206 protein-coding genes, 2 tRNA genes and 1 pseudogene (1 of these 209 only partly in view) are annotated in these 226,071 nt (G+C 71.2%); 107 read left to right on the forward strand and 102 right to left on the reverse strand.

Annotated features, from left to right (window positions below; translation table 11 throughout):
• Window positions 1–423: pseudogene (locus HQQ85_RS06695) on the forward strand (MFS transporter); the annotation flags it as partial.
• Entirely contained in the window at window positions 416–1,396 is a 981-nt protein-coding gene (locus HQQ85_RS06700; RefSeq protein WP_173181771.1) for an alpha/beta hydrolase, read from the forward strand. The pseudogene HQQ85_RS06695 and the gene HQQ85_RS06700, both read left to right, overlap by 8 nt.
• Before the next feature lie 19 nt (window positions 1,397–1,415).
• Here HQQ85_RS06700 and HQQ85_RS06705 read toward each other — a convergent pair whose 3' ends face one another.
• A complete protein-coding gene (locus HQQ85_RS06705) occupies window positions 1,416–1,886 on the reverse strand; it encodes a GNAT family N-acetyltransferase (RefSeq protein ID WP_173181772.1) in 471 nt (156 codons plus the stop codon).
• Window positions 1,887–2,030: 144 nt separating this feature from the next.
• Here HQQ85_RS06705 and HQQ85_RS21305 point away from each other — a divergent pair, with 144 nt between their 5' ends.
• The 4 genes from HQQ85_RS21305 (at window position 2,031) to HQQ85_RS06720 (ending at window position 4,773) form a co-directional block, all read left to right on the forward strand.
• Complete coding sequence (locus HQQ85_RS21305) at window positions 2,031–2,162, forward strand: hypothetical protein (RefSeq protein ID WP_256430663.1); 132 nt, start codon at window positions 2,031–2,033, stop codon at window positions 2,160–2,162.
• Window positions 2,163–2,386: 224 nt separating this feature from the next.
• Entirely contained in the window at window positions 2,387–2,968 is a 582-nt protein-coding gene (locus tag HQQ85_RS06710; protein ID WP_173181773.1) for an RNA polymerase sigma factor, read from the forward strand.
• On the forward strand, window positions 2,965–3,789 hold the full coding sequence (locus HQQ85_RS06715; RefSeq protein ID WP_173181774.1) for a hypothetical protein: 825 nt from the start codon (window positions 2,965–2,967) through the stop codon (window positions 3,787–3,789). Before HQQ85_RS06710 ends, HQQ85_RS06715 begins: the two co-directional genes overlap by 4 nt.
• 240 nt (window positions 3,790–4,029) lie before the next feature.
• Window positions 4,030–4,773 (forward strand): hypothetical protein, encoded by a 744-nt coding sequence (locus HQQ85_RS06720; protein WP_173181775.1) that lies wholly within the window; start codon window positions 4,030–4,032, stop codon window positions 4,771–4,773.
• Between the two features lie 276 nt (window positions 4,774–5,049).
• Here the strand turns inward: HQQ85_RS06720 and HQQ85_RS06725 are convergent, their stop codons facing one another.
• Window positions 5,050–5,454 (reverse strand): GNAT family N-acetyltransferase, encoded by a 405-nt coding sequence (locus tag HQQ85_RS06725; RefSeq protein WP_254069290.1) that lies wholly within the window; start codon window positions 5,452–5,454, stop codon window positions 5,050–5,052.
• Between the two features lie 111 nt (window positions 5,455–5,565).
• Here HQQ85_RS06725 and HQQ85_RS06730 point away from each other — a divergent pair, with 111 nt between their 5' ends.
• Window positions 5,566–5,928: a hypothetical protein gene (locus HQQ85_RS06730; RefSeq protein ID WP_173181776.1), complete on the forward strand. Its 363-nt coding sequence runs from the start codon at window positions 5,566–5,568 to the stop codon at window positions 5,926–5,928.
• A gap of 202 nt (window positions 5,929–6,130) precedes the next feature.
• Here HQQ85_RS06730 and HQQ85_RS06735 read toward each other — a convergent pair whose 3' ends face one another.
• The 5 genes from HQQ85_RS06735 to HQQ85_RS06755 all read right to left on the reverse strand — a co-directional run bounded on the left by HQQ85_RS06735 (window position 6,131) and on the right by HQQ85_RS06755 (window position 9,578).
• Window positions 6,131–6,307 carry a hypothetical protein gene (locus HQQ85_RS06735; protein WP_173181777.1) on the reverse strand — a complete coding sequence of 59 codons (177 nt, stop codon included), beginning with the start codon at window positions 6,305–6,307 and terminating at the stop codon, window positions 6,131–6,133.
• Between the two features lie 37 nt (window positions 6,308–6,344).
• Window positions 6,345–6,908: a YbhB/YbcL family Raf kinase inhibitor-like protein gene (locus tag HQQ85_RS06740; protein WP_173181778.1), complete on the reverse strand. Its 564-nt coding sequence runs from the start codon at window positions 6,906–6,908 to the stop codon at window positions 6,345–6,347.
• Window positions 6,909–6,958: 50 nt separating this feature from the next.
• A complete protein-coding gene (locus HQQ85_RS06745; protein WP_173181779.1) occupies window positions 6,959–7,585 on the reverse strand; it encodes an acetate uptake transporter in 627 nt (208 codons plus the stop codon).
• The gene (locus HQQ85_RS06750) at window positions 7,582–8,778 is read right to left on the reverse strand and encodes an MFS transporter (RefSeq protein WP_173181780.1); all 1,197 of its coding nucleotides are present in this window, start codon (window positions 8,776–8,778) and stop codon (window positions 7,582–7,584) included. The genes HQQ85_RS06745 and HQQ85_RS06750 overlap by 4 nt, the downstream gene beginning before the upstream one ends.
• Window positions 8,779–9,047: 269 nt before the next feature.
• Window positions 9,048–9,578 carry a hypothetical protein gene (locus HQQ85_RS06755; RefSeq protein ID WP_173181781.1) on the reverse strand — a complete coding sequence of 177 codons (531 nt, stop codon included), beginning with the start codon at window positions 9,576–9,578 and terminating at the stop codon, window positions 9,048–9,050.
• A 167-nt stretch (window positions 9,579–9,745) separates the two neighbouring features.
• On the opposite strand from HQQ85_RS06755, the gene HQQ85_RS06760 reads away from it, so the two are divergent.
• Window positions 9,746–10,729 carry a helix-turn-helix transcriptional regulator gene (locus HQQ85_RS06760; protein WP_173181782.1) on the forward strand — a complete coding sequence of 328 codons (984 nt, stop codon included), beginning with the start codon at window positions 9,746–9,748 and terminating at the stop codon, window positions 10,727–10,729.
• Here the strand turns inward: HQQ85_RS06760 and HQQ85_RS06765 are convergent.
• The 15 genes from HQQ85_RS06765 to HQQ85_RS06835 form a co-directional block, all read right to left on the reverse strand.
• Window positions 10,633–11,094 carry a hypothetical protein gene (locus HQQ85_RS06765; protein WP_371741803.1) on the reverse strand — a complete coding sequence of 154 codons (462 nt, stop codon included), beginning with the start codon at window positions 11,092–11,094 and terminating at the stop codon, window positions 10,633–10,635. The genes HQQ85_RS06760 and HQQ85_RS06765 overlap by 97 nt on opposite strands.
• 140 nt (window positions 11,095–11,234) lie before the next feature.
• Complete coding sequence (locus tag HQQ85_RS06770) at window positions 11,235–12,221, reverse strand: GlxA family transcriptional regulator (protein ID WP_173181784.1); 987 nt, start codon at window positions 12,219–12,221, stop codon at window positions 11,235–11,237.
• Window positions 12,222–12,260: 39 nt separating this feature from the next.
• Window positions 12,261–12,992: a YoaK family protein gene (locus HQQ85_RS06775; protein WP_173181785.1), complete on the reverse strand. Its 732-nt coding sequence runs from the start codon at window positions 12,990–12,992 to the stop codon at window positions 12,261–12,263.
• Window positions 12,989–14,275, reverse strand: coding sequence for a threonine/serine exporter family protein (locus HQQ85_RS06780; protein ID WP_173181786.1), 1,287 nt, complete (start codon window positions 14,273–14,275; stop codon window positions 12,989–12,991). Before HQQ85_RS06780 ends, HQQ85_RS06775 begins: the two co-directional genes overlap by 4 nt.
• Window positions 14,275–15,747, reverse strand: a complete 1,473-nt coding sequence (gene fumC / locus HQQ85_RS06785) for a class II fumarate hydratase (RefSeq protein ID WP_173181787.1) — start codon at window positions 15,745–15,747, stop codon at window positions 14,275–14,277. The genes HQQ85_RS06780 and fumC overlap by 1 nt, the downstream gene beginning before the upstream one ends.
• Before the next feature lie 50 nt (window positions 15,748–15,797).
• The gene (locus HQQ85_RS06790) at window positions 15,798–16,169 is read right to left on the reverse strand and encodes a UBP-type zinc finger domain-containing protein (protein WP_173181788.1); all 372 of its coding nucleotides are present in this window, start codon (window positions 16,167–16,169) and stop codon (window positions 15,798–15,800) included.
• 40 nt (window positions 16,170–16,209) lie between these two features.
• Window positions 16,210–17,622 carry a DHA2 family efflux MFS transporter permease subunit gene (locus HQQ85_RS06795; protein ID WP_173181789.1) on the reverse strand — a complete coding sequence of 471 codons (1,413 nt, stop codon included), beginning with the start codon at window positions 17,620–17,622 and terminating at the stop codon, window positions 16,210–16,212.
• Window positions 17,619–18,368 (reverse strand): YoaK family protein, encoded by a 750-nt coding sequence (locus tag HQQ85_RS06800; protein ID WP_173181790.1) that lies wholly within the window; start codon window positions 18,366–18,368, stop codon window positions 17,619–17,621. Before HQQ85_RS06800 ends, HQQ85_RS06795 begins: the two co-directional genes overlap by 4 nt.
• Window positions 18,369–18,371: 3 nt before the next feature.
• Entirely contained in the window at window positions 18,372–19,412 is a 1,041-nt protein-coding gene (locus HQQ85_RS06805; protein ID WP_173181791.1) for a cupin domain-containing protein, read from the reverse strand.
• Window positions 19,413–19,423: 11 nt separating this feature from the next.
• Window positions 19,424–20,152, reverse strand: a complete 729-nt coding sequence (gene budA, locus HQQ85_RS06810) for an acetolactate decarboxylase (protein ID WP_173181792.1) — start codon at window positions 20,150–20,152, stop codon at window positions 19,424–19,426.
• Between the two features lie 31 nt (window positions 20,153–20,183).
• Window positions 20,184–20,630, reverse strand: a complete 447-nt coding sequence (locus tag HQQ85_RS06815) for a lipocalin-like domain-containing protein (RefSeq protein ID WP_173181793.1) — start codon at window positions 20,628–20,630, stop codon at window positions 20,184–20,186.
• Entirely contained in the window at window positions 20,627–22,291 is a 1,665-nt protein-coding gene (locus HQQ85_RS06820; protein ID WP_173181794.1) for an MFS transporter, read from the reverse strand. Before HQQ85_RS06820 ends, HQQ85_RS06815 begins: the two co-directional genes overlap by 4 nt.
• A gap of 12 nt (window positions 22,292–22,303) precedes the next feature.
• Window positions 22,304–23,299, reverse strand: coding sequence for an NAD(P)H-quinone oxidoreductase (locus tag HQQ85_RS06825; protein ID WP_173181795.1), 996 nt, complete (start codon window positions 23,297–23,299; stop codon window positions 22,304–22,306).
• Window positions 23,300–23,371: 72 nt separating this feature from the next.
• On the reverse strand, window positions 23,372–23,530 hold the full coding sequence (locus HQQ85_RS06830; protein ID WP_173181796.1) for a zinc transporter permease: 159 nt from the start codon (window positions 23,528–23,530) through the stop codon (window positions 23,372–23,374).
• Window positions 23,531–23,550: 20 nt separating this feature from the next.
• On the reverse strand, window positions 23,551–24,120 hold the full coding sequence (locus HQQ85_RS06835) for a hypothetical protein (protein ID WP_173181797.1): 570 nt from the start codon (window positions 24,118–24,120) through the stop codon (window positions 23,551–23,553).
• A 205-nt stretch (window positions 24,121–24,325) separates the two neighbouring features.
• On the opposite strand from HQQ85_RS06835, the gene HQQ85_RS06840 reads away from it, so the two are divergent.
• On the forward strand, window positions 24,326–27,166 hold the full coding sequence (locus HQQ85_RS06840; RefSeq protein WP_173181798.1) for a LuxR family transcriptional regulator: 2,841 nt from the start codon (window positions 24,326–24,328) through the stop codon (window positions 27,164–27,166).
• Between the two features lie 247 nt (window positions 27,167–27,413).
• Window positions 27,414–27,605 (forward strand): hypothetical protein, encoded by a 192-nt coding sequence (locus tag HQQ85_RS06845; protein ID WP_173181799.1) that lies wholly within the window; start codon window positions 27,414–27,416, stop codon window positions 27,603–27,605.
• Between the two features lie 19 nt (window positions 27,606–27,624).
• Here the strand turns inward: HQQ85_RS06845 and HQQ85_RS06850 are convergent, their stop codons facing one another.
• The 12 genes from HQQ85_RS06850 to uxaC all read right to left on the reverse strand — a co-directional run bounded on the left by HQQ85_RS06850 (window position 27,625) and on the right by uxaC (window position 46,182).
• Window positions 27,625–30,636 carry a glycoside hydrolase family 2 TIM barrel-domain containing protein gene (locus HQQ85_RS06850; RefSeq protein ID WP_173181800.1) on the reverse strand — a complete coding sequence of 1,004 codons (3,012 nt, stop codon included), beginning with the start codon at window positions 30,634–30,636 and terminating at the stop codon, window positions 27,625–27,627.
• Window positions 30,633–33,053 carry a glycoside hydrolase family 3 N-terminal domain-containing protein gene (locus tag HQQ85_RS06855; protein WP_216851580.1) on the reverse strand — a complete coding sequence of 807 codons (2,421 nt, stop codon included), beginning with the start codon at window positions 33,051–33,053 and terminating at the stop codon, window positions 30,633–30,635. Before HQQ85_RS06855 ends, HQQ85_RS06850 begins: the two co-directional genes overlap by 4 nt.
• The gene (locus HQQ85_RS06860; RefSeq protein ID WP_173181801.1) at window positions 33,050–34,114 is read right to left on the reverse strand and encodes a LacI family DNA-binding transcriptional regulator; all 1,065 of its coding nucleotides are present in this window, start codon (window positions 34,112–34,114) and stop codon (window positions 33,050–33,052) included. Before HQQ85_RS06860 ends, HQQ85_RS06855 begins: the two co-directional genes overlap by 4 nt.
• The gene (locus HQQ85_RS21595; RefSeq protein ID WP_173181802.1) at window positions 34,111–35,124 is read right to left on the reverse strand and encodes a Gfo/Idh/MocA family protein; all 1,014 of its coding nucleotides are present in this window, start codon (window positions 35,122–35,124) and stop codon (window positions 34,111–34,113) included. The genes HQQ85_RS06860 and HQQ85_RS21595 overlap by 4 nt, the downstream gene beginning before the upstream one ends.
• Complete coding sequence (uidA, locus tag HQQ85_RS06870) at window positions 35,111–36,964, reverse strand: beta-glucuronidase (RefSeq protein WP_173181803.1); 1,854 nt, start codon at window positions 36,962–36,964, stop codon at window positions 35,111–35,113. Before uidA ends, HQQ85_RS21595 begins: the two co-directional genes overlap by 14 nt.
• Window positions 36,965–36,997: 33 nt before the next feature.
• Window positions 36,998–38,224, reverse strand: coding sequence for a glycoside hydrolase family 1 protein (locus tag HQQ85_RS06875; RefSeq protein WP_173181804.1), 1,227 nt, complete (start codon window positions 38,222–38,224; stop codon window positions 36,998–37,000).
• Window positions 38,221–39,708: a glycoside hydrolase family 43 protein gene (locus HQQ85_RS06880; RefSeq protein WP_173181805.1), complete on the reverse strand. Its 1,488-nt coding sequence runs from the start codon at window positions 39,706–39,708 to the stop codon at window positions 38,221–38,223. The genes HQQ85_RS06875 and HQQ85_RS06880 overlap by 4 nt, the downstream gene beginning before the upstream one ends.
• Window positions 39,705–40,535 carry an ATP-binding cassette domain-containing protein gene (locus tag HQQ85_RS06885; RefSeq protein ID WP_173181806.1) on the reverse strand — a complete coding sequence of 277 codons (831 nt, stop codon included), beginning with the start codon at window positions 40,533–40,535 and terminating at the stop codon, window positions 39,705–39,707. The genes HQQ85_RS06880 and HQQ85_RS06885 overlap by 4 nt, the downstream gene beginning before the upstream one ends.
• Window positions 40,532–42,337, reverse strand: a complete 1,806-nt coding sequence (locus tag HQQ85_RS06890) for a dipeptide/oligopeptide/nickel ABC transporter permease/ATP-binding protein (protein ID WP_371741804.1) — start codon at window positions 42,335–42,337, stop codon at window positions 40,532–40,534. Before HQQ85_RS06890 ends, HQQ85_RS06885 begins: the two co-directional genes overlap by 4 nt.
• A 17-nt stretch (window positions 42,338–42,354) precedes the next feature.
• Entirely contained in the window at window positions 42,355–43,296 is a 942-nt protein-coding gene (locus HQQ85_RS06895; RefSeq protein WP_173181808.1) for an ABC transporter permease, read from the reverse strand.
• Between the two features lie 127 nt (window positions 43,297–43,423).
• Window positions 43,424–44,731, reverse strand: coding sequence for a mannitol dehydrogenase family protein (locus HQQ85_RS06900; protein WP_173181809.1), 1,308 nt, complete (start codon window positions 44,729–44,731; stop codon window positions 43,424–43,426).
• A 59-nt stretch (window positions 44,732–44,790) separates the two neighbouring features.
• Window positions 44,791–46,182: a glucuronate isomerase gene (gene uxaC / locus HQQ85_RS06905; protein WP_173181810.1), complete on the reverse strand. Its 1,392-nt coding sequence runs from the start codon at window positions 46,180–46,182 to the stop codon at window positions 44,791–44,793.
• Window positions 46,183–46,369: 187 nt separating this feature from the next.
• On the opposite strand from uxaC, the gene manD reads away from it, so the two are divergent.
• The 8 genes from manD to HQQ85_RS06945 all read left to right on the forward strand — a co-directional run bounded on the left by manD (window position 46,370) and on the right by HQQ85_RS06945 (window position 56,628).
• Entirely contained in the window at window positions 46,370–47,608 is a 1,239-nt protein-coding gene (manD, locus tag HQQ85_RS06910) for a D-mannonate dehydratase ManD (protein ID WP_173181811.1), read from the forward strand.
• A 40-nt stretch (window positions 47,609–47,648) separates the two neighbouring features.
• A complete protein-coding gene (locus HQQ85_RS06915) occupies window positions 47,649–48,917 on the forward strand; it encodes an MFS transporter (protein ID WP_173181812.1) in 1,269 nt (422 codons plus the stop codon).
• Complete coding sequence (locus HQQ85_RS06920; RefSeq protein ID WP_173181813.1) at window positions 48,914–51,292, forward strand: alpha-L-rhamnosidase; 2,379 nt, start codon at window positions 48,914–48,916, stop codon at window positions 51,290–51,292. The genes HQQ85_RS06915 and HQQ85_RS06920 overlap by 4 nt, the downstream gene beginning before the upstream one ends.
• A 55-nt stretch (window positions 51,293–51,347) precedes the next feature.
• Window positions 51,348–52,187 (forward strand): SDR family NAD(P)-dependent oxidoreductase, encoded by an 840-nt coding sequence (locus HQQ85_RS06925; protein ID WP_173181814.1) that lies wholly within the window; start codon window positions 51,348–51,350, stop codon window positions 52,185–52,187.
• Window positions 52,188–52,227: 40 nt separating this feature from the next.
• A complete protein-coding gene (locus HQQ85_RS06930) occupies window positions 52,228–53,247 on the forward strand; it encodes an SDR family NAD(P)-dependent oxidoreductase (protein ID WP_173181815.1) in 1,020 nt (339 codons plus the stop codon).
• Window positions 53,232–53,768 (forward strand): gluconokinase, encoded by a 537-nt coding sequence (locus tag HQQ85_RS06935; protein WP_173181816.1) that lies wholly within the window; start codon window positions 53,232–53,234, stop codon window positions 53,766–53,768. The genes HQQ85_RS06930 and HQQ85_RS06935 overlap by 16 nt, the downstream gene beginning before the upstream one ends.
• Window positions 53,769–53,914: 146 nt before the next feature.
• Window positions 53,915–55,465 (forward strand): ABC transporter substrate-binding protein, encoded by a 1,551-nt coding sequence (locus tag HQQ85_RS06940; RefSeq protein WP_173181817.1) that lies wholly within the window; start codon window positions 53,915–53,917, stop codon window positions 55,463–55,465.
• Between the two features lie 74 nt (window positions 55,466–55,539).
• Entirely contained in the window at window positions 55,540–56,628 is a 1,089-nt protein-coding gene (locus tag HQQ85_RS06945) for a LacI family DNA-binding transcriptional regulator (protein ID WP_173181818.1), read from the forward strand.
• A 371-nt stretch (window positions 56,629–56,999) separates the two neighbouring features.
• On the opposite strand, the gene HQQ85_RS06950 is transcribed toward HQQ85_RS06945, so the two are convergent.
• Both HQQ85_RS06950 and HQQ85_RS06955 read right to left on the reverse strand, forming a co-directional pair.
• Window positions 57,000–57,932, reverse strand: a complete 933-nt coding sequence (locus HQQ85_RS06950; protein WP_173181819.1) for a hypothetical protein — start codon at window positions 57,930–57,932, stop codon at window positions 57,000–57,002.
• Between the two features lie 106 nt (window positions 57,933–58,038).
• On the reverse strand, window positions 58,039–59,268 hold the full coding sequence (locus HQQ85_RS06955) for an amidohydrolase family protein (protein WP_173181820.1): 1,230 nt from the start codon (window positions 59,266–59,268) through the stop codon (window positions 58,039–58,041).
• 76 nt (window positions 59,269–59,344) lie between these two features.
• Here HQQ85_RS06955 and HQQ85_RS06960 point away from each other — a divergent pair, with 76 nt between their 5' ends.
• The gene (locus tag HQQ85_RS06960) at window positions 59,345–60,064 is read left to right on the forward strand and encodes a TetR/AcrR family transcriptional regulator (RefSeq protein WP_173181821.1); all 720 of its coding nucleotides are present in this window, start codon (window positions 59,345–59,347) and stop codon (window positions 60,062–60,064) included.
• A gap of 98 nt (window positions 60,065–60,162) precedes the next feature.
• On the opposite strand, the gene HQQ85_RS06965 is transcribed toward HQQ85_RS06960, so the two are convergent.
• The 3 genes from HQQ85_RS06965 to HQQ85_RS06975 form a co-directional block, all read right to left on the reverse strand.
• Window positions 60,163–62,121: a cell wall-binding repeat-containing protein gene (locus tag HQQ85_RS06965; protein ID WP_173181822.1), complete on the reverse strand. Its 1,959-nt coding sequence runs from the start codon at window positions 62,119–62,121 to the stop codon at window positions 60,163–60,165.
• A gap of 120 nt (window positions 62,122–62,241) precedes the next feature.
• Window positions 62,242–62,406: a hypothetical protein gene (locus tag HQQ85_RS06970; RefSeq protein ID WP_173181823.1), complete on the reverse strand. Its 165-nt coding sequence runs from the start codon at window positions 62,404–62,406 to the stop codon at window positions 62,242–62,244.
• Window positions 62,407–62,512: 106 nt separating this feature from the next.
• Window positions 62,513–63,529, reverse strand: a complete 1,017-nt coding sequence (locus tag HQQ85_RS06975) for an NAD(P)-binding domain-containing protein (RefSeq protein ID WP_173181824.1) — start codon at window positions 63,527–63,529, stop codon at window positions 62,513–62,515.
• 92 nt (window positions 63,530–63,621) lie between these two features.
• Between HQQ85_RS06975 and HQQ85_RS06980 the strand changes: the two genes are divergently transcribed.
• Window positions 63,622–63,852: a hypothetical protein gene (locus tag HQQ85_RS06980; RefSeq protein ID WP_173181825.1), complete on the forward strand. Its 231-nt coding sequence runs from the start codon at window positions 63,622–63,624 to the stop codon at window positions 63,850–63,852.
• 68 nt (window positions 63,853–63,920) lie between these two features.
• Here the strand turns inward: HQQ85_RS06980 and HQQ85_RS21600 are convergent, their stop codons facing one another.
• A complete protein-coding gene (locus HQQ85_RS21600; RefSeq protein WP_173181826.1) occupies window positions 63,921–64,973 on the reverse strand; it encodes a helix-turn-helix domain-containing protein in 1,053 nt (350 codons plus the stop codon).
• Between the two features lie 122 nt (window positions 64,974–65,095).
• Between HQQ85_RS21600 and HQQ85_RS06990 the strand changes: the two genes are divergently transcribed.
• A complete protein-coding gene (locus tag HQQ85_RS06990; protein ID WP_173181827.1) occupies window positions 65,096–65,713 on the forward strand; it encodes a dihydrofolate reductase family protein in 618 nt (205 codons plus the stop codon).
• Window positions 65,714–65,728: 15 nt separating this feature from the next.
• Here HQQ85_RS06990 and HQQ85_RS06995 read toward each other — a convergent pair whose 3' ends face one another.
• The gene (locus HQQ85_RS06995) at window positions 65,729–66,961 is read right to left on the reverse strand and encodes an MFS transporter (protein WP_173181828.1); all 1,233 of its coding nucleotides are present in this window, start codon (window positions 66,959–66,961) and stop codon (window positions 65,729–65,731) included.
• A gap of 37 nt (window positions 66,962–66,998) precedes the next feature.
• A complete protein-coding gene (gene lpdA / locus HQQ85_RS07000) occupies window positions 66,999–68,399 on the reverse strand; it encodes a dihydrolipoyl dehydrogenase (RefSeq protein WP_173181829.1) in 1,401 nt (466 codons plus the stop codon).
• A 100-nt stretch (window positions 68,400–68,499) separates the two neighbouring features.
• Here lpdA and HQQ85_RS07005 point away from each other — a divergent pair, with 100 nt between their 5' ends.
• The 11 genes from HQQ85_RS07005 (at window position 68,500) to HQQ85_RS07055 (ending at window position 81,115) form a co-directional block, all read left to right on the forward strand.
• Complete coding sequence (locus HQQ85_RS07005) at window positions 68,500–68,829, forward strand: hypothetical protein (RefSeq protein WP_173181830.1); 330 nt, start codon at window positions 68,500–68,502, stop codon at window positions 68,827–68,829.
• A 59-nt stretch (window positions 68,830–68,888) separates the two neighbouring features.
• On the forward strand, window positions 68,889–70,700 hold the full coding sequence (locus tag HQQ85_RS07010; protein WP_173181831.1) for a cell wall-binding repeat-containing protein: 1,812 nt from the start codon (window positions 68,889–68,891) through the stop codon (window positions 70,698–70,700).
• A 92-nt stretch (window positions 70,701–70,792) separates the two neighbouring features.
• Complete coding sequence (locus HQQ85_RS07015) at window positions 70,793–71,842, forward strand: acyltransferase family protein (protein ID WP_173181832.1); 1,050 nt, start codon at window positions 70,793–70,795, stop codon at window positions 71,840–71,842.
• 103 nt (window positions 71,843–71,945) lie between these two features.
• Window positions 71,946–72,773 (forward strand): ATP-binding cassette domain-containing protein, encoded by an 828-nt coding sequence (locus HQQ85_RS07020; protein WP_173181833.1) that lies wholly within the window; start codon window positions 71,946–71,948, stop codon window positions 72,771–72,773.
• 126 nt (window positions 72,774–72,899) lie between these two features.
• Window positions 72,900–73,991: a substrate-binding domain-containing protein gene (locus tag HQQ85_RS07025; RefSeq protein ID WP_173181834.1), complete on the forward strand. Its 1,092-nt coding sequence runs from the start codon at window positions 72,900–72,902 to the stop codon at window positions 73,989–73,991.
• 47 nt (window positions 73,992–74,038) lie between these two features.
• Window positions 74,039–75,055: an ABC transporter permease gene (locus HQQ85_RS07030; RefSeq protein ID WP_173181835.1), complete on the forward strand. Its 1,017-nt coding sequence runs from the start codon at window positions 74,039–74,041 to the stop codon at window positions 75,053–75,055.
• Window positions 75,052–76,071 (forward strand): ABC transporter permease, encoded by a 1,020-nt coding sequence (locus HQQ85_RS07035; protein ID WP_173181836.1) that lies wholly within the window; start codon window positions 75,052–75,054, stop codon window positions 76,069–76,071. The genes HQQ85_RS07030 and HQQ85_RS07035 overlap by 4 nt, the downstream gene beginning before the upstream one ends.
• Complete coding sequence (locus HQQ85_RS07040; protein ID WP_173181837.1) at window positions 76,068–77,015, forward strand: aldo/keto reductase; 948 nt, start codon at window positions 76,068–76,070, stop codon at window positions 77,013–77,015. Before HQQ85_RS07035 ends, HQQ85_RS07040 begins: the two co-directional genes overlap by 4 nt.
• A 49-nt stretch (window positions 77,016–77,064) precedes the next feature.
• Window positions 77,065–78,096 carry a LacI family DNA-binding transcriptional regulator gene (locus HQQ85_RS07045; protein ID WP_173181838.1) on the forward strand — a complete coding sequence of 344 codons (1,032 nt, stop codon included), beginning with the start codon at window positions 77,065–77,067 and terminating at the stop codon, window positions 78,094–78,096.
• Window positions 78,097–78,146: 50 nt separating this feature from the next.
• On the forward strand, window positions 78,147–80,153 hold the full coding sequence (locus HQQ85_RS07050) for a beta-galactosidase (protein ID WP_173181839.1): 2,007 nt from the start codon (window positions 78,147–78,149) through the stop codon (window positions 80,151–80,153).
• Entirely contained in the window at window positions 80,150–81,115 is a 966-nt protein-coding gene (locus tag HQQ85_RS07055; RefSeq protein WP_173181840.1) for an aldo/keto reductase, read from the forward strand. Before HQQ85_RS07050 ends, HQQ85_RS07055 begins: the two co-directional genes overlap by 4 nt.
• On the opposite strand, the gene HQQ85_RS07060 is transcribed toward HQQ85_RS07055, so the two are convergent.
• Entirely contained in the window at window positions 81,103–82,419 is a 1,317-nt protein-coding gene (locus HQQ85_RS07060; RefSeq protein ID WP_173181841.1) for a DUF2254 domain-containing protein, read from the reverse strand. The genes HQQ85_RS07055 and HQQ85_RS07060 overlap by 13 nt on opposite strands.
• Window positions 82,420–82,562: 143 nt before the next feature.
• Here HQQ85_RS07060 and HQQ85_RS07065 point away from each other — a divergent pair, with 143 nt between their 5' ends.
• Window positions 82,563–84,449 (forward strand): BCCT family transporter, encoded by a 1,887-nt coding sequence (locus tag HQQ85_RS07065; protein ID WP_173181842.1) that lies wholly within the window; start codon window positions 82,563–82,565, stop codon window positions 84,447–84,449.
• On the opposite strand, the gene HQQ85_RS07070 is transcribed toward HQQ85_RS07065, so the two are convergent.
• Both HQQ85_RS07070 and HQQ85_RS07075 read right to left on the reverse strand, forming a co-directional pair.
• A complete protein-coding gene (locus HQQ85_RS07070; protein ID WP_173181843.1) occupies window positions 84,446–85,702 on the reverse strand; it encodes a multidrug effflux MFS transporter in 1,257 nt (418 codons plus the stop codon). The genes HQQ85_RS07065 and HQQ85_RS07070 overlap by 4 nt on opposite strands.
• Window positions 85,669–86,385, reverse strand: a complete 717-nt coding sequence (locus HQQ85_RS07075) for a ThuA domain-containing protein (RefSeq protein ID WP_173181844.1) — start codon at window positions 86,383–86,385, stop codon at window positions 85,669–85,671. Before HQQ85_RS07075 ends, HQQ85_RS07070 begins: the two co-directional genes overlap by 34 nt.
• 131 nt (window positions 86,386–86,516) lie before the next feature.
• On the opposite strand from HQQ85_RS07075, the gene HQQ85_RS07080 reads away from it, so the two are divergent.
• The 3 genes from HQQ85_RS07080 to HQQ85_RS07090 are packed head-to-tail and all read left to right on the forward strand — an operon-like array spanning window position 86,517 to window position 88,973.
• Window positions 86,517–86,852, forward strand: coding sequence for a helix-turn-helix transcriptional regulator (locus HQQ85_RS07080; protein WP_173181845.1), 336 nt, complete (start codon window positions 86,517–86,519; stop codon window positions 86,850–86,852).
• A gap of 40 nt (window positions 86,853–86,892) precedes the next feature.
• Window positions 86,893–87,561 (forward strand): NAD(P)H-dependent oxidoreductase, encoded by a 669-nt coding sequence (locus HQQ85_RS07085; protein ID WP_173181846.1) that lies wholly within the window; start codon window positions 86,893–86,895, stop codon window positions 87,559–87,561.
• A complete protein-coding gene (locus HQQ85_RS07090; RefSeq protein WP_173181847.1) occupies window positions 87,558–88,973 on the forward strand; it encodes an MFS transporter in 1,416 nt (471 codons plus the stop codon). The genes HQQ85_RS07085 and HQQ85_RS07090 overlap by 4 nt, the downstream gene beginning before the upstream one ends.
• Window positions 88,974–88,994: 21 nt before the next feature.
• On the opposite strand, the gene HQQ85_RS07095 is transcribed toward HQQ85_RS07090, so the two are convergent.
• From HQQ85_RS07095 to HQQ85_RS21605, 5 genes are all read right to left on the reverse strand, one after another.
• A complete protein-coding gene (locus HQQ85_RS07095) occupies window positions 88,995–89,567 on the reverse strand; it encodes a TetR/AcrR family transcriptional regulator (RefSeq protein WP_173181848.1) in 573 nt (190 codons plus the stop codon).
• Window positions 89,560–90,414: an alpha/beta fold hydrolase gene (locus HQQ85_RS07100; protein ID WP_173181849.1), complete on the reverse strand. Its 855-nt coding sequence runs from the start codon at window positions 90,412–90,414 to the stop codon at window positions 89,560–89,562. Before HQQ85_RS07100 ends, HQQ85_RS07095 begins: the two co-directional genes overlap by 8 nt.
• 69 nt (window positions 90,415–90,483) lie before the next feature.
• Entirely contained in the window at window positions 90,484–91,374 is an 891-nt protein-coding gene (locus HQQ85_RS07105; protein WP_173181850.1) for an alpha/beta hydrolase, read from the reverse strand.
• A 23-nt stretch (window positions 91,375–91,397) separates the two neighbouring features.
• The gene (locus tag HQQ85_RS07110) at window positions 91,398–92,600 is read right to left on the reverse strand and encodes an MFS transporter (RefSeq protein WP_173181851.1); all 1,203 of its coding nucleotides are present in this window, start codon (window positions 92,598–92,600) and stop codon (window positions 91,398–91,400) included.
• Entirely contained in the window at window positions 92,597–93,202 is a 606-nt protein-coding gene (locus HQQ85_RS21605; RefSeq protein WP_173181852.1) for a cyclophilin-like fold protein, read from the reverse strand. Before HQQ85_RS21605 ends, HQQ85_RS07110 begins: the two co-directional genes overlap by 4 nt.
• 102 nt (window positions 93,203–93,304) lie before the next feature.
• On the opposite strand from HQQ85_RS21605, the gene HQQ85_RS07120 reads away from it, so the two are divergent.
• Window positions 93,305–94,222, forward strand: a complete 918-nt coding sequence (locus tag HQQ85_RS07120) for a helix-turn-helix transcriptional regulator (protein ID WP_173181853.1) — start codon at window positions 93,305–93,307, stop codon at window positions 94,220–94,222.
• Between the two features lie 10 nt (window positions 94,223–94,232).
• Here the strand turns inward: HQQ85_RS07120 and HQQ85_RS07125 are convergent, their stop codons facing one another.
• Window positions 94,233–94,604: a hypothetical protein gene (locus HQQ85_RS07125; protein WP_173181854.1), complete on the reverse strand. Its 372-nt coding sequence runs from the start codon at window positions 94,602–94,604 to the stop codon at window positions 94,233–94,235.
• A gap of 174 nt (window positions 94,605–94,778) precedes the next feature.
• On the reverse strand, window positions 94,779–95,735 hold the full coding sequence (locus HQQ85_RS07130; RefSeq protein ID WP_173181855.1) for a helix-turn-helix transcriptional regulator: 957 nt from the start codon (window positions 95,733–95,735) through the stop codon (window positions 94,779–94,781).
• A 96-nt stretch (window positions 95,736–95,831) separates the two neighbouring features.
• On the opposite strand from HQQ85_RS07130, the gene HQQ85_RS07135 reads away from it, so the two are divergent.
• Both HQQ85_RS07135 and HQQ85_RS07140 read left to right on the forward strand, forming a co-directional pair.
• Window positions 95,832–96,692, forward strand: a complete 861-nt coding sequence (locus HQQ85_RS07135) for an SDR family oxidoreductase (RefSeq protein ID WP_173181856.1) — start codon at window positions 95,832–95,834, stop codon at window positions 96,690–96,692.
• Window positions 96,692–97,027: a hypothetical protein gene (locus tag HQQ85_RS07140; RefSeq protein WP_173181857.1), complete on the forward strand. Its 336-nt coding sequence runs from the start codon at window positions 96,692–96,694 to the stop codon at window positions 97,025–97,027. The genes HQQ85_RS07135 and HQQ85_RS07140 overlap by 1 nt, the downstream gene beginning before the upstream one ends.
• A gap of 71 nt (window positions 97,028–97,098) precedes the next feature.
• Here the strand turns inward: HQQ85_RS07140 and HQQ85_RS07145 are convergent, their stop codons facing one another.
• Window positions 97,099–97,911, reverse strand: a complete 813-nt coding sequence (locus tag HQQ85_RS07145; protein WP_173181858.1) for a polyprenol monophosphomannose synthase — start codon at window positions 97,909–97,911, stop codon at window positions 97,099–97,101.
• A gap of 258 nt (window positions 97,912–98,169) precedes the next feature.
• On the opposite strand from HQQ85_RS07145, the gene HQQ85_RS07150 reads away from it, so the two are divergent.
• Entirely contained in the window at window positions 98,170–98,526 is a 357-nt protein-coding gene (locus HQQ85_RS07150) for a hypothetical protein (protein ID WP_173181859.1), read from the forward strand.
• A gap of 84 nt (window positions 98,527–98,610) precedes the next feature.
• Complete coding sequence (locus HQQ85_RS21325; protein ID WP_256430664.1) at window positions 98,611–98,745, forward strand: hypothetical protein; 135 nt, start codon at window positions 98,611–98,613, stop codon at window positions 98,743–98,745.
• A 5-nt stretch (window positions 98,746–98,750) separates the two neighbouring features.
• On the opposite strand, the gene HQQ85_RS07155 is transcribed toward HQQ85_RS21325, so the two are convergent.
• The gene (locus tag HQQ85_RS07155; protein ID WP_173181860.1) at window positions 98,751–99,086 is read right to left on the reverse strand and encodes an ATP-dependent DNA ligase; all 336 of its coding nucleotides are present in this window, start codon (window positions 99,084–99,086) and stop codon (window positions 98,751–98,753) included.
• Window positions 99,087–99,318: 232 nt separating this feature from the next.
• Here HQQ85_RS07155 and HQQ85_RS07160 point away from each other — a divergent pair, with 232 nt between their 5' ends.
• From HQQ85_RS07160 to HQQ85_RS07175, 4 genes are all read left to right on the forward strand, one after another.
• Window positions 99,319–100,284: a hypothetical protein gene (locus HQQ85_RS07160; RefSeq protein WP_173181861.1), complete on the forward strand. Its 966-nt coding sequence runs from the start codon at window positions 99,319–99,321 to the stop codon at window positions 100,282–100,284.
• 83 nt (window positions 100,285–100,367) lie between these two features.
• Window positions 100,368–101,360: a PhzF family phenazine biosynthesis protein gene (locus tag HQQ85_RS07165; protein WP_371741806.1), complete on the forward strand. Its 993-nt coding sequence runs from the start codon at window positions 100,368–100,370 to the stop codon at window positions 101,358–101,360.
• Window positions 101,361–101,438: 78 nt separating this feature from the next.
• Complete coding sequence (locus tag HQQ85_RS07170) at window positions 101,439–102,275, forward strand: hypothetical protein (RefSeq protein WP_173181862.1); 837 nt, start codon at window positions 101,439–101,441, stop codon at window positions 102,273–102,275.
• Window positions 102,276–102,279: 4 nt separating this feature from the next.
• Window positions 102,280–102,504 (forward strand): hypothetical protein, encoded by a 225-nt coding sequence (locus tag HQQ85_RS07175; protein WP_173181863.1) that lies wholly within the window; start codon window positions 102,280–102,282, stop codon window positions 102,502–102,504.
• A 14-nt stretch (window positions 102,505–102,518) separates the two neighbouring features.
• Here HQQ85_RS07175 and HQQ85_RS07180 read toward each other — a convergent pair whose 3' ends face one another.
• From HQQ85_RS07180 to HQQ85_RS07190, 3 genes are read right to left on the reverse strand one after another with little or no spacing between them, the layout of a single operon-like run.
• Entirely contained in the window at window positions 102,519–102,914 is a 396-nt protein-coding gene (locus HQQ85_RS07180; protein WP_173181864.1) for a RidA family protein, read from the reverse strand.
• A 45-nt stretch (window positions 102,915–102,959) separates the two neighbouring features.
• On the reverse strand, window positions 102,960–103,616 hold the full coding sequence (locus HQQ85_RS07185) for a mismatch-specific DNA-glycosylase (protein WP_173181865.1): 657 nt from the start codon (window positions 103,614–103,616) through the stop codon (window positions 102,960–102,962).
• A 9-nt stretch (window positions 103,617–103,625) separates the two neighbouring features.
• Complete coding sequence (locus HQQ85_RS07190; protein ID WP_173181866.1) at window positions 103,626–105,362, reverse strand: L-aspartate oxidase; 1,737 nt, start codon at window positions 105,360–105,362, stop codon at window positions 103,626–103,628.
• 76 nt (window positions 105,363–105,438) lie between these two features.
• On the opposite strand from HQQ85_RS07190, the gene HQQ85_RS07195 reads away from it, so the two are divergent.
• The 3 genes from HQQ85_RS07195 to HQQ85_RS07205 all read left to right on the forward strand — a co-directional run bounded on the left by HQQ85_RS07195 (window position 105,439) and on the right by HQQ85_RS07205 (window position 107,728).
• Complete coding sequence (locus HQQ85_RS07195; RefSeq protein ID WP_173181867.1) at window positions 105,439–106,362, forward strand: LysR family transcriptional regulator; 924 nt, start codon at window positions 105,439–105,441, stop codon at window positions 106,360–106,362.
• A gap of 330 nt (window positions 106,363–106,692) precedes the next feature.
• Window positions 106,693–107,085 (forward strand): VOC family protein, encoded by a 393-nt coding sequence (locus tag HQQ85_RS07200; protein ID WP_216851581.1) that lies wholly within the window; start codon window positions 106,693–106,695, stop codon window positions 107,083–107,085.
• Window positions 107,086–107,239: 154 nt separating this feature from the next.
• The gene (locus HQQ85_RS07205; protein WP_173181868.1) at window positions 107,240–107,728 is read left to right on the forward strand and encodes a hypothetical protein; all 489 of its coding nucleotides are present in this window, start codon (window positions 107,240–107,242) and stop codon (window positions 107,726–107,728) included.
• A gap of 89 nt (window positions 107,729–107,817) precedes the next feature.
• On the opposite strand, the gene HQQ85_RS07210 is transcribed toward HQQ85_RS07205, so the two are convergent.
• The 3 genes from HQQ85_RS07210 to HQQ85_RS07220 all read right to left on the reverse strand — a co-directional run bounded on the left by HQQ85_RS07210 (window position 107,818) and on the right by HQQ85_RS07220 (window position 109,897).
• Window positions 107,818–107,907, reverse strand: a tRNA-Ser gene (locus HQQ85_RS07210).
• On the reverse strand, window positions 107,893–108,576 hold the full coding sequence (locus HQQ85_RS07215; protein ID WP_173181869.1) for an alpha/beta family hydrolase: 684 nt from the start codon (window positions 108,574–108,576) through the stop codon (window positions 107,893–107,895). The genes HQQ85_RS07210 and HQQ85_RS07215 overlap by 15 nt, the downstream gene beginning before the upstream one ends.
• 4 nt (window positions 108,577–108,580) lie before the next feature.
• Window positions 108,581–109,897, reverse strand: a complete 1,317-nt coding sequence (locus HQQ85_RS07220; RefSeq protein WP_173181870.1) for an LCP family protein — start codon at window positions 109,895–109,897, stop codon at window positions 108,581–108,583.
• 76 nt (window positions 109,898–109,973) lie between these two features.
• Between HQQ85_RS07220 and HQQ85_RS07225 the strand changes: the two genes are divergently transcribed.
• Together HQQ85_RS07225 and HQQ85_RS07230 are read left to right on the forward strand one after the other, a co-directional pair.
• On the forward strand, window positions 109,974–110,366 hold the full coding sequence (locus HQQ85_RS07225; RefSeq protein ID WP_173181871.1) for a helix-turn-helix transcriptional regulator: 393 nt from the start codon (window positions 109,974–109,976) through the stop codon (window positions 110,364–110,366).
• On the forward strand, window positions 110,363–110,842 hold the full coding sequence (locus HQQ85_RS07230; RefSeq protein WP_173181872.1) for an SRPBCC domain-containing protein: 480 nt from the start codon (window positions 110,363–110,365) through the stop codon (window positions 110,840–110,842). Before HQQ85_RS07225 ends, HQQ85_RS07230 begins: the two co-directional genes overlap by 4 nt.
• A gap of 126 nt (window positions 110,843–110,968) precedes the next feature.
• On the opposite strand, the gene HQQ85_RS07235 is transcribed toward HQQ85_RS07230, so the two are convergent.
• Together HQQ85_RS07235 and HQQ85_RS07240 are read right to left on the reverse strand one after the other, a co-directional pair.
• Complete coding sequence (locus tag HQQ85_RS07235) at window positions 110,969–111,556, reverse strand: DUF1349 domain-containing protein (protein ID WP_173181873.1); 588 nt, start codon at window positions 111,554–111,556, stop codon at window positions 110,969–110,971.
• Between the two features lie 200 nt (window positions 111,557–111,756).
• The gene (locus HQQ85_RS07240; RefSeq protein ID WP_173181874.1) at window positions 111,757–112,683 is read right to left on the reverse strand and encodes an alpha/beta fold hydrolase; all 927 of its coding nucleotides are present in this window, start codon (window positions 112,681–112,683) and stop codon (window positions 111,757–111,759) included.
• Window positions 112,684–112,791: 108 nt separating this feature from the next.
• Here HQQ85_RS07240 and HQQ85_RS07245 point away from each other — a divergent pair, with 108 nt between their 5' ends.
• Window positions 112,792–113,055 carry a hypothetical protein gene (locus HQQ85_RS07245; protein WP_173181875.1) on the forward strand — a complete coding sequence of 88 codons (264 nt, stop codon included), beginning with the start codon at window positions 112,792–112,794 and terminating at the stop codon, window positions 113,053–113,055.
• Window positions 113,056–113,079: 24 nt separating this feature from the next.
• Here HQQ85_RS07245 and HQQ85_RS07250 read toward each other — a convergent pair.
• The 3 genes from HQQ85_RS07250 to serS form a co-directional block, all read right to left on the reverse strand.
• A tRNA-Ser gene (locus tag HQQ85_RS07250) sits at window positions 113,080–113,169 on the reverse strand.
• Between the two features lie 142 nt (window positions 113,170–113,311).
• Complete coding sequence (locus tag HQQ85_RS07255) at window positions 113,312–114,130, reverse strand: HAD family hydrolase (RefSeq protein WP_173181876.1); 819 nt, start codon at window positions 114,128–114,130, stop codon at window positions 113,312–113,314.
• A gap of 51 nt (window positions 114,131–114,181) precedes the next feature.
• Entirely contained in the window at window positions 114,182–115,450 is a 1,269-nt protein-coding gene (gene serS / locus HQQ85_RS07260) for a serine--tRNA ligase (protein WP_173181877.1), read from the reverse strand.
• Between the two features lie 107 nt (window positions 115,451–115,557).
• Here serS and HQQ85_RS07265 point away from each other — a divergent pair, with 107 nt between their 5' ends.
• Window positions 115,558–116,598: a diacylglycerol kinase family protein gene (locus tag HQQ85_RS07265; protein ID WP_371741807.1), complete on the forward strand. Its 1,041-nt coding sequence runs from the start codon at window positions 115,558–115,560 to the stop codon at window positions 116,596–116,598.
• A gap of 26 nt (window positions 116,599–116,624) precedes the next feature.
• Here the strand turns inward: HQQ85_RS07265 and HQQ85_RS07270 are convergent, their stop codons facing one another.
• Window positions 116,625–117,452 carry a LysR family transcriptional regulator substrate-binding protein gene (locus HQQ85_RS07270; protein WP_173181879.1) on the reverse strand — a complete coding sequence of 276 codons (828 nt, stop codon included), beginning with the start codon at window positions 117,450–117,452 and terminating at the stop codon, window positions 116,625–116,627.
• Window positions 117,453–117,494: 42 nt separating this feature from the next.
• On the opposite strand from HQQ85_RS07270, the gene HQQ85_RS07275 reads away from it, so the two are divergent.
• From HQQ85_RS07275 to HQQ85_RS07285, 3 genes are read left to right on the forward strand one after another with little or no spacing between them, the layout of a single operon-like run.
• Complete coding sequence (locus tag HQQ85_RS07275; protein ID WP_173181880.1) at window positions 117,495–117,896, forward strand: DUF5997 family protein; 402 nt, start codon at window positions 117,495–117,497, stop codon at window positions 117,894–117,896.
• Window positions 117,893–118,546: an SUMF1/EgtB/PvdO family nonheme iron enzyme gene (locus HQQ85_RS07280; protein ID WP_173181881.1), complete on the forward strand. Its 654-nt coding sequence runs from the start codon at window positions 117,893–117,895 to the stop codon at window positions 118,544–118,546. The genes HQQ85_RS07275 and HQQ85_RS07280 overlap by 4 nt, the downstream gene beginning before the upstream one ends.
• A gap of 48 nt (window positions 118,547–118,594) precedes the next feature.
• Entirely contained in the window at window positions 118,595–120,010 is a 1,416-nt protein-coding gene (locus HQQ85_RS07285) for a phosphotransferase (RefSeq protein WP_173181882.1), read from the forward strand.
• A 28-nt stretch (window positions 120,011–120,038) separates the two neighbouring features.
• Here HQQ85_RS07285 and pheA read toward each other — a convergent pair whose 3' ends face one another.
• The gene (pheA, locus tag HQQ85_RS07290; RefSeq protein ID WP_173181883.1) at window positions 120,039–120,971 is read right to left on the reverse strand and encodes a prephenate dehydratase; all 933 of its coding nucleotides are present in this window, start codon (window positions 120,969–120,971) and stop codon (window positions 120,039–120,041) included.
• Window positions 120,972–121,030: 59 nt separating this feature from the next.
• Here pheA and pgm point away from each other — a divergent pair, with 59 nt between their 5' ends.
• Window positions 121,031–122,659: a phosphoglucomutase (alpha-D-glucose-1,6-bisphosphate-dependent) gene (gene pgm / locus HQQ85_RS07295; RefSeq protein WP_173181884.1), complete on the forward strand. Its 1,629-nt coding sequence runs from the start codon at window positions 121,031–121,033 to the stop codon at window positions 122,657–122,659.
• 74 nt (window positions 122,660–122,733) lie between these two features.
• Here the strand turns inward: pgm and HQQ85_RS07300 are convergent, their stop codons facing one another.
• Together HQQ85_RS07300 and HQQ85_RS07305 are read right to left on the reverse strand one after the other, a co-directional pair.
• The gene (locus tag HQQ85_RS07300; protein WP_216851582.1) at window positions 122,734–123,282 is read right to left on the reverse strand and encodes an NADPH-dependent FMN reductase; all 549 of its coding nucleotides are present in this window, start codon (window positions 123,280–123,282) and stop codon (window positions 122,734–122,736) included.
• A gap of 5 nt (window positions 123,283–123,287) precedes the next feature.
• Window positions 123,288–124,088, reverse strand: coding sequence for an IclR family transcriptional regulator C-terminal domain-containing protein (locus tag HQQ85_RS07305; protein WP_173181886.1), 801 nt, complete (start codon window positions 124,086–124,088; stop codon window positions 123,288–123,290).
• 159 nt (window positions 124,089–124,247) lie between these two features.
• On the opposite strand from HQQ85_RS07305, the gene HQQ85_RS07310 reads away from it, so the two are divergent.
• The 5 genes from HQQ85_RS07310 (at window position 124,248) to HQQ85_RS07330 (ending at window position 129,042) form a co-directional block, all read left to right on the forward strand.
• The gene (locus tag HQQ85_RS07310) at window positions 124,248–125,456 is read left to right on the forward strand and encodes a CaiB/BaiF CoA-transferase family protein (RefSeq protein ID WP_173181887.1); all 1,209 of its coding nucleotides are present in this window, start codon (window positions 124,248–124,250) and stop codon (window positions 125,454–125,456) included.
• The gene (locus tag HQQ85_RS07315; protein WP_173181888.1) at window positions 125,449–126,252 is read left to right on the forward strand and encodes a citryl-CoA lyase; all 804 of its coding nucleotides are present in this window, start codon (window positions 125,449–125,451) and stop codon (window positions 126,250–126,252) included. The genes HQQ85_RS07310 and HQQ85_RS07315 overlap by 8 nt, the downstream gene beginning before the upstream one ends.
• Complete coding sequence (locus tag HQQ85_RS07320) at window positions 126,252–127,115, forward strand: extradiol ring-cleavage dioxygenase (RefSeq protein WP_173181889.1); 864 nt, start codon at window positions 126,252–126,254, stop codon at window positions 127,113–127,115. Before HQQ85_RS07315 ends, HQQ85_RS07320 begins: the two co-directional genes overlap by 1 nt.
• Before the next feature lie 30 nt (window positions 127,116–127,145).
• Complete coding sequence (locus tag HQQ85_RS07325) at window positions 127,146–127,520, forward strand: hypothetical protein (protein ID WP_173181890.1); 375 nt, start codon at window positions 127,146–127,148, stop codon at window positions 127,518–127,520.
• 67 nt (window positions 127,521–127,587) lie between these two features.
• Window positions 127,588–129,042 (forward strand): amidohydrolase family protein, encoded by a 1,455-nt coding sequence (locus HQQ85_RS07330; protein ID WP_173181891.1) that lies wholly within the window; start codon window positions 127,588–127,590, stop codon window positions 129,040–129,042.
• 89 nt (window positions 129,043–129,131) lie between these two features.
• Here the strand turns inward: HQQ85_RS07330 and HQQ85_RS07335 are convergent, their stop codons facing one another.
• On the reverse strand, window positions 129,132–129,737 hold the full coding sequence (locus HQQ85_RS07335; RefSeq protein WP_173181892.1) for a TetR/AcrR family transcriptional regulator: 606 nt from the start codon (window positions 129,735–129,737) through the stop codon (window positions 129,132–129,134).
• 25 nt (window positions 129,738–129,762) lie between these two features.
• On the opposite strand from HQQ85_RS07335, the gene HQQ85_RS07340 reads away from it, so the two are divergent.
• The gene (locus tag HQQ85_RS07340) at window positions 129,763–130,632 is read left to right on the forward strand and encodes an alpha/beta fold hydrolase (RefSeq protein ID WP_173181893.1); all 870 of its coding nucleotides are present in this window, start codon (window positions 129,763–129,765) and stop codon (window positions 130,630–130,632) included.
• Here HQQ85_RS07340 and HQQ85_RS07345 read toward each other — a convergent pair.
• Entirely contained in the window at window positions 130,629–131,564 is a 936-nt protein-coding gene (locus HQQ85_RS07345; protein ID WP_173181894.1) for an amidase domain-containing protein, read from the reverse strand. The two genes, HQQ85_RS07340 and HQQ85_RS07345, sit on opposite strands and share 4 nt — an antisense overlap.
• Before the next feature lie 131 nt (window positions 131,565–131,695).
• Between HQQ85_RS07345 and HQQ85_RS07350 the strand changes: the two genes are divergently transcribed.
• The 6 genes from HQQ85_RS07350 to HQQ85_RS07375 all read left to right on the forward strand — a co-directional run bounded on the left by HQQ85_RS07350 (window position 131,696) and on the right by HQQ85_RS07375 (window position 137,654).
• Entirely contained in the window at window positions 131,696–132,091 is a 396-nt protein-coding gene (locus HQQ85_RS07350; protein ID WP_173181895.1) for a hypothetical protein, read from the forward strand.
• Window positions 132,092–132,259: 168 nt separating this feature from the next.
• Window positions 132,260–133,588, forward strand: a complete 1,329-nt coding sequence (locus HQQ85_RS07355) for an ABC transporter substrate-binding protein (RefSeq protein WP_173181896.1) — start codon at window positions 132,260–132,262, stop codon at window positions 133,586–133,588.
• A 70-nt stretch (window positions 133,589–133,658) separates the two neighbouring features.
• A complete protein-coding gene (locus tag HQQ85_RS07360) occupies window positions 133,659–134,690 on the forward strand; it encodes a carbohydrate ABC transporter permease (RefSeq protein ID WP_173181897.1) in 1,032 nt (343 codons plus the stop codon).
• The gene (locus tag HQQ85_RS07365; RefSeq protein ID WP_173181898.1) at window positions 134,687–135,586 is read left to right on the forward strand and encodes a carbohydrate ABC transporter permease; all 900 of its coding nucleotides are present in this window, start codon (window positions 134,687–134,689) and stop codon (window positions 135,584–135,586) included. The genes HQQ85_RS07360 and HQQ85_RS07365 overlap by 4 nt, the downstream gene beginning before the upstream one ends.
• A 52-nt stretch (window positions 135,587–135,638) precedes the next feature.
• The gene (locus HQQ85_RS07370) at window positions 135,639–136,679 is read left to right on the forward strand and encodes a LacI family DNA-binding transcriptional regulator (protein ID WP_173182856.1); all 1,041 of its coding nucleotides are present in this window, start codon (window positions 135,639–135,641) and stop codon (window positions 136,677–136,679) included.
• A 105-nt stretch (window positions 136,680–136,784) separates the two neighbouring features.
• Window positions 136,785–137,654, forward strand: coding sequence for a helix-turn-helix transcriptional regulator (locus HQQ85_RS07375; RefSeq protein WP_173181899.1), 870 nt, complete (start codon window positions 136,785–136,787; stop codon window positions 137,652–137,654).
• On the opposite strand, the gene HQQ85_RS07380 is transcribed toward HQQ85_RS07375, so the two are convergent.
• Window positions 137,638–138,015, reverse strand: coding sequence for a DUF2255 family protein (locus HQQ85_RS07380; RefSeq protein ID WP_173181900.1), 378 nt, complete (start codon window positions 138,013–138,015; stop codon window positions 137,638–137,640). The genes HQQ85_RS07375 and HQQ85_RS07380 overlap by 17 nt on opposite strands.
• A 2-nt stretch (window positions 138,016–138,017) precedes the next feature.
• On the reverse strand, window positions 138,018–138,431 hold the full coding sequence (locus HQQ85_RS07385) for a cupin domain-containing protein (RefSeq protein ID WP_173181901.1): 414 nt from the start codon (window positions 138,429–138,431) through the stop codon (window positions 138,018–138,020).
• A gap of 164 nt (window positions 138,432–138,595) precedes the next feature.
• Between HQQ85_RS07385 and HQQ85_RS07390 the strand changes: the two genes are divergently transcribed.
• The gene (locus HQQ85_RS07390) at window positions 138,596–139,612 is read left to right on the forward strand and encodes an aldo/keto reductase (RefSeq protein ID WP_173182857.1); all 1,017 of its coding nucleotides are present in this window, start codon (window positions 138,596–138,598) and stop codon (window positions 139,610–139,612) included.
• Window positions 139,613–139,625: 13 nt separating this feature from the next.
• On the opposite strand, the gene HQQ85_RS07395 is transcribed toward HQQ85_RS07390, so the two are convergent.
• Window positions 139,626–140,228 carry a TetR/AcrR family transcriptional regulator gene (locus HQQ85_RS07395; protein WP_173181902.1) on the reverse strand — a complete coding sequence of 201 codons (603 nt, stop codon included), beginning with the start codon at window positions 140,226–140,228 and terminating at the stop codon, window positions 139,626–139,628.
• A gap of 110 nt (window positions 140,229–140,338) precedes the next feature.
• Here HQQ85_RS07395 and HQQ85_RS07400 point away from each other — a divergent pair, with 110 nt between their 5' ends.
• On the forward strand, window positions 140,339–141,817 hold the full coding sequence (locus HQQ85_RS07400) for an MFS transporter (RefSeq protein WP_173181903.1): 1,479 nt from the start codon (window positions 140,339–140,341) through the stop codon (window positions 141,815–141,817).
• A 46-nt stretch (window positions 141,818–141,863) separates the two neighbouring features.
• Here HQQ85_RS07400 and HQQ85_RS07405 read toward each other — a convergent pair whose 3' ends face one another.
• From HQQ85_RS07405 to HQQ85_RS07415, 3 genes are all read right to left on the reverse strand, one after another.
• Window positions 141,864–143,234 (reverse strand): MFS transporter, encoded by a 1,371-nt coding sequence (locus HQQ85_RS07405; protein WP_371741808.1) that lies wholly within the window; start codon window positions 143,232–143,234, stop codon window positions 141,864–141,866.
• Complete coding sequence (locus HQQ85_RS07410) at window positions 143,231–143,755, reverse strand: helix-turn-helix domain-containing protein (RefSeq protein WP_173181904.1); 525 nt, start codon at window positions 143,753–143,755, stop codon at window positions 143,231–143,233. The genes HQQ85_RS07405 and HQQ85_RS07410 overlap by 4 nt, the downstream gene beginning before the upstream one ends.
• 93 nt (window positions 143,756–143,848) lie before the next feature.
• The gene (locus HQQ85_RS07415) at window positions 143,849–144,793 is read right to left on the reverse strand and encodes a M15 family metallopeptidase (RefSeq protein WP_173181905.1); all 945 of its coding nucleotides are present in this window, start codon (window positions 144,791–144,793) and stop codon (window positions 143,849–143,851) included.
• 229 nt (window positions 144,794–145,022) lie between these two features.
• Between HQQ85_RS07415 and HQQ85_RS07420 the strand changes: the two genes are divergently transcribed.
• The 14 genes from HQQ85_RS07420 to HQQ85_RS07485 all read left to right on the forward strand — a co-directional run bounded on the left by HQQ85_RS07420 (window position 145,023) and on the right by HQQ85_RS07485 (window position 169,017).
• The gene (locus tag HQQ85_RS07420; protein ID WP_173181906.1) at window positions 145,023–151,100 is read left to right on the forward strand and encodes an Ig-like domain-containing protein; all 6,078 of its coding nucleotides are present in this window, start codon (window positions 145,023–145,025) and stop codon (window positions 151,098–151,100) included.
• Window positions 151,101–151,130: 30 nt separating this feature from the next.
• The gene (locus tag HQQ85_RS07425) at window positions 151,131–152,105 is read left to right on the forward strand and encodes a MoxR family ATPase (RefSeq protein ID WP_173181907.1); all 975 of its coding nucleotides are present in this window, start codon (window positions 151,131–151,133) and stop codon (window positions 152,103–152,105) included.
• Window positions 152,102–153,400 (forward strand): DUF58 domain-containing protein, encoded by a 1,299-nt coding sequence (locus tag HQQ85_RS07430; protein WP_173181908.1) that lies wholly within the window; start codon window positions 152,102–152,104, stop codon window positions 153,398–153,400. The genes HQQ85_RS07425 and HQQ85_RS07430 overlap by 4 nt, the downstream gene beginning before the upstream one ends.
• Window positions 153,400–155,919: a transglutaminase family protein gene (locus HQQ85_RS07435; RefSeq protein ID WP_173181909.1), complete on the forward strand. Its 2,520-nt coding sequence runs from the start codon at window positions 153,400–153,402 to the stop codon at window positions 155,917–155,919. Before HQQ85_RS07430 ends, HQQ85_RS07435 begins: the two co-directional genes overlap by 1 nt.
• Entirely contained in the window at window positions 155,916–157,223 is a 1,308-nt protein-coding gene (locus tag HQQ85_RS07440) for an RDD family protein (RefSeq protein ID WP_173181910.1), read from the forward strand. Before HQQ85_RS07435 ends, HQQ85_RS07440 begins: the two co-directional genes overlap by 4 nt.
• Window positions 157,220–158,092, forward strand: coding sequence for a PP2C family serine/threonine-protein phosphatase (locus HQQ85_RS07445; RefSeq protein ID WP_173181911.1), 873 nt, complete (start codon window positions 157,220–157,222; stop codon window positions 158,090–158,092). The genes HQQ85_RS07440 and HQQ85_RS07445 overlap by 4 nt, the downstream gene beginning before the upstream one ends.
• 1 nt (window position 158,093) lies before the next feature.
• Window positions 158,094–159,608 (forward strand): FHA domain-containing protein, encoded by a 1,515-nt coding sequence (locus HQQ85_RS07450; protein ID WP_173181912.1) that lies wholly within the window; start codon window positions 158,094–158,096, stop codon window positions 159,606–159,608.
• Entirely contained in the window at window positions 159,605–161,251 is a 1,647-nt protein-coding gene (locus HQQ85_RS07455) for a serine/threonine-protein kinase (protein ID WP_173181913.1), read from the forward strand. The genes HQQ85_RS07450 and HQQ85_RS07455 overlap by 4 nt, the downstream gene beginning before the upstream one ends.
• Complete coding sequence (locus HQQ85_RS07460; protein WP_216851583.1) at window positions 161,248–162,006, forward strand: hypothetical protein; 759 nt, start codon at window positions 161,248–161,250, stop codon at window positions 162,004–162,006. The genes HQQ85_RS07455 and HQQ85_RS07460 overlap by 4 nt, the downstream gene beginning before the upstream one ends.
• Window positions 162,007–162,012: 6 nt before the next feature.
• Window positions 162,013–166,464, forward strand: a complete 4,452-nt coding sequence (locus HQQ85_RS07465) for an FtsK/SpoIIIE domain-containing protein (protein WP_173181914.1) — start codon at window positions 162,013–162,015, stop codon at window positions 166,462–166,464.
• Between the two features lie 118 nt (window positions 166,465–166,582).
• Window positions 166,583–166,849, forward strand: coding sequence for a WXG100 family type VII secretion target (locus HQQ85_RS07470; protein ID WP_173181915.1), 267 nt, complete (start codon window positions 166,583–166,585; stop codon window positions 166,847–166,849).
• A gap of 85 nt (window positions 166,850–166,934) precedes the next feature.
• Window positions 166,935–168,002, forward strand: a complete 1,068-nt coding sequence (locus HQQ85_RS07475; RefSeq protein WP_173181916.1) for a WXG100 family type VII secretion target — start codon at window positions 166,935–166,937, stop codon at window positions 168,000–168,002.
• 41 nt (window positions 168,003–168,043) lie between these two features.
• A complete protein-coding gene (locus HQQ85_RS07480) occupies window positions 168,044–168,520 on the forward strand; it encodes an LpqN/LpqT family lipoprotein (protein WP_173181917.1) in 477 nt (158 codons plus the stop codon).
• Window positions 168,520–169,017, forward strand: a complete 498-nt coding sequence (locus HQQ85_RS07485) for a hypothetical protein (RefSeq protein WP_173181918.1) — start codon at window positions 168,520–168,522, stop codon at window positions 169,015–169,017. Before HQQ85_RS07480 ends, HQQ85_RS07485 begins: the two co-directional genes overlap by 1 nt.
• Window positions 169,018–169,024: 7 nt before the next feature.
• Here the strand turns inward: HQQ85_RS07485 and HQQ85_RS07490 are convergent, their stop codons facing one another.
• The gene (locus tag HQQ85_RS07490; protein WP_173181919.1) at window positions 169,025–170,224 is read right to left on the reverse strand and encodes a type II toxin-antitoxin system HipA family toxin; all 1,200 of its coding nucleotides are present in this window, start codon (window positions 170,222–170,224) and stop codon (window positions 169,025–169,027) included.
• Window positions 170,221–170,454 (reverse strand): helix-turn-helix domain-containing protein, encoded by a 234-nt coding sequence (locus HQQ85_RS07495; protein WP_254069291.1) that lies wholly within the window; start codon window positions 170,452–170,454, stop codon window positions 170,221–170,223. Before HQQ85_RS07495 ends, HQQ85_RS07490 begins: the two co-directional genes overlap by 4 nt.
• A 300-nt stretch (window positions 170,455–170,754) precedes the next feature.
• Between HQQ85_RS07495 and HQQ85_RS07500 the strand changes: the two genes are divergently transcribed.
• On the forward strand, window positions 170,755–172,527 hold the full coding sequence (locus HQQ85_RS07500) for an MDR family MFS transporter (RefSeq protein WP_173182861.1): 1,773 nt from the start codon (window positions 170,755–170,757) through the stop codon (window positions 172,525–172,527).
• 102 nt (window positions 172,528–172,629) lie between these two features.
• Here HQQ85_RS07500 and HQQ85_RS07505 read toward each other — a convergent pair whose 3' ends face one another.
• Together HQQ85_RS07505 and HQQ85_RS07510 are read right to left on the reverse strand one after the other, a co-directional pair.
• Window positions 172,630–173,970 (reverse strand): LLM class flavin-dependent oxidoreductase, encoded by a 1,341-nt coding sequence (locus HQQ85_RS07505; protein WP_173181920.1) that lies wholly within the window; start codon window positions 173,968–173,970, stop codon window positions 172,630–172,632.
• Complete coding sequence (locus HQQ85_RS07510; protein ID WP_173181921.1) at window positions 173,967–175,394, reverse strand: O-acetylhomoserine aminocarboxypropyltransferase/cysteine synthase family protein; 1,428 nt, start codon at window positions 175,392–175,394, stop codon at window positions 173,967–173,969. The genes HQQ85_RS07505 and HQQ85_RS07510 overlap by 4 nt, the downstream gene beginning before the upstream one ends.
• A gap of 143 nt (window positions 175,395–175,537) precedes the next feature.
• Here HQQ85_RS07510 and HQQ85_RS07515 point away from each other — a divergent pair, with 143 nt between their 5' ends.
• Both HQQ85_RS07515 and HQQ85_RS07520 read left to right on the forward strand, forming a co-directional pair.
• Window positions 175,538–177,073 (forward strand): glycoside hydrolase family 1 protein, encoded by a 1,536-nt coding sequence (locus HQQ85_RS07515; RefSeq protein ID WP_173181922.1) that lies wholly within the window; start codon window positions 175,538–175,540, stop codon window positions 177,071–177,073.
• Between the two features lie 37 nt (window positions 177,074–177,110).
• Entirely contained in the window at window positions 177,111–178,097 is a 987-nt protein-coding gene (locus HQQ85_RS07520) for a LacI family DNA-binding transcriptional regulator (RefSeq protein ID WP_254069343.1), read from the forward strand.
• 60 nt (window positions 178,098–178,157) lie between these two features.
• Here HQQ85_RS07520 and HQQ85_RS07525 read toward each other — a convergent pair whose 3' ends face one another.
• Window positions 178,158–178,331, reverse strand: coding sequence for a CsbD family protein (locus HQQ85_RS07525; RefSeq protein ID WP_173181924.1), 174 nt, complete (start codon window positions 178,329–178,331; stop codon window positions 178,158–178,160).
• Between the two features lie 138 nt (window positions 178,332–178,469).
• A complete protein-coding gene (locus HQQ85_RS07530) occupies window positions 178,470–179,570 on the reverse strand; it encodes a Glu/Leu/Phe/Val dehydrogenase (RefSeq protein WP_173181925.1) in 1,101 nt (366 codons plus the stop codon).
• A gap of 109 nt (window positions 179,571–179,679) precedes the next feature.
• Here HQQ85_RS07530 and HQQ85_RS07535 point away from each other — a divergent pair, with 109 nt between their 5' ends.
• A complete protein-coding gene (locus tag HQQ85_RS07535; protein WP_173181926.1) occupies window positions 179,680–180,180 on the forward strand; it encodes an Lrp/AsnC family transcriptional regulator in 501 nt (166 codons plus the stop codon).
• A gap of 94 nt (window positions 180,181–180,274) precedes the next feature.
• Here HQQ85_RS07535 and HQQ85_RS07540 read toward each other — a convergent pair whose 3' ends face one another.
• The 6 genes from HQQ85_RS07540 to HQQ85_RS07565 form a co-directional block, all read right to left on the reverse strand.
• The gene (locus HQQ85_RS07540) at window positions 180,275–181,291 is read right to left on the reverse strand and encodes an iron-siderophore ABC transporter substrate-binding protein (RefSeq protein WP_173181927.1); all 1,017 of its coding nucleotides are present in this window, start codon (window positions 181,289–181,291) and stop codon (window positions 180,275–180,277) included.
• A 91-nt stretch (window positions 181,292–181,382) separates the two neighbouring features.
• Window positions 181,383–182,330 (reverse strand): ABC transporter ATP-binding protein, encoded by a 948-nt coding sequence (locus tag HQQ85_RS07545; protein WP_173181928.1) that lies wholly within the window; start codon window positions 182,328–182,330, stop codon window positions 181,383–181,385.
• Entirely contained in the window at window positions 182,327–183,385 is a 1,059-nt protein-coding gene (locus HQQ85_RS07550) for an iron chelate uptake ABC transporter family permease subunit (RefSeq protein WP_173181929.1), read from the reverse strand. The genes HQQ85_RS07545 and HQQ85_RS07550 overlap by 4 nt, the downstream gene beginning before the upstream one ends.
• Entirely contained in the window at window positions 183,382–184,467 is a 1,086-nt protein-coding gene (locus HQQ85_RS07555) for an iron ABC transporter permease (RefSeq protein ID WP_173181930.1), read from the reverse strand. The genes HQQ85_RS07550 and HQQ85_RS07555 overlap by 4 nt, the downstream gene beginning before the upstream one ends.
• Window positions 184,464–185,504, reverse strand: coding sequence for a siderophore-interacting protein (locus HQQ85_RS07560; protein ID WP_173181931.1), 1,041 nt, complete (start codon window positions 185,502–185,504; stop codon window positions 184,464–184,466). Before HQQ85_RS07560 ends, HQQ85_RS07555 begins: the two co-directional genes overlap by 4 nt.
• Before the next feature lie 7 nt (window positions 185,505–185,511).
• Window positions 185,512–186,642: a hypothetical protein gene (locus tag HQQ85_RS07565; protein WP_173181932.1), complete on the reverse strand. Its 1,131-nt coding sequence runs from the start codon at window positions 186,640–186,642 to the stop codon at window positions 185,512–185,514.
• Window positions 186,643–186,716: 74 nt separating this feature from the next.
• On the opposite strand from HQQ85_RS07565, the gene HQQ85_RS07570 reads away from it, so the two are divergent.
• From HQQ85_RS07570 to HQQ85_RS07585, 4 genes are all read left to right on the forward strand, one after another.
• Entirely contained in the window at window positions 186,717–187,628 is a 912-nt protein-coding gene (locus tag HQQ85_RS07570) for a WcbI family polysaccharide biosynthesis putative acetyltransferase (protein ID WP_173181933.1), read from the forward strand.
• Window positions 187,629–187,675: 47 nt separating this feature from the next.
• Window positions 187,676–188,602 carry a hypothetical protein gene (locus tag HQQ85_RS07575; protein ID WP_173181934.1) on the forward strand — a complete coding sequence of 309 codons (927 nt, stop codon included), beginning with the start codon at window positions 187,676–187,678 and terminating at the stop codon, window positions 188,600–188,602.
• Complete coding sequence (locus tag HQQ85_RS21455; protein WP_371741809.1) at window positions 188,599–189,963, forward strand: glycosyltransferase family 2 protein; 1,365 nt, start codon at window positions 188,599–188,601, stop codon at window positions 189,961–189,963. The genes HQQ85_RS07575 and HQQ85_RS21455 overlap by 4 nt, the downstream gene beginning before the upstream one ends.
• A gap of 107 nt (window positions 189,964–190,070) precedes the next feature.
• Window positions 190,071–193,058: an aminotransferase gene (locus HQQ85_RS07585; protein ID WP_173181936.1), complete on the forward strand. Its 2,988-nt coding sequence runs from the start codon at window positions 190,071–190,073 to the stop codon at window positions 193,056–193,058.
• Between the two features lie 18 nt (window positions 193,059–193,076).
• Here the strand turns inward: HQQ85_RS07585 and HQQ85_RS07590 are convergent, their stop codons facing one another.
• Window positions 193,077–194,171 carry a site-specific DNA-methyltransferase gene (locus HQQ85_RS07590; RefSeq protein ID WP_173181937.1) on the reverse strand — a complete coding sequence of 365 codons (1,095 nt, stop codon included), beginning with the start codon at window positions 194,169–194,171 and terminating at the stop codon, window positions 193,077–193,079.
• A gap of 47 nt (window positions 194,172–194,218) precedes the next feature.
• On the opposite strand from HQQ85_RS07590, the gene HQQ85_RS07595 reads away from it, so the two are divergent.
• Window positions 194,219–194,506 carry a GNAT family N-acetyltransferase gene (locus tag HQQ85_RS07595; protein WP_173181938.1) on the forward strand — a complete coding sequence of 96 codons (288 nt, stop codon included), beginning with the start codon at window positions 194,219–194,221 and terminating at the stop codon, window positions 194,504–194,506.
• A gap of 18 nt (window positions 194,507–194,524) precedes the next feature.
• On the opposite strand, the gene HQQ85_RS07600 is transcribed toward HQQ85_RS07595, so the two are convergent.
• Both HQQ85_RS07600 and HQQ85_RS07605 read right to left on the reverse strand, forming a co-directional pair.
• Entirely contained in the window at window positions 194,525–195,205 is a 681-nt protein-coding gene (locus HQQ85_RS07600) for a hypothetical protein (RefSeq protein WP_173181939.1), read from the reverse strand.
• Window positions 195,202–195,702, reverse strand: coding sequence for a hypothetical protein (locus HQQ85_RS07605; RefSeq protein ID WP_173181940.1), 501 nt, complete (start codon window positions 195,700–195,702; stop codon window positions 195,202–195,204). The genes HQQ85_RS07600 and HQQ85_RS07605 overlap by 4 nt, the downstream gene beginning before the upstream one ends.
• Window positions 195,703–196,119: 417 nt before the next feature.
• Here HQQ85_RS07605 and HQQ85_RS07610 point away from each other — a divergent pair, with 417 nt between their 5' ends.
• From HQQ85_RS07610 to HQQ85_RS07625, 4 genes are all read left to right on the forward strand, one after another.
• A complete protein-coding gene (locus HQQ85_RS07610; protein ID WP_173181941.1) occupies window positions 196,120–196,776 on the forward strand; it encodes a cyclodeaminase/cyclohydrolase family protein in 657 nt (218 codons plus the stop codon).
• Window positions 196,777–196,806: 30 nt separating this feature from the next.
• A complete protein-coding gene (locus HQQ85_RS07615) occupies window positions 196,807–198,129 on the forward strand; it encodes an acyltransferase (protein ID WP_173181942.1) in 1,323 nt (440 codons plus the stop codon).
• Between the two features lie 69 nt (window positions 198,130–198,198).
• Window positions 198,199–199,332: a TIGR03617 family F420-dependent LLM class oxidoreductase gene (locus HQQ85_RS07620; protein WP_173181943.1), complete on the forward strand. Its 1,134-nt coding sequence runs from the start codon at window positions 198,199–198,201 to the stop codon at window positions 199,330–199,332.
• 75 nt (window positions 199,333–199,407) lie between these two features.
• Window positions 199,408–200,778 carry an HNH endonuclease signature motif containing protein gene (locus HQQ85_RS07625; protein ID WP_173181944.1) on the forward strand — a complete coding sequence of 457 codons (1,371 nt, stop codon included), beginning with the start codon at window positions 199,408–199,410 and terminating at the stop codon, window positions 200,776–200,778.
• Window positions 200,779–200,881: 103 nt separating this feature from the next.
• Here the strand turns inward: HQQ85_RS07625 and HQQ85_RS07630 are convergent, their stop codons facing one another.
• From HQQ85_RS07630 to HQQ85_RS07645, 4 genes are all read right to left on the reverse strand, one after another.
• Window positions 200,882–201,367: a heme-binding protein gene (locus tag HQQ85_RS07630; RefSeq protein WP_173181945.1), complete on the reverse strand. Its 486-nt coding sequence runs from the start codon at window positions 201,365–201,367 to the stop codon at window positions 200,882–200,884.
• Entirely contained in the window at window positions 201,364–202,413 is a 1,050-nt protein-coding gene (locus tag HQQ85_RS07635) for a biotin/lipoate A/B protein ligase family protein (protein ID WP_173181946.1), read from the reverse strand. The genes HQQ85_RS07630 and HQQ85_RS07635 overlap by 4 nt, the downstream gene beginning before the upstream one ends.
• Window positions 202,414–202,511: 98 nt before the next feature.
• The gene (locus HQQ85_RS07640) at window positions 202,512–203,171 is read right to left on the reverse strand and encodes a response regulator (protein ID WP_173181947.1); all 660 of its coding nucleotides are present in this window, start codon (window positions 203,169–203,171) and stop codon (window positions 202,512–202,514) included.
• Complete coding sequence (locus HQQ85_RS07645; protein ID WP_173181948.1) at window positions 203,168–204,925, reverse strand: sensor histidine kinase; 1,758 nt, start codon at window positions 204,923–204,925, stop codon at window positions 203,168–203,170. The genes HQQ85_RS07640 and HQQ85_RS07645 overlap by 4 nt, the downstream gene beginning before the upstream one ends.
• 169 nt (window positions 204,926–205,094) lie before the next feature.
• Here HQQ85_RS07645 and HQQ85_RS07650 point away from each other — a divergent pair, with 169 nt between their 5' ends.
• The 4 genes from HQQ85_RS07650 (at window position 205,095) to HQQ85_RS07665 (ending at window position 212,697) form a co-directional block, all read left to right on the forward strand.
• On the forward strand, window positions 205,095–206,579 hold the full coding sequence (locus tag HQQ85_RS07650) for an SLC13 family permease (RefSeq protein WP_216851653.1): 1,485 nt from the start codon (window positions 205,095–205,097) through the stop codon (window positions 206,577–206,579).
• Window positions 206,580–206,694: 115 nt separating this feature from the next.
• Window positions 206,695–207,441: an HAD family phosphatase gene (locus tag HQQ85_RS07655; protein ID WP_173181950.1), complete on the forward strand. Its 747-nt coding sequence runs from the start codon at window positions 206,695–206,697 to the stop codon at window positions 207,439–207,441.
• A gap of 125 nt (window positions 207,442–207,566) precedes the next feature.
• Entirely contained in the window at window positions 207,567–210,278 is a 2,712-nt protein-coding gene (locus tag HQQ85_RS07660) for a glycoside hydrolase family 65 protein (protein WP_173181951.1), read from the forward strand.
• A gap of 103 nt (window positions 210,279–210,381) precedes the next feature.
• Window positions 210,382–212,697 carry a cell wall-binding repeat-containing protein gene (locus HQQ85_RS07665; protein WP_173181952.1) on the forward strand — a complete coding sequence of 772 codons (2,316 nt, stop codon included), beginning with the start codon at window positions 210,382–210,384 and terminating at the stop codon, window positions 212,695–212,697.
• Window positions 212,698–212,703: 6 nt separating this feature from the next.
• Here the strand turns inward: HQQ85_RS07665 and HQQ85_RS07670 are convergent, their stop codons facing one another.
• From HQQ85_RS07670 to HQQ85_RS07690, 5 genes are all read right to left on the reverse strand, one after another.
• Window positions 212,704–214,014 carry an alpha/beta hydrolase-fold protein gene (locus tag HQQ85_RS07670; protein ID WP_173181953.1) on the reverse strand — a complete coding sequence of 437 codons (1,311 nt, stop codon included), beginning with the start codon at window positions 214,012–214,014 and terminating at the stop codon, window positions 212,704–212,706.
• A 3-nt stretch (window positions 214,015–214,017) separates the two neighbouring features.
• Window positions 214,018–214,968: an alpha/beta fold hydrolase gene (locus HQQ85_RS07675; protein WP_173181954.1), complete on the reverse strand. Its 951-nt coding sequence runs from the start codon at window positions 214,966–214,968 to the stop codon at window positions 214,018–214,020.
• Window positions 214,969–215,076: 108 nt separating this feature from the next.
• Window positions 215,077–215,922 carry a transglutaminase family protein gene (locus tag HQQ85_RS07680; protein ID WP_173181955.1) on the reverse strand — a complete coding sequence of 282 codons (846 nt, stop codon included), beginning with the start codon at window positions 215,920–215,922 and terminating at the stop codon, window positions 215,077–215,079.
• Window positions 215,919–216,851, reverse strand: a complete 933-nt coding sequence (locus HQQ85_RS07685) for an alpha-E domain-containing protein (RefSeq protein WP_173182862.1) — start codon at window positions 216,849–216,851, stop codon at window positions 215,919–215,921. The genes HQQ85_RS07680 and HQQ85_RS07685 overlap by 4 nt, the downstream gene beginning before the upstream one ends.
• A 5-nt stretch (window positions 216,852–216,856) precedes the next feature.
• On the reverse strand, window positions 216,857–218,554 hold the full coding sequence (locus HQQ85_RS07690; protein ID WP_173181956.1) for a circularly permuted type 2 ATP-grasp protein: 1,698 nt from the start codon (window positions 218,552–218,554) through the stop codon (window positions 216,857–216,859).
• Between the two features lie 69 nt (window positions 218,555–218,623).
• Here HQQ85_RS07690 and HQQ85_RS07695 point away from each other — a divergent pair, with 69 nt between their 5' ends.
• From HQQ85_RS07695 to HQQ85_RS07710, 4 genes are all read left to right on the forward strand, one after another.
• A complete protein-coding gene (locus HQQ85_RS07695) occupies window positions 218,624–220,720 on the forward strand; it encodes a YncE family protein (protein ID WP_173181957.1) in 2,097 nt (698 codons plus the stop codon).
• A gap of 137 nt (window positions 220,721–220,857) precedes the next feature.
• Entirely contained in the window at window positions 220,858–222,063 is a 1,206-nt protein-coding gene (locus tag HQQ85_RS07700) for a histidine kinase (protein WP_173181958.1), read from the forward strand.
• The gene (locus HQQ85_RS07705; RefSeq protein ID WP_173181959.1) at window positions 222,051–222,710 is read left to right on the forward strand and encodes a response regulator transcription factor; all 660 of its coding nucleotides are present in this window, start codon (window positions 222,051–222,053) and stop codon (window positions 222,708–222,710) included. Before HQQ85_RS07700 ends, HQQ85_RS07705 begins: the two co-directional genes overlap by 13 nt.
• Before the next feature lie 31 nt (window positions 222,711–222,741).
• Window positions 222,742–223,617 (forward strand): DUF4097 family beta strand repeat-containing protein, encoded by an 876-nt coding sequence (locus HQQ85_RS07710; RefSeq protein WP_173181960.1) that lies wholly within the window; start codon window positions 222,742–222,744, stop codon window positions 223,615–223,617.
• 22 nt (window positions 223,618–223,639) lie between these two features.
• On the opposite strand, the gene HQQ85_RS07715 is transcribed toward HQQ85_RS07710, so the two are convergent.
• Window positions 223,640–224,650, reverse strand: a complete 1,011-nt coding sequence (locus HQQ85_RS07715) for a LacI family DNA-binding transcriptional regulator (RefSeq protein WP_173181961.1) — start codon at window positions 224,648–224,650, stop codon at window positions 223,640–223,642.
• Window positions 224,651–224,792: 142 nt separating this feature from the next.
• On the opposite strand from HQQ85_RS07715, the gene HQQ85_RS07720 reads away from it, so the two are divergent.
• Together HQQ85_RS07720 and rhaI are read left to right on the forward strand one after the other, a co-directional pair.
• Complete coding sequence (locus tag HQQ85_RS07720; RefSeq protein ID WP_254069292.1) at window positions 224,793–225,137, forward strand: L-rhamnose mutarotase; 345 nt, start codon at window positions 224,793–224,795, stop codon at window positions 225,135–225,137.
• A 71-nt stretch (window positions 225,138–225,208) separates the two neighbouring features.
• On the forward strand, window positions 225,209–226,071 hold the 5' portion of the coding sequence (rhaI, locus tag HQQ85_RS07725; RefSeq protein ID WP_173181962.1) for an L-rhamnose isomerase. 304 nt of this gene lie beyond the right edge of the window; 863 of the gene's 1,167 nt are visible here — the first part of the coding sequence; the start codon lies at window positions 225,209–225,211; its stop codon lies off the right edge, out of view.

Consider the following 226,071-nt stretch of genomic DNA (forward strand, 5'->3'; position numbering starts at 1 on the left):
GCCGCCGTGGTCACCGGTCTCGCCGTGTTCGCGCTCCTCGGCCGATTCGGCTACCCCTGGGTGCTGGTCGCCCTCGTGCTCGTCGCCGCCGGGATGCGGGTGGTCGGCGTCGTCGCCGGCAACAACGTGCTCCGGGGTCTCCCCGGGGACCGCACCTCCATCGGGGCGGCCCTGGTCGACACGGCGAGCGAGATCGCGACCGCCGTCGGGATCGCCGCGACCGGCACGATCCTCGCCGCTCTAGTCGGCGGCAGCATCGCGGCGACGACCTTCACGTCGGATCAGCTCGCGTCATTCCAGCAGGCCATCCTCGTCGCGGGTCTGACCATCACCGCCCTCGCGGCCGCCCTCGTCGGCATCGGCATCCACCGTTCGCGCCGCACCCCCGCCCAGCCCACCACCCAGGAGTCCTCCCATGTCTGACCTCATGCCCCGCCCTCCGTTCGACCCCGAACTGGCCACATTCCTCACCGCCCTCGAGGCACGCGGGCCGTTCACCCTGACCACCGAGATGCTGCCCCGGATGCGCGAACTCGGCATCACCGAGGAAGCGCTCGACGAGCGGCTGCGGCTTCGCGGGTACGAGCGGCGAACACTCACGGTGCCCGGCCACCTCGGGCATCCGATCACCCTCGCGGTCATCCAGCGGGACGGGCGAACCGGAGCCACGAGCGCGGTGTACACGATCCACGGCGGCGGGATGATGTTCGGCCACCACCTCGGCAACCTCGACTCGTACGACGACTGGCTGCTGAACGACCACGACGTCGTGCTCATCAGTGTCGACTACCGACTCGCCCCCGAGTACCCCGACCCCTACCCGGTCGAGGACTGCTACGCCGGACTCGTCTGGGTGCACGCCCACGCCCGCGAGCTCGGCATCGACCCCGAGCGCATCGTGATCGCCGGGCAGAGCGCCGGCGCCGGGCTCGCCGCCGGCACCGCGCTGCTCGCTCGCGACCGGAAGGGGCCGACGCTCCTGGCGCAGATCCTGGTCTCGCCCATGCTCGACGACCGCGACTCCACCGTCTCGACGAAGCAGATCGACGGCATCGGAGTCGCGGATCGACGGATGACCCGCTTCGGCTGGGACGCCTACCTCGGAGCCCGCCGAGCCGGCGAGGACGTCTCCGTCTACGCCGCACCGGCGCGAGCGACCAACCTCTCCGGACTCCCGCGCACCTACATCGACTGCGGCAGCGCCGAGGTCTTCCGCGACGAGACCGTCGCCTACGCCACCGGTTTGTGGGCTGCCGGTGGTGACGCGGAACTGCATGTGTGGCCCGGAGCATTCCACGGCTTCACGAGCATGATGCCGACCGCCACCATCTCTGTGAGCGCAACCGCAGCGCTGGCGGGCTGGACCCGGCGACTTCTCGATTCAGGTGCCCGCTGAGGGATCCTTCAGCGGGCAGTCAGTTCCGGATCATGTGAAGTTCCATGCCGAATGGAGGATCGGATCGTCGCGCGCCATCGAGCGAGAAGCCGTGGCGCTCGTAGAAGCGCAGGGCCCGCTCGTTACCGTCAAAGAGCCAAAGGTGAGCTGCTTGCGTGTTCAGGCACCGCACCAGCAGGCGGCTTCCCAGTCCTGAGCGCCAATAGGGCGCCCGGGTGTATAGCCCGAGCAACTCCTGCCGCGCTCCGGAGCCGGCTGCTGACGTTCGCGCAAAGCCAACAACTTCGAGGTCCTGAAGAGCAACCAACATGTGATCAGTTGCGAGCCGAGCAGCCCAACGTTGTTTACGAGATGATGCAGGCTCTTCGTGCCGCCGACGCAAGACCACGGGGTCTAAGACGTCACGGTAGGCCTCGTCCCACACGTGAAGGCTCAAGAGAGCGAGCTGCTCCGCGTCCGCTGCTCTCGCACTGCGGATCGTGGGTTCCATTTCTCCCCCGTGCCTTAACCCGATCGCTCACCGCTATCTTCTGGCGCACATGAGCTAGAAGCGATATCCGATCCGCCCGGAGTCGATCTGTGCCTGCAGCTGACGAAGCTCGCCAGCGAAGTCAGGGTCCGAGGCGGAGAAGTGGTGGGCACGCCGACCGACCGCATTTTTCTGGCGCAGGAGGGTGACAATACCGACGAACGCCGCAGCGAGACCAACCGAACCTGCGGCTACAGCTGCGATGACTATTCCCATGAGCTCGTTCCCTCCATCTGATTCTGAAAAGGGTAACTTCGACAGTCGATGATTACCAGGGAGGCTAACTTTCGAGCGCCTCTGACGCGCCCGGTAGGCGATCGCTATTTGTGCACGACGGTGGACCGTCTGTCGGAACTGCAGTTAGAGCCGTGATTCGACGAGCTAGCTCACCACGGGCAAGTGGGCAGAGTATTTGTTTGAGCACCATGTAACCTTCGGTGCGAGTCCGGACAATACAGGTTATGAATGAAAACCATTCGGACGAGGTGGAGCTTTGGCGCCGAGCGCGTGAAGGTGACGCAGCAGCGTTCGGAGCGATCTTCGATCTGCATAAGGATCGTGTTTTCCGCCACGCCTACCGAATCCTTCTTGACTGGCACGAAGCCGAAGACGTGGCCGGCACGTCATTCCTTGAGCTTTGGCGAAGTCAACGCTCGGTGCGGGTTGTGGACGGCTCCGTGTTGCCCTGGTTGCTCGTGACCGTGTCCAACGTTGCCTCGAACGCAAAGCGGTCCACATCTCGGTACCGCAAGCTTCTGGACCGAATACCGCGCACTGATCCTGTACCCGCTGTGGACGAGGAAGCCCTAGCTCGGCTCGCGCCATTCGGTCAGGAACTCGAGGACGCAATGCGGAACCTCAACGAGGTCGATCGACACTTGGCGTCCTTAGTCATCTTGGAGGGATACACGATCCTCGACGCAGCTCAGGTACTGAACATCTCGCCAGGGTCAGCCAAGACACGGCTGTCCCGAATGAAGGGGCGTCTGCGAGATCGCCTCTCATCCCCCACCGCTTCCGCTCCCCAAGGAGAACCCTCATGAATGACATCAACATGGACACGCTCTTCGCTTCCGAGTTTCGGGAGACCCTGGTTGCGCACGTGAGCAAGCGCGCGAAGCGACCGCGCAGAAAGATCGTCTGGGCGGGCGCGGGTTTGATGAGCCTGATCGCCATCTCTGGTGCCGGCGTTGCAACCGCATCTCTCACGGCGCCCCCAGGAACACCCGTCTACGCCCCTGTCAGTAACTCCATGTCGGAAACGTTCTCGAAGTCTGGAGAGTTGACTCTCGGAGCACCGCCCGCAGATGCAAACAGCATCAGCTTTGACGCAGTGTGCCTTTCCGAGGGCACATTCTGGGTCGAAAACTACGGCGGAATCGCTTGTTCGTCGGATGACCTGGGCTCCACGAAGCACGGCGCAGTCGAACTCTCCCTATGGCAGCAATCAACCATCAAGCTCGACCTCGAGCCGGGGCTCAAGGTCGAGCTCAGCGCAACGTTCAGCAGAGAAGTGCAAACCGAGTGGGGCACCAATCAGGCCGGCGAGACGTACGGGGCACAGAAGCAGAACAAGATGGCAGAGCTCGCTGCCGCGACGGCAACCAACGGACAGTCTGGCTACGTTCGAATCTCCGAAGTAAACGCCGCGACGATCGATCCCACGAAGTCCTCCCTCGAAGACGTCCAGAAGCACCTTGCTTCCGGGGATGGCCGCCCTGACCGATACGTTCCCGTGTACGAGGCGGACGGGAAGACCGTCATCGGCCAATACCTCATTGCCGGCTACGACACCCAGGAACGCCTCACACAGGAGCAATCAGATCAAGGGTTTGACCTCGGCTTCACCCCATCGAACGAATGACCTCCAACCAGCCGAGCGAACTGTCCCTTTGCCCGTGCTTAGCAGAACGAGCCGAATTATTCTACAGTTGTAGAGATGTACTCGGGGTCGATAGATTCTGGCCAGGTTCAACACGCGGTTGAACCGGAATCTGGGGGAAATTCCTTGTTCAAAGCAAAGACGAAAATCGGTTCTGCTGTGGTCGCTGGGGCGGCAGTGGTAGGCCTCACCTTCACCGGTTCTGGCTCGGCGAGTGCAACGGTGTCAACCATCAAGGGCTTCACGGTGACTGGAAACAACTACGTCACTCAGGCACATGCGAACGCCTGGGCGCACTACCACGGGGCAGCCTTCACGGTGACCGGCTTTGCCTCTGGGCCGACGCCGAACCAGTACGCCGCTAGCAAGGGCCGCGCCTATGACGAGTGGGGGTTTGTCTGCGAAGGCGGTCCGACTTTCAGCACCTATCCGAACTCGGCGGTGGGCCAGTCCTGTGACGTTGGTGGTCGCTCGTTCTACTCCCAAGGCACTGCGTATGGCTACAACACCTCAACTGGCGTGTGGAACTACACCCTCACCACCGTGAGCGGATACGAAGCTCCCGTCGCGCGTTCAGCCGGGCTCGAAGGAATCGTCAGCGGTGAGGCAGAACCGGTGGGGGGTGAGCCGGCCAATCCCACTGACTGGCCGGTGAATGCTGACGGCCTGACCTACGGAAATGCCGCGTTGGCTACGAGCCCCAACGACGAGCCTGACCTCATCACCGCAACGGGCACGAACGGAGAACGTGGATACGTCCTCCGTTCAGAACTTCGTGCTGCGAACGGTGAACTCGCCCTCGAAAGCGCGGGTACCGCAGCACAAGCTAGGGCGGCCGCGAGCTCCAGCGCCGACCAGACGGTATCCGTCTACACGCTCGATGGAGACACCGTGCTCGGAAGCTATCTGATTGTGGGAACGGATACCCAGGAAGAGCAGCTTCAGTCGCAATCAGACGCCGAGTAGGTGAAGAGAGGTCGGTGGCTCTTCTACGGCGCTATCTATCCCCCTGCTGCACGTAAGCAGATGGGCCCACGGGCAGCGATCGAGGCGACCCCGCTAATTGTCGAGTAGCCGTTGCGGCCATGTCTGAGGTTCGCCGCGATCGTCGGTTTGCAACACTCCTGCTAAGTCCAGGTCATACGTGATGCCGTGACGTAGCGCTGCGCCGCGGCGCCGGCCCTCCCAGCGAAAACCGGCTTTCATTGCTACTCGCGCTGAAGCAGCGTTGCCTGAGACGGCTTACCAACCGATCCGGCGCAAACCAAGGCCTTCAGGTGCCTTAGACAGGCCGTACTCCACCACGCGCGCGACAGCTTCCGTCATCAACCCGCGGCCTCGTAAGTGCGGGTCGATCCAATACCCCAATTCCGCGACCCCGTCGCTAATCGCCGAAAGCGACACCACACCCGCCAGATGCGATTCCGGTTTCGGATAGATGCCCCACGACAGGGCTTGTCCACTTGCCCATCCGGCGGGGATCACGCCATGTACGAAATCGGCAGCGTCTTCGCGCCGGTAGGGATAAGGCACTGTCGTGAATCTCGAAATCTCATCGTCATGGCAGATGCGGGCGATGTGATCAACATCGGCAATGGTCGGCGCCCGAAGGGTTAACCGCGCCGTCTCGAGCTCCATGAGTTCCATGCGGGAACACTACCCAGCGACAAGGCCCAATCCCGAGCAGGCTGGCCTCGCAACCCCAAGCAAACTCGGTGCCCGCTGCCCGACCGTCTAACGGGCACTACTCTGGCGATCATGAGGTTCGAAGCATCAGACGAAGCTGTGCATGATGAGCCGCGGTTGCTTTCCGACCTCGAGGCAAAGCTCGTTGCTCACCTCTTGGGACTGGCGTCGACTGGAAACGCCGCACTGCTCGCGTCGCTCGACGGTGCCAGGGTTCGAGAGATGGACGACGGCGGTCAAGGTAGCCTTCGGTTCGAACAACCCCAACCGCTCCGCGGATTCGGACGGCAGATCGCCGAGTACCGCTTCGCAGATTCGGACGGCGTCCCGGTGTCGGCAACTCTCAACCTGGATCAACTTGAAGACCTCTACGAACTCGACATCTTCAAAGGGGACTTCGGGAGGCTTCTCACGATCCCCACCATCGACGAGTAGCAAACCTATCCGTCTCGCTAGCCGATCCCCTATTGAGACGCACCCCTCAGTTTTCGTGGCCCGCCGGAGGCCCGTATTCGAGACCTAGCTCGAGGACGAAATCCTCGTAGACATCGGAGTATGAGCAGCCCATAATCGAGCACCCTCCACCGTCTGCAACCAGACCATGCCCTTGACGAAAGATTGCGGCTCGCGTTAGCGCTCAGAGCGCTGCAGAGAGGTCTCGTCCGATGGGTTCGCCATCCTGATCGTGAAGCCGTCGTACGCCGTCGATGAACCGAACGGCGACCTGCCGCAGGCCCGGGTAGTGCACGAAGCTCACGACGTTTCCGCCGTACTTTGCTTGCAGTAACGCTTCGAGGCGTTCCTGGTCCCCCATGAATTTTCTCCTCGTAGACGAAAGGGCAGCCGCGCGACTACGAAGTCGGCGGCGCGGCAATCGGTTCGGGTGCTCCGTCGGTACCGGTCTGGGTGAGACCGATGAGCTGGGCGCGGCCGATGATGTGCGGGCGCAGGCGGAGGCCGACGATCGCGGGAGTCACGTCTGTCGTGACCTCGAGGGTGGGCACGTCGAGAGCGCTGAGGGTGTAGGTGTAGCGGTGGGGACCAGTACCGGCGGGCGGGGCAGCACCAATGAAGACGTCGGTGCCGTACTCGTTGCGGCGGCGGGCCGAGCCGGCGGGCAGAAGTGCGTCGTCGGTGCCGGCGCCTGCGGGAAGCGAAGTGACGTCCCCCGGGATGTCGATGAGGGTCCAGTGCCAGAAGCCGGAGCCGCTTGGGGCGTCGGGGTCGAAGACGGTGAGAACGTAGCTTCGGGTACCGGCGGGGGCGCCTTCCCAGTGGAGCTCCGGGGAACGGTCCTCGCCGCCGGCGGCTGCGCCGCGCACCCAGAGGGGCAGTTCGCCGCCGTTGGTGAAGTCGGGGCTGGTGAGGCTGAAGGCCGGAACGCTCGGGAGCTTCCAGTTGGGGTCGTTGGTCACGGCAGTGCCTTTCGTTTCGGGGTGATCGGTCGGGGTCAGGGGGCGGGGGATCAGGCGTCGCGGCTGCCGAGGGGGATGATCGAGCGGCGCCAGGTGGCGTTCACGACGGAGGCGAAGCACCCGTAGAGGCCGAGCACGCCGACGATGAGGCCGGTGTACCCGGCGATCCGGGTGAGGATCTCGGAGGAGGTGTATTCGGCGATCGCGAGCAGGATGAAGGTGACGGCGGCCGCGGTGAACAGTGCGGTGAGCAGGTTCGAGATGCGGATGCAGGGCACGATCATGAAGGTCGTGAAGACGGCCCAGAGCATGAGGAATGTGCCCATCCCCGCTCCCCCGGCTTCCTTGAGGATCTCGGGGTTGGTGATGGTCCACCAGTAGGCGAGCCAGAACGCCCCGTAGGAGACGAACGCGAGGGCGCCGAAGGTGTTGGCCTGCACGAACTCCCAGATGCCGGCAATCAGCTGCGCGATGCCGCCGTAGAACAGGCCCAGGCCGAGCACGGCCGTAGCGGCGGTGGGGACGATGCCGGCGTTGCCGAAGCTGAGCAGGGCGGTCGACATGCCGAACGCGCCGAGGCCGAGAGCGGCCGGGTCGGCGATACCGCGGATGACCGGGTGGTGGCTGGCTGCTGCTGGCAGGGGGCGGGTCGTTGTGGCTGGGGTGGTGTCGGTCATGGTTCGGGTCTCTTTTCGGGGCTGATGGCGGGGGCGGGCTTGTGCCGCGGGGTGCGGCGGGTCTCTCGGCTGGGGAGGGCCTGGACGGCGACGCCGATGACGGCGACGGCCACGGCGAGGGCTGCGTACAGGAGGACGGCGGCGGAGAGTCCGAGGGGCGCGATCAGGAGGCCTGCGGCGATCGCGGGCACTCCGAAGGCGAGGTAATTGACGACGTAGATCGCGGAGAACAACTCGCCTCGCTCATGGGCGCGGGCGTGCGGGATGACGAGGCCGACGGCCCCTGCGAAGGCCATGCCGAAGCCCGCGCCACTGACGACGGTCCCGACGATGAGAAGGGGGACGGAGCCGGTGTGGATCGCAAGGATGTCGCTGAGCAGGCCGAGGGCGATCAGAAGCACTCCGATGGTGGCTCCGGTGCGCGCACGAAGTCGCTGGCTGATGACGACGGTGATCGCCCCGGTCGCGGAGAGCCCGGCGATGAGGAGGCTGGTGGCGAACTCATCACTGATTTCGAGGAGGTCGCGGGCGGTCTCGCCAACGACCGAGAGGTAGAACCCTCCCGCCATCCATACGGCGACCGCGATCGGGATAGCCTTCGCGAACGACCGCCTGGCCGCCGGCGGGACAGCGACTCGAGGTACCAGACTCCGCGCCGCGCCCGGCCGCTTCGACGACGACTCGCGGACCGCGGCGATGCCGGCCAGGCCGAGTGCGAATAGGACGGCGAGTATGGCGAAGATGACCGGCTTTGGGTCGGTTTGGAACTCGGCGACGGCCCCGGCGAAGATCGCCCCCGTGGCGAGGCCTGCGAGGGGCCCGACGCTGCCGAGGGTTGCGGTCAGTCGTGCGCGGCGCTCGCCCGCGAAGTCGGCGATGGCGGCGGATATCGCCCCGGTCGCTGCCCCCGTCGCGAAACCCTGAAGCGTGCGGGCGATGATGAACACCCAGATGTTCTCCGAGATGAGGAAGATGATCATCGATGCGAGCTCGATCGCGGTGGCGGCCAGGATTACGGGGCGCCGCCCGATGTGGTCCGAGAGGCGCCCGACGATCAGCAGTGCCACCAAGATCGCGAGGGCATAGACCGCGAACGCGAACGTAAGGAGCCAGGGCTCGAACCCCCACTCGTTCAGGAGAAGCGGAAGCAGAGGGGATGGCGCTGCCGCTGCGGCGAAGAACAGGAACAGCACGATCGTCATCGCCGTCAGTCCGTACGTGTCGGAGTGGCGGCCGCGCCGACGGTGCGGGCGGCGGCTAGTCGTGTCGGCGCGATGCGGTGATGACGCGGTGGAGTCCTCGCCGGGATCGGTGAGGTGGGGCATGCGGATTCGTCCTTTGCTCGGGCGGCAACGTGACGACCCAGGAGGGTCAGCGCTGGTCAGAGCGACAGTAGAAGGACGGCAGATATGCACACATCCCCTGCTTTGGTGGTCGACCTCACCTGGTCGACGCGATTTCCTTAGATTTGGGGAGTGCTGATGATGTCTGCGAGTCGTTTGAGCGCCGCTCGAGAGCTGTCATCAGTACCGCGCAGCACGGCGAGAGACAGATCCGACCGGACCGGCATTGTCATCGCCTGGTAGGTGAGGGAAAGCGGCCCGACGCGCTCGTGGCGAATCTGGAACGGGAGGGGTTCCACTGTCTCAGACGCGTCACCCCATGCTTCGACGAAAGCGGAGCTCACGGAGGAAAGCTCATCCACGATGGTCTCGAACTCGGCGTCCGATTCGTATCGAGCCAGGGATTCTTTCAGTTTGTCCGCGATCTGCTGAGGATCGATCTCCACTCCGAGGGGAAGCTCTCCCGGGGTAAAGACGATTCGGGCGAGGTTCACACCCTCGGTGAAGATCGGGGAGAGCTCCTTAGCGAGGTGGTTAGAGGCGACGATATTGAGGTGGCGGTCTCGAATGAATGCCGGGACCGTCGTCCACGCGCCGATCATCTGCAGCGCTTCAGGCGGCACAACGTCTGGTGAGTCATCGTTGCGCATGTCCTAACGCTACGGATGTTGAGTCTTCACAGGGTGGTCATACGGGGGTCACCCTCACGACCGCTGATGTCTCAAAGGTGAGCACAGATGGCCGAATCCAGCCCCGCCTTGCTCATCCCCGTGGGAGACAATAAATCCTATATTCGTGCCTTCTGGAGGAGAGTCGCATGCGTTCGATCGGGCCTGAGAACACACTGGGCGACTTCCTGCGCACGCGACGGGAGAAGGTGCAGCCGGAGGATGTCGGCATCATGCGGATGCCTGGCCGCCGGGTTCCTGGACTTCGACGAGAAGAGGTCGCGGATTTGGCCGGCGTCAGTCTCGACTACTACCTGCGACTCGAGCAAGGAAAGGACAGCCGACCCTCGGACCAGGTCGTGGTGGGTCTCGCTCGGGCGCTCCTGCTTGACGGGGAGAGCCGGCAGTACCTGATGAAACTCGCTCAGCCTCGACCGTTCGTTCGTCTCGCCTCCGAGGAGCAGGTTAACGAGGCCGTCGCCGAGCTGCTTAAGCAGTGGGCGCACATGCCGGCCTATGTCTGCGACGCCAACCAGAATGTGCTGGCCGTGAACCCACTGGCCAACGCGCTCTCCTCCACCATTTTGATCCCGGGGATCAACCATCTGGTGGCCTCTTACGACGATTACGCGGTCTTCTGCGCTCAGCCCGCTGATTACGAACACCGCGCGATCGAGGAGGCCGGCTGGGAGGGGGCACTGCGGAACATCACAGCTGCGCTCCGTTTCAACGGCGACCCCGCCGACCCTAAGTTCCGTGAAGTCGTCGGTCTTCTCTCCGAGCGTCACCCCGCGTTCCGTCGAATCTGGGCGCTGCACGAAGCGAAGCCGCAACTCAACGGAAAAAGCCTGCTCGAGGTGGAGACCTTCGGCTGGGTGGAGCTCAGCTGGCAGACGCTGAACGTGCCTGGCGCCGCCAACCTCTTCGTAACCCTGTTCTTCGCCGAGGCCGGCTCGCGGGGAGCTGACGCGCTCGCTTACCTCACTTCCCGGCTGCAGGAGGACGCTCAGGTCGAAGAGCTGCGCGACCAAACGGATCAGCTGGACAGCGACGAGCTCGCGGCCAGAAGGTCCACTGCTGCACGCTCGGTGGCATCCGACGGCGTGAAAACCAGGACCGCGCAGTCGTCGTGACCTGATACTCCCAGCACGCTGTAGGTGCAGGTCACTGTTCCAACTGGGGTGCCCTCGAACGCGATCGTGCCCGTCATCGGGGTGCGTGTTTCGGGATCAGCCCAGATCTCGGAGAAGTCGCGTGATGCCGTGGCGAGTTCACCCAAGATGTGCTGGGAGGCCCGATCCTCGTCGTGCTCGTCGACGAACGATCGGAGAAGGCCCACTGTCGCCGATGCTGCCTCCTTCCAGCGGGGATGCGAGGGCTGGCCTTCCGGCGTGAGGAACGTGAAGCGCGCCAGGTTCGCACCGATCTGGAACGCACCCGAGAGGCTCTGAGCGACGTCGGTCGCGGCGAGCACGTTCAGCCGCCGATCAATGATCACTGCGGGGAGGGGGCGCCAGGCGTCGAGGAGCTGCTCCCACGTTGCCGCGTCGTCGCGCGCGTGACTTCGATCACTCATTCCTCAACGCTATGAGTACGGCAGACGGTCTGACTAGCCCCCTCACTCCTCCCCTGCGGCGGCTACGCGACCTCGTCGGATCGGCTCGTTTGGAAACGCTTCTGGTACTCCGACGGGGTGATCCCGAATCGGGAGACGAAGGCTCGCCGCAGAGAGACCGACGACCGATACCCCGCGGTGGTCGCGGCTTCGTTGACGGACGCCCCGGACTCGAGACGGCTGACTGCGAAGTCGAGTCGGATGGCGTTTACGTACTCGAGCGGGGTGGTGTCGAGTTCCTCACGCATGATGCGAGTGAGGTGACGGGGGCTGAGCTTGGCGTGCCGAGCGATGTCCTGAACAGAGCGCGACCGCGTCGGGTCTTCATGGATGAAGTCCGTGACGTACTGTGCGATCGGCGATCGTGCGGGAGGCCCCTTCAACGACACGGAGAACTGCGACTGGGTGCCCGAGCGCTTCATGTAGACCAGAAGCAGTTGGGCGATGTTGCGGGCGACGTCCGCCCCGTAGTCCTGCTCGAGCAATGCCAGCGCGAGGTCAATGCCGGCCGCCACTCCTGCGGAACTGTGGAAGCGGCCGTTCTGAACGAAGATCGCATCCCGCGACACGGTGACCGAGGGGAAGGTGCGCTCCAGAGTGGAAGCGAATTTCCAGTGCGTCGTCGTCGACCTTCCCTCCAGCAGCCCCGCCGCCGCGACGGCGAAGGCACCCGTGCAGATCGAGGCAACCCGCCTCGATCGCGCGGCAAGCATGCGAACGGCGTCGATGACCTCGGTTGTGAAGACTCCAGGGGCCTGCTCTGAGCCGGGAATGACCAAGGTGTCGAGCTGCCCGGCATCCTCGACGGAGGAGTGGACGCCCACCTTCACTCCCATCGATGACGTCACCTCTCCCCCGCCGACGGAGATCAAGACGATCTCGTAGCCGGGTGACCGTTGTGAGGCCTCGTGGAAGACCTCGGCGGGGCCGACGAAGTCCAGCAGCTTGACGCCATCGAACACGAGGATGCCGACACGGGGCCGGTTGATGGTGTCGCCGTAGTCGGTCATGCCGCCCTCAGATCCGGTTGTGAGTGGGAGTGGCTTCCATTAGACCGTGCGGGAGTGGTCACCGTCGAGGCGTGAGGGCGCGTCAGGCGCGGGTCTTGCGCCTGTCTGGTGCACGAGCACGGTGATCAGGAGAGCGACCGCGAGCACGGCGGGGATGATCGCGGCGTGGTCACTGAAGAGTGTGGCCCCGCCGGCGCCGATGAGGCAGCCGCCGATGAAACCGGCCAAAAGCGGCCAGCTCGCCGTCCACTTTGCACGCGCATCGGGCGCTTCGCCGCGCGTGCGAAGAATGTCGGTCGCTGCGACGGTCGCGGCGACGAGGTTGCCGGTCATCACCGCGGTCGACAGTGCCCGGGGCGGCACGATGTGCAGGTAGGCGTTCTGGAACGCCATCGCACACACCGCGCAGATGCCGATAACGACGGCCATCCCGTCCTTCGGATGTGCCGACGCGTGGGTGGTGAACGAGAGCACGCCGGCGGCCACGAGGAACACAGCTTGCGCCCCGAACAGCACCGTGGTCACGCGGGGTGCGTTCGATCCGATGCGCCGGGCGACGGTGGTCGCGATTGCCGTGGTGAGGATGAACACCGGGATTGCCAGCAGCGCGACGATGTCGGGTGGGGTGCCGGTGACGACGTCGGCGGCGACCACGACGAGATTGCCGGTGACGTGGGCGGAGAAGAAGCCGCCGAGCAGCAGCCAGCTGGTGACGTCGGTGACGCCGGCGATGAGACTGAGCGCGGTCGGGATGAAGATCGCCCGGTTCATGCGCGCACCCCCCGCCGCGACCGTCCCTGCTGGAACTGCCCGTAAAGGTGCATCGGCACGGCGAGGCCGACGGCCATCGCCATGGTGATGAGCACCGCGGTGGTGCCGTCTGAGATGCCGCCGAGCAGCTGCGGGTCGGCCCCACCGAACGGGAGGCTGTCGAGGGCGTCGATCGCCCGGAAGACGAACACCCCCGGCACGAGCGACACAACGGCGGCGAATCCGATGCCGGCGAAGGGGATGTGCAGTCGGTGCGCGACCGGGGCGAGCACGATTCCGACGAGCAGGCAGGCGAGGAACGCGCCCACCACGATGTTCATGTCCCAGACGCTCATCGCCCACCACCGCAACCCGTGTGCGACAGCCCCGATGATCACCGGCCAGACGATAAGCCGGTACGGCATCGAAAAATACACCGGGTACGACGCTGCGGCGACCGCGGCAGCGACGACGTCGAGCCAGAACGGAACGGTGCGCCCGGCCGGGTCGGTCGGCAGGTCGGTGCCGAAGAGCGCCAACGCGATCGCAAGCCCCGTGCCGATCGACAGCAGCAGGAGTGCGGCGTACCCGAGTCGGGCGAAGCCGAGCGGGATGCGCAGGGCCAGCAGGTCGAGGGCACCGTTCAGGATGTGCGGGCCGGGCACCAGGATCATCGCCGGGCACACAGCGATCAGCCGCAGCGAGGAGCTGAGATCGGCCTGCACCGCGAGCCCGCCGATGATGCCGGCGAGGAACGCGGCGGCGAACACCTGTCCGATCGGGCCGATGTGCGCCCGACCGAGCAAACGCCTGATCGCACCGCCAAGCGCGGCGCTGCCGGCGGCGAGGAGCACCGCCGTGGCATCCTGAGCGCCGAAGATGATCGCCAGGGAGCCGGCCCCGGTTGCGCAGGCGATCAGGAAGATACAGAAGTTCGCGGGCCGCACTGCGTGGGCGCGGCCGAGCGTTGTGACCAGGTCGGCCCGGCCCGCCGCCTTGTCGCCGAGCTGGTCGATGGTGCGCATCAACACGGCGACGGCCCGCATCGAGATCCCGGTCGGCGCTGCCTGCACGATCCTGGCCGGCAGCGCGTTCTGTGCGGACTGGTCGGTGACGGTCACCGCTGTCCATCCAGGGACCAAGGCGAAGTCGGTCCCGAGGCCCCGGTTCATCCGTTCCACGGCGGCGAGAGTCACCGAGGTGGATTCTCCGGAGGCCTGCAGCAGGGCTGCCGCCCCGGCGACGAGATCCTGATCGGATCCGCTCGTCGCCGGGGCCGCAGCCCGAACAGTCTTCTTGATCATCAGGCGCCGCCGACGCCGTTCCCGACGAGGGACGCGGGGACGACGATCTTGTCGAACTGCTCCGCGGTGACCTTGCCCGAGGCCAGCGCCGCCTCGCGGAGGGTCTGGTCGTTGGCAAGGGCGCTCTCGGCGATGTGGGCGGCGTTCTGGTAGCCGATGACGGGGCTGAGCGCGGTGACGAGCATCAGGCTCTCGCCCACGTAAGAGGCGATCTTCCTCTCGTTCAGCTCGGTGCCCTTCACCGAGTAGGTGAGGAACTTCTCCACACCGTCGCCCAGAATGCGGGCCGAGTGCAGGAAGTTGTTGATGATGATCGGCCGCATCGCGTTGAGCTCGAAGTTGCCCTGCGAGCCCGCGAACGCCACCGCCGAGTCATCGCCCAGCACCTTGATGGAGATCATCACGATCGCCTCGCACTGGGTCGGGTTCACCTTGCCCGGCATGATCGAAGAGCCCGGCTCGTTGGAGGGCAGCACGAGTTCGGCGAACCCGGTGCGGGGGCCCGAGGCGAGCCACCGCATGTCGTTGGCGATCTTCATCAACGACACCGCGACACCGCGGAGGGCGGCGTGGGCGCGGACGATGGCATCGAGCGAGCCCTGCGCCTCGAACTTGTTCGGCGCGGTGACGTATTTCTTGCCCGTCAGCTCCGCGATCTTCGCCGCGACCTTCTCTGAGAACCCCGCGGGAGCATTCAGGCCCGTGCCGACGGCGGTGCCACCGAGCGCGAGCTGCAGCAGCCCCTCGCGGGAGTGCTCTACCTCACGGATGACGCCCTCGAGCATCGCCGCATAGCCCGACCACTCCTGGCCCACCGTGAGCGGCACGGCGTCCTCGAGGTGGGTGCGGCCGATCTTCACGACGCCCATCCACTTCTTCGCCTTCGCGTCGATCTCGGCGTGCAGTTCGCGCAGCTTCGGGAGCAGGCGCTCGTCGATCTCGGTGATCGCGGCAATGTGCATCGCGGTCGGGAACGAGTCGTTGCTCGACTGCGCCATGTTCACGTCGTCGTTCGGGCCCACCGGCACCTGAGAACCTAGGGTGCCGCCGAGCAACTGGATGGCCCGGTTGGAGAGCACCTCGTTGATGTTCATGTTGCTCTGCGTGCCCGACCCGGTCTGCCACACGTACAGCGGGAACTCCTGATCGAGCTTCCCGGCGATGGTCTCGTCGGCAGCCTGCACGATCACCTTCGCCTTCCAGTCCGGCAGCCGTCCAGCCTCCTGGTTGACCAGGGCGGCGGCCTTCTTCACGACCCCATAGGCGCGGTACACCTCGATGGGCATGTGGTCGTTGCCGATCGAGAAGTGCTGCAGCGACCGCTGAGTCTGCGCACCCCAGTAGCGGTCGGCGGGGACGTCGACGGTGCCCATGCTGTCGAACTCGGTGCGCTGCCCCGTCGCGTCGATCCCGACCGGGACGTCGGTGTAGACGGGCGTGGCGGGGGCGTTCTGATCGATGGTGGTGCTCATGGTTGGAACCTCTCTCTGTAGTGGTGTGTCTGTAGTGGTGTGTCGGTTGGTCAGGTAAGGCCTTCGCGCTCTTCGAGGAGTGCTCTCCAGTTCCGGGGCAGACGATCTGCCGGTCCCGGAACGGGCTGGGTGTGGGGGTGGCTCTCGGGTGGTGCCAGGCGGGGACCGTCTGTGTAGTCGTTGGTCCGGTAGTCCCAGAACCACTCCTCGCCCGGTTCGAAACTCTGAATCACGGGGTGCCCGGTCTCGGCCGCGTGCTTGGTGGCGTGCTGATTCAGGGAGTCATCGCAGCAGCCGATGTGGCCACATATCGCGCACCGGCGTAGGTGCACCCACCAGCTGCTCTGCAGGTCACATTCCACGCACCCAGGGCCGGTCGGTGGCGCGTGGGGATCGATGGCCGGCTGGGACTGATCGTTCATGGCGAACCCTTTCGAAGGATCGGGTTGGGGCCTGTGCGGGTCACGGTGCGACCGCCACGGCGGGCTTGCGGACAGGGGGCGCGGTAGGTGCAGGTGTTGCGGCGCGAGGCAACGCGAGGGCGACGATGGCGACTCCACAGGCGGCGATGAGGAGCATCGCGAACCAGCCGCGTGCGGAGAACGCGGCGGTGATGTCGTCGCCGGGATGCGTCGCGATCACCGCGCCGGCGATGGCGACGCCGAGGGCTGACCCGGTCTGCTTCGCGGTCGAGATCAGGCTCGCAGCGACTCCGGCCTGATCGTCGGGTAGGTCGGAGACGGCGGTGTCGTTCACGGGGGCGTTGAGCATGCCGTACCCGACACCGAAGACGGCGTAGGGGCCGATCAGCCACAGCACGTTCGGGCTCAACGCTGCGGCGATGATCAGCAGCGCTCCGACCCCGATGCCGACGCCGGCAACGACGAGCGGCCGACGCCCGCCATACCTGGACAGGAGCCGCCCGGACAGGGGGGCGGCGACGACCGTGGCGCATGCGAGCGGGAGGGTGAGGAGCCCGGCCTGGAATGCCTGGAGCCCGAGGGCCTGCTGGAGGTAGAGGGTGTTGATGAACAGGAGCCCGCCGAAGGCGAGGAATCCGAGGATGGCGATGCTGAACGCGACGGTGAAGCGGCGCTGCTGGAACAGCGACAGCGGGATCAGCGGTTGCGGTCGGCGGCGTTCGTAGGCGATGAGGCCGATTAGGCTCGCGACGGTGAGGGCGATGGTGCCGTAGATGATCGGCGAGTGGAAGCCCAGGCGGGGGCTCTCGATGATCGAGAACACCAGCGAGACCATCAGCAGGATGGCGAGCACCTGTCCGATCGGGTCGAGAGCGCGCGGCGTGGCGGCCCGGGACTCGGGGATGAGGACGATGACGAGCACGGCGACCGCGATGCCGGTCGGCACGTTGATCCAGAAGATCGATCGCCACCCGACGGAATCGATCAGGAACCCGCCGACGAGCGGACCTGCGGCGATGCCTGCCCCGCTGACGGCTGACCAGATGCCGATCGCCCGGGCGCGGTCGGTGGGGCCGGTGAAGATGTTCGTGAGGATCGCCAGTGCGACCGGGGTCATGGCCGAGCCGCCCACGGCTTGGAACATGCGGAAGACGATGAGCCAGTGCTCGGTGGGCGCGAGGCTGCACAGCAGCGACCCGGTGGTGAAGATGATGACGCCGACGGCGAAGACCTTCTTGCGCCCCCGTCGGTCGGCGAGTGATCCGGAGAGTAGAAGCAGTGCGGCGAGGACGAGGAGGTAGGCGTCGACGGTCCACTGCAGGGTCGCGACGCTCGATCCGAGCTCGCGGGCGATGGTCGGGAGAGCGACGTTGACGATTGTGCTGTCGAGGGAGACGAGGAAGAGGCTTCCGCAAAGGATCGCCAGGAGCAGGGAGCGGGGTGGGTGCTTCATCGGCGTGCTGCTCCGTTCGGTGAGGTGAGAGGCATGTGGTCGAAGGGAAGGGCCGAGCGGTGTCGGGCGTCCGTAACTGTTGTGGCGGTGAGGACGGCTGCGGCGATGGCGGGGAGGATGGGGAGTGCCGCACCGTAGAGCGGGTCGGTGTGGATGAGAACGGCTCCGCTGAGGGCACCGAGGACGAGGGCGGCGATGACGCCAAGGCGGATGCCGACGGGCTGGGGTTTTCGGTCGGCGGCGTCGGCCATGAGGCTGGTGATGGTGCCGGTGACGTAGGTGGTTGTGATACCGGAGGCCCCGTCGATTCGTTTCGCGACGGCGGTCTGGCAGGCCATCGCGATTGTGGACAGTCCGATCAGAGCGACAACGGTGGTCGTCGATGCCGCCCCCGGGTGGACGGCCCACATGCCGAAGATTGCTGCCTGCGCGATGGCCGCGAACACGAGAAGAATGACCGTCCGGTCGGTGGGAGCGTTGAACGGCATGAATCGCAGTGCCAGGAACAAGGTGACGGCGAAGACGACGATCGCGGTGATGATCCCTGCGATGGTTGAACCGTATCCGGGACGGTCGATGAGGCCGCCGAGGACGAGGTTGCCGGTCATGTTCGCGGTGAAGACGCCGCTGAGCTGCAGGAAGGCGAAAGCGTCGGTGGCTCCCGCCGCGAAGGCGAGCACCACGGCGACCAGAGCTGTGCGGCCTGATCGTCGCGCCGGCGTCATCGCGGCGGGAGGGATGGTCATCGGTCAGGCGATCGGGTCGCGTGGGTTGTTGCGCGACACGATGAGCGGGTCGATGGGGGTGAAGGGAAACTCTGGCAGCTCCCGTTCGGGCACCTGGAAGGTCGCGGCGAGTACCTCGCGGGAGAAGGCGGTTGCGGTGGCGCGGTAGCCGACGTCGCCGGGCACGAATTGGTCGAAGAAGATCAGGAACTCGATCCCCTCCTCGCTGAGTGCCTCGATGTGGTGCGGGTAGGCGCGCGGCACGAAGTATGCCTGGCCGGGGTTGAGCTCGTAGGTGTCGACGGTGCCGTCGGGGTCGAGCACGGTCATCCGGGCGTGGCCGCTCTTGACGTAGCCGAGCTCGGCGGTGATCGGGTGCCAGTGTGGCTCCCGCATGCCTCCGCCGCCGATGTTCAGCGAGTACATCGACAGGTCTTCCAGCGCCGCCCAGAACTGCTTCCGGGCGAGCTTCGCCGAGCCGTAAGGGTAAGCGAGAGGTGCGATTTGCCCCTCGGCGTCGAAGAGGTGTGCGTTGGGTAGCCCGACGTTGGCGGGGATGCTCGCGCTGCCGGTGCGGCGGATGATCTGCGGTGCGTCACCCCGCGGGAACTCCTCGAATGCCGAGGCTGGCAGGTCGTAGGTGTTGCCGAGCACGGCGTTGCTCATCACGTTCACGCTGTTCTGGAAGGAGAAGTGCTGGGGGTCGCCCGTGCGGAGCGCCGCGATGATCTCTGCTGTCTCCTCCCCCACGTTCTCGATGTGGTAGATCGCGCCGGAGGCGACGTGGTACATCTGCCCGGTTTTGACGAGGAAGGTGGCGAACTCGTCGCTGGTGGCGAGCATCGACACCAGCACGGTGCCGCGGGTGACGTAGGCGATCTGGTTCGAGTTCACGTTCCATTGCGGCTCGCGGAGGGCTCCCGGCTCGAGCACGATCCGCTTGAGGGTCATGCCGTCGAGGATCGGGAAGTTGCCGGTGGTGAGTTGAGCGACCGAGCCGAGGTCGCTCTCGAAGTTGGGTGCGGCGTCGACGAGGGACGCGACGTGGCGGGAGGGGGTACTCATGTCGTTCCTTTTCAGTGGGCAGGAGCCGTGGCAGGTGCCGGATGGGGGGCGGTGAGGTGAGCGGGGTTCGTGGGGAGGACAAGCTTCAGGTCGGTGATTGGAGACACGGAGACCGTGCCGGAATCCAGGGCCAGATCCACCACGTGGCCGCCCTGGGTGCGGGGATGATCGATGTAGTGGAGGTGGTAGCCGGGGATGGACAGCTCGGCTTCGAATCGCGGAGTCCGGAACCCGGCCGCTGTCCCGGTGGTGGGGGCGAAGGTGCTGATCGTGGGCGGCTCGATCGCTTCTGCGAGCGGCACGAACGGCTTGTGCTGTTCTGTCGTCGCCCGGGTCCGCAGGGATGAGAATCGCCCGTCGATGCGGATGGCGAGAGGGACGTTCTCACCCCCGGTGACGGCATCGATCCGCTCTGTCAGCTCCTCGAGTGAGGTCTTCTGCTGCACGACAAGGATGGTCGTCCGCCGGAAGCGGGTGACAGCAGCCAGCGGGGTCCGGTCCAGGCCTCGCGCAATGACGGCGGTGCCGTCGCTTCGGAGGTGGTAGCAGACCCCCTCGAGGATGATCAGCTCACCGTCGAGTCGGTCGAAGGCGCCGAGCCCGAAGTCACCGTGACGGAGCAGCTCCTCGACCGTCATCGTTCCGTCGTAAAGACCGGCGATCAGAGCAGACACGGTCGAGGTCCGGTAGAGCTCGATGTCTTCATCCCAGTCGATGACGTGGTTGCGGTGCTCGCTCATTTGTTCGCCGATCAGTCCTCACGGGTCGCCGTCAGGCGTGGACCCGGCCCCAGGTCAACTCGACGTGGAAGCTCCGACCGTCGGGCGTGGTGGCGGGCAGCGTCTTGCCGTAGAGGAGGTTGCCGTGGACGGTGAAGGTGCGCACCTGGGTGCCGCCCTGCCAGCCGGGGAAGAGGGCGATGTCGATGTGGTGGGTGACTGTGTCCGTATCAGGGTCGAGGGTGAAGGGTCCGCCGTAGGCGATGAAGTCGCGGGCCATGGCGACAACCTCGGCGTCGGTAGCGCCCTCCGGGCTGGGGGCGGCGCTGGCGGGACGGGTCGTGCTGCCGAGCACGGCGGTGACGATGCCGTTGGGGCTGTAGCTGAGATACCCGTCGGCGCTGGGACCGAACTGGGGTCGGCATTCGCCGTCGGCGAAGACCTCCTCGGCGCTGACGAACTTCCAGGCTCCGACGAGGTCGTCGATGGTGGTGGTCATGGCTGGTTCTCCTGCTTCTTGTGGTGATGCCGGGCGATGTGGGTTGAGCTGGCGGGGAAAGCGATACGGGTGCGACCGACCTGGATGAGGTGGTGCACGTCGACGGTTGTGGCGAGGGCGCTGGCGGCGTGGATGGTCTCGTCGTCGTACTGGGTGGGGCGGGTGGTGTGCTGCTGCAGGTGCTCCTGCCAGCTCCCGACACCGAAGACTTCGACGAGTTCTCCGGGGCTCTCACGGTCTTGATAGAGAGTCCAGGTGCGTGCTCCGGTGCGGCGGCGGCTGTGTTCGACGAGTCGCATCTGCTCCACGAACGCGGCCCGGTTGACGTCGGGGACGTCATAGCGGACGAGCACGAGGGTCAAACCCTGGGGGTCGATGTCGGCGCCTTGGTCTGGTGCGAGCGGAAACGGTGCAGTGGGGCGCTTCTTCTCCGCGGTCGGGAGAAGGGGCCACAGCAGCTGTGAGGCGGTGACGACGATCACGATGATGCCGGCGGCCGCCGTTGTGATGGCGGTGCCGGCCCAGCCGGCGACTCCGCCGCTCACGGCGGCTCCGACGGCGAGGGAACCGAACAGCACCATCTGGTAGATGGACAGCCCTCGAGCTCGAACCCAGACGGGGAGGAAGGACTCGACGACCCCGTTGAGGGTGGCAACGACTCCGATCCAGGCGGCGCCGACGACGGCGAGCACCGGCAGAGTCAGCGCTAGGGATGGGGAGAGGGCCACGACCACTGTTCCTGTGCCGAACAGTGCTGAGGAGATCAGCACGGTGTGGTTGGGTCCGATCTGGTCCCGCACGATCGGGGCGAAGAATGCTGCCGCAACGCTTCCGACGCCGAGACCGGCGAGGAGGACCCCGTAACCGGCGGAGTCCAGGCCCAGCTGGTCGGTCGCCAGGACCGGCAGCAGCGCGTAGAGGACGCTGCCCGGCACGACGAACAGGCCCAGCCGGACATAGAGGCGGCGAACGACGCCGGAGTGGGTGACGTAGCGGACGCCAGCCCGGGTCGCGTCGATGAATCGTTCGGGCTGGTGCGGGTCGGGGCGGTAGCTTCGCCACCCGATCAGCACGATCAAGAACACCGCGAACGAGGCGAGGTTCATCGCGAAGACGAACGCAACGCCGAGGCTGGACAGCAGCAGGCCCGCGATGGCCGGCCCGATCGCTCGGGCGAGGTTCACGGAGATCGCGCTAAGAGAGGCCGCGTTCGGGATCATGCGTGTCGGCACGATCTCGGCGGAGATCGCTTCGTAGGCGGGCAGTTGCACCGCGGATGCGGCGCCCAGCAGCAGTGTCAGCACGAGCAGCAGGTAGGGGGTCATCTCTGCCGCCGCGGTGAGGGCGACGAGGCCGGCGCTGATAAGCACTTGCGCGGCCTGCACCCAGATGAGCAGGCCCCGTCGGTTGAGGAGCTCACCGAGAACTCCGGCGGGGATTCCGAGCAGAAGCACGGGTGCGGCGGAAGCTGTCTGGACGAGTGCGATGAGCAGCGGTGGGCTGTTCTGCTCGACCATGAACCATTGCGCGCCAACGGTCTGCATCCAGCTGCCGATGTTGCTGACCAGGGCGGCGATCCACAGTGCGCGGAAGATCGGCACCGTGAACGGCGCGAGCACTCGAACCGGACCGGTAGCGGTGTCGGCGGCGGTGTCAGTCATGATTGTGGTCTCTTAGCGGGGCCGGTGACGACTGGTTTCGAGGACGACTTTGCCGACTGTTCGACCCGACTCGAGCAGCTCGTGGGCGAGGGATGCTTCGGCAAGCGGGAACACGGTGTCGACCACCGCGCGGATCTCCTCCGCCTCGACCAGGGGCAGCACGTCGCGGGTGACACCGGCGACGATTGCTGCTTTCTGGTGTGCGGGGCGGCCTCGTAGGAGGGTGGCGGAGATGCTGGCGCGGCGCGAGAGCAGCTCCCACAGGTCAAAAGTGACCGGTCCTACCGCTCCTCCGATGATGACCAGGTGCCCGTCGTCGGCGAGACACTCCATGTTGCGGCGCAGGTAGGTGGTGCCGACGATGTCCAGGATCGCGTCAACGCCTCGGCCGTCGGTGGCGTCCAGGGTCGCGCTGACGAAGTCGGCGGCGCGGTAGTTGACCGCTTCGACCGCTCCGAGTTCGAGCGCCGCTTGGGTTTTCGCCTCACTGCCGGCGGTGGTGATGACCTGTGCGCCGATCGCGGTCGCCCACTGGATCGCGAACGAACCGATCCCCCCTCCGGCGCCGTGGATGAGCACAGCCTGCCCGGCCTTCAGACCGGCGATCATGGCGAGGTTGGAGTACACGGTGCAGGCAACCTCGGGTAGCGCGGCCGCTTCGATCATGCTGAGGCCGGCCGGAATAGGCATCACCTGGGCTTCGGGCGCGATCGCTTCCTCGGCGTAGCCACCTCCGGCGACGAGGGCGCAGACCCGGTCGCCGAGCTTCCAGGTGGTGACCGCGCTGCCGAGCGCAGTAATGGTGCCAGCGACCTCGAGTCCGAGGCCGGGTGGGGCGTTCGGTGGCACGGGGTAGTGCCCGCGTCGTTCGAGCAGATCGGCGTTGTTCACCCCGGCCGCGGCGACCTCGATGCGCACGTCGTGCGGTCCTGGTTCCGGCCGTTCGACCCGCACGAGGTGCAGGACGTCAGGAGGACCCGGGTGAGTGAAACGGATCGCAAAGGACATCGAGGTTGGTTTCCCTTCTGGGCGCGGCCGTGATCGAAGGGGGCTCGTGGCCCCCTTCGATCAGCTGGCTACTCAGTGCTCGTCGTAGTGGTCCCCGTGCAGGGCGTGACGGTGCGAGTCGTGGATGTAGTCGACGTGGGCGCCGTGGGCAACCGCTTCGTGTCCGCATCCTTCGCCGTGTTCGTGCACCTCAGTGGTGTGGTGCTCGTCGTGCACGTCGTCCGTGGTCATTTCTGATCCTCGGGCGCGGCTCAGGCCTTGGCCGCTTCGGCCTCGGCTGCGCGGGCTTTCGCGAACGCAGCGATGCTGCGGGCGTAGTGCGGGGTCTCGACCTCGCAGTGGGCGCCGGAGGCGTGCTGGCGGGCGGCGGCGGCCTCCTCGAACGTCTGGCCGCTGTCGATGATGAACTTCAAGAAGTCCTCGGTGGGGTGCGAGGTGACGGTGTTGACGTAACGCAGCTGGTCGCCCTCGAGCTGCTCGATGCCGAGCTCCCAGATGACCTGGGTGGTGGTCCAGCCGGCGGCCGAGTAGACGTCGGAGATCGAGACCATCTTGCAGTAGGTGGGGCTGGCGACCTCGTAGCGGTACTGCTGGATGACCAGGCCGGTGCCGATCATCTCGACGTTGATCGACATCGGGGTGCCGTCGTCGTCCACGGTGTAACCGGCGGCCTTGTGGTCGCCAGGCGCACAGCGCTCGTACTCGTGGGTCGGCAGGGTCTTCAGCCACTGCTCAATGTCGACATACTCGAACGGTGCGGTCACGTCGGCGGTGACAACGGCGTGCGAAAGCACGAGGTCGTCGCGAACCATAACGCTCATTGGATTTTCCTTCCGGTTGTGCCGGGTTCCCGGCGGGGATGCGTGACCGGGGGGCCACTTCATCGGGTCTGAAACCCGCATGTGGAACCGTAGATTCGGCCCTGGAATCCCCACATCCCCCGGTTCTGTCGCGGATATCGCATGGTGCTGAGGGTGGTTGTGAGGGGGTCAGGGCCAGCCCCAATTGGCCCGATACCGTGGATGGGTGCTTGCTGATGGCCGTCAGGCGCGCCGACACGGCCTCGACGCGCTCTCTGGAATGGGTGCCGGCCGATACCACGCGCCCATCCGCGGCCGAGAGGCCGAAACCCGCCAGATCGCGCACGGATTCGAGGTTGCCGCCGCCGGCGATCAGGCCGTCACGTTCATCTCCGGCGACCCGGGGATCGGGAAGACGCGACTGTTGCAGCACGCTTTGCACATCGCAGCGGATCGCAACTGGACAACCATGGTCGTCGCGCCCGACATCGACTCGGCTCTCTCGCCGCTGGGCGCGCTGATCGGCGCGGCAACACGAACCGATCCGCCCCTGGTGACCAAAGATGACCTGGGCCCGCTCATGCTCTCGCCGGCACCGAAATACTGGCTGACCCGCATGATCGCCGAGTCGCTGGAGAGTCAAGCCAGCAAGTCCGGTGCGCTGGTCATAGTCGATGACCTGCAGTGGTTGGACGCAGGATCTCTCGGCGCCATCGCCGCACTCATCCACGACCTGCAAGGCGTCCCGGTGTACTGGGTTCTGGCCAGCCGCACCGGGGTCTACAGTGCAGCACATCAACGATTCCTCGCACGGATCGGCGAACTCACTCCCACCATCGACCTCCCGCCGCTGGACAAGATTGCGGTTGATGACATGGTTCGAGACGCGTTCGGCAGTCAGCCCGGGCCACGAGTCGAGCAAGCTCTCACTCGCGCCGCCGGGTATCCCCTACTCGTCCTCGAGCTCCTCCGCGGCCTGGAGGAGGAGGGTCTGCTCCAATCTGCCCGCGGGGTCATCGATCTTGATGACGACACCCTCCCCGCTCGTTTCGGAACATCTGCCAGGGACCGGCTGAATCATCTGAGTCGCGATGCGCTACGGATCGCGCAGATCGGGAGTCTCTACGGCAGGGACTTCCCCCTCAGCGGAGTACTCGACATCCTGGGTCAGACCGCTGCTGCGGCCGCACCCGCGCTTCAAGAGCTCCTCGACCTGGGTTTCGTGGTCGACACGAGCACGTCCTTCGCCTTCCGTCACGACACCGTTCAGGCGGCGGCGAGCGAGAGCTTGTCGCCCTCGCTTCGCCGGGCCATGACCCGTGAGGTGATCCACCGTCGCCTCCGCGCCGGGGAAGGGGTTGCCACTCTCGCGTCGGCGATCGTGTCGGTCGCCGAGGCCGGCGACGATGAGTCGATCGAGCTTCTCTTCCTCGCCGCCCAGCAGCTTTCCTCCACGGACGTGCAAGGAGCCGCTGAACTCGTCATCACCGGCGCTCAACTCACCTCCGGTAACGCGGCTCATGCCGACCGAGTCGCGGCCATGCTTCCCCTCGTCCTCGCTGGAGGACGAATCGAAGAGGCCATGGAGATGAGCCGCACGCTGAGGCCGCTTCTCAGTCCCGACGCTCGCGCGCGGGTCAGTCTCGCTCTGGCACGCCAACTCACCGAGTCGGACTTCGACGGCGCACTCCGCGAGTCTGCGGCGGGTCTTGCCATACCGGGCATCTCGGACGAGTCACGCGTCGGGCTGCTCTCCGTCCGCGCCCTCAACTTCGCCAACAAGGCTGATGAACAAGGGCTGCGCACCAGTCTGGCTCTCGCTCGGGAGGCGTCAGACGACGGCCGCGATGGGCTCGCTTTGGCCACGCTCGACGCGACAGAATCCGTGCTGGTCTTCTACCAAGGCGACTTCGACACGGCCGAACGGCTACAGCGGCAAGCGCTGGACCGCGTATCTCATCTCGGTATCCCGACCGGACTATGGCTCCCGGAAGGCCTCTGGTTGGCTTTCATGCGGAACAGTACCGGCCACTGCGACGAAGCCCTGCGACTCACCGACGACGGTCTGGCAGAAGTCCGCGCCGCAAAGAACGTCCTCGCCGAGGCCTATTGGATGATGGTCCGATCGCGGGTTCTGTACAGCCTCGGCCGGTTGGACGAGGCCCGGGCACAGGCCGAAACTGTCCTCGAGCTCGGAGAGCAGCTGGGGCTCGGCGATTTCATGAACGCCACCGCAGGAGTCGTTCTACATCGCATCTCCCTCCGCACCGGAGACGTACCGCTCCGAGAGAGGGTCCGCCCACTCATCCAGAGTCTTGCCGACAGTGTGGGTCTCACACGCACCGGCAGATGGAGTCTCGCCATGGAGGCACAAGAGCGGATGAGGCCAGACGAAGCATACGAATACTCCCGGCTTGCCATCGCGACGCTGCGGGACGCGACTCCCTCGATGACCACCCCCGCTGATTTCGCTGACGATTTCGTGCTCGCCTTCATCTGTCAGGTCGCCGGTGACCTTGATGCCGTTGACGTCGTCGTCGAGGTTGCACAGGACCGTGCCGACAAGAATCCAACGAACGTCTTCGTCGCTGCCGTCGCTCGGGCCGCGCGCGGTATCCGAGACCGCTCCGCTGACGACCTCCTTGCCGCCGCCGAACAACTTCGGCACGAATGCCGCCCTCTCGTCACGGGAACCCTGTTCGAGGCCGTCGGCATCTACTCAGCGACCCCGAAACAAGCCACAACCGCCCTGACCGACGCGTTGCATTTCTACACGCGCTGCGGTGCCACCCGCGACGCCACCCGCGTGCTCCAGATGCTGAGAAGCAAGGGTGTTCACCAGCGACCCATCAGCCCCACAGATGCCACGGATACAACAGGGCTGTCCCCCCGGGAACGTCAGGTCGCAGCGTTCATCAGTTCCGGCCTCACGACGCAGCAGATCGCCGATGAACTGCTGGTCTCTCCGCACACCGTCGTCACCTACATCCGACACATCTATGCGAAGTGGGGCCTCAACACGCGACGGGAGGTAGCCGAGCGCTACGCCGAGTTGGGTCCCGTCTAGCCGACCGAGTGCACTTCACGCATGGGTCCGATTCGTACCTGCAAGCGCGGGAGAGCCGACGCAAGGAGCGATGTGCCCGCTGTGCGATCCTTCCTCCGCACGCTGAGCAACCGTCTTGCGGGCTGACAGATCGACCGTCACCCGATCCAGACGAACAGGACGGCAGTGGGCGGGAAGTCCGTCGCTCGACGGATGTTCGAAGACGGTGGTCCTCATAGCCTGGGTGAAGGAGCAGAGAGGGCACACCATGAACAGCGCGTCGAACTCGCAAGCGGGCCTCTTCCGAGCCGCGACCGTGATGACGGTCGTCATTGCTGTCGGCTTCGTCGGCTTCGGACTCGCCGTCCAGAGTTGGGGAGTGGTCGCCGTGTTCACCGTCATCGGCATCGCGGGACTCAGCACCTGGCCGGCGGTCACTCGTAGGTCTGACCGGGCGTAGCACCCCTGCGCCGGCGCCATCAGCCCCCGAGCGTCAGCCGCCACTCCCACGCGTAGCTGCTGCCCGCGAGACGGTGGCGCTTCGGGGTGTCCGGCCCGAGCAGCGCCGAGCCGAGGCCGCGGTGCGCGACGTCGAGGTGCACCACGGTCGCGCTCGAGGCGGGAAGCTCCCACCAGTGGTCGGCCGCCTCGAGTTGCGCGACCGTGTGGCGGCCGACGCCCACGTGCAGCGGGGCGGCGTGCGAGGTCGTGACCACCCCGGCCGGGCCGCTCAGGCGCAGGCGCCGCACACCGCCGCGCAGTCCGTTCTCCTGTGGCCGCGTGTACGGCACGGGCAGCGCGTCGATCAGGCTCGACCAGGCGCCGAGCAGAGCGCCCGAGGCGCGGTCGGGGTAGTTCTCCCACGGCCCGAGGCCGAGCCACTCCGCCTCGTCGAAGCCGTCGACAAGCGACAAGACGACGCCGACCCGCAGTCCGTCGCTCGTGCCCTCGGGCAGCTCGACCCGCTCGCTCAGCAGGTAGTCGCCGTCGCCGAACTGGGCGATGCGGCGGGTGTGCACGACCCGGTCGCCGAACGCCGCCTCGTAGACGGTGGTCACGACGGCCACGGCGGCATCCTGAACCACGTCGACCGAGACCGGCTCGAGCGCGAAGAAGCCCGAGCGCACGAAGCGGTTGTCGTGCGAGAACGAGCGGTCGTGGTCGGTGAGGGCGCGCCAGAGCTCGAGCCGCGGCGCCTCGGTCAGCAGCGGGTGACGGATGCTCCCGCCCTCGCCGAGACACGGAGCACCCGCCTCCGACCACGGCAGCGACGCGGACACCGCGGGCAGCGGCACCTGCTCGACCGCGAGCTCCGTGCCGGCCGGCGCCCAGGCCGCGGCGGTCGCGGTCAGCAGCCGGACGGTCAGAGCCAGCGCATCCTCATGGGCGAGCAGCGAACGGATGCTCTCCGGCAGCGACACGGTCGCCGACGACCCCGGGGCGAGCCCCGGATCGGCTACCGTCACCGCACCCACCCGTCCGCTCGGCGTCTCCACGCTCAGCTCGACGGCGAAGCCCGAGAGGTCGGCGAAGGTCAGCCGGCTCCGCAGCTCGATGCGGCCGTTCCGCACGTCTTCAGCGCTCGCGACGACCCGTACCGGGCTGAACACCGAGCGCACCTCCCAGTAGGCCGGCTGCGGCGTGAGGTCGGGGAAGACGATGCCGTTCAGCAGAGTCGGCCCGTTGTTCGGCTCGTCGCCGAAGTCGCCGCCGTAGCGGAACCGCCCGTCGCCGTCGGGGTCGAGCGAGAGGTCCATGAACTGCCAGATGAAGCCGCCCTGGAGCCCCGGCAGGGTGTCGAACAGCTCCCAGTAGTCGGCGAGCGCTCCGGTCGCGTTGCCCTGCGAGTACGCGTACTCGCAGAGGATGAGGGGCCGGTCGGCACGGGCATCCGCCGAATAGGAGCGCAGGGCGTCGAACGACGGGTACATGGGGCAGACGATGTCGGTGGCCCTGTGGCCGCCGTGCCAGTCGGTCGAGATCGCGCCCTCGTAGTGCACGGGGCGGGTGGGGTCGACGGTTCTCAGCCAGGCCGCGGCGGTGTCGTGCGCGGCACCGTAGCCGGTCTCGTTGCCGAGCGACCAGGCGATGATGCCGGCGTGGTTGCGGTCGCGCAGCACCATCCGCTGCACGCGTTCGAGGATGGGACCGAGGTAGGCCGGGTCGTCGGCGATCGTCGAGGCGAAGGCGTGTCCCTCGACGTCGGCCTCGTCGACGACGTAGAGGCCGAGCTCGTCGCAGAGGTCGAGGAACTCGGGATCGTTCGGGTAGTGGGAGGTGCGCACCGCGTTGATGTTGGCGCGCTTCATCAGGCTGAGCTCGTCGAGCATCCTCTGGCGGGTCATCACCCGGCCGGTCACGGGGTCGTGATCGTGGCGGTTGACGCCCTGCAGCAGGATGCGCCGGCCGTTCACCAGCAGGTCTCGCCCGACGATCTCGACCCGGCGGAAGCCCACCCGCAGCGAGGTGGCGTCGAGCACGGCGCCATCGGCGTCGACGAGCTCGACCAGCGCCTCCTCGAGGTGGGGCGTCTCGGCCGACCAGGGTGCGACCTCGAGGGCCTCGAACGAGAACTCCGCGGTGCCCGGGGCCGACTGCGGGGCCATCGCGGCGAAAGCGTCGGGGATCGCGCGGAACTCGGGCGGCACGGGAGCGCTGGCGGCGGTGATGCTGATCAGGTCCATGAAATCCGGGGGGAGCCTGGGCTCGGGCCGCACCGAACGTTCACGGCTGGGCTTCGGCAGCGTCGGGGCGGTGACCCGCGGTGCGACCGGACGCGTCTCGTCGTGGCCGAGCGCCCGCACGCGGATGCTGAAATCGTTCGACGGTAGGTGCTTCAGCCCGGCGGTCTCGACCCTGAGCTGCAGAGCGCCCCGGCCCGTGGCGGCGTCGAAGTCGGCGACGGCCACCACGTCGGCGAGCGCCACCGCGGGCAGGGTCACGAGGTGCACCGAGCGCGACAGACCCGACTGCCACCAGTGGTCCTGGTCCTCGAGGTAGGTCACCGCGCTCCACTTGGCCACGGTGAGCTCGAGCTCGTTGTCTCCGGCCACGAGCGCGTCGGTGATGTCGAACTCCGCAGCGAGGTGGGAGTCGGTGCTGGTGCCGACGTCGACGCCGTTCACCCGCACCCTCAGGTGCCCCTCGGCGGCACCCACGTGCAGCACGAGCCGTCGCGAACGGTCGAGTTCCGGCGCCTCGAAGCGCCGACGGTAGACGCCCGTGGGGTTCTGGACCGGCACGGTGGGCGGCACCTCCTCGAACGGCATGGCGACGTTCGTGTAGTGCGGCCCGTCGGAGAGACCGTCCATGGTCCAGAGACCGGGCACCGTCGCCGTCGCCCAGGCCTCGCCGAGGGGCGCGTCGGGTGCCGGCAGCAGCTGGAAGTCCCAGACCCCGTCGAGATCGACGACGGATGCCCGCCTGATCGAACTCATGGGCAGCCGATTGAGCGGCCGGAACCCCGCGTCGTCGTGGAAGGCGTCGGTCATGAGATCCTCGTCTCGGGCAGGAAACTGCGGTCGACGGCGGAGCGCTCGCCCACGATGGCGGCGGTCGCGGTGCGCCGGATGTCGTCGGAGGCCGACCCGACGCGGATCTCGACCGCACCGGGATCGATCACGTAGCGACCCTCGGCCGAGGTGAAGCCCAGCTGGGTGACCGGGATGTCGAAGGACACCGTGCGCTCCTCCCCCGGCTGGAGCGGCACCTTGGCGAAGGCGGCGAGCTGTTGCTCGGGCCTGGTAACTCCGACCCCCGGAAGGCGCAGATAGACCTGCACGGTCTCCGCGCCGGTGACGGCGCCCGTGTTGCGCACCGTCAGGGCGAGCTGCAGCATGCCGCTCGGCTCGACCGTCGGCGTCATGACCTCGATCGTGCCGTACTCGAACGAGGTGTACGAGAGCCCGTGCCCGAAGGCGTAGAGCGGCGTGTTCGGCAGGTCGACATAGCTCTGGAACTGGTCGTGCTCGGTGCGCCGGTGACCGCTGCCGCGTTTCTGGCCCTGGTAGATCGGTACCTGGCCGATGTGCCGCGGCACGGTGAAGGGCAGCTTGCCCGAGGGGGTGGTGACGCCGAACAGGGCGTCCGCGATCGCGGCGCCGCCCTCCGGCCCGGGGTAGTAGACGGCCACGACCGCGGCCGACTGCGCGGCGATCGCCCGGAGGTCGTAGGGCTTGCCGGCGTACAGCACCGCGATCACCGGGGTGCCGGTCGCCGCGACCCGCTCGAGCAGGTGCAGCTGAGCGGCGGGCAGCTCCATCGTCGCCGAGTCGGATCCCTCGCCCTCGGTGGCCCGGCCCGAGAACGCGGCTGATCGGCCGCCGATGGCGAGCACGACCACCTCGGCCTCGGCCGCGAGGGCCACGGCCGCGTCGATGTCCTGCGGCTCGGAGTCCATCACGCCGGTTCCCGGCGCGGTCGTCACCACGGCGTCGGGCGCGAGCGCACGGATGCCGTCGACGAGGCTGACCGCCCCGTACTGCTCCCGCGCCGCACCCTCGGGGTCGAGCTGGCGCATCGCCTCCATCCGGGCCTCGACCTCGGCTCGCACCGACTCCGGCAGCCCGTCGAGCGCGCCCTCCCAGCCGGCCATCCGGGCCTCGCCGGTCGCGATGCCGCGCAGCATCTCGAGGACCGGTGGGTAGGTGTAGTTCGCGAACCCGGCGAGCACCGAGTCGGCGTGCGGGCCCAGCACGGCGATCGAGCGGTGGGTCGGCGCGAGCGGGAGCACCCCAGCCCGGTTCTCGAGCAGCGTGACCGACTCGGCGGCCAGGGTGCGGGAGAGCTCCCGCCCGCGCTGCGACACCTCGGTCAGCACGATCGGGTCGGTCTCCGCGTAGGGGTCCTCGAACAGGCCGAGCGCGAACTTCTGCGTCAGCACCCGCAGCACCGAGCGGTCGAGCAGCGCGACGTCGACGTCACCCCGGTCGATCGCCGCGGCCAGCTCGTCGGTGTACCCGTAAGCCACCGGCAGCTCGACGTCGAGGCCGGCCCGCAGCCCCAGCGCACCCGCGGTGACGGCGTCGGGTGCGGCCCCCTGGCGCACCACCGAGTAGTAGAGGGTGCGGTAGTCGGAGACCACGGTGCCCGTGAAGCCGAGCTCGTCGCGCAGCAGCGTGTCGAGCACCTCCGGCGACAGCCCCACCGGCACGCCGTCGATCTCGGAGTAGCTGTTCATCACGCTCGCGAGCCCCGCCTCGCGGATGGCCGCCTCGAACGGCACCGCGTAGACGTCCCTGAGTTCCCGCGGGCCCGCATGGGTGGCCGCCATGTTCTGGCCACCCTCGGTCGAGGAGTAGCCGAGGAAGTGCTTCGCGGTGGCGAGCACCGACCGCCGGGGGTCGCCGCTCTGCAGTCCCCGCGCGTAGGCGACGCCCATCGCCGACACCAGCAGCACCTCCTCGCCGAAGGTCTCGTGCACGCGCCCCCAGCGCGCGTCGCGGGCGACATCGAGCACCGGTGCCAGCGCCTGGCGTGCTCCCGCCGTCACCATCTGCTCCCGGACGAGCTCGGCCATCTCGCCCACCAGCTCCGGCCGCCAGGTGGCGGCCAGCCCGATGGCGGTGGGGAACGAGGTGAAGCCTTCGCCGAGCACGCCGTTGAGCGTCTCGTTGTGCACGAGGGCGGGGATGCCCAGCCGCGTGCGCTCCATCAGGTACCGCTGGATGCCGTTCGACAGCTCGACCACGGTGCCGAGCGACCCGGTGCCGACGAAGAGGGCACCGATCTGGCCGATGCCCTCCCCGAGCAGCCGGTCGAGGCTGCCCCGGTCGAGGCCCCCGCTGAAGCCGGTGAGCGTGTTGGCGAGCACGCCGGTGAGCTGATGCATCTTCTCGGTCGTCGTCATCCGCTCGAGCAGATGACGGGCCCGCGCCTCGGCGGGGTGGGACGGGTCGAGGTGGTTCACGGCTGGTCTCCTGAGGGGGTGGTGGGCGGATGCACGCCCGTCGACTCGCGCACGACGAGGGTCGTGGCGAGCAGCGGGTTCTCGGGCCGGGTGCGCTCGGTGTCGTCGTCGCCGGCGAGTTCGGCGAGGAGGCTTGCGACTGCACGCTCTCCGGCCGCGACGAGCTGGGCGCGCACCGTGGTCAGGCGCGGGGTGATCAATTCGCTGCCGAAGATGTCGTCGAAGCCCGCGACGCTGAGATCGCGGGGGACGCGGATGCCCTCGGTCGCCGCCGCCTGCATCAGGCCGATCGCGATCAGGTCGTTGAACGCGACCGCTGCGGTCGACCGGGCCGCGACGACCCGGCGGAGCGCGGACCGGCCGCCCTCGATCGTCGGGGCGTTCGGGCCGATCTCGACCAGGGCGACGCCGAGCCGCTCGGTGACGTCGAGCATGCGGCTGAACCGCTGCTCGCTGATCCAGGACGCCTCGGGGCCGGCCAGGTAGGCGATGGAGCGGTGCCCCAGCTCGACGAGATGCGTCAGGAGCTCGGTCACCCCGCTGTCGATGTCGGGCAGGATGCCGACGACGCCGTCGACCTCCCGGTTGATCAGCACGACCGGCTTCTGCGCCGCGATCTGGCGGATGCGGTCGCTCGCCAGTCGCGTCGTCGCGAGCACGATGCCGTCGACGCTCGGCATGATGCGATCGATGGCCTCCGACTCGGTGTCACCCGACTCCTGCGACTCGGCGACGACGAGCGTGTAGCCCGCGGCCTTGGCGGCGCCCTCGGCACCGCGGACGATGCCGAAGACGACGGGGTTGGTGATGTCGGCCACGAGCAGCGCGATGGTGCGGCTGCGCCCGGTGGGCAGGGCCCGGGCCATCGGGTTGAACCGGAAGTTCAGCTGCTCGACCGCGTCGCGGATGCGCGCCTGCGTCGGCGCGCTGATCCGGCCGGGCTGCGACAGCGCCCTCGACACGGTCGACGGGCTGACCCCGGCGAGGTCGGCGACGTCGTAGATGGTCGCGACCCCGCTGCGGCGCCGGCGCGAGGGCGCGCGCTCGCCCTCCTCGCTCACCGCGGGCTCCGCGCCGGAACGCCGCGGGAGTGGATCTGGGAGCGCACCTCGTCCATCGTCCCGGCGATCCGCAGCGTGGCGGCGGCATCGTGCGACGGATGCTCGCGCAGCCCTTCGGCGATCGCCCCGTTCACGGCGCGGATCATCGGCACGTAGCCATTGCCCTCGCGCTCCCGCACCAGGCGATCGGGCGTGCGGAACAGCGCCTCGGGCGACCCGGCGTGCAACTCGGCGGTGTCGCCGGCCCAGAACATGGCCGGGATCTCGATCCAGCCGGCGGTGCCGCTGATCGCGGCGGAGGGGTCGCAGAACTCCAGCACGGAGCAGGCGGACTGCGAGCCCCGGCCGTCACCGTGGTCGAGCGAGATCTGCGCCGACACGTCCACACCGTCGAGCACGGAGCCGGTGGCCGTGACGGCCTGCGCGGGTCCGAGCATCCAGTCGGCCAGGGTGATCGGGTAGATGCCCTGGTCGAGCACCGTGCTGCCGCCGAGCTCGGCGCTCCAACGGCTGCCGCCCGCGGGGAACGGCATGCCGAAGCCGCCGCGCACCGAGCGCGGCTCACCGATCAGGCCGGCGAGAACGCGCTCGCGGAGCTCGACGTGCAGGGGGTTGAACTTCATCCACATCGCCTCCATGGCGAAGCGGTCGTTCCGCCGGGCGGCCTCGAAGACGGTGCGGCCCTCCTCGGTCGAGAAGGCGAACGGCTTCTCGACCAGCACGTGCTTCCCGGCCTCCAGGGCTCGGATCGCGAGCGGGGCGTGGGTCGCCACCGGCGTGGCCACGTAGACGGCATCCACGTCGTCGCGGGCGAGCACCTCGTCGAGCTCGGCGGAGGAGTGCGCCAGCCCGTGCCGCTCGGCGAACGCGGCGGTCTTGTCAGCCGTGCGCCCCCAGACCGACACGACCGAACCGGGCTCCGCCTGCTGGAGGTCGGGCACGAACGACTCCGAGATGCGGCCGGTGCCGAGCACCGCCCACCGCACCCCGGACGGGTCAGCCGTCGGCACCGTCGGCACCGGTGACCTCGCCGCTCCCGGCGCCCGTGCTGCCGTCGCTGCCCGGCTTCCGGCCCTCGAGCCCGCGCCAGCGGGCGCGCAGCGCCCACGCGGCCGCCTTCGGCTTCCGGTCGCGGGTGAACACGCCCTTCTTGTTGCCCTCGACGCGGTGGATGCCGTTGGAGGTCGCGAAGTCGGCGAAGTTCCAGACCTGCTCGCCGATGAACTGCGGGAAGCGGTCGAAGACCCGGTGGTTCATCGCGAGGTAGTCGACCTGGTACTCCTCGGTCCAGGCCTGGTCCCAGACGGAGTGCACGCCGGGCTGGGTGTCGGCGCCGTACTCGGTCATCATGATCGGCTTGCCGGTGCGGTCGATCCAGCCCTGGATGTCGCCGTGCAGGTACGTCTCGGCGGTCGCCAGGTCACCGGTCGCGATGTACCAGCCGTAGTAGCGGTTGAGGCTGACGACGTCGAAGAGCTCGATGATGCGGTCGTTCTTGAACGTCGCGAACATCACCATGGCGTAGGTGAGCGGACGGGTCGGGTCGAGCTCGCGGGCCAGCTCGACGAGCGGCGTGAAGTACTCCAGCGCGCCCTCCTCGTTCGAGGCCGGCTCGTTGGCGATGCACCACATCACGACGGAGGCGTGGTTCTTGTCGCGCGTGATCAGCGCGCGCAGGTGCTCGGCGTGGGCCGCCTGGGTGGCGGCACCGGCGTACTGCTCCGAGAAGGTGGGGAACGGCGGGGTGCCGGTCATGCCTCCGACGACGCCCATGTTGAGCCCGACCGCCGCCGTCTCGTCGACCACGACGATGCCGTGGCGGTCGGCGAAGTCGAGCACCTCCTCGGCGTAGGGGTAGTGCGAGGTGCGGAACGAGTTCGCGCCGCTCCACTCCATCAGCTGGAAGTCGTGCACGAGATAGGCGTCGTCGTGGCCCTTGCCGCGCACCGCGGTGTCCTCGTGCTTGCCGAAGCCCGTGAAGTAGAACGGCTCGCCGTTGATCAGGAACTCGTGCCCGCGCACCTCGACGGTGCGCACGCCGACGGCGACGGGATAGCTGTCGATCACGGAGTCGCCCTCGTCGAGCAGCTCGACGGTCAGCTCGTAGAGGTAGGCGGCCCCCGGCTGCCAGAGCGTGACGTCGGGCACAGTGAGCGACCCCGAGGCGCCCTGGCCCGTGGCGACCGGAGCCCCCGCGGCATCGCTCAGGCTCACCCGCACGCGCGCCTCGTCCACGCCGTCGGTCACGACGGTCCAGTCGACCGACCCGGTCGCGCCCTCGAAGCCGGTCACCACCGTGACGTCGGCGATGCGCGTCTTCGGCTCGCTGTGCAGCCAGACCGAGCGGGCGAGGCCGGCGTAGTTGTAGAAGTCGTGGAAGTAGGTCTGCTTCTTCTTCCCGTTCATCCCGACCTCGATCTTCCCTGGCGGGATGGTCTCGTTGCTGAGGTCGCCGCTCACCGCGACGGTGAGCCGGAAGCGCTCCCCCGCGGCGACGCGGTCGGTGATGTCGACGTCGAACGGCAGGTAGCCGCCAACGTGCTCGCCGGCGAGCTCGTCGTCGACGTAGACCTTCGCCGCATGCGTGGCCGCGTCGAAGCGCAGCAGGACGCGCTCGCCGCCCCAGCCCCGGGGAACCCGCACCTCTCGCTGGTAGTAGACCCAGCCGACGTGGTCGCGGATCTCGGGATCGACGAACAGGTCGTTGTAACTGGCCGGCACCGCCGCCTCGAGCGGGGTGCCGAGGAGGCCGGTCCAGGGTTCGGCACCGGCGCGCGAGTCGATCGCGAACCGCCAGACCCCGTCGAGGTTGACGAGTTCACGGGTGGGGGTGGAGATGGGCTTCAACATCACAGGTCCTTCGTACGGTTCAGGGGAGGCGGGTCAGGCGAGCGCGTTGCGGCGAGCGACGTCGCCGAGCCAGCCGAGGCTCGGCTTGGGCGTGCGCACGAAGGTCTCGCGGTCGACGGCGATCAGGCCGAAGGTGGGCTCCCAGTGACCCCACTCGTAGTTGTCGAGCAGCGTCCAGTGCAGGTAGCCGCGCACGTCGACGCCCTCCTCGATGGTGTCGTGCAGCCCCTGCAGGGCCTCGTCGGTGTAGCGGATGCGCTGCTCGTCGTCCTTCGTGGCGATGCCGTTCTCGGTGATCAGCACGGGCACTCCGCCGGTGACCTCCCAGGCGTGGCGCACGGCCATGGCGAGGGAGTCGGGACGGTAGGCCGTCCCGACGAGGGTGTTGTCGGGCGAGACGGGGTGCGGCACGAGACCGTGGGCGTCGACCTCCTGGCTCGAGTAGGCCTGCACACCGACGAAGTCGTCACCGCGGCTGCCCTCCCAGAACACGTCCTCCTTGCCGTAGCGGATCTCCGCGAGCTTCTCCTCACCGCCGGGAGCGGCGGTCAGCGCTCCGGCCGCGATCGTCCAGCCGACCTTCGCGGAGGTCTTCTCGCGCACGACGGCGCGCGCCGCGTGGTGGATGCGCACGAACATCCGCCCGATCTCGGGGTCGGCGTTGGCGAGGAAGTTGCGGGAGGCGCGCTGGCGCTCCTCGTCGGTGGCGTGCTCGACCGTGGGGCTCGTCCAGCTGCCGTCGGCCGACTGCTGCATGCGCTTCATGGCGGTCATGATGGCGGCCTGCATGTTGGGCTCGTTCATCGTGGCCACCCACTCGACGCCGTCGAGCACGGTGCAGGCCTCGGCGACGTAGCGGGCGAACTTATCCGACGCGTCCGGCGCCGACCAGCCCCCTGCCTCGGCGAACCACTGCGGGGTGGTGAAGTGCTGCAGGGTGACGACCGGGGTCACGCCCGCCTCGAGGCAGGCGTCGACTATCCGCCGGTAGTGGGCGAGCTCGGCGCGCGAGAAGCGGCCCTCGATCGGCTCGATGCGCGACCACTCGAAGCTGAAGCGGTAGGAGTCGAGGCCGGCCTCGGCGAGCAGCGCGATGTCCTCGCCGTAGCGGTGGTAGCTGTCACAGGCGTCGCCCGAGAGGTCCATGCCGGGCGTCACCTGCTCGCGCGCCCACCAGTCGCTGTTGACGTTGTTGCCCTCGATCTGGTGGCCGGCGGTCGAGGCGCCCCAGAGGAAGCCGTTCGGGAATGCGGTGGTCATCGGTGATCCTTCTCTGTCGGTGCGGTGTCGGTGGGGGTCGTGCAGTGGACGCGGGTGACGGTGGCCGGGCCGCCGAGCGCCTCGATGCCGGCCATCCGGCCGGTGAAGCCGCCGGCCACCTCGGTGGAGAGGTACCGGCCGTCGAGGGTGAAGAGGTGGCGTTCCTCGCCGGCGGAGGCGTAGCCGAGGACGATCCGGTCGGGGCCCTTCCGCGCACCGGGGGGAGCGTCGAAGGGGATCGAGCTGACGACCAGCGAGGCCGACGTCGGCACTCCCCGCTCGCTCGCGACGATCCCGGCGAGGGGGCCGATGACGACCTTGGCCCGCACCTCGTCGCCGACCCGCTCGACCGCGGCCTGGTGCTCGTCGTCGATCCGCACCGACAGCGCGAAGTCTCCGGCGCCCTCGGCCGAGACGGTCCACTCGAGGTGCTCGATCCGGGTGGCCAGCAGGCGCTCGGCCGCTGTGGCGTCGGCCGCCCGCCCGGCCGCGAGGACGAGTCCCTGCGGCCCCGGGCGGGCGAACTCCGCCGGATCGGCTCCCGGAGACACCCACCGCGGATGCAGCGACCCGGAGTCGAAGGTCTCGACGAAGCCCTGCGGATCCTCTGCGGCTTCGAAACGGCCCTCCACCACGACGGGCCAGTCGTCGACCCAGTCGATTCCGGCGAGGAAGGTCTCGCGGCCGTTGGTGTGCCAGCGCGGGAAAGAACCCCGCGGCCGGGTGCCGAGGTGCACGAGCGCCCAGCCGCCGTCGGCGAGCTGGACGAGATCGGCGTGACCGGTGGCCTGCACGGGCAGCGAGGTGCTCCGATGGGTGAGGATCGGGTTCGCGGGGTTCGACTCGAAGGGCCCGTCGACCGCCCGGGACCGGGCGACCGTGACCATGTGGCCGGCGCCCGTTCCGCCCTCGGCGACGAGGAGGTAGAACCAGCCGTTGCGGGAGTACAGGTGCGGGCCCTCCGCATGCGCCCCGCCGGTGCCCTGCCAGAGGCTGCTCGGCTCGGAGAGCACGGTGCCCTCGAAGGGATCGATCAGCGCCTGGGAGATGCCGCCGCGCAGCACGTCGGACCACGTCAGGCGGCAGGAGCCGTCGTCGTCCCAGTGCAGGTCGGGGTCGATGCCCACGAGACCGGCGACGTGCACCGGGTCGCTCCAGGGTCCCTCCGGATTTTCCGCGTGCACGATGAGGTGGCCGCGGGCGACCTCGTGGATGTTCGTCGTGACGAGCCAGAACAGACCGTCGTGGTGGCGCAGGGTGGGAGCGTAGACGCCCCCGCTCGCGCCGTCGAGGCCCGCGCGGGTCGTCAGCTGCGACGGCCGGTCGAGCACGTTGCCCACGAGCTCCCACGAGAGCAGGTCGGTGCTCGTGTAGAGGGGGACTCCGGGGAAGTACTCGAAGCTCGAGGTGGCGAGGAAGTACCGGTCGCCGACACGGCAGATGCTGGGATCGGGATGGAATCCGGGGATGATCGGGGCGCTCATCCGCCCACCCCCGCGGCCGAGGCGCGGCGCTCGAGGCGGCGGCGGCGCTGCTCCTCGGGGTCGGCGACCGGCGCCGCGAGCAGCAGGGTGCGGGTGTACGGATGCTCGGGCGTCGACGTCACGTCGACGGCCGGACCCGTCTCGACCAGATCGCCCCGGTAGAGCACGGCCACACGGTGGCTGATGTGCCGGATGACGGTGAGGTCGTGCGAGATGAAGAGGTAGGCGACACCCGTCTGCCGCTGGATGTCGACCAGCAGGTCCATCACCAGCGCCTGCGTCGTGAGATCGAGGGCCGAGACCGGCTCGTCGCAGACGATGAGCTTGGGCTGCGGGCCGAGGGCACGGGCGATCGCGATGCGCTGCCGCTGCCCGCCCGAGAACTCGCGGGGCAGCCTCTCGACCGCGTCGGACGGCAGGCCCACCTGGTCGAGCAGGCTCCGCACCCGCGCCCGGGCGTCGCGCCGGGTGGCGCCCTGGATGACGAGCGGCTCGGCGAGCGTGTCGCCGATCGTGATCGAGGGGTTCAGTGAGGAGTACGGGTCCTGGAAGACCACCTGGATGTCGTCGGAGAGGCCGCGCCGCGCGCGGCCCTGAAGCCCGCCGATCTCGCGTCCCTCGAAGTGGATGGTGCCCCCGGACGGCTTGACCAGGCCGAGCACGGCCCGGCCGATGGTGGTCTTGCCCGATCCGGACTCGCCCACGAGCCCGAGGGTCTCCCCCGGTGCCACGGACAGCGACACCCCGTGCAGCACCTCGACCGGCTTCGCGCGGAAGCCCCGGCCGGGGAAGGAGACCCGGAGGCCGTCGATCTCGAGCAGGGTCATGCCTGGCCTCCTTGGGCGGCCGCCGCGACGGGCGGATCGGTGCGGTACGAGGACTCGTCGAGGATCGCGCCCAGCAGGGTCTTCGTGTAGGGGTGCTGCGGGCTGCCGAAGACCTGAGCGGCGGTGCCGGTCTCGACGATGCGGCCCTGCTTCATCACCGCGATCCGGTCGCAGAGGTCGGCGACGACACCGAAGTTGTGCGTGACGATCAGCACCGCCATGTCGAGCTCGGCCTGCAGGTCGCGGAGCAGGTCGAGGATCTCGGCCTGCACCGTCACGTCGAGCGCCGTGGTGGGCTCGTCGGCGATGAGCAGCTTCGGCCGGCTCGCCACGGCACCGGCGATCAGCACGCGCTGGGCCATGCCGCCCGAGATCTGGTGCGGGTAGGAGTCGAAAGTGCGTGCCGGGTCGGCGATCCCACAGCGTTCGAGCAGCGCGAGCACCCGGGCCTTGGCCTCCTTCTTGGAGACCTTCAGCGCCGACCGCACCCCCTCCACGAGCTGTGCGCCCACCCGGTAGGACGGATCGAGGTTCGACATCGGCTCCTGCGGGATGTACGCGATCTCCTTGCCCCGGAGCGGGCGCATCTCGCCGTCGGAGAGTCCGATCAGCTCCCGGCCCTCGAACACGATCGAGCCGCCCGTGATGACGGCCTCGTTCGGCAGCACCCCGAGGGTGGCGAACGCGGTCTGCGACTTGCCCGACCCCGACTCCCCGACGAGGCCGAGCACCTCGCCGCGCGCGATCTCGAGGTCGACGCCCTTCACGACCTCGAACAGCGCCCCCGTCGGGGTGGGATAGGCAATGGCCAGCCCGCGCACGGCAAGCAGCGCATCCGCCGCCGCCTCGGGCCGCACCGAGTCGATCTCGGCGACCCGCTGGCCGGCCCCGACCTTCGACGGCTTCGGCTTCGAGCCCTCGAACGCGTCGCGGAGCGAGTTGCCGAGCAGCACCAGCGAGGCGGTGATCAGCCCGAGCAGGAGGCTCGGCCAGAGGAACTGGGTGGGCGCGATGTAGAGGTTGCGGAAGCCCGACGAGATCATCGCTCCGAAGCTCGGGATCTCGAGTGACCCGACGCCGAGGAAGGCCAGGCCCGACTGCACGGCGATCGTGGATCCGACCATGAACGCGGCGGCGATGATGATCGGACCGCGCACCACGGTGAGCACGTGCCGCCCGAGGATGCGCAGGGTGCCGACGCCGGAGACGCGGGCCGCGTCGACGTAGAGCTCGTTCTTGACCCCGAGCACCAGGTTGCGCACGATGCGGTAGATGCCGGGAGCGAGCAGCACACCGAAGATCAGCATCGTCGCCCGGTAGTCGCCGCCGGTGACGGGCATCAGGATGATAAGCAGCAGCAGACCGGGGAAGGTCATGATCAGGCTGAAGATCCACTCGGTGGTGGCCCGGGTGGCCCGCCCGAAGTAGCCGCCGATGAGGCCGGCGGTGATGCCGACGATCAGGGCGACGCCGGTGCCGAGGAGGGCGGAGACGGCGGCCGTGTTGATCGAGTGCAGCAGCCGGCTGAAGATGTCACGGCCCGACTCGTCGGCGCCGAGGGGGTATCCCGGGGTTCCGGGGGGCGCGTTGACCATGCTGAGCGCCGATTCGTTCGGGCCGTGCAGCGCGATCAGCGGGGTGAGCAGCCCCAGGGTGAAGATCACGATCAGGATGCCGGCGGTGATGACCGCCTGCGGGTCCTTCAGCAGCTTCTTCCAGAGCGGGGTGCGGGACGCAGCGACGGCCGCCGCCTGCGCGACCGCGATGGACTCCGTGCTGGGTGCGGCGACCGACTTCGTCACCGGTTCGATTCGCCGGGTCAATGCTGTCTCGCTTTCGGGTTGAGCCATCCGTTGATGAGGTCGGTGCTGAGGTTGACGACGGTGACGAGGGCGACTCCGAAGGCGGTGATGCCCAGGATGACCGGGATGTCTCCCTGGAGGGAGGCGTTGAACGCGAAGCTGCCGTAGCCGGGCAGCGCGAAGACGTTCTCGATGATCAGGGCCGCGCCGAACATCTGGATGAACTCCAGCGACATCACCGTCAGGGCGGGGCTCCCCGCGTTGCGGAGGGCGTGCTTCACGACGATCGAGGTCGAGGACACTCCTCGGGTGCGCAGGGTGCGCACGTAGTCGCGACGCAGCTCGTCGATCATCCGCCCGCGCACCTGGGCCGACATGTTGGCGACGCCGCCGATCGTGAGCACGATGACCGGGATGGTGATGCTGCGCACCCAGGCGGCCGGGTCGTCGGCGAGCGGGGTGTAGCCGGTGGCCGGCAGCAGCTTCAGCTGCACCGCGAAGATGACGACCAGGCCGATGGCGAGCAGCAGGCCCGGCACGATGTAGCCGATCAGCGAGATGCCCTGGGCCACCCGGTCGACGACGCCGCCGCGGGTCGCGGCCCAGACGCCGAGCATGGTGGAGATGACTGCGGTGATCAGGAGCGCCGGCACGATGATCGACAGGGTGACCAGGAGGCGCTGCACCACGGACGGCCCGACCGGGAGCGAGGTGTAGACCGAGGTGCCGAAGTCGCCGCGCAGTGCGCTGAACAGCCAGTCGCCGTACTGCACGATCACCGGCCGGTCCCAGCCCTTGGCCGTCATCAGCGCCGCGGTGTTCTCGGGGGTGGCCGACTGGCCGAGGATGGTGCGGGCCACGTCCTCGAACGACGTGGACAGGAGCAGGAAGGTGATGAAGGTCACCAGGAGCGCGAGGATCACTCCGGTGCCCAGGCGCTTGGCGATGTAGGAGATCATCGGGCGACGAACCCCCCGCTGGGGCCCCGTCGGATAGGCGTCGGCATGCTTCTCGAACTCCTTTGTCAGAAACGCTCCTGCAACCGCTTGACAACTGTGCGGCGAAAGAAGGTGTGGTGCTAGTAAATCAGATGCTGCAGTCGGTTGACAACCGATTGCCAAAACTTTCTATCGACGCCGCGTAGGCCGGCGAGCCTGCGAGTGGTGCCGACAGAGCTGCGAGCACTGCGGGCACCGTGCGGCGATCGTCGGCGGCGTCATCCGGGAGCAGACCGCGCTTGCGCGCGACCATCCAGGCGGCGATGACAGCGGCCGTAGCGGGTGATGACTCCCCGCGCGCCAGGCGCGCCTCGGCCACGGGGACGATCCGCAGTCGGAGTTTCGTGAAACTGTCGCCCGCGATCTGGACGAGGCCGTGCTCGATCCGTGCGTTGGCGAACCGGGTCAGGAGCGCATCCCGGTATGCCGGCAGGTCGAGGCCGGCCGGCAGGCAGGAGGCGTCCTCGTCCCAGAGCGCCTCGACGGCCTCACGGCACGTGGGGTCGGTCACGGCGTCGGCGACGGTGCGGTGACCACGGAGCAGACCGAGACAGGCGAGGAGCGTGTGGGCGCCGTTGAGCATCCACAGCTTGCGGGCCTCCCAGGCGTGCAGGTCGTCGACGAAGCGCGCACCGGCGGTCTCCCAGCGCGGGCGCCCCGCGGGGAACTCCCCCGAGATGACCCAGTCGCTGAAGGGCTCCGCCACGACCGGGGCGAGATCCCCCGTCGATGCCGAGAGCTGTTCGAGCTCGGCGTCGGAGAGCCGGGGCGTGATGCGGTCGACCGAGCTCGACGGGAAGGTCACCTCGCGGGCGATCCACTCCCCGAGCGACGAGGAGAGCACGGTGGCGAGACCGCTCACGGCACGCGCGAGGCGGCCGCCGTTGTCGGGCAGGTTGTCGCAGGAGAGCAGCGCGAGGGCCCCGCCTCCCCGCCGTCGGCGTTCCTCGAGACCGAGCACGAGCTTCGCGAGCACCGTGCGCGGGGCGAGGCCCGAGAGCGGGCGGTCGCCGACCGCGGCGAGCAGCGCGAGGTCGTCGGCGACCGCGGGGTCGTCGGCGTCGGGCGACCCGTCGGCGGTCGAGCGGTAGCCGCGTTCGGTGATGGTGAGGGTGACGACCGCGGTGGCCGGTGCCGCCAGGTCGGCGAGGAGGGCTTCGACGTCGTCGCCGGAGCGCGCTCGCACGATGCTCCCCACCACCTCGGAGCGATCGCCGTCGGAGTCGCGGACGATCAGCGTGGAGAGGCCGTCCTGGCGGGTCAGCGAATCGGCCAGCTCGTGGCTGCCGCCGGTGTAGGCCGAGATTCCCCACTCCCGGCCGTCGGCGGCGTGCTCGGTGTACCAGGCGATGTGCGAGCGCGAGAACGCCCCGAGACCGAGGTGCACGATGCGCACAGGTGGCGCCGGCCGGTCCCTGCGCAGCAGGGGAGCCGTCGGGCGCGGGGCGAGCCCCGTCACAGCTTGAACACCCGTCGCGGGAGCGCACCCACGAGGTCGTCGGCGATCCGCTCCGCCTGGTGCTGACGGATGCGCCCCTCCGCCACGAGTCGGGCGAGGAACGCCGAGTCGGCCCGGCGCGCCATGTCGTGGCGGGCGGGGATCGACAGGAACGCCCGCGTGTCGTCGATGAACCCGGAGCCGCGGGAGAATCCGGCGGTCTCGGTCGTCGCCGCCCGGAAGCGTGCGATCGAGTCGGGGGCGTCGAGGAACCACCACGGGGCCCCGATGTACACGCTCGGGTAGAAGCCGGCGAGCGGTGCCAGTTCGCGGGAGTACACGGACTCGTCGATGCCGAAGAGCACGAGGTGGAAGCCGGATGCGAGGCCGAACGCCTCGAGCAAGGGGCGCAGACCCCGGGTGAAGTCGACCGGCACCGGGATGTCATGGCCGGTGTCGGGCCCGAACGAGCGCAGGGTGGCCGTGCTGTGATTGCGGAGCACCCCGGCGTGCACGGTCATGACGAGACCGTCCTCGACGCTCATCCGAGCCATCTGGAAGAGCATGTGCCCCCGGAAGACGCGCTTCTCGGCCGCGGTCGCACGGCCCTGCAGAACCGCCTGGAACAGCCGCTCGGCGCGACCCGGGTCGAGGTCGGTGGTGAAGGGCTCCTCGACTCCGTGGTCGGCCGAGACGGCGCCATGACGGATGAAGTGCCGGCGGCGCTCGGCGAGCGCGGACAGGTAGCCGGCGAAGGTCGACGGCGACGCCGTCGCCCCGAGCAGCCGCCCGACACTCTCGGCGAAGGCGGGAGCATCCGGGTCGAGATAGCGGTCGGGACGGAAGGTCGGCAGCACCCGGCCGGGGAGGGCGCCCGACAGCCGGGCGTGACCGGCGAGATCGTCGAGCGGGTCGTCGGTGGTCGCGAGGACCTCGATGCCGAAGCGCTCGAACAGCGCCCGCGGCCGCCACTCGGGCAGGGCCAGGCGAGCGGCGACGAAGTCGAAGGACTCGTCGGCCGTGTCGGGCCCCAGCTCCGCCTCGAATCCGAGGTCGGCGAGCTCCTCCTCGAGCCAGTACCCCGAGGAGGTGCCGGCGAAGAGATGCCAGTGACCGGCCAGCGTGCGCCAGACCTCGCGGGGGTCGGCCGCACCGGAGCCGAGCCCGAGCGCGTCGAGCGGGACCCCCGAGGCGTGCACCAGCCGGGTGACGTAGTGGTCATGGGTGACGAACAGGGCGGCCGGGTCGGCGAAGGGCGTGTCGTCGACCAGCCACTCCACGGGCACGTGTCCGTGCGGGGAGACGATCGGCGCCTCGGCGACGCGCTGGTAGAGGTCGCGAGCGATGCCGCGCGTCGCCGGGTCGGCCGGGAGCAAGCGGTCAGGGTCACGCCGTCGTGGCTGGTGCATGCTGAGTATTCTGTCCAGCGCGCCGCCGCTTGTCAACCGATTGCCGCGCCCAGGGCGCGCGACTCAATGGGTTCCGGAGAAGCGTCCGGCAATCGCTTGCCAAAACGCGACGGCTCTGCTGTACTGTCCTCGATCGCCGCACCGCCGCGCAGGGCCGCCCGCTCGCCCGCCTCACCGAAAGACGCCCATGAAGATCCAACAGGCCGAAGTCATCGTCACCAGCCCCGACCGCAACTTCGTCACCCTCAAGCTCACCACCGACGACGGCCTCACCGGTCTCGGCGACGCCACGTTGAACGGCCGGGAGCTCGCCGTCGTCAGCTACCTGCGCGACCACGTCGTGCCGCTGCTGATCGGCCGCGACGCGTCCCGTATCGAGGACACCTGGCAGTTCCTCTACCGCTCCGCCTACTGGCGCCGCGGCCCGGTCACGATGGCCGCGATCGCCGCGGTCGACGTGGCGCTGTGGGACATCAAGGCCAAGGCGGCCGGCATGCCCCTCTACCAGCTGCTCGGCGGAGCGTCCCGCACCGGCCTGCTCGCCTACGGTCACGCCTCGGGCAAGACGAACGAGGAGATCTTCGACAGCATCCGCTCGCACCAGGAGCAGGGCTATAAGGCCATCCGCGTGCAGGCCGCGGTGCCGGGCCTGAAGTCGATCTACGGCATCGCCTCCAACGCCACCTTCGAGGCGAACAAGGGCGTGCGCTACGACCACGAGCCCGCGCAGCGCGGGGCGCTCCCGAACGAGGAGGACTGGGACACCCGCTCCTACCTCCGCCACATCCCCACCGTGTTCGAGGCCGTGCGCAACGAGTTCGGCCCCGAGCTGCCCCTGCTGCACGACGCCCATCACCGCATGACGCCCATCCAGGCGGCGAAGCTCGCGAAGTCGCTCGAGCCCTACGACCTGTTCTGGCTCGAGGACTGCACCCCCGCCGAGAACCAGGAGGCGCTTCGCCTCGTGCGGCAGCACTCCACCACCCCGCTCGCGATCGGCGAGATCTTCAACACCATCTGGGACTACCAGCTGATCGTGCGCGAGCAGCTGATCGACTACGTGCGGAGCGCGGTCACCCACACCGGCGGCATCACGCACCTGAAGAAGGTGCTCGAGTACGCCTCCCAGTACCAGATCAAGTCGGGGATGCACGGACCCACCGACATCTCCCCCGTCGGCATGGCCGCCGCCATGCACCTGGGCCTCGCCATCCACAACTTCGGCATCCAGGAGTACATGAAGCACGGCGCGAAGACCGACCAGGTCTTCCAGCAGTCCTTCACCTGGAGCGACGGCATGCTGCACCCCGGCGACCAGCCCGGCATCGGGGTCGAGCTCGACGTCGACGAGGCCGGGAAGTACCCCTACGTGCAGGCGTACCTGCCCTACAACAGACTGGCCGACGGCACCGTCCACGACTGGTGACCGCCCGCCGACCCGACAGAACCCCAGACGAAGGAGTCTCATGACCACGGAAGCGCCGGCGGTCGCCGCAGCGCCCCTAGCGCGGGTCAGCGCCAGCTGGCTCGCCCTCTCCGCCATCGCCAACTTCGGCGTCTCGATGGCGTTCATCGTGCCGCTGTCGTTCTCGCTCGCCGTGCGCATCTCCGAGCTCGACCCCGGTCACGAGGAGGTGCTGGGGTACGTCACGGGCATCGCGCAGATCGTCTATCTCGTCGCAAGTCCGCTGATCGGCGTCTGGAGCGACCGGCTGCAGTCGCGCTTCGGCCGCCGCAGCCCGTTCGTGGTGGGCGGCGCGCTCCTCGGCATCGTGGGTCTCGTCGTGATCTCGTCGGCACCGAGCGTGCTGATCGTGGGCGTCGGCTGGGTGATCGGGCTGATGGGCTGGGCGACCGCCGGTCAGGCCATCCAGAACCGGCAGGCCGAGACGGTGCCCGAGGAGCAGCGCGGTCGCATCTCCGCCCTCACCGGCCTGCTCGCCCAGGTCGCGCCGGTGCTCGGCATCGGCATCGCCTACGCGGTGGCCTCCAGCACGCTGCTCGTCTTCGTGATCCCGGGTCTGGTCGGGCTGCTCTGCGTCATCCTGTTCACGGTGCTGAAGAAGGAGCGCAGCTCGGTCGGCCTGGCGAGCACCGCGCCCGTCTCGGTGAAGTCGATCCTGTCGAGCTACGTCTTCAACCCCCGCAAGCACCCCGACTTCGGCTGGAACTGGCTCGGCCGCTTCCTCTTCTTCATGGGTTTGTACTTCAACACCTCCTTCGGCACCTTCTTCTATGCCCAGCGCCTCGGTCTGCCGGTGAAGGAGGTGGCCGGCATCGTCGCGATCATCGGACTGATCGGCATCGTCGCGGCCACCGTGGGCGCTCTCGGTGCCGGGTTCCTCTCCGACAAGCTGCGCCGCCGCAAGCTGTTCGCCCTGATCGGTGCCGTGCTCTTCGTCTTCGGTGCGGTCACCGAGGCCTTCGCGCACAGCTTCGTCACCCTCCTGATCGGCTCGCTGATCATGCAGCTCGCGATAGCGGCCTTCAGCGCCGTCGACCAGGCCATCGTCTTCGCCGTCATCCCCGACCGCGCCCAGACGGGTCGCTACCTCGCCGTCGTCGCGTTCGCTCAGAAGATCCCGAGCGGCATCGCTCCGCTGATCGCGCCGCTCATCATCACCGTCGGGGCCGTCGGTGCCGACAAGAACTACACCGCGCTCTACCTGGCGGGCGCCGTGCTGGCGCTGGCCGGCGGCATCATCGTGGCGACCAAGGTGAAGGCGGTCCGATGACAGCGCAGCCCTTCGATCTCTCGGTTCCGGATGCTCCGCGGTGGATCTCCCCCGCCGAGACGCCCGAGCAGGCCGACACCCCCGATCGCGGCGCCCACCTGCTCCGTCGTGTCTTCGATCTCGACGAGCCCGTCGCCGACGCCGTCCTCACCGCGACGGCCCTCGGCGTCTACGAGGCGTTCCTGAACGGACAGCGGGTCGGCGACCTCGAGCTGACCCCCGGATCGACGAGCTACGACCGCACCGTGCACGCCCAGCGCCACGAGGTCGCCGGGCTGCTCGCGGCCGGCCGCAACACCCTCGACATCCTGCTGTCCGACGGCTGGTTCCGCGGCCGCAACAGCGGAGTGCAGCGGCGCGACGTCTGGGGGCGCGCCACGGCGGCCCTCGTGCACCTCGAGCTCACCGCGGCCGACGGCACGAGAACGGCCGTCTCCTCCGACGAGCAGTGGCTGAGCCTCCCGAGCCCCGTCGTGCGCGCCGATCTGATGACCGGCCAGACCACCGACTTCCGCGTCGACCCCGACCGCGCCGATGGCGTTCCCGTGCGGCTGGACGCCGTGGCACCGCCCGCCCCCAGCTGGTCCCCCGGCCCGCCCGTGCGACGGGTCGAGGAGCGTCGCCCGGTCTCCCTCACACCCGTGGCCGACGGCGTCTCGATCCTCGACACGGGCCAGAACCTCTCCGGCTGGCTGCGGCTCACCGGCCTCGGGCCCGCCGGGAGCGAGACGGTGCTGCGCTTCGGTGAGCATCTCGACGAGAACGGCGACCTCACCACCGCGCACCTCGACCTGACCACGCCGCAGGGCGAACGCCTGGCGTTCCACCAGACCGACCGCGTGGTGGCCGACGGCGCGCAGCGCGTGTTCGAGCCGCGCCACACGGTGCACGGTTTCCAGTACGTGCGGATCGAGCATCCGGGGCGCCCGCTCTCGATCGACGACCTCACCGTGGTCGTCGTGCACTCCGACGTCGAGCGGCGCGGCTGGTTCCGCTCGTCGTCGGCCGAGCTCGAGCGGCTGCACGAGGCGGCGCTCTGGAGCTTCCGCGGGAACATCGTCGACGTGCCCACCGACTGCCCGACGCGGGAGCGGTCGGGCTGGACCGGGGACTACCAGGTCTTCTCCCCCGTCGCGACGATGCTCTACGACGTCGACGCCTTCTCCCGCAAGTGGCTGCAGTCGGTGCGCGACGACCAGACGCCGGAGGGGCTGCCCGCCGCGTTCTCGCCCGACTCGCTGCGCATCCGGGAGAACCCCGAGCTGCCGACCCGCGTGCTCGGTGGAGCCGCCGGCTGGGGCGACGCGCTCGTGCTGGTGCCCTGGACGCTCTACCGCGCCTACGGCGACCCGTCGGTGCTCGCGGAGAGCTGGGAGTCGATGCGCGCGTGGGTCGAGTACGCCCTCGGGCTCGCGTCCTCGCTCCGGCACCCGGATCGCGTCGCCCGCTCGGCCGAGCCCCTGACGCACGAGCGCTTCGTCTGGGACGGGCCCTTCCACTACGGGGAGTGGCTCGAACCCAAGAAGCGACGCGCTGACGGCAGCCTGATCGACCCGATGGCCGAGAACCCGTACGCGTACATGTCCGCAGACCGGGGCGAGGTGGGCACCGCCTATCTGCACCTGTCCGCACGCACCCTGGCGCGGGCAGCCGAGGCGCTCGGCGACACCGCCTCGGCCGTTCACTACGACGCGGTCGCCGAGCGGGTGAAGGACGCGTGGCAGCGGGAGTTCCTCTCCTCCGACGGCCGCACGCGCGACGACACCCAGGCCGCCTACGTGCGCGCCCTCGCCTTCGGCCTGCTGCCGGTAGAACTGGTCGGGCCTGCTGCCGCCCGTCTCGCGGAGCTCGTGAACGAGGCCGACGACCGGCTCAGCACCGGGTTCCTCTCCAGTGGGCTGCTGCTCGGCGCCCTCGCCGACCACGGCCACGCCGAGCTCGCGTACCGCCTGCTGCTCCGGCACGGCACGCCCTCCTGGCTCGGCATGCTCGACCGTGGCGCGACCACCGTCTGGGAGGACTGGGACGGGATCGACGAGCACGGCCACGCCCACGAGTCGCTCAATCACTACAGCAAGGGCGCGGTCATCCGCTTCCTGCACGAGCACGTCGTCGGGCTGCGCCAGGCGCCGGGCTCCTCGGGCTGGACGAGCTTCGTGGTGAAGCCCGTGCCCGGTGGCGGCCTCGACTCGGCCGGCTACACGTTCCGGTCGCCGCTCGGCGAGATCGTCGTCGACTGGACGCGGTCGGGCGGGGAGTTCACGCTCGACCTCACCGTGCCCCCGGGGTCGGAGGCCGTCGTCGAGCTGCCCGACGGTTCGCGCAGCCGGCACGGAGCGGGGAGCATCCGGCTCACCTGCCCGGCACCCCGGTGACCGGCCGTCACCGACCTCGACTTCCACCCTCGACCCTCGACCAGAAGGAACAACCATGCCCGTGCCCGACGTCTCCCAGCACACCCTCGCCGAGCTCGTCTCGCTCACCGGCCGCCGCGCCGTCGTCACCGGCGGCGCCCGGGGCCTCGGCAAGGCCATCGCCCTGCGCCTCGCCGAGGCCGGAGCCGACGTGGTGATCGGCGACCTCGACGAGGACCTCGCCGTGCGCACCGCCGCCGAGCTGGCCGAGACCCACGGCGTGCGCGCCGAGGGTCACCGCCTCGACGTCGCCTCGACCGACTCGGTCGTCGCCCTCGCCGACGCCACCGTCGAGCACCTCGGCGGGATCGACATCTGGGTGAACAACGCCGGCATCTTCCCCAACACGCCGCTGCTCGAGCTGAGTGACGAGCAGTGGGACCAGGTCTTCGCGGTCAACGCCCGCGGTGCCCTGGTCGGTGCCCGCGAGGCGGCCAGGCGGATGACGGCGGCGGGCTCGGGCGGCGTGATCGTGAACGTGGTCTCGACCGCCGGCTTCCGCGGCACCGGCCCCGGTCTCGCCGCGTACGTCGGCTCGAAGCACGCCGTGCGGGGGCTGACCCGGCAGCTGGCGCTCGAGCTGGCGCCGCAGGGCATCCGGGTTCTCGGAGTCGCCCCGAGCTACGTGCCGACCGAGGGCAACCAGGCGATGCTGGCTGCCGCCCTCGAAGCGCTCGGGCAGCCCCTCGGCGGACCGTCGGTCGACGCGCCGCCCGTGGAGTACATGGCCACGCCCCTGCTCGGCCGCGTCGGCACCCCCGACGACATCGCCCGGGTGGCGCTGTTCGCCGCATCCGACCTCTCGGCCTTCATGACGGGCAGCACCCTGCTCGCCGACGGCGGCGAGACCGCCTGACCCGCACCCGCATCCCTTCCCGGTCGACAGAAAGAGAACCATGACCAGTCAGCCCATCACCGCCTCGAGCTCGATCACCGCCTGGCTCGCCCACCCGGAGGGCGGCCCGCTCGTGCGCGGCCTGCTCGCCCAGGCCGGCATCGACGAGACCACCCTGGCCCCGGTCGCCGGGCTGCCGCTGCAGCAGCTCGTCGTGCTGAGCCAGGGCCAGCTGCCGCAGCAGCTCGTCGACGACCTCGTGCGTCAGGCGAACGGCGGCGAGATCCCCGACGAGTCCTCCCTCTCCGACGACGGGCAGTGGCGCGAGACGATCACGCCCGGCCGCTTCGCCGGGCGCACGGTCGTGGTGACCGGAGCCGCCTCGGGCATCGGCCGCGCCACCGCGTCGCGCGTGGCACGTGAAGGCGGCCGGGTCGTCGCCGTCGACATCTCGGCCGAGCGCCTGGCCGAGCTCGTGGAGTCGCTGCCCGACGCCGAGGTGGTCGCCGTGGCGGCGGACATCACGGCGCAATCCGGCATCGACTCGATCGTGGCCGCCGCCGGTGACCGCATCGACGCGCTCGCCAACGTCGCGGGCATCAACGACGACTTCTCCCCCGCCGCTGAGACGAGCGACGCCGTCTGGGACCGGGTGATCGCCGTCAACCTGACCGGTGGGTTCAAGCTCTCCCGGGCGGTGCTCCCCGTGATGCTCGCGGCCGGGCGCGGCGCGATCGTCAACGTGGCCTCCGAGGCGGCGCTCCGGGGCAACTCCTCCGGCACCGCCTACACGGTCTCCAAGCACGGCGTGATCGGCCTGACCAAGAGCACCGCGTTCATGTACGGGCCGCAGGGCATCCGGGTGAACGCCGTCGCACCCGGCGGCGTCGCGACCGGGATCCCCATGCCCGCGAGCATCTCGGAGGCCGGCCTCGGCCGCCTGAAGCCGTTCCAGGACATGATCCCCACGATCGCCACGGCCGACCAGCTCGCGGCCTCGATCACCTTCCTGCTCAGCGACGACGCCGTGAACATCAACGGGGCGGTGCTCGCCTCCGACGGCGGATGGTCGGTTCAGTAGCCGGTGACGCCGGGCCGCTCGCCGGCCCGGCCGTCATCGTCGTGTCGGGGGTGTCGGGGTCGGGCAAGTCGACCGTCGGCGCCCTGCTCGCCTCACGGCTGGGATGGGACTTCCTCGACGCCGACGACCTGCATCCCCCGGCGAACATCGCGAAGATGGCCTCGGGCATGCCGCTGACCGACGCCGATCGCGGGCCCTGGCTCGATGCGGTCGGTCGAGCCGCCTCAGCTCCCGGGCGCGCCGGGGTCGTGGTGGCCTGCTCGGCCCTGCGGGTCGTCCACCGCGATCGCCTGCGCGAACGAGTGCCCGACCTCGTCGTGGTGCAGCTCACGGCGCACCCCGACCTCATCGGCGACCGACTGTCGACCCGCGTCGACCACTTCATGCCTCCGACCCTGCTCGCGAGCCAGTTCGCCGCGCTCGAACCGCTCTCGGCGGCCGAGGCCGGTCTGGTGCTCGACGTAGGAGCGACTCCCGAGGCTCTCGTCGCTCGCATCCTGGTGCTGCTGGCAGACGGCTGAGATAACCGATCGGTCACGATCCGGACGAATTTTGGCAATCGGTTGTCAAAAGCCCTCGCGGCTGATTTACTGACACCACGCGAATGGCTCCCGCCGTCAGTCAAACGGTTGCCAACGCCCCTGCTTTCATACGAAGGAGTCTGAAAATGCCCCGACAGCACCGCCTCGGCACCCGGAGCGCGGCACTCGCCGCCCTCGTCAGCGGCGCCCTCCTCCTCACCGCGTGCAGCGCGCCCGAGGACACCGCGTCGACCAGCGCCGCCACCGACGCCCCTGCCCTGGCGCTCGCCGCGGTCTCCGGCCCGAACTCGCTCGACACGGCCCAGCTCGTCGACGGCCAGCAGGCCTTCGTCTGGGCGTCGGTCTACGACACGCTCCTCGCCCGCGACCAGAAGACCGGCGCGGTGGCCCCGAACGCCGCCGAGAGCTGGGAGTACAACGCCGACGGCACCGTGCTCACCCTGAAACTCCACTCCGGAATGACGTTCTCGAACGGCGACCCCGTCGACGCCGCCGCCGTGGCCGCCACCATGCTCCGCACCAAGAACACCCCCGGCATCGTGCAGCCCAAGTTCGCGCTCGTCACCGACGTGAAGGCGACCGACGACCTCACCGTCGAGGTGACCTTCTCGTCGTTCGACCCCCAATTCGTCTACAACCTCTCGCTCGGCGCGGGAGCGATCGGCGATCCCGACTCGCTCGACACCGCCGAAGCCGCGACGAATCCCGTCGGCTCCGGCCCCTACACGCTCGACGTGGCCAACACCGTGCCCGGAACCTCGTACCAGCTGAAGAAGCGCGACGACTACTGGAACGCCGACGCGTTCCCGTTCCCCTCGGTGACCGTGCGCGTGCTGCAGGACCCGACGGCGTCCTTCAACGCCCTCCAGGCGGGCGAGATCAACGCGGCCACGGTGCAGACCCAGCTCATCGGCCAGCTCGACTCGAGCAAGTACACGATCAGCACCATCCCCGGCCAGGCGCTCGCCTACCTCGACATCCTCGACCGCGGCGGCCAGAAGTGGCCGGCGCTCGGCGACCAGAAGGTGCGCCAGGCGATCAATCACGCGATCGACCGCGAGGGCATCCTGAAGGGCATCTTCCAGGACAACGGGCAGGTGACCGAGCAGGTGTTCAGCCCGAACGCCCAGGTGTTCGACGAGTCGCTCAACGACACCTACGACTACGACCCCGAGCTGGGCAAGAAGCTCGTCGCCGATGCCGGCTTCGCCGGTGAGACCTTCCAGATCCCGAGCACGTTCCTCACCACCTCGGTCGAGGCGACGCTCTCGCAGGCCTTCACCGACATCGGGCTGGGGCTCGAGTGGGTCTCGGTGCCGCCGCAGCAGGCCCAGTCGGCCCTCACCTCGGGCGACTACGGTCTCTCGTTCCAGATCACGGGTGTGAACTCCGACCCGGCCGACGCCTTCTTCCACTACTCGCCCAACGGCTTCGGCAACCCGACCCACTACACCGACGCGAAGGTCGACGAGCTCTTCTCGACCATCAACTCGACCGTCGACGAGTCGGCCGCACTGCCGGCCTACCAGGAGCTCAACGAGTACGGGGTCGAGCAGGCCTTCGAGGCGCCGATCGTCTTCATCGACTCCACCTGGGCCACCGCCGACGGCATCTCGGTCATCTCGATCGGCGGCGTGCCCGCGACGGTGAGCAACTTCGCCTTCGACGGGAAGTAGCCGCGGACGACGCGACACGGAAGGGGGCGGGCTTCGGCCCGCCCCCTTCTGCCGTCACCCCGTAGATTGGTCCCGTGAGCACAGCCGACGCTGCCGACCCCTCCGCGGACGGCGACATCCCGCCCGAGCTCGCGGCCCGGATCGCCAAGCGCGGCGGCTCCGCGACGATCTACGACATCGCCCAGCTCGCCGGGGTCAATCCGTCGACGGTCTCCCGGGCACTGAGCAAGCCCGGCCGCATCAGCCAGAAGACCGAGGCGAAGATCAGGGCGGCGGCCGAGCGGCTCGACTTCCAGTTCAACCCGATGGCGCGCGGGCTGCCGACGGGCCGCAGCCACACGCTCGGGCTCGTCGTGGCCGACATCACGAACCCCGTCATCTTCGGCATCGTGCGCGGCGCCGAGCACGCCGCGTCGGCCGCCGGCTTCACGCTCGTCATCGCCGAGTCCCAGGAGTCCGGCGAGGCCGAGGCGGAGGCCGTCTCCCGCCTGCTTCCGAGCGTCGACGGCATCGTGCTCGCGACCACCCGCCTCTCCGACGAGCGGATCGCGAGCCTGTCCTCCCGCAAGCCGGTGGTGCTGATCAACCGCCCGGTCGAGGGTGTGCCGAGCGTGCTGCCCGACGTCGAGACCGGCGTCGAGGCCCTGGTCGAGCACCTGGCCGGGCTCGGCCACCGTTCCCTGCTCTACCTGTCGGGTCCCGAGACCTCGTGGATCAGCCGCCGGCGCTGGGAGCACCTCCTGCAGACCTCGGCCGATCGGGAGCTGGCGATCGTCGAGGTCGGGCCGCACGCCCCCACGATCGAGGCGGGAAAGGTCGCCCTGCGTCGGGTGCTCGCCGCCCGCTCCACCGCCGTGATCGCCTTCAACGACCTGATGGCGATCGGGCTGATCCAGGCGGCGACCGCTGCCGGCATCCGCGTGCCCGACGATCTGAGCGTCACCGGCTTCGACGACATCTTCGGCAGCGAGCTGATCGTGCCGGCGCTGACGACGGTGCGCGCGCAGCTGCAGAAGGCGGGCGAGAGCGCCGTCGAGCAGCTCGTCGACCTGATCGACGGCGGTGCGGCGGCGGGAGACGGCGCCGCCTCGCCGCCCGGCGGCCTGCTCGCGACCACCCTCGTCGTGCGCGACAGCACCGGCCCGGCCCCGTCGCCGCGCTGACCCTGACCGCCGCCGATCACCAGGCCGTCTCGCAGGGGCCGTCCCGCACGACGGTGCACCTCCCGGCCCGCCGACCCGTCCTGCTGGCGCGGCCTCGGCGAGTGACGCTCACCGCGCCCCGTGGCGCGAGGTGGACGCCAGCAAGCTGTCGACGTACAGGTCGATGCGGGCCTCGTGGTGCTCCGATCAATCGCACGCTGACGGCGGCGGCGGAACGCGGCGAGACGCCCGGGAACGCGCGGGCCCTGCAAGCGGCCTGGGACCGGATCATCGTGCCGCGCGCCGTCCTGCAGGGTCTGGCGCTGCTCGCGCTGGGACTGACCCTCGTCCTCACCTGAACCCGCCCACGAACCCGCCGCCGCTCCCGGGCGTCAGTGAGCGAGCAGGGCCGCCGCCGTGTCCGCGTCGAGCACGAGCTCGAGGGGCGCCCCGCCCGTGGGGAGGGTGACCACGACAGCATCGGGGTAGAGCGGATGCGCGTGCGAGGCCGGCCGCGCATCCGGTCGCCGCACGACCAGCGTGTGGGCGTCGGAGATGTCGGCCTGGCTGCCGCGCGCGAGCCACTCGCGGCGGTGGAGCACGTGCAGCTCGCCGGGGGTCGCGGCGACGACGGCGCCGTGCAGCGTCATGGGGCGCACGGCGTGCAGGGCGCGGGTGAGGGCGCCGCCGGCGGGGCGGAGTCGGAGCGTGGGGTGGGCCGCGAGCAGGGTGATCTCGGGCTCCCCCGCCGCGAAGTCGGCGTAGGCCGCCACGATCCCGGCGTCGCGCGGATGGTCGGGGAGGCGGACGCCGGGCGCGGCGGCCGGCGGGGCAGGCGAGGCCGCCGGCGTCGGGGCGGGCGAGGCCGCGGGCGCCGGGGCGGGCAGGCGGGATGCCGCGGGGGCGAGCAGGCCGCGCATCCGCGTGATCAGGCGGTCGATGCTCTCGCGGGCCGAGCCGTTGTAGGGCACCACGAGGGGGTCACCGTCGGCGATGTGCACGGTGAAGCGGGCGTCGAGCAGCAGGGAGTCGTTCTGCAGGGCGACGATCGAGGCGAGGGGCACGCGGCGGGCGGAGAAGTCGTCGCCGGTGCGGGTGAGCACGACGAGACCCTCGGGGTCGAGCGCCAGCAGGGCGTCGTAGAGGTGCATCGCGGGGCTCGCGTCGCGGCGCACGATGTTGCGCGGCACCTTGAGCACGAGCGACGCGGCCGCGAGGTCGAGCGGATGCGCGCGGAAGAGCCGTGGCACCTCGGACGGGCTGCGCACCTCGTCGATCCAGGGGCCGAAGGCGTTGTACTCGGCCAGGTCGTCGACGGTCGTCATGGCGGGAGTCTAGGCTCCCGCCGCGACGGGTGGGCACCGGAGTCCGGGCTCCCGCCGCGGCGTGCGGGCGCCCGGGTCCAGGCCGTCGCCGCGGGCGGGCCCACCGTCAGGCGCCGAGCAGCGCGCCCCGGCGCCACACCGCCCGGGTGTTGAGCGTGTCGGCGATGGTCGAGGTGGGGTCGCCGTCGACCAGGAGCAGGTCGGCGCGGAGGCCGACCGCGATGCGGCCGCGGTCGGAGAGGCCGAAGCGACGGGCCGTGGCCGATGTCGCCGCCGTGAGGGCCTCCGTGGGCGTGAGCCCCGCGCGCACGAGGTACTGCAGCTCGTGGTGCACGCTGGCACCGTGCGCCAGGCCGCCCATGAACGGCAGCGGAACCGACGCGTCCGTGCCGACGAGGATGTCCACGCCCGCGTCGTGCAGCGCCTTCACCGAGGCGAGCACGTCGGCGATGCTGCCCTGCGGGTAGTGCCCGAAGCTCGAGCGCAGGGTGGTGTCCCAGCCCTCGTCGAGGCGCGATGCGACGCGCGGGTCGTCGGCCAGGGCCGCCCCGGTCACTCCGATCATCGAGGCGTCGAGCACGACGCAGGCGGTGACGAAGATGCCGGCGTCGGCGATCGCCGCGACGATCTCGTCGGTGTGCGGACGGTCCATGAAGAGGTGCGCGAGGCCGTCGACGCCCGCTTCGACGGCCATCAGGGTGGCCTCGACGGTGAGCGTGTGGGCGATCGCGAGCATCCCGTGCTCGTGCGCGGCGGCGACTCCGGCGTTCAGCGTCGCCTGGTCGAGCATCGGGATGCCCGGGTGCCCCTCGACCGATCCGTCGTCGACCATGAACTTGATGTAGTCGGATCCGTCGGCCACGAGCCTCGGTACGACGGCGGTCGCCTCCTCGGGGGTCGTCACCTCGGCCGGCACCGGACGCGGCCCGCTCGGCGCGGAGGCACCGGGAGGCGGGCCGGGCCGGAAGCCCTCGGGGAAGAGCTCCGCCGGATGCCCGCCGGGAGCGGTGAGCCCGAAGCCCGAGGAACGCACGTCGGCCAGCGAGTCGTCCTCGGCGATGCCGGCCCGCCGGGAGCGGGTGTTCGTGCCTTGCATCTCGAGCTCGGTGGTGACGCCGAAGCGGAGAGCGAGCCCGAGGCTCTGCTCGTTGGTGTGCACGTGGGCGTCGATCAGGCCGGGCAGCAGCGTGCCGCCCGAACCGTCGACGATCGTGGCGCCGGGCGGCACGGTGCCGCCGATGTCGGCGATGATCCCGTCCTCGATGAGGACGGTGGTGGCGTCGAGGAGCTTCTCCCCGTCGAAGATGCGGGCGTTGGTGACAGCGGTGGTGGTCATGATCGGAACAGTAGACAAGAACGAACATGTTCGCAACAAACATGTTCGTCACGACGCCGTTCGCTAGGATGAGGTCATGGCACCTTCAGCAGCGAGCCGGCGGGAGCGCCCGGCGAAGCCCGCCCTGTCGCGCGAGTGGATCGTCGCCGAGACGATCGGGATCATGCGCGACGTGGGGCTCGAGAAGGCGACGATGCGCCGGGTCGCCCAGGCGCTCGACACCGGCCCCGCCTCGCTCTACGTCTACGTCGCGAACACCGCCGAGCTGCACTCGGCCGTGCTCGACGAACTGCTCGGCACGCTGCTCGGCGCCTTGCCCGACGCCGCGCCGTCGGAGTCCTCCGCCGGGGAGTGGCAGAGCCGTCTCGAAGCGCTGCTCCGCGGCTACGCCGGCATCCTGTTCGAGCACCCGGGTCTCGCCCGCTCGGCGCTGCTGCTGCGCCCGACCGGCCCGAACGCCGTGCTCCTCTACGACCGGATGCTCGGCCTGCTCCTCGAGGGCGACGTCGCCGTCGACCGGGCCGCCTGGGGCGTCGACCTGCTGCTGCAGTACGTCACGGGCATCGCCGCCGAGCACAGCACCCCCCAGGCCGACGGCACTCCCACCGACTCCGCGGCGGGGATGAGCGAGCTCGCGAAGGCCCTGCACGGGGCCGACCCGGAGGCCGCGCCGCATCTGGCCGCCCATGTCGACGCCGTGCTGTCGGGCGAACCGGAGCAGCGGCTGACCTGGGCCCTCCGTGCCCTGATCGCCGGCATCGCGGCCACGCCGACGCCCGTCACCGGAGAGGCGTGACCTGAGCGGCCGCGGAGCCTGAGCCGATCATCCGGCCCCCCAGCGGAGATGCCGCCCGCCGGGCTCAGCCTGCGGCCCGGCTCAGCCAACCGCCCGGCTCAGCCCGCCGTCACCGTCTCGACGACCGCCGCCGCGAACTGCGGCAGCAGCGCCTCCTGCCCCGGCGTGACGCGCAGCGAGAACCACGCGTTGTCGAGCAGCACCGCCACCTGGTCGCCCGACGAGGAGACGAAGGCCTCGAACGGGTAGCCGGTGGCCGGCGCCCAGGTGCCGCCGCCCACCGGCGTCGACTCGGGGAAGTAGCCGGCGCCGCCCGGCAGCACCGCGGCCCACACGGTCGGGGCCGTCTCGCCCGACCAGCCGCAGCCGAAGCCGCCCACCTGCCGGTTGCTGCGGAAGCTCGCCAGCGCGTACTCGCCCTCATAGCTGCGATAGACGTTCACCGTCGTATCGCCGACGATGCCCGCCAGCCGGTCGAGGGGGATCAGCTCGTCGCAGCTCGACGCGCCCGCGAGGTCGGCGCCCGCGGGGTGCCAGAGCGGGCCCGGCTCCCCACCGGCGACCACCGCGGCGGACGCCCCCGCGAACGCGCTGCGGGCGGCCGCGACCAGCTCGGGTGTGATCGCGCCCGACGCGGGCGACACCGAGAGGCGCACGCCGTAGCCGGCGACATGGTCGACCAGACCGCAGATCGGGAAGGTGCCGCCGACCGTGCAGAACTCCTTCGACTCGGGGCCGCCGCCCGGGATGGCCGGGCTGCCGCCGAAGGTCTCGCCGTTCGCCGTCCACTCGTAGTCCTCGACGGTGACGTCGGGAACGATGGTCAGGTACGCCCCGGCGCGGTAGCTGCCCGCCGGCACGTCGGGGCCGCTGAAGCTGCACGTGAGCGCGCCCGCCCGGGCGTCGGCGAAGTCGAGCGGGTGGGTTCCGGCGAGGGCGACCGGGTCGAGCGCAGACCCGGCGAGCGCCTCGGCCGTGCCCTCCGGCAGCACCGCGTCGCACGCGACCGGCACCCGCACGGGCGCCTGCTGGTGCTCCGTGCCGCAGCCCGTGAGTGCCGCGACGCCGGCACCGAGGGCGTTCGGGCCACCGAGCAGGGTCACCCGGGTGACTCCCTGCTGCTGCAGCGCCGCGAGGGTCGACTCGGGCACGCAGTCGGGCCGCACCGCGTAGAGCGGCGCGCCGACGCTGCCCGCGACGGCCGAGCCGGCCAGCGCATCCGGGAAGTCGGTGCCCGTCACGAGGAACGCGCGCTCCGCGGTGGCGAAGCCGTCGAGATTCACGGCGGTCGAGGTCTCGAAGCGGTCGGCGCCACCGAGGCGGGTGGTGGGCGCGATGGTCTCGAGGTCCTCCTCGAGGGCCGGGGTGACGGATGCGGGCCCGCCCGCCACGACGAAGCCGTCGACACCGAGTCGCGTCACGAGATCGCGGGTCGGGGCATCCAGCTCTGACGCCAGGCCGTCGACCAGCAGCACCGGGGCGTCGTGGAAGCCGGCGGGGGCGCCGGCGGTGAGCGCGTCGGGGAAGTCGCGGCCGGTCGCGACGTAGGCCTCCGCGGCACCGTCACCGAAGGCGTAGTCGGCGACCGCGCGGGAGGTCGCGAAGCGGGTGTCCCCGGCGACGCGCTCGACCTCGGGTGCCAGCGGGGTGAGGGCCGAGATGACCGCGCGGCCGACCGCGGCGGGACCACCGACCACGACGATGCGGTCCGGGTGGAGCCGGGTGATCTCGTCGGCGACGGCCTGCGGGAGGGTGGCTCCCGCGGTGAGCAGCAGCGGGCCGCCCTGCACGGCCGCGGCGGGACCGGCGGAGAGCGCATCCGCGTACCCGGTGCCGGTGACGACGTAGACGACGGGGGCCGTGCCCGGGTAGGCCTGCTTCGAGATCGCGACGGCGGTGGCCGTGCGGTCGGCGCCGCCGAGCCGGTCGACCGTCGGGGCCGGGGCGTCGGCGACCGACGATCCGACGGCGGGCGCAGCGGGCGCGGCGGGCGCGGCCGCGGCGGCCCCCAGTGGTGCGGCGAGCGCCAGCGCGGCCGTCACGGCCAGCCCGCTCATGATGGTTGCTGTCCGCCTGAACGCGCGACCGGTCATCCTGTTCCCCCTCGATCCCCCGATGACGCCGATGACGCCGTCGGGATCAGTGTGGCCCAGGAGTGCGCCGCCCGCCAAGCGCACTCAGCTGAAGGGCGTCTCCAACCAGGCGGCCGCGTGCTCGTCCGAGCAGAACGAGCCGCCGTGCTCGACGACGTCGCCGCAGTGCTCGCACCGGGCCGTGCGGACGGATGCGGGTGCGGCGGACGAGGGTGCCGCGGTGGTGCTGGTGAGTCCGAGAGTGACCATCGGGGATGCGCCTCCAGAATCGATCGGGCGTCGGACGGGTTTTCCGACCAGGCGATTGTGCAGCACACCCGGCCGGGAACGCCAGCCGCTCAGATCGCAGCCGCTGTCAATCCCCCCGGGTCGCATGATCGGGTGTCGGCGATCCGGGTCGTGCGGTCCGGCGCGCGATCAGCCGCGCCACCAGGAGCTCCCCGTCGACGGGCCCGAACTCGGCGAGCGCCTCCCGGTGCAGGCGGGCGACGAGCTCCGCGATTCGGGCGTCGGTGCCGGCGTCGGCGGCGAGCCCGCGCACGATCTCGAGCTCCTCGACCACCCGGTCGAGGCCGAACACCGCCAGCGGTTCGTCGTCGACGATCGCCTGCCCGTAGCCCTCGAGCACGGCGCCGCCGGCCGCGCTCCGCGCCAGCAGCCCGACGAGCCGCGACCGGTCGAGGCCGCGGTCGCGCCCGATCTGCAGCGCCTCCGCCACCGCGGCGACCTGGCCGAACCAGAGGGTGTTCACCAGGAGTTTCGCCGTGCATCCGTCGCCCGGCCCCGCACCGGCGAGCTCGACCCGCCCACCCGCGACCGGATCGGCGAGCGCGTCGAGCAGCGGCCTCACCCGCCCGACGTCGTCGGCCGCACCGCCCACGAACAACGTCAGCCCGCCGCTCGCGGCCCCGGCGACGCCCCCGCCCATGGGCGCGCCCACCCAGCCGACCCGCCCTGATGGACCCACGTCGCCTGCCCGGCCTTCCGAGCCCGCCCGCCCCGGTCGGCCGATCGCCATCGCGCGGGCGGCGCGTTCGGCCACCCTCGGGTCGGTGCTGGTCAGGTCGAGCACCGTGGCCCCGGCCTCGAGCAGATTCAGGATGCTCGCGCCCTCCGCCCCCGCGACCAGCGCCTCGACCTCGGCCGACCCGGGCAGCACGAGCACCAGCACGTCGGCTCCGCGCACCGCCGCCTCGGCCGACGCGGCCACGGCCAGGCCGGCGGCCGAGGCCGCGGCCCGCCGCTCCGCCAGGGGGTCGAACCCGGTCACCGCACCCGGAGGCATCCGCGACGCCAGCCGCCCCGCCACCGGCAGCCCCATCCGCCCCAGCCCCAGCACCGCGATCCGCCCGCCGGCCGCCCTCTCGCTCACGGGGCCACTCTAGAGGCGCCGCGCAGCCCCCGCGCCAGCACCCCACCGCCCCCACACGGGGCCCCGCGCATCCGCTCTGCTTGAATGGACGCATGCCGAGCCCCGTCCCGCCCGCCGACCGACCGCGCTGGACCTCGGCGAAGTACTCCTACCTCGCGCTCGGCCTGAACGGCGGCTGCCTGATCGTGCTCTTCGCCAACCTGCTCACGCGCAACGAGTTCTGGCAGGTCGCGGTCGCGCTGGCGATCGGCCTGCTGCTGCTCGGCGGCCTGTCGGCGTTCCAGGCGCGGCGGCTGCGCCTCAAGGAGCGCCGCGAGCTTTAGCCGAGCGGATGCGCGAGCGACGCCGAGGCCGCGCAGGCCAACCACGCCGATCCCGAGCGGATGCGCGCCTACCGCCGCAGCGTGTCCTTCGGCCGCTCCCCGAACCGCACCGAGTACGACGCCGCGAAGCGCCCGAGGTTGCCGAAGCCCCAGTCGCGCCCGATCTCGGCCACGGTCGCCGAGCCGGGATCACGCTCGAGCAGCTCCCGCCGCACCCGGTCGAGCCGGATGTTCCTGAGGTACGTCGACGGCGACATGCCGAAGTGCCGGCGCGTGGCTTGCTGCAGGGTTCGGGTGTGGATGCCCGCCGCCTCGGCCGCGTCCGCCGGGGCGATCGCCTCGTGCGCGTGGTGGTGCAGGTAGTCGAGCGCGACCCGGGTGCGCCAGGCGGCGGGGGTGCGGATGCTCTCCGGAACGTCCCACGCCCGCCACGGGAACAGGCGCAGCAGCACGCGCGCGAGGTCGAGCTCGGCCGCGAGTCGCACGAGCGGGCCGGCGCCCACCCGGGCGATCGCCTGCGTGGCCTCGCCGACGGCGGAGCGCCACCGGTCGAGCACCGAGGGATCGGCGGGCGCGGCGTAGTCGAACGAGATCGGCTGCAGCGGGCCGTCGTGCTGCTCGGTCGCGACCTTCTCGAGGAACTCGGGCGCGAAGTGGATGAGGTTCTGCCGGTGCGGCTCGAACTCCAGGCTGAAGCGCCGCTCGGCGGGGAGCAGCAGCGGGTCGGAGGTGTCCGAGCCGCGCCGGGTGACGGGGCGCAGGTCGAGCGTGCCGCCGCCGCGCCGGAACCAGCCCACGACGTACTCCTGCAGGTGCAGGACGTCGCCGCTCAGGATGCCGTTGCACTCGGAGGTGCGCAGCGTCACCCGCTCGTCGCCGATGTAGGCGTAGCGGTAGGCGAAGTCGCCCGACGCCGCGCGCACGCGGAGACTGCCGCCGCCGTACGCGTCGGAGTAGGTGGTCGCCGCCTCACGCGGGTCGGCGCCCGCGCTCTCGAATCGGCGCAGGGCTCCACCGGGTTCGTGGCCTGCTGTGTAGCTGCTCGTCGTTCTCTCCCTCTCGCGCACCGCGCGGCCTCCGGGGCGGGTCTGCCCGGCAGCCGTCTGCAGGGTCGCAGACACACGGTCACAGATAAGACGGGGAGAACGAACGTTTCGTCACGCCCTTCCCCGAACATCCTGCAGCCCACCCCTTGACGCCGACGACCGGATGCGCGCCAATGGAGTGCAACGGAGGAGATCCCATGACCGGACGCATCGTGATCGACCTGTTCAGCACCCTCGACGGCGTCATGCAGGCGCCGGGAGGCCCGGAGGAGGACCCCTCGGGCGGCTTCGCGTTCGGGGGCTGGCAGGCTCCGCTGGTCGACGACACCGTCGGCGCCCAGGTGACGGCCGGCATCGACGAGCTGGATGCGCTGCTGCTCGGCCGCTGGACCTACGACCTCTTCGCGGCGTACTGGCCAGCGCAGCTCGATACCGGCTCCCCCATCGCCCGCACCTTCGACGAGGTGCCGAAGTACGTCGTCTCGCGCGGAGCCCCCGCGCTGCCCTGGCGCGGCTCCGAGCTGCTTGGCCCCGACCTCCCCACCGAGCTCGACCGCCTGCGCGCGCGACACCGCAGTGTGCACGTCATCGGCAGCCTCGAGCTCGCCCGCACCCTCGTGCGCGCCGGCCTGTTCGATGTGCTCAACCTCTGGCTGCACCCGGTGGCCCTCGGCCTCGGGAAGCGACTCTTCCCCGACGACGGAGCGCCGCTCGGCCTCACCCTGCTCGAGCCGCCCACGGCCTCCCCCTCGGGGGTCGTGCTCCTCCGCTACGCTCCGGGCCCGCCCGTCTCGACCGGCACGATGGAGCCCTGAGGAGTCACCGCGACGTCAGGCCGGCGGCACCGGCCTCCGCCGCCCCAGCAGCCCGATGCCGACGCCCGCGGCGAGCGCCGCCGCCCCGCACATCCCGAGCACCGTGAGAAGCGTCGCCGCCCAGCCCGCCCCGCCGTACACGACCCCCACGGCCCAGCCGAAGAACGCCGTGCCGCTCAGCCAGGCGAGCTGGTAGAGGGCCGTCGACTGGCCGCGGCCGAGCTGGGCCCAGCGGCCGCTCAGCCCGCTGGCGACCGGATGCGCGCTGAAGCAGCCGACCGTGAACACCACGAGCCCCACGATCACGACGGCGAGCGAGTCGCTGAACAGCAGCACCAGCCCGGCCACCATGATCGCGATGCCCCCGAGCATCACGCGCAGGTAGCCGATCCGCTGCCCGAGCCCGCCCGAGACCCGGCTCGCCACCGTGCCCGAGAGATAGGCGACGAAGAGCAGGCTGACCAGTGTCTCCGGCACGAGGAAAGGCGCCCCCGTCAGGTGGAAGCCGAGGTAGTTGTAGACCACCGAGAACGCCCCCATCAGCAGGAACCCCACCGCGTAGAGCGCGAGCATCACCGGGTCCTTCAGCTGGAACAGGATGCGCGTGCGCACCGGCACGGCGACCCCCCGCACCCGCACGAACCCCCGCGCCGCCGGCACCAGCACGAAGAAGGTCGCCGCGGCGACCGCGCCGAGCACCGACACGGCCAGCAGCCCGGACCGCCAGCCGACGACCTCCGACAGCGGCCCGGCCACCAGCCGGCCGGCGATGCCGCCGATCGTGTTCCCGGCGACATACGTGCCGGCGGCCACTCCGACCCACGAACCGTGCAGTTCCTCGGCGAGGTAGGCCACCGCGATCGCCGGCACCGCCCCGAGCGCGAGGCCGACGAGCCCGCGCATCACGAGCACCGACTCGAAGCCCGGCATCAGGGGCACCAGCAGCGAGAGCACCGTGGCCGAGACCAGCGAGATCTTCATCGCCGCAATACGCCCGATGCGGTCGGCGACGGATGCCCAGGGCAGCACCGAGATCGCCAGGCCGATGGTGGTCGCCGAGACCGTCAGCGCGGCACCCGCCGCCGGCACGCCCAGCTCACGGCCGAGGGCGGGCAGCACCGCCTGCGCGTCGAAGATCTGGGCGAAGGTGGCGAACCCGGCGGCGAAGAGGGCCACGACGATGCGGGCGTAGGCCCGCTCTCCCCGTTCGAACCCGCGCCAGGCGGGCGGCTCGGCGGGCGGGTTCACCCCCCGAGCCTCCCACGCCCGGCGACGCCGGATCGAATCACATGTTGATCATGTGGCCGGTGAGGCCGTGGAAGCCCTCCTGCAGCGCCTCGCTCAGCGTGGGGTGCGTGTGCACGTTGCGAGCCAGCTCGGTGGCCGTGAGATCCCACTTCTGCGCCAGCGTCAGCTCGGGCAGCAGCTCGGAGACGTCGGGGCCGATGAGGTGGGCTCCGAGGAGCTCGCCGTACTGGGCATCCGCGATCAGCTTGACGAAGCCGGTGGGCTCGCCGAGGCCGTGGGCCTTGCCGTTCGCGGTGAACGGGAACTTCGACACCAGCAGCTCGTGGCCCTCGTCGCGGGCCTGCTGCTCGGTGAGGCCGAACGAGGCGACCTGCGGCTGGCAGAAGGTGGCGCGGGGCATCATGCGGTAGTCGCCGAGCGACTGGGTCTCGGCGCCGGCGATGGTCTCGGCCGCCACCACTCCCTGGGCCTCGGCCACGTGGGCGAGCTGCAGCTTCGCGGTGACGTCGCCGATGGCGTAGATGTTCTCGACGTTCGTGCGCATGAAGTCGTCGATCGCGATGGCGCCGCGCTCGGTCAGCTGCACGCCGGTCTTGTCGAGGCCGAAGCCGTCGACGCGGGGCGCGAAGCCGATCGACATCAGCACCTTGTCGGCGACGAGCGTGCCCTGGGAGCCGTCCTTCGCCGTGTAGGTGACGGTCACCTGCGAGCCGTCGTCGACGACCGTCTCGACCTTGGTGGAGGTCAGGATGTTCACGCCGAGCTTCTTGTACTGCTTGGCGATCTCCTTCGAGACGTCCGCGTCCTCGTTGGGGAGCGCGCGGTCGAGGAACTCGACGATGGTGACGTCGACGCCGTAGTTCTTCAGCACGTAGGCGAACTCCATGCCGATGGCACCGGCGCCCACGATCACCATCGAGCCGGGCAGCTCGCGGGTGAGGATCTGCGTCTCGTACGTCACGACGTTGTCGCTCAGCTCGACGCCGGGGAGCAGCCGCACCGTGCTGCCGGTCGCGATGATGGCGTCGTCGAAGGTGACGGTCTCGGTGCCGCCCGCGCCGAGGATGACCTCGATCGTGTGCGCATCCTGGAACGAGCCGCGGCCGTCGATCTCGGTGATGCCGTTCTTCTTCATCAGGAAGTGCACGCCCTTGACGCGACCGTCGGCCACCGAGCGGCTGCGGTCGAAGGCGACGCCGAAGTCGAAGTCGACCTGACCGGACATGCCGAACTGCTCGGCCTGGTGGTGGAAGATGTGCGCCAGCTCGGCGTTGCGGAGCAGCGCCTTCGAGGGGATGCAGCCGACGTTGAGGCAGACCCCGCCCCAGTACTGCGACTCGATCACGGCCACCTTCTTGCCCAGCTGAGCGGCACGGATGGCGGCGACGTAGCCACCGGGGCCGGCTCCGAGGACGACGACGTCGTAGTGCGAGGACATGGATCTCCTTCGGGGAAGAACAGTGGGGATGAGGCTTCTCGGCCTGCTATCGACACTAGTCGCCCCTGGCGAACTCGCCGGATGGGGGGAGTATGGAGAGATGCAGAAGCTCTTCTACGCGGGTGGATTCATTCTGCTGAGTGATGCCATCTGCGACGCGGTCGTCGAATACGCCCAAGCCCTGGCCGACGTGGGCAAGTCCGATCTGGTCGTCGTGCCGGCCCTGTCCGACGAGGGGCTGCGCGGCACCGTGCGGCTGCTGATCGGTCCGGCCAGCCAGCTCTTCGCGGCTCCGGCGCTGGATCGTGACGTCGATCTCGACGATCCCGACGCCGTCGCGTCGATGCAGGAGAAGACGGCCAGGCTGCGGCCGGCCCGCGCTCAGCCCGATCCCGAGGCCTCGAAGCCGGGCTTCGGCGACGAGTACTGACCCCGCGAGTTCACCCCGGGTCTCTTCCGACAGCTGTCGATGACGGCTAGCGTTCCCCCATGAGATTCCGGATGCTCTGGTCGCTGTCGCTCGTCGCCGCCCTCCTCACGGCGGCCGCCGCGCCCGCTGCCGCCACTGAGGGGTCGCCGTCCCCGTCCCCCACGCCGACCGTCGCGGCCGAGACGGCGACGCCGACGCCGAGTGCGGCCGCCGAGACGCCGGCTCCGTCACCGGATCCCGCCCCGTCGCCCGATCCGGCGCCGTCGCCCGAGTTCGAGGCCTACCTCGCGGCCGGCAGCGTGGCGAGCTTCCGCAACGACGACATCATCACCGACAAGAAGATGTACGACGGCGGCGCGATGAGCGCCGAGCAGGTGCAGGACTTCCTGGTGAAGAACACCCCGGTGTGCGCGAGCGCCAACTGCATCGACATCCGCTCCTTCTCGGCCTCGCCCGCGCAGCCCGCGAACAACGACTGCACCGCCGTCCCCGCCGGCTACACGAAGGCCTCGGCCATGATCGCGGCCTCGGGCAAGGCCTGCGGGGTGAGCCAGAAGGCACTGCTCGCGCTGATCCAGAAGGAGTCCTCGGTCGTGCTGAGCAACGACCCGAGCAACGCCTCCTACGACCAGGCCACGGGCTACGGATGCCCCGACACCTCGAGCTGCGACCCCGCCTACAAGGGCTTCTTTCTGCAGGTCTACAACGCGGCCCGCCAGCTGAAGGACTACCGCACCGACCCGCGCTTCCCCGTGGGCACCCCGACGTCCATCGACTACTCGCCGAACTCCGGCTGCGGCGCGGCCACGATCACCCTCCGCACGGTGGCGACCGCGGCCCTCTACTCGTACACCCCCTACCAGCCCAACGACGCGGCGAAGATGCCACGCACCGATGGAGACAAGTGCTCGAGCATCGGCAACCTCAACTTCTGGTTCGTCTACACGGACTGGTTCGGCTTCCCGCACATCGACGTCGACCGCATCCAGGGGGACGACCGCTTCGAGGGTGCCGTCGCGATCTCGAAGCAGGCCTTCCCGAAGGGCGCCCCGACCGTCTACCTCGCCACCGGCACCGGCTACGCCGACGCCCTCTCGGCGGGACCTGCCGCGGTGGCGGCACACGGCCCCCTGCTCCTGACGACCCCGGATGCGCTGCCCGACGAGGTGCGCGCCGAGATCGTGCGGCCAAAGCCCTCCAAGGTCGTCATCGTCGGCGGCACGAATGCGGTGTCCGACGCCGTGAAGCAGCAGGTGTCTAAGCTGACAGGATCCGTGAAGCGCATCGACGGGGCCGACCGGTTCGCCGTGTCGCGGGGCCTCGCCGCCTATGCCTTCCCGGGAGGAGCATCCGGAGCCTATGTCGCCACCGGCCTGAACTTCCCCGACGCCCTGAGCGCGAGCGGCGCCGGCGGGGCCCTCGGGCGGCCGGTGATCCTCGTGAACGGCGGCGCCTCGTCGATCGACTCCGACACCGCCACGACGCTGAAGAGCCTGAAGGTCTCGACGGTCGCCATCGCGGGAGGGCCGAACACCGTCTCGGCGGGCGTCGCCTCCTCGCTCGACGCACTGCCGGGCGTCTCGGTGAAGCGGCTCGCGGGCGACGACCGCTACGAGACGGCCCTCGCCGTGAACGACGACGCCTACGGCACGAGCGACCGGGTCTTCCTGGCCACGGGGGTGAACTTCCCCGACGCCCTGGCCGGCTCCGCCTATGCCGGAGCCCTCGGCGCGCCCCTGCTGGTCGTGCCGCAGAACTGCGTGCCCGCCGATGTGAAGGCGAGCTTCCGCTCCTTCGACAACACGAAGGTCACCCTGCTCGGCGGACCGGTCTCGCTCGGGGCCGGGGTGGCGTCGCTCAGCACCTGCTGAGAAGGTCACCGGGACGACAGCGGCGATCGTCCCGGCGACACTCCGAGCGGCTCGACCGCCCTTGACGGCCGGGTACCCGGAGGATCGGAGGGGTGACGACCCAGACCGCCGCCCGTACGCCCCGGGCCGCCCGCCGGAGCGGCGCCGACCGCATCCCCGCCGTGGACATCGCCCGCGGCATCGCCGTGCTGACGATGTTCGTCGCACACGTGCAGCCCACGGTGCCGACCGGCGCCCTCGACGTGATCGCCGTGGCGGGCGGCGGGGAGCGCCCGCGCACGCTGTTCGCCGTGGTCGGGGGGATCGCGCTCGGGCTGTTCGTCGCGAGCGCCGAGCGCCGCGGGCTCTCCGACCGGGAGATCCGCCGCGAGATCGCGGTGCGCGGGGTCGTCCTGATCGCCCTCGGCCTCGTGCTGCAGACCATGGCCTCCGGGGTGGCGGTGGTGCTCGACACCTGGGGCGTGCTGTTCCTGATCGCGCTGCCCTTCCTGCGGGTGCGCACCCCGCTGCTGCTGGCCGGTGCTGCGGCGGCCGTCGTCGCCGGCTCGGCCCTCGCCGCCGCCCTGCCGATCGCCGCCCGCGACGAGCTCGCCCGGAACCTGGTGCTGAATCAACTGTTCGAGTGGGCGGCGATCGGGCAGTACCCGCTGCTGCTCTGGTTCGGCTTCCTCACCCTCGGGTTCGCGATCTCCCGGTTCCCGCTCCGCCGCCGGAGGACGCAGCTCCTGCTGCTCGGCGCCGGGGCCGTGCTCGCCCTCGCGACCCTCGCCACCCGAGGCACCGGGGGCCCGGGGGAACGCCCGTTCCCCACCGAACTGCTCGTGCACCTCGCCGCGATCGGGGCCGCCGTGGCCCTGATCGCAGCGCTGCTGGTCGTCACCGACCCGGCGCGCGGGTGGCGCCGGGTGACCGGGGAGGTGCTGTGGCCGGTGCAGGCCGTCGGCGCCATGCCCCTCACCGTCTACACCGTGCACGTCGTGGCGCTCGCGGTGTGGCGGAGCTCCGGCGGAGCGCTCGCCGACACCTGGCTGCCGTTCGCGGTGCTCACTGCGGCCAGCCTCGTCGGTGCGAGCCTCTGGGCGGCGACCCTCGGGCAGGGCCCGCTCGAGCGCGTGCTCGCCGCCCTCTCCCGCGCGCGCTGAAAAACGATTCAATTTGCCTCTTGACGAGCGCTGCGGCCGCGTGCAATTCTTCCCTAGAACGTTTTATCTAGAACGTTTTAGGTTCTCAACGACGAGGTTCCCGATGGCTGATAACGCATCCGTCCCGCAGGCCGCCGCATCCGACGTGGCCCTGCAGGCGACGAGCATCTCCCGGCGCTACGGGGCTGTCGTAGCCCTGGCCGACGCGTCCATGACACTGCGGCGCGGCGAGGTCATGGGCCTCGTCGGCGACAACGGTGCCGGCAAGTCCACGTTCCTGAAGATCCTGTCCGGCGCGGTCGTGCCCGACACGGGCTCGATCGAGATCGGCGGGGTGGAGCAGAGCTTCCGCCGCCCGTCCGACGCGCTCGAGGCCGGCATCGAGACGGTCTACCAGGACCTGGCGCTCGTCGACACGATGTCGGCCGTGCAGAACGTCTACCTCGGCCGCGAGGAGCTGTCGAAGAACCCGTTCCTGCGCCTGCTCAACGTCGTCAACGACGGGGGGATGCGCAAGCGCTCCCGGGAGGTGCTGGCCGAGCTCGGCGTCGGCATCCAGTCGGTCAACGTCTCGGTCAAGGGCATGTCGGGCGGTCAGCGCCAGTGCCTCGCCATCGCCCGGGCGCTGCTCTGGGGCCGGCAGATCGTCATCCTCGACGAGCCGACCGCCGCGCTCGGCGTGCGGGAGTCGGCACAGGTGCTCGAGCTGATCGGCCGGCTGCGCGACCACGGCGTCAGCGTCATCCTCGTCAGCCACAACATGCAGCAGCTCGCGCAGGTGGCCGACCGGGTCACCGTGATGCGACTCGGCCGCACCATCGCCACCCGCACCGTCGCCGATATCACGCCCGCGACCATCGTCGGCCTGATCACCGGCGCCATCCCGGCCGACATCGCCACCCCCGAGGACTCGGCGACCGTCGTCGCCTGACCCGGCACCGGCCCCACCACGGCCGGCCCCGCCGGCCCACCGCCGGCCACCGCGGCCGCACAGACCACCACCACAGCACCACCCACCCGCACCACCAACCCACCCCTTCACCGAGGAGCAACTGCAATGACGCACTCCACCACCCGCGGGCGCCTCGCCCGCCTCGGCCTGATCGGCCTCGCTGCCGGTCTCGCCCTCACCGGCTGCAGCACGGTCGGCACCACCGCCGGAGGCGACTCCACCGGGGCCGCCGACGACGGCACCTTCACCGTCGGCTTCGCCACCGGTGGCCAGCCCGACGCCGACTGGCAGCAGCTCCAGGGCGACGTCGCCCAGGGCCTCGCCGAGCAGCGCGGCTGGGACTTCGTCGAGCTGAGCAACGACAACAGCGAGGCCACCGCCACCAAGAACGCCGACATCTTCATCCAGAAGGGCGTCGACGTCGTGATGATGTTCAACGGGCAGCCCTCGGCGAACCCGGTCATCGCCAAGAAGTACGAGGCAGCGGGCATCCCGGTCGTCACCTTCGACATCGCCCAGCCCGGCTGGTACTTCGTCGGCGTCGACAACGCCGCCGCGGGCACCGAGGGCGGCACCAGCCTCGGCGAGCTCGCCAAGGAGAAGTGGGACTGCAAGGTCGACCTGGTCATCTCGGCCGAGGGCACCGCCGCCGGCCAGATCAACACCTGGCGCACCGGCAACGCCCGCGACGCGGTGAAGAAGACCTGCCCCGACATCCCCGAGGGCAACTACGTCTCGTACGAGGCCGACGGCAACCTGACCACCTCGCTCGCGAACGCCCCCGGCGTCTTCGCGGCACACCCCGACGCGAAGAACATCCTCGTCGTGGGCCTGAACGACCAGGCCGTGGTCGGCGCCCTCCAGGCCGCCACGCAGCTCGGCCGTGACGGCTCGATCATGGGCTGGGGCCAGGACGGCGGGCTCATCACGGGCGACAACGTCGACCCGAACCTCGTCGGCAGCGTCATGTACTTCCTCGAGGGCTACCCCGCCTCGGCCTTCGAGATCGCCGACGAGATCGAGGCCGGCAACGCGCCCGCGGTGAAGGACACCGGGGACGACGCCGCCGTGAGCGTGCAGCCCTGCCCCGTCACCGCCGAGGAGGCCGCGTCGATCCCCGCGATCGAGGACCGCGTCAGCCAGCTCGCCGATGCCCCGAAGGGCAGCACCGAGTACGACCTGTTCTGCAAGGCGTAAGCGGAGCGACCAGCACACCACCGGATCGAATCGACACGGGAAAGACCATGACCACGTCACTCATCACCGCGGCCGATCCGGCCGCCACCCCCGAGGGTCCGAGCGGGCGACGCCGCCCGGACCGTCGGGGGCCGGCGGGCTACCGCGACGCCCTCAGCATCGCCGCCGTCTGGCTGCTGCTGATCGTCGCGACCACCATCGTGCGGCCCGACTTCCTGTCGAGCCAGACCCTGCTGGCCGTCACGTTCACGATGTCGATCTCCGGCATCCTGGCGGTCGCGCAGGCCATCATCGTCATCTCGGGCGGCCTGCTCGACCTGAGCCTGCCGGTCGCCCTGGTGTTCAGTGCCTGGGCCACCGTGACAGCCCTGAACAACGGGCTGCCCACCCCCGTCGCGATCGTCATCGGCCTCCTGGCCGGCGCCGCGTGGGGCGGGCTGAACGGCGTGATCGTCGTCTTCGGCAAGCTCAACCCGATCATCGTCACCCTCGCCACCGGCTTCGGCGGCCTCGCGGTGATGCTGATCTTCTTCACCTCCGCGCAGATCCCGTCGGGCTCCGACCTCCGCCTCTACGGCCTCGGCCGCTTCCTCGGCCTGCCGAACATCTTCTGGCCGATGGTGATCGTCATCGTCGTCGCGGGCCTCGCCCTGCACTTCACCCGCTGGGGCCGGCACGTGGTCGCCGTGGGCGGCAACGCCCAGGCCGCCAAGGCACGCGGCATCAACCTGCGACGGATGCGCCTCGCCACCTTCATCGGAGCCGGAGCGGTCGCGGGCCTGGCCGGTGTCATGTTCAGCGCGGTCACCCCGAGCTTCACGGCCGGCGCCGGAGCGGGGTTCCAGCTGATCGTCATCGGCGCGGTCATCCTGGCCGGCATCAGCCTCTCGGGCGGCAAGGGCAACCTGCTCGTGCTGCTGCTGAGCGTCGGCTTCCTCGCCACCATCCCCGCCTCGATCGCCTTCTTCGGCCTGCCGCCCGCCTGGGCGCTGGTCTTCCAGGGAGCGCTCCTGATCATCGCCGTCGGCATCGACGGCTACCGACTGAAGAGGACTGCGCGATGACCCAGACCAGCACCGCCCCGGCCCGGCCGGCGACGCTCTTCGACGACCCGCAGCAGAGCCGGGCCCGGCGCATCCTCGGCAGTTTCAAGGGCCCGGTCGGCAGCATCTCGGCCACCCTCGTGGTGACCCTGCTGATCGGCCTCGTCTGGGTCGGCCCCTCCTTCCTCTCCCCCTCGAACGTGCAGATCGTCGGCGTCAGCGTCGCCATCCCGCTGATCGTGGGAGTGATGGCCTCGTTCGCCCTGCTGGCGGGGGTCGTCGACCTCTCCATCGGCTCGATGGTGGGCTTCGGCGCCGTGATCTTCAACCAGCTCGTCGCCGCCGGGCTCAACCCCTGGCTGGTGGCCCTGATCACCGTCGTCGTGGGGGCGGTCGTCGGCCTCACCAATGCGCTCGTGATCGTGAAGTTCGGCGCCGAGCCGCTCGCCGTCACCCTCGGCATGCTGACCCTGCTCCGCGGTCTCTGCCAGGTGATCGTGGTCAGCGCCCCGCCGAGCACCCTGATCGACCCGCTCTACAACGTCACCCAGGGCGCGATCCTCGGCTTCCCGACGCTGCTCCTGATCGGCATCGGCATCACCCTGATCGCCGCCGGCGTCGTGTCGAAGACGCGCGTCGGCCGCAAGGTGCAGGCCGTCGGCGGCGACGACCGGGCCGCCGCCCGCGCCGGCATCTCGGTGACCAAGGTGCGCGTGATCGCCCTCATGGTCAGCGGCATGGGCGCCGCGATCGGCGGCATCCTCTACGTGGGCCAGCTCGGTTCGGCGTCGAACGTGCTCGGCACCGGGCTGGAGTTCCAGATCTACGCGGCGCTGATGATCGGCGGCTACTCGATCACCCGCGGCGGCGTCGGCAATCCGCTCGGCGGCCTGCTCGGCCTCCTGGTCGTGGCCGGCATCACGAACATCCTGAACGTGCAGTTCTTCGACCCCGACTACCTCGACCTGATCGTCGCGATCATCCTGCTCGCCGCCGTGCTGGTCGACCGCTTCCGGGGAGGGGACTCGTTCGAATGAGCATCCCGACCAGCGTCCTCGGGCGCACCGGCCTCACGGTCTCGAACCTCTGCGTCGGCACCGCCGCCTGGGGCGTCAGCTCGCCCGTGCACGGCCTCGCCGTGCCGGAGGAGGTCGCGGTGGCGACCGCCCGCCGCGCCTTCGAGGGCCCGATCACGATCCTCGACACCTCGAACGAGTACGGCGACGGCGAGAGCGAGCGCCGCGTGGGCCTGGCCGTCCGCGAGGCGGGCGGGCTGCCCGAGGGCTTCGTGGTGCAGACCAAGCTCGACCGCGACAAGGTCACCGGCTCCTTCGACGGCGAGCGGATGCGCGCCTCCCTCGCCGAGAGCCTCGAACGCCTGGGCCTCCCCCGCATACCGCTGCTCCACCTGCACGATCCCGAGCACATCGGCTTCGAGGCGGCCATGGCCTCCGGCGGCCCGGTCGAGGCGCTGCGGCGGATGCGCGACGAGGGCCTCGTCGACAGCATCGGCATCTCGGGCGGCCCCGCCTCGATGCTGCTGCGCTTCGTCGAGACCGGCCTCTTCGACGCCCTCATCACCCACAACCGCTTCACGCTGGTCGATCGCACGGCCGATCGGCTGCTGCAGACCGCACACGACGCGGGGCTCGGCGTGATGAACGCGGCGGTCTACGGCGGCGGCATCCTCGCCCATCACCCGCGCCGCTCCGACCGGTACCACTACGGCCCCGCCTCGGCGGAGCTGCTCGCGGCGGTCGACGCCATGGGCGCCGCCTGCGAGCGGGCCGGGGTGCCGTTGATCGCCGCGGCACTGCAGTTCTCGACGCGCGACCCGCGCATCCACTCGACCATCTGCGGCGTCGTGTCGCCCCGGCAGCTCGACGAGGCGGTCGACCTCGCGACGCTCGAGATCCCCGCCGAGCTGTGGGACGAGCTCGACGCGCTCGCCCCGCCCGCCGCGTCGTGGCTGAATGACTGAGTCGTGCCTGAATGACTGAGAAGCACGACCGTGTAGCGTCGAGAGCCGAATGGACGGGGGTCCTCTCGTGACGGAGATCGGCATCCGCGACGTCGCGGCTCACGCCGGCGTCTCGGTGAGCACCGTGTCGAATGCGCTCAACCGGCCCGAACTGGTCTCGCGCACCGCCGCCGACCGGGTGGCCGACGCGATCAGCGCACTCGGTTACGTGCCCAACGTGGCGGCCCGGCAGCTGCGGGCCGGCCGCAGCAACGCCATCGGCATGGCGGTGCTGAACATCACCAACCCCTTCTTCTCCGACGTCGTGCTCGGCGCCGAGGAGGAGGCCGAGCTGGCCGGCTACTCGGTCATCGTCGGCAACAGCTACGACTCCGAGAAGCGCGAGTCGCGCTACCTCGACCTGTTCGAGCGGCAGCGTCTGGACGGCGTGCTGATCGCCCCGGTCAGCGGCTCGCTGGCGATGCTGGAGCGCTTCCGCCGGCGCGACGTTCCCGTCGTGCTCGTCGATCGCGTCGACCACGACGGCGTGCTGCCCTCCATCTCGCTCGACGACGTGCTGGGCGGCACGATGGCCACCGAGCACCTGCTGCAGTCGGGCTGTCGGCACATCGCCTTCATCGGCGGCCCGGTGCGGGTCGACCAGATGCGCGAGCGCCTCGAGGGCGCCCGGGCCGCCGTCGAACGGGCGGGCGCCCGGTTCACCTTCATCGAGACGCAGACCCTGAACCCCGGGATCGGCCGCGAGATCGGCGACCGGATCGCGGCGCTGCCCGCAGCCGATCGTCCCGACGGCATCTTCGCGGGCAACGACCACGTGGCGCTCGGCGTGCTGCAGGGCCTGCTGCGGCACGGCATCGCGGTGCCCGACGAGGTGTCGATCGTCGGCTACGACGACATCGACTTCGCGGCCGCCGCGGTGGTGCCCCTCACCTCGGTGCGGCAGCCGAGCCACGACATGGGCGCCCACGCCGCGAGGCTGCTGCTGCAGCGCCTCGGCGCCGTGCCCGAGAAACCCCTGATCACCCGGTTCGAGCCCGTGCTCGTGCCCCGCCAGTCGACCCGCCACCCGGCGGACGGCTGACACCCCGACGACGCACCACCCACCCGAACGATCACCGAACAAAGGACGACATGCACTACGGCGGAGACTACAACCCCGAGCAGTGGCCCGAGGCCACCTGGACCGACGACGTGCAGCGCATGCGCGAGGCCGGCGTCACGACGGCCACCGTGGGCGTGTTCGCCTGGTCGCGCATCCAGCCCGACGAGCACACCTTCGACTTCGACTGGCTCGACCGCGTGATCGACCTGCTGCACGAGAACGGCATCGCCGTCGACCTCGCCACCGCCACCGCGTCACCGCCGGCCTGGGCCGTGACGGCCTACCCGGGCATCCGGCCGCAGGACGAGGACGGCGCCCTCTACTGGCAGGGCAGCCGTCAGCACTACGCCCCCTCCTCGCCCGACTACCGGCGCCTGGCCTCGCGCCTCGTCACCGAGCTGGTCGCGCGCTACAAGGACCACCCCGCGGTCGTGCTCTGGCACGTCAACAACGAGTACGGCTGCCACCTGAACTACGACTACTCCGACAGCGCCGCCCTCGCCTTCCGCGCCTGGCTGCGCCGACGCTACGCCGACGACCTCGACGCCCTGAACGCCTCGTGGGGCACCATGTTCTGGTCGCAGCGCTACGGCTCCTTCGACGAGATCGTGCCGCCGAGGAAGGCCCCCTACAGCCACAACCCAGGCGGGCTGCTCGACTTCAAGCGCTTCACCTCCGACACCCTGCTCGAGCTCTACACGATGGAGCGGGACATCATCAAGGGCGCCGGGGCCACCCAGCCGGTCACCACCAACTTCATGGGCGCCTTCCCGCCGGCCGACTACTGGCGCTGGGCCCGCGAGCTCGACGTGATCAGCGACGACAGCTACCCCGACCCCAACGATCCGTACGCCTTCCGCTCGGCCGCGTTCACCCGCGACCTGATGCGGTCGCTGAAGCCCGAGACGCCGTGGCTCCTGATGGAGCAGGCCTCCAGCGCCGTGAACTGGCGGCCGAGCAACGCCCCGAAGGCACCGGGCCAGCTCGCCGCGCTGTCGATGCAGGCCGTGGGGCACGGGGCCGACGGCATCCTGTTCTTCCAGTGGCGGCAGTCGATGCGCGGCAGCGAGAAGTTCCACTCGGCGATGCTGCCGCACGCCGGAACCGACACCCGCACCTGGCGCGAGGTCGTGCAGCTGGGCGGCGACCTGGCCGGGCTGCCCGAGCTGCCGTCGGGCGCGGGGTCGAGCCGCGCCTCCGTCGCCCTGGTGCTCGACTGGGAGAACCACTGGGCCATCTCGAGCCCCGACCACCCCGTGGTTCTCGACTACCTCGCGCTCGTGCAGCGCTGGTACGGGGCGCTGCACCGGCAGCACGTGTCGATCGACATCGTGCAGACCACGAGCGACCTCTCGGGGTACGGGCTCGTCGTGCTGCCGCACCAGTACCTGCTGAGCGACGAGGGCGCGGCGAACCTGACCGACTACGTGCGGGGCGGGGGCCAGCTTCTCGTCACGGCGTTCAGTGACGTGGTGGATGCGCAGGACGCGTTCCGCGAGGGCGGCTTCCAGGTGGCGCTGCGGTCGGTGCTCGGGGTGAGCGTGACCGAGTTCGGGGCGCTGGACGCCGGATCGTCGGTGGAGGTGTCGGGTTCCGGCGTCTCCCTGCGCGGGGAGCTCCTCGCCGAGGAGCTCGCGGTGCACTCCCCCGACGTGGAGGTGCTCGCGCGGTACTCCGACGGGCGCGTGCCGGGGATTCCGGCGCTGACGTCGCTCGAGACCGGGGCGGGGCGGGCGTGGTATCTCGCCACGATCCCCGATGACGAGGGGATGCTCGCAGTGACCCGCGCGGCGCTGGCTCGGGCGGGCATCCGCTCTGAGCTGCCGGCGTCTGCGGCCGGGCCGGACCTCGACCTCGACTTCGTGGAGGTCGCCCGCCGCGGCGACGTGCTCACCGTGATCAACCACGGCGACGCCGTCACCGTGCCGCTGCCCGACGGCAGCACCGACCTCGACGGCTCGCCGCTCACCGCGCTCGAGCTCGACCCCTTCGCGTGGGCCCTCGTGCGCACGCCGACCGAGAGGACCGCCTCGTGAAGTACACCCGCCTCGGCCGATCCGGCGCCACCGTCAGCCGCATCGCGCTCGGCACGATGAACTTCGGGCCGGTGATCGGCCGGGAGCCCTCCTACGAGATCCTCGACCTGGCGCTCGAGAACGGCATCACGTTCATCGACACGGCCGACGTCTACGGCGGCGGCCCCTGGGGTGACGACCCGGGCCAGTCCGAGGCCCTGCTGGGCGATTGGATGCGCGACCGCGGCGTGCGCGACCAGCTCGTCGTGGCGACCAAGGTGCACGGCCCGATGGGCGAGGGGCCGAACGACCAGGGGCTGTCGGCGGTGCACATCCGTGCCGGGGTCGAGGCCTCGCTGCGCCGGCTCGGCACCGACCGGATCGACCTCATGCAGATGCACCACATCGACCGCTCGGTACCGGTCGATGAGGTGCTCGACGCCTTCACGACGCTGCGCGACCAGGGCAAGATCGTCTACCTCGGCTCGTCGAACTTCGCGGGGTGGAACCTCGCGCAGTACCAGGAGCAGGCGACCGCCCACCGCCAGATCGGCCTCGTCACGGAGCAGTCGGTCTACAACCTCGCCCAGCGCACGGTCGAGCTCGAGGTCGTGCCGGCGGCCCTGAACTACGGCATCGGCCTGCTGCCCTGGTCGCCGCTCGCGAGCGGACAGCTCGGCGGCGTGCTGCAGAAGGCCGACCGCTCCCGCTCGAAGGACCTCGACCTCGGCGAGCGCCGCCCGCGCATCGAGGAGTACGAGCGCTACGCGGGCACCCTCGGCCTCGACCCGGCCGAGCTCGCGCTCGCCTGGCTGCTGCACCAGCCGGTCGTCACGGCGCCCGTCGTCGGGCCGCGCACGGCGGCGCAGCTCACGGGGGCGATCGCGGCGCTCGACATCTCCCTGGGCGGCGCGGAGCTCGCCGAGCTCGACCGCATCTGGCCCGGACCGGGCGGGCAGGCCCCGGAGGCCTACGCCTGGTAGCCGGCGCCGGCGCCCTCGCCCACGGCCTCGTCCTCGCCCTGCTGTCGTTGCAGGTGCCGGGGCGGGTGCAGGCGGTCGTGCAGGGTCTGCAGTTCGCGCGCGTCGTGCTCGTCGAGCGCCGCCTCGGCCCGCCGCAGCGCGAGCCCGGCCGCCGCGTCGAACACCCCGGCCTGCTCGGGCGCGGAGGCCGCGAGGGCGGCGAGGCACTTCTGCAGTCGCGCCTGCACCTCCAGCAGGCCCGCCCCGTCGCGGGACAGCGGGCGGAACCCGTCGACCACGAGGTCCTCGAGCGTCACCGGCCTGATCCGCAGGTGCTCGAAGACCACCTCCGGGTCGGGCTCGGTCGCGAGCGCCGCCGTCAGCACCCGCTGCAGCGCGCCGATGATCTCGATCGCGGTGCCGGGGTCGTTGGTGGCGGGCGAGAGGGCCCGGCTGCCGATCTCGGCCAGGGCGATCATGCCGAGCCGCGGGTCCTGCTCGTAGGTGCGGTGCGCCTCGATGCGGAAGGCGTGGAGGACGGCCGCGCGCACCCCGTCGTCGACGGCGCCACTCCCGCTCGCCGCGATCACGAGCGGTGTCGTCGCATCCGCCGTCCTGCCGGGCGTCGCCACGAGCTGCAGCGTCAGGCCCGCGGTCTCGGCCGTGCGCTCGAGCATCGGCAGGTCGACGTAGGTCACGTACCCGGGGGCCCCGGCGTGCACCGCGACCCCCGCGAGGTCGGCTCCGGTGAGCGGATGCGCGCCCAGCGCCGGTGACGTCGCATACGCCGTGAGCGCGGTCGAGGCGGCGGCCTCCACGCGGTCGATGATGTCGGACATCCGCCCGAACGTCGCCAGGTGCGCGATCCAGCGCAGGAGGGTGACGACGATGATCGCGATCATCACCAGCGTGCCGAGGAAGAGGATCGTGCGCCCCTGCTCGCCGTAGTAGCCCGTCGACAGGGCGATGATGCCGACGAGCGAGAAGGTGAAACCGCCGACGAACGTCGAGAGGGCGTTCTGCGAGGTCGAGTCCTCGACCATCAGCTGGGTCGCCCGCGGGGTCGCGGTCGTCGTGGCCGACGAGTACACCGTGACCATCGCCGTGATCGAGAACGTGGTCACCGCGAGCATCGAGCTCGCGACGATCTGCAGGATGGAGTCGACCGAGTCCTGACCGAGGTCGATCACGAGCCGGAAGGGCAGCAGGGCGCCCACGAATCCGGCGGCGAGGGCGAACAGCACGGCGACCAGCGTGAACAGCGCGGCCCGGGCCCAGACCTTCTTGACGAGGCGCTGGAGGAACCGCCGGATGCCTGAACTCATGGTCCTCTGTAACACGGGGGCGGGCATCCGGACGAATCGGGCAGAGCGGATGACCCCCGTTAGGGTGGTCTCCCAGTGCCTGCGACGGGCGCTCGAAGCGATAGGCCGCCTGACGACACGGCGGCCGCCCAGGAGGACCGTCGATGACGAACACTGACCATTCCCGCGCGCCCGGACGATCGATCCTCCGGGAGGTGACGCATCCCGCCCTGATCCCCGGCGTGGGCGTCGAGAGCACCTCGCGCGTCTTCAGCACCAACTGGACGGTGTTCGGCATCGCCGGCGCCCTGGTGGTCGCGACCGTGGTGTGGGGCTTCGCCGCCCCGGAGAGCATCAGCGCCGTCGGTGCCGCCTCGCTGGACTGGGTGACCACGAACTTCGGGTGGCTGTTCTCGCTGCTGGCGGTCACGTGCATCCTGTTCATGCTGGTGGTCGGCTACGGACGCACCGGCGGCATCCGCCTGGGGGCGGACGACGAGGCGCCCGAGTTCTCGACCGTCTCGTGGATCGCGATGCTCTTCTCGGCCGGCATGGGCATCGGGCTGCTGTTCTGGGGCCCGGCCGAGCCGCTCGCCTACTTCACCGACGTGCCGCCGGGCTTCGACTCGGAGGCCGGCAGCCGCGACGCCATGTTCGACTCGCTGGCGCAGTCGATCCTGCACTGGGGGCCGATGGCCTGGTCGTTCTACGCGCTCGTCGGCGGCGCGATCGCCTACGCCGCCTACCGCCGCGGCAGGGCCCCGCTTATCTCGGCGATCTTCCGGCCGATATTCGGCGACCGCACCGAGGGCTGGATCGGCGCCGTGATCGACGTGTTCGCGATCATCGTCACCCTCTTCGGCACCGGCGTGACACTCGGCATGGGCGCGCTGCAGATCTCGAGCGGCATCGAGTTCGTGGCCGGGATCGGGCCGCTCGGCAACGGGGCGCTCGTCGGCATCATCACGGTGCTCACGGCCGCCTTCGTGCTCTCGGCGGTCTCGGGGCTGAAACGGGGCATCCGGGCCCTGTCGAACATCAACATGGTGATCGCGGCGATCATCGGGGTGTTCGTGTTCGTCGCCGGGCCGACGCTGTTCCTGCTGAACGTGCTGACCGGCAGCCTGCCGGCGTTCGTCTCCGACCTCGGCACGATGCTCACCCGCAACCCGGCCCAGGGCGAGGACGCGGCGAGCTTCATGGCGAGCTGGACCAACTACTACTGGGCCTGGTGGATCTCGTGGACGCCGTTCGTCGGCATGTTCATCGCGAAGATCTCCCGCGGGCGCACCCTGCGCGAGTTCGTCACCGTCGTGATCGTCGTGCCGTCGGCCGTGTGCGTCGCGTGGTTCGGCATCCTCGGCGGCACGGCCATGCTGTTCGAGTCGCAGGGGCGAGGCATCAGCGAGGCGGGATCGTCGGAGGCCGTGCTGTTCGCGGTGCTCGGCGAGCTGCCGTTCGGGGCCGTGATCTCGGTGCTCGCCCTGGTGTCGATCGTGCTGTTCTTCGTCACCAGCGCCGACTCGGCTGCGATCGTGATGGGGTCGATGAGCCAGCGGGGCAAGCCGGAGCCCTCGCGCTGGGTGATCATCACCTGGGGGCTGCTGCTCGGCGCCGCCGCGCTCGCGCTCCTGCTCGCCGGGGGCGAGACGGCCCTCGCGGGACTGCAGGCGATCATGGTGGTGTCGGCCTTGCCGTTCGCGCTGATCGTGATCGGCATCATGGTGGCGTGGACGCGGGAGTTGCGCACCGACCCCTACATGATGCGGCACCGCTTCGCCCGGGCGGCCATCGCCCAGGGCGTGCGCCGGGGCATCGCCGACCACGGCGACGACTTCGTCTTCGGAGCCACCGAGGTCGCGGCCCACGAGGGCGCCGGCGTCGGCATCGACACGGCCGACCCGGCGCTGACGGAGTGGTACGAGACGGCCACGGGGCAGCTGCCGGCCATCACGCCGACGACGATCGCGGGCGCCCTGCCCGATCCGGGGCAGGCCCCGGCTTCCGCGACGGCCCCGGCTTCGGCGACGGCCCCGGCCGACCGCCCCTAGAGGCGGGGGCGGCGGGGGCGGGTGCCGAGCCAGAGCACGGCGGCCGAGGCCGCGGTGCAGACCGTCATGACCGCCGCCGCCGGGATCGCCGTCGAGGTGCCGAGCAGGCCCACGAGGGGCGCGCCGACCGCGCCCGCGATCATGTTCGAAGCGCCGATCAGCGAGGCCGCCGTGCCGGCGCGCTCCCCGTGCTGCCCGAGGCCCGAGGTCTGCAGCGCGGGCGACACGACCCCGAACGACGTCGTGAACAGGAACAGCGGCACGAGCAGCCCGACGAGCCCGAGCCCCGGCGCGAGCGTCACCGACGCCAGCAGCAGCACCGCGCTCGACGCGAGCAGCAGCGCGCCGAACCGGGCCAGCCGCGGGATGTCCCGCCCCCGCGAGAGCCGCGCGCTCACCTGCGCGCCCACGATCATCAGCGCCCCGTGCCCGCCGAAGACGATCGCGTACTGGGTGGCGCTCAGCCCGTAGACGCCCTGGAACAGGAACGCCGACGACGCCATGTACCCCATCATCGCCGCCCACTGCAGCGCCCCCGCGACCACCACCGAGACGTACAGCCGGTCGCGCAGCAGCGCCACGTAGTCCGCCGCGGCGTGCCCTCGCTCGCGCGCCCGGGCCGCCCTCCGCTCGGGCGGGTTCGTCTCGTGCCGGGCCAGGACCGCGAGCGTGCAGACGAGCAGCACCGCGCCGTAGCCGACGAGCAGCCACATCAGCCCGCGCCAGTCGACGAGCCCCAGCAATTGCGCCCCGAGCGCGGGGGCGGTGACCACGAAGACGCCGTTCACGATCTGCAGCCGCGCCAGCAGCGTCACCATCGCCGACCCCTCCCGGCTGTCGCGAACGATGGCCAGGATGATCACCGACGACGCCGCGGCCCCGACACCCTGCACGGCGCGGAGCCCGATCAGCAGCTCGATCGTCGGTGCGAGGGCGCAGCCGACGGTCACCGCAGAGTAGAGCAGGAGCGCGCCGACGAGCGGGCGCATCCGCCCCACCCGGTCGGACAGCGGCCCCGCCACCAGCTGCCCCACCGCCATGCCGAGGAACGCGCCCGTCAGCGTCGCCTGCACGAGCGACGGCACGGTCGCGAGGTCGCGCTCGATCTGCGGGAACGCCGGGAGATAGAGGTCCATCGTCAGCGGCCAGATGGCCTGGATGAACCCGAGCACCACGAAGAAGACCGCCGGCGGCCGGCGAGCCCCGTTCATCGGCCGGGTCACGCGGTCGTCGACGCCGCGGGCGCCACCCATCCCGCGAGGGCCACGAGCAGCGCACGGCGCTCGGCCGAGTCGTACGACTCGACCCCGTGCCCGAGGGCGTCGTACGCGACCCGGCCGGCCCGGGCATCCGTCGCCTCGACGACCCAGACGAGCGTATGCACGGCCTCCCCCTCGGTGTGGAACGCCAGTTCGGTCACCCCCTCGGACACCTCGAGGTCGCTGTAGCGCTCGTCGTGCAGCACGAAGTCGGCGGGCACCTGGAGCCCCGGTTCGACGGATGCCCGCACCGACCGCTGCACCAGCGCCTCCCCGATCGGCGGATGCCCCGACACCCCGGGCACCCAGCGCCCGCCGATCAGGGCACTCCAGCGCGGATCCCCGGCGAACGCCAGGGTCGACGAGTGCAGCGCGAGAACCCCGCCGCCCCGCGCGGCGTGCGCGAGGATCGCGTCGACGATCGCGGCCGAGTCGGGCGGCGGCAGCGCGGGATCACCGCTGACGTTCACCACCAGGACATCGGCTTCGGAGAGAGCGGCGGGCAGCGCATCCGCCTCGTCGGTGCGGAGCATCTCGACCACGGCGCCGGCCGCCCGCAGCGCGTCGGCCGCCCGCGCCCCCGTCGCCTCGAGCGCGTGCCACGGGTCGCCGTGCACCCCGACACCCACCAGCACGACCACGTGCAGCCCACCGAACCCCACGGAAGCATCTCTCACGGCAGGCACGTCTCCTTCGACCAGGTGAATCGTTTAAAAGCCTCGCACCCACCCCGCCCACCGTCAAGGGGGCTTCCCATCGACATAAAGTGATTCCTAGATGTGAGGGAGGCCCGGGCGTGGGTGATGGGATGGCGGTGCCGCCGGATTCGCTGGTCGACGCGCTGAAGGCGCTGTCGAATCCGGTGCGCCTCGAGATCGTCGGCTGGCTGCGCGACCCGGAGGCCGCGTTCGCCGACTACGACCCGATCGCCGACCGCGCCGAGGTGGGCGCCTGCGTCAGTCACATCCAGGCCAAGAGCGGCCTCGCGCAGTCCACCGTCTCGTCATACATGGCGACGCTGGAGCGCGCGGGCCTCGTGCACCCGACTCGCGTGGGCAAGTACACCCACTACCGACTCGACGAGGAGCGGATGAAGCAGGTCGGCGACGCCGTCACAGGTGCCGCCGGATCGGGCTCGATCTAGAACATATCGACACATCGCGTTTTAACGATATGTTGTGAGGGTGACTGAGACCCCTCCTCCGACCGCGCTGATCGTGCGTGCTCATCCCGAGCCCTCCTCGTTCAGCACCGCCCAGGCGCATCGAGCGCGCCAGACCCTCGAGGCCGACGGCTGGGCCGTCGAGTTCGTCGAGCTGTACGCCCGGGGCTTCGATCCCGTGCTCGACCGGGGTGAGTTCGCGCCGGTCGACGGGCCGTTCAAGCCGCAGCGCGAACAGTGGGCCGCCGTGGGGGAGGGCACCCTCGCCGAGGAGGTGCGGGCCGATCTCGACCGGGTGCTGGCCGCAGACCTGCTCGTGCTGTCCTTCCCGCTCTGGTGGTTCTCGGTGCCGGCCATCCTCAAGGGCTGGCTGGACCGGGTGTTCGTGATGGGCGGCGTCGCCGGCGGTGACGCCGGCCTGTTCGAGACCGCCCGGCTCGCCGGACGGCGTGCCGTCGTGCTCACCACCACGGGCGGGCCGGCCGAGGCGTTCACCGCCGACGGGGCGTTCGGCGACATCGACCGGTTCCTGTTCCACATCCACCGCGGGATGCTCGAGTTCGTCGGCTACGAGGTGCTCGAGCCGGTCATCACCTACGGGCCGGCCCACCTGGACGACGCGGAGCGAGCGGCCGGCCTGCTCGCGGTGGAGGCGGCCTTCCGCCTCCCGGCCCTCGAGGTGACGCGATGACGCCCGCGGACCGGGCCACCCCGGTCACCGCCCCGGCGTCCTCCGGCCGGGAACGGCTGCCGGTGCGGATGCGTGCAGCCGTGGTCGTGCTGCTGACCGCCAACTTCACGCTGGCCGTGGACTTCTCCATCCTCGGCGTCGCCCTCCCCCGCATCGGCGCCGACCTCGGGTTCGGCACCGGGGACCTGCAGTGGATCGTGACCGCGTTCGCGCTCTGCGCCGCCGGGTTCACGCTGTTCTTCGGCCGGGTGGCCGACCTCGTCGGACGTCGGCGCCTGTTCCTGATCGGGATCGCACTGCTCGGCGCCTCCTCTCTGGTCGCGGGCCTCGCGGCGGATCCGGCGACCCTTCTCGGCGCCCGCGTCGGTCAGGGCCTCGCGACAGCGATGGTCACCCCGGCGGCGCTGGCCCTGCTGACGACCATGTTCCCCGAAGGCCCCGCCCGCTCCCGCGTGCTCGGTCTCTCGGGTGCGCTGATGGCGGCCGGGTTCACGATCGGCGCCGCGCTCGGCGGGCTCCTCACCGGCACCGTCTCCTGGCGGTGGGCCTTCTACGTCAACGTCCTGGTCGCCGTCGCGGTGCTGATCGTCGCGCCGTTCGTGCTCACGGAGACGAGGGCCGGGCGGCGCCCCCGGCTCGACGCGCCCGGCGCGGTCACCGTCACGCTCGCGCTCCTCAGCCTGGTCTCCGGCATCACGACAGCCGGGCAGAAGGGGTGGGGCGATCCCTTCGCCTGGGGTGCCGTGCTCGTCGCGGCCGTGCTGATCGCGGTGTTCCTCCGCATCGAGTCGCGGGTGGCCGAGCCGCTGGTCGCCCCGGCCCTCCTGCGCCGCCCGAACATCGCCTGGGGCAACCTCGCCGGGCTCGTCGCGTTCGCGACCTGGACCTCGATGGTGTTCCCGCTGACCCTCTACCTGCAGGAGGTGCTCGACTACGGCGCCATCCCGACGGGCCTGATCTTCGCCTGGCTCGGGGTCGGGACGGTCGTCGGCGGGCTGATCGCCCCGCGGATCATCGGCCGCACCTCCGCCCGGACGGCGATCGTCGCCGGGCTCCTCGTGCAGGCCGCCGCGACGGTGCCGCTCGCGTTCGTGACGAACTCCCCCGGCTGGATCGTGCCTCTGCTGGCCGCGGTGTTCGTCGGAGGCGCCGCGAACCTCGTCGTGATCGTCGCGTTCACCGTCTCCTCGACGAGCGGGGTGCCCGCCGCGCAGCAGGGGCTCGCAACCGGGCTGATCACGATGAGCCAGCAGGTCGGCATCGCGCTCGGCACTCCGGTCATGGCGGCGATCGTCACGGCGTTCGCCGGCGCGACACTGCTGCCGGGCATCCGGAGCGCCATCGGGGTGAACGCGGCGATCGCCGTGGCGACCGCGATCCTCGTGGCGGTGTTCCTGCGGCGACGCCGCTGAACCGGGCGGTCGGGAGGGCGGTCAGGACGAGGCGCGGGCGCGGAGGCCTCCGTCGACGAAGTCGATCAGCCAGAGGAAGCTGGCGTCGACGTCGGTGTCGATCTGGAAGCCGTCGGCCGCCTCGAGGGTGGCGAAGCCGTGCAGCACGCTGCGGAGCATCCGGAGCGCGTGGATGCGGTCGGCGTCATCGAGACCGTAGCCGCGCAGCACCGCTTCGAGCGACGTGAGGGTGCGCCCGAGGGCGGGCGCCAGGGGGTCGCCGGGACCGGCCGGGCGGGCACCGGTGGTGGCCGCGTACCGCCCCGGGTGCTCCTTCACGAAGCGGCGGAGCGCCTGCGCGGCCGCAGCGAGGGCGTCGCCTCCCGAGACGCCCTGCATCGCGTCACGGAGGCGATCGCCCACCTCGGTGGCGCCGAGCACCGCGATGCGGTGCGTCAGCGAGGCCAGGCCGTCGACGTGCTTGTACAGCGAGGGGGTCTTCACGCCGAGGCGCTCGGCGACGAGGCTCATGCTGAGCTGCCCCAGCCCGAGCTCGTCGGCGAGATCGGCCGCCGCCTCGGTGACGGTGGCGGCGTCGAGGCCGGCCCTAGGCACGGTCGCCCTGCGTGGCGGGGCTGAGCGTCGCGGCGAGGAAGGGCAGCAGCAGCGCGAGCACGGCGTCGGGGGTCTCGGCGTGCGGGTAGTGCCCGGCGCCGTCGATCACCGCGAGCTCGCCGAGACCGGTGGGCAGGTCGGCCAGGATGCGCTGCCCCTCCTCCTCGGGACGGGCCCAGTCGGGGTCGGCCCCGCCCTCGATCACGAGCACGCGGCAGCGCACGTTCGCGAGCTGGGCGCCGGCGTCGGCCGGGGTGGTCTTCGTCATGGCCTTGAGGACGGCCATCCGCTCCGGCCGGCTGAGGGACTCCTCGATGCGGGCACGCTCCGAGGCCCAGTCGACCGGCTTGGTCGGGATCGCGAGCTCGAGGTAGGCGAGCCAGGCCTTGAGGCTGCCGGTCATCATGACCTTGGCGAGCTGCACGGTTCCCGCGCGGTGCTGCCGGTTGCGGAGGAGGCCGCCGAGGTCGACGGACTGGGCGCGGGTGAACGGCGCGAGCTCGGCGAGCCCGACGATCAGCTCGGGCGCGGTGGCCGCGGCGATGGTCGCGGCTCCTCCGCTGATCGACTGGCCGACGATGACGGCGGGGCCGCCCAGGTGCCGCACGAGGGCGACGAGGTCGCCGGCAATGTCGGTGCGGCTGTAGCCGGCCCAGCCGGTGCTCGACTCGCCGCAGCCGCGGAGGTCGACGTTCGCGACCCGGTAGCCGGCGGCGACGAGGGCGGGCACCACGAAGCGGTACGAGTGGCGGCTGTCGCCCATGCCGTGGGCGAGCACGACGAGCCGGCCCGTTCCGCTGAGGTCGTACGCGATGGTGCCCTCGTCGAGGGTGAGGTACTCGGTCATGGCTGCCTCCTGGCGGCTGAGGCCTCGGCGGATGCTCTGGCTAATGGTGTTAGCTACAAGCTATGCGCATTAGCCACGACTGTCAAGCGCCGCGACGATCTCGGTGCGAGCCGCCCGTCCGCTGCGGGTCGGGAGGAGGGGGAAGACGTGCACGGCGCCGGATCGTTCGCGCAGGGTGAGCGGAACGCCCGAGGCCACGGCGCGCTCGGCGAGCAGCCGCGCATCCGGGTTGAGCACGTCGCGGGTGCCGGTGAACAGCAGCATCGGCCCGAGACCGTCGAGGCGGCCGAAGAGCGGGCTGACGACCGGATGCTCGACCTTCAGCCCGCCCGCCCACCGCCGCCCGAGCTCCCGACCGCCGGGCTGCGCGAGCCACGGGTCGCTCGGCTGCACGACCGGGATGCGCGGGTTCGAGAACGTGAGGTCGAGAGCAGGAGCGATCAGCACCGTGCGCACGGCGGGGACGCCCCGGTCGCGGAGGGTCTGCGCGACCGCGAGGCTGATCTGACCGCCCGCGGAGTCGCCGGCCAGCCGCACCTCGCCGTGGCGCGCGATGAGCCGTTCGGCGAGTCCGAGCACGAGGTCGTGGGCGCGCTGGGCGGTGCCGAACGGCAGCAGCGGGTAGATCGGCACGGACACGGCGGCGTTCGCCTCCACCGCGATCTGGGCGACGAGGGCCCAGTGCTGGGGGGCGGTCTCGTGGATCCAGGCGCCGCCGTGGGTGTAGACGACCGCCGTCGTCGGGGTGCTTCGCGCCGGGGCCACCGTGTAGACCGGCGAGCCGTCGACCTGCTCGACCGACACCCTGAGGTCGGGGCGGAGACGCCTCGGCGGGCCGAACGCCTCGGGGCGCAGCTCGACGGCGCGGATGGCCCGCTGCGCGTTCGCGGCGGAGCGGAAGGCGGTGTTGGCGCCGGTCGCCCGCAGGAACACGGGGACGAGGGCCTCGGGGATGATCACGGCTCACCCTATGTCGAACCGCCTCAGCTCCGGGGCGCCGTGAAGGCCGAGCGGCGGCCGGCGACCGTCAGGATCAGCGCGAGCGCCCCGAGCAGGGCCATGGCCGCGGGCAGGATCAGCCCGTCGAAGGCGGTGAGCAGCAGCCCGCCGAGGATGCCCGCGCCGAAGATCGCCAGGTTGAACGCCACGGGCAGGAACGAGTTCGCGATGTCCGCGTCCTCACCGCCCGCGCGGGTGAGGGCGCTCTGCAGCTGCGGCGCCGTCCCACCGAAGGCGACGCCCCAGAGCACGGCCGCGATCAGCACGGCCGGCGCCGAGGCGTGGCCGACGAGCAGCACCGCGCCCGCCAGCGTGAACGTCGCCGCCGAGCCGTGCAGCAGCACCCGCGGGTGGCGGTCGAGGAGCACGCCGACCAGGGCGACGCCGCCGAGCGACGCGATGCCGTAGACGAGCAGCATCAGGTCCGGGGTGATGCCCGTGCCCGTGACCCGGAGGTACGGGGCGACGTAGGTGTAGAGGGTGCTGTGGGCGAGCATCCACACCAGGATCACGACGAGCACGATCGGCACCCCGCGGAGCCCGAGCACGCGGCCGAGGGGTAGGCGGCCGGCGGCGGGCAGGCCTGGTGCGTCGGGCACGACGGTCAGGATGATCAGGCCCACCACGAGGGCGAGCAGACTCACCCCGGCGAACGACCAGCGCCAGTCGGTGACGCCGCCGATGACGGCGCCGAGCGGCGTGCCGAACGCGAAGCCGAGCGGGGCGCCGATCGACATGATCGACAGGGCGAGGCCTGAGCGCGCCGGCGGGCTGATGCGGATGGCGTAGTTGGCGAGCATCCCCCAGATGACGCCCGAGAACGAGCCCGCCACGAAGCGGGAGACGAGCGAGAGGGTGACGTCGGGCGACACCGCGGTGACGAGGTTCGCGAGCACGAGGCCGGCGACGCCGACGAGGAGCAGGGGCTTCCGCCGGAGGCCGCGGGTCAGCGAGATCGCCGGCACGGTGACGATCACGGTGCCGAGCGCGTAGGCGCTGACGAACAGGCCGACGGTGCTCTCGCTCGTGGCCATTCCCGATGCGATGTCGGGCAGGAGGCCCGCGGGCATCGTCTCCATCGCGATCAGGATGAAGCCGATCAGGGCGAGCGCGACCAGCGCGACGACGGGCAGCCGGCGCTCCCCGCCCGGAGCGACCACGGGCACGCTCGCGGTGGCGGCGCTCATTCGGCCCCCGCCCCGCCCTCGGACCCGGGCCCGGCCACCGAGACGGTGCCGGTGAAGGGGGCTGCGTCCCGCACTGCCGGGACGTCGTCGAAGGTGCCGAGCGGGATGATGCCCTCGTAGTAGGCGACCGCGTCGTAGTAGAGCACCAGGGCTTGGTCGGGGGCGTAGTACCCGATGGTGCCGGGTTCGGCGCCGCCGCCGGAGGGCAGCCCGTCGAGCATCAGCGGCGCGGGGAGGCGGGCGATCTTCTCCTGGCCGCCGAAGTCCTCGAATTCGAGGTCGAGGGGCAGCTGGGCCACTAGGGAGGCGGTCGCGGCGCTGTCCCGCAGCACGGCGGTCACGGTGGTGCCGTCGACGGTGATGGTGAGGCGGGTTCCGGTGCTCATGGGCGGCTCCTCGGGTGCGGGTGGGGTCGGGGTCGGCGTGTTGGTCGGCTCGCTCGGGGCCGGCAGGGCGGTCGGCGCGGTGGGGTTCGGCGAGACGGCGGTCGGGGGGACGGGGGCCGGCGTCGGGGCGACGGCCGCGCATCCGCAGAGCCCGAGCACGACGGCGGCCGTCAGCACGAGGGCCGGACCGGATCTCGCGGGGGTCGATGGGGTCACGGTGACGAGTCAACCTGCCGTCGACTGCGGGAGGGAGGGCTCTGTGCAGACGGGTCACAGCAGAACCTCCCTGGCGCGGCGGCGCAGCCGTACCGTGGAGGCATGGACAATCGCAGCGAGGTGCGCGAGTTCCTGGTGTCACGCCGGGCGCGGCTCACCCCCGAGCAGGCCGGCGTCGAGCCGACGGGCGGCCGTCGTCGGGTTCCGGGTCTGCGACGCGACGAGGTCGCCCGGCTGGCCGGCCTCAGCGTCGACTACTACACGCGCGTCGAGCGCGGTAATCTCACCGGTGTCTCCGAGAGCGTGCTCGACGCCGTCTCCCGGGCGCTCTCGCTCGACCGGGCCGAGCACGACCACCTGCACGACCTCGCCCGCGCCGCGAACCTCGGCGCCCGCCCCCGCCGGCCGAAGCCGCCGGCGCACTCGCTGCGACCGGCCACCCAGACGCTGCTCGACTCGATCACGGGCGCCGCCGCGTTCGTGGGCAACAACCGCATGGACCTCGTCGCGGCCAACGATCTCGGCTTCGCCCTGTACTCCGAGATGTTCCGATCGGATGCCCGGCCCGGCAACCACTCCCGCTTCATCTTCCTCGACCCCCGCGCCCACGACTTCTATCCCGACTGGCAGCGGGCGGCTGACGTCAACGTGCAGATCCTCCGCCGCGACGCCGGGCGCAGCCCCTTCGACAAGGAACTGAGCGGGCTCGTCGGCGAGCTCTCGGTGCGGAGCGAGGAGTTCCGCGGCCTGTGGGCCGCCCACGACGTGCGCCGGCACTACTCGGGGGCGAAGCAGTTCCGGCACCCGGTCGTGGGGCTGCTCGAGCTGACCTATCACGTGATGGAGCTCGAGGACGACCCCGGCCACACCCTCACCGTCTACACGGCCGCGCCCGGCAGCCCCTCCGAGGAGGGTCTGCGCCTGCTCGCCACCTGGGCCGCCACCGAGCACATCGCCGCCATCGCCCGCGACCCCGCCGCCCGCCGGCCGGTGGAGCAGCACACCCGGCGCTCGGACTGACCGGGGCGGGTCAGAGGAGGGCCGGGTGGCCGCCGCTCGGGCTGAGGTCGGGGGCGTCCCAGGTGGCCGAGAGCGCCTCGAGGTGCCGGCAGAGCTCGGCGATCACCGCGAGCTCGGCCGCGAGGGCGGAGACGCGCTCGGGCGAGCGGGCCGCGTCGACGTCGCGAGCCAGGAAGGTGATCGACCACCGCGGGTCGCCGGGCGCCACTGGCTCCAGATAGAGAGTGGTGGGCGCGTTCGCGAGCTCGATCACCACGAGACCGGTGTCGGCCCCGTCGGCGCCGTCCTGACGGAGCACCTCGACGGCACCCTGGATCGCTCGGCCTGCGGCGAGGAATTCCTCGAGCCACTGCATCAGGATCTCCTGCGTGCGGAACGGCATGGCACCCCCTCTGGTCGGTGCATCTATTCGAGTCGACGTGGGCTGGGAGAATGCTCCTTCTGTCCACAAAACGCACCCGGCATGTCCGCAGAACGAACAGCGACCCTGCAGAGCGAACCGCGACCCGGGCAGAACGAACAGCGACCCGGGCAGAACGAACAGCGACCCGGGAGCTCAGCGCAGCAGCGTGTTCCGCGGGTACTCCCCGAAGCGCGCCGCGTAGGAGCGTGAGAAACGTCCGGCGTGCGTGAAGCCCCAGCGCGCCGCCACCTGAGCGACCGTGGTCTCGTCGGGCCCGAGCTGCTGCAGCTCGGCCTGCACCCGATCCAGGCGGATCGCCCGCAGGTACTCGGTCGGCGTGACTCCGAGCTGCCGGGCGAACGCCTGCTGCAGTCCGCGCGGCGTCAGCCCGACCTCCTCGGCCACCTCGAACGGTGCGATGGGCAGATGGGCGCTCGCGTGCATCCGCTCGACCGCCCGCCGCAACCGCACGTTGCGGGGCGCCAGCAGCACCGTCGGCATGCCGCTGCCCTCGTGCGCGAACGCGTCCAGCAGGGCGACGGCGGTGCGCCGGTCGATCTCGGCCAGCTGCAGCGGGGTCGGTTCGCCCCGGATGATCAGCCGGGCCGCCTCGTCGACGCTGGCGTTCCACCGCCGCAGCGCATCCGGAGAAGGCAGCACGCCCGAGGCGAAGTGGATGGGCCCCGGGAGCAGCCCCTCGTGCTCGGCCGCCACCCGCTCGAGGAAGCCGGCGTCGAAGTGCACGAGGTTCTGCCGGTAGTCGGCGAAGTCGAAGGCGTAGGGCTTGCCCGTGGGGAACATCGCGGGCACGCCGTGCATCAGCGTCACCTCGTCGTGACCGACGTCCATCGTGCCGCGGCCGCCGAGCAGCCACGAGACGATGTAGGCGTTCTCGGGCTGGATCGTGCCGGTGATGCTGCCGAGGAAGGTCGACGAGCGGAGCGTCATGTCGGGGCCGCCGGCGACCGTGTAGCGGTACGAGAACTCCTCGTCGCTCAGCTCGGCGCGGAAGCCCGTGCCGTTGTAGCCGTCCTGGTACATCGCGCGGGCATCGTCGAGCTCCGTTCCGGACGACTCGGTCCGGATCAGTGCTCTCGGTTCACCGTCCATCCCCCGAATTCTCACACAGACGGCGTCAAGCCCCCAGCCACCGGCCCGGTCGGATCGTAGGTTCCTGGGCACCGACGACCACTGGAGGAGCACACGATGAGCGACCGGCCGACCCCCGACGAGCAGCAGCCCGAGCAGCAGACCCCGCCCGGCACCGAGCAGGAGATGGAGCAGAAGCCCGACCACGGCGAGAAGAGCTACGTCGGCTCCGGCCGGCTCGAAGGCAAGATCGCGGTCATCACCGGGGCCGACAGCGGTATCGGCAAGGCCGTCGCCATCGCCTTCGCGCGCGAGGGTGCCGACGTGGTGGTCTCCTACCTCGACGAGCACGAGGATGCGGCCGAGACCTGCGCCGCCATCGAGGACGCCGGCCGGCGCGCCGTCTCCATCCCCGGCGACCTCGCCGACCCCGCCCACTGCCGCGACGTCATCGCGCGCACGGTGGAGGAGTTCGGCCGCGTCGACGTGCTGGTCAGCAACGCCGCCTTCCAGATGGATCACCCCTCCCTCGACGAGATCAGCGACGAGGAGTGGGACCACACCCTGGCCGTGAACCTCAGCGCGTACTTCCACCTGGTGAAGGCGGCGGTGCCGCACATGCCGCCGGGCGGGTCGATCATCGGCAGCTCCTCGGTGAACTCCGACATGCCCTCGCCGACGCTGCTGCCCTACGCCGCCACGAAGGCCGCGATCGCCAACATGAGCGCCTCGCTCGCGCAGCTGCTGGCCGAGAAGGGCATCCGCGCCAACAGCGTCGCGCCGGGCCCCGTGTGGACCCCGCTCATCCCGGCCACGATGCCCCCAGAGAAGGTGGACAGCTTCGGCGAGCAGGTGCCCCTCGGCCGCGCCGCCCAGCCGGCCGAGCTGGCACCGGTCTACGTGCTGCTCGCGTCCGACGAGGGCAGCTACGTCTCGGGCGCACGCATCGCGGTCACCGGCGGGAAGCCGATCCTCTGATGGCCGGCGCGCACGAGAACCTGCCCCTGCCCGACTACGACCACGTCACGGTGGGCGCCCTGCCGGCGGCCATCGCGTCGCTCTCGGCCGACGAGGTGGCGCAGCTGCTCGAGTACGAGCGGATGCACGGCGACCGCCTGCCCGTGACGACGGTGCTCGAGCACCGGCTCGAGGCCCTCCGGGGCGGCGCGACACCGTCGGGCGGCGATCCGACGGCCGCGCGTCCGGAGACGAACGTGGCACCTGGAGGCGGCGGGGTGTCGCCCGCGACCTCGGGGCCGCCTATCAATCCGCCGTCGCAGGGGGTGCCGACGAATCCGGCGCAGCCGCGCTGAGTGCGGCGGGCCGGGTCGACGCGACCTGACCCGGCCCGCCCGGCCCGCCCGGCCCGCCTCGTCGGCGCGTGCTAGAAGCGGGCCAGGCCGGCGCCCGCGACGCTCGAGCCGGCGCGCACCGACGGGAGCCGGTGACCGTGCAGCACGACCTCGCGGGCCGACCGCATCCGCCGGTCGAGGCCCCACTGCGTGACCTTCACGAGCGACTCGCGCACGATCGACCCGCTCATCTTGGACTCGCCGTGCGTGCGCTCGACGAAGAGGATGGGGAACTCGGTGACGCGGAGGCCTGACTGCAGCGCGCGCCAGACGAGGTCGAGCTGGAAGCAGTAGCCGTGCGAGGCGACGTCGTCGAGGCCGATGGTGTCGAGCGCGGTGGTGCGGTACGCGCGGAAGCCGCCGGTCGCATCCTTCACCGCGATGCCCAGGGCGATCCGGGCGTAGAGGTTTCCGCCGCGGCTGAGCACCTTGCGGCTGAGCGGCCAGTTGCGCACCTCGCCGCCGGGCACCCAGCGGGAGCCGAGCACGAGGTCGGAGTGCTCGAGCAGGGCGAGCATCTCGGGCAGGGCCTCGGGCTGGTGGGAGCCGTCGGCGTCCATCTCGATGATCGCGTCGTAGCCGCGCTCGCGCGCCCAGGCGAAGCCGGCGAGGTAGGCGACCCCGAGGCCCTCCTTGCCCGCGCGGTGCAGCACGTGCACGGCGCTCGAACCGTCGGTGCCCGGGTGGGCCGCCACGAGGCGGTCGGCGAGCTCGCCGGTGCCGTCGGGCGAGCTGTCGTCGACGATCAGCAGGTCGGCGGCGCCGGTGGCGAGCACTCGCCGGGCGATGGGCTCGAGGTTCTCGAGTTCGTTGTAGGTCGGCATGACCACCAGGGCTCTGTTCATCGCGGCGCCTTCCCTCAAGCCATCGTGTCGAGTCCATGGAACCGCGAACGCCGGCGGCCCGCCCCCGTTCGCGGCGGAATGGGGGCGGGCCTCCAGCAGACTGCGGCCGCGCATCCAGCCCGCTCCCAGCGAAGCGATGCGCGTCGGCGAACTCCCTCCCCGTCAAGCCCCGCGTCCGCCTTCGGGGGGCGAGCCGGCTTTCCCTATGATTCTGCTGTGGCCGAGCGGCCATTTCCGTCGCCGTGCAGAGGAGGACCGGTGCCGTTCCGTACCAAGGAGCTGCTCGAAGAGTGGCTCGCCGAATTCATCGCGCAGGAGCATCCGATGCCCGGCGAGCTCGAAGTGCTGCGCCACGAAGACCTCAGCGGCGGCGACACCGGCCTCGTGGTCGTGCGCCTGAAGAACGCCGGCCCCTACGCCTACCTCGAACCGACCGCGCCCGGCGACCCGACCTGGCAGGTCGTGTTCGCACCCCGGCACGACGAGCTCACCCTCGACGTCGAGCGGCTGAACGAGCTCTCGGAGGAGCTGGTGGTGGCGGCGGCGCTGTGCTCGTTCCTGGAGCAGAAGTCGCGCGAGCACCTCGCGGCCGCGGCCGCGGCCGCGGCACGGTAACCCGCGCTCCCGGCCGCGCGCAAGCCCGCCGCCGATCCCGCCGCCCGCGCCTACCGTGTGGACAAGGAGAACGGGGGCGCACTCATGACACGACCGGATGCGGTGGCCGACACACCCGACGACGGCACCGGGGAGATCCCCGGCCAGGCCACCGGCGAGACCACCGTGATGTGGGAGCTGGAGTTCGGGCTCTTCCTCGAACCGGAGCCGCGGCCGTGACCGCCTCAGAGGCGGCCCTGCAGCTGCGGAACCCCCTCGTTCGGGTCGGCCGGCTCCGGCACCATCGACAGCTCGCCGCGCTCGGCGCACGAGTTCAGTGCCGAGATCCACGCCCGGTTCAGGGTCGGGGGGCGGTTGCCGTAGAACCGGAACTCCAGGTCCACCCCGGGCGACAGCCACACCGTCCCGCGCCCGCTGCCGTGCTCGGGGTCGACCGTCCATGAGAACGCGAACGACTCCCCGCGCCGCAGCTTCGCGAGAATGACCACCTTGAGGTGGCTGAGCATCCGGTCCTCGATCTCGATCTCGTGACCGTTGCTGCCGTAGTACAACTTGCCCATCGGGTGGGGTCCTCCTCGAGATCAGGGCGCTCCTGCACGCACTCCTGGTGAGCCTGCCGCGGTGCACCGATCGCTCCTGAGGGTTGACATCGCCTCACCCGTTTTGCTATCTACGGGCGTGGTCACCTGCGCGACCGGATGCGTCACTCCGGCGACGTCGGAGGTAGCGTTTCGAGGGCGGCGGGCCGGGCATCCGCAGACTTGACGTCGACCGGAAAGGCGCTCGCCCACCATGCCCCGCAGCCCCGCCCCTCGCCCCCGCCCCGTGCGCCGGCTCGCGGGATGGCGCCTGGTCGCGGTCGTCTTCGTAGCGGTTCTCACGGTGGGCACCTCGAGCTGGTCGGCGAACGCCTCGTGGACGGCGGCCCCGGTCGCCCTCAGCGGCTCGGCCGCGGCGGCCTCCGTGTCGGTGACCTCGACCGTCACGACACCTCCGACCGGGCAGTTCGCGGTGCGGGTCGCCTCACCTCCCGTGACCGAGACGACGCACTTCGGAGCGTTCACCTACGCGAACACCGGCACCGCACCACTCGCCCTCACCGTCGCGGCGACGAACACCAACGGCGCCCTCGCCGCGAACATCGCGGTCACCTTCTGGAGCGCGAGCACGGCGGCACTCTGCGGCAGCACCGTTCCCGCCACGGGAACCACCTCGGGAGCCCTGACCGGAGCGCTCACCCTGCCGGCCGCCTTCGCCTCGGTGCCGGCGGGCAGCTCGCTCGCCCTCTGCGTCGCGCTGCGGCTGACCACGACGACGGCGGCCTCGCAGGGTCAGACCGTCACGGCCACCTTCACCCTCACCGGCCGCGTCGGCACGAACTGGAGCGCGACGGCGGCGTCGGCGATCACGCAGAGCGTCTACCGGGTTCCCGACCCGGGCACGGTGACCTGCACGAACGGCACGGGCACGCTCGCCGACCCGGTCGGAACCGTGACCTTGGCGTTCCCGAGGGCGATCGGCGCGACGAGCTACACCGTCGTGCGGGCCAGTGCGCCGGGCACGGTGATCGTGAACGCGGTTCCGCCCGACCCCAACGCCCCGACCATCAAGGTCAACGGCAGTCAGATCGGCATCCTCAGCCTCGGCTCCGTCCCGATTCTCGTGCAAGCGGTCGACGCCACCTACGGCACCACCTCGGCGGGTTCGCCCTACACCCTGAATGTCGTCGTCCTGGGCCTCCTCGGTCTGCGCTGCTGAGCGCCGCCGCCTACCGGAACGGTGCCGTCGGCGATGCGTGCCCGGCGCGCCCGGCGCCCCCTGCCGTTCGGCAGAATGGTGAGGTGATTGACGCGCATCCGGCCGACCCGACCCCGCCCGACACGACTCCTGAGGTGCTGCGGCTCACCGCCTTCGCGGCCACGCCCGAGGGCGGCAACCCCGCCGGAGTGGTGCTCGAGGCCGGCGGCTTCGACGACGCCGCGCTGCAGGCGATCGCGGCCGAGGTGGGCTACTCCGAGACGGCGTTCCTCGTCGACCCCGCCATCGACGGCGACGAGCGCCACGTGCGCGCGCGCTACTTCTCGCCCACCGCCGAGGTGCCCTTCTGCGGCCACGCCACCATCGCGACCGCGGTCGCCCTCGCCGAGCAGCGCGGGCCCGGTCCGTTCACGGTCGAGACCCCCGTCGGCCCCATCGTGATCGAGACGACCCTCGACGGTGATCGGATGCTCGCCGCCTTCACCAGCGTCACCCCCGACGTGCGGGCGCCCGACGAGGGCGTCACCGACGACCTTTTGGCCCTGCTCGGCCTCACCCCGGCCGATCTCGACCCCCGCTTCCCGCTGCTGGAGTCGTTCGCGGGCAACTGGCATCCCGTGGTCGCCGTCGCCTCCGCCGCGACCTTCGACGCGTTCACCTTCGACCCGGCGGCCCTCCGCGCCCTGATGGACCGCCGCGGCTGGCGCGGCACCGTCACCGTGATGCACGCGCCCGCTGCCCGCGCAGCCGACCCGCACGCCTCGGCGCCTGCCCCGGCGCCCGATCCGGCGCCCGCCCCAGCGCCAGCCGCTCCCGCCCCGGCACCCGCCGCCCCCGCCGAGCTCGAGGTCGAGACGCGCAACCTCTTCCCCGTCGGCGCCATCACCGAGGACCCGGCGACCGGCTCGGCGGCCGCCTCCCTCGGCGGCTACCTCCGCCACCTCGGCGCCCTCACCCCGCCGGCCCGCCTCACCATCCACCAGGGCCGCCACGTCGGCCGCCCCAGCCTCCTCGTCGCCACCATCCCGCCCACGGGCGGCATCCGCGTCGAAGGCACCGCCACCCCGATCCCCTGAGTTTCTCTGAACGACCATTGCGCGAAACGCCGGGCCTGAGGTCTTCTCATTTTCTGAAGTGGGAGTTACCCTGACCCCGTGCAGACACGGCCTTGGAGCGATCGCGAGCTGCGCAAACTCGGTTCGTGCCTGAAGCATGATCGACCCATACCCGATGCCCTGCCTCACTACGGCGAAGTGATGATCTGGTACAACGACCTGGCCGCCGAGGTGCAGAAGTCCATCGCCTCCCTCGACTGGGCCAGTCTCCTCGGCCCACGTCCCCCTGATGTCACGTCTCGCGGCAAGACGCGCGACACCCTTGTTCAGAAGCTCCGACGTCAGGAGGACGTCCCTCTGCACCTGGTGCAAGACATCGCCGGCGTTCGGTTCGAGGCCGACATGACTCTGGACGAGCAGGATGCCGTCGCTGTAGCAATAGCGGGGCTCTTCGGCCTCCCGGCGGATTCGAGCGCGATCAAAGACATGCGCGAAGCTCACCACTCCGGATACCGGGCCGTTCACATCTGGCTACAACTCGAGGGCCGAGTGGAGATCCAGATCCGAACGCAGCTCCAGGGGGAGTGGGCAAACATGTATGAACGCGCGTCCGATGTGTTCGGGCGGGACATCCGCTACGGCGCCCTGCCCATCGATGGCACGGCCAGGAAGATCGTCGAGGCGGTGCAGCAGATGTCGTACGAGAAGGTTGCGACGTCCGAGTATCAACGCAACGAGATGCATCTTCTCCAGCTGGGGGTGGAGGAGTCCGACCTGCTGCCAGGATCACCTCCGAGCATCATCGACAAGACTGACATCCGCGATAGGCTGACCGCACTTCAGGCTCGATCGGCTGAAGTGCAGCGGGAACTGCGGGCCCAGATCGGACTCCTCGAGAACGAGTTCGCACGGCTCCGAAAGGGAGAGGATCACTGACTCCATGCCAGGTTTCGTCATCGAGTACCATCGTCGCTCCGGAGTGTGGTCGGTGCAGGAGTTCAGCGGCCCCGAAGGGCACAAGGCCGCCCTGCTGGAACGCCTCGAACGCGAAGACCGTCGCGTCGACGAGGACGTTGAGATCGTGTCGCTGAACAGCGACTCCCTGAGCACCATCAAGAAGACCCATGCTCGCTACTTCACCGGGCGGGAACTGCTCTCGGCCTGACGCCGGGGCGCGGGTCAGGGGGCCAGGGCCGCGACCGCCGTGATCTCGACGAGGGCGCCCGGCACGCCGAGGCCCGCGACGAAGGCCGCGGTCACGAGGGGCGGATGCTCCGACGCGAGCTCCCCCGCGATCGCCCCGTAGCCCGCCCGGAGGTCGGCGCCCTCGACGAAGAGCACGGTCCACTGCACGACGTCGTCGAGCGTGGCGCCGGCCGCGGCCAGCGCGACACGGGCGTTCTGCAGCGCCCGGGCCGCCTGCGCCCCTACATCGGGCGCGACGACCGCGCCGGATTCGTCGACGCCGTTCTGCCCACCGACGTAGACGGTGGTCGACCCCGGCGGCACCACGGCGACGTGACTGAAGGCAGGACTGCGCACGAGCCCCTCGGGGCGGATCCGTTCGATGGCCATCCTCCACGATGGCACCCCGACTCCCCGGCGGGGAAGCCCCTGCGACTACGTTCCAGGCCGACCCGCGACCGAGGGATCCGGCACGGGGTAGACGTCGATCCCCGCCGCCACGGCCACCGCCCGGTACGCCGCCGCGAGCGAGTCGACGCTCTCGTGCGCATTCAGCCCGCTCGGGTTCGGCACCACCCACAGCTCCGCCCCCGCAAGACCGGCCGGCTGCCGCCCCACGACCGCGCGCGGCTGCCCGAACGCGATGCGGAAGGTCGTGATCCCGAGCAGCGCCACCACCCGCGGCATCAGCTCGGCGACGCGCGAGTCGAGCGACGCGGCTCCGTCGCGCAGCTGCTGCGCGGTGAGTTCGTCGGCCCGCGCGGTCGCCCCGGCGACGAGGGTGGTGATGCCGACGCCGCGCGCGAGGAGGTGGGCACGATCATCCGGAAGCAGCCCCGCCGAGGCGTCGACAACTCGGTTCAGGATGCCCGCCCGGTGCAGCGCCGGCCAGAATCGGTTGCCCGGCCGGCTGAACGGCGCCTGCACGGCTGCGGTGTGCAGGCCGGGGTTGATGCCCACGAGCAGCAGCCGCGGTGCCGGCCCCACCACGTCGGGGATCGACCGGCCCCGGAACGCGTCGAGCTCGGCGCGCGTGAAGCCGGTGCGGCTGCTGCTGCCGGCGGCGGGGCCGGGACCGGTGCGCGAAGCCATGCCCGAAGGCTACTCGAGCAGCTTCCCGCCCACCGAGACCTCTTCGGCCATCAACGCCGCGATCTCGGCCGGGATCTCCGGGATCGACTCCCGCGTCACCCCGCCCGACGGCGACCAGACCAGGTTCACCTGCAGCGCGGGGTCGAGGGAGGGGTAGTCGCTGCGGTTGTGGCAACCGCGCGTCTCGCGCCGTTCGAGGGCCGCCTCGAGGGTGGCCCGGGCCGCGAGCGCCGCCGACTTGAGGTCGAAGGCGTGCGCGAGATCCTGGTAGCCGGCGATGTCGGGATGCACGCCCACATCGGCGATGCGCGCCTCGATGGCGTCGAGCTCGGCGAGCCCGGCCCGCAGCCCTTCTTCGTCGCGGACGACCCCCGCGTGCTCGGTCATCGTGTTGCGGATGGCCCGCTGCAGCGCCCGAACGTTCTCGGGCCCGTCGCCCTCGAGGAGCGACATGATCTCCGAGCGAGCCGTCTCGACCGCCGCGGCCGAACGATTCTGCGCCGAGAGCCCCGTCGAGTACGCCGCGGCGGCCTGCCCGACGATCCGCCCGAACACGAGAAGCTCGATCAGCGAATTGCCGCCGAGCCGGTTCGCCCCGTGCAGCCCCGACGAGGCCTCGCCGATGGCGTACAGCCCCGGCACGTCGGTCGAGTGGTCCTCGGGCCGCACCCAGACCCCGCCCATCGAGTAGTGCGCGGTCGGCGCGATCTCGATCGGGTCGGTGGTGATGTCGAGCATCTGCAGCTCGAGCATCGTCTGGTAGACGCGCGGCAGCCGGGTCATGATCGTCTCGCGCGGCAGGTGCGACACGTCGAGCCAGACACCGCCGTTCGGCGTTCCGCGACCCTCCTTGATCTCGGTGTAGCAGGCCAGCGCCACCCGGTCGCGGGTCGACAGTTCGAGCCGCTCGGGGTCGTACTTGTGCATGAACCGCTCGCCCAGGCCGTTGCGCAGGATGCCGCCCTCGCCTCGGGCGGCCTCGCTGATCAGCGTGCCGGCCGCGTTCTCGGGCTCGATGATGCCGCTCGGGTGGAACTGCACCAGCTCCGGGTCGCGCAGCCGCCCGCCCGCCTCCACGGCGAGCCGGAACGAATCGCCGGTGTTCTCGTCGCGACGGGACGAGGTGCGGCGCCAGATGCGGTTGTGCCCGCCCGCGGCGAGGATCACCGCATCCGCGTGGATGAGGTAGCGGGTGCCGTTCTCGACGTCGAAGCCGTAGGCCCCGAACACCGCCCCGTCGTCGTTCACGAGGATGCGCGTGACGTACACCGTGTCGAGGATCGGCACCTCGAGCTGCGCGGCCCGGTTCACCAGCGTGCGCTGGATCTCGAGGCCCGTGTAGTCGCCCGCGAACGCGGTGCGGCGGTAGGTGTGGGCGCCGAAGAAGCGCTGCGAGATGCGGCCGTCGCCCTCGCGCGCGAACGGCATGCCGTAGCGCTCGAGGTCGTCGATGCCCTGCGCGGCGCCCTCGGTGACGATCTGCACCGTGTGCGGGTTGGCGAGGAGGTAGGACTCCTTCAGGGTGTCGGCGGCGTGCTGCTGCCAGCTGTCCTCGGGGTCCATCGTCGCGAGGGCGGCGTTGATCCCGCCGGCCGCGAGGGAGGTGTGGGCGTCGCTCTTCGAGCGCTTGCCGAGAGCGAGCACGTCGACGCCGGCCTCGGCCAGCTCGATGGCGGCGCGGAGGCCGGAGCCGCCCGTGCCGATGACGAGCACGGTGGTGGAGATCTGTCGTTCTGTGGGGCGCATGCTCCAACGCTAAGCACCCAGTGGCGATTACTCCAATGCATCTTGAGCGTCGCGACGATGCGCGTAGGCTATCGCCATGAACCTCGACCAGCTGCGAGGGTTCGCGGAGGTGGCGCGTGAGGGCAACTTCACCCGCGCATCCGAGAACCTGCATCTCGCCCAGCCCTCGCTCAGCCGGCAGATCGCCGCCCTCGAGCACGACCTCGGCACCGAGCTGTTCACACGCGCCCGCGGCGGCAGCACCCTCACGGCGGCCGGCGAGTCACTCCTGCCCCTGGCGAAGCGGATGCTCGCCGACGCCGATTCCGTGCGACGCGAACTAGCCGAACTCGCCGGCCTCCAGCGCGGCACGGTGCGCCTCGGAGCCACCCCGACCCTCTGCATCAGCCTCGTCGCGGAGGTGCTGAAGGACTTCCACGCCGAGCACCCCGGCGTCGAGCTGCACCTCTCGGAGCACGGCTCGCGGCGCCTACTCGACCAGCTCGCGGGGGGCGAGCTCGACCTGGCGCTGATCACGACCTCGCACGCGGCCACCGCCGACCGCTTCACCGTGAGCCCGCTGCTCGTCGAGGAGCTGGTGCTGATCTCGTCGGCGGCGGCCCCGCCGGTCGCACCCGGTGCCGCGCTGTCGCTGTCGCAGGCGGCCGCGCTTCCGCAGATCGTCTTCAGCCGCAGCTACGACCTGCGGGCCGCCACCGACGAGGCCTTCGCCGTCGCCGGTCTGACCCCCGACGTCGTGCTCGAGGGCGCCGAGATGGACGCGGTGCTCCGTTTCGTCGAGCGCGGCCTCGGCGTCGCGATCGTGCCCGCGATGGTGCTGATCGACCGGCCCGGTCTCCGCTCGCTGCGGCTCGAGGGCCCGCCCCTCACCCGCACGATCAGCCTGGCCCGCCCGCGCGACGTCACCCCGTCCCGCGCCGTGCAGGTCATGCAGCGCACCGTCGCCACCACGGCCCGCGCCTTCGCCTCCCGCGCGACCGCGACGATGCGCCCCGCCTGACCGGCCGGCCTGCCACTATGTTTCAGGATGCGCGCCGCGGGGTACTGGGATCACAGTCCTCACCTCCCATGCCCCATGAGAAGTCCGGGTCGAGGCCCGGCGAGAGGATCGCGATGCGAACACGCACCACCCCTGCGACTGCGGTCGCCGACGAGTCCACGGATTCCGAGGCGCGCTGCGACGTCGACTGGGAGCTCGAGTACGGTCGCTTCTGACGGCCGCCCGAGGCGCAGCGCAGGCGCCGTCGCGACCCCCGGGCCGTGGCGGCGCTTCCGTCGCACCGCGGCTCAGGTCACGGAGCCGTCGCATCCCCCGGCGTACGGTGACGACGTGCCCCACGTCACCGGAATCCACCACGTCGCCGTCACCGTCAGCGACCTCGCCGCCTCTGTCGCCTTCTACGAGCGCGTCCTCGGCTTCCCGCCCGCCGGCGGCATCGATGACGAGCACCTGCATCGGCGGCTGTTCACCCTGCCCGACGGCGTGAACCTCGGACTCACCGAGCACGACCCCACGACGGGCGAGCGCTTCAGCCCGTTCCGGCCCGGCCTCGACCACCTGGGCCTCGCGGTCGCCGATCGCGCCGAGCTCGAGGCGTGGGCGGCCCGCCTCGACATCCTCGGCATCCCGCACAGCGGCCTGGTCGACGCCGACTACGGCACCGCCCTCAGCTTCACCGACCCCGACGGCACCGCACTGGAGTTCTTCGCGCCGGCCCCGTGACGCATGCCCGGCCGCGGGCGCCCGGCGACGTGACGGATGCCCGGCCCCGTGACGCATGCCCGGAAGCGGACATGTCCGCAAGCGGGCCTTGTGTCGGATAGCCTCCAGCCCCGATCCTGAAGGGCAGTCCCGATCACTGCGCGAGGAGTCCACCGTGCCAGACCTGAACCGACGCTCCGTCCTCGCGATGGGCGCCTGGTCCGTGCCGGTGGTGGCCGTCGCCGTCGCCGCCCCCGCGGCCGCGGCCAGCACGGAGTTCGCGTTCGCCCTGGTGCTGTCGCCCGAGTCGGCGACCACCTTCCGCGACGTCCGCAGCTCGGTGAACCTCTCGCTCATGAACACGTCGACGACGGAGTTCTCCGGCACCGTGTCCGTCATCATGTCGGGCATGTACGTGCGCAACTCGGACAACTTCCTCCTCGTCGCCATCGCCGAGAGCCTCCAGTGGTCGGGCGTGACCCGCACGGTCTACTCGCCCACGACCCTCTCCTGGTCGGGCACTCTCGCCCCCGGCGCGATCAGCACCTCCGTGCTGCTCCAGCCGCAGTCGCAGCACCTCAGCTACCCCACGACGAGCACCATCGCCTTCAACCCGGTCGACCAGACCGCGGCCCCGAAGAACTTCACCGTCACCTGGTACTGACCCGCCGCGCGCGGCAAAAAGAAAACCGCCAGATCGCGGGGATCTGACGGTGGAGATCTGACGGTGCGCGTCGCAGGAGAGATACAGTGCGGAGACGGTGGGATTTGAACCCACGGTACCCTTGACGGGTACTCCACCTTAGCAGGGTGGTGCACTAGGCCGAACTATGCGACGTCTCCTTGGCTTTCGCCTGTGCCATCATAGCCGACGGTTCGCGCGAAGTCGGCCACCGCATCCGCCGCCGTCGCCAGGTGCTCGGCGTGGGTGTGCCCCGAGAGCTTCGCGCGCGGCTTGAACTCGTGCTCGCCGTCCTCCAGCCAGACGAAGCGGATGCTCGCCGGCAGCCCGTACGCCGGCACCTCCTCGACCGTGCCGAACGGGTCGCGCGTGCCCTGGCAGACGAGCGTCGGCGTGGCGAGCGAGAGCAGGTGCGCGGTGCGCAGCCTCTCGGGCCGCCCCGGTGGATGGAACGGGTACCCGAGGCACACCAGCCCCCGCACCTCGCCGGCCGCCCGCAGCTCGTCGGCGACGAGGCTCGCGACGCGGCCGCCCATCGACTTGCCGCCGATCAGCACCGGGCGCGAGGCTGGTTCGGTCGACAGCACGGCTGCGACGGCGGCGCGGTACTCGTCCATCAGCGTCTCGGCCTTCGGCGGCGGCTTGCGGCGTCCGTCGGGCCCGCGGCGGGCGGCCATGTACGCGAACTCGAAGCGGGCGACGCGGATGCCGCGGTCGGCGAGGAGGGCCGCCATCCGGTTCATCCAGTCCGAGTCCATCGCCGCGCCCGCGCCATGCGCGAGCACGAGCACGGGGCCGTCGGCGGGCCCGGTCCAGAGCAGCTCGGGCATGGCGCTACTCGTTGCCCACCGAGCAGGTGTAGTCGGCGGCGGTCTGGCCCTTGACGGAGTCGGGGAGCAGGGTGGATCCGTCGGCGAGCACGGTGCCCGGAGCGGGGGCCGGGGCCGCGGGGGCAACGGGGGCGGCGGGGTCGATCGGCGCCGAGGGGTCGGTGGGATCGGCGGGGGCTGACGGGTCGACGGGGGCGGCAGCATCCGGAGCCCCCGGCGAAGCCGGATCGACGACCGACGCCACCCCGCCCGGAGCCGCGACCGCGACGGGCTGGTCGGCCAGGATCGCCGCGAACAGGATGTCGGCCGCCTCGCTGTCGGGCGCCACCTTGCCCTCGGGAACCCAGTCGGCGGCGAAGTTCGGGTAGGCGACGAAGGTGACCTTGGAGAGGTCCATGTCCTTCAGGGCGAGCGCGATCGAGACCATCGTGTCGGGCGAGGCCAGCCGGTCGGAGAGGGTCATGTTGCTCGCGGCGGCCTTGGCGAGGCCGTAGAGCTTGCCGAAGTCGGTGAGGGTCGAGTCGCTCTTCACGGTGCGGACGAGGGAGGAGAGGAAGACCTGCTGCGAGGAGATGCGGCCGATGTCGCTGCCGTCGCCGACGCCGTGGCGGGTGCGCAGGAAGCCGAGCGCATCCGCCCCCTTCAGCGGGTGGGTGCCGGGCTCGAGGTAGACGCCGGTGAACGGGTCGTCGATGACCTCGGCGACGCAGACGGGCACGCCGCCGACCGCGTTGGACATCTCGATCACCCCGTTGAACTGGATCTCGGCCGCGAACGGGATGCTCAGCCCGGTCAGGCTCTCGACCGTGAGCACCGTGCAGGCGAGGCCGCCCTGGCCGAGCGACTCGTTGATCGGCGCGGTGTAGCCGCCGCCCTCGGGGCACTCGGGGAGGTCGACGACGAGGTCGCGGGGGAAGCTGACGACGGTGGCGCTCGAGTGGTCCTGCGCGATGTGCATCAGCATGGTGACGTCGTTGAGCTCGGCACCCTCGTCGTCGCCGTAGGCGTCACCCTGGCCGGTGCGGCTGTCGCTGCCGACGAGCAGCAGGTTGACGCCGCCGTCGATGGCCGAGATGGCGGGGGCTGCGGCTGCGATGTCGGCCCCGTCGGCGCCACTCGCCTGGGCAGCCGCGGCCTCCTGGTCGGAGACGAGCGAGACGGTCTGGATGCTCCGCGTGACGTCCCAGGCGGCGTAGGCGCCGAGGGTGACGCCGCTGATCCCGAGCACCGCGACGGCGGCGAGCGCGGTGGTCGCCACCGTGCGGAGGGGATGGGGACTGCGCAGGCGGCCGTGGCGCGCGATCGGCGTCTTCTTCGTCATGGTGGCGGGACTCCTTTGCAGAAGTCTGGCACAGTGTTATATTCAATGCATTGGTTGATAAAGAAAGCGGTTGATAATGGATGCTCGCTCCGACGACGGGCTCGACCGGGCGTTCCTCGCCCTGGCCGATCCGGTGCGGCGCAGCATCGTCGCCCGCCTCAGCCGCGGGCCCGCGACGGTCGGGTCGCTCGCCGAACCGTTCGCGATCACGGTGCAGGCGGTGTCGCGGCACATCCGGGTGCTCGAGGAGGCCGGGCTCGTCACGCGCAGCCGCGACGGACAGCGGCGGCCGGTGCATCTGGCGCCGGCCGCGCTCGAGGGGCTGACGGCCTGGATCGACGGATACCGGCTCGAGCACCAGCGGCGGTTCCGGCGCCTCGACGGGGTGCTCGGAGCATCCGCCGGCCCTGCGTCGACGGAGCCCATCACCCCCGCCACGACTTCGAAGGAGAAGGAGAAGGAATCATGACGAACCCCACCATCATCACGGCCCCGGAGGGCCTGCCGTTCATCGAGATCGTGCGCGAGTTCGACGCGCCCGTCGCCGCCGTCTACGCCGCCTACGCCGACCCCCTGCTCGTGGCGCAGTGGCTCGGGCCCGACGGCTACGACGTCGACCTGGAGAGCTACGACCTCGTCAGCGGCGGCCACTACCGCTACCTGCACACGAACCCGGCGGGCGACGTGTTCGCGTTCCGCGGGTCGTTCCACACGGTGCGGCCCGAGGAGCTGATCATCCAGACGTTCGAGTGGGAGGGGATGCCCGACTCGGTCTCGCTCGAGACCATCCGCTTCACGTCCGGCGCCGCCGGCGCCGCCCGCGCGGTCATCCGCGGCTGGAGCGTCTTCCCGAGCGTCGAGGCGCGCGACGGCATGGTGCAGAACGGCATGGAACGCGGCGTCGTCGAGGGCTACGGCCGCCTCGACGCGCTACTCGCCCCCTGAAGGCGCCCGCCTCCGTCTCCCGGCCGCACCCGCACCCAACACCAACCGCCGCTGAGTCGCGGCAATGCGTCGCATCTCGCCGCGACTCAGCCCGAAACGCGACCATCTGCCGCGACTCAGCCGCCGTCAGTGCAGCGAGACGTCGGCCGCCGTGCGCCGCCACGCGAGGAACCGCACCGTGAGGCCCGGCCGCGTCGGCGCCGCCACGAGCGGTCCGGCCTGCGCGTCGAGCGCCGCCTCGAACGGGATCACGCGCACGAACTGCAGCGGCCTGCCGTCGACCCCGGCCCGCACGATCAGCGCGTCGGCGCCCCGGCTCACCCGCACGAGCACCCGCCGCCCGAGCCACGCAGGCACCGGCGCGACCGACCAGTCCGAGCGCCCGTCGGTCACCACGGCACCCAGTTGCAGCAGCCCGTCGGCGAACTCGACGCCCGCCTTCACCCAGCGATCAGCGGATGCCCGCACGAACACCCCCGCCTGGTCGAACTGCTCGGCGAACTCCGCCTCGAACTCGACCTCCATCGCGGTGCCGACTGCGAACGGCGCGAGCAGCCCGTGCTCGCTGTCGTGCACGAACCCGTAATACGTCTCGCGCCAGGCGTCGCTGCCCTCGGTCGCGGTGACGACGAGCGCGTCGCCCCGCTCCTCCGCGGCCTCCGGCAGGTGCGTCCAGCTGCCGTCGGACCACGGGATGCGCTCGGGCTCGCTCATACCCCCACGCTACCGGCGCCCGCCACTGCCCCGCGAGCCCGCGACGCACCCCGGCCGAAGGGGCTCGACACGTCCTAGCCGGCAAAGGTGCACTGCGTTTATTCGCCGCCGAGTGAGGAGACGCGTCACCAGCCGACGAGCACCAGCGCCGCGCCGCACGGCGAGTGCGCGTCTTGGCGCGTCGCGCTAGAAGATGCGGTTCAGCGGCCCGCGAGGGTCGCGACCGCGTCGGCGAAGGCGTGCGGCGCCTCCTGGGGGACGTCGTGGCCGACTCCGGGGAGGGAGACGATCGAGAACGGTCCGGTGAAGCGGTCGCGGGTGCGGTCCGAGTCGTCGGGGCCGAAGCCGTCGGCGAGGGCGTCGAGCGAGATCGTCGGCACCGCGATCGGCGGAGTCGTGGCGAGGAAGGCCTCGAGCTCCGCGAACCGCGGGTCGCCCTCGGCGTGACGGTGGCGATGCCGGTAGGAGTGCACGGCGACGTCGACGAAGTCGGGATTGTGCAGACTCGGGCTGCTGCGCTCGAAGGCCTCACCCGCTCCGGACCACTCGGGCGACCACAGCCGCCAGAGCAGCCCGCACAACCCGTCGCGGTCGGCCTCGAGCCCGGCCCGGCCGCGGTCGGTGTGCAGGTACCACTGGTACCAGTCGCGGTACTCGTCGATCGGTGACGCCGGTTCGATCGAGGCGGCGATGTCCTGGATGGCGTAGCCGCCGACCGTGACGAGCCCGCCGACGCCCTGCGGTCGCACGGCCGCGGCGATGCACGCCGCCCGGCCACCCCAGTCGAAGCCCGCGACCACGGGTCGTTCGAGCGCGAGGGCGTCGATGAGGTCGAGGAGGTCCTGCCCGACGGCCGCCTGCTGCCCTGACCGCGGCGTGGCTGGCTCGCGGAACCGCGTGACCCCGTACCCGCGCACGTACGGCGTGATCGCCCGCACCCCCCGCGCCGCGAGCAGTGGCACCACCTCCTCGAAGCTCAGCACGTCGTACGGGAACCCGTGCACGAGCACGGCCACCGGCCCGCCGCCGTCAGCCGCGCCGCCGGGCTGCTCGACCATCGACGCGCTGTCGAAGAACGCGATCTCGAGATCGTCGGTCAGCACCGTGCGCAGTTCTCCCAGAGTCATGCCACGACTCAACCATCCGCCCCCGACACGACATCGTGCACCCCGTTGCCGCCTCCCGCCGACCGTCATTGACTGGGAGCGATCATCACGACGTCGAAGGAGACCATCATGAGCGACGACAGCACCACCACCCCCACCGGCGAGAACGAGCCGTTCGACCAGACCAACGGCCTGGCCCAGGGCCTCGAGGGCGACGACCGCGGCACGGTCGGCGACGCTCCCGACGACGACGAGGAGACCGGCGGCGTGCTCGGCGCGACCTTCCGCGGCCTCGCCGAACCCCTCTCGGGCGAGCGCGACGGCGACGCCGACGGCGCCACCCCCGAAGACGCCGACGAGGCGGTCACCCCCTACAGCGAAGAGGGCCGCTAGCGGTCAGCGACCACCGGACGCCCGTGGCGGAGGGCAAGAGATTCGAACTCTTGAGGGCTTTGACACCCCACCAGTTTTCAAGACTGGCTCCATCGGCCGCTCGGACAGCCCTCCCGACCGCCGCCGCCCAGGGGCGCAACGATCAGCCACGAGCATACCCGCCCGGGCGCGCGCACGAGAAAGCTCAAGAAAGAGCGGATGCGCGAGCCGACGCCACGGCAGCACGGCGCCGAGGTGTGCCGGCCGCGCATCCGCCTCAGAGGGTCGCGAGCGCCTGCGCCACCCCGTCGTCGTAGACCGAGGCCGTGACCTCCGTGGCTGCGGCGATCACGTCGTCGGGCGCCTGACCCATGGCCACGGCCCGCCCCGACTCGCCCGCCCAGCGGAACATGTCGAGGTCGTTGCGCCCGTCGCCGATGGCCATCACGCGCGAGCGCGGGATGCCCAGAGCCGACCGCACCCGCTCGAGCCCGGTCGCCTTGTTCACGCCGTCGGGCGCGATATCGAGCCACGCGGTCCAGCCGATAGAGTAGGAGACCCGGTGCAGGCCCATCCGGTCGACGACCTGCAGGAAGTCCTCCATGTCGTGATCGGGCGAGACCACGACGACCCGCGTCGCGCGGATGCAGATCATCTCCTCGAACGTCACCAGCCGCGTCTGCTCGCCGAGCGCCGCCTGCGGGAACGAGTCGGTGTACATGAAGTTGCCGTCGTCGTCCTCGACCGCGAACACGGCCTCCGCGAGATGCGAGCGGATGGTCGTCAGCACCGGCCCGGGATCGAACGTCTCGACATGCTCCTGCCGATAGCCGAGCGGCGCATCCGGGTCGCGCTTCAGGGTGACGGCGCCGTTGGCGCAGACCACGTACTCCGGGGTGATGCCGAGCTGGGCGACCACGGGGAGGGTGTGCACCGAGGAGCGCCCGGTGGCGAGCATGACCTCGTGGCCGTCGGCGGCGGCGCGGCGCACCTCGGCGCCGACGATGTCGCTCAGCGAGCTGTCCTCGTGCAGCACCGTGCCGTCGATGTCGAGGGCGACGAGCCATGGCGCGCTGGAGCTGGGAGCGGCGGTCATTTCTGACCGCCGCTGCGACGCCAGCGCCGAGCGCCGTCCCGGCGCTCGGTCTCACGCATTGGGCGCCTCGATCACGGCGAGCCCGCCGAGGTACGGCCGCAGCACCTCGGGGATGACGACCGAGCCGTCCTCCTGCTGGTGCGTCTCGAGCAGCGCCACGATCCACCGCGTGGTGGCGAGCGTGCCGTTCAGCGTCGCGACCGGCGCCGTCTTGCCCGACTCGGTGCGGTAGCGGGTGTCGAGGCGGCGCGCCTGGTAGGTGGTGCAGTTCGAGGTCGAGGTGAGCTCGCGGTAGGTCTCCTGCGACGGCACCCAGGCCTCGGTGTCGAACTTGCGGGCGGCGCTCGAGCCGAGGTCGCCGGCGGCCACGTCGATCACGCGGTAGGCGAGGCCGAGGTCGGTCAGCATGGCCTCCTGGTACGACAGCAGCGCCTCGTGCTCGGCCTCGGCGTTCTCGGGCAGCACGTAGCTGAACATCTCGAGCTTGTTGAACTGGTGCACGCGCAGGATGCCCCGGGTGTCCTTCCCGTGCGACCCCGCCTCCCGGCGGTAGCAGGTCGACCACCCGGCATAGCGCAGCGATCCGGCCGAGAGGTCGAGGATCTCGCCCATGTGGAACCCGGCGAGCGCCACCTCGCTCGTCCCCGTGAGGAACAGCTCGTCGGCGGGCAGGTAGTAGACCTCGTCGGCGTGCTCGCCGAGGAAGCCGGTGCCGTCCATGGTCTCGGGGCGCACCAGCGTCGGGGTGATCAGCGGGGTGAAGCCGGCGGCGAGCGCGCGGTCGAGCGCGAGGTTCATCAGCGCGATCTCGAGCCGGGCGCCGATGCCGGTGAGGAAGTAGAAGCGCGCACCCGAGACCTTGGCGCCGCGGGCGAGGTCGAAGACCTTCAGCGACTCGCCGAGCTCCACGTGGTCGCGAGGCTCGAAGCCGAACGAGGGCTTGGTGCCGACCTCACGCAGGGTGACGAAGTTCTCCTCCCCACCCGAGGGAACGCCGTCGACGACGATGTTCTGGATGCGGCGGGCCGACTCCGTGAACGCCGCCTCCGCATCCGTCGCCCGCTGCTGCGCGGCCTTCACCGAGGCGGCCAGCTCCTGAGCCTGGGCCACGAGGGCCTTCTTCTCATCTTTGGGGGCGGCGGCGACGGTCTTGCCGAAGGCGTTCTGCTCGGCCCGCAGGGTCTCGAACTCGGTCAGCGCCGCACGGCGCGACAGGTCGGCGGCCAGGGCGGTGTCGACGAGCTCGACGGATGCTCCCCGCGCACGCTGCGAGGCTCGGACGACATCAGGGGCTTCACGCAGGAGGACGGGATCGATCACGCCTGCCAGTCTACGGGCCGCCCCCGACGCCCAGCGGCGGGAGAAAGCCGCAGACCGGCGGGAGGACGCGGCGGGAACGCCCCGCCCCCGCACGGTACGGTGATCCCGTGGCACGGGAAGCGGAGACGCGCACACCCCCGCGGGCGGCGATCGTGGTCAATCCGGTCAAGGTCGACGCGGCGAAGCTGCGCGGGCTCGTCGAGGCGGCCGAGACCGCGGCCGGCTGGGGCCCGACGCTGTGGTTCGAGACCACCGTGCACGAGGCCGGCGGTGAGGCGACCACGACGGCGGTCGCCCTCGGGGCCGCGGTCGTGATGGCGGCCGGCGGCGACGGCACCGTGCGCGCCGTGGCCGAGGCGCTGCGCGACACCGGGGTGCCGCTCGGCCTGCTCCCGGTGGGCACGGGCAACCTGCTGGCCCGCAACCTCGAGCTGAACCTCACGAACGTCGAGCTCGCGGTGATGACCGCCTTCACCGGGTTCGATCGCGCGATCGACCTCGGGGTGGTGCAGGCCACGCGCGGTGACGGCTCCGTCGACGAGCACGTCTTCCTCGTGATGGCGGGTCTCGGGCTCGACGCCAAGATGATCGCCAAGACCAACAAGGCGCTGAAGAAGCGCGTCGGCTGGCTCGCCTACGTCGACGGCATCGGCCGCGCGCTGCCCGAGCTGAAGCCGGTGCGACTGCGCTTCCGGATGGACGGGTCGGCCTGGCGCTCGACCTCCGCCCACACCGTCATCGTGGGCAACTGCGGATTGCTGCCCGGCGGGCTGCTGCTCATCCCGAACGCCGAGCCCGACGACGGCCTGCTCGACATCGTCGCGCTTCGGCCCGAGGGCCCCTTCGGCTGGCTGAAGGTGTGGAACAAGATCGCGTTCGAGAACGGCGTGCTGCGCAAGTCGGCCGCGGGCCGGCGCATCATCGACCTGAACCACGACGTGCGCTCGGTCACCTACGCGAAGGGCCGCGACTTCGAGCTGCGGCTCGAGACCGAGGAGGAGATCCAGCTCGACGGCGACGAGTGGGGCACCGCGACGGCCGTGCGCAGCCACGTGGCTCCGGCCGCGCTGCTCGTGCGCGTGCCGTCGCTCACGCCCGCGGTCACGGCCGTAGCGGTCGAGGCGCCCGACTCAGCAGGTCGTGCCTGAGCCCGAATCGAAGAGCGAGCGGATGCTCAGCGAGCCCGGCGCGGACGGGTGCGCCCCGGCGCCACCGTCTTCTTGTGCGACGCCTTCGCCTTGGCCTCGGCCTCGGCGGCACGGGCCTCGGCGGCGCGCGCCTTCGCCTTGGCGGTCGCCTTCTGCTTGACGGGCGGCTCCGTGGATCCGGCCGCCCGCGAGGTGTTGGCGGTGCGACCCCGCACGACGCCGACGAACTCCTCGACGAGGGCCGCACGCTCGGCCGGGAGATCGGTGCGCCACACCAGCGCTACGGTGGTGGAGGGGGCGCCGGTCACGGGGCGGGAGTCGACGTCCTTCCGCGCCCAGAGGCGGGCGAGGGACTTCGGCAGCAGCACGGCGCCGACGCCCGCGGCGACGAGGGCGATCGCGTCGGGGCCGCCGGTGGGCGTGGCGGCGGGGGCGTGCATCCGCTCGCCGATCATCGCCTCGAGCTCGTCGAGCGCGATCTCGTCGACCGCGGTGATCTCGTGGTCGGCGGGAACGACGACGACCGGCAGCTCCTCGTACAGCGGGATCGCGTGCACGCCCTCGGTGCGCACGGGCAGCCGCGCGATCACGACGTCAGCGGGCCCGGAGGCGGACTCGGTCTCGGCCGGCTCGGCATCGGCCGGCTCGGCGTCGGCCGGCTGAGCGGTGGCGTCCGCGGGGGCCTCGGCGCGAGCATCCTGAGCCTCGAAGAGCACGGCCAGATCGTCGGTCGACCCCAGCGCGACGGTGTCGAGCGGCAGCAGCTCGAGCCGCTCGCCGGGGAAGCGCTCGCCCCAGATGCGCACCCACTTCGACGGGGTGACGCCGGGCACGAAGGCGACTCGGAGGACCATGGCGCCCCCTTTCATCGAGCCCGCCCAGGATACGCTGTGCAGATGAGCCCCTCCAAGACGCCGCAGACCATGAAGCCGGCGACCGCCGCGAAGAAGCTCGGCATCTACCTGCCCGCGGCCCCCGCGGAGCTGCAGGAGGCGCCGATGACGCGCGAGACGCTGAACGAGCTGCTGCAGTCCCCGCCCGAGTGGCTCGTCGAGCTGCGGCTGAACGGCCCGCACCCGCGCGACGTCGTGGCGCGCAAGCTCGGCGTATCGATCTCGGGCCTCGCCCGCGCCGGGGTGACGGATGCGCTCACCACCGCCCAGATCAAGGAGCTCCTCGAGGCGCCGCCCGAGTGGCTCGTCACCGAGCGCCGCATCCAGGCCGAGGTGCGGGAAGAGAACCACCGCGTGAACGACATCAAGGCGGGTAAAGCGGCGCTGGCCGACACGGCCGAGTGACCGACATCGAGCTGGCCTCGATCCCGGGCGGCACGCTGCAGCTCGTGGATGCGCGGCGGAACCTCCGCCGCACCGAGCAGCTCGAGCCCTTCGACATCGGCGTCTACCCGGTCACCGAGGCACTCGTGGCCGAGCTGATCGGGGTCACCGCCGAGCATCCACGCCGCCCGGCCGTCGAGCTGAGCTGGTTGCGCGCCGTGCGCCTGTGCAACGCCGCCTCCGAGTGGGAGGGCCTCGACCTCGCCTACGGCGTCGACGGCGAGGATGTGGTCTGGCACCGCGACTCCGAGGGGTACCGGCTGCCGAGCGAGGCCGAGTGGGAGTTCGCCTGCCGCGCCGGTTCGACGGGGCCGGTCTACGGGCCGCTGCCGGAGGTCGCGTGGTCGGCCGCCGACGGGGTGCGGTCTCCGCAGGACGTCGGGGCGCGGCATCCGAACCTCTATGGGCTCTTCGACATGCTCGGCAACGTCTCGGAGTGGTGCTTCGACCTGCTCGACCCGGACGACGACCCCTCCCGGGGCGCGCGGGTGTTCCGCGGCGGCGGCTTCGCCGACGACGCGTGGAACGTGCGGGCCGACGTGCGACGCGGTGCCGGGCCCCGCTCGACGCACGACGACGTGGGCCTGCGGCTTGCCCGATCGGCTGAGTAGCACCCCCATTCTCTGGCGGGTCGGCGGCCCCGGGCGTACGGTTCGAGCATGAGCGTGCCCACGGTGAGCCTGGACCGATACACCGATGTGCGACCGGAGCTCGCGGACTGGATGCGCGAACAGCGCTGGTACGCCTCCTCCGAGCAGAGCCCCGCGCTGACCCGCGTCGGCGTCTGGACACTGACCGACCACAAGCACCAGGTCGGCCTCGAGACCCATCTGCTGCTGGACGAGTCGGGGCCGGCGCCGGTGCTCTACCAGGTGCCGCTGTCGTTCCGCTCGTCGCCGCTGCTCGGCGGTGAGCGCGCCCTCGTGGAGCGCGTCGAGGGGCCGAGCGGCTCCGTCTACGTCTACGACGCCCCGCACGATCCCGCCTTCACGCGGGCCCTGCTCGCGCTGATGCTCGACGACGAGGTGACCGCGGGCGAGTCGCCCGACGGCACGGAAGCCCAGGGGCATCACGCGCTGACGAGCCCGGAGATCCGCGTCACCGACTCGCGCGTGCTGCGCGGCGAGCAGTCGAACACCTCGATCATCTTCGATCTCGTGCACCTGAACGGGAAGCCGGCGCAGCCGGTGATCTGCAAGCTGTTCCGCGTGCTGAGCGACGGGCAGAATCCCGACGTGGTGGTGCAGTCGGCACTGAGCGATGCCGGTTCGCGCCTCGTGCCGCGTGCCGTGGGGTCGGTCTCGGGGTCGTGGAACGATCCCCGGGTCGAGGGCGGGCGGGCATCCGGTCACCTGGCCTTCGCGCAGGAGTTCATCCCCGAGGTCGAGGACGCGTGGCGCGTGGCGCTGCGCTCGGCCGAGGCGGGCGAGTCGTTCGAGCAGCTCGCGAAGGCGCTCGGCGAGGCGACGGCCCAGGTGCACACCGAGCTGGCGCGGCTGTTCCCGGTGCACGAGGCGTCGGACGCCGACCGGAGCGCGATCGTGGCGAGCTTCCGCGACCGGGCCGCGCAGGCGCTCGTCGAGGTGCCCGCGCTGGCCGCGCAGGCGAGCGCGGTCGACGAGGTGTTCGCGGCGGCGGCCGAGGCGTCGTGGCCGGCGTTCCAGCGCATCCACGGGGACTACCACCTCGGGCAGGTGCTGGCGGTGCCCGGGCGCGGCTGGGTGCTGCTCGACTTCGAGGGCGAGCCGCTGCGGCCGCTCGCCGAGCGGAGCGAACCCGACGTGACGCTGCGCGACGTGGCGGGGATGCTGCGCTCGTTCGACTACGTGGCGGGCACGCTCGCGCAGTCCGACCACGCGGAGGCGGCTCGGGCCTGGGCGCACGAGGCGCGGGACGCGTTCATCGACGGCTACGTCTCGCGCTCGGGGCTCGACCTGCGGGCGCAGCGCGTGCTGCTCGACGCCTTCGAGCTCGACAAGGCGCTCTACGAGGTCAGCTACGAGGCGCGCAACCGCCCTGACTGGGTCTCGATACCGGTCAACGCGATCGAACGCCTCGCGAACAGGCCGCGCTAAACGGTCTGCTCGCCCCGAGCAGGCTCCGCTAGGCCGTCGGGTCCCCGCTGATCAGCCCCCGCAGCCAGTCGCGCGCCTCGCGGAAGACCTCGTCGTCGTAGCGGTCGACGTACTCGACCGGTGCCTGGTCGGCCCGCGGGTACGAGCCCAGGAAGATCACACTGGGGCTGAACCGGCGGACGCCCAGCAGAGCATCCGCCACCCGCTCGTCGGAGATGTGCCCGTCGGCGTCGATCACGAAGCGGTAGCGCCCGAGGGCGTCGCCGATCGGCCGGGACTGCAGCAGCGACAGGTTCACCCCGCGCGTCGAGAACTGCTCGAGCAGTTCGAGCAGGGCTCCCGAACGGTCGTCGGGAAGCTCGGCGATGATGCTCGTCTTGTCGGCCCCGGTCGCCGTCGGGAGCACGGTGCTGCGCGAGACGAGCACGAAGCGCGTGACCGCGTTGGCGTTGTCGGCGATGTTCTCGGCCAGCACCTCGAGCTCGTGGTGCTGCACGATCTGCGGCGGCGCCACGGCCGCGTCGGCGAGGTCGTTCTCGAACAGCGCCAGCGCCGAGGCCACGTTCGACGTCGACGGGATGTGCCCGTGCGTCGGCAGGTTCGCGTCGAGCCAGCTGCGGGTCTGCGCGTAGGCGACCGGATGCGCGTTCACCACCCGCACGTCCTCGAGCCGTGTGCCGGGCCGCGCCACGAGCACGAACTGCACCCGCACGAGGTACTCCCCTACGATCCTGAGGTTCGGGATGTTCGCCAGCGCGTCGAGCGTCGAGGTGACGCCGCCCTCGATGGAGTTCTCGATCGCGATCATCGCGGCGACGCTGCGCCCCGACACCACGTCGTCGAACGCCTCGCCCACGTTGTTGACCGAGCGCCACTCCTTGCCCCGCGCCTCGGGCACCTGCGCGAGCGCGGCCTCGGTGAAGGTTCCCGAGGGGCCGAGGTAGCTGTACGTCTCCGACATGCCCCCGAGCCTAGCGAGCGGCGATGGCACGGGCGGGCGGCGGGTGCCAGACTTGGGGCATGTTCGAACGCGCCGGCACTGTGGCCCTTCCCGAAGACCTGATCGACGTCGACGCGCTCGTGCGCGCCTACTACGAGCTGCACCCCGACGTGAACGACCCGGAACAGAAGGTGGCGTTCGGCACGAGCGGGCACCGCGGCTCGAGCTTCAACACGGCCTTCAACGAGGATCACATCGCCGCGATCACGCAGGCGATCGTCGAGTACCGCGCCGACCAGGGCATCACCGGCCCGCTGTTCCTCGGCCGCGACACCCACGGCCTCTCCAAGCCGGCGGAGGACACGGCCCTCGAGGTGCTCGCCGCCAACGGCGTCACGGTCTGGACCGACTCGCGCGACAGCTGGACCCCGACCCCCGCCGTCTCGCACGCGATCCTCGCCTACAACCGGGCGGGCCACGACGACCAGGCCGACGGCATCGTCGTCACCCCGAGCCACAACCCGCCGGCCGACGGCGGCTTCAAGTACAACCCGCCGCACGGCGGGCCGGCCGACTCCGACGCCACCGGCTGGATCGCGAACCGCGCCAACGAGCTGATCGCCGGCGGCCTCGCCGACGTGAAGCGCGTCGGCCGCGGCGAGGGCGCGCCCACCGGCACTTACGACTTCCGCGAGCACTACGTGGCCGACCTGGTGAACGTGATCGACCTCGACGCGATCCAGAAGTCGGGCATCCACATCGGGGCCGACCCGCTGGGCGGCGCGAGCGTGGAGTACTGGGAGCTCATCCGCGACCGCTACAGCCTCAACATGGACGTCGTGAACGAGACGGTCGACCCGCAGTGGGCGTTCATGACGCTCGACTGGGACGGCAAGATCCGCATGGACTGCTCGAGCCCCTACGCCATGGCCTCCCTCGTCGCGAGCCGCGACAGGTACGACATCGCGACCGGCAACGACGCGGATGCCGACCGGCACGGCGTGGTCACCCCCGACGCCGGCATCATGAACCCGAACCACTACCTGGCCGTCGCCATCCAGTACCTGTACTCGCGGCGCGAGGGCTGGCAGCCGGATGCGGCGATCGGCAAGACCCTCGTCTCCAGCTCCATGATCGACCGGGTCGCGGGCTCGCTCGGCCGCACCCTCTGGGAGGTGCCGGTCGGCTTCAAGTGGTTCGTGCCCGGCCTGATCGACGGCTCGGTCGCGTTCGGCGGCGAGGAGTCGGCCGGGGCGTCGTTCCTGCGCTTCGACGGCACGGTCTGGACCACCGACAAGGACGGCATCCTGCTGGCCCTGCTCGCCTCCGAGATCCTCGCGGTGACCGGCAAGACCCCGTCGCAGCTCTACGCCGAGCTGACCTCGGAGTTCGGCTCGCCGGTGTACGAGCGCGTCGACGCCGCGGCCACCAAGGCGCAGAAAGCGGCCCTCGGCAAGCTCGACGGCGACGCCATCACGGCCACCGAGCTCGCCGGAGACCCGATCGTCGCGAAGCTCTCGCACGCGCCGGGCAACGGCGCGGCGGTCGGCGGCGTCAAGGTCGTCACCGACAACGCCTGGTTCGCGGCCCGCCCCTCGGGCACCGAGGACGTCTACAAGATCTACGCCGAGAGCTTCGTGGGCGAGGAGCACCTCCGCCGCGTGCAGGCCGAGGCGAAGCTCATCGTCGACGCCGCCCTCGGCGCGTAGCCGCTCACCTCGATCCGTCGCAAAACGCCCTCTCGGAGCCCTGAGAGGGCGTTTTTCGACGGATCGGCTCGATTTCAGGCCAGGGCGGCGGCCAGTTCGGCCGTGAGGGCCGCGAGCGCCCGCTCGTGGCGGTCGGAGGGGGCGAAGCGGCCCTCCTCGAGGTGCTCGGCCACCCACGCGATCTCGACGTTCGCCGCGATACCGCGCAGCTGCAGGTTCGCGAGCACCGGCTGCAGCGCCACGACCGCGCGGGTTCCGCCCGACAGCCCGCCGTAGCTGACGAGCCCCACGGGCTTGCCGGCCCACTCGTGCACGAGGTAGTCGAGCGCGTTCTTCAGCGGCGCCGTGTAACTGTGGTTGTACTCGGGCATCACGAACACGAAGCCGTCGGCGCGGTCGACCGTGGCGCTCCAGCGGTGCGTGTGGTCGTGCCGGTAGTCCCTGAGCCGCGGATGCGCGGGCTCGTCCAGCAGCGGAAGCCGCAGCTCCGCGAGATCCGCCACCTCCACCTCGAAGGCGCCGCAGGTCCGGGCGGCATCGACGACCCACTCCCCCACCACGCCGCCGACGCGGCCGGGACGAGTGCTGGCGATCAGGACGAGAAGGCGCGGTCGGGCATCCATGCCATTCATCGAACCACCTCGGCGAGCGGACGGCTCTCCCAGCGCGCCCAGTCGGCGCTGATCGCGGCCGCCGTGGTGAGCAGCTTCGGCAGGTGCTCCCCGACGAGGGTCTCGACGCTGGTCTCGGCGGCGTGGGCGTTGACGTTCACCGCGGCGACGACCCGGCCCGAGCCGTCGCGCACCGGCGCCGCGACCGAGCGGATGGCCGGAGCGAGCTGCTGGTCGGTCAGCGCCCAGCCCGCGGCCCGCACCTCCCGCAGCGACTCCGCGAGCTCGGCCGCGTCGGGATGCCAGGCCGGCACCACCGGCGAGCGGGACGGCTCGGCCAGCACCTGCTCGAGGGTCTCGCGGTCGAGCGCGGCGAGCAGCACCTTGCCCAGCGAGGTCGCGGCCGCCGGGAAGCGTGTGCCGATCGAGACCGACAGCGCCACCAGCTTGGGCACGGCGACCCGCGCGACATAGACGATGTCACTGCCGTCGAGCTCGGCCAGCGAGCACGACTCCCCCGTCGCGCGGCTCAGCTCGGTGAGGTGCGGGCGTGCGATCTCCCAGAGGTTCGAGGCCGAGACGTAGGCCATGCCGAGGTCGAGCACCCGGGCGGTCAGCGAGTAGCTGCCGCCCTCGGCCCGCACGTAGCCGAGCTCGGCCAGGGTGAGCAGGATGCGGCGCACGGTCGGCCGCGCGAGCCCCGTCGCCGTCGACAGCTCGCTGAGGCTGAGGCTCTGACCGCTCACGCCGAAGGCCGTGATCACGTCGAGCCCCCGGGCGATGGCCTCGATGAACTCCGGTCCGGTCGCGTCGCGCATGGGCCTCCTCCGGTCATCCGTCCGCTGCTGTCGTCTCCAGTAGTACCGCATCCCGGCGCGGGCTGGAAGTCGGCCGGCCGCTCTTGACACCGGACACCGGATGCATTTCACTGGTGCCATCCGCACAGCGGACAGTTGACCGGAATCGATGGAGATGACATGGCACGCGCCTCGACCGCACTGCCGGAGCCCGGACGGGCCGCGACCGGCGGCGCGCTCGAAGGCCTCCTGGTCGCCGACTTCTCCCGCGTGCTGGCCGGCCCGTTCGCCACCCAGCAGCTCGCCGACCTGGGCGCCACCGTCGTCAAGGTCGAGAGCCCCGCCGGTGACGAGACGCGGTCGTGGGCCCCGCCCGAACGCGACGGCGTCTCGACCTACTACCTCGGCATCAACCGCAACAAGTACGACGTGGTGCTCGACTTCCGCGACGAGGACGACCGGGCCGCGGCCCTCGAGCTGGCGAGCCGGGCCGACGTGGTGATCGAGAACTTCAAGCCGGGCGGGCTCGCCAAGTTCGGGCTCGACCACGACTCCGTCGCGGCCGTGAACCCCGGGATCGTCTACGCGTCGATCAGCGGCTTCGGCAGCGCCGGCGGAGCGTCGCTGCCGGGCTACGACCTGATCGTGCAGGCCATGTCGGGCCTGATGAGCCTCACCGGCGACCCCGACGGCCCCGCCTACCGCAGCGGAGTCTCGGTGTTCGACGTGATGACGGGAATGCAGGCGACCATCGGCATCCTCGCGGCGCTCGACCACCGCTCCCGCACGGGCGAGGGGCAGCACGTCGAGGTGAACCTGCTCTCGACCGCCCTGGCCGCGATGGCCAACCACTCCTCGACGTACGTCGCCGGCGGGTCGGTGCCCTTCCGGATGGGCAACGCGCATCCGAGCCTGTTCCCGTACGAGCCGCTGCCGGCCAGTGACGGCGAGATCATCGTCGTCGCGGCGAACGACGGCCAGTTCCGGCGACTCGCCGAGGCGCTCGGTCTCCCGGAGCTCGCCGAGGACGAGCGATTCGCCCGAACCGAGGACCGCAACCGCAACCGCGGCGAGCTGCGGCCGCTGCTGGTGGAAGCCCTCGCGGCGCACACCATCGGCGAGTGGTTCGACCTGCTCACCGAGGCCGGCATCGCCTGCGGGCCCATCAACACCATCGACGGGGGCGTGGCCCTGGCCGAGCGGCTCGGGCTCGAGCCCGTGGTGAGCGTCGGCGACGGCGACCGCGCGGTGCCGATGATCCGCAACCCGATCCGCTTCTCGCGCACCCCGGCGCGCTACGACTCCCCGCCGCCGGCGCTCGGCGAGCACGACACGCTCATCCGGGGCTGGCTCGCCCGCCCGATCGCCCAGGAGGGCCCCCATGCCTGAGTACCCCACCGCCATCGGCACCAGCACCACCGACACCATCTCGCTGCTCGGCCACGACCTCGCGGGCGAGCTGCTCGGGCAGATCTCGTTCGGCGAGCTGGCCTACTGGCTCGCCACCAAGCGTCGGCCCACCCCGGGCCAGCTGCGGGTCTTCGAGGCCGTGCTCGTCTCGCTCGCCGACCACGGCTTCACCCCCACCGCGATCGCCGCCCGGCTGACCTACTACAGCGCCCCCGACTCGCTGCAGGGCGCGATCGCCGCGGGCCTCCTCGGCGGCGGCTCCCGCTTCCTGGGCGTGACCGAGGACACCGGGCAGTGGCTGCACCGGGTTGTCGAGCCGCTCGGCGACACCTCCGGCTACGGGACCGAGGAGTGGGACGCGGTGGCGCTCGAGGCGCTCGGCGCCACGAAGGCGGCCGGGGCCAAGGTGCCAGGGCTCGGGCATCCGGTGCACAAGAACGGCGACCCGCGCACGCCCGTGATCATCCGCATCGCCGAGGAGGCCGGGGTGAAGGGGCCGCATCTGGAGCTGTTCGAGGCCGTGGGGCGCGTGCATCCGCAGGTCGTCGGGCGCACCCTGCCCCTGAACGGAGCCGGCGTCGCCGGAGCCGCCCTCGCCGACGCGGGGCTGCCCGTCGACCTGCTGCGCGGCTTCGCCCTGCTCGCCCGCACGGCCGGCCTGATCGGGCACCTGGCCGAGGAGCGGGAGAACCCCATCGGCCCGACCGTCTACGGCGAGGTCGACCGCAACGCCGTGTACACGCCCCCCGCCGAAGCATCGTCGAAGGAGGACTGATGGCCGACCTCACCGCGGTGCTCGCCACCACCCATCACCCGTTCTACCTCAAGGCCACCCAACTCACCCCGCCGGAGGAGCGGATGCCCCAGGCCGCCGAGTGGACGCGCAAGGTCGAGGCCTACCGCGCGACCCTCACCGCGGCGCGGCCCGACGTGCTCGTCATGGTGGGGTCGGACCACTTCCACCAGTTCTTCCACGACAACTACCCGACGTTCCTGATCGGCAAGCAGCCGCGGTACGACGCGACCTTCTCCAACGAGGAACGCGAGTTCAGCATCCCGACGTACCTGCTGGAAGGGCACGAGGAGCTCTCGGGCTTCCTGCTGCAGGGGCTGATGGACCGCGGATTCGACTTCTCGGTCAGCCACGAGCTGAAGATCGACCACTCGATCATCTGCCCGATCATCACGACCCGGCCCGACGCCGACCTGCCGATCGTGCCGATCTACACGAACATCTTCGCGCCGCCGCTGCCGAGCCCGAAGCGGTTCTGGGACCTGGGGCGGGCCATCCGCGAGGTCATCGACGAGTACCCCTCCGATCAGCGGATCGCCGCCGTCGGCAGCGGCCACCTCTCGCTCGAGCTCGGCGGCCCGCGCCAGTTCGGCGAGACCGGACCCGACCCCGAGTTCGACCGGCAGGCCATCGAGTGGCTCTCGAACGGCGACATCGGGGCCATCCTCGAGAACGTCACGCACGAGTCGATGGCTGGGGCCGGCAACGCGACCCACGGCTTCATGGACCTGATCCTGATGATGGGCATCGCCGGCCCGGTGAAGGCCGACTACGTCGACAACCTCGACCTCTTCCACACCACGGAGGCGTACTTCACCTGGTACCCGAACGGTGACCCGCGATGAGCGCCGACCCACGATGAAGGGAGACCCGCGATGAGCGTGTACTACGTGAACAAGTTCCTCTACCAGGTCGACCGCGACCCCGGGCTGCTCTCGGCCTACAAGGTGCACCCGGTCGAGCTGGTGGCGCGCTGGGAGGCCGACCTCGGCACCCGGCTCGGCAACGGCGACCCGGCCGAGCGCACCACCTGGCTGTCGTTGACGGATGCGGAGCGGACGGCGCTCGTCGAGCACGACTACGTGGCGCTGTTCGAGATGGGGGCGCACTTCTTCCTGTGCCTGACGATCTTCATCGCCATCTACGACGACGACTACGCCCTCGCCCAGGGGCCGCTGTCGTTCCAGCGGGAGTACGCCGCGAAGCTCTCGCACTGGCTGGGCAAGGACTACCCGACGGTGGCCCTCTGAGCGGGCATCCGCTTCTCACTCACCCCGACACGCCCTGCATTCTCACCCCTCGGCAAAGGAGCCGCTCATGACCGCACCCGCCCTTCCCACCGACGACCGCCCGATCGTCTTCCGCGACGCCCTCGTGCTCACGATGGACGACCGGCACGAGATCATCCGGCACGGCGACGTGCTCGTGATCGACGACCGCGTCGCCGCCGTGGGCGTCGGGCTGGCGGTGCCCGACGGCACCTTCGAGATCGACGCGGCCGGGGGCATCCTGATGCCCGGCATGATCGACACGCACCGGCACATGTGGCAGACCGCCATGCGCGGCTACGGCGCCGACTGGACGCTGACGCAGTACTTCGTCTGGTACTACCTCGAGCACGGGAAGCACTTCCGGCCCGAGGACATCTACGCCGGCAACGCCCTGTCGGCCCTCGACGCGATCGACGCCGGTGTCACGACCACCGTCGACTGGTCGCACGGCCTGCGCACGCTCGAGCACGCCGAGGCGGCGCTGCAGTCGCTGCGGGATGCGCGCGGCCGCTTCGTGTTCGCGCCGGGCAACATCTTCGGAGCGCCCTGGGAGTGGGCGGCGAACCCCGACTTCACGGCCTTCATCCGGGCGAACGACACCGGCTCCGACCTGCTGCGGTTCCAGCTGGCGTTCGACGTGACGGGCGACCCGGCCTTCCCCGAGCGCGGCGCGTTCGAGGTGGCGCGGGAGCTCGGGCTTCCCGTCACGACCCACGCCGGCGTCTGGGGTGCGACGAACGACGACGGCATCCGGCTGATGCACGAGAACGGGTTCATGCAGCCGTCGACGGTGTACGTGCACGCGGCGACGCTCAGCAACGACTCCTACCAGCGCATCGCCGCGACCGGCGGCTCGGTGTCGCTCTCGACCGAGAGTGAGCAGAGCTGCGGGCAGGGCTACCCGCCGTCGTGGGTGCTGCGCGAGCACGGCATCCCGATGTCGCTGTCGGTCGACACCAGTGTGTGGTTCTCGAGCGACCTGTTCACCGCCATGCGCTCGACCCTCGGCGCCGACCGCTCCTGGGAGCACACGCAGGCGCACGAGAAGGGCGAGACCGTCACGCACTCGCACCTGCGCGCCGAGCACGTGGTCGACTGGGCCACCCGCGGGGGCGCCCGGGCCCTGGGCCTGGACGACGTGACCGGCAGCATCGAGGTGGGCAAGAAGGCCGACCTGGTGCTGCTGAAGAACGACGGCTCGCCCTCGATGTTCCCGATCACGAACCCCTACGGACACGTGGCGCTGCAGGTCGGGCGGGCCGACGTGCACACCGTGCTCGTCGACGGGCGGGTGGCCAAGTACGACGGGTCGCTCGTCGGGCACGACCTCGCGCGCACCCGCGCGGCGGTCGAGAGCACCGTCGACCACCTGCAGTCGGTGCTCGGCGACACGACCTGGGGCGAGGGCATGAACCCCGACATCCCCGAGACCAAGGTGCTCGACAACCCGTACATGTACACGGAGTTCCGCACCGCGGCGACCCACTCGGCGATCGACTGAGGCGGGGCCGCCCTCCCCCCCGAGAACCGTTCGAGCCGTCGCAAAACGCCCTCTCGGAGCTGTGAGAGGGCGTTTTTCGACGGCTCGGTTCAGGGGAGGAGCGGCGCGAGGAAGGCGCGGAGCGCCGTCGCCGTCTCGGCGGCGGTGAGGCCGCCGTCGGCGCGGAGGATGCGCCACGTCGTCGCGTCGCAGACGGCGACGATCTGCGCCAGGCGCAGGCGCTGCGTCGCCCCGTCGAGCGACGGGTCGAGGTGCTGCTCGAAGGTGCGGCGGCACCAGTCCACGTGGTAGGCCCGGCCCCGCGAGGCGAGGTCGACGAGCCCGGGCACGAGCGGCGCCTCCGAGTACGTCTTCAGGATGAGCGCCCCGTACACCTCGTAGTGCTCGACCAGCGCCTCCACCGTGGCGGCGACCGAGGCCTGCGCCGCGGCTTCGCGGGCGGCGGCGATACGGCCGAGCTCGCGCTCCACCACCGTCGTCATCAGCCCCGGCTTCCCGCCGAAGCGCCGGATCACGGTCTGCACCGCCACGCCCGCGTCGGCGGCCACGTCGTCGAGGCGGATGCGCTCGTAGGGAGTGTCGGCGAAGCGCGTCAGCATCGCGTCCACGATGCGCTCGCCGGTCGCCTCGGCCGACTCGGCCCGCACCGACATGCGGTACTCGCGGGGCTTCCCGCCGGAGTCTCGCGCTTTCATGTGACTTAGGCTAACATCACTTTTCATGTCAACCTCACTCACTCCGAATGATCGTCTCCGCACGCAGCTGGTGCCCACCCGCCTGGGCCGCCTGCACGTGCGCGCCACCGGCCCCGCCGCCGGCCCCCTGACCGTGCTCTGGTCGTCGATGTTCGTCGACAGCAGCACCTGGTTCCGGATGCTCCCGCTCCTGCAGCGCGCCCACCCCACCCGCGCGTTCGCGCTGATCGACCCGCCGGGCCTCGGCCGCAGCGACGCACTGACGCGCGCCACAGACATCCGCGGCGCCGCCGACGCCGCGCGCGACGCCCTCGCCGTGCTGAACCCGGACGGGCGGCCCGTCGACTGGGTCGGCAACGCCTTCGGCGGCCACGTCGGCTACGAGCTGGCGGCCGACCCCGGCCTCCTGCGCTCGTTCGTCGCGGTCAGCGCCCCGGTCGAACCCATCTCGATCGAGCTGCGGCAGCGCATCAACCTGCTGGCGCCGGTGCTGCGGCTGGTCGGGCCGGTGGGTCCGGTGCGCGCGGCCGTGCTGGACGCGATGCTCACCGACGCCTCGGCGGCCGATCCGGGCATCCGGAGCACCGTGCTGGAGAGCCTCGGGCGGCCCGAGCGACGGAGCATGAGCCTCGCGCTGCGGTCGTTCATCCTGAACCGGGTCGACGTGTCGGCGCTGCTGCCGCGGCTCACGGTGCCCAGCCTGTTCGTGGCCTCCGACAACCGCGGCGACTGGAGCCCGGCCGACGCCGAACGATCGGCCGCAGCCGCCGGGCCGATCGCGCGGGCGGTCACGATCGCGGGCGCGCGCACCCTCGTGCCGCTCGAGCAGCCCGCAGCCCTGGCGCGGGTGGTCGGCGAGTTCTGGGGCGAGGTGGAGTCAGGAGGCGGCGCCTAGGCGATCGACCAGAAGTGGGCGGTGCCGCCCGGCTTCTCGACCGTGATCGCGGTGTCGAGGTCGCGGTACTGCGCGTCGAGCGTGTGGCCGACCATCTTGATCGCGATGGTGCCGTCGAGGTTCGGGGTGACCTTCGAGACGATCATCGTGTGGTCGACCCCGTTGTCGTTCTGCGGATCCCAGTCGAACATCACGACGTCGCCGATCTTGACCTGGTCGCGCTGGGTGATCTCGAGCCGCGTGGTGTCGGGGCGGGAGGCGTAGTAGGCGTCCATCTGGTTGCCGCGGATCCAGCTGTAGCTGTAGTCGCCGGTGGTCGCGTACTCGCTGTACCAGTTCTCGTCCTGCACCCAGCCGCGCGCGAGCATGGCCTGGTTGACGAAGTTGCCGCAGTCGTTGTCGGGGAACTGGCCCCACTCGGCGAGGTTGTAGTCCTTCCAGTAGGTGAAGGCGTAGTTCATCTGGCTGTCGACCGGGGTCTGCACCTCGTAGCCGAAGCCGCCGTCGAGCACGACCTCCGAGCCGTCCTCGAGGGTGACCGTCACGGGCACGGCAGCCACGGCGAAGTCGACGGATGCGGGGGTCACCACGGTCAGCGTGCGGTCGTCGACGACGGCGAAGGAGGGCGCGGCCTCGGCGCCGAAGCGCACCGTGGCGACGGGTGAGTCGCCGTCGAACCCGGATCCGGCGACGGTGACCTCGGCACCCCCGGTGAGACTGCCGGTGGCGGGCGAGACGGCCTCGAGGGCCACGCGGGCGTCGGCCGAGGCGGAGTCGGCGGAACCGGAACCGGAGCCGCTGCCGGAGGCGCCGCCCGCGCAGCCGGTGAGGGCGAGGCTCGCGACGGCGAAGGCCGCGACGAGGAGGGTGAGCGAACGGCGGGACGGGCGCGCTGAAGGACGTCGGGTACTGCTTCGGGGCATGAGGTCCATGGCAACACATCTTCATTTGTGTCCCCTATGAGGGGGACGGGCTTGACAGCGCGCAGCCCCGCTGTCAAGCCGGTGGGCGGATGCGGTCGGCCGGGAGATCGTAGGGGCACGACCACCGGAAGGCAGACGCAATGGGACGCCCCTACGCCCTCATCCTCGGCATCATCCTGATCTCGCACGGCGGGGTCGGGCTGTTCATCGAGGGCGAGCACATCCTCGGCATCTTCAACACCGACTTCGCGATCGACCTGATCTACCTCGCCTGCGCGGTCGCGCTGCTGGCCGTCGGCTTCGGGCACGACAACGCGAAGGCCATGCGCCTCGTGCTCGCGGTGGTCGGCGTGGTGCTCGGCGGGCTCGGTCTCGCGGCGCTGGCCGACGACACGGTGTTCGGGATGCTCCCCACCGGCCTCACGAGCTTCGACATCATCATCCTGTTGACCGCCGGCGGCGGCGCCCTGGTCTCGGCGGTCGCGCCGCGCACCGCGGCCCCGCTGATGTCGGACGGCGTCGCCGTCATCGGCTGACCGACCCGTCTCGCGCCTCCCGACGCACACGGAAACACGATTTTCGCAGTTCCTCCTTGACGTGGGACAACCACGCGCTTACGCTCCTGGTAATCCCAAGAGAGCGCTCTCACAGCACGCACGGTCGCGTGATAGAGCGCTCTCATAGACACGCACAAAGGAGTGACCGTGAGTCTTTCACGACGCACAAAAGCCGTAGCCGCCGTCGCGGGCGCGGCCGCCATCGCCCTTCTCGCCGCCGGCTGCTCGGCCGGCGACTCGTCGTCGTCGGGGGGCTCCGACGACAAGGTGGAGCTGACCGTCACGACGTTCGGCACGATGGGCTACGACGACCTCTACGCCCAGTACGAGGCCGACCACCCGAACATCACCATCAAGCCCACCAACATCGACACCGGCGACAACGCCAAGACCGACTGGCAGACCAAGGCCGCCGCCGGCGCGGGGCTGCCCGACGTGCAGGCCGTCGAGGAGGGCTGGCTGAGCGCCGTCATGCAGGTCTCCGACCAGTTCAACGACCTCAGCGACTACGGAGCCGACGACATCAAGGACCGCTGGGTCGACTGGAAGCTCGCCCAGGCCACCGACAAGGACGGCCGCATCATCGGCTACGGCTCGGACATCGGCCCGGAGGGCCTGTGCTACAACCGAACCGCATTCGAGGCGGCCGGCCTGCCGACCGACCGCGAGGAGGTCGCGACGCTCTTCGGCGGCGACGACGCCACGTGGGACAAGTACTTCGAGGTCGGCCAGCAGTACAAGGCCGCGACCGGCAAGGCCTTCTACGACCAGTCCGGCTTCCTCTGGAACGCCATGGTGAACCAGCAGCCCGAGGGCTACTACACCAAGGACGGCGAGCTGAACGTCGACGGCAACAAGGACCTCCAGAAGCTCTGGACGACCCTCTCCGCCGCCACCGAGTCGGGCCTGTCGGCCAACCAGACCGCCTGGGACTGGGGCAAGGGCAAGGCCTTCACCGACCAGACCTTCGCGACCTTCGTCTGCCCGGGCTGGATGCTCGGCGTGGTGAAGGGCCAGGTCACGGCCGCGGGCGGCGACGCCAGCACCGGCTGGGACTTCGCGAACGTCTTCCCCGGCGGCGCGGCCAACTGGGGCGGCAGCTTCCTGACCGTGCCCACGCAGTCCAAGCACCCGAAGGAGGCCGCCGAGCTGGCCGCCTTCCTCACCGACGCGAAGTCGCAGGCCGCGGCCTTCGGTGTCGCGGGCACCTTCCCGAGCGTGACGGCCGCCCAGACCGACCCCGCCGTGACGGGCACGAACGAGCTGTCGACGTTCTTCAACGATGCCCCCATCGGTGAGATCCTCGCCAAGCGCGCCGACGGTGTCGTCGCCCAGTACAAGGGCCCGGACGACTCGGTCATCCAGTCGCAGGTCTTCGGACCCGCGATCCAGCAGATCGACTCGGGCAAGGCCGACGGCGCCGCCGCCTGGGACAACGCGCTCGAGCTGCTGAACCAGCTCGTCGTCAACAAGTAAGCACCCGGGGGTGGGCGGCCTCGGCCGCCCACCCCCACTCATTCCCTGCCGCAGCCACCAGGAAGCCGCCATGACCGCCACCCTCACGCCGCCGACGTCGGACACGACGCCGCACGAGCCCTACCGCCCGAAGCAGCGCACCCCCTTCGCGTACTGGCGCAGCCGCTTCGACGTGAAGGCCTCCCCCTACCTCTACATCGCCCCGTTCTTCGTGCTGTTCGGCCTGGTCGGACTGTTCCCCCTCGTCTACACCTTCGTCGTGTCGCTGAACGAGTGGAACCTCCTCTCCGGCCCCGCCGGCTTCGTCGGCCTCGACAACTATGTCGCCGAGCTGAACGACCCCTTCTTCTGGAACTCGCTCTTCAACACGGTGAGCATCTTCCTGCTCTCGGCCATCCCGCAGCTGGTCGGCGCGGTGCTGATCGCGGCGGTGCTCGACCAGAACATCCGCGCCAAGACCTTCTGGCGGATGAGCGTGCTCATCCCCTACGTCGTGACCCCCGTCGCCGTGACGCTGATCTTCTCGAGCGCCTTCGACGAGAAGTACGGCCTGATCAACAACGTGCTGCAGACCCTCTCGATCGACCCCGTGATGTGGAAGACCGAGACTCTCCCCTCCCACGTCGCCATCGCCTCGATGGTCAACTGGCGCTGGACGGGCTACAACGCCCTGATCCTGCTCGCCGCCATGCAGGCCGTGCCGCGGGACATCTACGAGTCCGCCGCGCTGGACGGCGCCGGAGCGATCAGGCGCTTCTTCTCGATGACCTTGCCGAGCATCCGCCCGACCATGATCTTCGTGATCATCACGGCCACCGTCGGCGGCCTGCAGATCTTCACCGAGCCCAAGCTGTTCAACCCCACCACCGCCACCCCCGGCGGCCCGCAGAGGCAGTACCAGACGACCGTGCTCTACCTCTGGGACCTCGCGTTCAACCGGCAGAACTTCGGCAAGGCCTCCGCGGTCGCGTGGCTGCTGTTCCTGATCATCGTGCTCTTCGGGGTGCTGAACTTCCTGATCTCGCGGAGAATCGCCTCGGTCGAGACGCGGTTCATCGCGAAGAAAGCCGGCAGGGCCGTCACGAAGGGAAAGCGATCATGACCACCACGAGCATCCGCCCGGCCGAGACGGCCGCCGCGCCCGAGCCCACCGAGCCGCGCCGCCGCCGCAAGCCGCTCGGCATCGACAAGCGGCCCGGGTTCCTCACCTACGGCCTGCTGATCGTCTTCTTCGTCGCCGGCACCTATCCCCTCTACTGGTCGTTCATCGCCGGCACCAGCCCGAGCTCGGTGCTCACCGAGACCTGGCCGCCGCTCCTGCCCGGCGGGCAGTTCTGGCAGAACGTCGGCGAGGTGATGAACACGGTGCCGTTCTGGACGTCGCTGCTGAACAGCATCATCGTCTCGAGCGTCATCACCGTCTCGGTCGTGCTGTTCTCGACGCTCGCCGGCTACTCGTTCGCCAAACTGAAGTTCCGCGGCCGTGAGGGGCTGCTCGTGTTCGTCATCGCGACCCTCGCGGTGCCCACCCAGCTCGGCATCATCCCCCTGTTCATGGTGATGAAGCAGTTCGGCTGGACCGGCACCCTCGGCGCCGTGATCGTGCCCACCCTGGTGACCGCCTTCGGCGTGTTCTTCATGCGGCAGTACCTCGTCGACGTCATCCCCGACGAGCTGATCGAGGCCGCCCGCGTCGACGGCGCGAGCATGCTGAGCACGTTCTGGCACGTCGGCATCCCGGCCGCGCGCCCGGCGATGGCCATCCTGGGCCTGTTCACCTTCATGACCGCGTGGACCGATTACCTCTGGCCGCTGCTCGTCGTGCCGCAGAACCCGACGCTGCAGGTGGCGCTCAGCCAGCTGCAGTCGGCCAAGTACGTCGACTACTCGATCGTGCTGACCGGCGCGGTGCTCGCCACCCTGCCCCTCCTGCTGCTGTTCGTGCTCGCGGGCAAACAGCTCGTCTCCGGCATCATGGCGGGCGCGGTCAAGGGCTGAGCCGAGCTCTACACTGGAGTTCGGCAGACCCTGAGGAGGCCCCGTGAGCGAGATGTCGTCGGGGCGTGGGCGGGACGCGCATCCGGCCCCCACGCTCGAGATGGTGGCGGCCGCCGCCGGGGTGTCGCGGGCGACCGTCTCGCGGGTGGTGAACGCGGCTCCCAATGTGTCGGATGCGATCGCCGAGGCCGTGAACGAGGCCATCCTCAAGCTCAACTACGTTCCGAACCGCGCGGCACGCTCGCTCGTCAGCCGGCGCACCCAGGTGATCGCGCTGGTGGTGCCGGAGACGACGGCCAAGCTGTTCAGCGACCCGTTCTTCGCCACCGTGGTGCAGGGTGTGGCGCTGTACCTCTCCGACACCGACTTCACGCTGAACATGCTGATCGCGTCGGAGATGCGCTCGGAGAAGACGCGTCGCTACCTGCTCGGCGGCAACGCCGACGGGGCGCTCGTGGTCTCGCACCACGAGGGCGACCACTCCTACGACCGGCTCGACCTGTCGCTGCCGATCGTCTACGGCGGCCGGCCGCTGCTCGAGAGCGAGAGCGAGAGCTACTTCGTCGACGTCGACAACGTGGCGGGCGCGGCCGAGGCGACGGCCCACCTCGTCTCGACCGGCCGCCGGTGCATCGCGACGATCGCGGGGCCCCAGGACATGCCGCCCGGCTTCGACCGCCTGCGCGGCTTCCGACGGGCGATGGCGGATGCGCGGCTGCGCTCGGATCTCGTCGAGTACGGCGACTTCACCCCCGACTCGGGTGCCGAGGCGATGCGGCGCCTGCTCGATCGCGGCGAGCCGATCGACGGGCTGTTCGCCGCGAACGACCAGATGGCGGCGGGGGCGTACTCGGTCATCCTCGAGCGGGGGCTGCGCATCCCGCACGACATCGCGGTCGCCGGCTTCGACAACAACTACTTCGGGTCGACCGCCGTGCCGGCCCTGACGACGATCGACCAGCCCTCGCTCGAGCTGGGGCGCGCGATGGCCGAGGTGCTGGTGCGGCGCATCGAGGGCAAGCCGGTCGAGCGGGTCACGATGATGCCGACGCGGCTGATCGTGCGGCCGTCGACGGCGCCGCGCGAGGCCTGACGCGTCTGCTGCGTCTGCGCGTCTGGTGCGTCTGCTGCGTCACTTCGGCGAGGCGGGTACCGGCAGAACCTCCCTCGGGGCGGGGCCGCGGCTTAACGTGGAGGCATGACCGATGCGCGCGCCGAGATCCGGGAGTTCCTGACGTCGCGCCGAGCCCGCATCACGCCCGAGGAGGCCGGCCTTCCGGCCTACGGCGGCAATCGGCGGGTGAGCGGGCTGCGGCGCGAGGAGGTCGCGATGCTCACCGGCGTCTCGGTCGACTACTACGTGCGCCTCGAGCGCGGCAATCTGGCCGGCGCCTCCGAGAGCGTGCTGGATGCCCTGGCCCGCACCCTGCGCCTCGACGGCGCCGAGCGCCAGTACCTCTTCGACCTCGCTCGCAACGCGGGCCCTGTGCGCGCCCGACGCGAGAAGGTGTCGACGGATGTCCGGCCGGCGATCCGGCAGGTGCTCGACGCCATGGCGGACGCACCCGCGTGGGTGCGGAACGGTCGCCACGACATCCTCGCCGCCAACCGGATGGGCCGAGCCCTCTACTCCCCCGTCTTCGACGACCCGCGCCGACCCGTCAACACCACCCGCTTCACCTACCTCAACCCGGCGGCGCGCGAGTTCTGGCGCGACTACGACCAGATCGCCGACGACGCGGCCGCGATGCTGCGCCTCGAGGCCGGGCGGAATCCGCACGACGAGGGCCTGATCCGGCTGGTCGGGGAGCTGTCGACGCAGAGCGAGGTGTTCCGGCAGCGCTGGGCGTCGCGCGACGTGAAGTACCACCGCAGCGGCCGCAAGCGCCTGCACCATCCCGTGGTCGGCGACCTCGACCTCGACTACGAGTCGATGGAGCTGCCGAGCGAACCCGGCCTGGTCATGAACGTCTACACGGCACCGGCCGGCTCGCCCACGGCCGACGCCCTGGCCCTGCTCGCGTCGTGGGCGGCGAGCCAGGAGGACCTGGTCAGCCTCGAGGCGTGACCTTCAGGGTCGTCTCGAGCACGTCGTCGCCGGTGATGGCGCCGACCGGGCCGGCGCCGTAGCGGTCGTACTTCTGGTGCAGCGCCGCGTCGAGCGCCTCGCGCACTCCGGCGTCGGCGAGCTCGAACGTCACGTCCTTCTCGACCCCACCCGAGCTGATCCTCCCGACGCCGGCTTGCCGGGCCCGCCGGAACCAGCCGTTCTCGGGCCCGTGCGCCGAGCGGATGTAGAGCTCGCCACCGAGGGTCGAGTGCCAGATGGTCGTGAAAGGCCGCAGGCTGCCATCGGGCCGTTCAGAGGTCACGCGCAGCTCGTCGGCGCCGCCGATGCGGCGCAGCTCGTCGTCCGTCCAGGTCACCATGCTCAATCCTTCCGCGCGGACGGGTACTCGTCGGCCGTGAGCTTGTCGCCCCAGACCGTCTCCGGCTCGTCGCCGGCAGGCGCCTCCCAGAGGGCGAGGTGCGACAGGAACTGGTCGGGAGCGGCCCCGTGCCAGTGCCACTCCCCCGCGGGCGTGTGGACGGTGTCGCCCGGGCGCAGCTCGATCAGCTCCTGGCCGCGCGACTGCACGAAGCCGGCGCCCTCGGTGACGTGCAGCGTCTGGCCCACGGCGTGCGTGTGCCAGGCCGTGTGGGCGCCCGGGGTGAACCGCACGAGATTCAGGCGGACTCGCGACGGCTCCTGTCCGGCGTAGTAGCTGTTGAAGTAGACGTCGCCGTCGAACCACTCCTCCGGCCCCTTGGCCGTGGGGGTCTTCGGCTGCGTGCTGGTGCTCATCGGTGTTCCTCTCTCGAGCGGGCGGTGTGTCGTGCATCCAGTACACGCCGGCGGTCGGGGCGGCGGGAGTGCCTGGTGTGACGGGTACCGACAGGCCCTCCCTGGCATCGTCCGCCCGGCGTAGCGTCCCCGTCATGACTGCTGCGGTCACGAAAGGACCAGCCATGGACTACCGCCCCCTCGGACGCACCGGCGTCTCCGTCAGCCCCCTCTGCCTCGGCACCATGATGTTCGGCCCCTGGGGGAACGAGGACCGGGCCGACTCGATCCGGATCATCCACCGCGCCCTCGACGCCGGCATCACCTTCGTCGACACGGCCGACGTCTACTCGGCCGGTGAGTCCGAGCGGATCGTCGGCGAGGCCCTGCGGGGCCGCCGCGACGACGTCGTGCTCGCCACGAAGTTCTTCATGCCGATGGGGGACGACCCCAACCGGCGCGGCGGCTCGCGCACATGGATCATGCGCTCGGTCGAGGACTCGCTGCAGCGCCTGCAGACCGACTACATCGACCTCTACCAGGTGCACCGCCCCTCCCCCGACACCGATGTGGAGGAGACGCTCGGCGCGCTCAGCGACCTCGTGCACCAGGGCAAGGTGCGGATGATCGGGTCGTCGTCGTACTCGGCAGGCCAGATCGTCGAGGCGCAGTGGGCCGCGCGTGAACGGACCCTGCAGCGCTTCGTCACCGAGCAGCCGCCGTACTCGATCCTCGTGCGGGGTGTCGAGGAGGACGTGCTGCCCACCGCCCAGAGGCACGGCATGGGCATCCTGAGCTACAGCCCGCTCGCCGGCGGCTGGCTCTCGGGCCGCTGGCGGAAGAATGCGGATGCGGCCCCCACCTCGAGCGCGCGACCCCCGGCACGCTTCGACATGTCGTCCCCCGCCAACCAGCGGAAGCTCGACGTCGTCGAGGAGCTCGCGCAGCTCGCTGAGCAGGCCGGCATCAGCCTGGTCGAGCTGGCGATCGCCTTCGTCATCCGGCACCCGGCCGTGACCTCGGCCATCGTCGGGCCCCGCACGATGGAGCAGCTCGAGTCGCAGCTGCCGGCGGCCGACGTCGTGCTCGACGACGAGGTGCTCGACCGCATCGACGAGCTGGTGGCGCCCGGGGTCACGCTGAACCCCGAGGACAACAGCTACGGCGCCACGTCGCTGACCCCGGCGGCCCGGCGCCGCTGACGGCTCCGGCGGTCTAGGGGCCTAGGAGCGTGCGGAAGACGGCGCGGAGCGGCTCGGCCAGTTCTTCGGCCGTGGCCGAGGCGAGAGGTTCGGCCGCCGCCGCACTGCGGAGCATGACCGCGCCGAGGAGGGTCGAGATGGCGAGCTGCGCGCGCAGGAGGACCGCCGCGGTCGCGGGGTCGTCCTCGCGCCAGCCGGCCGCGGCCGCGAGACGGCGTGTGAAGTGCTCGAGGGTGCGGCGGCGGATGCGGTCGGCGTTCTCGTCACCCGACGAGCGCAGCAGCAGCAGGAGCTGCAGGGGGTCGTCGCCATCCGGTGCGTTGACGACATGCAGAACGAGGCGGTCGATCACCGCTTCGAGATCGGATGCGCGGGCCGGCGTCTGGGTGTCGAGCTCGTCGGAGGTGCGGGCCATGCACGCCTCGAACAGGCCCTCCTTCGAGACGAAGTAGCGGTTGATCAGCGCGACGTTGACGCCCGCGTCGGCGGCGATGGCGCGCACGGTGGTGGCGCGGTAGCCGTCGGTCGCGAAGCGGCGGCGGGCGGCGCGCACGAGGGCCCGTCGGGTCACCGCGGCGTCGCGGCCCGACCGGATCAGTTCGTCGTCGATGCTCATGCCCGAGCCACTGTACCGGCTCGCAGGCGCGTGTAAACAGAAGTTGACTTAGTGCAACGACAGGACGATACTTCTCAAGTCAGCATCTGCTTACATACCCGAGGAGCGTCATGTCCACCACCACCCGGAGCCCGAACACGGGTTCGGTGCCCACCACCGCGGCCGCCCGCGGACGGGGCACGGCGATCATCCTGTTCCTCTCGCTCGGCGGGCTGTCCTTCGCCGTGCTGCAGTCGCTCGTCGCGCCCGCGCTCGGCACGATCGGCAGCGACCTGGGCGTCGCGACGACCGACGCGAGCTGGGTGCTGACCGCCTACCTGCTCTCGGCGTCGGTTCTCACACCGATCCTCGGGCGGCTCGGCGACATGGTCGGCAAGCGCCGCGTGATCATCGTCGTGCTCGCGCTGCTGCTCGTCGGCACAGTGCTCGCCGCCCTCGCGCCGAACCTCGGCGTGCTGATCGTCGCCCGCATCCTGCAGGGCGCCGCGGGCGCCGTGATGCCGCTGTCGATCGGCATCGTGCGCGACGAGCTGCCGAAGGAGCGCGTCAGCGTCACCATCGGCCTGCTCTCGGCGATCTTCGGTATCGGCGCCGGCGTCGGCATCGTGGCCGCCGGCCCGATCGTCGAGGCGCTGTCGTGGCACTGGCTGTTCTGGCTGCCCGCCGTGCTGGTGGCCATCGCGCTGCTGGGAGCGATCTTCGGCATCCCGGAGTCGCCGGTGCGCACGCCCGGCCGGCTCGACCTCGTCGGCACCGCCATCCTGACCGTCGGACTCGTCGGCCTGCTGCTCGCGATCAGCGAAGGCGAGAAGTGGGGCTGGGGCGACGGCAAGACGATCGGCCTGCTCGCGCTCGGCGCCGTGGCGTTGGTCGTCTTCGTGCTCGTCGAGCTGCGGGTCAAGGAGCCGCTGATCGACGTGCGGCTGTTCACGCACCGCGGCGTCTGGACCGCGCACGTCGTCGCCCTGGCGTTCGGCTTCGCGATGTTCGGGACGTTCATCCTGGTGCCCACCCTGCTGCAGCTGCCCTCGGCGCTCGGCTACGGGTTCGGGCTGTCGGTGACCGAGGCGGGGCTCTACCTGCTGCCCACCGTCGTGGCGATGGTGATCTCGGGCGTGCTCGCCGGCATCCTGATCCGGCGGGTCGGGCCGAAGATCCCGATGGTGCTCGGCGGGGTGTCGGTGACGGTGGCCTTCGTGCTGCCGGCGCTCGGGCACGGCGAGACGTGGCAGATCCTGCTCTCGGGCATCCTGACCGGCATCGGCATCGGCATGGCCCTCGCCGCCACCTCGAACGCGATCGTCGAAAGCGTGCCGGCCGCGCAGACCAGCGAGGCGATCAGCGCGAACACGGTCATCCGCACGGTCGGCAGCAGCGTCGGCACCGCGGTGATCGCGGCGCTGATCTCGTCGAACGTGTCGCCGCAGGGCGCGCCGCTCGACGACGCGTTCACCGTGGGCTTCTGGGCGTCGGCGGGGGTCGGGGTGCTGGCGATACTCGCGGCGCTCGTGGCGCCGTCGCTGCGGGCGCGCCGTCGCGAGGCGGCCGCGGCGGGCGTCACCGACGCCCCCGAGCTCGAGGGCCGCTAGGGCGAGGGCCGCTAGGGCCGGGGCCGACGCCCAGACCCCCGCGGCGTCAGGCGCGCAAGCGCCGAACCGCCGGCACCGCAAGGGCCGCCGCGGTCGCCGCCACGACCAGCGCGGCGCAGCCGAGCAGCGTCGGCGCGGTGCCGAGACGGTGCGCGAGCGGGCCGACGAGCACCTCGCCCAGCGGGATCGCGAGGAACGAGCCGACCATGTCGAACGAGTAGACGCGCGACAGCGCCTCGCGGGGCACGTGGGTCTGCAGCGACTGGTCCCAGGCGATGGCGAAGACCTCGAGGGCGACCCCGCCGAGCGCGAAGGCGACGATCAGCACGGGCACCGCCGCAGCCCCGGCGGCGGCAGGCCCGAGACCGCCGGCGACGACCGCGAGCGCCACGACGGGCAGTGCCGTCAGCGCCATCCCGCCGACCCCGACCGCGAGCGCCCGGCGCGGACGCCAGCGCAGCGCCACCACCGCCCCGAGCGCGAGACCGCCCGCCTGCGCCGCCACCACGAAGCCCCACCCGGCCCGGCCGAACGTCTGGTCGGCCACGAGAGGCCCGAGCACCGTCGTCGCGCCGACGAACGCGGCGTTGAGCACGCCGAACTGCGCCACGACCACCCATACCCAGCGGCGGCGGGTGAACTCCCGCCAGCCCTCGCGCAGCTCGCCGATCGCCGCTCGCAGACCGGCCAGCAGGCCGGCCCGACCCGGCGGCGGCGGGGTGACGGATGCGCGGGGCAGCCGCATCCGCGAGAAGAGCAGCCCCGCCAGCGCGAACCCGGCCGCGTCGATCGCGAGCCCCCAGCCCGGCCCGACCGCGGCCACGAGACCGGCGCCGGCCGCCGCGCCCACGATGCTGGAGCCGTTCAGCCCCAGCCGCAGCAGCGCGTTCGCGGGGCGCAGCTCGGCGAACGGCACGGTCTCGGGCACGAGCGCCGCCGCGGCGGGGAGGCTGACCGCCGCGACCGCCCCGTTCAGCGCGCCGAGCAGCACCAGTGACGGGATCGACGCCGTTCCCGTGAGCACCAGGGCGGCGACCACGCCCTGCGTCAGCGCCGCGGCGAGCGAGGCACCGACGAGCAGCAGGTCGCGCGGCAGCCGGTCGGCGAGCACACCGCCGGCCAGCAGCACGGCGACGTTCGTGATCGAGCGCGCGGCGACGACGACGCCCAGGTCGGCCACCGAGCCCGTGAGGTCGAGCACCGCGAAGGCCAGGGCGATCGGCGCGACGGCGTTGCCCAGGATGCTCGTCGTGCGGGCCGCGAGCAGCCACCGGTACGCGCGGTGCCGGAGCGGCCCCGGCAGCCGCGGACGCCCGGCGAGCGACGTGCCGGCAGGCGACGGTGGAGCAGGTGGCTGCACGGGGGCCGGCGACGGCACGGCGGGCGACCCCGAGGCAGGCGGCGGCGCGCCGCTCACGGTCGCCGCAGCGGGAACAGCTCCGCCGTCATCGACACGGGCGCCGTGCCCGGTGTGCGCGCCGGACGCGCGGCCTCGTGCAGCAGCGCCGAGGCGGCGCCCACGGCTCCGACGACGCGCCGCCACGTCGCCGGGTCGACCCACAGCTCGGCGTCGGTCGTCAGGTGCGGCCCTGCGACCCGCAGTGCCGAGCGCCGGCGCAACTCGTCGATCACCGCCTCCACGTACTCGGCGCGCTCCTCCGACGCCGCGCCGCCGGCCACCGCCTCGTCCAGCCGGAACGGCTCGGCCGACGACTCGTGCCGGTAGCGCTTCGCGTCACCGCCCCGCACACGCACCACCTCGACCACCCGGATGAGCCCGGCCCGCTCGAGCACCCGCAGGTGGTAGCTGGCGGCGGCCTGGGAGACCCGCAGCTCGCGTCCGGCCTCGGCCGCGCTCATCGCGGTGGCCGTCAGCAGCGACAGCAGCCGGAGGCGCACGGGGTGGGCGGTGGCGCGGAGGACGTCGAGGGAGGACATGGAGCCATCGTGCGGGCCGCGCATCCGACCGTCAAATAGCTCTTTGGGGGTCGGGCGGCAAACGGGCGTCGAACAGCAGAACGGGACGGGGCGTCAGCCGGCGTAGCCGGGGGCCGCCGGCAGGCCGAAGTACTCCTCGAGGGTCGGGATGCCCGTCGTGTGCAGCTCCGTCGCGAGCGGCACCCCGACCCAGCGCCAGTGCCACGGCTCGAACTCGTAGCCCGTCACGGGGGTGCCGCCGTCGGGGTAGCGCAGCACGTAGCCGAAGCGGTAGGCGTTCTGCTGCAGCCAGGTGTAGGCGGGGGTGTTCGCGAAGCAGCGACCGTCGGTCGAGCATCCGGAGACCGTGTCGAGGATGTCCATCGCCATGCCGGTCTGATGCTCGCTGAAGCCCGGGCGGGCGCTCGTGAGGTCGGCCCCCTCGACGCCGAGCGAGTTGACGTAGTAGTCGTAGGCGCGCACCTGCACGCTGTACGAGCGATAGCCGCTCTGCGCGACGAGCTGGATGCCCGTCTCCGCCTGCGCCGCATGGAACATGTCAACCAGGGCCGACGCCGCGTCGGCGCGGAGCTGGTAGCCGTTCGGGTTCGGGATGTCGCCCGGCAGGTCGACGAGGTCGGGCGGGCCGTAGTCGGCGCCGTTCTGGATGGGACGCAGCTTGTTCACCACGACCCAGGGGCTGAGCGGATCGTCCACGGAGTTCGCCGATCGGTCGAAGGCGGGAGGCGCCGGCGGGGCGGCCGGCTCGGGCGAGGGGGAGGGGGAGGGGGAGGGGGAGGGGGAGGGAGCCGGCGACACCGTGGCCGAGGCGACCGGCGCCGGAGCCGGGGAGGAGGACGGCGACGGTGTCGACGTGAACGACGGCGCCGGCAGCGCCGTCGGAGCAGCCAGCACCCCACCCGCCGGATGCAACACCCCGGTCACCACGAGCGCACCGCCCACGACGAGCGCCACGACCACGAGGGAGGCGGCGCCGATCAGCACACCGCGCAGGCGACGCCGCGAGCGCCGCTGCCGGCGGTCCATCAACCTCGACACCCGACGAGCATAACGCCCGGTGCATCGGAACCCCCTTGACGCAATGGGGAGTTCTACCCCCTTAAAAGGTGCCACCCGATTTGGGCGGGAATTCCGAACCGTGCTTGAATTGCGGATGTGCGGGGCTCCCTCCACCCGAAGTCGGGAGCCGCAGGAATCGCCCACCCACGCGTCCTGACCCGCCGTCTTACCCACACCGCTGGACACCGTTGACGATGTGGAGACCCGTGTGAGGCTGTTCGAGGCGATCCGCCGTCGCAAGGCGACGACGGCATCGGTGGCCACCATCGCCGCTCTGGCGATCGGCGTGACCACGATGGCGTTCCTCTACGAGGGCATCGAGACGGCCGACGTCGACCTCAACGACGGCGGGGTCTGGGTGACGAAGCCCTCCGGGCTGCTGCTCGGGCACCTCAACCACCCCGCCCAGGTGATCGACGGGGGCCTCCGCACCTCCTCCACCGAGTTCGACGTGCTGCAGCGCGACGAGACGGTGCTGATGCTCGACACCACGGGCTCCTCGCTGACCCCGGTCAACCCGGTCACCATGGCGCTCGAGGCCCCTCTCATCCTGCCTCCCGAGTCATCGGTGTCATTGGGCGGTCAGACGCTCACGGTGCTCGACCGCGAGACCGGAGAGCTCTGGGCCGGCCCGTCCTCGAACGCCGCGGGCCTGCAGCTCGACCCCGACGAGCCTCTCGGCGAGCTCGGGGGCGCCGGCGCGGCCGTGGCCGATGCCGCGGGCAATGTGCACGCGCTGTCGACCTCGGCCGGCAAGCTGCTCGAGTACGACCGCGACGAGAACGGTACCCTCCCGGTCGAGCCGGCCAGCACCGACTTCCCCGAGGTCGAGGAGGGCGCGCGCCTCACGCTGACGACGGTCGGCGACCAGGCCGTCGTCTTCGACGCCTCCTCCGGCAGCCTGCACCTGCCCGGCGGCTCCGTGGTCGAGCTGCCCGACGCCGAGGGCGGTGTCGTGCAGCCCACCGGGCCGGCCTCCTCCGACGTGCTGGTCGCGACGAAGACCTCGCTCATCCGGCAGCCCCTCGACGGCGGCGAGGCCACCGTGATCCCCGCCGGGGGCGAACCCGGCACGCCGGCCGCACCGGTCTTCCTAAACGGATGCGCGTACGCCGCCTGGTCCGGATCGGGAGCGTTCCTCCGCGACTGCTCGGGCGACGCGAACGACGTCGAGGACCAGATCGACGGCCTGGCGGCGAACGCCGACCTCCGCTTCCGCGTCAACCGCGACGTCGTGGTGCTGAACGATGTGTCGACCGGCGTCGTGTTCCTGGTGAATCAGGACATGAAGAAGGTCGACAACTGGGACGACATCGCCCCGCCGCCCGAGCAGAGCGACTCCGACGAGGAGGAGGACAGCACCGAGGACGAGCTCCAGGTGCTGCTGCCCGACCGCTCCGAGGAGAACACTCCCCCGACGGCCGAGGACGACGCCTTCGGCGTGCGGCCCGGCCGCACCGTGGTGCTGCCCGTGCTCGACAACGACCTCGACCCGGACGGCGACATGCTGACCGCGAAGATCGAGGGCTCCCAGCCCGGGATCGGCGAGGTGCAGCGCATCCTGAACGGAGCGGCCCTGCAGATCGTCGTCTCGCCCGACGCCTCGGGCAGCGCGAGCTTCGGGTACACCGTCGACGACGGCCGCGGCGGCAGCGACACCGCCACCGTCTCGCTCAGCGTGCGCGGCGACGAGGAGAACGCCCCGCCGAAGCAGAAGCGCGTCACCGACGTGCTGGTCGAGCTCGGGGCGAGTGTCAGCCACAACGTGCTGCCCGACTTCATCGACCCCGACGGCGACGACCTCTACGTCGTCGGCGCCTCGACCGGCACCGACGACCAGGTGCAGTACCGCCCGGACGGCCAGATCAGCTTCACCAGCATCGACCAGAACACGGGCCCCAAGGAGGTGACGGTCGTCGTCTCCGACGGTCGCACCGAGACGGAGGGCACCGTGCGCTTCCAGGTGCGCGACCCCGGCAGCCTCGCGCCGGTGACCAACGGCGACACCGTCGTGACGACCGTCGACGAACGCGTGACCGTGGCCCCGATGGACAACGACCTCAGCCCCTCGGGAGCCCCGCTCCGTCTGGCGAAGGTCAACGAGACCCCCGGGGCGGTGCTGCAGCCCGACTACACGACGGGCACCTTCGACTTCACCAGCAGCACCCCCGGCGACTACTACGTGCAGTACCTCGTCTCCGACGGCCCGAAGACCGCCGAGGGGCTCGTGCGCGTCACCGTGCTGCCCGTCACCGACAGCTCCGACCCGCCGATCGCCGTGCGCGACACGGCCCAGCTGCCGAACGGCGGCACCACGCTCGTCAACGTGCTGGCCAACGACACCGACCCGAACGGCGGCATCCTCGCCGTGCAGTCGGTGCAGGTGCCGGCCGAGGCGGGCGTGAGCGTCGAGGTGCTCGAGCACGAGATCCTGCGCATCACCGACCGCGGGCTCACCGACCCGCTCACCATCACCTACACGGTGTCGAACGGGGCGGCCTCCTCGCGCGGCGAGGTCTTCGTCACGCCGATCCCCGCCCCCGACCGCCTGCTCCCGCCGAACGCTGAGGACGACGACGTCACGGTGCGGGTCGGCGACATCGTGACGATCCCGGTGCTCGCGAACGACACCCACCCGAACGGCGACACGCTCTCGCTCTCCCCCACGCTGATCGACCCCGTGGTCGACCCGGCCGACGGCAGCATCTTCGTGGCCGGCGACACCGTGCGCTTCAAGGCCGGGCCCGAGCCGAAGACCGTCTACGCCACCTACGAGGCCGTCGACTCGCAGGGCCAGAAGGACGCCGGCTACATCACCATCCGCATCGTCGGCCCCGACGACGGCACCAACGCGCCGCCGCGACCGCAGGACGTCACGATCCGGGCGCTGCAGGGCACGACCGTGCGCATCCCGATCCCGCTCGACGGCATCGACCCCGACGGCGACTCGGTCGAGCTCGTGGGCCAGAGCTCGGCGCCCGGCAAGGGCCGCATCACCGAGGTCGGGGAGGCGTGGCTCGTCTACGAGGCGTACCCCGGCGCATCCGGAACCGACACCTTCACCTACACGGTGCGCGACCGGCTCGGCGCCTCGGCGACCGCGTCGGTGCTGGTCGGCATCATCCCGGCGAGCGAGTCGAACCAGCCGCCCTACGCGGTGAAGGACACGATCACCGCCCGCCCCGGCCGCACGGTCGCGGTCGACGTGATGGAGAACGACAACGACCCCGACGGCGACCCGATCGCCATCCGCTCCGAGGGCCTCACGGTGCCCGACGGCGTGACCGCTTCGGTCGACGGCGGGCGCGTGCTCGTCACCGCCCCGGGCGAGGCCGGCGACTACACGCTGCAGTACACGATCGTCGACCGCTGGGGTGCGGCGGCGACCGGCACGCTGCTCATGCAGGTGAGTCCGGATGCTCCGCTCGCCTCCCCCATCGCCCGCGACGACCAGGTGCCCGTCGCCGACATGCTCGACCGCGAGACCGTCGACGTGAACGTGCGCGAGAACGACGACGACCCCGACGGCACCATCGAGGGCCTGACGGTCACGAGCCCCGACCCGGCCGCGACCCCGCTCTCGAACGGCAACCTGCAGATCACGCTGCTGCCGACCTCGCAGATCATCACCTACACGGTCACCGACCAGGACGGCCTGACCGCCTCGGCCTTCGTGAACGTGCCGGGCAGCGACACGCTGCCGCCCGTGCTCCGGCCGGGCATCGAGCCGCTCGTGGTGAACGACGGCCAGACCGTCGAGGTCGAGCTCTCGGACTACGTGCTGGTGGGCGAGGGCAAGTCGGTGCGCATCACCGAGGCCGACACGGTGCGCGCCGCGAACTCGAACGGCGACGACCTGCTCGCCGACGCCGACACCCTCCGCTACACGCCGAAGCCGCGCTACGACGGCCCCGACGCGCTCAGCTTCGAGGTCACCGACGGCACCGGGCCCGATGACCCCGAGGGTCGCACGGCGACGCTCGTCATCCCGATCACCGTCGTCTCCGACTACAACACCCCGCCCGTCTTCAAGGGCGCCGCCCTCTCGATCGCCGCCGGCGAGGACGAGCAGTCGATCGACCTGCGCGGTGCCGCCGAGGACCCGGACGAGGGCGAGCTCGAGAAGCTCACGTTCTCGATCGTCGGTGACGCGCCCGCGGGCGTCTCGGTGCGGCTGGACGGCTCGACCCTCGTGGCCCGGGCCGACGCCGACGCCCCGCTGAACGTCTCGACGCTCGACATCGAGGTCTCCGACGGCGTCAACACGCCGGTGCGGGGAGCGGTGTCGATCACCGTCCTCTCGACCACGCGCACGCCGCCGTCGGCCACTGATGACGTGATACCGCAGGCGAACCAGGGTCAGAGCGTGACCGTGCCCGTGCTCGCCAACGACGTGAACCCGTTCCCGGACACCCCGCTGACGATCGTCAGCGCCACGGTGCAGACGGGTGACGGCGGCGCGAGCATCTCGGGCAGCGACGTGGTGGTCACCCCGGCGGCGACCTTCGTCGGCGTGATGGTCGTGTCGTACACCGTGCAGGACGCGACGAACGATCCCGACCGGCAGGCCTCGGCGAGCATCCGAGTGACTGTGCAGGGGCGACCGGATGCCCCCGCCACGCCGACGGTGACGAGCATCCAGGACCGCACCGTCGTGCTCAACTGGAGCCCGCCGGTGGACAACGGCGCCGTGATCACCGGCTACACGGTGACCAGCCCGCAGGGCTACTCGAAGCAGTGCGCGTCGACCACGTGCACCCTCGACGGCCTCACCAACGACGTCGAGTACACCTTCACGGTGACGGCCACGAACTCGGTCGGCACCTCCGACCCGTCGCCCTCCTCGGCGATCGCCCGGCCGGATGCTCGTCCCGCCCAGCCCCAGCCGCCGACGCTCGTCTTCGGCGACAAGAGCCTCACGGTGAATTGGGTGACGCCGCCCACGCCCGGCTCGGCCGTGCAGTCGTTCAACCTCGAGATCTCACCGGCGCCCGCACGCGGAGCCCCGTCGCGCTACGGCGTGACCGGCAACACGCTGGTCTGGGAGGGCCTGGAGAACGGCACGGCGTACCAGGTGCGCGTGCAGGCCGTGAACAAGGCCCCCGAGCCCTCGGACTTCAGCGCCTTCTCGGCGACCGAGATCCCGGCCGGCAAGCCGGAGGCGCCGGGTGCGCCGACGACGTCCCCCGCCACGCCGGTCGGCTCGCAGGCGCAGATCCAGGTGAGCTGGGGCGAGCCCGCGAACAACGGCGACGCGATCGCCTACTACGTGCTCGAGACGATGCACGACGGCACCGCCACCACCAAGCAGGTGAACGGCACCTCGGCCAACGTGGCCGTGGACGTGAGCTCGAGCGACTACACCTTCCGGGTCCTCGCCCACAACAAGGCCGGCGACTCGGAGTACAGCGGATACTCCTCGGGCCGCCGGGCGGCCGTGCCGCCGTCAGCGCCGACCTCGGTCAGCGCGGCCCCGACCGGCGCGAACGGTGTCATCAAGGTGACCTTCTCGCCGGGTTCGGGCAACGGCAGCCGCGCCGAGGAGATCGGCTATCGGTACCGGGTGAATCAGAGCGGTGCCACGGGCACCATCCCGGCCGGCGGCGGTGACATCGGTGGTCTGAGCAACGGCACCGACTACACCGTCGACGTCTGGGCGGTCTCGACGGTGGAGGGAGTGCAGCCCGGCGCCGCCGCCACCTCCAATGCGGCGAATCCCTTCGGTCCGCCCGGGCAGCCGGCCGTGAGCCACTCGAACAACGCGAAGTCGGTCACCTTCTCCTGGTCGCCTCCTGCGGCGAACGGGCGCCCGATCGTCGCCATGTACATCCAAGTCGACAACGGCGACCGCCAGCCCGTCGCGGTGGGCAACGGGTCGACCGAGGTGGGCAACGACTACAGCCAGGACCACTCGATCACCGTGATCGTCGTCGACTCCGAGGGCCAGGAGAACGCGGCGAGCGACGCAGGCCGCTCACAGGCGAAGCCGATCAACACGAAGGTGTCGCTGTCGAAGGGCGGCGACGCGCAGGGCGAGTCCGGCTGCGCAGGGACAGCCTGCCGCTACGTGCATGTCGAGATCAACACCGGCGAGCCGAACACGACCTACACGATCAACTACCGCTCGAACCGCGACAGCGGCAACTGGCTGACCTTCACGCTGACGACCGACGGTGGCGGCAACGCCGCGGTCACTCGCGGCTACTGGGGCTACCCCGGCAATCAGGTGTGGGCGGTGGCCTCCGGGCCCGACGGCAGCTTCGAGTCCAACCACATCACCTGGTAGCCACGACCACCCGACAAGACGAGGAACGCGATGACGATGACCCCCGAGCAGGCGACCTGGTTCGCCGGCACCTTCGACCGGCTGACCCAGAACGTCGGCCTGGCCGTGCTGGGCAAGGACCACGTGGTGCGGCTGGCCCTGATGGCGATGATCGCCGAGGGCCACGTGCTGCTCGAGGACGCCCCGGGCACGGGAAAGACGAGCCTGGCGAAGGCGATCGCGGCGACCGTGCAGGGCACCAGCCAGCGCATCCAGTTCACGCCCGACCTGCTGCCCTCCGACGTCACCGGCGTGACGATCTACGACCAGGACACCCGGAAGTTCGACTTCCACAAGGGCCCGATCTTCGCCTCGATCGTGCTCGCCGACGAGATCAACCGCGCCAGCCCGAAGACCCAGTCGGCTCTGCTCGAGGTGATGGAGGAGTCCCGCGTGTCGGTCGACGGCGTCGCCCACGAGGTCGGCCGCCCCTTCCTCGTGATCGCGACCCAGAACCCGATCGAGCAGGCCGGCACCTACCGGCTGCCCGAGGCGCAGCTCGACCGCTTCCTGATCAAGACGTCGATCGGCTACCCCGACCTCGCGTCGGCCGAGCAGATCCTCGCCGGTTCGGCGAACCGCAACCCCTCCTCCGGCCTGTCGCCCGTGATCACCACGTCCGCGGTCGCCGACATGGCCGATCTCGCGGCGACCGTGCACGTCGACCCGGCCATCCTGCGCTACACCGCGCAGCTCGCCGAGGAGACCCGCAACGCCCCCGAGTCGCGCCTCGGCGTCTCGGTGCGCGGCGCGATGGCGCTGATCCGCGCCTCGAAGGTCTGGGCCGCCTCGCAGGGCCGGCACTTCGTGCTGCCCGACGACATCAAGGAGCTCGCGGGGCCGGTCTGGACCCACCGCTTCGTGCTCGACGCCGAGGCCGAGTTCTCGGGGGCGACGGCCGAGGGCGTGCTCGCCCGCGTGCTGGCCGACGTCGCCGCGCCGCAGTCGAGGCAACCCGCTGCATGAGCCGGGTGGGGGAGGGAGCGCGCGCGATCCGCGGATCGGCGCCCGCACGCTGGGTGACGGAGACGGGCTGGCCCGCGGTGTCGACGACGGCACGTCGCGCCGGGTCGGCCGTCGCGCCCGCCGTCGGCCCGGTGCTCGGCACCGTGTCGGGGTTCGGCTGGGCCGTGCTCGGGGTGACGGTCGTCGCGATCGTCGCCGGCCTGGCGCTGGGCTGGCGGGAACTGCTGGTGATCGGCTTCGTGCTGCTCGCCGCGCTGCTGATCGCGATCGGCTTCGCCGTGGGCCGCTCGGCCTACGCGGTGCGGCTCGACCTCGCCCTCACCCGAGTGGTCGTGGGTGAGCGGGCCGTCGGCCGGCTCGCCGTCTCGAACACCTCGGCCCGCCCCCTCCTGCCCGCCCGCATCGAGCTGCCCGTCGGCTCGGCCTTCGCCTCCTTCCAGCTGCCGCGCCTCGCTCCCGAGGCCGAGCACGACGAGCTGTTCGGGATCCCGACCGGCCGTCGTGCCGTGATCGTGGTCGGGCCCGTGCGATCGGTTCGCGGCGATCCGCTGGGACTGCTGCGGCGGGAGCTGCGGTGGACCGACCCGGTCGACCTGTTCGTGCATCCGAGGACCGTCTCGCTCGGCGGCTCGTCGTCGGGGTTCCTGCGCGACCTCGAGGGCGTCGAGAGCCGGGTGCTCTCGGACAACGACGTCTCGTTCCACGCGCTGCGCGAGTACGTGCCGGGGGATGACCGGCGGTACATCCACTGGAAGACCTCGGCCCGCACGGGCAAGCTGATGGTGCGCCAGTTCGAGGAGACCCGCCGCTCGCACCTCGCCATCGCGCTCTCGACGAACCGCGCCGACTACGCCGACGGCGAGAGGGGCGACGAGGAGTTCGAGCTCGCGGTCTCGGTCTGCGGCTCGCTCGCCGTGCAGGCGCTGATGGAGGAGCGCGAGATCACCGTGCTCACCCCCGCGAGCACCCTGCACGCCGAGACCGGCCGGCGCCTGCTCGACGAGCTCTCGGCCGTCGAGCAGAGCGAGACCAGCCGCGAGACCGTCGTGCAGCTCGCCAAGACCACGGGCACCGCGGTGCCGCAGGCGTCGGTGGCGTTCCTGCTCTTCGGCAGCGGCGTGACGCCCACCCAGATCCAGGCGTCGTCGATGCACATCCCGCTCGGCGTGCGCGTGATCGCGATCGCCTCGCGGCCCGGCGAGCGGATGTCGCTGCGCACCCTCGGCGACATCACCCTGCTGACCGTGGGCGACCTGACCGACCTGCCCCGCGCACTCCGGAGGGCCAACAGCTGATGACCACGGCCTCCAGTCCCCGCCGCGCCAGTGCCTCGAGCCCGCGCCGCGCCGCGCGCGCCTCCACCCCGCTGCTCCCGCCGCTGCCCGCGTCGGCCCGTCCGGCCTGGGCCGTCGCGACCGACGCCGCGGTCGTGCTGCTGCTCGCGATCGTCTCGGTGCTCACCCTCGGCCCCGCGTTCGGCGGTGTCGGCTACCTCGTGGCCGGCATCGGCGGCGCGGTGCTCGGCATCCTGATCGGCGCGGCCGGCTGGCGGCTGTCGTGGAACCTGCTGATCGTCGCCGCGGCCACCGTCGTGGTCTACCTGCTCTTCGGGGGGCCGCTCGCGGCACCCGGCACCACGATCCTCGGGGTCGTCCCGACGCTCGACACCCTGCGCACCCTCGTGCTCGGCATCGTGTTCTCATGGAAGGACGCGCTCACCCTCGTGGTGCCCGTCGGCGAGTTCGACGGCACGCTCGTGGTGCCCTTCCTCTCGGCGCTGGTCGCCACCGTGCTGGCGACGAGCTTCGCGCTGCGCCTGAAGCACGCCGGCTGGACCCTGCTGCCGCTCACCCTGCTGTTCGTGCTCGGCATCGCCTTCGGCACCCGCGAGGCCGCGTTCCCCGTCGTGCTGGGGCTCGCCTTCGCCGGCGTCGCCCTGGTCTGGACGGCCTGGCGCCGGCAGGAGTCCCGCGCCCGCGCCTCCCGCGGCACCGACCTCGGTGGCGGCGGCTCGCTCGACCCTGCGACCGCGAAGGCCCTGCGCACCACCCGCCTCGCCGCGGGCGCCGGCCTGGTCGTTGGCGCGCTCGTCGTGGGCGCCGTCACCGGCGGCCTGCTCGTGCCCGCCTCGGCCCGGGAGGTGCTGCGCGACAACGTCGTGCCGCCGCTCGACCTGCACGACTACGCGAGCCCGCTGGTGGGCTTCCGCAGCTACGTGCGCGACTTCAAGGAGGAGTCGCTCTTCACCGTGAAGGGCCTGCCGACGGATGCGCGCATCCGCCTCGCCACGCTCGACAGCTACGACGGCATCGTCTACGACGTGGCCGGCGACGGCACCGAGGGCTCGGGCACCTTCACCCGCGTCTCGAGCGAGATCGCCAACGACGTCGCCGGCGAACCGGTGAGCGTCGACATCGGCATCACGGGCTTGACCGGGGTCTGGATGCCCGACCTCGGCTACCTCGACGGCCTCCGCTTCACGGGCGACCGTGCCGACGAGCTCGAGGGCGCCCTGCACTACAACGCGGCCACCGGTGTGGCGCTCGACACCCTCGGCGTGCGGGACGGCGACAGCTACACCGTCGACGCCGTGCTGCCCCCGACCTTCACGGACGAGCAGCTCGCCAGCCGCTCGGTCGACTCCGTCGCGCTGCCGCGGGCCTCCGGCGTTCCGGATGTCGTGAGCTCGCTGGCCTCGGAGTACGTGGGCGACGCCGACACCCCCATCGAGGAGGTGCGCAACCTCGCGGCGAACCTCAGCCAGAACGGCTTCTTCAGCCACGGCCTCGAGGGCGAGGCCGTCTCGCGGGCCGGACACGGCGCCGAGCGCATCGCGAGCATGCTCGCGGCCGAGCAGATGGTGGGCGACGACGAGCAGTACTCGGTCGCCATGGCGCTCATGGTGCGCTCGCTCGGTATGCCCGCCCGGGTCGTGATGGGGTTCCACCCCGACGAGTACGCGGGGCCGGATGCGACGCAGGAGATCACGGGAGACGACCTGCACGCGTGGGTCGAGGTGCCGTTCGAGGGCGCCGGCTGGGTCGCGTTCGATCCGACGCCGCCCGAGGATCAGGTGCCGCTCGAGGAGGCCCCGAAGCCGAAGTCGGATCCGAAGGCCCAGGTGCTGCAACCGCCGCCCCCGCCGCAGGCTCCCGCGGAACTGCCGCCGGACATCCGCACCGAGGACACCGAGCAGGAGGACGCGGAGAAGGACGGCTTCGACTTCCTGCCCGTGGCCCTCGCGGTGGGCGGTGGGCTGGTGCTGCTGATCCTGATCCTCGGCCCGCTGCTCGCGATCGCGCTGCTGAAGCTGCGGCGGCGGAAGCGCCGGCGCCTGGCACCGCGTCCGGCCGACCGCGTGAGCGGCGGCTGGGACGAGATCGTCGACCGGGCGGGCGACCTCGGCACCCCGGTGCCCGCGGGCGTGACCCGCCGGGACGGCGCCCGTGTGCTCGCGACCGCGTATCCGTCGGCCCCCGTGCTCGACGTGGCGACGAAGGCCGACTCGAGCGTGTTCGGCCCGGGAGAGCCCGCCGACGACGAGGTGGAGCGGTACTGGACCGAGGTCGACGCCGTGGTGAGCACGATGGCCGCGTCGGTGTCGTGGTGGACCCGGCTGAAGGCGCGCTGGTCGGTGCGGTCGCTCGTGCGCGGGCGCAAGGCACCGGCCGGGACCGGGCGGTCGGCCGCCGCCGCCGGGCGGGATCGGGCAGGAGCCGCCGGGCCGGACGTCACGCCCGCGGCCGGGCGAGGCCGTACGGTGGACACTGGCCCCGCAGACCGAGCGACGACGCCTGGAGGAGACACCCCATGACCGATGCCGGCCACCCCTGCGTGCAGTGCGGCTCCCCCGTGCCGCGCAACGCGCAGTTCTGCCTCGTCTGCGGCACCCCCGCGTCCGCCGCACGGAGCCAGTCCGCAGCCCTCGGCTCCGTCGCGGGCCAGGCGCCCGCCGCGGGTCCGGGCTCGGCGCCGATCGACGGCTGGCGGCCCGACCCGGCGGTCGAGCCGATCCGCGAGGGCGACCTGATCCCGGCGGGCTACGGCCGTCGCGTGCTCGCGTTCCTGCTCGACGGCGTCTTCGGCTCGGTGCTCTGGCTCGTCATCGTGCTGCCGCTGATGGCGCTCGGCGTGATCGCGTTCCAGACCCAGGAGACCACCATCTCCTTCACCGGCCCCAGCGCCGTGCTGCTGCTCGTCGCCTCGGTGCTCTACCCGATCGTCTCGCTGCTGATGCAGGCACTGATCGGCTTCTCGCCGGGCAAGGCGCTGATGGGCCTCCGCATCGTGCGGCTCGACACGCTCGGCCGGGTTGGCATCCTGCACATGCTGCTGCGCTGGCTCGTGGTCGCGGCCGCCTCGCTCGTCTTCCTGATCGGCCAGTACGTCGTCTGGCTGTCCCCCCTCTGGGACGCCTCCAAGATGAGCCGCGGCTGGCACGACAAGCTCGCGGGCACCTGGGTCATCGACGTCAAGGCGGGGCCGAACCCGCTCAAGGCGCGGCCGGGGCAGCTGGTGCTCGACGAGTCCGAGCCCGCTCCGGTTCCGGTTCCGGATGCTCTCACGAGCGGGCCGCGGAACGCCGCTCCCGTGGCTCCGGCCGCCGCGCCCGCGCCTGCCGCGCCGCCCGCCACCGAGTCGTTCGCGCCCATCGACCGCGTGCCGGGGTTCGCGCCGGAGGGTGCGGGGGCCGCCGCGGCGGCCGCACGCGCATCCGCCCCGCCCGCCGTCGACGACTTCGAGAGCACGCGGCTGTCGGGCTCGGGGCCGGTCTCGGTGCCGGCCGGCGTGATCGTGTTCCGGCTCGACACCGGCGAGGTCGTGCCGATCACCCGGCACGGCGCGCTCGGCCGCGACCCGGTGGCGCCGGGCGGCGACCCGTCCGACCTGCTGATCGCGCTGCAGGGCGACACCCTCTCGGTGTCGAAGACGCACCTGGAGTTCGGGCTGGAGGACGGCCGCGTCTGGGTGAGCGACCGCGGCTCGACCAACGGCACGGCGCTCGTGCGCGGCGACGGCGCCGAGCTGGAGCTCGACCCGGGCGAGCGCGTGCGGGTGGAGGCGGGCGACCGCATCCGCGTGGGCACGCGCGTGCTGCAGGTGGAGGGCTCGGCATGAGCGACGACACCGGGGCGCCCGGCGTAACTCTCGCGGAGCTGCGCCTCCAGGTGGGCACGGCGACCCACACGGGGCTGCGCCGACGCGCGAACGAGGACGCGTTCCTCGCCGCCGAGCCGCTCTTCCTCGTCGCCGACGGGATGGGCGGGCACGAGGCCGGCGAGGTCGCCAGCGCCTTGGCCGTCGACGCCTTCGCCACGCTGACCGGCACGGCGAGCGTCGCCGCCGCGGACCTCCGCGACGCCTTCGGGCGGGCACACGAGTCGATCGCGGCGATCGTGTCGACCGGGCTGCGACGGGCCGGAACCACCGTGTCGGGCGTCGCCATCGCCGAGAGCGACGGGCGGGCGCACTGGCTCGTGTTCAACCTCGGCGACTCGCGCACCTACCGGCTGGCCGACGGGGAGCTGGAGCAGATCAGCGTCGACCACTCCGTCGTGCAGGAGATGCTCGACGGCGGCACGCTCTCCCGGGCGGCCGCCGCGACGCACCCCGAGCGGAACGTCATCACCCGCGCACTGGGGGCGGGCGGACCGTACCAGGCGGACTACTGGCTGGTGCCCGTGGAGTCGGGCGACCGCATCCTGATCTGCTCGGACGGGGTGTCGGGCGAGCTCGACGACGAGCTGATCGAGCGCATCCTGCTCGAGGAGCACGAGAGCCAGGAGGCCGCGAGCCGTCTGGTGCACGAAGGTCTGCTGCACGGCGGACGCGACAACCTCACCGCCGTGGTCGTCGACGCGTACGACCGCGCCGGATTCGAAGCGCATGCCGCCGGATCGGCCGACGGGCCCGGCGGCCGCCGGCGCGACCCGCACGGTGAGGACACCATCCCCCGGCCTCCGGTCGACGTGGGCGGAAGGAACTGACATGAGCGAGATCCTGTACAGCCCCGGAGCCTGGCGCGCGGTCGTGGCGTCCGGAGGCGTCGTGGTGCTGCCGCCGACCGTCGACGGGGCGCTGCTCGGGCGCATCCGGGCGGCGCTCGACTCGGGAGAGGGCCTGGGGGCCGTGCTCTCGTCGCTCGCCGAGGCGTTCGGCGGGGGCTTCAGTGCTCTGCCGCCGTTCGCGGTGGTGACGTTCGACGCCGACGGCGGGCTGCGGCTGGCCGTGCGCGGCGAGGCCTCGGTGTCGATCTCCGAGGATTCCGGCCCGGTGGTGGTGTCGGGGGCCGGCGTGAGCACGTGGAGCGAGCGAGCGGTGCCGGCGGCGACCGGGTTCGTGGTGAGCACGCCGGAGGCCTCGGCGGGTGGCGAACGCTTCGCCATCGTGTCGGGGGTCGTGCTGGTGAGCGAGGTGGCGGTGGTTTCGGGGGCGGCGATCGAGTCGCCGCCGGCGGCTGCGCCTATCGCTGTCGCCGCGCCCGCGCCCGCGCCCGAGACGGCGCCTGCACCGTCGGCCGCGCCCGCACCCGAGGTGACACCGGAACCGGCTGCTGCCCTTAAGGCGGTATCCGAACCCGAGCCGGAGCCCGTCCCCGAGCCCGAGCCGGAACCCGTCCCCGAGGTCGAGCTGACCCAGGATGTCGCGAGCGAGCTCGAGAGCACACAGGCCGAAGAGCTCGAGAGCACCCAGGCCGAGCTGCCCGACGACGCGTACGACCACCTGTGGGGCGCGACCGTCGTGAAGTCCGTCGAGGACGCCGCCGTGCGCGAGCTCGACGACGAGGAGGCGGAGGCCGAGAGCGCCGCGGCGGCGGTGCCGGTCGCGCCCCCGACGCCTCCGACGCCGGCCCCGGAACCTGCGCCGCAGACGCCGTCCGCCCCCACGCCGGCGCCCGCGGTGCAGGGCACCGGGTTGATCGACAGCGTTCCCGGCTTCGGGAGCGTCGGCGCCGCATCCGGGAGCCCCGCCCTGCTCGGCACCACCGTGCCGCCCGCCGCGCCCAAGCCGCCGCAGAGCACCGTGGCCCCTGCAGCCCCCGCGGCCGGCCCCGCCGGCGACGACCACGACGGCCTCACCGTCACGGTCTCCGAGCTCGAGGCCATGCGCCGCCTCGCCGACGCCGACGCCGCACCCGCCGCGGCAGGCCTGCCCGCCGACGCGCTCGGTCGCATCGTCCTCTCCACCGGCGAGAGCTACGACCTCGACCGCCCCGTCATCATCGGCCGCCGCCCCCGCGCCAACCGCGTGCAGGCCGACGCGGTGCCCGTGCTCGTCACGGTCGCGAGCCCCGAGCAGGACATCTCCCGCAACCACCTCGAGATCCGCCTCGAGGGCCGGCACGTGCTCGCCGTCGACCTCGCCACCACGAACGGAAGCGTGCTGCACCGCGAGGGCACCCCGCCCAAGCGCCTCGGCCCGAACGAGCCCGAGCTCGTGCTGAGCGGCGACGTGATCGACCTCGGCGACGGCGTGACCGTGGCGTTCGAGGAGATCCCGTGAGCGCCCGCCGGCCGCCCTCGGCCCCGCCCGAGATCCCCGGCTTCTCGTTCGTCGAGCTGCTCGGCTCCGGCGGGTTCGCCGACGTCTTCCTCTACGAGCAGCGGATGCCCCGCCGCCGCGTCGCCATCAAGGTGCTGCTCGCCGAGGCCCTCACCGAAGGTGCCCGGGAGAGCTTCGACGCCGAGGCGAACCTGATGGCGCAGCTCTCGACGCACCCCTCGATCGTCACGATCTACCAGGCGGACATCGCGGGCGACGGCCGCCCCTACCTCGCGATGGAGTACTGCCCGAAGCCGAACCTCGGCGCCCGCTACCGGCGCGAGAAGATCAGCGTGGCCGAGGCGCTCCGCATCGGGGTGCAGGTCGCGGGTGCTGTCGAGACCTCGCACCGCGCGGGCATCCTGCACCGCGACATCAAGCCGGCCAATATTCTCGTGACGGAATACAACCGTCCGGCCCTGACCGACTTCGGCATCTCGGTGGCGCTGGTGGGTGGGGCGGGCCCGGGCGCGACGGCGGGCACCGAGCAGGAATCGGTGGGCATGTCGATCCCGTGGTCGCCGCCCGAGGTGTTCGGCGCGGTGCCGCAGAGCGGGGCGGCCGCCGACATCTACGCGCTCGGGGCGACGGTCTACACGATCCTCGCGGGCCGCTCGCCCTTCGAGGTGCCGGGCGGCTCGAACACGGGCCTCGACCTGATCGCGCGCATCCAGTCGGCCCCGCTCGCCCCCACCGGGCGGCCCGACGTGCCCGCCTCGCTCGAGCAGGTGCTCGCCACGGCGATGGCCAAGAGAGCGGATGCCCGCTATTCCTCCGCGCTCGAGTTCGCCCGGGCGCTGCAGAAGATCCAGCTCGAGCTCGCGATGTCGGTCACCCCGGCCGACGTGCTCGACGACGCCCTCCCCTCCGACGACTTCGAGGAGGAGGACGACGGCAACACGCGCATCCGCGGCATCGTCACCATCGACCCCACGGCTCCCGCCCCGGCCCGCGGCCGCCGCGCGACCCCGCCGCCCGCGCCCACTCCTGTTCCCCGCGCGACGCCCCCCGCCCGAACCCCCACCTCCGCGAGTGGTCACTATTCGCGCGAAACACCCGCGTATGGCGCCACGAGTGACCACTCGCGAGGAATGGGCGCGGCGGACGAGGTGCTCGAAGAGACCGTGCATCGACCCAGCGCGGCGGGCGCGAGCGGCGCCGACGCGGAAGGCGCCGCGCCCTCGCGGCGCAGCCGCGTGCCGTGGATCGTCGGCAGCGCCGCCCTCGTGCTGCTCGTCGGCGCCGGCGTGATCGTGTTCGCGCTGAACGGCGGCGCCGGCAGCCCGGCCGAGCAGAACGCCGAGGCCACCGACGAGCCCGTCGACACCGTGCAGATCGACGACGCCGACATCCAGGCCCCCACCGACGTCACCGGCACCACCACCCCCGACGGCGTCGTCTTCACCTGGACCAACCCCGACCCCCAGCCCGGCGACACCTACCGCTGGACGCCCACCACCCCCGGAACCGAGCAGCAGGCCCGCACGATCGACCAGCCCACCGTCACGGTGGAGCCCGAAGGAGGACAGCCCGTGTGCATCGAGGTGAGCGTGGTGCGCAGTGACGGCCGAGGCTCCGACGCGGCGGCGGGATGCGCGAAATGAGCACCCCCGACGAGACCACGACTCCCCCGCCCAGCACTCCCGCGAACCGCTCCGACGCGAACGTGGAGTTCTGCGGCGAATGGTTCGCCCTCGACCCGGCGAAGCCGTTCGAGATCGGCCGCGACGCCGATCTCGACATCGACGACAACCAGTACCTGCACCGCCGCTTCCTGCAGATCGCGAACGTCGACGGCATGTGGTGGCTCTCGAACGTCGGCTCCCGGCTGAGCGCCACCGTCTCCGACGCCAGCCGCACCATGCAGGCCTGGCTCGCCCCGGGCGCCCGGATGCCCATCGTCTTCGGCCTCACCACCGTGGTCTTCACCGCGGGCCCCACGAGCTACGAGTTCACGGTGCACACCAGCACGCCGACCTTCTTCGACTCCACCCCCGTGCCCGACGGCACCGGTGCCACCACGGTCGGCGCCGTCACCTTCACCGCCTCGCAGAAGCTGCTCATCCTGGCCCTCGCCGAGCCGATGCTGAAGCGCGACGGCACCGGCACGAGCGAGATCCCGTCGAGCCAGCTCGCCGCCGAACGGCTCGGCTGGGCCCTCAGCCGTTTCAACCGCAAGCTCGACAACGTCTGCGACAAGCTCAGCCGCACCGGGGTCGAGGGCCTGCGCGGCGGCGTCGGCGCCCTCGCCACCAACCGCCGGGCGCGGCTCGTGGAGTACGCGGTGCTCTCGCGCCTCGTCACGAAGAACGACCTCCCGCTGCTCGACCAGCCCCACGACGACACCGACGACAGGTAGCACCGGATGCGCATCAAAGCCACCCTCCGACGCCCCGGGGGCTCGGCGTCGAACCTCCAGATCACCGCCGACGCCACGGCGAGCGTCGGCGACATCGCCGAGGCGATCCACCTCGCCGATCCGCAGCTGAGCGAGTACCAGCGCGCCCAGGTGCCGGCGGGACTCACGCTTCAGGTCACGGGCACGAGCGGCGAGCAGCGGGTCGTCGACCCGGTCTCGAACCTGATCGAGGCCGGCGTGCGCTCCGGCTCGGTGCTCGAGCTCGCCCGGCACAGCGACGGCTTCAGCTCCGGCAGCCACGGCCCGGCGGCGGCGACGCTCCGGGTGCTCAGCGGGCCGGATGCGGGGGCCGAGTTCTCGCTCCCCTTCGGCTCGAGCTACATCGGCCGCGAGCGCGGCATCGACGTTCGGCTGAGCGACGGCCTGGTGTCCAAGCGGCACGCCCGCATCAACATCGGCGAGCAGGTCGAGATCGTCGACATGAAGTCGGCGAACGGCCTCCTGATGGGCGGCGAGCAGGTCGCCCGCACCACGCTCAGCTCGGCCGACGTGGTCGTACTCGGCGACACCGCGATCTGCGTCGTGCCCCTGCAGCGCCTCGGCGGCGCCGCACCCTCGACGCCGGTGATCGAGTTCAACCGCTCGCCGCGGGTCGTCGCGCGCTACCCCGGCTCCGAGTTCCCCGCCCCCACCCCGCCGAAGCAGCCCCAGTCGCTCCGCTTCCCGCTGGTGGCGCTGATCGCCCCGCTGATCATGGGCCCCATCCTGTTCGCCGCGACCGGAAACGCGCTCAGCCTCGTCTTCATCGCGCTGAGCCCGATCCTGATGATCGGCACCTGGCTCGACCACAAGCTGCAGACCCGCGCGCAGCTGAAGGCCGCCATCAAGCAGTTCAACGAGTCGCTCGACGCCTTCGTCGCGTCCATGCACGAGCGCCAGCGGGTGCAGCGAGCGGTGCGGCTCACCGAGGCCCCGGCGGTGGCCGCGACGATCGACGCGGTGCAGCGACTGGGTCAGCTGATGTGGACGCACCGGCCCGAGCATCCGTCGTTCCTGACCGCCCGGCTCGGCCTCGGCACCTCGCTCAGCCGCGACGTGGTGACGACCCCGAACGAGAACGACGCCCTGCCCGAGTACTACGCGCAGGTCGAGCAGACGGCCGACCGCTTCTCGCGGATCGACGGCGTGCCGATCGTGGTCGAGTTCCGCAAGGCCGGCGCCCTCGGCGTCGCCGGCCCGGCCGAGCAGCGGCACGGGGTCGCCCGCGGCATCGTGACGCAGCTGGTCGGCCTGCACTCCCCCGCCGAGCTCGTGGTCGCCGCGGTCGTCTCCCCCACCTCGCGCAGCACCTGGGAGTGGCTGGAGTGGCTGCCCCACACCAGCTCGCCGCACAGCCCGCTCGCCGGCGACCACCTGGCCGACAACCCCGGCTCGGGATCCGCGCTGCTCGCCCGCCTCGAGGACCTCATCTCGCGCCGCACGAAGGGCGCCCCCTCCCCCCGCGGGCCGATCGACACCAGCGGCAAGAGCGGGGAGGACGAGCTCGTGCATCCGATCACCCCCTCGGTGCTCGTCGTGATCGAGGACGACGCACCGCTCGACCGCGGCCGACTCACCCGCCTGGTCGAGCGCGGTGCCGACGCGAACGTGCACGTGATCTGGTCGGCGCCCTCCATCGCCGCCCTGCCGGCGGCCTGCCGCAGCTTCGTCAGCGTCGACCAGGATGCCGCCGGAGCGACCGCGGGCCAGGTGCGCCTCGGCGAGCACACCTTCCCGCTCGAGTGCGAGACCGTCGACGCCGACACGGCCCACCGGCTGTCGCGCCAGCTCTCGCCGGTGACCGACGTCGGAGCCCCCGTCGACGACGACTCCGACCTGCCGCGCCAGGTCTCCTACCTGACGCTCGTCGGCTCCGAGCTCGCCGACGAGCCCGAGGCCGTGATCGACCGCTGGCGCGAGAGCAACTCGATCGCCCTCCGCGACGGGTCGCCGCCGGTGCGACGCAAGCAGGCCGGATCGCTGCGCGCCCTGGTCGGGCACTCGGGCACCGAGCCGTTCTACCTCGACATCCGCAACCAGGGACCGCACGCCCTCGTCGGCGGCACCACGGGCGCCGGCAAGTCCGAGTTCCTGCAGTCGTGGGTGCTCGGCATGGCAGCGGCGCACAGCCCCGATCGGGCCACCTTCCTGTTCGTCGACTACAAGGGCGGGGCGGCCTTCGCCGAGTGCGTCGGCCTGCCGCACACCGTCGGGCTCGTCACCGACCTGTCGCCGCACCTCGTGCGCCGCGCGCTGACGAGCCTCCGCGCCGAGCTGCGCTACCGCGAGCACCTGCTGAACCGCAAGAAGGCGAAGGACCTCGTCTCGCTCGAGAAGACGGGCGACCCCGACACCCCGCCGAGCCTCCTGATCGTGGTCGACGAGTTCGCGGCGCTCGTGAACGAGGTGCCCGAGTTCGTCGACGGGGTCGTCGACGTCGCCCAGCGCGGCCGTTCGCTCGGCCTCCACCTCATCCTCGCCACGCAGCGCCCGGCCGGCGTGATCAAGGACAACCTGCGCGCCAACACCAACCTCCGCATCGCACTCCGGATGGCCGACGCCGACGACTCCAGCGACATCCTGGGCGATCCGATGGCCGCCTACTTCGACCAGTCGATCCCCGGCCGCGGCGCCGCGAAGACCGGGCCGGGGCGGCTCGCCCCGTTCCAGACCGGCTACGCGGGCGGCTGGACGACCAGCACCCCGCCGCGCCCCCGGATCGACCTCGTCGAGATGGACTTCGGCGCCGGCGCCGCCTGGGAGGTGCCCGAGGACGAGGAGACCCCCGAGTCGGTCGAGCAGGGGCCGACCGACATCGCGCGGCTGGTCACGAGCATCCGTCACGCCGCCTCGATGGCGAAGATCCCCGAACCGCGAAAGCCCTGGCTCGACGAGCTCGCGGCGGTCTACGACTTCTCGCTGCTGCCCAACCCGAGAACGGATGAGCGGCTGCTCCTCGGCGTGATCGACGACCCGGCGAGCCAGAGCCAGCCCACCGTGTTCTACGAGCCCGACCGCGACGGCAACATGGCCGTGCTCGGCACCGGAGGCTCGGGCAAGAGCGCCGCGCTCCGCACCATCGCGGTCTCGGCCGCGGTCACGCCGCGCGGCGGCCCGGTGCACGTCTACGGCCTCGACTTCGGCTCCAGCGGCCTCAGCATGCTCGAGGAGCTGCCCCACGTCGGTGCGATCATCTCCGGCGACGACGAGGAGCGGGTGATCCGGCTGCTGCGGAGGCTCCGCGACGTGGTCGACGACCGCTCCGTCCGCTACTCGGCCGTGCGCGCCGGATCGATCGGGGACTACCGGCGCATCGCCGACGCCCCGCAGGAGCCGCGCATCCTGGTGCTCGTCGACGGCATCGGCGCCTTCCGGGAGCAGTACGAGTTCGGCGGGCACTCGGCCTGGTTCACGACCTTCGCCCAGATCGCCACCGACGGCCGCCAGGTGGGCGTGCACATCGTCGTCGCGGGCGACCGGCCGAACTCGGTGCCGGCGTCGCTCGGCTCGACCATCCAGCGGCGGCTCGTGCTGCGCATGGCGAACGACGACGACTACGCGCTGCTCGGCGCCCCGAAGGACACGCTGAGCGCCGTCTCCCCGCCCGGGCGCGGCGTGATGGACGGCGACGAGGTGCAGATGGCGGTGCTCGGGGCCGACTCGAACGTGGCCATCCAGTCCCGAGAGATCTCCAAGCTCGCCGAGGCCATGCGCCGGCAGGGGGTGACGGATGCTCCGCCGATCCAGACCCTCGGTGACGCCATCCCGCTCAGCACGCTCCCCGCCGTCGCGGCAGGGCAGCCGGTGATCGGCGTGCGCGACGACACCCTCGGCGCCCTCGGCATCTCGCCCTCGGGAGCGATGCTCGTCGCCGGAACCGCCGGCAGCGGACGGTCGACGGCGCTCGCGACCATCGCGACGGCGCTGCGACGGGCCGACCCGGGCGTCCGTCTCGTGCACATCTCACCGCGCAAGACGAGCCTCACGCCGCTGCCGCTCTGGAGCATCTCGCTGAGTGACCCGGCGCAGATCGCGGCCTTCGCCGACGACGTGAGCGCCCAGCTCGACGCCGAGACGCTGAAGCCGACGCAGTTCGCCGTGTTCGTCGAGAACGTCGGCGAGTTGAACGGCAGCCCGGCCGAAGGCGATGTGGATCGGCTGGTGAAGCGGGCGCTCCGCGACGACGTGTTCGTGATCGGGGAGAGCGAGTCGTCGACCTGGTCGGCGGCCTGGACCCTCGGCGGAGCCTTCAAGAACTCCAAGCGGGGGCTCCTGCTGGTGCCGGGCGACCTCGACGGCGACTCTCTTCTCGGCACCTCGCTCGGTCGCTTCAAGCGCGCGGATCTGCCGCCTGGCCGGGGGTTCTACGTGCAGGGCGGCCGGGTCGTGAAGCTTCAGGTGGCGACCAGGGACGACTGATGGGGACTTCTCCCCATCGCCGTCAGCGACAGGTGTCAATAGTGTCTTCCTTGTGAGAAGCACTCACAGGAAGTAGCGGATCCGGACAGTCCGGGCCGCGGAGATGAAGGAGAGAATCATGGCCGTTTGGGGTCTCGATGTCGAGCAGGTTCGTGGGCTCAGCAAGCAGCTCAACACCCAGTCGCAGCAGGTGCAGCAGATCCTGACCACGCTGACCAGCGCACTGCAGAACGTGCAGTGGACCGGTCCGGACGCGGAGGGCTTCCGCAACGAGTGGAACACCACCCACACCGCCGCGCTGAAGCAGGTCATCACCGCTCTCGAGGACGCGTCGCAGAAGGCGTCGAAGAACGCCAGCGACCAGGAGTCGACCTCGAACGCCTAGCGTTCACAGGGGCGGGGGCTTCGGCTCCCGCCCCTTCGCTGTCTCCTCCCCTGTCCTCCAACCCCGCACACGCTGAGAGGGTGTCATGCCTGGTGGTTTCTACGGCGCCGATGTCGACGAGCTCCGCACGCTCGCGAAGCAGTTCGACACGGCCGCTTCGCAGCTCGAGACGGTCGGCACGACCCTGACCTCGAGCGTCAATCAGACGCAGGCCTGGCAGGGCCCCGATGCGTCGCAGTTCCGCACCGACTGGAACGGGACGCACACGGCCCAGCTGAAGGCCGCCGTGGCCGCGCTCACCTCGGGGAGCACGGGGCTGCTGAAGAACGCCGACGAGCAGAATGCGGCGTCGACCGACTCGATCGGGGGCGGGGCGGGAGGCGGCGCCGGGGGCGGCGGTTCGGCCGGCGGTGCCGGCGGGTCGGGGGCGGGCGGGTCCGGTTCGGGCGGCTCCGGTTCCGGTGGTTCGGGCTCGGGCTCGGGCGATGACGACGGCAACGGTCCGTGGACCGGCACGAACTCCGACACCAGCGTCGAGGGCAGCACCGGCATCGGCACCGCCGAGGGCAAGGCCGAGGGCACCTGGCAGTGGGGTGCCGGCGCCGAGGCGTCCGGCGAGTTCGGCGACGACACCTTCGGCGGCGAGGGATCCGCGGGGGCGATGGTCGGCGCCGAGGGCACGGCGTCAGCCGAGGGGTCCATCGGCTGGGACGAGGGCGCTCAGGGCGAGGCGTCGGTCGGGGGCTTCGTGGGCGCCAAGGCCGAGGCCGAGGGCTCCGTCTCGGCACTGAACGGCTTCGCCGAGGCGGAGGGCAGCGCATCCGTCATGGCCGGAGCCGAGGCGAACGCGAACATCGGCGGATCGATCGGCCCGGACAGCATCGGCGTGAACGCCGGTGTCGACGCCTTCGCCGGCGCCAAGGCGGAGGCCGAGGGCTCGGTGTCGGTGGCCGGCGCGACCGCCACGGTGGGCGGTGAGGTCTACGCCGGCATCGGCGGCCACGCGAACATCGACGTGGGCGTCGACGGCGACACCTTCAACGGCACCATCGACGTCGGAGCCGCTCTGGGCATCGGCGGCGGCGTGAGCTTCGACTTCGAGATCGACGCCTCCGACACCATCGACTCGATCGGCAACCTGTTCGGGCTCTGACCCGACTTGCCCTCCTCCCCGACTTCAGAAAGGCTCGAACCATGTCCCACTCCTTGACCTTCCCCGGCAACGCCGCTCCCGGCTTCCCCTCGATCGGCCTCACGGTGCCCGACGACTGGACGCCGCTCGCCGCCCCCGGCGCCGTGCTCGCGACCGGCAAGACCGTCGAGCCCGGCACCTTCCGCCCGAACGTCGTGGTGGCGATCACCCGCTTCACGGCCGGCTACGCGCTGCAGACCGCGATCGACGAGGTGACCGCGCGCGTCGAGGCGCTGCCGGGCGTCGTCGAGGGCGGGCGCGAGGCGCAGGAGGTGCTCGGCCGCGACGGCTACCGCATCGAGTTCAGCTACCCCGACGAGCGCGTCGGCACCCTGATGCAGGGCGTGCGCATCGTGGTCGTCGAGAACGGGCCCGTCGCCGACCTCGTGCAGATCACGGCCACGGCGACCGGCTCGCAGGCGCTGTCGCTCTGGGGCGAGCTGCGCGAGATCCAGTCGAGCGCGGTGACGACCGTCTGATGGCCGCCCCGCTCGCCGACGCCCAGAACGCCGTGCTCGCGCTGAACAGCGACGAGCTGCCCTTCGTCTACACGGCGGGGCCCGACGGCATCCGCGCCACCTGGAAGTACGCCGACATCAAGTGGGCCTCCTTCACGGCGGCTGGCCTGATCGACCGCGCCTACGAGCTGCGGGTCGAGCTCGACCCCGCCGAGGGCACCTGGACCTTCCACGAGACCGACACCTCCTCCGAGGTGACCGCGCGGGCCCGTCCGGGCGGCATCGGCATCTCGGGCGGCACCTCGACGTTCTCGGGCCGGAAGAAGTCGTTCTCGTTCGAGTTCGGCGCCACCCCGGTGGCGGCCGAGTCGACCGACCGCCAGGGCACCGAGGTGGGCAACACCTACGGCTACGCGTTCACGACCGACGAGGTCAAGGCGCCGCTCATCGAGGCCCTCACGGCCGCCGGCTACACCGCGAAGAAGCAGGGCTTCTTCGGCAAGCTCTTCGGCGGCTGACCGGTTCTCAGACGGTCAGCTCGGCGCGCCGGAAGCGCAGCTCTCGCTCGGCTCCCTTCAGCGGTGAGCCCGTGAACGGCAGGGCGCTGAGGTCGACCCCGGCCGCCGCGCGCAACGCGATGGCGTTCGACGACCGCGCCGCCCGCTGCGGCAGCCCGATCGCGTCGGCGAACTCGTCCCAGTGCCGCAGCCGCAGCCGCGTCGTGCACCCGGCCACCGGGAGCCCCAGGCTGTCGTCGCCGTAGAGCAGGGTGCACGGCACGTCGTAGATCGGCGCGATCGCCATCCGCCCCTCGCCGTCACCGAGCGCCGACACGTTCTTGCCGTGCAGATCGCCGTTGCCGGTCAGCCAGGCGAAGACGAACTGCAGGTAGAGGTTGCGCACGGCCACGGCGGGAGCTGCGCAGAGCACGGCCAGGGCGCCCACGGCGTCGGCCGCGTCGATGCGGTACTTGTCGGCCGGCGGGAGGCCGAGCGCCTGGGTCGAGTCCTCGAGGGGGAGCCGGCGCCATCCGTCGGCGACCCGCACCCGGTCGAAGCGGCGCACCAGCAGCCCTTCGGCGCCGACCCGGTCGTGCACGATCGTCGCATCGGAGACCGGCAGGCGCAGCCCCCGCGCGGCTACCAGGTGCGCCGCCTCGTTCTGTACGAGGTGGGGGTAGGCGGGCGGGTCGAGCTTCAGGATGAACCGGCCCGCCTCCAGGGCGACAGGGCTGCTGATCATCTCGGCGCTCAGCTTGTCCTGCACCCCGGGCAGCCCGTGCCGGTCTATCTCGTCGACGAGGGCCGAGAACTCCTGCTCGCTGAGCCCGCCCGAGACCGCCGACGGGGGCTCGGCCGGATCGGAGCCCCGCGGAACGACCTGCACATCTCCGGGCAGATCGGCTCCCACAGCGAGCAGCAGCGTCAATTCGTCGTCGAGGCTCGTCTTCAGGGCACTGCGCAGTACGGTCAGCCGACGTCCCTCGGGCAGCAGTCCGGCGAAGAAGGCGGGCAGACTGCCGCCGCCGCTCGTGACCTCGCCAGCCTCGAAGGGAAGGGTCGAAGCGACGGGCATCGCTTCGGCCGCGCCTTCGTAGCCGGGCCGGTACGAGAAGCGGATGCCCGTTCCCGGCACCCGCTCGAGCGACGCCGCGAGGCGCCCACCCTTGTACACGTCGGCGGCCTCCGTGAAGCGGAGTTCGTTCAGATCTCGGGAGTCGGTCATCGAGCCACCTCGAGGCGCAGGCCCAGCGTGTGCAACACCGCGAGCACAGCGTCGAACCCCGGATTGCCCCGCCCGGTCTCGATGTCCCGCAGCGTCCGCACCGAGACGCCCGAGAGGTCGGCGAGGTCGGCTTGGTCGAGAAGCGCCGTCTTCCGGCTCCGTCTTACCGCCGCACCGATCTCCAAACGGGAGGGGGTCGGCGGCGACATACTGCCGGTACGAGCATCCATGTTCAGACCCTAGTGGGCAGAACACGGGAACGGCAAAATATCGCCGATCTGATCACGTCAATCGTCGCCGGCGACCCCCAGCCCGCCCAGCGGCAAAATACTGCCGCTGGGCATAGAGCGGGCGTGGTTGGCGACGGGGTGCAGAGGGTGTAACTTTGCAGTCTGCGCAAGTTTCTGCGCGGTCCGCCTTCTCTGCCCCCGAGGACGCCCATGTCTCGCGCCGAATCCGCCGCACAACCCACGAACCGTCAGGCCAAGGCCGACGCCCGCAACCAGGCGTTCGCCGAGTCGGGCGGGCGCATGACGCACCGCCAGATCCTGTTCATCATCTTCGGCCTGATGGCCGGCATGTTCCTCGCCTCGCTCGACCAGACGATCGTCGGCACGTCGATGCGCACCATCGGCGACGACCTCGACGGCATCAGCCTGCAGGCGTGGGTGACGACCGGCTACCTCATCCTGTCGACCATCTCGACCCCGCTCTACGGCAAGCTCTCCGACATCTTCGGCCGCCGCCCGCTCTACATCATCGCGATCGCGATCTTCCTCGTCGGCTCGCTGCTCGCCGGCCTCGCCACGAACATGTACGAGCTCGCGGTCTACCGCGCCATCCAGGGTCTCGGGGCCGGCGGCCTGATGTCGCTCGCCCTCACGGTGATGGGCGACATCCTCGCCCCGCGCGAGCGCGCGAAGTACCAGGGCTACTTCCTCGCCACCTTCGGCATCTCCAGCGTCATCGGTCCGCTGCTCGGCGGCCTGCTCTCGGGCGCCGACCAGATCCTCGGCATCACCGGATGGCGCTGGATCTTCCTGATCAACCTGCCGATCGGCGCCGTCGCGATGGTGATCGTGCTGCTGTTCCTGCACATCCCGCACACCAAGCGCGCGGTGCGCATCGACTGGTGGGGCGTGGCCGCGGTCATCCTCACCGTCGTGCCGCTGCTGCTGGTCGCCGAGCAGGGCCGCGAGTGGGGCTGGGGCTCGTGGGGCTCCATCCTCTGCTACGTGCTGGCGCCGCTCGGGCTCATCCTGTTCATCGTGGTCGAGCGCCGGATGGGCGACGACGCGATCATCCCGCTCAAGCTGTTCAAGAGCCCCACCTTCTCGATGGCGACCATTCTCGGCGTGCTCGTCGGCTTCGGCATGTTCGGCGCCATGATGACCATCCCGAACTACCTGCAGATCGCCACGGGCGCCACTCCGACCGAGGCGGGCCTGCTGATGATCCCCATGGTGCTCGGCCTCATGATCTCCTCGATCGTCTCGGGTCAGCTCATCTCGCGCACCGGCCGCTACCGCATCTTCCCCATCCTCGGCACCGGCCTCCTCAGCGCCGCATTCTTCTACCTGACCTTCGTCTCGGCCGACAAGCCCGTCTGGTTCGTGCTGATCGGGATGCTCGTGGTCGGCCTCGGGCTCGGCCAGCTCATGCAGACCCTCACGATCGCCGCGCAGAACTCCGCCGGACCGCGGGACATCGGCGTGGCGACGTCGTCCTCGACGTTCTTCCGTTCCATCGGTGGGACGCTGGGCACGGCCGTGGTCTTCTCGGTGCTGTTCTCCCGGCTCGGATCGACGCTGGCCGCCTCGTTCACCGACCCCGCGATCATCGCCGGCACGCAGGCCGCGGCCGCCGATCCCGCGGTACAGGCCGACCCGGCGAACGCCGGCATCCTGCAGGTGCTGACCGCCGCGCAGGCCGACCCGTCGAGCCTCGGTGACGCCCTGAGCGGCGACACCTCGTTCCTCGTCGGCGCCGACCCGCGGCTGACGCTGCCGTTCGTGGACGCCTGGGCGAACGCGACCTCGACGGTGTTCTGGGTCTGCCTCGCGGTGGTGCTCGTCGCGTTCGTGCTGAGCTTCTTCCTGAAGGCGACCCCGCTGCGCCAGAAGTCGGCGCTCGAGGAGAGCGCGGCGGCCGACGCGGCCGACGCCACCTCCCGCGGAGTCGACGCCGAGGCTGCGGCGCACGACGACACCGCAGTGCGCGCGCAGCTCGCGGCCGAGGAGATGGGCGCCCTGGTCCTCCCCGACACCTCCTCGACCCCCACCCAACGCCCCGCAGACCGCTGACCTCCCGCTGAGTCGCGCCAACGTGTCGCATTTCGGCGCGACTCAGGCGCTGGAGCGACACTCTGCCGCGACTCAGCGCCGCGCCCATGAGGGGCGGGCGCGTCAGAAGGAGCGGAGGTTGCCGCGGAGGCCGGCGTCGCCGTAGGACGAGCGCAGGATGCCTCGGCGGCGGAGCACGGGAACGAGCTCGTCGAGCATCCGGTGCACGGTGACCGGGTGCAGGTCGCCCGAGAAGATGAAGCCGTCGTTGCCGGCCTCCTCGCCGAACTCCTCGATGAAGTCGGCGATCTCCTCGGCGGTACCCACGTAGCCCTCGCGCGTGGCGATGCGGCCGAGCTTCGCTTTGGCGGTGAGCAGCTCGCGCAGGGTCGCGTCGGCGAAGGAGTCGTAGCGGCCGAGCAGGCCCTTGATGCTGCCCTTCGAGACGTGGTCGCCGAAGATCGCGGGGTCGACGGGGCGATCGAGGTCGAGCCCGGTGAGGTCGGTCTCGAGGTCGCTCGACCAGGCGGCGGCGACCGTGCGCAGGGCCTGGTCGTCGGGGTGCAGGGAGGCGTCGACGATGCGCTGCGCCTCCTCTGGGCTGGCGGCGACGATCGGCTTGAACACGAACAGGATGTCGATGTCGGCCGGGGTGCGCCCCGCCAGAGCGACGGCCTCGTGCACCTTCGCGCGGTAGGCCCGCACGGTGTCGAGGTCGAGCGAGGCCAGCGCGAGCTGCACCTCGGAGTGCGCGCCGGCGAAGCCCAGGCCGCGGCCCGATCCGCCGGGCGAGACCACGACGGGGTCGCCGCTCAGCGCCTCCGGGCCGAGGTGCGGGAAGGGCAGCGCGTTCAGCGGGCCGTCGAAGGTGAAGTGCTCGCCGCGGTGCCGCACGGGGTCGAGGCGGGTGCCGTCGGCGAAACGGCCGGTCGCGGGGTCGGCGATCAGAGCATCCGCCCCCCAGCTGTGCCAGAGGTCACGGATGCCCGTGAGCCACTCCTCGGCCCGGTCGTACGCCTGGTCGTGGCCGAGCGGCGGTGCGCCGAAGTGCCGGCTCGAACCGACGTCGGTCACCACGTTGATGCCGAAGCGCGCGTCGCTCAGGTGCTGCAGCGTCGCGAACTGGCGGGCCGCCTGGTAGGGCGAGTAGGCGAGCGGATTCACGGTCGGCGCTATGCCGAGGTGCTCCGTCGCGGCGAAGAGGTAGGGCGCGAGCAGCAGCGGGTCGTGCTTCGGGCCGCCGTACGCGGATCGGATGCGGAGGTCGAGGGTGTCGGCGTTGCCGAGGGAGAGGGCGTCCTCGATGATGACGAGATCGAAGCCGGCGCGCTCGAGGTCGCGGGCGGACTGCTGGTAGAGCTTCGGGCTCGTCCAGCGGTCGTTCCACTCGTAGTACGGGTGGCCCCAGCCGTGCGGGCCGAAGCCGCGCGAGAGGAACCAGCCGAAGTGCTGGAGGCGGCTCACGCGGGCACGCCGCTTCGGGACGGGGTGGGGGCGGTGGCGGTGGTGCCCGGGCCGGCCGGCGCGGTGCCGGCGGTCGCGGTGCCGGCGGGAGCCGGTGTCGCGGCGGCCGTCGGCAGTCCCGCCAGCGCCTGGGCGAGGTCGGCCGTGAGGTCGGCCGGGTCCTCGACGCCGATCGAGAGGCGCAGGAGGCCCGGCGCGATGCCGGCCTCCGCGCGCTGCTCGGGAGTGCGCCAGGCGTGCGTCGTCGTCGCCGGGTGCAGCACGAGCGAGCGCACGTCGCCGAGGTGCGTCATCCGGGTGAACAGTTCGAGCCGGTCGTAGAAGGTCTTCGCCGCGTCGAGCCCGCCGTGCAGGGTGAACGCGAAGACGGCACCCTGCCCGTCCGGCAGGTAGCGCTGCGCCAGGGCATGATAGGCGCTCGACGGCAGCCCGGCGTGGTCGACGCTCGCCACCTCGGGCTGCTGCTCGAGCCAGCTCGCGATCGCCAGCGCCGACGACGACTGCCGGTCGACCCTGAGCGAGAGCGTCTCGATGCCCTGCTGGATGAGGAATGCGTTGAGCGGCGACGGCGTCGGCCCGAGCCGCGCGGCCACCACGTCCCGGGCGTAGGCCAGGAAGGCCCCTCGGCCGAAGCGCTCGGCGAACGAGCGGTCGCCGAGCGAGCGCACCGGGTTCGTCAGGTGCGGGAAGCGGGCCGAGCCGTCGGGCGTCGTGCCGTCCCAGTCGAACGTCGAGCCCGCGACGACCACGCCGCCGAGCACCGCCCCGTGCCCGGCGAGGAACTTGCTCGCCGAGTGCACGACCACGTCGCCCCCGTGCTCGAGCGGGCGCAGCAGGTAGGGCGTGGCGAAGGTGTTGTCGACGATCAGCGGGATGCCGTGCCGGTGCGCGACCTCGGCCACCAGGGCGAGGTCGACGATGTCGTTCTTGGGGTTCGGGATCGACTCGACGAAGAACGCCCGGGTGCTCGGCCGCACCGCGAGCTCCCAGGCCAGAGGGTCGTTCGCGTCGACCACGAAGTCGGTCTCGATGCCGAGCCGGGCGAAGTTGTCGAGGAAGAGCCCGCGCGAGCCCTCGTAGATGCTGTTCGCCGAGACGAGGTGGTCGCCGGCCTGCAGCAGCCCGAGCACCGCGACGGTGACCGCGGCCTGCCCGCTGCCCACGAGCACCGCCTCGGTGCCGCCCTCGAGCGCGGCGATCCGGCGCTCGACCGCGGCGTTCGTCGGGTTGGCGAGGCGCGTGTAGCTGAAGCCGTCGTCGGCGCCCGAGAACCGGTCCTCGGCCTGTGCGAAGTCGTCGAACACGAAGCCGGCGGTGAGGTGCACCGGCGTGACGCGGGAGTTGATGCCGTCGCCCCGCACGTCGCCGGCGTGAACCTGGCGGGTCGCGAAACCGTGGCGGGGGGTGCGGGAGTCGTCGGTCATGATGAACCAGGGTCGCACGCGCATCCGGATGCCTCGCCCTATGCGAAGTTCTGTTACGACGGAGGCGGCCCTGTACACTGCAGAGAGCGCTCTCTCGCACCCGGAGCGAGCGTGTAGCACCAGGCAAAGGAGCAGTGCCCCGCATGACCACCTCATTCCCGCCCGGATTCCTCTGGGGATCGGCGACCGCTGCCGCACAGATCGAGGGCGCCGCCTTCGAGGACGGCAAGGAGGCCTCGGTCTGGGACACCTTCTCCCGCGTGCCCGGTGCCGTGCTGAACGGCGACACCCCCGACGTCGCCGTCGACCACTACCACCGCATGCCCGAGGACGTCGCGCTGATGAAGCGGCTCGGCCTGCAGTCGTACCGCTTCTCGACGAGCTGGGCGCGCATCCGCCCCGGTGACCGGGACGTGAACCCCGCCGGGCTCGACTTCTACTCGCGGCTCGTCGACGAGCTGCTCGAGGCGGGCGTGCTGCCGTGGCTGACGCTCTACCACTGGGACCTGCCGCAGGCCGTGGAGGAGAAGGGCGGCTGGGCGAACCGCGACACCGCGTACCGCTTCGCCGAGTACGCCGAGATCGTGCACGGCTCCCTGGGCGACCGGGTCGCCAACTGGACCACCTTCAACGAGCCGTTCTGCTCGTCGCTGCTCGGCTACGCCTCGGGCGTGCACGCCCCCGGCCGCCAGGAGCCCGCCGCCGCGATCGCCGCCGTGCACCACCAGCACCTCGGCCACGGTCTCGCCGTGCAGCGCCTGCGCGAGCTCGGGGCCCAGCACATCGGCATCACGCTGAACCTCACCAACGCCATCCCGAAGGACGCCGGCGACCCCGTCGACCTCGAGGCGGCCCGCCGCGTCGACGCGCTGAACAACCGCATCTTCCTCGACCCGCTGCTGCGCGGGGAGTACCCCGACGACATCCGCAGCGACCTCGCCGACCTCGGCCTGACCTTCGGCGACGACGCCCTGGTGCGCCCCGGCGACCTCGAGGTCATCGCCCAGCCGCTCGACTTCCTGGGCGTCAACCACTACCACGACGACATGGTCAGCGGGCACCCGCTCGAGGTGCCGGCCGACCCGTCGCTCGTGCCGGCCGACCCGCACGCGGTGGCCGGGGGCATCCGCTCGGTGGGTTCGCCCTTCGTGGGCTCGGAGTACGTGACCTTCCCGCTGCGCGGGCTGCCGCTGACCGGCATGGGCTGGGAGGTCAACCCGAGCGGGCTTACCCGCCTGCTCGTGCGCCTCGGCGAGGAGTACCCGACCCTGCCGCCGCTCTACGTCACCGAGAACGGCGCCGCCTACGACGACGAGGTGTCGGCCGACGGCGCGATCCACGACGAGCTGCGCACGCAGTACATCGTCGACCACATCCAGGCGGTGTCGGATGCGATCGCCGCCGGTGCCGACGTGCGCGGCTACTTCGTCTGGTCGCTGCTCGACAACTTCGAGTGGGGCTGGGGCTACGGCAAGCGCTTCGGCATCGTGCGGGTCGACTACGAGACGCTCGAGCGCACGCCGAAGGACAGCGCGCTGGCGTACGCGGCGCAGATCGCGGCGGCCTCGGCTGCGGCGGCTGCGGCTTCGGCTGCCGCTTCGGCTTCGGCTTCGGGCGTCTCCGACGGGGCGACGGATGCTCGCGCCGTCGACCCGGCGTCGGCCGGCGTGCTCGGCTGATCCGGTGAACCGGGGCGTGCGCACGCCGACGCTCGAGATGGTGGCCGCCGAGGCCGGCGTCTCGCGCGCCACGGTGTCGCGGGTGGTGAACGGATCGACCTCGGTCGCGCCGGACATCATCGCGCAGGTGCAGGCGGCGGTCGCCCGGCTCGACTACGTGCCGAACCGCGTCGCCCGCTCGCTCGCGAGCCGTCGGGCCGACGTGATCGCCCTGATCGTGCCCGAGTCGGCGTCGACGGTGTTCGCCGATCCGTTCTTCGCGCCCGTCGTGCGCGGTGTCGCGCGGGTGCTCGGCGACACCGACTACACGCTGAACCTGCTGATCGCGTCGGAGTCACGCCCCGAGAAGACCCGCCGCTACCTCCAGGGCGGCAACGTCGACGGCGCCCTCGTGGTCTCGCACCACGCCGAGGACCACTCCTACGTCGGCCTGGGCTCGGCCCTGCCGATGGTCTTCGGTGGGCGGCCGCTCATCCCGGGGCTGACCGACCGGCACCACGTCGACGTCGACAACGTCGACAGCGCCCGCCGAGCCGTCGAGCACCTGCTCGGCCTCGGACGCACGCGGATCGGCACGATCGCCGGGCGACAGGACATGCCCGCGGGGCTCGACCGGCTGGTCGGCTGGCGGGAGGCCGTGGCGGCCTCGGGGGCGGGACGCGCATCCGTCGACCTCGTCGAGTTCGGCGACTTCACCCAGGACTCCGGGGCCGAGGCCACCGAGCGGATGCTCGCCCGCGAGCCCGGACTCGACGCCCTGTTCGTGGCGAACGACCAGATGGCGGCCGGCGCGATGCGGGTGCTGGCGGCGCACGGGCGGCGCGTTCCCGACGACGTGGCGGTGATCGGCTTCGACGACGACACCTTCGCGGCGACGCTGAGCCCGCCGCTGACGACCGTGCGGCAGCCCGCGATGGAGTTCGGCGAGGCGATGGCCGAGGTGCTGATCGCGCTGATCGCGGGCGAGGACGTGCCGCGGCGCACGGTCATCCCGACGTCGCTCGTGCGGCGCGGCTCGGCCTGAACGCGAACGGCCCCCCGCCCCGGAGGGTGGAGGGCCGTGTCGGCTACTGCGATCGCGCGGTCAGTGCTTGAACGCGTCCTTGACGTTCTCGCCCGCGTTCTTCAGGTCGGCCTTCGACTGGTCGGCGCGGCCCTCGGCCACCTTCGAGTCGTCGTCGGTGGCGTTGCCGAAGGCCTCCTTGGCCTTGCCGCCCAGCTTCTCCGCCGCGTTCTCGATCTTGTCGCCTGCACTCATCGTGGGGCTCCTCTCTCGTCGTTGGGGGCTGATCGCCCTCACGCTCCACTCTGGCCCTCCGCGTCCGGCGCGCAACCGACTCACAGCCGCCGCCCACCTGACACAACTTGTGGCAACGCGCGGGCCGGCGAGGGCGGGTCAGGCGGCGAGGCGGCGGGCCACCAGGAGGTCGGCCGCGCGGGACGGCGTGAGCGCCTCGGCCTCGGCCAGCGCCAGCACCTCGTCGAGTCGGGCGCCGAGGGCGTCGATGCGCGCCAGCACCTCCTCGCGCGACGAGCCCGGCGAGCCGAGGTGGATGACGCCACCCGCGTTCACCACGTAGTCCGGCGCGTACAGGATGCCGCGCGCCGCCAGCCGGTCACCGCCGTCGGCCTCGGCGAGCTGGTTGTTCGCCGGGCCCACCACGGCCAGGCAGCGCAGCTCGTCGATGACGGTGCTGCTCAGCATGCCGCCGACGCCGGCCGGCACGAAGACATCGGTGTCGAGGCGGTGCGCGTCCGTCGGCGACACCCAGGTGGCGCCGAGCTCCTCGACGGCCGCCCGGCGGGCCGGGTTCACGTCGGTCGCGCTGACGACGGCGCCGGCCTCGACGAGCACGCGCGCGATCCGGCTGCCGACCTGCCCGAAGCCCACGATGGTGACCCGCAGGCCCGTCGGCGAGGCGAAGCGGATGCGCGGGAGCACCGCGAGCAGAGCGCTGTAGACCCCGCGAGCCGTGTACTCCCCCGGGTCGCCGTGGCCGCCGTCGGCCTCGGGCAGCCCCACGACCGCAGACGTCCGCCGGGCGACGACCGCCATGTCGGCCGAGCCGGTCGCGACGTCCTCCGCGGTGACGTACGCTCCGCCGAGGCTCGCGACGAGGTCGCCGAGGTCGAGGAAGGCCGCCTCGCGCCGGGCCGCGTCGAGCGGCTCGTCGGGGGCCATGATCACGGCCTTGCCGCCGCCGTGCGCGAGGCCGGCCAGGGCGTTCTTCGCGGTCATGCCGGCCGAGAGGCGCAGCGCATCGGCGAGCGCGTCGTCGACGGTGTCGTAGTGCCAGAGGCGGCAGCCGCCGAGGGCCGGCCCGAGTCGCGTCGAGTGCACGGCGACCATCATCACGAGGCCGGAGCGGGCGCCGCGCACGACCTCCACGCGCTCGTGCCCCGCGGGATGCGGGCGGGCGGACAGCAAGGAGTCGGCATCGGCGAGGTGGGCGGAGGCGAGGTGGGCGGAGGCGCGATGGTCGGCGGTGATCGTCATGACCACCATGATCCGATCGCGCCTCGAGCGCCGCAAGAGTGACTACTCTGAGTGGTCAGAACGCCCAATCACGCCCAGTGCAGAGCGCCGAGACTGATCGGAATGACAGATGACCACCGACCCGACCACGACCTCGGCCACGACCGTCTCGCGAGACGCCGATCCGCTGCTGGACGCGACCGACCGGCGCATCCTGAGGGAGCTCGACCGGGTGCCGCGCGCGACAGTGGCGCACCTCGCCGAGCGCCTGAACCTCGCGCGCGGCACCGTGCAGGCGCGCATCCGTCGCCTCTATGACGGCGTTCTGCTGCCCGAGACCACGAAGGTGCCCGCCGCTGCAGTCGGTCGGCCGCTGCGCGCGTTCGTCACCGCCGAGATCGACCAGGCGCGGTTCGAGGGACTGATCGACGAGATCGCGCGCATCCCCGAAGTGGTCGGCTGTCTCGGCATCTCGGGCGAGAGCGACCTGCAGATCGAGGTGATCGCGGTCGACGCCGACGACGTCTACCGCATCACGCAGGCGCTGATGGAGTGCCGGGGCATCCGTCGCACCTCGACCGCCATCGTGCTGCGCGAGCTCCTCGGGCGACGGATGCACCAGCTGCTGTAGCCCGCGGGGCGATGCCGGGGCGTCGACGAGGAGACCGGCGCCGAGGGTGTGGGGCCCCCGACGCCGGCGTTCCGAGCGCCGTGGCGCAGCCGCGCTACTTCGTCGCGGCGGCCAGGGCGTCGACGAGCTGGTCGAGGCCCCACGGCAGCGAGAGCGCGGTGGGCGGCGACACGGCCGCGATGTACTGCGTGCCCACGAGCTGCGCCACGTTCCCGGCCTGCACAGCGGGGATGACCGAGGTCTGCGGCGCCGTGAGGAACGCGTCGGCCTCGGCCTGCGTGTCGGAGTAGCTCAGCACCACGTCGGCCTTCAGCTGGTCGAGCTGCTCGTAGCTGAGGGTGTAGAAGAAGGTCGAGTCGCCGTTCGCCAGCTCGTCGACGGCCGGGGCGCTCTCGAAGCCGAGGTCGAGCATGAACTCGACGCGCGGGTCCTCCTTCTTGTAGACGTAGAAGGTGCCGGCGACGTCCCAGACGGCGGCGATGGTCTTGCCCTCGAACTCCGGATGCGCGGCGGCGGCCGCGGCGAGCTGGTCGTCGATGCCCTGCAGAACCTCGGTGGCCTGCTCGTCCTTGCCGAGCGCCTTGCCGACCGTCGTGACGACGTCGCGCCACGGGGTGCTCCACGCCTGGTCGGGGTAGGCGACCGTGGGGGCGATCTGGCTGAGGGTCTCGTACTGCTCCTCGGTGATGCCCGAGTAGACGGCGAGGATGACGTCGGGGTCGGCCGCGGCGATCGCCTCGTAGGGCGGTTCGTCGTCGGTGGTCTCGGGCAGGATCTCGGGCAGCTCGGCGCCGGCCGTCTCGACGGCCTCCTTCACCCAGGGCAGAACTCCGTCGTCGTCACCCGCGTAGGAGTCGAAGGGGATGGCGACCGGGATGGTGCCGAGCGCGATCGCGGCGTCGGTGCTGCCCCAGCCCAGGGTGACCACGTTCTGCGGGTCGGCGGGCACGGTGGTCTCGCCGAAGGCGTGCCCGATGGTGACGTCGCCGCCGGCCGCGGCGGAGTCGGAGGCGGGGGCGTCGCCCGAGGCGCCGGTCGAGCATCCGGCCAGCACCAGGGCGGCGGCGAGGGCGGATGCGGTGAGGGCTGCGAGCTTCAGTCGGCGGGGCACGGGTGTCTCCAGTCGGGGTCTTCAGGATACTGTGGAGTAAGGCTTGGCTTACCTAACAACCATAGGCCATCGACCCGGCCCACGGAACAGCTCAGCCGGCTCCGCCGTGGAACCGGCCCTTCGGCACGACCATCGGCGACCCGCTCACCGGATCAGTGACGACCAGCGACTCGAGGCCGAACGCCGTGCGCACGGTCTCGGGCGTGATCACCTCGGCGGGCGCCCCCTCGGCGACGATGCGCCCGGCCGACATCACGATCAGGTGGTCGGCGTACCGGGCCGCGAGGTTGAGGTCGTGCAGCACCATCACGACCGTGATGCCCTGCACCCGGTTGCGCTCGTGCAGCAGGTCGAGCACTTCGATCTGGTGCGTGACGTCGAGGAAGGTCGTGGGCTCGTCGAGCAGCAGCACGTCGGTCTGCTGGGCGAGGGCCATGGCGATCCAGACGCGCTGGCGCTGGCCGCCCGAGAGTTCCTCGACGCGGCGCTCGGCGATGGCGAGCGTGTCGGTGGCGCGAAGGGCGTCGTCGACGGCGCGGTCGTCGTCGGCCGTCCACTGCCGGAACAGGCCCTGCCGCGGGAAGCGGCCGCGACCGACGAGGTCGGCGACCGTGATGCCCTCGGGGGCCACCGGCTGCTGCGGCAGCAGACCAAGCTGGGTCGCGAGGCGGCGGCTGGGGTAGCGGTGCACCTCGGTGCCGTCGAGGGTCACGGTTCCGCTCTCGGGGCGGAGGAGCCGGGCGAACGATCGCAGCAGGGTCGACTTGCCGCAGGCGTTCGGGCCGACGACGACGGTGACGCGCCCGTCGGGGATGACGACGTCGAGGCCCTCGACCACCCGCCGGCCGTCGTAGGCGAGCGTGAGGCCGTCGGCCCGCAGCTCGTGCGGCTCGGGTGCCGGATGCGCGGCCGCGCGACCCCGCCCGGTGGCGTCTTCGGCGGGCTCGGGTGACGGATGCGCGGCGGCGCGGTCGGGGCCGGGGACGTCGTGGCCGGCACCGGTGACGTCGGCGGCGCGGTCGGGGGGCAGGGAGGTCATGCGGCTCCTCTGGTGCGGTTGCCCCGCGCGAGCAGGGTGAGCAGGATGGGCGCGCCGACGAGGCCGGTCACGATGCCGACGGGCACCTGCAGCCCGGCGACGGCGTGCTGGGCGAGCACGTCGGCTCCGCTGACGACGACCGCGCCGACGAGGGCGCTGGCGACGAGGGCGGGGCCGAGTCCGCCGACGAGGCGCCGCGCGATCGGCGCCGAGACGAACGCCACGAAGGCCACGGGGCCCGCGGCCGCCGTCGCCACCGCCGCGAACGCCACCGCGACGAGCAGCAGCAGGAGGCGCACCGGGGTCACGCGCACCCCGAGGGCGGTGGCGGCCTCGTCGCCCAGCTGGAGCATCCGGAGCCGCGGAGCGAGCACGACGAGGGCCACCGCCAGCACGAGGGCCGCGACACCGGTGACCACGAGCTCGGCCACCTGCACCGTGCCGATGCTCCCGACCAGCCAGAGCAGGGCGCCCTGGGCGTCGCGCACGTCGGCGCGGGTGAGGAGGTAGCCGATCAGGGCCTGGGCGAGGAAGGCGAGGGCGATGCCGATCAGCACGAAGCGCGAACCGGCGGAGCCACCCGATCCGACGGCGCCCGAGCGGCCGACGCGGCCGGCCAGCAGCAGGATGAGCGCCGCGGCGAGCACCGCCCCGGCGAACGCGGCGCCCGAGACGGCGAGGCCGCTCGCGCCGAGCAGCAGCACCGCGGTGACCGCGGCCGCGCTCGCACCCTGCGAGATGCCGATGATGTCGGGGCTCGCCAGCGGATTGCCGAGCAGGCTCTGGAACACCGAGCCGGCCAGCCCGAAGCAGGCCCCGACGAGCAGCGACAGGGCGAGCCGCGGCGCCCGCAGGCCGAGGACGACGAAGCGGTCGCCTCCCGATCCCTGCCCCACGGCTGCGGCGAGCACGTCCTGCGGCGCCACCACGCGGTCGCCGAGCATCAGCGCCAGCACCGCGATCACACCGAGCAGCAGGGCGAGCAGGCCGCACACCACGACGAGACGGTGGAGCCCTGCGGCCCGCACCCGGCGCAGCGCGCCTCCGCCGCTCACCGCGTCACCGCCCGGTCGCGGCGCACCAGTGCGATCAGCACGGGCGCTCCGATCAGGGCCACCACAATGCCGGCCTCGAGCTCCGCGGGCTGCGCGATCAGGCGCCCGACGGTGTCGGCGAGCACGAGCAGCATGGCACCGAGCGGCACCGAGTACAGCAGGATCCAGCGGTAGTCGGTGCCGATCATCCGTCTCGCCAGGTGCGGCACGACCAGCCCGACGAAGACCAGCGGACCCGCGAGCGAGGTCGCCGAGCCGCAGAGCAGGATGATCGCGACCCCCGCCACGACGCGGGTCAGCCCGACCCGCTGCCCGAGCCCGCGCGCCACGTCGTCACCGAGCGCCAGGCCGTTCAGCCCGCGGCCGAGCACCAGCGCGAGCACTGCGCCGAGCACGAGGAACGGCACCAGCGGCAGCACCGTCGAGGCGTCGCGGCCGACCAGCGAGCCGACCGACCAGAAGCGGTACTGGCCGAGGGTGTCGAGGTCGCGGAGCAGCACGAGCGTGATCAGCGAGGTCAGCACCGCGGTCACCGCGGCTCCGGCGAGCGTGAGGCTGAGCGGCGTCGGCCCGGTGCGCCCCGAGGCCACGACGTAGACGACGATCGCCGCGAGCGCCGCACCCGCGAAGGCGAACCAGATGTAGCCGATGGGGCTCGTGACGCCGAAGACGGAGATCGCGACCACGACGGCCAGCGACGCCCCCGAGTTCACGCCGAGCAGCCCGGGGTCGGCCAGCGGGTTGCGGGTCAGCCCCTGCATCAGCGCCCCGGCGAGCCCTAGCGCGGCGCCCGCGACGAGCCCGACCACCGTACGCGGCACGCGCAGGTCGAGCACGACCATCTGCTCGGTCGAGGCACCGCCCGAAGCGCCGCCACCGCCGGTACCGCCGCCACCCGCACCCGTCAACGCCGCGACGACCGTGCCGAAGTCGATCGCCCGCGACCCGAGCAGCAGGCTCAGCGCCACTGCGACGACGACCCCCAGCAGCAGCCCGGCGAGCCCGAGCACACGGGCCGGCCGGCCCCGCCGGCCCTGCCGGGCGAGACGAGCGGATGCTGCCGCCGGAGCGGCCCGCGTCATGACCCCTCGGCCTTGCCGCGTCTCCAGTAGCCCATGAAGGCGACCTTGCGGCGGTCGACGCCGACCTCGCTCACGAGCAGCCGCCGGAGCGCCTTGATCGCGGCCGACTCCCCGGCCAGCCAAGCGTAGAACCGCCCGTGCACGTCGACGGGCGAGTCCCAGAGCATGTCGACGTCCACGTCGATGTCGGCGAGCTCCTGGGCGCCCTCGGCGAGAGCCGGGGCGATCGCCTCGCGATGGGTGTCGAGCCAGCCGCGCACCGCATCCTGCAGCACGCCGCCCTCGTCGCGGGCGAGCCAGGTCACCGAGCCCTCGGCCGCGGTCTGCACCGGCTGCGCGTCGTCGGAACAGGGCACCTCGATGAAGGCGTGCGCCCGGGTGCCGGCCGGCAGCGACTCGAGGATCGCGCAGATGGCCGGAGCCGCCGTCTCGTCGCCGGCGAGCAGGTAGTCGATGGCTTCGCCTGGCCGCCAGTCGAGGCCGAGGGCGTAGTCGCGGCTGCGGTCGTCGGGCCCGACGATGATCAGCTCGTCGCCCCGGCGGGCACCCGCGAGCCAAGCGGCGGCGGGGCCGTCGGCGGTTCCGGTGGCTGCGCCGTCGAGGGGCGGATGCGCGACCGGCGCGACCCCGTCCGCCGACGCCGTTGCGTGCCGGCCGGCGGCATCCGGTGCCGTGTGCACGACGAAGTCGACGTCGAGCTCCCGCTCGGCCGAGCGGATGGCGCGCACCGTGTAGGTGCGGATGGGGTTCTGCGCCTCGGCCGGCAGCGTGCGCCAGCGCTCGTACCAGGTGCCGTCGGAGAGCACGGCGGGATCGTCCCAGCCGCAGTCGCCGATGCTGCCGTCGGCGTGCGGGAGCACGAGCTTGATGCGCTGGTCGAGCCCCGCGGTGCCGAAGTCGCCGAAGTCCGGGCCGGTGAAGGTCACCCGGCGGAAGCACGGGCTGAGCTCGACGACGCGCACGACCTCGGCCCGGAACGGGCGGTACGAGGGGCGCCCGTCGCGATCCGACTCGGTGCGCGGTACATAGGTAAGCATTACCTAATTATGCACGCACGTCCCCGAGGGCGCGACGGTAGACCGCGGTGTGCGCCCGGGTGATGCCGTCGTGCTCCGCGTCGCGCCGGGCCCGGCGGGCCGCGACGACGGCGGCGCGCTCGGGCGAGCCCGGAGCGGTCGCGAGCTCGAGCGCCCGGGCGAGCAGCGCCTCCGGAACCTCGCCCTCGACGCCCCGGACGACCCCGTCGGTCAGCTGCTCGGCGATGAAGCCGTGGCCGTCGTCGACGACCGCGGCGCCGAGATCCCAGCAGAGTTCGGCCCAGCCCGAGTGGGTGCCGTGCGAGTAGGGCATCACGGCGACGTCGAGCCCGGCGATCCAGCGTTCGAGCTCGACGTCGCTCTGCCGCGGGCCGCGCTCGAGGGTGAGGCCGCGGTCGCGGGTGCGGCCGCCGTCGCGGGTGGAGTTGCGCTCGAGGGTGGAGCCGCCCTCGTCCTGCACGAAACGCTCGAGCTCGGCGGCCGTCGCCTCGTCGCGCACCCGCTCGTCGAGCCGCAGCACGGCGTCGACCGGTCGCCCCGCTGCGGCGAGCGCCCGGGCGCCGGCCGCCAGCGAGCGTGCCACCGCGAGCGCGTCGATGTTCGGCCTGAGGTCGCGGAGGTGCGCGCCGAGGCGCGGGCGCGCATCCGGAACCTGCGTCACCGACGGGTAGTGCTCGGCGATGCGGGGGTGCGGAACGACCGTCGCCGGGTGGCCCCAGCGCTCGGCGACGACGGCGGCGGCCCCCGGGGTGAGCGTGATGAGCTCGTCGGCGGCGGCGATCACGGCGTCGAGCCGCACGAGGTGCTCGGTCTGGTCGACGAGCTGCGGGTTCTCGAGGTCGTGCACGGTGAAGATGATCGGATGCCCGGCGGCACGAACGAGCCCGAGTGCCTCGACCAGCTGGGCGGTGGGCACCGACTCGAGGCCGAAGTGCACGTGCAGCAGGTCGAAACCGTCGAGGTTCTGGCGCAGATAGGCCGGGTCGAACAGGGCGGGCGGCCACCACTGACCGGGCGGGCGGCCGAGCTCGGGGTCGGGCAACAGGCGGGCGAGCCCGGGGCCCGGGGCGACGGCCCGCACGTACGGATGCCCTGCCGGGACGCTGGCCACGCGGATCGGGTTCGGGCGCGCACTCATGTCGGTTCGAGGCTAGGCCGAAGCGGGGGGTTCCGCTCGTGCGGGTCTCCCGCTTTCGGACGAGACTGGGGAGAGTGACCCCGACCCTCGACGACGCGCGCCGTCGGCACTACAGCGCGTTCTACTCCCGGCCCGCGGTCGGTGCCGGCGAAACGGTGCTGCTCGCCCTCGGCAACTGCCAGGCCGAGTCGCTGCGCCTCGTGGTGCCGTCCTCGGCCGCGACGACGGTGCGCATCCCGCCGGTGCACGAGCTCACCGCCGACGACCTGCCCTTCCTCGGGGCCTGGCTCGAGCGAGCGGATGCGGTGGTCGCCCAGCCGATCCGCGACGGCTACCGCGGGCTGCCGCTCGGCACGCGCGAGCTGCTCGCGCAGACCCGGCCGGGCACGCGGCACGCGGTGCTCCCGGTCATCCGCTTCGCCGGGCTGTACCCGCGGCACCTCATCATCCGCCCGCCGGAGGACCCGTCGGCGACCCCGCCGCTAGTGGCCTACCACGACGCCGCCGTGCTGGCCGAGGCGGCCGGGCTGCGGCTGCCCGCTCTGACCGTCGACGCGGTGCGCGCCGTCGCCGCCGAGTCGATCGCCGCGCTCCGCTCGCGGGAGGAGCGGCACGGGACGGTGGTCGCCTCCGATCTGTTCGCCGCGCCGTCGTTCGCGCTGATGCGCACGATCAACCACCCGGGCAACCCCGTCTGGGCGGCGCTCGGCGAGCGCGTGCTCTCGCACCTCGGGCTGCCGGGGCCCGCGGCCGACCCGGGCGGGCCGCTGCTCGACTCCGTGCACGCGCCGCGCGAGGCTGTGGTGATCGAGGCCTTCGACCTGCCCTCCGAGCCGACGGTGGACTGGATCGTCGACGGGCGGTCGCTGTCGGCGGAGGACGTGCGCTCGGCTCACCTGGCCTGGTACGCCGAGCACCCGGGAGCCGTGACCGCCGGGCTCGCCCGGCACGACTCCACGCTGGGCCTGCTCGGGCTCGCCTCGTGACCGCGCCTCTCCCGCGCCTCCACATCGGAAGCGACCCGCGCCACGGGGTGACACGGTACGCGCAGCAGCTGGCCGACGCGCTCGGGGCCTCGGAGAGTGGCATCGGCGCCGCCCCCGCCGCGCATCCGCATCGCCGGCATCTGCATTTCACCGACCGGTTGTTCGGCGCGGACCCCGGAGCCGCCGCGACCGCCGTGGAGCAGCTCGCCTCGGGCGGCACGGTCTCGGTGACGCTGCACGACGTGCCGCAGCCCTCCGACGGCGACGAGGGGCTGCGGCTGCGCTCGGACGCGTACCGCCGCGTGATCGACGCCGCTGCGGGGGTCGTGGTGAACAGCGAGCACGAGCTGCGGCTGCTGCGGCGGCACACCTCGCGGGCGGCGCGGGCGGCGGTCATCCCGTTGCCGGTGGATCCGCATCCGGCCGGGGAGCCCGTGCGGGGCGCCGAACTGACGGTGGGCGTGCTGGGGTTCGTGTATCCGGGCAAGGGGCATGACCGGGTCATCCGGGCGGTCGCGGCGCTGGCGGGGTCGGCGGGCGTGGAGGTGCTGGGACGGGCATCCGCCGGTCACGAGCGCGATCTCGCGGCGCTCGAGTCGCTCGCCGCGTCGCTCGGCGTGGGATTCGTCGTGACGGGCTACCTATCCGACGACGAACTGCTCGCCCGCAGCCGGCAGACGACGGTGCCCGTCATCGCGCACGAGCATGTCTCGGCGTCGGGGTCGCTCGCGTCGTGGCTGAGCGCGGGGCGGCGGCCGGTCGTCGTCTCGAGCCCGTACATGCAGGAGATGGCAGAGCTGCACGGCGGATCGCTCACGCTGACGACCGCCGACGAGCTGCCGGCGGCGATCGCGGCGGCGCTCGACGACCCTTCGAGCACGTGGCTCGACGACGACGCCCGCGGGCGGCTGGGGCCCGACACGGGGAGGGTCGCGGCGCTGTACCGGGAGTTCTGGCGGGGGGTCGCGTGGTGAGCGGCGAGGTCGAGGTGCGGGTGCCGGGGAACGACTGGACGGTGCTCGACAGGGTGCGGCCCGAGCATCCGCCATTCGTGTCGGTGGTCGTCGTGCACTACGAGCAGCCGGGCGATCTCGCGCGCACGCTCGGGGCGCTCGCGCGGCAGACCCACCCGCAGGATCTGCTCGAGGTGATCGTGGTCGACGACGGCTCGGCCACGGCGCCCGAGGTGCCGCCGGGGGTGCGGTTGATCCGGCTGCCGGATCGCGGTTTCCGGGCCGCCACCGCGCGCAATCGGGGCGCCGCCGTCGCCCGGGGGTCGGTGCTGTGCTTCCTCGACGCCGACACCGCGCCCGAGCCCGGGTACGTCACCGAGCTGACGCGGCTGCCCGCGGTGCGGGACGACGCGGTGACGGTCGGGCGGCGGAGGCACGCGGCGTTCTCGCCGGCCGACTACGCCACTCCCGTCGAGCTCGCCGGCCCCCGCGCCGAGCTGCCCGAGCCCGCGTGGCTGCGCGACGCCTACGCCCGTTCGCACGACCTCCGCGACGCCGACCACCGCTCCTACCGCTATGTCATCTCCTCGGTGCTGGCCTGCTCCCGCGCCTTCTTCGCCGCGACCGGCGGCTTCGACGAGAGCTTCGACGAGTACGGCGGCGAGGACTGGGAGTGGGCCCACCGCGCCTTCACCCGCGGCGCCGTGCTCGCCCACGTGCCCACCGCGGTGGCCTGGCACAACGGCCCCGACGTCAGCGGCCGCAGCGACGACCCCGACGAGCTCCGCCGCCGGATGAACCGCGAGACCCTCCTCCTCCTCAACCGCATCGGTGTGCCCGGCTCGGTCGGCCGCGGTCTCCGCAGCGCTGCCGCCGACATCGTCGTCACCCTCCCGCCGGGCACCCCCGCGGCGACCGCCGTCTGCGCCGACCTCCTCCTCGAGGCCCTCCCCACCGCCCGCATCGTGGTCGACGACGCCCTGGCCGCCCTCTTCCCGGGCGACGACCGCGTGCTGGGGCGAAGCTCCGCCATCACCAGCAGAGCGGATGCCCGCGTCACCGTCACGACCGACACCCTCTTCACCGTCCCCCGCGCCGATCGCGCGGCTTTCTGCGCCGCCCTGGCGCGGGCGACCGACGACGTCGGCACCGGCGACCTCGGATGGGTGGAGCTCTGCGGCCCCGCCCCCGACCTCACCGGCCCTGCCCTCACCGTCACCGGCTCCGCGGTCACCCTCACCGTCGCGGCCGAACGCGCCGAGCACCGCTGCGAGCGCCGCCCCGACGCGCACGAGTTCACGACCGAGCGCCGCCGGGCGGCCCTCCGCGCCCTTCCGGCCGAACCCGAGCTCGCGGCGCACCTCGGCGGCTGGGCCGACTGATCCGACCGTTCCGTCGAGTTTCCACACCGTGCGTCAGGTCGACTCGACTGTCCACAACTTGTGTCAGGTGGGCGCGGGGCCTGGGCCGCCTTCGGGATACTGAGGGCATGCACCAGCCTTCTGCCCCGCGCCGATCGTTCGCCGAGACCGTCACGGCGGCGCCCGCCGTCTCCGAGGCGCAGGCCGCCGAGATCGCGGCGGAGGTGTTCGGGCTGGCGCGCGAGGGCCTCGAGGTGACGTCGCTCGGCAGCCAGACCGACGCGAACTTCCGCCTGCGTCCAGCGCCGAGTGCCGCGCCGCTGCTGCTCAAGGTGGCGAACCCGTCGACGTCGCTCGCCGAGCTCGAGGCGCAGTCGGCGGCGGCGGATGCGGTGCGAGCGTCCCCGGGCGACGTCGCCACCCCGCGCACCCACCCGGCACTCACCGGCGAACGGGTCGGCACCGCCGTCGTCGACGGCGCCGGTCTGCCCGTGCGCCTGCTCGACTTCCTCGAGGGGTCGACGCTGTCGGGCCCCGGCTACCTCGCGCCGTCGGTCGTGGCCCGGCTGGGAACGCTCGCCGCCCGCTCGGTGCAGGCGCTGGCGGCGTTCGCGCATCCGGGAACCGACCGCGACCTCGAGTGGGACCTGCGGAACGCCCGCCACCTCGTCGACGACCTGCTGCCCTTCGCCGACGCCGCCACCGCTCGGTCGCTGCGGGCGTCGATGGACGCCGTCTGGCCGGTCGTCGAGAGGCTCGACCCCGGGCTGCGGCGGCAGGTGATCCATGGTGACATCACCGACGACAACGTGGTGGCGCAGCGCGACGAGGCGGGACGCCTGCAGCCGTTCGGCATCATCGACTTCGGCGACGTGATGCACTCGTGGCGCATCGCCGAGCTTGCGGTGACGTGCTCGTCGGTGCTGCACCACTCCGACGCGACGGTGCTGTCGGTGCTGCCGGCGGTGACGGCGTTCCACGCGCTGGTGCCGCTCGAGGCCGCCGAGGTCGATGCGCTCTGGCCGCTCGTCGTCGCCCGGGCGGCCACCCTCGTGGCGAGCGCGCACCACGCGGCCGCGATCGACCCGGGCAACGAGTACACGGCGGCGAACGCGGCGCACGAGCACCGCATCCTCGAGGTGGCGACGTCGGTACCGGCGCCGGTCTTCACGGCGGCCCTCCGCGCTGCGCTCGGCCTCCCGGCGCCGGCGCTGTCGGTGCCCGCTGCCGCGTCGCCCCTCCTCCCGGGCCTCGTGGGCCGCCCGCTCGCGACTCTCGACCTCTCCACGACGTCCCCGGCACTCGCCCGCGGCCGCTTCCTCGACCCCGACGCCGAGCGCACCCTGGCCGTCGAGGCCCTGGCGGGCGGAGCGTTGTCCCGTGGCGTGCTTGGCGGCGGGGTGCTGACCGGAGGGGTGGCCGCCGCGGTGCTCCGTTTCGGCGAGCGCCGCCTCACCCGCACCCGGCTCGACGACCCCCACGCGCCCACGGCGGCCCTCGGCGTCGAGCTCCACCTCGCCGAGCCCCAGCCCGTGCACGCCCCCTGGCCCGGCGACGTCACGGTCGACGGCGAGCGGATGCTCCTCCGCACCCCGACCGCCACCCTCGAGCTCACCGGCCTCACCCCAGCCGCACCGACCGCGGTGACCGCGGGTGAGCTGCTCGGCACCGCCACCACGCACCTCACGATCCGCGTCCTCCACCCCGCCGCCGACCCCGTCATCACTCCGTCGTTCGCCACCCCCGAGCTGGCCGAGGCGTGGGGCACCCTCGTCGGCAACCCGACCTCGCTGCTCCCCGACGCACCGCCTCGCGCATCCGCCACCCCGCACGGGGGCGAGGGGCTGCTAGCCCGGCGGGAGCAGTCGCTCGCCGAGGTGCAGGAGCACTACTACGCCCACCCGCCGCAGATCGAGCGCGGCTGGCGGCACCACCTCGTCGACACCGAGGCGCGCGCCTATCTCGACATGGTGAACAACGTGGCGTCCGTGGGGCACGCGCACCCGCGCATCGCCGACGCGGTCAGCGCGCAGCTCGAGCTGCTCAACACGAACTCGCGGTTCAACTACGCGAGCATCGTCGAGTTCTCCGAGCGGCTGGCGGGGCTGCTGCCCGACCCGCTCGACACCGTCTTCCTCGTGAACAGCGGCAGCGAGGCCGTCGATCTGGCGCTGCGCATCGCCTGGGCGCGGGCCGGTCATCAGCACACGGTCGCGCTGCGCGAGGCCTACCACGGGTGGACGTTCGCGTCCGACGCCGTCTCGACCTCCGTCGCCGACAACCCGGGGGCGCTCGAGTCGCGGCCGCCGTGGATCCACGCCCTCGACACCCCCAACTCCTACCGTGGCCGCCACCGCGGCGCCGACGCGGCCCGCTACGCACCCGAGGCCGTCGCCCTCATCGAGGAGCTCGCGAGCGACGGCCACGCCCCGGCCGCCTTCATCGCCGAGCCCTTCTACGGCAACGCGGGCGGCCTGCCCCTGCCCGACGGCTACCTCCGGGCCGTCTACCCCGCGGTCCGCGCCGCCGGCGGCCTCTGCGTCGCCGACGAGGTGCAGGTCGGCTACGGCCGGCTCGGCGAGCACTTCTGGGGCTTCGAGCAGCAGGGCGTGGTGCCCGACATCGTCACCGTGGCCAAGGCGGCCGGGAACGGGCATCCGCTCGGTGCCGTCATCACCACGCGAGCCATCGCCGACGCCTACCGCTCGCAGGGGTACTTCTTCTCGTCGGCGGGCGGCAGCCCGGTGAGCTCGGTGGTGGGGCTGGCGGTGCTCGAGATCATCCGCGACGAGGGGCTGCAGGAGAACGCGCGGGCCGTGGGCGCCCACCTCAAGGCGCGCCTGCAGGCCCTCGGCGAGCGGCACGCGCTGATCGGCGGGGTGCACGGCCTCGGCCTCTACCTCGGCGTCGAGTTCGTGCGCGACCGCGTGACGCTCGAGCCGGCGCCGCTCGAGACCGCGGCGGTGTGCGAGCGGATGCTCACCCGCGGCATCATCGTGCAGCCCACCTCCGACCGGCAGAACGTGCTGAAGATCAAGCCGCCGCTGACGCTGACCGTGGCCGACGCCGACCGCTTCGCGGACGAGCTCGACCACGTGCTGACGACGGGGTGGTGAGGAGCGGGATCCGCTGGGTCAGGGCGCGGGCGGCGCCTCGACGAAGCGGGCCGCGGGCAGGCGGCGGCGGATGACGTCGATCGCCGCCTCGTTCCGGTCGACCAGCACGTAGTTGCGCCCCAGCGCCGCCGCGACCGCCCCCGTCGTTCCGCTGCCCGCGAAGAAGTCGAGCACCCAGTCGCCCTCGCGGCTGGACGCCTGCACGATCCGCCGCAGCACACCCTCCGGCTTCTGGGTCGGGTACCCGGTCTTCTCCCGCCCGGTCGGCGACACGATCGTGTGCCACCAGACGTCCGTCGGCAGCTTCCCGCGCGCGGCCCGCTCGGGCGTCACGAGCCCCGGCGCCATGTACGGCTCGCGATCGACGGTCTCCGAGTCGAAGTAGTACGTGGAGGGGTTCTTCACGTAGACCAGGATCGTGTCGTGCTTCGTCGGCCACCGGTTCTTCGACTTGGCGCCGTAGTCGTAGGCCCAGATGATCTCGTTCAGGAAGCTCTCTCGCCCGAACAGCGCGTCGAGCAGCACCTTCGCGTAGTGCGCCTCGCGGTAGTCGAGGTGCAGGTAGAGCGTGCCGTCGTCGGCGAGCAGCCGCCACGCCTCGACGAGCCGCGGCTCGAGGAACGACCAGTAGTCGTCGAAGCGGTCGTCGTACTGCAGCAGGTCGCCCTTGATGCGGTCGTAGAGCCGACCCTTGAAGCCGGCGTAGCGGCCGGGCACCGGGTCGGGCGCGGGGTCGTCGGCGGGTGCGGGCACGGAGCCGGCCACCGGCTCTGCCGCGGTGACGGTCGCGGGGTATCCGGCGGCTGCGCCCGTCTCGGTGACCGAGGTCTCGCCGGGGCCCGCGGCATCCGGATGCTCGCCCACCGGCTCAGGCAGCGGCACCCGCTTCACCGTGGTCGAGCGACGCGCCTGCGCGCGGCCGGTGTTGAAGGGCGGGTCGAGGTAGATCAGCGTGAACGAGCCGTCGGCGAAGGCGCCGAGCACGGGCAGGTTGTCGGCGTGGATGACGAGCCCCTCACCCCGCGCCTCGTCGTCGAAGTCGTCGAGCGGGGATCGCGCTGCGGGCGCATCGGTATCGGATGATCCGGCTTCGGGCGATCCGGCGACAGGCATTGTGCAATTCTGGCAGTTCCAAGGTCGGCGGCGTATCGTCGGCCCCGATGAGCACCATGATCCGCAACGAGCCCGGGCAGAACCGCTACACCATCGCCCTCGACGATCAGGTCGCCGGGTTCGCCGACTACCGGCTCGAGGGCTCCCGCATCGTCTTCACCCGCACCGAGGTCGACCCCCGCCGCCGCAAGGCCGGCCTCGCGGGTGCCCTGGTCGAGTACGCCCTCGACGACGTGCGCACCTCGAGCGCCCTCACCGTGGTGCCGCAGTGCACCTTCGTCGCCCACTTCATCGACGCCCACCCCGACTACCAGGAGCTCGTCGACCGCGGCTGAGTTAGAGCCGTTCTCCCGTCACGGATCCGGGCGTGACCCGCAGTAGCCCTTGATCACATCGTCCCACCGCGTGAGGAAGGCTCTCGCGACGAGGTCTTCGCCACCCCCGCCCGGATATTCGACGGCTGCTTCCCGGGCCACCCTTTCGGCAACCCCCTCGAGGCCAGGATAGTTCGCGAAGTACTGATCCAGTTCGCGTTCATCGGTGGAAACCAGAAGGTCGGCGACCACCCCGTAAGTGATGGATGAGCACAGTGCAACGTCTTGCTGCGTTGCCGTCATGGTGGTCGCGTCGGGGGCGACGGGCTGGGGCCCGCTGCTCCGGAACCCTCCTAACAGAGTGGTGAGCGTCCCCCTCGGCCCGGTAGCGAACCATCGATCCGTGTACACGATCGGGTTGTCCTCTGTGATCAGGTCGGCCCAGTCGTTGATCACCTCAAAGGTCGCGCCTGCATCCTCGTAGAGCATCACCACCACCCCCTGCCCGCTCTCAGGGATGCAGTAGATGCCGGCCGCAGCTCCCGAGAAATCAGGGTCGCCCTTGAGCGCTACCGGATTGACGCACGCCGGGGCGGCGGCGATTTCGTCGAGGTCCGACTCGGAGAGCTCGCGGAGGCCGCTCCTCGCGCATCCGTGTACCGAGAGCAGTATCAACGCCGCACCAAGGGCGGCCATGACGCGCAACGGGCTCACGATCATCGCCAGCGCACGTACCCGATCTTTCCTGCCGCGTTGACGTGCCCGCGGATCTTGGCGACGGTCGCTCTGTTGCCGATGAAGGCACTGGCCGATCCGCTGCTGCCGCACCCAGCATTCGTCCACACGGGAGTAGAGACACTACGGCTGGTCGAGTATCCCCTTCCCTGCACGCACGATGGGCCGGAGTTCCATGCCAGGGTGTCCCGGCTCCAGGTGTATGAATAACGGGCCGTCCAGTCGAAACCGATGATCCCGCAGCCATCCAAGGACTCCTGCCATCCACCGAGATTGGTGAAGACCGCGTTCCGGTAGTCGCACCCCGAGAAATCAGGCTCGTCGCCCTCGCGTCGCAACTCTGCGACCCGGTCGCCGCGGATAGCGACGACCGAATTGGCTTCGAAGATGTGGTGGTCCATCACAGTCGCCGCGCTCGCATCGACAGCTTCGCGGATCGTCCCTTCGAGGTCGGGCGGAGCATCGGGATGAGCCGCCCCCATGAGAGGAACGCTGATGAGAAGTGATAGCGCAATTGTCAATCCTGATTACATGACGTATTCTCAGCATATTCAAGTCTTGTCGTCAAGTGGGAGAAAATGATCGTCGCCGATGTAGTGATCATGCTGGTTGCAGGAGCAGTAGGCGTTATCGGCCTGGCGCGGCTCGTCCACAGGCGGAGGGTCTGGCGCGAGGCGGTACGACCTGTCGTCGATGCCGTCGCCGTGGAATCCACCGCGTATGGGTGGCCACCGAGCTCGTCCGCAGACGTGGCCTCCGAGATCGAATCCGCCACTTCCCCGTCCGCATCGACGGGCTGAAACCGGGTTGGCGACGCTCCGACTTCCGGGCAGGATCAGGAACGCGCAGCGTCGCTTAAGCGCTTGCGTGCCGAGACCGAGATCGACACTGAGGCGACCATGGCAACCACCGACAACCCGGGCGCCGATGACCACGAGCCCGGCGACCACCGCGCCGTCGGCACCGGGGCGAGTACGGGCGGATCGACCGTGCACGACTGGGTGCGGCGATTGGCCGAGCCCGTGGGCGACCCCGGCGGCGGTGCCGCGTCGGGCGTGATGCTGGGTATGGCCTGCGCGCTGACGGCGATGGTGGCGGGGTACTCGCGGCACGAGCATCCGCTGGCCGCCGGGGCGATCGTCGAGAGAGCGGATGCCCGCCGCGAACGCGCCCTCGACCTCGCCGACGTCGACGCGCGGGAGTCGGCCGAGTTCGGGGCCGCCTACCACGAGCCGCGCGGCGAGCACCGGGACGCGGCGGTGCGCTCGGCCGGATCCGCCGCCGCCCGCATCTCGGCCGACCTCGCCGAGCTCGCGCTCGAAGCGCTCGACGACCTGGAGGCGCTGGCGCCGCTCGCGCCTGCCTTCCTGCGACCCGACGTCGCAGTGGCGGCGGCGGCTCTGCGCGCGGCGCTCACCGGTGCCCGGACGAACCTGGCCGCCGACCTCGACGAGGTCGCCCGGCACGGGGCGTCGGCGGCGCCGTCGCTCGACGAGGGGCTTGCGCGTTTCGACAGGGCGCTGGAGCGTCTCACTGACTTCGACACCACTTCTTGATCTTTTCTCATTAAGCTGTAGGGTGGCCCGGTGCCGCTCTCGCCCACCCTCCCGCCACCCGTCGCATCGGCACGGCTGCCGGCGCTCGACGGGTTGCGCGGGCTCGCGGCGCTGGCCGTGGCGCTGGGGCACGGGCTGCTGGTGGTGCGCGAGAACGTCGTGGCCGACTGGTTCGGGCCGTCGGTGCTCGGGGTCTCGACGAACGGGTTCAGCATCGCCGCCTCGCACGCCGTGTGGCTGTTCTTCGTGCTCTCGGGAGTAGTGCTGACGAAGCTCGCGACGCGCGGGCCGCCGGGCGGCTTCGACTACGGGCGCTACACGCTGTCGCGGCTCGCTCGGCTGTACCTGCCGGTGTGGGCGGCGCTGGCGTTCGTGGTGGTCACGGCGCTGCTGGTGCGGCGCACGAGCAGCGGGTTCGGGGCGTGGGCCGACGGACATCCGACGCATCTGGACCCGTGGGCGCTGCTGAACGACGCAACCCTGCTCACCGGAACGAGCGGCGCGCTGTCACCGCTGTGGACGTTGCAGTGGGAGGTGCTCTTCTCGTTGCTCCTCGTCCTCTACCTCGCGGTACTGCGGCGCATCCCGGCGCTCGTATCGCTGCCCCTGCTGATCGCGGCCTCCGCCCTGGGCGGCGTGCTCGGCAACCCGACGCTGCTCTATCTACCGATGTTCGGGCTGGGGGTGGTGCTCGCGCTCAACTGGGTCGCACTTGCCCGGTTCTCGGGGGCGCTCGAGGCCGCGGTGCGACGGCGACCGGGTGCGCTGACCGTCGCGACGGTGCTCGCGCTGTCGCTCGCCGGCGAGCTGGCGCTCGTGGGCTGGCAGCTGTCGGCGTCGGGTGTTCCGCCGCCGGTGCGCTCGGTGGTCGAGACCACCGGGCACCTGCTTGCGGCGATGCTGCTGATCGCCCTGGCCGGCCTGTGGGCGCCCGTCCGCCACGCCTTCTCGTCGCGGCCACTGCAGTGGCTCGGCCTCGTCTCGTTCAGCCTCTACCTCATGCACGAGCCCGTGCTGCTCGCGGTGGTGCGTGTGTCGGTGCCGCTGTCCGACGCGGTCTGTGCGGCCGGCTTCTGTCTGTTGAGCCCGACGGCGTCCGGCGCCGCCTGCTCGGCGGGCCCCTGCCTCTCCACCCCGATGGCCGCCGACGGGATTGTGGCGGGGTCGGCCCTGGCCGGTCTCGGCTCGCTCGGCGTCGTCGTGATGGCGATCGCGGCGATCGCGCTCTCCCTCGTGACCGCCGCCGCCTTCCACCGCGTGGTCGAACGCCCCGCCCACCGCTTCGCCCAGCGGCTTCGCATGCCGCAGACGGCGGCAGCGATTGGAGGGCGCGGCCCGCGGGCGGGCGGGTGAGGGGGCGATGGGTTGTCGTCACCCCACAGGCGAGGGGCGGGCATCCGCTCGTCGTGGTGGGATGTGGGCATGCTCACCGACGAGACCCCCGAAGCCACCGCCACCACGCCCGCCGACGGCGCTGACGCCGAGTCGACCGGTGCGACCAGGGCGACCGGCGCGACCAGGGCGACCGGCGCGGGCCTGCGGTTCGCCGTCGACGCCGGGGGCGACATCGCCAGCACGCCGCTGCAGCTCGAGGAGGCCGCGCAGGTGGCCGAGCGGGAGGGGTTCGACGGCGTGCTCGTCACCGAGACGCGGCACGATCCGTTCGTGGCGCTGACGCTGGCCGCGCGGGCGACCGAGCGCGTGCGGCTGTCGAGCGCCATCGCCGTCGCCTTCGCGCGCAATCCGATGAACACGGCGATGCTCGCGAACGATCTGCAGCTCGTGTCGGGCGGGCGGTTCGTGCTCGGACTCGGATCGCAGGTGAAGCCGCACATCGAGCGCCGGTTCTCGATGCCGTGGTCGCATCCGGCCAAGCGCATGCGCGAGTACGTCGAGGCGATCCGCGCCATCTGGGCCAGCTGGGAGACCGGCGAGCGCCTGCGCTTCGAGGGCGAGTTCTACTCCCACACCCTGATGTCACCCGTCTTCAGCCCCGGCCCGAACCCGCACGGCAATCCGCGCATCGCACTCGCGGCCGTCGGCACGCTGATGGCCGAGACGGCGGGTGCGGTCGCCGACGGGTTCCTCAGCCACAGCTTCACCACGGCACGGTACCTCCGCGAGGTGTCGTTGCCGGCGCTCGAGCGCGGGCGGGCATCCGCTGATCGTGTGGGCGAGCCGGTCGAGGTCAGCCTGCCCGCGCTGGTCGCCGTCGGCCGCACGGACGCCGAGCTCGACACCGCGACCACCGCCATCAAGAAGCAGATCGCCTTCTACGGCTCGACGCCCGCCTACAAGGGCGTGCTCGAGCTGCACGGCTGGGGCGAACTGCACGAGCGGATGCACGCGGGGTCGGTCAAGGGCGAGTGGGACGCCATGACGTCCCTGGTCACCGACGAGGTGCTGGCGGAGTTCGCCGTCGTGGGCTCCCCCACCGAGGTCGCGGCGCAGCTGCGGGATCGCTTCGCCGGCGTGGTGCAGCGCCTCTCGTTCTCGACGCCCTACCCGGTGCAGGCCGACGTCTGGCCCGAGCTGCTCGGTGCGCTGAACGAGTAGTCGAGCGCAAGAATCTCGGGCGCATACAGATGCATGAACCGAGCTTTCATCAGGGTTTTCTGATAGAATCTCAGTATGGAGACAGACGCCCAGCTCAAGAGGATCGCCAGCGATCTTCAGGGCGTTCTGGGTGCGGCGCGCAGCAGGCTGGCGGGGCTTTCCGACGAGGCCGTGCTGGAGCTGATGGCCGACTTCGAGGCGGTCGCGCGGCTCGCGTCGGCGGGGGGCGTGCTGACCGCCGGCGAGGTGGGGGTGCGGTCGCGTCCCGAGCTCGGCGACGAGGGGCTGAGCCGGTCGCAGAACTTCACGACCCCGGTCGCGCTCGTCGCGAAGGTGACAGGCGCGTCGGCGCGGGCGTGCAAGGCCCGGCTCGAGCTCGGGCGGAAGCTCCGCGGCGCCGTGCTGCTGGGTGGGGGCGAGGGGCCTGCACCGTTCCCGGCGGTCGCCCGCGTGCTCGATGAAGGCGTCCTCGGAGTCGAAGCGGCGGCGGCCATCGTCAAGCAGTGCGGTGTGCTCGCCGACCGTGGATGCGCTCCCGATGTTGTGGCTCTCGCTGAGGAGACCCTCGTCGACCAGACCCTCTCGTGTCGGCTGACCGCCGACGAGACCTTCAAGGCCGCGATCCACCTGCGCGAGGTGCTCGACCCCGATGGTGCGGAGCCACGTGACGAGGTGCTGCAGATGCAGCGATCACTGACGATCGCGCAATCGTCGGATGGGATGTACCGGGGGAAGTTCGCGCTGGCGCCTGAGCAGGGCGGGGTGTGGTTTGCGAGCATCCAGGCGTTGCAGAGCCCCCGCGTGGCCGGGCCGCGGTTCGTCGATGGCGACGAGTACGCTACCGCCGATGGCCGCACTCAGGCACAGAAGAACGCCGACACCATCACCGAGCTCATCGCCCGCGCCGCTGGCGCCGACGACATGCCCCGCATCAACGGTGCCATCGCCACCGTCAACGTGCACATGACCCTCGACGACCTTGAAGCGGGCCGCGGAGTCGGGTGGATCGACGGCATCGATCAGCCCGTCCCCGCCTCCACCGTCGAACAGATGCGATGCTCATCGCCGATCGCGGCCACGCTCTTCGGCGATAAGGGTGAAGTGCTGTACCACGGCAAGGCGAAGCGGCTTTTCACCGCGGCGCAGAACCGGGCCCTTGCCGCGCGAGACGGCGGTTGCGTGTGGCCCAGTTGCGACCGGCCACCGTCATTCTGCGAGACACATCATGCGAACGAGTGGGTCTCGGACGACCATCCACCCGGCCGAACCGACATCGACAACGGCGTTCTTCTCTGCCACTTCCACCATTCCCACCTGCACAAGTCACCGTGGAAATTGACCATGCAAGACGGGGTGCCTCATCTCATTCCGCCGAGGTGGATCGACACGGAGCAGAAGCCGATCCCGACCACCCGGCGACGCACCATCCAGCGACCCGCCGCCTAGCCAGCCACCGCATCCGAGGGCAAGCGCGAAGCGCGCGGCAGCACACACGGCTGCCGCGCGCTGACGCGCTTGCCCACGATGGACATGGCCGGGTTGGAGAGCGCTAGCGAGCCAAGTACGCAGCTAGAGCATCCGCCGCCAGCTGGTGGTCGACCACGTCAGGTTCGCCTGAGGCCGTGATGGTGCCGAGGAGTTCTCCGCGAACGAAGAGCGGGATCGAGCCGCCGTGGGCGCGCATCGCCGCATGGTCGACCCCGGGCTCGTCGAGCTCGTCGAAGCGGGTGCCCGCCGCCTCGTGGCGACGCCGCACGAGCAGCGATGGCACACCGAAGTAGACCGCCACTGCCGCCTTGCCCGCGAGCCAGAAGTCGTTCTCGGGCCCGGTCGCTCCGAGTTTCACCCGGAACACCAGGTCGCCCGCCAGCACGATGTCGACCGCGAGGTCGAGACCGCGGGATCGCACCAGGTCGGCGGCGATGACACCGAGGTCCAGAGCATCCGACTTCGAGAAGGACTCGGCGTCGAACACTGGCGCCTCCTCGAGGTCGTCCACAGTGAAGACGGGGAGGGAGGAGGAGGCGGCGCTCACGGAACCCGCCCGATCCACTCGGGCGTCGCGAACTTCGTGCGCACCAGCTCCTCGGCGGCAGCCCGCTCAGCCGAGGTGACGGTGTCGGGCACCGCCCCGTACAACCCGGTGAACGTCGCGATCAGCCGGTCGATGATCTCGGCCCGCGAGAGCCCCGTCTGGCTGCGCAGCGGGTCGACGCGCTTGGCGGCCGAGGTGGTGCCCTTGTCGCTCATCTTCTCGCGGCCGATGCGCAGCACCTGAACCATCTTCTCGCCGTCCATGTCGTAGCTCATGGTGGCGTGGTGCAGCACGGCGCCGTTGCCGAGACGCTTCTGGGCGGCACCACCGATCTTGCCCTTGACCGATGAGATGTCGTTCAGCGGCTGGTAGAACGCCTCGATGCCGAGCGACTTCAGCGCGGTGATCACCCACTCGTCGAGGAAGGCGTAGGAATCCGCGAAGCTCATGCCCTGCACGAGCGCCGCCGGGGCGTAGATGGAGTAGGTGACGACCGAGTTCGCGTCCATGAACATGGCGCCGCCGCCCGAGATGCGCCGCACCACCTCGAAGCCGTACTTCGCGGCATTGTCAGGGTCGACCTCGTTCTTCAGCGACTGGAAGCTGCCGATCACCACGGCCGGCTCGTTCCACTCCCAGATGCGCAGCGTCGGCTTGCGGCGCCCCTCACCGACCTCGTTCGTGAGCACCTCGTCGAGCGCGAGCTGCATCTGCGGCGTCTCGGGGCCGGTGTGGATCAGCTGCCACTCGTACGCATCCCAGCTCGTCGCCCGCGCGAGCGAGCGTCGCACCGCGACCGCCACCGCCTCGGGCGTGAAGCCGAGCAGCACGGCCCCCTCGGGCAGCGCGCCGCGTACGGCGGCCGCGATCGTGGCCGCGTCGCTGTCGGCGGGCAGCCCGTTCACCGCCGCGTCGATCAGCGGCAGCGCGTCGTCGGGTTCGAGGAAGAAATCGCCGGCCAGCCGGAAGTTCTGGATGCGGCCGTCGACCTCGTCGAGATCGACCACCACCAGCTTGCCGCCGGGCACCTTGTATTCACCGTGCATGCGTTCAGCGTAGCCCCGCCCTGCGACACCGGGCCCAGCAGGGCAGACGAGCGGATGCCCGGCCACCCGAAAGGGCAGACGAGCGGATGCACGGCCGCTCAGCGAGGCAGCCGATACCGGTGCTCGGGCCGCCCGGTGCTCCCGTACCGCAGCTCGACGAGCAGCTGTCCGTCGTGCGCGAGCGCCGACAGGTACCGCTGCGCCGTCGCGCGTGAGATGCCGAGCTGCGCGGCGACCACGGGTGCCGACAGCGCATCCGGAGACTGAGCCAACGTCTCGAGCACCGACTGCTCGGTCGGCGAGCGCCGCGCCGCCGCGTCGCGGGACGCCGAGCCGTGCAGCACACGGCGGGCGCGGTCGATGGTCTCCTGGTCGAGCTCGGGCTGGGCGTCGAGCAGGTTGCGGTAGCGGGTGTAGCCGCGCAGCACCTCGGCGAGCGCCTCGTCGGCGAAGGGCTTCACGAGGTAGGCGAAGGCACCGCGCTGGAACGAGGTGCGCACGGCCGCAGCCGTCACCGCGGCGCTCAGCACGATCGCGTCGAGGTCGTAGCCGCGCACGAGGTCGAGCCCCGAGCCGTCGGGCAGGTAAATGTCGGCGAGCAGCAGCTCGGGCCGCGCCGCCTCGATCGCGGTGCGGGCCTCGGTGACCGAGCCAGCGGTGGCGACCACGGTGTAGCCGCCGGTCGCCTCGACGATGCGGGTGTGCAGCCGGGCGACGTGGAAGTCGTCGTCGACGATGACGACGCGCAGCTCGCTCATGAGCCGTCCTCCTTCTCGAACTGTCCGTGCAGCTCGGCGCAGAACACGGCTCCGTGGTCGGATGCACCCGCCATCGCCAGCCACAGCCGGCCCCCATGGCGCCGGGCCACATCCGCCGAGAGGCGCAGGCCGATGCCGTGTCCGTGCACCGCCTCGGGCCCCTCCGGCTGGGCCACGGCCGCGGGTGCGGGGCCCCCACCAGCCCCGTCCCCCGAGTCCATCACCGACAGGTGCAGCTCGTCCCCGTGCCGCAGCGCCTCGACCTCGACCCACCTGGGCGTGCGCTCCGAGCGCGCGGCCGCGTCGATCCCGTTGTCGACGAGGTTGCCGAGCACGGTCGTGACGTCCTCCGGATGCACGAGCGAACCCACCACGTCGGCGTCCGGCCCCACCCGCAGCATCACCCCGCGCGCCTCGGCCTCGGCCGCCTTCGCACCGAGGAAGGCCTGCAGGTACGGCTCCCGCACGAGCTGCGCGTTCTCGACCGGGAACCGCACCGGACCGTGGCCCGCGACCTGGTCGAGGTACTCCAGCGCCTGGGCCGTGTCACCGGCCCGCACGAGACCCGACACCACGTGGATGCGGTTCGCGAACTCATGCCGCTGCTCCCGCAGCGCGCCGGCGAGCGTGCCGACGGCGCTGAGCCGCCGGGTGAGGTCCTCGACGTCGGTGACGTCGCGCACGATCACGACGCGGCCGAGCAGCCGCGCATCCCGCCGCACCTCGTGCACGTCGACGTAGAGCAGGTGCCCGGCGACGAGCAGCGGCTCGGCGAGGGCGGCCGGGCCCGACGGCGCCGGAGCGGAAGCGTCGGATGCGCCCGCCGGCGCGGCCGGCGACGATCCGGCCACCCGCTCCCGCACCCCCGCGTCCGCCACCACGGAGTCGAACGCCCGCCCCACCGCGCCCGGCAGCGAGATCCCCAGCAGCGAGGCGGCCCGGTCGTTGCACACCGTCACCACCCCGTCGACCGACAGCCCCACCACCCCGTCGTCGACGCCCTGCAGCACGGCCTGCTGATCCTGCACGAGGCTGAGCAGCTCCTCGGGCTCGAGGCCCAGGGTGGTCGCCCGCAGCCGCCGGGCGATGAACGCGGCGAGCACCGCTCCGACGCCGAGGGCGAGGGCGGTCGAGAGACCGACGGGAAGCGCATCCGTCAGCACCGTCGACCACACCTCGGCGGGCGGCAGTCCGACGCTCACCTCGCCGACGACCCGCGTGGGGTCGGCCAGCCCGTAGATCGGCACCTTCGCGCGGGCCGAGTCGCCGAGGGTCCCGCTCTCCCAGCTGACGGTCTCCTGCCCGGCGAGCGCCGCGTCGGGGCTGGTCGAGACCGGGTCGCCGATCTCGTCGGGGTTCGGATGCGCGAGCCGCCGCCCCGTGTCGTCGGTGACCACCACGAACAGCGCTCCCGTGCGCTGCTCGATCGCGCGGGCGTAGTCGTCGACCGTGCCGTCGACCAGCTCGGCGTCCGTGGACGGAGCCGGCCGGTCGCTCTCGGCCTCCGCCGCCTGGCGCACCGAGGGCGTCTCGGCGACGCTCTGCGCGACCCGGAGCGCCGACTCCTGGGTCTGCTGCACGAGGCGGTTGAAGCCGGTGAGGGCGAAGAGGGCGACCGTGATGAGGGAGACGAGGATCATCGCCGCCACGATGGAGCGGTTGACCTGGGTGGTGAAGGGGGCGCGTCGCGGCAGGGCGCGGCCGCGCATCCGCTCGCCCGTCTGCAGCCTCGTCGCGCCCAGCCTCGTCGCCATGCCGGAATGCTAACCCCGCCGCCCGGCGCCCCGTGAGCAGAATGCGCAGAACGCGCTCAACGCGCTCTTCGCGGCAAATGCGCAGTAGCGCGCGCCGCACCGACCCCTCTTCCTAGTCTTCCGGAAACAGACGAAGGAGTCTCCCGTGCTCGTACTACTCGGATTCGGAATGGTCGCCGCCTTCATGGTGCTGATCATGACCAAGCGCATGACGCCCGTGCTCGCCCTGATCATCGTGCCGACCATCTTCGGCCTCTTCGCGGGCGCCGGGCTCGTCATCGGCGACATGGCGCTCGACGCGATCAGCGGCCTCGCCCCCACCGCGGCTCTCCTGATGTTCGCCATCATCTACTTCGGCCTGATGATCGACGTGGGGCTGTTCGACCCGCTGGTGCGGCTGATCCTGCGACTCGTCGGCAACGACCCCGTGAAGGTCGTCGTCGGCACGGCGCTGCTCGCCTCGGTCATCTCGCTCGACGGCGACGGATCGACCACCTTCATCGTCGTCACCAGCGCCCTGCTGCCGATCTACCTGCGCCTCGGCCTCAGCCCGGTGGTGCTGACCTGCGTCGCCGGTCTCGCCAACGGCACGATGAACATCCTGCCCTGGGGCGGTCCGACCGCCCGGGCCGCAGCGGCGCTCGAACTCTCGCCGAGCGACGTGTTCACGCCGATGATCCCGTCGATGCTGGCCGGGCTGGCCGTGATCTTCCTGTTCGCGTGGCACCTGGGCCGGCTCGAGCGCAAGCGGCTCGGGTCGCTGGCGCTGCCCGGTGAAGAGAGCGAGGTTCCGGATGCTCGTGCCGGCTCGTCGCGCGGCGGACTGTTCCGGCGCCCGGCGTCGCCCCGCCCCGGCTCGGGTTCGGCGGCTCGCGGCGGTCGCGGCGGCCGTGGCGGCTCGGGTTCGGCGCGTACCGCCACCCAGGTCGAGCGCATCTCGACCGGTGCCCTGCAGGCCCTCGTCAACCCGGCCGACACCGCGATGGCCGACACGATGCTCGACCCGAACCGCCCCACGCTCCGCCCGAAGCTGTTCTGGTTCAACCTCGTGCTGACCGTCGCCGTGATGGTGCTGCTCGTCGCCGACGTGCTGCCGCTCGCCTACGTCTTCATGGCGGGCAGCGCGGTCGCGATCCTGGTGAACTTCCCGCGGGTCTCGCAGCAGGCCGAGCGCATCGTCGCCCACGCCCCCTCCATCGTCGGCGTCGTGTCGATGGTGCTGGCGGCCGGCGTGCTGATCGGCGTTCTCGAGGGAACCGGCATGGTCGACGCGATGGCCGCCTGGGTCGCGTCCTCGATTCCCGCCTCCCTCGGAGCCTTCTCGGCCGTCATCACGGGGCTGCTGAGCATCCCGATGACCTTCTTCCTCTCCAACGACGCCTTCTACTTCGGCATCCTCCCGGTGCTCGCCGAGAGCGCCTCGGCCTTCGGCATCGACCCGGTCGACATGGCCCGCGCCTCGATCACCGGCCAGGTCGTGCACATGCAGAGCCCGCTCGTGCCGGCCATCCTGCTGCTCGTCTCGCTCGCCGGGGTCAACCTCGGCGACCACCACAAGAAGGTGCTCTGGCGGGCCGTCGTCGTCGCGCTGGTGATGCTCGCGGTGGGCGTCGGCATCGGCGCGATCGGCATCGGCGCGATCGGCATCGGCTGATGCGCTGCGGGGCGCCGGGTCGGCCGGCGGTGTCGGTCAGGTCGGCGCCCCGTTCCGCTCGCGATCGAAACACGGCGATTACATGTCGTTCACGTCGAGCGCGTACCGTTTGACCATGACCGAAACCGCAGTTCGCGACCAGACGCGCATCGCCTCCTCGAAAGCGTTCCTGTTCGACCTCGACGGAGTGCTCACTCCCACCGTCGACGTGCACATGCGCGCCTGGTCCCGCCTCTTCACGCCGTACCTCGAGGCGCACGGTGCCGCGCCCTACAGCGACGACGACTACTACCTCCACATCGACGGCAAGCCGCGCTTCGACGGCGTGAAGTCGCTGCTCGACTCGCGCGGCCTGTCGCTTCCCGACGGCACGCCGGACGACCCGGCGGGCGAGGGCACCGTCTGGGCACTCGGCAACCGCAAGAACGACGCCTTCGCCGCCGCCCTCCGCGAGGACGGGATCGCTCCTTACCCGGGCTCGGCCGTCATGCTCGACCGCGCGATCGCGGCCGGCTACGAGGTGGCCGTGGTGTCGAGCTCCCGCAACGCGGAGGCCGTGCTGACGACGGCCGGCATCCGCGACCGCTTCGCCGTGATCGTCGACGGCCTGGTCGCCGCGGCCGAGGGCATCTCGGGCAAGCCGGCCCCCGACACCTACCAGCGCGCAGCTACGCTGCTCGGCCTCCCGACGAGCGAGTGCATCGTGGTCGAGGATGCGCACTCGGGCGTGCAGGCCGGCCGCGACGGCGACTTCGCCCTCGTCATCGGCGTCGATCGCGGGGTCGGGGCTCAGGAGCTGCTCGACTCCGGCGCGGACATCGTGGTCGACGACCTCGACGAGCTGCTGCCGTCGCTGCGCTGACCGCGCGTCCACTCCTGCACTTCTTCGCCTGCGGCGCTTTCCGTCCCCAGGCGCTGCACCGCGCATCCGCTGTTCGCTAGCATCGATCGACCCGTCACCGCGTTCCCTCCCCGAGAAAGCATCCGATGAACCCCATCGCCTCCGATCCGCTCGACCGCAGCCAGTTCCCGCTCGACGAGTGGGCCCTCACCGAAGCCGAGTTCCACACGGCCACGCAGGGCCGCACCGAGACGCTGTTCGCCGTCGGCAACGGCTACCTGGGCCTCCGCGGCAACTTCGAGGAGGGCCACAAGGCCTACGCCGAGGGCACCTTCATCAACGGCTTCCACGACACCTGGCAGATCAAGCACGCCGAGGAGGCGTACGGCTTCGCCCGGGTGGGGCAGACGATCGTGAACGTGCCCGATGCACGGGTCATCCGCCTCTACGTCGACGACGAGCCGTTCGTGGTGGCCGATGCCGACACCATCGAGTACTCGCGGCGGCTCGACTTCAAGACCGGCGTGCTCGAGCGGGTCGTGGAGTGGCGCACGCCCTCCGGCAAGCGGGTGCTCATCCGCTCGCGCCGGCTGGTCTCGTTCACCGACCGGCACCTCGCCGTCATCGACTACGAGGTCACCATGCTCGACTCCGACGCCTCGGTGCTCATCTCGAGCCAGATCCTCAACCGTCAAGACCGGGTCGACGAGTACACCCCGGTCGCGGGCGCGGGCGGAGCCGGCATCGGCGACCCGCGCAAGGCGTCCTCGTTCAGCGAGCGGGTGCTGCTCCCGCGCTTCAAGTGGATCCACGAGGGCCGCTACGTGCTCGGCTACCGCGCGGCCAACTCGGGCATGACCCTGGCGGTCGGCGCCGAGCACCACCTCGAGACGACGAACGAGTGGGACGAGTCGGCGCAGATCGACGACGACATCGCCAAGCAGGTCTACCGCGTGCGCGCGAAGGCCGGTCAGCGCATCCGTCTGGTCAAGACCATCGCCTACCACACCTCCTCCACGGTGCCCACGACCGAGCTCGCCGACCGGGCGAACCGCACGCTCGACCGCATCCGCGAGACGCCGATCGAAGAGGTGTTCGCGCGGCAGGAGGAATGGCTGGCCGACTTCTGGCGGCGCGCCGACGTCGTCATCCCGGGGCAGCCGGCCGTGCAGCAGGCCGTGCGCTGGAACATATTCCAGCTCGCCCAGTCGACCGCGCGCACCGACGGCGGCGGCATCGCCGCGAAGGGCGTCTCCGGCTCGGGCTACGGCGGCCACTACTTCTGGGACACGGAGATCTACGTGCTCCCCTTCCTCACGTACACGTCACCTCAGGTGGCGCGCAACGCGCTGCGCTTCCGGCAGGGCATGCTGCCCGCCGCCCGCGACCGCGCGGTCGAGCTGAACCAGCGCGGGGCGCTGTTCCCCTGGCGCACGATCAACGGTCTCGAGTCCTCGGCCTACTACGCGGCCGGCACGGCGCAGTACCACATCGACGCCGACATCTCCCACGCGCTCTCGCAGTACGTGGCGGCCACCGGCGACGACGACTTCCTGCGCCGCGGCGCCCTCGACATCCTGGTCGAGACGGCGCGCATGTGGGCCGACCTCGGCTTCTGGCGCGGGCGCGAGGGCGACCACGGGCCGCAGACATTCCACATCCACGGCGTCACCGGGCCCGACGAGTACACCACCGTCGTCAACGACAACCTCTTCACCAACGTGATGGCGCGGGCGAACCTCCGCGCCGCCGTGCGCCAGGCCCGGCGGCTGCGGCACGAGTCGCCCGACGACTACGCGGCGATGGCCAAGCGCCTCGACCTCACCGAGGACGAGATCGAGGAGTGGTCGGAGGCGGCGGAGGCGATGCACATCCTCTTCGACGCCGACCTCGGCATCCACCCGCAGGACGCGCAGTTCCTCGAGAAGGAGCTCTGGGACCTCGAGAACACGCCCGCCTCGAAGCGGCCGCTGCTGCTGCACTTCCACCCGCTGGTGATCTACCGCTTCCAGGTGATCAAGCAGGCCGACGTGGTGCTCGCCCTGTTCCTGCAGGGAGACGAGTTCACCACCCGCGAGAAGCGGGCGAACTTCGAGTACTACGACGCGCTCACCACCGGCGACTCGACCCTGTCCGCCTCGACGCAGGCCATCATCGCGGCCGAGGTCGGCTACCGCGAGCTCGCGCTCGGCTACTTCCAGGCGGCGCTGTTCGTCGACCTCGGCGACCTGCACCACAACACGGCCGACGGCATCCACGTGGCGTCGACGGGCGGCGTGTGGAGCGCGCTGGCGTTCGGCTTCGGCGGCATGCGCGACTACCTCGGCAAGTTCACCTTCGACCCGCGGCTGCCCGAGGAGTGGGAGTCGATGGTGTTCCACGTGACGATCCACGGCTCGCTGATCGAGGTCGACCTGCGGCAGCACGAGATGACCTTCACGATCCTCGGCCCCTCGGCCCCGTCGCCGGTGGCGGCGATCGACGGTGCGCCCGGTGCCGCCGGCGCGGCTGCCGCGGGCGGCGGCGGGCGCGGTGGAGCCGGCGACACCGGCTCGACCACCGACACCGCCCCTGCCCCTGCACTTGCCCCTGCGACTGCCCCTGCCGGCCGCTACGCCTCCCCTCCGACGGGGTCGAACCGCTCGGTCGAGGTGTGGGTCCGCGGCGAGCGCGTGCTCCTCGTGTCCGGAACCCCGGTCACCGTCCCCCTGGCCAACGACCGCCCCACCATCGAGGGCGCGCCCACCACGTCCGACATCGAGGGCACGATGCGCGCCGACGGCTCGGTCATCACCGCCTCCATGCCCACGATCGTCTCCGACATCGAGGGCCCGGAGTCGATCGTCGGCTTCGACTGACCCAGATCTGGCACCGGCTACCGGCAAGGTCTCGCGGCGGTGACGATAACTAGGTAGTAATTGCTCATTGATCGCCAATGTGCGCCCTCCGTAGACTCCAAGCTTGACCATATACGAGCATGTCTCGTTTTGTTTCGAGGTAAGGAGTGCCATGCGTTCGGCAGCCAAGATCGTCATCACCGCAACTCTGGCTGGAGGCCTGTTGGCGTCCTTTTTTCCGATGCCCTCCTCGTCTGCCGAAGGATTGATGGGCAGTGGCGCCGCCCGCTTGGTCAGTACCGCCACGGGCAACGACGCGAAGGCCACCGGTAACGCCACGGCGACCAATCCCGACACATCGGCCGATGGTCACTTCGTGGTATTCGAATCGTCAGCAACGAACTTGGTAACCGACGCCACCTCGACTTCGCAGATCTATCTTCGAGACACGATCACGAATGTGACCACGCTGGTCAGTAAGCAGCGTGGGACAATCGGGAACGGCAATTCCAGCGAACCGTCAATATCCGCCGACGGCCGTTATGTGGCGTTCGTGTCATCGTCGACCAACTTGGCTCCAGGAACCTCGGGCGCCAATCAAATCTTTGTCTGGGATCGCATAACTGCGGCATTGGTGCTGGCCAGCGCTACGGATGGCGGCTCGACGCCTGGCGATTCGTACAGCATCGAACCCGAGATTTCGGCCGACGGTACGACCGTAGCTTTCGCTAGTCGCGCTTCGAACCTAACCGCAGAGGCCACCATCGGGCTGCAGGTCTTCGTTCGCAATTTACGGAACAATTCGACGGAGCTAGTAAGTGTCGACCCCCTTTCACCCACACCGGCCGGGGCGATCTGCCCAGCGCATGGCCCTTCGACTTCCGAAGACGGCAACCTCGTGTCGTTTCTCTGCGCCGCACAGCTCACGGCTCTGAGCACCAGAGGTTCAGTTCAGGTATACGTCCGCAACCGACGGGCCGACACCACTACGCTAGTAAGCCTCAGCGTCGACAAGACTTCCGGAGTCGACGCCGACGTCGTCACAGCTCAGATGGCTGCAGGCGGGGATGCCGTCGGATACATCTCTTCCGCCCGAAATGCGACTGCCGACCCACTGGGTCCCGGGTCGCGCGCCTTTGTGTACGATCTGGCTGGCGGTGCCACCTCCATTGCCAGCCGCAACCAATGGAACGAGATAGTCGATGCCGCCGATCTCGCAATTGCGTCGAGTGGTGAACGGATAGCTTTTGTGTCGGTGCTCAGCGACATCACTGCGGGCACGTCCAGCGACGGGCCTCAGGTGTACGTTCGTGATTTGCAAGTGAACGACACCCTATTGGGTTCCCGATCTTGGACCGGTGGAGGGGGCTCGATCGCCACCGACACTCGCGGTGTCCCGATCTCACTCGCGGCTGACGGCGCGACCGTGGTCTTCTCAAAGCAAGCTCTGAACGTCGTAGAGGGCGTATTGCCTGCTAGCCCTCAGGTCTTCTCGGCGCCGCTCGATTTCGCGTCCGGTGTGGTGCGAGTCGGTGGGGCGAACAGATTCGAGGTATCTTCCGCAATCTCACGTGGGCTCTTCACAGAATCCAGCAATCTCCCGATTTACATAGCATCTGGTGAGCGCTATCCGGACGCCCTCTCAGCGATGACCGCCGCAGCGGCGGGTCAACGAGCTGTGAAGTCACCCCTCCTTCTCGTGCCCCACGACGGGGTTCCGGCGTCGGTGGCTGCCGAACTTCAGCGCTATCGTCCGAACGGCGTCACGATCATCGGCGGGTCCCTCGCTGTAGACGATACCGTGCTCGCAGAAATTGAGCGGTTGACGGGAAAACGTCCTGACCGAATCGACGGACCCGACCGATTTGCAGTCTCAGCGAAGACCTCCGCGAATACTTTTCCAACCGGATCGAAGGTCGCTTACGTCGCGTCGGGCGAGAACTATCCCGACGCGCTGGTGGCAGGTGCCGCCGCCGGGTTCGGGCGCGGGCCCGTACTGCTGACGCGGAAGGACGAGGTGCCGGCCGCGATCTCCGACGAGCTGGCGCGGCTGAAGCCCGACAAGATTGTGGTGCTCGGCGGCCCCGCTGCCGTATCCGACGACACGAAGGCGAAGCTCGACGCGATCGCTCCGACGACCCGGATCAGTGGGGCCGACCGGTTCGCTGTGGCCGCCAACACCTCGGCGGCGACCTTCGCCGAGCACACGCGGGTCGTCTACATCGCCTCGGGTGAGAACTTCCCCGACGCTCTCTCGTCCGGAGCCGCCGCAGCCGCCAACCGTGGGCCGGTGCTGCTGGTGCGAAAGGACGCGATACCGGCAGACATCGCGGCTGAATTGAAGCGCCTCGATCCGCGCAAGATCATCGTCGTCGGCGGCACCGCGGCGATCTCCGACAGCGTGGTGACTCAGCTCAACAGCTTCCTGCGAAAGGAGTAGAGGCGGTCAGGCGGGCGGGGCCAGGCCGAGGCGCGGGTAGAGGAGGCCGAAGCCGTAGGTGAGGCCGCCGCGGATGGCGTCCTGCACGTGGCCGGCGCCGGGGACGACGTAGTACGTCGTCTTCCACCCCGCCGCGGTGGCCGCCGCCGAGGCCGAGGCCGCCTCGGGCATGAAGGCCGGGTCGTTGCCGCCGACTGTGAAGACCGCGAAGGTGTCGGGGTAGGCGTGCGCCCCCGACGTCAGGATGCTCTCCGGCTTCTCCGCTTCGAAAGCCGTCGCGTCCCCGCCGAAGAGCGAGGCGATCACCTGGTCGGGCTGCTCCGAGCCGGGGTACTCCTCGCCCGAGATGTCGAAGACGTTGCCGAAGATCTCGGGGTACTTCGCGCCGTACTTGAACGCGCATCCGCCGCCGTTGGAGTAGCCCGCGATGGTCGTGTGGGCCGGATCCTTCAGGATGTTCAGGTTCGAGCGCGCCCAGGTCACGACGTCCTGCGTGATGAACGTCTCGGCGTTGCCGAGGGCCGCGGTGTCGGCGCAGACCGGGTCCTGGTTGGGGTCGCCGAGCTGGTCGGCGACGATGACGATCGGCGCCAGGCCGTCATGCGACGCGGCATAGCTGTCCAGCGCATCCGCCACGAAGTCGGTCTCGGGGTTGCCCGGCTGGCCCATCATCAGCAGCAGGAACGGCAGGGCCGGGGCGCCTTCGACGAGCGCGGCGGGCGGCAGGTAGATGCCGGCCGGTCGCGAGGTGAAGCCCGACGCGGTCGGCGGGATGACCTGGGTGCCCTGGGTGCCCACCGTCGGCATGCCCGCCGGTGGCTTCCAGGTCTCGTAGAGGGGCTTGCCCGCATCCGGGTCGTCGGTCGAGGTCGGCTGCGGCGAGTTCGTCGGGATGACGATCGGATGCTCGACCGTGATGCCGAACAGCGACGCCACCGTCGGGTTCAGCCCGAAGTAGGCGTTGACGCCGAGCGTGCCCGACGCCGCGAACAGCAGCACGCCCAGCACGGCGATGACCTTGCGCCACCACCGCGAGCGCCACAGATTCACCACCGCGACCCCGACGGCGGCGAAGGTCGCGACGGCGATCGCCTTCACCTGGATCGGCAGCGCGATGCCGAACGCGTCGGTGAGCTCGGCCCACGCGATCACGCCGAAGGCGACGAGCGCCCCGGCGAGCAGGCCGATCAGCACGGTGAGCAGCCAGCGGATGCCCGGCGGGCGCACGAGCAGGTAGACGAGCACGACGGCCGAGAGGGCGACCACCACCCAGATCAGAGGGCCGTCGATGATGGGCAGATCGAGCAGCGCGTCCACGGTCTACTCCCCCGCCGTCGGCGAGGAGAGCGACGAGCCGGCGCCTCCGGAGTCGCCGGACCGCGAGACGTGACGCTCCAGCCACGCGAGCAGGTCGCGCACCACCTCGTCGCGGTTGGTCTCATTCAGGATCTCGTGCCGTGCATCCGGATACACGTGCAGCTCGACGTCGCTCAGCTTCGACCGCTCGAGGTAGGCGTGCCGCAGCTTGGTGGCGCTGGCCCGCCCGCCGAGGATGTCGTCGTCGCCGACGATGATGAGCACGGGCACGTCCGCGACGAGGTGCCGCGCGGGTCGGCCGAACAGGCGCAGCCCGTCGGCGACGCCGAACAGCTTCAGCACCTCGGCGGGGAACATGAGCTCGTCGGAGGCGGCGCGCTGCTGCGCCTCGACGTCGCGGGAGAGCCACTCGAAGCCGTTGCCGGGGGCGCCGGGGCTGCCCTTCGCAGGGCGGTGCCGTCGGGTGAGGTCACCGCCGTCCATCGACCCGGGCATCCGGTATGCCGTGCCGACGAGCACGACGCCCGCGTAGTGCGCGAGCGCGGGGGTGTTCACGAGCATCTGCACCATCAGCGAGCCCCAGCTGTGACCGAGCAGCACGAGGGGCACCTCAGGATGCTCGCGCGCGACCTGCACGCCCAGCTGACGGATGTCGTCCACCGTCGCCCGCAGCCCGCCCGGCCCGAGCCGCCCCATCTTGGAGCGGTCGCCGCCGTGCTGGGCGAGGCCCGTGGCCCCGTGCCCGCGCTGGTCGGCAGCGTAGACGCTGTAGCCGGCCTCGTTCAGTTCGGCGGCCAGGGCGGCGTAGCGCAGGGCGTGCTCACCGAGGCCGTGGGAGATCTGCACGACGGCGCGGGGCTGCTCGACCGTCCACCCGTAGTAGGTGATCGCGATGCCCTGCTCGTCCTCGAACACGGCGGTGAAGTGCGCGCTCGGCGGCGGTTGCTCAGGCATACGTCATTGTGGCACGCGGGCAGCCGCGGCCACGGGGCACCGGCACCCCCCTAACGGAGCAGTCGAGCATCCGTCGCACCGTGACGAACCGAGAACCCGCGAAGTCACTCACGACTCGCGCGTGATCTCCACCTTCACGAAGAGCTGCGACCCGAACGGCCCCGCGTAGACCCCGCGCAACGGCGCGATGTCGTTGTAGTCGCGGCCCCGCCCGACGATGACGTGCCGCTCGCCGATGTCGATCAGGTTCGTCGGGTCGAAGCCGCGCCACTCCCCGCAGAACCACTCGACCCAGGCGTGCGACTCGCCGGTGACCGTCTCGCCGATCGCGGCGCCCGGCTTCGGGTGCAGGTAGCCCGAGACGTAGCGCGCCGGGATGCCGACCGAGCGCAGGGCGCCGATCGCGATGTGGGTGATGTCCTGGCAGACGCCGCGCTTGTCCTTCCACGACTCGCGCGCCGTCGACTGCACGCCCGTGACGCCCTGCACGTACTCGACCTGGCGGCCGATCTCGGTGCAGATCTCGAGCGCCGCGTCGCACGGCGAGGTGTGGGCCGCCGCGATCGACTCGGCGAGCTCGACGAGATCGGCGGCCGGCGCCGTGAGCTTCGTCTGCTTCGCCTGCTCGACGTAGGTGGTCGAGGTGGCGGCCTGCGACGCCAGCTCCGACCACTCGAGCGGATGAGCGGCGTGCGGCCGGTTGCGCACCTCCACGAGGCTGGTCGCCGTGAGCGAGAGCTCCTTGTGCGGCGTGAGCACCTCGAACGACGACACCCGTGTGCCCCAGTAGTCGATGTACCCGTGGTTGGAGGAGACGGGGGCGATCTCGAGCGAGGAGTGCAGCACGAACTGCGCCTCCGAGCTCACGGGCAGCATGCGCGCCTCGTTGTAGGAGGCCTGCACCTCGCCCTCGTAGCGGTACCCGGTGATGTGCCGGATGCGCAGCCGGTTCATGCGCTCTCTCCGATCCAGCTCGGGGCCGTGTTGGTGGGGAAGTAGCGCTGCCGGACGGCCTCGCTGGCGGCGCTCGTGGCGTCCTGCACGCTGTCCATGTGGCGCGGCAGCTCGTGCAGGATGTCGGTGATCGGGCGGTACTCCAGCTGCGAGCGGATCTGCCCGAGCAGCCGCTGCGCGCTGTCGGTGACGCCGAGCCGCTCGTTGCGGGGGCCGAGATCGCGCAGGCACTGTTCGGCACGCGACACCGAGTACAGGATGGAGCGGGGGAACAGGCGGTCCAGCAGCAGGAACTCGGCGGCGTTCCGCGCGCTGGGCACGCCCCGGTAGGTGCGGAGGTAGGCCTCGTAGGCGCCGCAGGAGCGGAGGATCGTCGTCCACGACGGGCCGCTCGCCTCGGTGAGGCTGCGGGTGGCGAGCAGGCGCGCGGTCATGTCGGCCCGCTCGATCGAGCGGCCGAGGGTGAAGAAGTGCCAGGCCTCGTCGCGGCTGGCGCTGGACTCCATGATGCCCACGGCGAGCGCCGATCGGTCGCGCACCCAGCCGAAGAACTCGTGCGTCTTCTCGCCGGCGATCTTGCGGGGCATGCGGGCGCGGGTGGTGTTCAGGCACTCCCAGAGCTCGGTCGAGACGATCTCGCGGGCCCGTCGGGCGTTCTCGCGGGCGGCGCCGAGGGAGTAGGCGATCGAGGCCGGATGCGTGCGGTCGACCGCGAGCAGCGCCAGCACGTCGGCGCGCGTGAGCGAGCGGTTGTCGTCGGGCACGTCGCTGCCCATCACCGACAGGAGCGAGCGGCAGGCGAGGTTCTCCTCGATCCACGGGTCCTCCAGGAGGAGCTGCAGGTGCACGTCGAGGATGCGCGCGGTGCCGTCGGAGCGCTCGATGTAGCGGCCGATCCAGAACAGGGACTCCGCGATGCGGGACAGCATGGCCATCACACGTCTCCCTTCGCTGCGGGGGCGGGATGCGCATCCGGTACGTGCTTGGTCTGCTGCTGCTGCTGCGACTGATCGCTGCGCGGCGCATCCTCGGGCGAGTGGTCGGGCGTGTGACCGTGCCCGATGATCGGGATGGCCTGGGTGTTCGCGGCCTGCTCGGCGACGAGGCCCTGGATGTCGTGGGCGTCGCGGGAGACGGAGGCGAGGGTCGAGAACGGGTCCTGGCCGACGACCCAGGTGTCCTTCGAGCCGCCGCCCTGCGAGCTGTTGACCACGAGCTGACCCTCGGGGAGGGCCACGCGGGTGAGACCGCCGGGCAGCACCCAGACGTCATTCCCGTCGTTGACCGCGAAGGGGCGGAGGTCGGCGTGGCGCGGACGCATGCCGTCCTCGACGAGGGTGGGGATGGTCGAGAGCTGAACGACGGGCTGCGCGATCCAGCCGCGCGGGTCGGCGATCAGCCGGTTGCGCAGGGTCTCGAGCTCCTTCGGTGAGGCGTCGGGGCCGATCACGAGGCCCTTGCCGCCCGAGCCGTCGACCGGCTTCACCACGAGCTCGTCGAGCCGGTCGAGCACCTCCTCGAGCGCGCCGGGGTCTTCGAGCCGCCAGGTGTCGACGTTCGGGATGATCGGCTTCTCGCCCAGGTAGTACTGGATGAGGTCGGGGAGGTAGGTGTAGACGAGCTTGTCGTCGGCCACGCCGTTGCCGACCGCGTTCGCGATGGTGACGTTTCCGAGGCGGGCCGCGAGCAGCAGGCCGGGGCTGCCGAGCATCGAGTCGGCACGGAACTGCAGCGGGTCTATGAACTCGTCGTCGACCCGTCGGTAGATCACGTCGACGCGGGTGGGGCCGGCGGTCGTGCGCATCCAGACCCGGCCGCCCGAGCAGAACAGGTCGCGGCCCTCGACGAGCTCGACACCCATCAGGCGGGCCAGCAGGGTGTGCTCGAAGTAGGCCGAGTTGTAGACGCCGGGGGTGAGCACGACGACCGTGGGGTCGTCGACACCGGCAGGGGCGGATGCGCGCAGGGCCTGCAGGAGCTTGTTCGGGTAGTCGCCCACCGGTCGCACCCGCATGCTGACGAACAGCTCGGGCAGGGTCTGCGCCATCACCCGGCGGTTCGAGATGACGTAGGAGACGCCGCTCGGCACGCGCACGTTGTCCTCGAGCACGCGCCAGGCGCCCTTCTCGTCGCGGATCAGGTCGATGCCCGAGACCTGGATGCGCACGTTGTTCGGCGACACGATGCCCGCGGCCTCGCGGTGGAAGTGGTTGCTGGAGCTGATCAGCGCCGCGGGGATGACCCCGTCGCGTACGGCGGCCTGCGAGCCGTAGATGTCGGCGAGGAAGGCCTCGAGCGCCTTGACCCGCTGCTTCACACCGGCTTCGACGTCGACCCACTCGCTCTGCTCGATCACGCGCGGCACGGCGTCGAGCGGGAACGGCCGCTCCTCGCCGGCGAAGTCGAAGGTCACGCCCTGGGCGAGGTAGGAGCTGGCCAGCGCGTCGGTGCGGCCGCGCAGCTCCTCCTGCGTCATGCGGGCGAGGGCGGTGTAGATGTCTTTGTAGGCGGCGCGCGCCTCGACGCCGTCCTGCGACTTGGGCTCGGGGAACATCTCGTCCCACGGGCTCGCCCCGGCACGCCGGGATCGCGTGAGCAGAGTGGCACCGTAGCCGTCGAACAGGTCAACCATGCGGTGAGCCTACTGCTCGGGTGTTGCGCGGGTGTTTCGCGATCGGGCAGGATGAACTATCCTCACAACATGCGTATGAGCCTTCGTCATCTTCTTCCCGCCGCGGCGGGCACCGCGCTCGTGCTGGCCGCCCTGCTGGCCGCGCCCACCGCGGCCCACGCCGCCGCGCCCCGCACGATCGTGCTCAGCCCGACCGGCAGCGACTCCCCCTCCCCCAGCGCGAACCTCGGGCAGATGCAGATCGACGCCTCGGTCGGTCGCGGCTACGTCATCGATCTTCCGTCGGAGGACCTGCTGGTCTACGACATCAGTGGAGCGGCTCCGCGCTACCTCACCCGCATCGGGCTGGGGTCGGCACCGGCGGAGGCGGCTGTCGACGAAGGCACCCACCAGGTCTACGTCTCCGACCGGGTCGACAACACCGTGCTCCAGATCGACGGCCATCCGGCGTCCCCGACGGCGAACACCATCGTCGACACGCTCCTGACCACCGGGTCCGGCGGGGCCGGACTGGCGGTCGACGCCGGCTCGAAGCTGCTCTACGTCGCCAACACGATCTCGAGCGACCTGAGCGTGATCGATCTGTCGACCCACGGAGTCGCGCGCATCCCGCTCCCCGGCGCACCGAGCGACGTCGTGACCCTGGCCGGGTCGAACAAGGCCTGGGTGACGAGTGAGGCGGCCTCGACGCTGACGCTCATCGACGCCCGATCGCCGCGTTCGTCGGTCGTGCTCGGCGGCACGCCCCTCAGCCTCGGGATCGGTGCCGGCGGAATCTCGATCGGCACGCGGGCCGGTGCGGGGCCGTTCGACTACCGGGTCGAGATGTACGACACCCTCCTCGCGCTGACCCACACCTCGGCGTCCCTCGACTCGAAGGCGACCTCCTTCGCGAGCGATGCCACCATCTACTCGCTCTTCATCACCACCGAGACGGGGCAGCTGCACTCGCTGCGTCTCGACACCCTGGTGGAGCAGGGCGACCCGATGACGATGCCGAAGGCGTCGTCGGTCGCGGTCGACGACAGCACGCGCCGGGTGATCACCACCACGAGCGCGCTCACGGGTGGCACCGTCACGAGCTACGACGTGACGGCGAGCCCGCTCATCGTGTCGCCCTCGAGCTACGGTGCCGGGGTGGGGATGAGCTTCACCGCGGCGGTCATCGCCGTGGGCCGGCCCACCGCCGTGACGTTCTCGCTGGCGAGCGGCACCCTGCCGCCCGGCGTCGCGCTCGACCCCAGCGGCATCCTGAACGGCGTGCCGACGACCGCCGGCACCTATCGCTTCACCGTGGCCGCCTCGAACGGGCTGGCACCGGCCGCCGAGTCGACGCTGGAGATCGTCGTCGCGCCGTCGGGGCCGACCGCGCCGACGATCACGACGGCGACGGTGCCGAACGGAACGGTCGGCAAGGTCTACCCCGACACGACGTTCATCGCGAGCGGCAGCCCCGAGCCCGTCTTCTCCGTGGCGAGCGGCACCCTTCCGCCCGGGCTGTCCTTCGACGAGCGCCGGGCCCACCTCTACGGCACCCCCACCAAGGCCGGGAGCTACGACTTCACCATGAAGGCCGAGAACGCCTCGGGTGTCGACACCCAGAGCTACACGATCGTGATCGCGGCCGACCCGGCGTCGATTCCTCACATCACCTCCGACCCGCCGGTCGACGGGCGCGTCGGCGACCGCTACCCGACCTTCACGATCACCGCGACCGGCACTCCCGTTCCGGAGCTCTCGGTGTCGTCGGGCGCTCTTCCGCCCGGACTGTCGTTCGACGAGCGGCGGCGCGAGATCTCGGGCATCCCGACGAAGGCCGGCAGCTACTCCTTCACCATCACGGCCGACAACGGGATCGCGAAGGACAGCAAGGAGTACCGGATGACGATCGCCGCAGCGGTCACGCCGACGCCCACGCCGACGCCCACCGCGACGCCGACGCCGACGCCGACGCCGACGACCGTGCCCAAGGCCGGCGACGGCCCCGGGCCGGGCGCAGCGGGCGCGTCCAGGGTGAGCGGCCCCGGCGCTCCCGGCAGCGGCGTGCTCGCGAGCACGGGCGGCGCCACTGAGTTCGCCCCGCTCGTCGCGGGTGCGGCGGGTCTGGTGGGCCTCGGTGCCGCGGCCGCCGGCACCACCGCCGCCTGGCGCCGCCGCGCATCCTGAGCGCCGTCGCCCACCCCGCCGGCCCCTCGCCCGCCCGCCCGAGCAGCGCGGGGCCGGCGGGCCGGGGGTTAACCCCCGCGGGAAGTGGGCGGGCCGCCCCATCGTGCCGCCCTTGACCCCCGCCCTAACGTGGGGATGTGCGAAAGAGACTGCTGTTCCTGTGGGCCGCTGCGGCCGATCTGGCCATCGACGGCGTGCTGGGGGTGACCTGGCTGACGATCATGCTCAGCCTGCTCGCGACCGGCGTGAGCGCGGTGCCCGCGTTCGGCATCGGCATCGGGCTGCTGTGGCTGACGGTGCAGCTGGGGCGGGGCATCCGCTTCGTCGAGAGGCGCCGCGCCGAGGCGCTGTACGGCGTCGTCATCGTGCCGCCGCCGGTACGCCCCGCCGCCACCACGTTCGGCGGCTGGCTGGCGGGCACGTTCGTCGAGAGTTTCGGCGCGACCCTGTGGAAGGGCATCCTGCACCACCTCACGACCGCCGTGCTGGGCCTGCTGTTCCTCACCCTGATCAGCGGTTCGATCGACCTCGTCGGCGACCTCGCCGCCGGGCGCCTCGGCGAAACGGCGTCGAACCCGGCGCTCGTCGCTCTCGCCGCCGTGCTCGCCGCGGCCGTGCTGGTGGCCTACACGGCCGGTGCGGGCCTGCTCGACCGGCAGCTGAGCGTCGCCCTGCTCGGCGCGAGCGCCAAGGCCGCCCTCGAGCAGCGCGTCGACCGGCTGCAGGATGCGCGGCAGGGCGCCGTCGACTCCGCCCAGGCCGAGCGGCAGCGCATCGAGCGCGACCTGCACGACGGGGTGCAGCCCCGCCTGGTCTCGGTCGCGATGACCCTCGGACTCGCCCGCTCCAAGTTCGCCGACGACCCCGAGGGCGCGAAGGCGCTGCTCGACGAGGCGCACCGCGAGACCAAGGAGTCGATCACCGAGCTGCGGCACCTCGCCCGCGGCATCCACCCGGCGGTGCTCACCGATCGCGGTCTCGACGCGGCCCTCTCGGCCGTCGCCTCCCACTGCACCGTGCCCACCAGCGTGCGGGTCGACCTGCCCCAGCGCCCCTCGAAGGAGACCGAGGCCGTGCTCTACTTCGCCGTCTCCGAGGCCCTGGCCAACGCGAGCAAGCACTCGCGGGCATCCGGATGCTCGGTCAGCGTCACCGCGACGCCCACCGCCGTGCGCGCCGTCGTGTTCGACAACGGCGTCGGCGGGGCCGCCCTCGGGCGCGGCGGCGGCACCGGACTCTCGGGCATGGCCGACCGCGTGCGCGCGGCCGGCGGCACCCTGACCGTGGACAGCCCCACCGGCGGTCCGACCGTTCTCACCGTGGAGGTACCGTGCGCATTCTGATCGCCGAGGACCACGTGCTGCTGCGCGCCGGTCTCGAACGCCTGCTCGCCGACGCCGGGCACGAGGTGCTGCCGTCGGCCGCGACCGCTGAGGAGCTCATCCGCAGCGTCGACGCCGACCGCCCCGACCTCGCCGTCGTCGACGTGCGGATGCCGCCGAGCTTCACCGACGAGGGCATCCGCGCGGCGGTGCTGCTGCGCTCCCGCCCCGGCGGCCCGAAGCTGCCCGTGCTCGTGCTCTCGCAGTACGTCGAGGAGCGCTACGCCGCCGAACTGATCGCGGGCGACTCGGCCGGCCTCGGCTACCTCCTGAAGGACCGCGTGGCCGAGGTCGACGACTTCCTCGCCGCGGTCGAGACCGTGGGCGCCGGCGGCACCGTGCTCGACCCCGAGGTGGTGGCGCAGATCGTCATCCGCTCCCGGCGCTCCCGCGAGCTCGACACCCTCACCGTCCGCGAGCGCGAGGCGCTGCAGCTGATGGCCGAGGGCCGCTCGAACAGCAGCATCGCCGAGCGGATGCACATCACCCCCGGCGCGGTCGAGAAGTTCATCTCGGCCATCTTCGGCAAGCTCGGCCTGCCCGCCGAGGACAGCGGCAACCGCCGTGTCCTCGCCGTGCTCAAGTACCTCGGCGCGGACGCGCGCTGACTCCCATCCACCCCCTGCGAAAGAAGGAATCATGAGCGTCCAGACCCCCACCCTGCCTCCGATGACCGGCGGCTCCTCCCCCGCCCCGGGGCCGACCCCGCCGCCGCGCGACCGCTCGCTGCGCATCGCCCTGCTCACCATCGGCTCGGCGCTCGTGGTCCTGCTCGTCGGCGTCGGCATCCTGCAGCTCGTGCAGTCGGCGGCGGACGCGAACCGCGGCGACGGTTCGGGCAGCTACTCGGCGGCCGGCTCCTTCGACACCCTCGAGGTCGACGTGAGTGCGGCCGCAGTCACGGTGGCCTACGCCGACGTCGCCGAGCCGCGCTTCGACTTCGACTCGGGCGGCTCGTCGCTGCGCTTCGACCAGCGGATGCTCGGCGACACCCTGCGCGTCACCGTCGGCGATCGCGGCTGGTGGCCGATCCGCTTCTTCGACTTCTCGTCGCTCGGCGATGCCACGCTCGCGGTGACCCTGCCGCGCGGCGCCGAGCCGCTCGGTCTCGACGTGGACTCCTCGGCCGGCACGGTGCGGGTGGACGGCGACTTCGCCGACCTGTCGCTCGAGAGCTCGGCCGGTGACGTCGAGCTGACCGGCTCGGCCGACTCCCTGAACCTGGAGACCTCGGCCGGCCGCATCACGGCCAAGGACATCGACGTGTCAGGGCCGGTGGTCACCGAGAGCTCGGCCGGTGACACCGACCTCTCCTTCGCGACCCTTCCGTCGTCGATCTCGGTCGACAGCTCGGCCGGCTCGGTGGCGGTCGCACTTCCCGACGGCAAATACGAGATCCGCACCGACACCTCGCTCGGCACCGTTCAGCTCGGGGTGCCTAGCACTCCGGGGGCCGACCGTGTGTACTCATTCGAGACCAGCGCGGGCGACCTCGTGCTGACGCCGGCGCCGTAGCGACGGGGACCGGCGGCCGGCCCTAGCGGCCGGCCGTCGACTCGCGCACGACGAGCTCGGGCTGGAAGGCGATGTGCCGGTACTCGCCCCGGCCCGGGTTCTCGATCTCGGCCAGCAGCAGCTCGGCGGCCGCCCGGCCCATCTCGCGGGCCGGCTGGCGGATCGACGACAGCGGGATCGCCGCGTTCGCTGCGAACGAGATGTCGTCGTAGCCGATCAGGGCGATGTCGTCGGGCACCCGCACCCCCGCATGGGTGAGGGCCTGAAGCAGTCCGATCGCGATCAGGTCGTTCGCGGCGAAGACGGCGTCGGGGCGATCGGCGGCGGGCAGGGCGAGCAGCTGCTCCCCCGCCGCGCGGCCGGCTTCGGCACGCATGGTGTCGAGCTCGAGCATCCGGATGCGCCCCGCATCGCGCTCGAGCACCGCCTGCTGCGCCCCGCGTGCGCGCTGGGAGACCTGCAGGATCTCGGGCGGCCCGCCGACGAACGCGAGGTTGCGCCGGCCGAGGTCGAGCAGGTGGCCCGCCGCGAGTTCGCCGCCGCGCAGGTCGTCGACCGAGACCGAGCTGAAGCTCTGCGCGTTGTCGTGCCGGTCGACGAGCACGACGGGCGAGCCCCGCTCGCGCAGCCGCTCGAGTCGGCGCTGCACCTGCCCGACCGGCGTGATCAGCAGCCCCGAGACGCGCTGCTCCTCGAACAGGTCGAGGTAGGCGAGCTCGCGGGTGGTCGACTCGCCGCTGTTGCCGAGGATGAGCGGCCGGCCGTGCTCGCCGAGCAGGTCTTCCGCGCCGCGCTCGACGTCGGCGAAGAACGGGTTCGAGACGTCGAGCACCATCATGCCCACCGTGCGGCTCTGCCCCACCCGCAGCTGGCGGGCGGCGTCGTTCCGCACGAAGCCGAGCTTCTCGATCGCGTCGACGACCCGCTTGGCGGTGTCGGCCGCGACGGGCTTGGACTGGTTGAGCACGTTCGAGACGGTGCCCACCGACACTCCGGCGAGGGCCGCGACGTCGCGCACGTTGGCCGTGGTCATGCACACCTCGTGGGGTTCGGCGCCGTCGTCCCGGCGATGGGTAGAACGTTTCACGAGAGTAGCGCAGGGCGTGCGCTGGCGCATCGGCCCGATCGATGGTTATATCGTTTCAACACACTCGACGACGAGGGGATGCACGATCATGACGGCCGAGACGATGGAACGCGTCTGCTTCCAGCTGCAGGTGAAGCCCGAGCGCATCCCCGAGTACACCGAGCGCCACCGCGCGATCTGGCCCGATATGGCGGCCGCCCTGAAGGCGACCGGGTGGAACAACTACTCGCTGTTCCTCCGCAACGACGGGCTGCTGATCGGCTACTTCGAGACGCCGTCGCTCGCCGAGGCGCAGGCCGGCATGGCCGCCACCGAGGTGAACGCGCGCTGGCAGGCCGAGATGGGCGAGTTCTTCGTGGCGCTCGACGGGGCGCCCGACACCGGCTTCCTCCGGCTGACCGAGGTCTTCCATCTCGAGGATCAACTCGCGTAAGCTTCCTCCGGGTAGTGAATCGTTTCACCCACCACTCACCGCTTCATCGACGACAGCAAGGACGAATTCCCATGGTGCAGTTCAGCGACATCGCCTCCGAGCTCGAACGCCAGGCGATCGAGCTCCCCTCCTGGGCCTTCGGCAACTCGGGCACCCGCTTCAAGGTGTTCGGAACGCCCGGCACCCCGCGCACTCCCGAGGAGAAGATCGCGGACGCCGCCCAGGTCAACCGCTACACCGGGCTCGCCCCGAAGGTGGCGCTGCACATCCCCTGGGACAAGGTCTCCGACTACTCGGCCCTCCGCTCCTACGCGAACGACCTCGGCGTCGAGCTCGGCACGATCAACTCGAACACCTTCCAGGACGAGGCCTACAAGTTCGGCTCGCTCACCTCGAGCGACCCGGCCACCCGCCAGAAGGCGATCGACCACCACCTCGAGTGCATCGAGATCATGCACCTCACCGGCTCGCAGGACCTCAAGATCTGGCTCGCCGACGGCACGAACTACCCGGGGCAGGGCGACATCCGCTCGCGTCAGGACCTGCTGGCCGCCTCGCTCGAGACCATCTACGGCGCGCTCGGCGAGGAGCAGCGGCTCGTGCTCGAGTACAAGTTCTTCGAGCCGGCTTTCTACCACACGGATGTTCCCGACTGGGGCACCTCGTACGCCCACGTCGCGACGCTCGGCGACCGCGCGTTCGTGTGCCTCGACACCGGCCACCACGCGCCCGGCACGAACATCGAGTTCATCGTCGCGCAGCTGCTGCGGCTTGGGAAGCTCGGCTCGTTCGACTTCAACTCGCGCTTCTACGCCGACGACGACCTGATCGTGGGCGCGGCGGATCCGTTCCAGCTGTTCCGCATCCTCTACGAGGTCGTGCGCGGCGGCGGCTACGACGTCGACTCCCCCGTGGCCTTCATGCTCGACCAGTG

This window comes from Herbiconiux sp. VKM Ac-2851 (genome assembly GCF_013205105.1).
GTDB classification, from domain to species: Bacteria; Actinomycetota; Actinomycetes; order Actinomycetales; family Microbacteriaceae; genus Herbiconiux; species Herbiconiux flava.

Coding starts and splice junctions, on each gene's coding strand:
- HQQ85_RS07360 (WP_173181897.1), top strand. CDS start 133,659: ATGACCGCCACCCTCACGCCGCCGACGTCGGACACGACGCCGCACGAG.
- manD (WP_173181811.1), top strand. CDS start 46,370: ATGAAGATCCAACAGGCCGAAGTCATCGTCACCAGCCCCGACCGCAAC.
- HQQ85_RS06980 (WP_173181825.1), top strand. CDS start 63,622: ATGCCGAGCCCCGTCCCGCCCGCCGACCGACCGCGCTGGACCTCGGCG.
- HQQ85_RS06970 (WP_173181823.1), bottom strand. CDS start 62,406: ATGGTCACTCTCGGACTCACCAGCACCACCGCGGCACCCTCGTCCGCC.
- HQQ85_RS06825 (WP_173181795.1), bottom strand. CDS start 23,299: ATGTCCTTTGCGATCCGTTTCACTCACCCGGGTCCTCCTGACGTCCTG.
- HQQ85_RS07480 (WP_173181917.1), top strand. CDS start 168,044: ATGTCCCACTCCTTGACCTTCCCCGGCAACGCCGCTCCCGGCTTCCCC.
- HQQ85_RS07010 (WP_173181831.1), top strand. CDS start 68,889: ATGAGATTCCGGATGCTCTGGTCGCTGTCGCTCGTCGCCGCCCTCCTC.
- HQQ85_RS07005 (WP_173181830.1), top strand. CDS start 68,500: ATGCAGAAGCTCTTCTACGCGGGTGGATTCATTCTGCTGAGTGATGCC.
- HQQ85_RS07275 (WP_173181880.1), top strand. CDS start 117,495: ATGAGCCCCTCCAAGACGCCGCAGACCATGAAGCCGGCGACCGCCGCG.
- HQQ85_RS07225 (WP_173181871.1), top strand. CDS start 109,974: ATGGATGCTCGCTCCGACGACGGGCTCGACCGGGCGTTCCTCGCCCTG.
- HQQ85_RS06835 (WP_173181797.1), bottom strand. CDS start 24,120: ATGAGCGTTATGGTTCGCGACGACCTCGTGCTTTCGCACGCCGTTGTC.
- HQQ85_RS07430 (WP_173181908.1), top strand. CDS start 152,102: ATGAGCCGGGTGGGGGAGGGAGCGCGCGCGATCCGCGGATCGGCGCCC.
- HQQ85_RS07530 (WP_173181925.1), bottom strand. CDS start 179,570: ATGACGATCACCGCCGACCATCGCGCCTCCGCCCACCTCGCCTCCGCC.
- HQQ85_RS07650 (WP_216851653.1), top strand. CDS start 205,095: ATGGTCGCCGCCTTCATGGTGCTGATCATGACCAAGCGCATGACGCCC.
- HQQ85_RS06770 (WP_173181784.1), bottom strand. CDS start 12,221: ATGACCGACTACGGCGACACCATCAACCGGCCCCGTGTCGGCATCCTC.
- HQQ85_RS07080 (WP_173181845.1), top strand. CDS start 86,517: ATGGCGGTGCCGCCGGATTCGCTGGTCGACGCGCTGAAGGCGCTGTCG.
- HQQ85_RS07560 (WP_173181931.1), bottom strand. CDS start 185,504: ATGCTTACCTATGTACCGCGCACCGAGTCGGATCGCGACGGGCGCCCC.
- HQQ85_RS07465 (WP_173181914.1), top strand. CDS start 162,013: ATGCGCATCAAAGCCACCCTCCGACGCCCCGGGGGCTCGGCGTCGAAC.
- HQQ85_RS06895 (WP_173181808.1), bottom strand. CDS start 43,296: ATGATCTCCTACATCGCCAAGCGCCTGGGCACCGGAGTGATCCTCGCG.
- HQQ85_RS06745 (WP_173181779.1), bottom strand. CDS start 7,585: ATGACCGACACCACCCCAGCCACAACGACCCGCCCCCTGCCAGCAGCA.
- HQQ85_RS07350 (WP_173181895.1), top strand. CDS start 131,696: ATGGGACGCCCCTACGCCCTCATCCTCGGCATCATCCTGATCTCGCAC.
- HQQ85_RS07050 (WP_173181839.1), top strand. CDS start 78,147: ATGCACTACGGCGGAGACTACAACCCCGAGCAGTGGCCCGAGGCCACC.
- HQQ85_RS07545 (WP_173181928.1), bottom strand. CDS start 182,330: ATGACCTCCCTGCCCCCCGACCGCGCCGCCGACGTCACCGGTGCCGGC.
- HQQ85_RS07640 (WP_173181947.1), bottom strand. CDS start 203,171: ATGAGCGAGCTGCGCGTCGTCATCGTCGACGACGACTTCCACGTCGCC.
- HQQ85_RS06700 (WP_173181771.1), top strand. CDS start 416: ATGTCTGACCTCATGCCCCGCCCTCCGTTCGACCCCGAACTGGCCACA.
- HQQ85_RS06715 (WP_173181774.1), top strand. CDS start 2,965: ATGAATGACATCAACATGGACACGCTCTTCGCTTCCGAGTTTCGGGAG.
- HQQ85_RS07410 (WP_173181904.1), bottom strand. CDS start 143,755: ATGTCCTCCCTCGACGTCCTCCGCGCCACCGCCCACCCCGTGCGCCTC.
- HQQ85_RS06915 (WP_173181812.1), top strand. CDS start 47,649: ATGACCACGGAAGCGCCGGCGGTCGCCGCAGCGCCCCTAGCGCGGGTC.
- HQQ85_RS07090 (WP_173181847.1), top strand. CDS start 87,558: ATGACGCCCGCGGACCGGGCCACCCCGGTCACCGCCCCGGCGTCCTCC.
- HQQ85_RS07675 (WP_173181954.1), bottom strand. CDS start 214,968: ATGCCTGAGCAACCGCCGCCGAGCGCGCACTTCACCGCCGTGTTCGAG.
- HQQ85_RS07695 (WP_173181957.1), top strand. CDS start 218,624: ATGCGTATGAGCCTTCGTCATCTTCTTCCCGCCGCGGCGGGCACCGCG.
- HQQ85_RS06805 (WP_173181791.1), bottom strand. CDS start 19,412: ATGAGTACCCCCTCCCGCCACGTCGCGTCCCTCGTCGACGCCGCACCC.
- HQQ85_RS07300 (WP_216851582.1), bottom strand. CDS start 123,282: ATGGATGCCCGACCGCGCCTTCTCGTCCTGATCGCCAGCACTCGTCCC.
- HQQ85_RS07220 (WP_173181870.1), bottom strand. CDS start 109,897: ATGACGAAGAAGACGCCGATCGCGCGCCACGGCCGCCTGCGCAGTCCC.
- HQQ85_RS07185 (WP_173181865.1), bottom strand. CDS start 103,616: ATGGCTTCGCGCACCGGTCCCGGCCCCGCCGCCGGCAGCAGCAGCCGC.
- HQQ85_RS07270 (WP_173181879.1), bottom strand. CDS start 117,452: ATGGTCCTCCGAGTCGCCTTCGTGCCCGGCGTCACCCCGTCGAAGTGG.
- HQQ85_RS07440 (WP_173181910.1), top strand. CDS start 155,916: ATGACCGATGCCGGCCACCCCTGCGTGCAGTGCGGCTCCCCCGTGCCG.
- HQQ85_RS06955 (WP_173181820.1), bottom strand. CDS start 59,268: ATGACCACCACCGCTGTCACCAACGCCCGCATCTTCGACGGGGAGAAG.
- HQQ85_RS06815 (WP_173181793.1), bottom strand. CDS start 20,630: ATGACCACCACCATCGACGACCTCGTCGGAGCCTGGAAGTTCGTCAGC.
- HQQ85_RS07135 (WP_173181856.1), top strand. CDS start 95,832: ATGAGCGACCGGCCGACCCCCGACGAGCAGCAGCCCGAGCAGCAGACC.
- HQQ85_RS07625 (WP_173181944.1), top strand. CDS start 199,408: ATGGAGACAGACGCCCAGCTCAAGAGGATCGCCAGCGATCTTCAGGGC.
- HQQ85_RS07655 (WP_173181950.1), top strand. CDS start 206,695: ATGACCGAAACCGCAGTTCGCGACCAGACGCGCATCGCCTCCTCGAAA.
- HQQ85_RS07305 (WP_173181886.1), bottom strand. CDS start 124,088: ATGCGCGACGCGACCGGACCGGAGTTCATCGAGGCCATCGCCCGGGGG.
- HQQ85_RS07310 (WP_173181887.1), top strand. CDS start 124,248: ATGGCACGCGCCTCGACCGCACTGCCGGAGCCCGGACGGGCCGCGACC.
- HQQ85_RS07235 (WP_173181873.1), bottom strand. CDS start 111,556: ATGAGCGAGCCCGAGCGCATCCCGTGGTCCGACGGCAGCTGGACGCAC.
- HQQ85_RS06990 (WP_173181827.1), top strand. CDS start 65,096: ATGACCGGACGCATCGTGATCGACCTGTTCAGCACCCTCGACGGCGTC.
- HQQ85_RS06965 (WP_173181822.1), bottom strand. CDS start 62,121: ATGAGCGGGCTGGCCGTGACGGCCGCGCTGGCGCTCGCCGCACCACTG.
- HQQ85_RS07660 (WP_173181951.1), top strand. CDS start 207,567: ATGAACCCCATCGCCTCCGATCCGCTCGACCGCAGCCAGTTCCCGCTC.
- HQQ85_RS06845 (WP_173181799.1), top strand. CDS start 27,414: ATGAACAGCGCGTCGAACTCGCAAGCGGGCCTCTTCCGAGCCGCGACC.
- lpdA (WP_173181829.1), bottom strand. CDS start 68,399: ATGTCCTCGCACTACGACGTCGTCGTCCTCGGAGCCGGCCCCGGTGGC.
- budA (WP_173181792.1), bottom strand. CDS start 20,152: ATGAGCGAGCACCGCAACCACGTCATCGACTGGGATGAAGACATCGAG.
- HQQ85_RS07605 (WP_173181940.1), bottom strand. CDS start 195,702: ATGGGGGCGGCTCATCCCGATGCTCCGCCCGACCTCGAAGGGACGATC.
- HQQ85_RS07715 (WP_173181961.1), bottom strand. CDS start 224,650: ATGACCACGGCCAACGTGCGCGACGTCGCGGCCCTCGCCGGAGTGTCG.
- HQQ85_RS07030 (WP_173181835.1), top strand. CDS start 74,039: ATGACCACGTCACTCATCACCGCGGCCGATCCGGCCGCCACCCCCGAG.
- HQQ85_RS07500 (WP_173182861.1), top strand. CDS start 170,755: ATGACGCACCGCCAGATCCTGTTCATCATCTTCGGCCTGATGGCCGGC.
- HQQ85_RS07490 (WP_173181919.1), bottom strand. CDS start 170,224: ATGACCGACTCCCGAGATCTGAACGAACTCCGCTTCACGGAGGCCGCC.
- HQQ85_RS07590 (WP_173181937.1), bottom strand. CDS start 194,171: ATGCCTGTCGCCGGATCGCCCGAAGCCGGATCATCCGATACCGATGCG.
- HQQ85_RS06930 (WP_173181815.1), top strand. CDS start 52,228: ATGACCAGTCAGCCCATCACCGCCTCGAGCTCGATCACCGCCTGGCTC.
- HQQ85_RS06760 (WP_173181782.1), top strand. CDS start 9,746: ATGCGTTCGATCGGGCCTGAGAACACACTGGGCGACTTCCTGCGCACG.
- HQQ85_RS07470 (WP_173181915.1), top strand. CDS start 166,583: ATGGCCGTTTGGGGTCTCGATGTCGAGCAGGTTCGTGGGCTCAGCAAG.
- HQQ85_RS21325 (WP_256430664.1), top strand. CDS start 98,611: ATGACACGACCGGATGCGGTGGCCGACACACCCGACGACGGCACCGGG.
- HQQ85_RS07110 (WP_173181851.1), bottom strand. CDS start 92,600: ATGAGCGCCGCCACCGCGAGCGTGCCCGTGGTCGCTCCGGGCGGGGAG.
- HQQ85_RS07045 (WP_173181838.1), top strand. CDS start 77,065: ATGGACGGGGGTCCTCTCGTGACGGAGATCGGCATCCGCGACGTCGCG.
- HQQ85_RS07565 (WP_173181932.1), bottom strand. CDS start 186,642: ATGAGTGCGCGCCCGAACCCGATCCGCGTGGCCAGCGTCCCGGCAGGG.
- HQQ85_RS07610 (WP_173181941.1), top strand. CDS start 196,120: ATGGCAACCACCGACAACCCGGGCGCCGATGACCACGAGCCCGGCGAC.
- HQQ85_RS07585 (WP_173181936.1), top strand. CDS start 190,071: ATGCACCAGCCTTCTGCCCCGCGCCGATCGTTCGCCGAGACCGTCACG.
- HQQ85_RS07160 (WP_173181861.1), top strand. CDS start 99,319: ATGCCCCGCAGCCCCGCCCCTCGCCCCCGCCCCGTGCGCCGGCTCGCG.
- HQQ85_RS07120 (WP_173181853.1), top strand. CDS start 93,305: ATGGACAATCGCAGCGAGGTGCGCGAGTTCCTGGTGTCACGCCGGGCG.
- HQQ85_RS07035 (WP_173181836.1), top strand. CDS start 75,052: ATGACCCAGACCAGCACCGCCCCGGCCCGGCCGGCGACGCTCTTCGAC.
- HQQ85_RS07145 (WP_173181858.1), bottom strand. CDS start 97,911: ATGAACAGAGCCCTGGTGGTCATGCCGACCTACAACGAACTCGAGAAC.
- HQQ85_RS06730 (WP_173181776.1), top strand. CDS start 5,566: ATGAGGTTCGAAGCATCAGACGAAGCTGTGCATGATGAGCCGCGGTTG.
- HQQ85_RS07330 (WP_173181891.1), top strand. CDS start 127,588: ATGACCGCACCCGCCCTTCCCACCGACGACCGCCCGATCGTCTTCCGC.
- HQQ85_RS07025 (WP_173181834.1), top strand. CDS start 72,900: ATGACGCACTCCACCACCCGCGGGCGCCTCGCCCGCCTCGGCCTGATC.
- HQQ85_RS07230 (WP_173181872.1), top strand. CDS start 110,363: ATGACGAACCCCACCATCATCACGGCCCCGGAGGGCCTGCCGTTCATC.
- HQQ85_RS07320 (WP_173181889.1), top strand. CDS start 126,252: ATGGCCGACCTCACCGCGGTGCTCGCCACCACCCATCACCCGTTCTAC.
- HQQ85_RS07460 (WP_216851583.1), top strand. CDS start 161,248: ATGAGCACCCCCGACGAGACCACGACTCCCCCGCCCAGCACTCCCGCG.
- HQQ85_RS06960 (WP_173181821.1), top strand. CDS start 59,345: ATGGCACCTTCAGCAGCGAGCCGGCGGGAGCGCCCGGCGAAGCCCGCC.
- HQQ85_RS07535 (WP_173181926.1), top strand. CDS start 179,680: ATGACCACCGACCCGACCACGACCTCGGCCACGACCGTCTCGCGAGAC.
- HQQ85_RS06875 (WP_173181804.1), bottom strand. CDS start 38,224: ATGACCACCGCATTCCCGAACGGCTTCCTCTGGGGCGCCTCGACCGCC.
- HQQ85_RS06880 (WP_173181805.1), bottom strand. CDS start 39,708: ATGAGCGCCCCGATCATCCCCGGATTCCATCCCGATCCCAGCATCTGC.
- HQQ85_RS07425 (WP_173181907.1), top strand. CDS start 151,131: ATGACGATGACCCCCGAGCAGGCGACCTGGTTCGCCGGCACCTTCGAC.
- HQQ85_RS07720 (WP_254069292.1), top strand. CDS start 224,793: ATGACGGCCGAGACGATGGAACGCGTCTGCTTCCAGCTGCAGGTGAAG.
- HQQ85_RS06755 (WP_173181781.1), bottom strand. CDS start 9,578: ATGCGCAACGATGACTCACCAGACGTTGTGCCGCCTGAAGCGCTGCAG.
- uxaC (WP_173181810.1), bottom strand. CDS start 46,182: ATGCACCAGCCACGACGGCGTGACCCTGACCGCTTGCTCCCGGCCGAC.
- HQQ85_RS06795 (WP_173181789.1), bottom strand. CDS start 17,622: ATGAAGCACCCACCCCGCTCCCTGCTCCTGGCGATCCTTTGCGGAAGC.
- HQQ85_RS07525 (WP_173181924.1), bottom strand. CDS start 178,331: ATGAGTGCAGGCGACAAGATCGAGAACGCGGCGGAGAAGCTGGGCGGC.
- HQQ85_RS06950 (WP_173181819.1), bottom strand. CDS start 57,932: ATGACGACCGTCGACGACCTGGCCGAGTACAACGCCTTCGGCCCCTGG.
- HQQ85_RS07380 (WP_173181900.1), bottom strand. CDS start 138,015: ATGGTGACCTGGACGGACGACGAGCTGCGCCGCATCGGCGGCGCCGAC.
- HQQ85_RS07345 (WP_173181894.1), bottom strand. CDS start 131,564: ATGGACCTCATGCCCCGAAGCAGTACCCGACGTCCTTCAGCGCGCCCG.
- uidA (WP_173181803.1), bottom strand. CDS start 36,964: ATGTTGAAGCCCATCTCCACCCCCACCCGTGAACTCGTCAACCTCGAC.
- HQQ85_RS06820 (WP_173181794.1), bottom strand. CDS start 22,291: ATGACTGACACCGCCGCCGACACCGCTACCGGTCCGGTTCGAGTGCTC.
- HQQ85_RS07520 (WP_254069343.1), top strand. CDS start 177,111: ATGGTGGCCGCCGAGGCCGGCGTCTCGCGCGCCACGGTGTCGCGGGTG.
- HQQ85_RS07685 (WP_173182862.1), bottom strand. CDS start 216,851: ATGCTGTCCCGCATCGCGGAGTCCCTGTTCTGGATCGGCCGCTACATC.
- HQQ85_RS07450 (WP_173181912.1), top strand. CDS start 158,094: ATGAGCGAGATCCTGTACAGCCCCGGAGCCTGGCGCGCGGTCGTGGCG.
- HQQ85_RS07445 (WP_173181911.1), top strand. CDS start 157,220: ATGAGCGACGACACCGGGGCGCCCGGCGTAACTCTCGCGGAGCTGCGC.
- HQQ85_RS07400 (WP_173181903.1), top strand. CDS start 140,339: ATGTCCACCACCACCCGGAGCCCGAACACGGGTTCGGTGCCCACCACC.
- HQQ85_RS07315 (WP_173181888.1), top strand. CDS start 125,449: ATGCCTGAGTACCCCACCGCCATCGGCACCAGCACCACCGACACCATC.
- HQQ85_RS06790 (WP_173181788.1), bottom strand. CDS start 16,169: ATGAACGATCAGTCCCAGCCGGCCATCGATCCCCACGCGCCACCGACC.
- HQQ85_RS07020 (WP_173181833.1), top strand. CDS start 71,946: ATGGCTGATAACGCATCCGTCCCGCAGGCCGCCGCATCCGACGTGGCC.
- HQQ85_RS07390 (WP_173182857.1), top strand. CDS start 138,596: ATGGACTACCGCCCCCTCGGACGCACCGGCGTCTCCGTCAGCCCCCTC.
- HQQ85_RS07175 (WP_173181863.1), top strand. CDS start 102,280: ATGCCAGGTTTCGTCATCGAGTACCATCGTCGCTCCGGAGTGTGGTCG.
- HQQ85_RS06850 (WP_173181800.1), bottom strand. CDS start 30,636: ATGACCGACGCCTTCCACGACGACGCGGGGTTCCGGCCGCTCAATCGG.
- HQQ85_RS07510 (WP_173181921.1), bottom strand. CDS start 175,394: ATGACCGACGACTCCCGCACCCCCCGCCACGGTTTCGCGACCCGCCAG.
- HQQ85_RS07180 (WP_173181864.1), bottom strand. CDS start 102,914: ATGGCCATCGAACGGATCCGCCCCGAGGGGCTCGTGCGCAGTCCTGCC.
- HQQ85_RS07070 (WP_173181843.1), bottom strand. CDS start 85,702: ATGGGTGGCGCCCGCGGCGTCGACGACCGCGTGACCCGGCCGATGAAC.
- HQQ85_RS07495 (WP_254069291.1), bottom strand. CDS start 170,454: ATGGATGCTCGTACCGGCAGTATGTCGCCGCCGACCCCCTCCCGTTTG.
- HQQ85_RS06935 (WP_173181816.1), top strand. CDS start 53,232: ATGGTCGGTTCAGTAGCCGGTGACGCCGGGCCGCTCGCCGGCCCGGCC.
- HQQ85_RS07060 (WP_173181841.1), bottom strand. CDS start 82,419: ATGAGTTCAGGCATCCGGCGGTTCCTCCAGCGCCTCGTCAAGAAGGTC.
- HQQ85_RS07395 (WP_173181902.1), bottom strand. CDS start 140,228: ATGAGCATCGACGACGAACTGATCCGGTCGGGCCGCGACGCCGCGGTG.
- HQQ85_RS07370 (WP_173182856.1), top strand. CDS start 135,639: ATGTCGTCGGGGCGTGGGCGGGACGCGCATCCGGCCCCCACGCTCGAG.
- HQQ85_RS06925 (WP_173181814.1), top strand. CDS start 51,348: ATGCCCGTGCCCGACGTCTCCCAGCACACCCTCGCCGAGCTCGTCTCG.
- HQQ85_RS07125 (WP_173181854.1), bottom strand. CDS start 94,604: ATGCCGTTCCGCACGCAGGAGATCCTGATGCAGTGGCTCGAGGAATTC.
- HQQ85_RS07435 (WP_173181909.1), top strand. CDS start 153,400: ATGACCACGGCCTCCAGTCCCCGCCGCGCCAGTGCCTCGAGCCCGCGC.
- HQQ85_RS07645 (WP_173181948.1), bottom strand. CDS start 204,925: ATGGCGACGAGGCTGGGCGCGACGAGGCTGCAGACGGGCGAGCGGATG.
- HQQ85_RS07475 (WP_173181916.1), top strand. CDS start 166,935: ATGCCTGGTGGTTTCTACGGCGCCGATGTCGACGAGCTCCGCACGCTC.
- HQQ85_RS06705 (WP_173181772.1), bottom strand. CDS start 1,886: ATGGAACCCACGATCCGCAGTGCGAGAGCAGCGGACGCGGAGCAGCTC.
- HQQ85_RS07130 (WP_173181855.1), bottom strand. CDS start 95,735: ATGGACGGTGAACCGAGAGCACTGATCCGGACCGAGTCGTCCGGAACG.
- HQQ85_RS07485 (WP_173181918.1), top strand. CDS start 168,520: ATGGCCGCCCCGCTCGCCGACGCCCAGAACGCCGTGCTCGCGCTGAAC.
- HQQ85_RS07620 (WP_173181943.1), top strand. CDS start 198,199: ATGCTCACCGACGAGACCCCCGAAGCCACCGCCACCACGCCCGCCGAC.
- HQQ85_RS07515 (WP_173181922.1), top strand. CDS start 175,538: ATGACCACCTCATTCCCGCCCGGATTCCTCTGGGGATCGGCGACCGCT.
- HQQ85_RS06885 (WP_173181806.1), bottom strand. CDS start 40,535: ATGACCCTGCTCGAGATCGACGGCCTCCGGGTCTCCTTCCCCGGCCGG.
- HQQ85_RS07710 (WP_173181960.1), top strand. CDS start 222,742: ATGAGCGTCCAGACCCCCACCCTGCCTCCGATGACCGGCGGCTCCTCC.
- HQQ85_RS07245 (WP_173181875.1), top strand. CDS start 112,792: ATGAGCGACGACAGCACCACCACCCCCACCGGCGAGAACGAGCCGTTC.
- HQQ85_RS06735 (WP_173181777.1), bottom strand. CDS start 6,307: ATGGGGGACCAGGAACGCCTCGAAGCGTTACTGCAAGCAAAGTACGGC.
- HQQ85_RS07255 (WP_173181876.1), bottom strand. CDS start 114,130: ATGACCGCCGCTCCCAGCTCCAGCGCGCCATGGCTCGTCGCCCTCGAC.
- HQQ85_RS07690 (WP_173181956.1), bottom strand. CDS start 218,554: ATGGTTGACCTGTTCGACGGCTACGGTGCCACTCTGCTCACGCGATCC.
- HQQ85_RS07240 (WP_173181874.1), bottom strand. CDS start 112,683: ATGACTCTGGGAGAACTGCGCACGGTGCTGACCGACGATCTCGAGATC.
- HQQ85_RS07065 (WP_173181842.1), top strand. CDS start 82,563: ATGACGAACACTGACCATTCCCGCGCGCCCGGACGATCGATCCTCCGG.
- HQQ85_RS07100 (WP_173181849.1), bottom strand. CDS start 90,414: ATGACCGAGTACCTCACCCTCGACGAGGGCACCATCGCGTACGACCTC.
- HQQ85_RS06710 (WP_173181773.1), top strand. CDS start 2,387: ATGAATGAAAACCATTCGGACGAGGTGGAGCTTTGGCGCCGAGCGCGT.
- HQQ85_RS07680 (WP_173181955.1), bottom strand. CDS start 215,922: ATGAACCGGCTGCGCATCCGGCACATCACCGGGTACCGCTACGAGGGC.
- HQQ85_RS07595 (WP_173181938.1), top strand. CDS start 194,219: ATGAGCACCATGATCCGCAACGAGCCCGGGCAGAACCGCTACACCATC.
- pgm (WP_173181884.1), top strand. CDS start 121,031: ATGTTCGAACGCGCCGGCACTGTGGCCCTTCCCGAAGACCTGATCGAC.
- fumC (WP_173181787.1), bottom strand. CDS start 15,747: ATGAGCACCACCATCGATCAGAACGCCCCCGCCACGCCCGTCTACACC.
- HQQ85_RS06780 (WP_173181786.1), bottom strand. CDS start 14,275: ATGATCAAGAAGACTGTTCGGGCTGCGGCCCCGGCGACGAGCGGATCC.
- HQQ85_RS06830 (WP_173181796.1), bottom strand. CDS start 23,530: ATGACCACGGACGACGTGCACGACGAGCACCACACCACTGAGGTGCAC.
- pheA (WP_173181883.1), bottom strand. CDS start 120,971: ATGTCGGAGACGTACAGCTACCTCGGCCCCTCGGGAACCTTCACCGAG.
- HQQ85_RS07040 (WP_173181837.1), top strand. CDS start 76,068: ATGAGCATCCCGACCAGCGTCCTCGGGCGCACCGGCCTCACGGTCTCG.
- HQQ85_RS07365 (WP_173181898.1), top strand. CDS start 134,687: ATGACCACCACGAGCATCCGCCCGGCCGAGACGGCCGCCGCGCCCGAG.
- HQQ85_RS07340 (WP_173181893.1), top strand. CDS start 129,763: ATGTCAACCTCACTCACTCCGAATGATCGTCTCCGCACGCAGCTGGTG.
- HQQ85_RS07375 (WP_173181899.1), top strand. CDS start 136,785: ATGACCGATGCGCGCGCCGAGATCCGGGAGTTCCTGACGTCGCGCCGA.
- HQQ85_RS06940 (WP_173181817.1), top strand. CDS start 53,915: ATGCCCCGACAGCACCGCCTCGGCACCCGGAGCGCGGCACTCGCCGCC.
- HQQ85_RS06725 (WP_254069290.1), bottom strand. CDS start 5,454: ATGGAACTCATGGAGCTCGAGACGGCGCGGTTAACCCTTCGGGCGCCG.
- HQQ85_RS07215 (WP_173181869.1), bottom strand. CDS start 108,576: ATGCCCGAGCTGCTCTGGACCGGGCCCGCCGACGGCCCCGTGCTCGTG.
- HQQ85_RS07285 (WP_173181882.1), top strand. CDS start 118,595: ATGAGCGTGCCCACGGTGAGCCTGGACCGATACACCGATGTGCGACCG.
- HQQ85_RS07555 (WP_173181930.1), bottom strand. CDS start 184,467: ATGACGCGGGCCGCTCCGGCGGCAGCATCCGCTCGTCTCGCCCGGCAG.
- HQQ85_RS06920 (WP_173181813.1), top strand. CDS start 48,914: ATGACAGCGCAGCCCTTCGATCTCTCGGTTCCGGATGCTCCGCGGTGG.
- HQQ85_RS07140 (WP_173181857.1), top strand. CDS start 96,692: ATGGCCGGCGCGCACGAGAACCTGCCCCTGCCCGACTACGACCACGTC.
- HQQ85_RS07195 (WP_173181867.1), top strand. CDS start 105,439: ATGAACCTCGACCAGCTGCGAGGGTTCGCGGAGGTGGCGCGTGAGGGC.
- HQQ85_RS06775 (WP_173181785.1), bottom strand. CDS start 12,992: ATGAACCGGGCGATCTTCATCCCGACCGCGCTCAGTCTCATCGCCGGC.
- HQQ85_RS06800 (WP_173181790.1), bottom strand. CDS start 18,368: ATGACCATCCCTCCCGCCGCGATGACGCCGGCGCGACGATCAGGCCGC.
- HQQ85_RS07190 (WP_173181866.1), bottom strand. CDS start 105,362: ATGCGCCCCACAGAACGACAGATCTCCACCACCGTGCTCGTCATCGGC.
- HQQ85_RS07635 (WP_173181946.1), bottom strand. CDS start 202,413: ATGCACGGTGAATACAAGGTGCCCGGCGGCAAGCTGGTGGTGGTCGAT.
- HQQ85_RS07385 (WP_173181901.1), bottom strand. CDS start 138,431: ATGAGCACCAGCACGCAGCCGAAGACCCCCACGGCCAAGGGGCCGGAG.
- HQQ85_RS07600 (WP_173181939.1), bottom strand. CDS start 195,205: ATGATCGTGAGCCCGTTGCGCGTCATGGCCGCCCTTGGTGCGGCGTTG.
- HQQ85_RS07335 (WP_173181892.1), bottom strand. CDS start 129,737: ATGAAAGCGCGAGACTCCGGCGGGAAGCCCCGCGAGTACCGCATGTCG.
- HQQ85_RS07155 (WP_173181860.1), bottom strand. CDS start 99,086: ATGGGCAAGTTGTACTACGGCAGCAACGGTCACGAGATCGAGATCGAG.
- HQQ85_RS07325 (WP_173181890.1), top strand. CDS start 127,146: ATGAGCGTGTACTACGTGAACAAGTTCCTCTACCAGGTCGACCGCGAC.